The sequence below is a fragment of the Gordonia sp. NPDC127522 genome (assembly GCF_042672305.1).
Lineage (GTDB): Bacteria > Actinomycetota > Actinomycetes > Mycobacteriales > Mycobacteriaceae > Gordonia > Gordonia hongkongensis.
On sequence record NZ_JBHXVK010000003.1, the window covers coordinates 172,591 to 401,720 of the forward strand.

Sequence of the window (229,130 nt, forward strand, 5' to 3'; positions counted from 1 at the left end):
ACACAGATAGGCAACCAACTTCCAGGACGACGGTACGTCGAGTGCCGCGGTCACCCGATCGGGTTCGATGATGGACACCCACCCGACCCCGACGCCTCGGGCCCGCGCCGCCAGCCAGAGTGTGGAGATCGCGGTGACGACCGAATACTCCAGCGTCTCGGGCACTGTCTGTCGGCCGAGTCCCCGGCCCTGCTCGACACCGGGCTCGCAGAACACGGCGAGGTGGACGGGAGCGTCGTCGAGACCGGCGAGCTTGAGCGACGAATACAGTTGTGCGCGTTCACCCGTATAACCGTCCAGCGCGTCGGCATTGCAGCGAGTGAAGCTGTCACGCACCGATTGCCGGGCTGCGGCGGAACGCACCTCGACCCAGCGCCACGGCTGGCTGTTGCCCACGGACGGAGCCAGTTCGGCAGCGTCGAGGATCTCGGGTAGCACGTGGGGTTCGAGTGGTTCGCGGCGGAAGCGACGGACGTCGCGACGCCATCGGAGTAGTCGGTCCAGATCGCCGACGAACGCATCGTCGAAAGTTCCGTCGTCCATCGGTTGTCGAGCCTAGTCGGGCCGCTGTGAACGGCGGTGCACAACCGCGAGGTCATCCACAGATCGGATGTGTGAGTGGTTCGGCGCCGCCCGCCACGCAGGTTCCCGGCGAGACTGTGCCCATGTTGGGGCAAACACAGGCGGTGGGGCTCAATGCCTTTGTCGCGCAGGTCGTCGACGTGCAGGCGAGTGTGAGTTCGGGTCTGCCGGGGTTCGCGGTGACGGGTAATCCGGATTCGTCGGTCCGGGAGGCGCGGGATCGGGTGCGGGCTGCGATCAAGAACTCCGGGTTCGGTTTTCCCGAGTTGAAGGTGACGGTGGCGTTGTCGCCGGCGGACATGCCGAAGATCGGTCCGGGGTTCGATCTGTCGATGGCCGTGTCCATTCTGGCTGCCACGCAACAGGTGTCGGCGGAGAAGTTGTCATCGACGGTCTTCCTGGGCGAGCTCGGTCTGGACGGCACCGTGCGGCCGATCCGCGGGGTGTTGCCGGCGGTGATCGCGGCGCGGCAGGAGGGGTATCGGCGGGCGGTCGTGCCGATCGAGACCGTTGCCGAGGCGGCGCTCGTCGAGGGGATGGACGTCGGTGGAGCGAGCAGTCTGAAAGAGGTGACGCAGTGGCTGGCCGGTGACCACGTGCTCGACACGGTGCACGCGGCGACGACGACGCAGGCGCCGCCGGTCCCGGACATGGCCGACGTGGTCGGGCAGCACGAGGCCCGGCACGCGCTCGAGATCGCCGCCGCCGGAGCGCATCACGTTCTGATGACCGGATCGCCGGGGATCGGCAAGACGATGCTCGCGCGTCGGCTGCCGGGCATTCTGCCGTCGCTGGGTCTGGAGGACTCGTTGGAGGTGACGGCGATCCATTCCCTGGTGGGGGAGCTGTCGCCCGGACGTCCGTTGATCACCGAGCCGCCGTTCGTCGCCCCGCACCACAGTTCATCGATCACAGCCCTGCTCGGTGGCGGTACCGGTTTCGCCCGGCCGGGCGCGGCGTCCAAGGCGCATCGAGGAGTGCTGTTCCTCGACGAGTGCGCCGAGATGAGTGTCAAGTCGCTCGAATCCCTGCGGGAACCCCTCGAGGACGGCGAGGTCCGGGTGCCCCGGCGTGACGGCATGGCGGTCTATCCCGCGCGCTTTCAGCTGATCCTGGCGGCGAATCCGTGTCCGTGCGCGCCCGCCCACGACGTCGACTGCGTCTGCACGGCCGTCGTGCGGCGGCGCTATCTGGGCAAGCTGTCGGGACCGCTGCTGGACCGCGTGGACATCCGCGTGCGGATGGACCCACCGGGCAACACCGCGCTGATGAGCGGTGCGGGGGAGTCCAGTGCGGATGTCCGGAGCCGCGTCACCGCCGCGCGCGCCACCGCGATCGAGCGGTGGGCGGAATTCGGGTGGCGCACCAATGCCGAGGTCCCGGGGTCCGCGCTGCGGCAACGGTTCCGGCTGCCGCCCGACGTGCTGCGGCCCATCGAACTGTTCCTCCGGGACGGCCGCGTGACCGCCCGCGGTGCCGATCGCGCACTGCGGCTGGCATGGACCCTCAGCGATCTGAGCGGTTCCGGACGTCCCGTCGAAGACGATGTCGCACAGGCACTTCTGTACCGAGACCGAGGAGCGACCTGGTGATCCCCGCCCATCCGTCGGAACCCCGGTCGCCGGAATCCATCGCCTGGGCCTATCTGGCGCGGGTCGCCGAACCGCCGTGCGCCGCGGTCATCGCGCTGGTCGACGACATCGGTCCGGTCGAGGCGGCCGAGGCGATCCGTCGGCGCACCGTGCCCGGCGGCCACGAGGCGGTGCTCGCCGCCACCGCGGCCCGGAGCGAATCAGACTGTGCGATCGATGATCTGGACGCCGCCGAGCGGGTCGGCGCGCGCCTGGTGACCCGTGCCGATCCGGAGTGGCCGGCCTGGTCGCTGCTGGCGCTGGGGCAGGCCGACACGGCGGCGCGCGGAGGTGAACCGCTCGCCCTGTGGGTGCGCGGTCCGGCCCGGCTCGACGACCTCGCCGCTGCGTCGATCGCGTTGATCGGGTCCCGTGCCGCGTCGTCGTACGGCGAACACGTCACGCAGACGCTCGCGTCGGGGTTGTCGACCCACGGATTCGCGGTGCTGTCCGGCGGGGCGTTCGGCATCGACGGCGCCGCTCACCGCGCGGTCGTCGCGGCGGGCGGGGTGACCGCGGCGGTGATGGCGTGTGGGATCGACCGCGACTACCCGGCGTCCCACTCGTCGCTGCTGACCGCGATCGCTCGCACGGGCGCGGTGATCAGCGAGTACCCGCCCGGGACGACAGCGGCGAAACATCGGTTCCTCACCCGGAACCGATTGGTCGCCGCGATGAGCGGCGCGACCGTCGTGGTCGAGGCAGGGCGACGGTCCGGCGCGGCGAACACCGCCGCGTGGGCGCGCAAGCTCGGCCGGCCGCTGGGAGCCGTTCCCGGTCCCGTCACCTCGGCGACCTCGGTCGGATGCCACCGGATGATCGCCGACGAGCTCGCCGTACTGGTGTCCGACGTCGCGTCGGTGATCAACCTGGTACGACCCGACGGTGGGGGCGACATCGGCCGCGGCCGCGCGAAACCGACCGACGCGCTCGACGCCGAGCAACTTCGGGTCCACGACGCCATTCCCGGCCGGGGTGGCGTGGGGATCGACGAGATCGCTTTCGCCGCCGGCCTCGACATCGGAGCCGTCCGCGCGGCGCTCGCGCACCTCGACATCAAGGGGTACGTGCAGAACGTGGACGGACGATGGCGGCTGGCGTGACCTCAGCGGCGGGTGAGGACGTCGATGATGACATGCAGATCCTCGACCGTCGCCTCGTTCAGACGGCCGTGAGCATGGACATAACCGATTCCCGCGTACAGGAGCGTCGTCGCGCGTGCGTGCGCCTCGGCCTCCGAGAACCCGAGTTCGCGCATGGCCGAGATTGCGATCGAGAAGATCCGGCAGTCGAGTGCATCGACCGAGTTCGCGATCGACTCGTCCGTCTGGGCCCAGCGGCGCAGGGCGGACTCCATCGCCCAGCGACGAGGATCCGACAGCAAGCGGGCCATCCCTTCGACCCGTTCGACCGGTGGTAGGGCCTCCAGCGCCTCGATCCGGTCGGCCGCCGCCGACTGTGCCCGTCGGCAGTGTTCGGCGAGCGCGGTTTTCAGCGCCCCGATGTCGGTGAAGTGCCAGTAGAAGCTGCCCTTGGTCACACCGAGGCGCGCACTGAGGCGCGAGATCTTGAGGGCGTCGATCCCGTCGTCGACCAGGATCTGGGTCGCGGCCTCCAGCCAGTCGTCCACACTGAGCCGCGAGCCGCGGCGCGGAGCGGACTGGTCCACGGGCTGATCCGGCATGGAGTCACCTCTGGTCGGGTCTCGCGACGTCTGACTTTAGGAATGGCAAAGTCTCAAATTCACATCGCTTGATCGATAGAAAACCTTACAACCGCGGATGGGTGGTTCGCCGCTCTAAAGCTAAGGGTGGCCTAATCTCGTAGGCGTAGGGTTGACCCGAAAGGGAGGTTCGATGGCGAAACGCGTGAACACGATGACGGTGCTACGAAGAGAGCGGATCAGCCCGCATTTCGTACGCCTTTACCTGGGCGGGGAGGGGTTCGACGACTTTCGACCGGCGCTGGGCAGGTCCGGAGAACCCGACACCGACATGTATGTGAAGTTCGTCTTCGCCCCGCCGGGTGTCAGCTATCCCGAACCGTTCGATCTCCAGGAGATCCGTACGAAGGAGGCGCCCGAGCGGCAACCCGTGTTGCGTACCTACACGGTGCGCCGGGTCGACGCGGAGGCCCGCGAGCTCGTCGTCGACTTCGTCGTGCACGGCACCGAGGGCATCGCCGGCCCCTGGGCGGCCTCGGTGGAGCCGGGCGAGACGATCCGCTTCATCGGGCCGGGCAGTGGCTACCGTCCGCGATCCGACGCCCCCTGGCATCTGATGGCGTGCGACGAGGCGGGTCTCCCCGCGGTGGCCGCCGCACTCGAAGCGCTTCCCGCCGACGCCGTCGCCAAGGTCTTCATCGAGGTCGCCGGCCCCGACGACGAACTCGACCTGGACGCACCCGCCGGGGCGCACGTCTCGTGGGTGCACCGCGGCGGACCCGCGGCGGACGTCGACGATTCGCTCGCCGGTGACAACGCCCCGCTGATCACGGCGGTGCGCGCGATGGAATGGCTCGACGGCGAACCGCACGTGTTCATCCACGGTGAGGCGCAAGCCGTCATGCACAACCTGCGGGCCTACATCCGCAAGGAACGCGGCGTGAGTGCGGCCAACGCCTCGATCTCCGGGTACTGGCGGCGCGGCCGGACCGAGGAGGGCTTCCGACAGTGGAAAGCCGACCTGCGGGCCGAGGAGGAGTCGGTCGGCGCTCAGGGCTGAGGCCCAGACGGATACCGCACCGATTCGGCCACGACGCCGCGTGTGCGGTTGCACTCGGGTGTCCGACGCGGTGAGGTCGTGACCATGCTCGACGACTTCGCCGACCACCTGCGCCTGGAGAAAGGGCGCAGCGAGCACACGATCCGCGCCTATGTCGGTGGGGCTCGCGCCCTCGTCTCGTTCGCCGGTGCCCGGGGCATCGCGGTGGCCGACATCGATCTCCCGCTGCTGCGTGCCTGGCTCGCGGAACTGACCCGGCGCGGCGCCGCGCGCACGACCGTGGCCCGACAGGTCTCCGCGGCGAAGACGTTCTGCGCGTGGGCGGTCCGCGAGGGCTACCTGGCGGCCGACCCGTCACAGCGATTGAAGGCGCCCAAGGCGCATCGGACCCTGCCCGCCGTACTGGCCCCCGCCCAGGCGGAGGCCGCGATCGCGGCCACCGGAGTGGATCGTGCGCCCGACGACCCGATCGCCCTGCGGGACCGGGTCATCCTGGAGTTGTTGTACGCCAGCGGAGTTCGAGTGGGGGAGTTGTGCGGGCTGGACGTCGGCGACGTCGACGCCGGGCGACGTGTGGTGCGGGTGATCGGCAAAGGCGACAAGGAACGGTCGGTTCCCTACGGGGAGCCCGCCGCACGCGCGATCGACGCCTGGCTGCGTTCCGGACGTCCGGCCCTGGTGACCGACGCGTCCGGGCCGGCCCTGCTGCTCGGTGCCCGCGGCGGACGGCTCGACCAGCGGATGGCGCGCTCGGTCGTGTCACGCGCGGTCGAGGCGAGCGGAGGCCCGGCGACCGGGCCACACGGACTCCGGCACAGCGCCGCCACTCATCTGCTCGAGGGTGGTGCCGACCTCCGCGTCGTCCAGGAACTGCTCGGACACTCGTCGCTCGCCACCACGCAGATCTACACGCACGTGAGCGTCGAACGTCTGCGAGCCGTCCATCGTCAGGCGCACCCGCGAGCGTGACCGCCGTCAGTCGACCGGTTTGAGCCGGACGCGCACGGCCCCGAGCAGGCCCAGCGGGTCCAGGTAGTCCGCAGCACGGCCGCTACCGCGTCGAGCGCCCCAGTGCAGGCAGGCGGGCACCGGGCAACCCGGATGACCGGTCAGCACGGTCCCGATGACCTCACCTCGTGAGACGTGATCACCCGCGTCGACACTCGCCTCCACCGGTTCGTACGTCGTGGTCACGCCGTCGGGATGGGACACCGAGACCACCGGCCGGCCGGCGACCGTTCCCGCGAAGCGCACGCGACCGGCCCCCGCCGCGCGGACGGTCTGGCCGGGCCCGGCCGCGAGGTCGACGCCCCGGTGACCGGGCTGCCATCGCTTCTCGGGCTCGTCGTAAGCGGTGACCACGGTGGGCCGGGGCGACAACGGCGCCGCGTACACACCGACGGACGCGGCGGCCGGGACCGGACCGACGACGCAGAGGACGGTCGGCAGGAACGCGGCGAGGACACGCGGTGATCGGGATGGCACGCTGATTGGACGCAGCGGAAGCCGGATGGGATCCGCCGGGCGCGCGGTCGATGCCGATTCGACCTCCAACTGCATCACCCCAACAGGCTCCGACGTGGGCGAAGGCGTTTTGGTGTTCCATCCGCCGCGGCGTAAACTCTCCCACGCACCTCATCGCTCGTTGATGAGGTGACTTCGCGCGCCTGCACTCAGGTCTGTGACGCTCCGGGCTTCGACGCCCTGACCAGCACAGTCGAGAAACACACGCCAAGTGAGCAGTCCCGGAACGGCCCATGCCGTCTCGGGTGGCACTCGGCCGCAGGCGCCAGGGTCGGTACCGACGGTACCGACGACAACTGCGAGAAAAGGACGATCATGGCTGTCGTGACCATGAAGCAGCTGCTGGACAGCGGCGCACACTTCGGGCACCAGACCCGCCGTTGGAACCCGAAGATGAAGCGATTCATCTTCACCGACCGCAACGGCATCTACATCATCGATTTGCAGCAGACGCTGACCTACATCGACAAGGCGTACGAGTTCGTCAAGGAGACCGTCGCCCACGGCGGCACCATCCTCTTCGTCGGTACCAAGAAGCAGGCACAGGAATCGATCGCCGCGGAGGCGACCCGTGTCGGCATGCCTTACGTCAACCAGCGCTGGCTCGGTGGCATGCTCACCAACTTCTCGACCGTCCACAAGCGCCTGCAGCGCCTGAAGGAGCTCGAGACCATGGAGCAGACCGGCGGTTTCGAGGGACGCACCAAGAAGGAAATCCTCATGCTCACGCGTGAGAAGAACAAGCTCGAGCGCACCCTCGGCGGTATCCGCGACATGGCCAAGGTTCCGTCGGCCGTGTGGGTCGTCGACACCAACAAGGAGCACATCGCGGTCGGTGAGGCGCGCAAGCTGAACATCCCGGTCATCGCGATCCTGGACACCAACTGCGATCCCGACCTCGTCGACTACCCGATCCCGGGCAACGACGACGCCATCCGCAGCGCAGCACTGCTCACCCGCGTCGTGGCCTCGGCCGTGGCCGAGGGTGTCCAGGCCCGTGCCGGCGCCGCCAGCGGCGACGCCAAGCCCGAGGCCGGCAGTGGCGAACCGCTGGCAGAGTGGGAGCAGGAACTGCTGACCCAGGCTGCGGCACCGGCCGGCGACGCCGCCGCGACCGACGCCCCGGCTGCTCAGTAGTCCCGCTGCTCGCAGTCCGGTCCCCAACACTTTCACCAAGGAGGCTCGCCGACGATGGCGAACTACACCGCAGCTGATGTGAAGCGTCTCCGTGAGCTCACCGGCTCTGGAATGCTCGACTGCAAGAACGCGCTGGCCAACAACGACGGCGACTTCGACAAGGCCGTCGAAGAGCTGCGCATCAAGGGCGCCAAGGACGTGGGCAAGCGCGCCGAGCGCTCCACGGCCGAGGGCCTGGTCGCGGCCAAGGGCGGCGCCCTCATCGAGATCAACTCCGAGACCGACTTCGTCGCGAAGAACGGTGAGTTCCAGCAGCTCGCCGATGACATCGTGAACGCGGCGGCCGCGGCGAAGACCAACGACCTCGACGAGCTGAAGAAGGCTCCGCTCGGCGACGGCACCGTGGACGAGGCCGTGGCGGCTCTCTCGGCCAAGATCGGCGAGAAGCTCGAGCTCCGGCGCGTGGCCTACTACGACGGTCCCGTTGCCGTGTACCTGCACAAGCGCGCGTCGGACCTGCCTCCGGGCGTCGGCGTGCTGGTGTCCTACACCGGTGAGGGCGAGGCCGCCGAGGAGGCCGCTCGCGGCGCCGCGATGCAGGTCGCCGCGCTCAAGGCGCGCTACGCCACCCGCGACGAGGTCCCCGCGGACGTCGTCGAGAACGAGCGTCGTATCGCCGAGCAGACGGCCAAGGAGGAGGGCAAGCCCGAGCAGGCCCTGCCCAAGATCGTCGAAGGTCGCGTCAACGGCTTCTACAAGGACGTCGTGCTGCTCGACCAGGCCTCGGTCCAGGACTCGAAGAAGTCCGTCAAGGCCCTGCTCGACGACGCCGGTGTGACCGTCAAGGCATTCACCCGGTTCGAGGTCGGCCAGGCCTGATCTGTCGATCCCGCTGCACCGCAGCGGGATTCGATGACACGCCACGAACGCCCCGTCTCCTCACGGAGGCGGGGCGTTCGTGATCTCCCGTCCGCCCGGAGAACGGCGCGCGCGGAGCGCGTCGCGGGTGGGTGGGGGAGACGACGTAACATAGTTCACCGAACCGACGAGTGAGGAAGCCGATGAGTGAAGCGTCCGACCCCATCCGGCGGGATGGATTCCGTAGGGTCTTGCTGAAGTTGGGCGGCGAGATGTTCGGTGGCGGCGAGGTCGGGCTCGACCCCGACGTCGTGGGTACCGTCGCCGACCAGATCGCCGACGTCGTCAATTCCGGTGTCCAGGTCGCCGTCGTGATCGGCGGCGGCAACTTCTTCCGCGGCGCCGAACTCCAGCAACGTGGGCTCGACCGAAGCCGCTCGGACTACATGGGCATGCTCGGCACGGTCATGAATTGCCTTGCGCTGCAAGATTTCCTGGAGAAGCGCGGGATCTCGACCCGGGTGCAGACCGCCATCACGATGGGGCAGGTCGCCGAGCCGTATCTCCCGCTGCGTGCCCAGCGGCACCTGGAGAAGGGCCGCGTCGTCATCTTCGGCGCCGGTATGGGGATGCCGTACTTCTCCACCGACACCACCGCGGCCCAGCGTGCGCTGGAGATCAAGGCCGAGGTGGTCCTGATGGCCAAGGCCGTCGACGGCGTGTACGACGCCGACCCGCGGATTAACCCCGACGCCACCCTCTTCACCGAGATCACTCACCGCGAGGTGCTCGACAAGGAGCTCAAGGTAGCCGACGCGACGGCCTTCAGCCTGTGTATGGACAACAAGATGCCGATCTTGGTGTTCAATTTGCTCCAGCAGGGCAATATCGCCCGTGCGGTCGCAGGCGACCGCATCGGCACCCTGGTCAGCACCTGACCCGGCGACTGACCCGAGATCGACGAGAACACCGACCGAACGGAACAAGGACGAAGATGATCGACGACGCGTTGCTCGACGCCGAGGAGAAGATGGAGAAGGCGGTCAACGTCGCCAAGGAGGACATGGGCTCCATCCGCACCGGGCGGGCGAATCCGGCCATGTTCAACAAGGTCAACATCGAGTACTACGGCTCGATGACCCCCGTGACCCAGGTCGCGAGCATCAACACGCCCGAACCGCGACTCGTCGTGATCAAGCCGTATGAGGCGTCGACGCTGCGCGACATCGAGACCGCGATCCGCAACTCCGACCTCGGGGTCAATCCGACCAACGACGGCACGATCATCCGCGTCGCCGTCCCGCAGCTCACCGAGGAGCGTCGCCGCGATCTGGTCAAGCAGGCCAAGGGCAAGGGTGAGGACGCGAAGGTCGCGATCCGCAACGTGCGCCGCAAGGCCGCCGACGAGCTCAAGCGCATCCAGAAGGACGGCGAGGCCGGCGAAGACGAGGTGTCGCGCGCCGAGAAGGAACTGGACAAGACCACCGCGACCTACGTGCACCAGATCGACGACTTGGTCAAGCACAAAGAAGACGAATTGCTCGAGGTGTGAACGAGGTTCCGCAACGGGGCGGTGAGAAGAAGTCGCGCGCCGGCCGCGACCTGCCGGCCGCGATCGCGGTCGGCGGCACACTCGGTATCAGCATCATCGCGATCCTGATCTTCGTCCCGAAGGTCTGGTACGGCCTCGTGGCGGTCGCGTTCGCGGTCGCCACCTGGGAGGTCATCAAACGTCTCCGCACCGGTGGCTACGACGTCGCTCTCTGGCCGCTGCTCATCGGCGGCCAGGCCATCATCTGGGCGAGCTGGCCCTGGGGTCCGACCGGAGCCCTCGTCGCCTTCGTGGCGACGGCCCTGGTGTCGATGGTGTGGAAGCTCCTCGGGCAGGGCATCGACAAGGCGCCGGTCAACTACCTCCGCGACCTCGCCGTCACCGTGTTCGTGCTGGCGTGGTTGCCGCTGCTCGCGTCGTTCGGCGCCCACCTGGTGGTACAGGACGACGGGGCTGCCCGAGTGGCCACGCTGATGGTCGTCGTGGTGTGCTCCGACGTCGGCGGCTACGCCGCGGGCGTGATGTTCGGCAAGCACCCGATGGCGCCGGCGATCAGTCCGAAGAAGTCCTGGGAAGGCATGGTGGGCTCCCTCGTCGTCGGCACTGTCGGTGCCGTCGGCTGCGTGGTGTTCCTGCTCGAGAGCCACTGGTGGATCGGCATCATCCTGGGACCGGTCCTGGTGGTCTGCGCGACCCTCGGCGATCTCGTCGAATCCCAGGTGAAGCGTGATCTCGGGATCAAGGACATGGGCACGCTGCTGCCCGGCCACGGTGGCATCATGGACCGGCTCGACAGCCTGCTGCCGTCGGCGTTCGTGGTGTGGGTCGTGCTCACCGCGCTGCTCTGAGCACGGCCACCGCGGCGCCGAACGCTACTTGGCTGCCTTCTTCAGCGCGCGCCGCAGTTGCAGCATTCGCAGGCCGCCCACGAGCGCGACGACCAGCGCACCGGCGATGGCCGCGATCAGCAGGCTGACCCCGAGGGGCAGATTGACCTCCCAGAACAGCAAGTCGATGTTCTGCGACTGGAGGTTCTGCACGATGAAGACGAGCAACAGGACCAGGATGATCGCGCCGATCACCACGCCGAACCAGGTGGCGCGCGTCCGCGTGTGCTCCACGTCGGCGACCGTGCGGCGGAGACGATCGCGATGGTCCGGGTCAGGGGCGTGCTGCTCCGGGGTGTGCGCGTGACCGGTCGCCGGTGGCGGTGACCCGGCGGGCTGTTCGCCCCACGCCGGTACCGAACTCGTGTGCCGTCGGTCCTCGGGTGTCGTCATCACTTCATCATGACATGCGACAATGGCGAAATGACCTCATTGCCACTTGTGTTCGACGCGCCCAAGCGTGGGCGGCCGCCGACACACTTCGCCGACCTCGACCCCGCCGGTCGTGTCGCGGCGCTGGCCGACCTGGGGCTGCCGAAGTTCCGGGCCGATCAACTGGCCCGCCAGTACTATGCGCGCCTCAACGGTGACGTCGACGAGATGACGGATCTGCCGGCGGCGTCGCGCGAATCGGTGCGGGACAAGCTCTTCCCGCAGCTGCTCACCCCGGTCCGGCACATCTCCTGCGACGACGACTCCACCCGCAAGACGCTCTGGCGCCTGCACGACGGCACGCTCCTCGAGAGCGTCCTCATGCGCTACACGGATCGCAACACGCTGTGCATCTCCAGCCAGGCGGGCTGCGGCATGGCCTGCCCGTTCTGTGCCACCGGGCAGGGCGGACTGGACCGCAACCTGTCGACCGCCGAGATCGTCGACCAGGTGCGGGCCGCGGCCCGCGCGCTGCGCGACGGCGAACTCGGCGAGCCCGGACGCCTGTCGAACGTCGTGTTCATGGGCATGGGTGAGCCGCTGGCCAACTACAAGCGCGTGGTCAGCGCCGTCCGGCAGATCACCTCGCCGGCGCCGGAGGGTCTCGGGATCTCCGCGCGCTCGGTGACCGTGTCGACCGTCGGTCTCGCGCCGTCGATCCGCCGTCTCGCCGACGAGGGGCTCGCGGTGACGCTCGCCGTCTCGCTTCACACGCCCGACGACGAACTGCGCGACACCCTCGTCCCGGTCAACAACCGGTGGTCGGTCGCCGAGGTGCTCGAGGCGGCCCGCTACTACGCCGACACCACCGGACGGCGCGTCTCCATCGAGTACGCGCTCATCCGGGACGTCAACGACCAGCCCTGGCGGGCCGACCTGCTGGGGGAGAAGCTGCACCGAGCCCTCGGGTCACTCGTTCATGTGAATCTCATTCCGCTGAACCCGACGCCGGGCTCGGAATGGGACGCCAGTCCCAAACCGGTCGAACGCGAGTTCGTCCGCCGGGTCCGTGAGCAGGGAGTCTCGTGCACCGTTCGCGACACGCGCGGGCAGGAGATCGCCGCCGCGTGTGGTCAGCTGGCGGCCGAAGAGCGCTGACGCCGAGCGCCGGACCGGGGCCGGCTGCGACAGAAGAGACGACAAACGCCGAGCGGATCACCGCTCGGCGTTCGTCGTAGATGTGGCGAGGCGTCCGGTCAGGACCACTTGCCGCGGTTCATCCACCACCCGCGCACCACGAGGAAGAGCGTGCCCGCGGCGAAGGCGATGAGGTACAGGTCCTCGATGCGTCCGGTGTGGTTGCCGATGATCATCGCGAGCAGGAACAGCGCGAAGAAGATGGCCGCACCGTAGAAGGTCTTGGTCCCCGCTCCGTGCCAGCCGAACCGGGCGGACGGGGCATCGGCGGGCTCGCGGCGCCAGCCGGTGTCGATGACCTCGACTTCGCCATGCCCTCCATCGCCGTGCCCCACAGTGTGCTCAACATCGGTGCTTGCCACAGCCACTCCTCACAGCGCGGACGTCAGATGTCTGACGATCGGTAGTAGTTCTCCGAGCAGCATAGCGGCACCCCCCGCCCGCAGGTCGGTCCGGTGTCACCGGCGGCGGTTCGTCGACGAGGATGGTCCAGAATGGGTGCGTGCCCACACGCGTGCTGATTCTCGGCTCCACCGGTTCCATCGGCGTCCAGGCTCTCGAGGTGATCGCCGAGCACCCGGATCGCTTCGAGGTCGCCGGTCTGGGTGCCGGCGGGTCGAATCCCGATCTGCTCGCCGATCAGGCCGCCGCGTTCGGCGTGCCGGCCTCGCGGATCGCCGTCGCGGACGCCACGCGGGCGCAGGAACTCGGCGAACGTCTCGGCGGCCGGGTCCTGAATGGACCGGACGCCATGTGCGATCTGGTCGACGCCGTCGCCGCGGACACCGGGGTCGACGTGATCCTCAACGCCGTCGTCGGCTCGATCGGTCTGGCGCCCAGCCTCGCCGCACTCCGATCGGGTGCCCGGCTCGCGCTGGCCAACAAGGAGTCACTCGTCGCGGGCGGGGCGCTCGTCCTCGACGCGGCCGCCCCGGGGCAGATCGTCCCGGTCGACTCCGAGCATTCCGCGATCGCACAGTGTCTGCGCGCGGGAACATCCGCCGAGGTGGACCGACTGGTCCTCACCGCGTCGGGTGGCCCGTTCCGCGGATGGACCCGTGCGCAACTCGAGGACGTCACCCCCGAGCAGGCCGGCCGACATCCCACGTGGTCGATGGGCCCGATGATCACGCTCAACTCCGCGACCCTGGTCAACAAGGCCCTCGAGGTCATCGAGGCGCACCTGCTGTTCGACGTGGACTACGACCACATCGACGTCACCGTCCACCCGCAGTCGATCGTGCACTCGATGGTGACCTTCGTCGACGGTGCCACCGTGGCGAAGGCCTCACCGCCGTCGATGAAGCTGCCCATCGCCCTGGCCCTGGGATGGCCGAACCGGGTGCCCGGATCGTCGACGGCCTGCGACTTCTCGACCGCGTCGTCGTGGACGTTCGAGCCCGTTGACGACGCGGTGTTCCCGGCGATCGACCTGGCTCGACGCGCCGGTGCGGCGGGAGGCAGCCTGACGGCCGTCTACAACGCGGCCAACGAGGCCGCCGCAGCAGGGTTCTTCGCAGGTGCGATCCGGTTCCCGCGCATCGTCGAGGTCATCGAGGAGGTGCTCGGCGAGGCAGATCAGTGGCGCCGGACGCCAGGTACTGTGGAAGAGGTCTTCGCCGCCGATCGGTGGGCCCGGGATCGTGCTGCGCAGCTGGTCGCGGCCGCATCCGTCTGATCGGCGGCTGTCGTGAGCGGGTGCGCCCCGTGATCCGGATGGAGTAGGTACGTGAGTTTCGCGATCGGCGTCACGCTGTTCGCCGTGGCGCTGTTGCTGTCGGTCGCCTGGCATGAGTGCGGCCACATGTGGGCCGCACAGGCGACGGGCATGAAGGTCCGGCGGTACTTCGTCGGCTTCGGTCCCACGATCTGGTCCACCCGGCGCGGCGAGACCGAGTACGGGATCAAGGCGCTGCCGCTGGGCGGTTTCTGCGACATTGCCGGGATGACCCCGCACGAGGAACTGGCCTGGGACGAGAAGGACCGGGCGATGTACAAGCAGAAGGCCTGGAAACGCCTGGTCGTGCTGTTCGCCGGACCGGCCCAGAACTTCCTCCTCGGTTTCGTCCTCATCATCATCGTCGGCCTGACGTTCGGCCTGCCGAACCTCAACCCCGGCCCGACTCCGGCAACCGTCGGCAAGACCCAGTGCGTCCCGTCGACGATCACCATCGAAGGCAACGAGCAGACCGACGCGCCCTGCGCCGGCACCGGCCCCGCGGGTGCCGCCGGGTTGCTCCCCGGTGACGACATCGTGGCGATCAACGGTCAGCCGGTCGGGCAGGCGTCGGATCTGACCCCGGTGATCCGCGAGTCCACCGGCCCGGTCGCGCTGACGGTCGACCGCGACGGTCAGCGACTCGAGCTGACGATGACCCCCGAGCCCACCACTGTGACGGCGAGGAACGCCGACGGCACCTCCGAGACCCAGACCTACAACATGGTCGGCATCGCCTACGACGTCCCGCCGACGATGATCCAGTACGGCGTGACCGACATCGTGCCCGGCGCGATCGGCTTCACGGGCGACCTGTTCGTCGAGACCTGGAACGCACTGCTGTCCCTGCCGTCGAAGATCGGTGCGCTGTGGACGGCAGTCACCGGCGGTGAACGTGCCCTCGACACCCCGGTCAGCGTCTACGGCGCCTCGGTGCTCGGCGGCCAGGCCGTCGAGCGTGGTCTGTGGGACATGTTCTGGATGCTCCTGATCAGCATCAACTTCTTCCTGGGCCTGTTCAACCTGGTCCCGCTACTCCCGCTCGACGGCGGTCACATGGCGATCGTCGGCTACGAGAAGGGCCGCGACACCGTGCGGCGCTGGTTCGGCCGGGCACCCGGCGGGGCCGTCGACTACTACAAACTGCTCCCGATCACGTACGCCGCCGTGGTGATCATGGCCGGCTTCATGGTCCTCACGCTGACGGCCGACATCGTCAACCCGATCAACCCGTGGCAGTGACCCGGGCGATCCGGATCGCCGTCCGGCGCCGAATACCACCAGAGAACCGAAACCCCCAGAGGTGAACGAGATGAACGCCCCGACTCCCGCGACCGCAGTGCCGATCGGACTCGGCATGCCCGCCGGGCCACCGCCGGTGCTCGCCCCGCGTCGGAAGACCCGGCAGTTCTTCGTCGGCTCGGTCGGCGTCGGCAGCGACCACCCGATCTCGGTGCAGTCGATGACGACCACCAAGACCCACGACATCAACGCCACCCTGCAGCAGATCGCGGAGTTGACGGCCTCGGGGTGCGACATCGTGCGGGTCGCGTGCCCACGTCCCGAAGACGCCGATGCGCTGCCGATCATCGCCAAGAAGTCCAAGATCCCGGTGATCGCCGACATCCACTTCCAGCCGAAGTACATCTTCGCCGCGATCGACGCCGGTTGTGCCGCCGTGCGCGTCAACCCGGGCAACATCAAGGAGTTCGACGGGCGGGTCAAGGAGGTCGCCAAGGCGGCCGGTGATGCCGGGATCCCCATCCGGATCGGCGTCAACGCCGGGTCCCTCGACAAGCGGATCCTGCAGAAGTACGGCAAGGCGACCCCGGAGGCGCTCGTCGAGTCGGCGCTGTGGGAGGCGGGGCTGTTCGAGGAGCACGGCTTCGGCGACATCAAGATCTCGGTGAAGCACAACGACCCGGTGATCATGGTGGAGGCCTACCGCCAGCTCGCCGCCGCCTGTGACTACCCGCTGCACCTTGGCGTCACCGAGGCCGGGCCCGCGTTCCAGGGCACGATCAAGTCCGCCGTCGCCTTCGGCGCGCTGCTCAGCGAGGGCATCGGCGACACCATCCGGGTGTCCCTGTCGGCCCCGCCGGCCGAGGAGATCAAGGTCGGCGACCAGATCCTGCAGTCGCTGAATCTCCGCCCGCGCAAACTCGAGATCGTCTCGTGCCCGTCGTGTGGCCGCGCCCAGGTCGACGTCTACAAGCTGGCCGACGAGGTCACCGCCGGACTCGAGGGCATGGAGGTCCCGCTGCGCGTGGCCGTGATGGGGTGCGTCGTCAACGGCCCCGGTGAGGCCCGCGAGGCCGACCTCGGCGTGGCCTCCGGGAACGGCAAGGGGCAGATCTTCGTCAAGGGCGAGGTCATCAAGACGGTTCCCGAGGCACAGATCGTGGAGACCTTGATCGAAGAAGCGCTGCGGATCGCCGAGGAATCAGGAGAAACTGGAGACGGTACTCACGTGGGCCCGCCCGTGGTGACCGTTTCCTAGGTCGGCGGCAGGCTCGAGAGGGAGGAGCGGCGTTGCTGAAGCTACTGGGCGACAAGCCGCTCGGCGCTCGCGATGCGGCTGCTGTCGAACGTGTCCTCACCTCGGACCCGGTGGCGATGTGCATGGTCGCGGCCCGCTTCGAGACGCACGGGATCAACCCTCGGCTGCTGGGCGGCGAGCTGTGGACCGCGCAGAATCCCGCGTCGTCCCTCTGCTTCTCCGGCGCCAACCTGATCCCGCTCACCGGTTCGCCCGAGGATCTCGACTACTTCTCCGACCGCGCCATCGCCGGACCGCGGGCATGCTCTTCCATCGTCGGCCGCGCCGACCTCGTGATGCAGATGTGGGAACAGATCGAGCCGGTGTGGGGTCCGGCGCGTGAGGTCCGGCCGGTGCAACCGCTGCTCGCCCTCACGTGTTGTGCAGCGGTACCCGCCGACCCGCTCGTGCGGCTGGTGACCCTCGACGACCTCGACGCGTACATGCCCGCGGCCATCGACATGTTCATCGGCGAGGTCGGTGTCGATCCGACGGCCGGCGACGGCGGTCGTTCCTATCGACGGCGCCTCGCCTCGCTCATCACCGCGCAGCGGGTGTTCGCCCGCTTCGACGGCCCCGACGTCGTGTTCAAGGCCGAGATCGGCTCGCTGTCCCGCCGGGTCGGCCAGATCCAGGGAGTCTGGGTGGATCCCGACCGGCGCGGTGAGGGACTGGGACTGGGTGGTACCGCGGCCGTCGCGGAGGCCGTCGCCGCTCACGGCCGCATTCCGAGTCTGTACGTCAACAGCTTCAACGTGACCGCGCGCGCGGTGTACGACCGCATCGGGTTCACCGAGGTCGGCACCTTCGCGACCGTCCTCGTCGACTGAGTGCACGCCCCGCGTGGCGTCGCGGGATTCCGGCCGGGCCACCCTAGACTCGACTGCGATGTGGCGCATGCGAACTCGATGGACCCCGGCGGTGATCGTCGCGGTGTGTGCTGCCATGACGGTGGCCACGGTCGGTTGTTCGGCCTCCGAGGACGACGGCCCGCGCCGCGCTGCGGAGCGCTTCCTGCAGGCCTACGCCGATCGAGAGGTCGCGTCCGCGGCGGCGCTGACCGACACCCCCGCTGACGCGGAGTCCGCGATGGAGTCGGCCTGGGCCGGGCTGGGTGCCGAGGCACTCGAGTCGCAGGCCGGGCGGGTCCGCGTCACCGGGGACACCGCCGAGGTGGACGTCGACTACACGTGGGCGCTGCCGCGGGGCCGCGACTGGGCCTACGACGCCACCCTGCGGATGGGCCGGTCCGACGACGGCTGGGCGGTGCGCTGGGCGTCGACGAACATCCATCCGAAACTCGGTGCCGATCAACGCCTTTCGCTCCAGATCGTCGAGGCGCCGCGCGCGACGGTCAATGAGTCCGACGGCTCGGAGGTGATGGTCAACGGCACTGTCGTGGGCGTCAACTTCGATGCGACCGCCGCCGCCGAACAGGGTGCGTCGGTCGCCGAGTCGGTGACCGGTGCGGTCGCGGTACTGCGCCGGTTCAGTCCCTCGCTCAACGAGCAGACGATCATCGAACAGGTCACCGCGAACCGGCAGCAGTACCCGCTCGCCCGGCTGTCCCACGACCAGTTCGACCGGTTGCGCGACCAACTGGCGATCCCCGGCGTCGTGACCAACGAACAGGCCGAACTGGTGCCCGAGGACCCGAGATTCGCGCCCGCCCTGCTGACCGAGGTCAAGAAGGTCGTCGACTCCGAGGTGTCGGGGCGGGCGGGCTGGCGGGTGGTGACGGTCAACCCCAACGGCCTCGACGCCGACGTCCTCGCCGACCACGACCCGGACCCCGCGCCGGCGGTCTCGCTGAGTCTGTCTCGGACGGTGCAGAACGCGGCCCAGCGAGCGGTCAACGCCACCAACCGGTTCCAGATCGCGCTGGTCGTCGTGCAGCCGTCCACCGGCAGGATCCTCGCGGTCGCACAGAATCCCGCGGCCGACCGGTCGGGGCCCATCGCGACGACCGGTCTGTACCCGCCCGGGTCGACCTTCAAGATGGTGACCGCCGCGGCCGCCATCAGCCATCGGATGGCCACCCCCGACACCCCCGTCGGATGTCCCGGTGCGATCCAGATCGGTCCGCGCCTGATCCCGAACTACGACGGGTTCTCGCTGGGGACGGTGTCGATGCTGCGGGCGTTCGCGCAGTCCTGTAACACCACGTTCGCCAAACTCGCCAGCGAGATGGGACCGTCGGATCTCGCGCACGCCGCGGCCGCGATGGGCGTCGGACAACACTACGAGATCGCCGGCCTCGACGCCGTGTCCGGCTCGGTGCCGATCGAGAACGAACTCGTCGCCCGCAGTGAGGACGGCTTCGGGCAGGGCAAGGTCCTCGTCTCGCCGCTGGGGCTGTCCCTGGTGGCCGCCACCGTTGCGAACGGTCGAAAGGCCCCGGTGCCGCAACTCATCCTGGACAAGCCCACGAAGGTCGAGGGACCGACGCCCACGATGGCGCCCGAGGTCTACGCCCAGCTGCGCCCGATGATGCGTGAGGTCATCACGAGCGGTACGGCGTCGGTGATCGACGGCCAGGGTGCGGTGTTCGGCAAGACCGGTGAGGCGGAGTTCGCCGGCGGGTCACACGCCTGGTTCGCCGGCTACCGCGGGGACATCGCCTTCGCCACCCTCGTCGTGGGCGGCGGTGACTCGAACAACGCGGTGGCCGTCACCCGCGACTTCTTCGCCGGTCTCGGTCCGGGCTACGCGGTGCGCCCTCTCTCCTGAGACGCCCTCACCCCAGTGGCACCATCGTCTAGGCGCTACCGGGTGTCCGGACGGGGAGGATCACCCGTCGCCCGGCATGTTCGATCACCTCGACGGGGTGGTCGTAGGTGTGGCTGAGCAGGTCGACGGTCATCACCTCCGGCGTGGGCCCGATCGCGAGCAGCCGGCCGTCCTTCATCACGGCCACCCGGTCGGCGTAGGCGGCGGCGAGGGTGAGGTCGTGCACCACCAGCAGCACGGCGTTGCCGGCATCGCGGTGGACGCGCAGGATGTCGAGGACCTGCTCCTGATGGTGGATGTCGAGTGCCGCGGTCGGCTCGTCGAGCATCATGACCGGGGTGTCCTGGGCGAGGGCACGACCCAGGGAGACCCGCGCCTGCTGGCCGCCGGAGAGTTGTCCGAACGGCCGGTCCGCGATGTCGCCGAGTTCGCAGAGTGCCATCGCGTCGGCGATCACGGTCGGGGAGTTCGCCGCGCGCGGTGTCCGCAGCCACGGGTAGCGGCCCATCGCGACGACCTGGGAAACGGTGAAGGGGGTATCTACCCGGTTCTGCTGGGTCACCAGCGAGCGGTGGCGGGCGAGTTCGCGCATCGAGGTCGTCGCGACGTCCCGGCCGTCGACCTCGATGTGACCGCGGTGCGGTGTGCGGGTGCCCGACAGCGCCGACAGCAGCGTGGACTTGCCGCATCCGTTGGGACCGACGAGGGCGACGAGTTCACCACGGCCGACGTCGAGGGTCACCTCGCTCACCACCTCGCGTCCGCCGAGAACGACCGAGACGTCTCGGGCGTGGATGCCCGGGGTCGTCGTCGCGGCGGTGTCGGTCACCATCCGGCACCCGCGTGACGGCTGCGACGCAACAGGATGAAGAAGACCGGGCCACCGATCAGGGACGTGAACATGCCGAGCGGGAGGTCGGCGTCACCGAGCATCGTCCGGGCGGCGAGGTCGGCGCCGGTGATGACCAGCGCTCCGCCGATCACGCTGGTGGGTAACAGGATCGCGTGGCGCGGTCCGACGATGAGGCGCATCACGTGCGGCACGATGAGGCCGACGAAGGCGATGATCCCGGCGAAAGCGACCGCAGCGGCGGTCAATACCGCGGTGAGGACGATCGCCTGCCGGCGGACGGCCTCCACGTTCACGCCGAGGGAGGCGGCCTGGATGTCGCCCAGGGCGAGCAGGTCGAGCTTCGAGACCAGGAACAGGCAGGCCGCGACACCTACGACGACGAGCGGTGCGACGACCCAGATCTCGCTCCAGGTGCGTCCGGCGAGTGAGCCGAGCTGCCAGAAGATGATCTGCTCGCGGGCGGCGGTGGTGGCCACGAAGGTGAGGAACGCGATGATCCCGGCCGCGAACGCGTTGACCGCGATACCGGTGAGCACCAGCATGATCGCCGACGACGAGCCGTCGCGGAGAGACAACACGTACACCGCCGCCGCGGTGATGAGGCCGAACACGAAGGCGGCCCCGGCGAGAGCCCAATTGCCCGCGGCACCACCGGCTCCGGCGGTCCCGCCGGCGAGCACGATCATCAGGCAGGCACCGACCGCGGCGCCCGAGGAGACGCCGATGATCCCCGGTTCGGCCAGCGGGTTCGCCAGCACTCCCTGCAGCAGACAGCCTGCGGCGCCGAGTGCGGCACCGACGAACAGTCCGAGCACGATGCGCGGGAAGCGCACGTTCCACAGTGCGCCTTCGCCGTTCGGGTGGGAGGGGAGCGGACCGAGATCGAGGTGGAAATGGTGGGCGAGGCTGCCGAGCACCTCGAGCGGCGGCACCGACACCTTTCCGGTGCCCGCGGACACGATGACGAGGACGACCAACGCGACCAGCATCACCGCCACCACCGTGAGGTCACGCACCCGATGCGACGCGCCGGCCTGAGCAGCGTTGACGGCCGACGGGGTCGTCGGCTCGGTCGCCGGGTCCGTCGTGGTCCGCGCTGGGTCGGTCATGCGTAGATCGACCTCGCGAGGGCGCCCAGCACCAGTCCGACCTCGGGACCGAATGCCAGGATCTGACTCTCGTCCATCTGGACGATCCGGCCGTTGCGACCGGCCTCGGTGTCGGCCACGCCCGGCAGGGTCAGCACTCCCTCGGGTCCGCCGACGGTCGCCGCGCCCTGGGTCATCACGAGGATCACGTCCGGGTCGGCGGTGATCATGGCCTCGGCGCTGATCGCGGTGAACGCGCCGGTGAGATCGGCCGCCGCGCCGGCATCCCGACCGCCGAGCGCCTCGATGAGGTCGTCGGCGCCCGATCCGGGCCCGGCCAGGAGCAGCAGGTTGCGTCCGCGGATGTAGAGGAACGCCATGGTGGGATCCCCGGACGGGTCCGGGACCAGCTCGCGGGCGTCCTCGATCTGCGCAGCGGTCCGGGCGACGAGCTTCTCCCCGGCGTCGGCGACGCCGAGTGCGGCTGCGACCGAGCGGATCAGGGCGTCGTTCGAGTCCAGATCCCGGATGGCCGGGAACACGACGACGGCGACGCCGGAGTCGCGGATCTGGTCGACCGCCGCGGTGGGCACAGTGGACTCGCTGATGAGCAGGACGCTCGGGTCAAGGGCGAGAACGGATTCCGCGTTGAGGCTGTGTCCGCGGTTGGTCACGACCGGTAGCGATCTCGCCGACGGGAACGCGGTGGACGTGTCGCGCCCCACCATGCGGGACCCGAGACCGAGGGCGTACACGATGTTGCCGAGTGTTCCGTTGATGTCCACGGCGATGATCCGGTCGGCATCGGCGACGGTCACGTCCCCGTACCGGAGCGAGTCGACGGTGGCGGGGAGTCGCGGTGTGGGGTTCTCGACGACGGGTGCGACGTCGGACTCCGCGAGCGTCGCGGTCTGCGGACCGTCGCGCAGATGCGCGCCCGGCGAGTGCCGCTCCTGCTCGATCGGGGTGACGAAGCACGCCGACAGGCTCAGCACGGTCAGCACCATCACCAGCGCCGCCCGTAACCCCCTGGTCCGCACCGCACACCTCCATCGTCGACTCCGATGCCCTCCCATCGGCTCCTCCCGGCGAGACCGGCCACTACCACGTCATGCCGATGGCGTGAAATCGCAAAATGTAGCTCTGAACTGGCCCGATGGGATAAATGGGATCTGCGTACTCGTGCTTCCAGAGCGCCCTGTCCGTTGAGCGAGTCTACATCGCTGCCGATCCGCACCATCGAGCAGCGTGCGGGCAACGTCGGCACCGACACCGACGTCACGACACGCCCCTACGATTCGGAGTGTCGCGAACATGCCGTGGCGACAGATCAGTGGGCCCCAGTCACCGAACCCACGAGGTCGACACCCCGGGGTTCCCGGAGCATCGTGAGCGCGACCAGCGTGATGCACGCCGCGATGACCATGATGAGGATCAAGGGCAGACTCGAACCGCCGGTCGCCAGGACCAGCGTCGCGGCGAGCATCGGGGTGAAGCCTGCTCCCAGCAGGCTCGCCATCTGATAACCCATCGAGACGCCCGTGTACCTGACTTCGGTGTCGAACATCTCCGAGAACATGGATGCCAACGGTGAATACATGAGATTCTGGACCACTTGTCCGACCATCATGCCTACCGTCAACAGCCAGATCGATCCACTTCCGGCCATGGCATACATGGGCCATGCCCACCCGACCGCGCCGACCGCACCGGCGACCACCACAGGTTTACGGCCCACGAAGTCGGACAGGGCAGAGAAGGCGGGGATCGTGAAGGTGGACATGATGTTCACGATCAGCAGAGCCTGAATGACCTCGGGTCGACTGAAGCCGACTCCGGTCCCGTACGCAATCATGTACGAACTGATCAGGGCGGTCAGGGCGAAGGGGCCGATTCCAACAGCGCATGCCAGGACGAGGGGCCGCTTCTGGTTCTTGAGGATCTCCAGCGCCGGAACCCTGCGCGTCGACTTCTCCCTGTCCCGGGCTCCGGCCTCCTCGAAGACCGGGCTTTCGGTGACGCTGAGGCGGACATAGAGACCCAGGATCAGAAGAATCGCGCTGACCAAGAACGGTATGCGCCAACCCCACGATTCGAAATCTTCGTCTGGTAGGAGTGTCACCAGCGCGACGGCGCCCGTGGCCACCAGGCTGCCGACCGAGGAGCCCATCTGCATGATGCCCACCCAACTCCCGCGCCTACGTGCACCCGCGTGCTCGATGACCATCAGGGCGGCGCCCCCGTATTCCCCGCCTACCGCGATGCCCTGGACCGTGCGCAGCACGATCAGCAGAACCGGGGCGGCGATACCGATCGAGTCATAGCCGGGTAAGACGCCGATCAGCGTACTGGCCACACCCATCAGCATCATCGAAGCGACCAGCGTTCTCTTCCGGCCGAGCCGGTCGCCGTAGTGGCCGAAGATCAGGCCGCCGACCGGTCGCGCGACATATCCCGCAGCGAGCGTGCCGAAGGCCGCGATCGTGGCGACCCCACCGCTGCCCGACTCGGGAAAGAACAACGAACCGAAGACGAGTGCTGCCATCGTGCTGTAGAGCAAGAAGTCGTAGTACTCGATCGCGGTGCCGAGGAAGCTGGAAACCGCCACACGTAGGACGCTCGGCGAACTGCGTTGACCGACCCTTTCCGGATCGTCGGTCTCGATAAGAGATCGGTCGTCGTGAGTGTCTCGGTTCAGCAAGGTTCAAACCCCTCTGCGCATTTCGACTCGACCAAGCATTCGCGTGGTTGTGGTGACGGTCGTCGAATATCGGCGGCGGGGAGGGATCCTTGCCAGTGCGCTTCCCGGTCAGCAGGAGTGCGCGGTGAGTGACCGGGGCGAGAGTCCGTCGGTCGTGAGTCGGTCACCGCGATCAGCGCATTCGTCGCCGGATGGGTGCCCGCCCACGGGCCTCGCCGCGACGGGCAGGGATAGTCTGGTCGCATGCCAGTTCGCAGTGCCCTCACGCCGGGGATCGTGTCGCCCATCCGGTCCGTGCCCGACTCCATCGAACGTCCCGAATACGTGTGGAAGCCGACGGTGAACGAGGGCCATGAGCCCTGGGTGCAGACCGCCGAGACGATCGAGAAGATGCGCATCGCGAGCAAGATCGCGGCCAACGCACTCGCCGAGGCGGGCAAGGCCGTCGCCCCGGGCGTGACCACCGACGAACTCGACGCGATCGCGCACGAGTACATGATCGACCACGGTGCCTACCCGTCGACCCTGGGCTACAAGGACTTTCCGAAGTCGTGCTGCACCTCGCTGAACGAGGTGATCTGCCACGGCATCCCGGATTCGACGGTGATCGAGGCCGGGGACATCGTCAACATCGACGTCACCGCCTACATCCACGGCGTGCACGGCGACACCAATGCGACCTTCCTCGCCGGCGACGTCGACCAGGAGGCCGCCGATCTCGTCGAGCGGACGCGGATCGCGACCGAGCGCGCCATCAAGGCCGTCAAACCGGGTCGCGAGCTGAATGTCATCGGTCGGGTCATCGAGTCCTACGCGAACAGGTTCGGCTACACGGTCGTGCGCGATTTCACCGGCCACGGCATCGGTGAGACCTTCCACAACGGACTGATCGTGCTGCACTACGACGAGCCGAATGTCGATACTGTCCTCGAACCCGGGATGGTCTTCACCATCGAGCCGATGATCAACCTCGGCGCACTGCCGTGGAAGATGTGGGACGACGGCTGGACCGTGGTGACCGCCGACCGCCGGTGGACCGCGCAGTTCGAGCACACCCTCGTCGTCACCGACGACGGCGCCGAGATCCTCACTGTGCCCGACAATTGAGGTTCGGCCCGACAACTGAGGTTCGGCCCGACAACTGAGGTTCGGCCCGACAGCCGAGAGGGTCAGGCGGGGAAGCGGACGGGTTGCGGTTCGCTGCTCGTCGTGGTCGTCCCGTTGCCGAGCTGACCCTGGCCGTTGAGGCCCCAGCAGTACATCTCGTCGTCCGCGACGGCGCACACGTTCGCCGAACCGGTGGTGACCTCGGTGACCTCCGACAGTCCGTTGACGCGGTCGGGGCTCTTGTCCGGCTGATCGCTGCGCGAACCCCAGCAGTAGGCGGAGCTGCCCGCGGCGGCGCATCCGCCATAGGCCGCCGTGGACACCTCGGTGGCCCCGCGGACGTCGATGCGGGTCGGGGTGCGCCGGTTCTGCTCGGTGCCGTCGCCGAGCTGGCCGCTGGTGTTCTGGCCCCAGCAGAACACGCCGCCGGAGCCGGCGACCGCACACGTCGAGTACAGGCTCGTGCTGATCGACGTGGGCGAATCGAGTCCGAGGACCCGGGTCGGCGTGAGGCGGTCGAGTGTGGTGCCGTCGCCGATCTGGCCTTCCCGGTTGTTGCCCCAGCAGTACGCCGAACCGCCGGCGATGGCGCAACTCGTGGTGTGCGACGTGGACACGGCGGTCACGTCCGAAAGACCGGCGACGCGGGTGGGCACGTCCACCGACCCGGTACTGCCGTTGCCGACCTGGCCGCTAGCGTTGTTGCGCCAGCAGTAGGCGTCGCCGTCGCTGATCGCGCAGATCGTCAGCCCGACCGACACCGCCGACACCCGGGACAGGCCGGACACCTTCGTCGGCAGCGGCACGTTCTGCCCGGGCGGTCCGATCCCGTAACCCCAGCAGTAGAGGTCTCCGGAACTGATCGCGCAGGTCGTCCCGAGGCCGCCCATGCTGACCGCCGAGACGTTCGAGATGCCGGTGACCGCGACCGGGCGCGGGCGGTCGGTGGTCGTACCGTCGCCCAGCGTGCCCCGTTCGTTGTCGCCCCAGCAGTACAGCTGGGCCTCGCGCACCGCGCACGTGCTGTCGCCGCTGGACGCGATGGACTCGAACGTGTCGCTGCCGGTGGATGATCCGCCAGTGGTGCTGGGCGGCGTCGTCGATGACCCGGCGACCGGCGCTGTCTGAGGATCCGATCCCGATCCGCTGAGGGCGATCGCGGCGCCGACGACACCGACGACGAGGACGACGACGCCGAGTACCGCGGCGACGATCCACGCGGTGCGTGAGCCTGTTCCCCGGGATCCCGGGCCGGGTCCGTGGGGTCCGCCGGGACCGGTCACATATCCGGGTGGTGGACCCGGCGGCGGTCCGCCGGGACCGTACGCCGGGAACGGTGGGTGACCGCCGGGTGGCTGGGCGCGGTGGGCCACCGGGTGCACCGGCGCCTGCTGGGTGGGCGGCGGTGGGGAGAACGGACGGCCGGGTGCCTGCGGCGCGACGACGGAGGGCGCCGTCGACGCGATCTCGACCGCCCGGGCGAGCGCCGCGGCGAACTCGGAGCAGGACGCGAACCGGTCGGCGGGGTTCTTGGCGAGGGCGCGCGCGAACACGGCATCGAGGTGGACGAGGTCGGGGCGGCGCTCGGAGATCCGCGGTGCGGGCGTGTTGACGTGGCCGGCGATCAGGGCCATCGGGGTCTGCCCGGGGTAGGGCTGCGATCCGGTGAGCAGCTGGAACGTCGTGCACGCGAGCGCGTACTGGTCCGACGCCGGGATTGCCGGTTCGCCGGTGAGGATCTCGGGTGCGGCGTAGGCGAGGGTGCCGACGAACAGGTTGGTCGCGGTCATCTTCGCGCCGTCCATCAGGCGGGCGATGCCGAAATCGAGCACGGTGACCCGGGAGATCCGGCCGTCGGGGCCGCGGGCGACCACGATGTTCGCGGGTTTGATGTCGCGGTGGATGACGCGCCGGGTGTGGGCATAGTCGAGCGCGTCGGCGACCTTGCCGACGACCGTCACCACGTCGTCGACCGACAGTGCCGACGCGGCGGCGAGGTCCTCGCCTTCGAGGTAGGACATCGAGAACCACGGGCTGCCGTTCTCCACGCCGTGGGTGTAGACCGTGACGATGCCGGGGTGATCGAGGGCCGCGGCGGTGCGGGCCTCGTTGCGAAACCGCTCGGCGAAACTGGGATCGGCGGGGTTCGGCGAGATGATCTTGAGGGCCTCGCGGCGGCCCAGGGTGGGGTGTTCGACGAGCCAGACCTGTCCCATGCCGCCACGCCCGAGCATCGAGAGGACGCGATATCCGGCGAACACGGACCCGGGCTTCACGACCTCCACGTCCGATGACCCCCCTTGACTCTGAACGACCGGCTGTCGACCTGTTCGTCCGGGTCACTGTATCGAGACCCGCACGGCCGCGAGGTGAACGGTGGGACTTGTGAACGACGCCACCGTGGTCGCGGCGTCGGGTTCGGCCTCTAGTCTGTTCCGGGTGGACGGACTCGGTGGCGCATTGCTCGTGGGCGGTACCAGCAGCGATGCCGGGAAGAGCCTCATCGTCGCCGGGCTGTGCCGTGCGCTGCGGCGCACCGGTGTGCGGGTCGCACCGTTCAAGGCGCAGAACATGTCCAACAACTCGGTGGTCACCCTCGACGGCGGCGAGATCGGTCGTGCGCAGGCGTTGCAGGCGTTCGCCTGTGGCCTCGAACCCTCCACCAGGTTCAACCCGGTGCTGCTGAAACCGGGCAGTGACCGCCGCTCGCACGTGATCCTCCGCGGTCGGCCCGCCGGAGACGTCGGGGCCGCCGACTACCTGCACTGGCGGGCGCGGCTGCGCGCCGTCGTCGCCGACGAGTTGGCCGGTCTCCGACGCGACTTCGACGTGGTCCTCTGCGAAGGTGCGGGTTCGGTCGCCGAGATCAACCTGCGCGCCAACGACATCGCGAATCTCGGTCTCGCACAGGCGGCGGACCTGCCGGTGCTCCTGGTCACCGACATCGACCGCGGCGGGTCGCTGGCCCATCTGTTCGGTACCACCGCGGTCCTCGACGACGCCGATCAACGGCTGATCGCGGGGTTCGTGGTCAACAAGTTCCGTGGTGATCCGTCGATCCTCGAGCCGGGACTGCGGCAGGTCGAGGCGATCACGGGACGGCCGACGCTCGGGGTGGTGCCCTTCGCCGACGACCTGTGGCTCGACGCCGAGGACTCGCTCGCGGCGCCGGTCGGGCGGCGGGTCGGGCCGCCGCGCTCGTTCACCGGATCCTCCGGGACCGGAGGTCCCCGATTGCGGGTCGCCGCCATCCGCCTGCCCCGGATCTCCAATTCGACCGACGTCGAGGCGCTGGCCTGCGAACCCGGTGTCGACGTCACCTGGGTCGACGACCCGGCCGGGGTGGCGGCCGCCGACCTCGTCGTGCTGCCCGGCACCCGCGCCACCGTGACCGACCTCGAGTGGCTGCGGGCGCGCGGTCTCGGGGAGGCGCTCACCGAACGTGCGGCCCGCGGACGTCCGATCGTCGCCGTGTGCGGCGGATTCCAGATGCTGGGCCGCACCCTCGACGACCGGGTGGAATCCGGTCGCGGGCGGGTGCCCGGACTGGGGGTGTTCGACCTCGACATCGAGTTCCACGCCGAGAAAACCGTGCGGCAGGTGACCGGGACCGGCGACGGCGCGTCCGGCGTCGCGATCAGCGGCTACGAGATCCATCACGGCCGGGTGACCCGATCGGCCGAGAACACGTGGATCGTCGACGACCGGCACGGTCCGGAGGGCGCGGTGCGGGGGGCGGTCCGGGGTACCCACTGGCACGGACTGCTGGCGTGCAACGACTTCCGGCGTCGACTTCTGGCCGACGTGGCGGCCGAGGCCGGGGTCCGTGGATTCCGCGTCGCGCCGGACACCGACGTCGAGGCGGTGCGGCGCCGGCAGGTCGACACGATGGCCGATCTCGTCACCGAACACCTCGACCTCGACGCCATCATGCGGCTGATCCGACAAGGGCCGCCGCGCCACCCCAAGGTCATCCGTCACCACCTCGAGGACTTGTAGACGCCGGGGTCGTGGAGACGGGTTATCGTGGGCGCCATGACTGAAGACCGCCCCATGATCGACGACCGACGTCAGGTGACCGTGGGCGGCCTCACCTTCGACGTCCGGATCGGGGGACCGGAGACCGGTCCGTGGGTTCTGCTGCTGCACGGGTTCCCGGTGAACGGGAGCTGCTACGACGACGTATTGCCGCGCCTGCACGAGTCGGGGCTGCGGACACTGGTCATCGATCAACGTGGGTACAGCCCCGGCGCGCGGCCGCCCGGGGTGGACGACTACCGGCTCACCCACCTCGTGTCCGATGTGATCGGGGTTCTCGACGCCCTCGGCATCGGCTACGCGATCCTCGTCGGGCACGACTGGGGCGGCATCGTCGCGTGGCATCTCGCCGGGAAGTACCCCGACCGGTTCACCGGGCTCGTCGTCGCCAGCACCGGGCATCCGTCGGCCATGCGCGACGCGCTCGTCGGTAGCGACCAGCGTGAACGTTCTTCGTACATCCTCGATTTCGTGGCCGACGGGGCCGAGGAGAGGCTGCTCGCCGACGACGCCGCCGAGCTGCGGGCGGTCGGCATCTCCGAGGACGAACTCGCCCCGCTGCGGGAATCGGGTGCCCTGACCGCGGCACTGAACTGGTACCGCGCGAACTTCACCGGCGACATCAAGGCGACGATGGCGTGCCCGCCGGTCGAGATCCCGACCACGCTGCTGTGGAGCGACGCCGACACCGCCCTGGGTCGCGAACAGGCGCAGGGCAGCGGCCGGTACGTCTACGGCGACTTCCGCTACTGCGAACTCGCGGGCGTGGACCACTGGATTCCGCAGCGCGCGGCCCCGGCCCTCGCCAGCGAGATCGCCCTGCGCTCAACGATTTTCTGAGCTCGCGCGGAGGGCTTGGGCGTCAGAGATCCAGGCCGAGGATCGCGTTCTCCAGGACCTCGGGCATCGCCGGGTGGATCCAGTACTGGCCGCGGGCAAGTTCGTGTGCGGTCTGGCCGAAGTGCATCGCCTGGATGACCGGCTGGATGACCGTCGGTGCCTGCGGGCCGATGAGGTGTGCGCCCAACAACCGGCCGGTGCCGCGTTCGGCGATCAGCTTGCAGAATCCGGTGGTGTCCTCCATCGCCCAGCCGTAGGCGACATCGCCATAGGCCTGGACCTTGACGGCGAAGTCGTGGCCGGCCTCGCGAGCCTCGTCCTCGGTGAGGCCCACCGCGGCGATCTGCGGGTGGGTGAACACCGCCGCCGGGACGTACCGGTGGTCGAAGGTGTCCAGATCGGTTGCGTCCCAACCTTTCAGGAGATTGGCCTGCACCACCCGCTGTTCGTGGTTGGCGACGTGCTTGAGCTGGTACGGCGAGCTGACGTCGCCCAGCGTCCACACTCCGCGGGCGGCGGTGCGACCGTGCTGATCACAGCGCACGCGACCTTCGTCGTCGAGCTCGATGCCGACGGAGTCGAGATTGAGCCGGTCGCCGTTCGGCTGCCGGCCGGTCGCGATCAGCAGGACGTCGGCCTCGAGTGTCGCGCCGTCGGAGAGCCCGACCCGCACACCGCCGTCGGGCAGGTCCTCGGCCTCGGTGATCGTGGTCTCCAGCCGAACGTCCCACTTCTCCCGGGCCACCTGGGTGAAGCGGTTGGAGATGTCGGCATCCTGCTTGCGGAGCAGACCCGGGCCGCGCGCGATGATCGACACCTGTGAGCCCAGCGCGCCGAAGACGTGTGCGAATTCCGCTGCGATGTAACCGCTCCCGACGACGATCAGGCGTTCGGGCAGCTCGGGGAGACGCATGACGTCGTTGTTGGTGTAGTAGGTGACCCCCGAGTCGGCGATGATCTGGGGGATGACCGCGCGCGATCCGGCGGCGAGCACGACCTCGTCGGCGAGGACGGTGTCGCCGTCTCGCGTGACCAGCCGGTACCGGCCGTCGTCGTCGCGCCCGTCGAATTCGACATGGGAGTCGTACACGGTGATGTTCTCGCACCGATCGACCCGGTACTCCTTGCCGCCCTGCGACAGCGGGTTGATGCGGCCGAACACGCGCTCGACGATGCCGGGCCAGTCGACCGAGTCCACCTTCGAGTGCACGCCCAGGCGCGCACCGTGCGTGGCGATCTCGGCCACCTCGGAGGCGTAGACGAACATCTTGGTCGGGATGCACCCCACGTTGAGGCAGGTGCCGCCGTAGACGCCCTCCTCGAAGATCGCGAGGGTCTTGTCCGCGAAGCGGTCATCGGGAATGGCATTGCCGCTGCCGGAGCCGATGATGGCCAGGTCGACGACCTGCGTGGCGGTCATAGGGGATTCTCGCTTTCGGTTGAGAGGACGGCGGACAGCCAGTGGTCGACCTCGCGATAGGCGTGCTCGCGGGCGTGTGCGACGGAGAGGAAGACGTCGTGTCGGGCGTCGGGGATGGGTACCGCGGTCACGCGGCCGCCGAGGCACCCGCTCCAGCGGGCGATGTGGGTGACGTCGAGGACGGCATCGGCATGATCGGTGGACGCCGAGTAGGTTCTGGCGAAATGCGTTTTGTCCGAACGTAACACGAGTGCGGGAACACCGACGTCGATGCCGCGGTGCAGGCGACGCTGACCACTGCGCACCGCGTCGAGGAAACCGAAGGTGACCGGGAATCCGCCCAGCGGTTTCGCCGACAGGTCGTAGTTCCACTCGCCGTGCGCACTGTCGTGCAGGCTCTCGCCGTAGGCCTGCGAGAGTTCCTTCGGTATCACCCTGGTCGGCGCGACGGCGGCGATCGCCTTGACGAGCAGCGTGACCGGGAGGGTGCGGAGCACCGCGTCGCCCTGCAGATCGAACCAGGGTGAGTTGAGCAGGAGTCCGTCAACTGCCGCGTGCAGCGCCGGCTCGCGCTGTCGCAACCGGTCGAGCCAGAGTGCGGTGATGAGGCCGCCCGTCGAATGCCCGGCCACCACGACCCGGCAGTCGGGTCCCACCTCGTCGAGGATGATCCGCAGCGACGCGTTGAGCTCTTCGTCGTACATCGCGAGGTCGGTGGTGAAGTGCGGCGTGTGGTGCGATTGCCGCGATCGCCCGCATTTTCGCAGGTCGACAGCATAGAACGCGTACCCGCGGTCGACGAAGAAGTCGGCGAGCGGCTCGTGGAAGAAGTAGTCGGTGAAACCGTGGACGTAGAGCACGGCGCCGCGCGCGGGTGACGACTCGGCGCGTCGCACCAGGGTCGCGGTGATCGGCGATTCACCGTCGGGATCGGGGCCCAGGGGGAGGACGCGTTGCCGGTAGTCCTCGAGAAATCGGTCGGGCTGCCAGTCGGCGGCTGCGGATGCGCTCACGGCGACCAGCATAGTGACAGGTCAGGACTGCCCGGATGTCGTGCAGCACACAGTTGCGAAGGTCGATTCTCGTGCTGGACGTGCCATGCTGGACAATGACGGTTGAGAAGGACCGGGTGAGAAGTGCCCGGTCGACAAGTTGCCATCCGGGACGACGTGCCGCGACGAACACCGGTCACAGTGTCCCTCCAGGTGAAGTGGAGTCCAGGTGTCGAAAACGGTGATCACGACCGACGTCGCGTTGGTGGGTGCGGGAATCATGAGTGCGACGCTCGGGGCGCTGCTCCGACAGCTTCAGCCCGACTGGTCGATCAGCCTGTTCGAGCAGCTCGACGCCGCTGCCGCCGAGAGCAGCGACCCGTGGAACAACGCCGGCACCGGACACTCGGCACTCTGTGAGCTGAACTACACGCCGAAGACCGCCGACGGCGACGTCAACATCGACAAGGCGCTCACCATCAACGAGCAGTTCCAGGTGTCGCGCCAGTTCTGGGCCCACTCGGTCGACAACGGCATCCTCGGTGACCCGTCGGAGTTCATCAACCCCATCCCGCACGTCGCCTTCACCCACGGCGCCGAAGGCCAGAAGTACCTCCGCAAGCGCTACGACAATCTCGCGACCCAGACCCTGTTCGAGGGCATGGAGTTCATCGACGACCCGGCCGAGTTCACCGCACGACTGCCGCTGATGTCCGAGGGACGCGACTTCGCCGACCCGGTCGCGCTGAACTGGTTCGACCAGGGCACCGACGTCGATTTCGGCGCGCTCACCCAGCAGCTCCTCAATCATGTCGCCCAGGGCGCCGACATCTACTTCGGCCATTCGGTCACCAATCTGTCCAAGCAGTCCGACGGCAGCTGGATCGTCAAGGTCCGTAACGGCCGGACCGGGCAGAAGCTGTCCGTGCACGCGAAGTTCGTGTTCGTCGGTGCCGGCGGCGGTGCGCTGCACCTGCTGCAGAAGTCGGGCATCAAAGAAGCCAAGGGGTTCGGCGGGTTCCCGGTGTCCGGTGAGTTCTTCCGCTGCACCAACCCCGATCTCGTCGCCGAGCATCACGCGAAGGTCTACGGGCAGGCCGCCGTCGGTGCCCCGCCGATGTCGGTGCCGCACCTCGACACCCGCGTCATCAACCACAAGCCGGGACTGCTGTTCGGCCCGTATGCCGGATGGTCGCCGAAGTTCCTCAAGAGCGGCAAGATCACCGACCTGCCCGCCTCGATCAAGCCGGGCAACCTGCTCCCCATGGTGTCGATCGCTCCCAAGGAATTCGGGCTGCTCAAGTACCTCATCAGCGAGCTCGCCGCCGGGCCGGCCGACCGGGTGAAGACGCTGTCGGAATTCGTCCCCCGCGCGCTCGGCGCCGACTGGGAGCTCATCACCGCCGGACAGCGCGTGCAGGTCATCCGCAAGACCGGGATGGGTGGTCAGCTGGAGTTCGGCACCGCGGTCGTCGCGGCCGGCGACGGCACCATCGCCGGGCTCCTCGGTGCGTCCCCCGGCGCCTCGACCGCCGTGCCGGCGATGATCTCGGTGCTCGAACAGTGCTTCCCGAAGGAGTACGCGGGCTGGTCGTCGAAGCTGACCGCGATCATCCCGTCCTTCGGTCAGAAGCTCAACGACAACCGCGACCTGTACCGCCAGGTGTGGGACTGGACCAACAAGACGCTGCAGCTGACCGACCGGAACGAGGTCCCGGCCGAGACCGGCCGGCTCGCGCCCGCCACCGCCGGCTGATCCGCGCGAGGTGAAGTCCGGTCGCCTTGTGTGCTAACCACGACACATGATCTCTGAACCGCGGGTGCACCGCGCCCTGGCCGATGACATGGACGCAGCCACGCTGTATCGGGTGCTCCGGCTGCGGGTCGAGGTCTTCGTCGTCGAGCAGGCCTGTCCGTATCCCGAGCTCGACGGCCGCGATCTGGAACCGACGACGCGCCAGTTCTGGATCACCGACGGCGGGGACCGGACCGACGAAGGAGACGGGGACGGGTCCGACCCGGGGGCGGTACTGGCGACGCTGCGGCTGCTCGAGGAACCGGAGGCCGACGGCGGACAGGTCTTCCGGATCGGCCGTGTCTGCACCGAACGCAACCATCGGGGTCACGGCCTCGTGGCGACCCTCATGACCGCCGCGCTCGACGAGGTCGGGGAGCGCCCGTGCCGGATCGAGGCACAGACCTACCTCACCGAGATGTACGGCAAGTTCGGTTTCGTCCGCGACGGCGACGACTACCTCGAGGACGGGATCCCCCACGTGTCGATGCTCCGCGCCGGGTCACGATGACGACCCTCGGTGAACTTCCCGCTTCCGTGGACACGCGCGCTGACGTGCGCTATCCGTTCAGCGCCGTCGTCGGGCAGGAGCAGCTCAAACTCGCACTGATCCTGTCGGCCATCTCGCCGGGCATCGGGGGTGTCCTGATCCGTGGGGAGAAGGGCACCGCGAAATCGACCATCGTGCGCGGGCTCGGCCCGCTGCTCAGCGTCCCCGGCTCCACGGCGGACACCGCCGGCCGCGTGGTCGAACTGCCCATCGGTGCGACCGAGGACCGCGTGATCGGCTCGCTCGACCTCACCTCGGTGCTGCGGGACGGCCGTGCGGAATTCACTCCCGGTCTGCTCGCCCGGGCGCACCGCGGGGTGCTGTACATCGACGAGGTCAACCTGCTCGCCGACCACCTCGTCGACGTGCTGCTGGACGCCGCGGCCAGTGGACGGGTCACGATCGAACGCGATGGTGTGTCACACACCCAGGCGGCCGATTTCGTACTCGTCGGCACCATGAACCCGGAGGAGGGAGAGCTGCGCCCGCAGCTGCTCGACCGGTTCGGGCTCGCGGTCGACGTGGCCGCCGGCCGCGAGGTCGACGAACGCGTGGAGGTGGTGCGCCGCCGCATGGCCTACGACGCCGACCCGGCGTCGTTCGTCGCCGCCCACGCCGCCGCCGAACACGAACTGACACAACGGATCGCGAGCGCACGAGCCGCCGTGGGTGCGGTGGCCCTCCCGGACCGGGAATTGCGCCGTATCGCCGGGATCTGCGCCCACCTCGACGTCGACGGACTCCGCGGCGACATCGTGGTGGCCCGGACCGCGCTCGCTCATGCCGCCTGGCGCGGGGCCACCGCCGTCGAGGACGTCGACGTGCGGGCGGCCGTCGAGCTCGCGCTGCCGCATCGGCGCCGCCGCAACCCCTTCGACGAGTCGGGGCTCAGCCGCGACCAGCTCGACGAGGCGATGTCGGCGGGCGAGGACGCGGCCGGACCCGACTCACCCGATGACGACCCGGAACCGCCCGAGACACCACCGCCGCCCGGTGGCGGCGGCGAGGCCCCGGACTCCGCATCCGACACCGGCCCGGCGCCCGACACCGACCCCGATGCGGCTCCCGAGACCGGCGACACCGACGCCCCGCAGCACGCTCCCGGACCGGCGTTCGGGTCCGTGCCGACCTCGACGGCCCGCCGCATGCCGACCCTGCGCGTCGACGGACTCGGCGACGGAGACCCGGGTCGCCGATCGAAGGCGCGGAGCCGTCGCGGACACACCACCCATGCCGTGGACTTCGATGCCGGCCGACCGGTGCATCTGTTCGGCACGGTGCTCGCCGCCGCGGGCCGGGCCGGTCGCGGCGGGGCCGGGTCCGAGCGCGGTGTGCGGATCGCCGCCCCCGACCTGCGGTCGGCGCAACGGGTCGGCCAGGAGGCCAACCTCGTCGTCTTCGTGGTCGACCTCAGCGGGTCGATGACCGCCCGGCGTCGGCTGGCCGCGGTGTCCGAACTGTGCGTGGAGATGTTGCGCGACTCGTATACCCGGCGCGACCGCGTCGCGGTGGTCGTGGCGCGGGGTTCCTCCGCGACGCTTGCGGTGCCGCCCACCAAATCGGTCGAGATCGCGGTGCGCCGCCTCGAGGAGATCCGTACCGGCGGCCGGACACCGCTCGGCGAGGGCCTGCAGCTCGCCGCCGATGTCGTACAGCGGTGTCGCCGCGCCGAGCCCGACCGCCGGCCGCTGCTGGTGGTCCTCACCGACGGACGTGCCACCTCAGGACGAGGCGCGATGGCCCGGGCGCGGGAAGCCGCGGACGGTATCCGTCGTCGCGGCATCGCGTCCGTGGTCGTCGACTGCGAGCAGGGGATGGTCCGGCTCGGACTCGCCGGCGATCTCGCGGCCCACCTCGGCGCGAGCCTGATCCCCATGGACGAACTGTCCGCCACCGCGCTGACCGGACACGCACCCGCGCGGGGAGCGGCCTGACCGCCCCCGCCACCCCGATCTGAGACCAGAGGAGAAGTCGAGTGCCCCAGGGAGTTCCGGTCAGCATCCCCGATGACGGGTTGACGACGCGACAGCGCCGCAACCAGCCCGTCCTCGCGGTGCACACCGGCGACGGCAAGGGCAAGTCGACCGCCGCCTTCGGGATGGCGATGCGCGCGTGGAACGCGGGTATGCGGGTCGCGGTGTTCCAATTCGTCAAGAGTGCGAAATGGAAGGTGGGAGAGGAGTCGACGATGCTCACCCTCGACCGGGTGCACGCGGAGACCGGCGCCGGTGGGCCGGTGGAATGGCACAAGATGGGTCAGGGCTGGTCCTGGTTGCGGGCCAACGACGACCAGGACGACGACCACGCCGCCGCCGCCCGGGCCGGGTGGGCGGAGATCGCACGCCGTCTCGATGCCGGCGAACACGACTTCTACGTCCTCGACGAGTTCACCTATCCGCTCCACTGGGGCTGGGTCGACACCGCCGAGGTGATCGACACCCTCGCCCGCCGACCCGGACGCCAGCACGTGGTCATCACCGGCCGGCGCGCCCCGCAGGCCCTCGTCGACGCTGCCGATCTCGTGACCGAGATGCACAAGATCGCCCACCCGATGGACGCCGGCCGCAAGGGGCAGAAGGGGATCGAATGGTGACCTCCGCGCGGGCGTCGACGCCCGCCGTAGTGATCGCCGCGCCGTCGTCCGGCAGCGGCAAGACCACCGTGACGACCGGCCTCATCGGCGCACTGCGGGCGGCCGGACACCGGGTGGCGCCGTTCAAGGTCGGCCCCGATTACATCGACCCCGGGTACCACGCCGTCGCGGCCGGACGACCCGGACGCAACCTCGACCCGAATCTCGTCGGCGCCGAACGCATTGCGCCGCTCTTCGCCCACGGCGCCGCGGGCGCCGACATCGCGGTCGTCGAGGGCGTGATGGGCCTCTTCGACGGCCGGATCGTGGATTCCGACAGCGGCAACGGCACGGGCGGCAGTCCAGGTGGCGACGCCGGTTCGCTCGGCGTCGGCTCCACCGCGCACGTCGCGTCGATCATCGGTGCGCCGGTGATCCTCGTCGTCGACGCCGCGGGCCACAGCCAGTCGCTGGCCGCCGTGCTGCACGGGTTCCTCTCCTACGACCCCTCGGTGTCGATCGCGGGCGTCATCCTCAACCGCGTCGGCTCGCCACGCCACGAGATGGTGCTGCGACAGGCCGCCGCGCGGGTGGGACTGCCGGTTCTCGGTGTACTGCGGCGCCACCCGTCGCTGACGGTGCCCTCCCGGCATCTGGGCCTGATCCCGGCCGCCGAACGCAACGCCGACGCAGTCGCCGCCGTGGACGCGATGACCGAACACCTGCGCGGCGCCCTCGACCTGCCGGCGATCGTGGCCGCCGCCCGCGGACGTGCGGTCCCCGACGCCGCGGCCTGGTCGGCTGCGGAAGCCGTCGCGCCGTATCGTCCCGCCACCTCGGCCGGTTCGCCGGTGATCGCGGTCGCCGGAGGCGCGGCGTTCACCTTCGGTTACACCGAGCACGCCGAGATGCTGACCGCCGCCGGCGCGCGCGTCGTCGTCTTCGACCCGCTCATGGACCGGTTGCCCACGGACGCGGCCGGCGTGGTGATCGGTGGCGGCTTCCCGGAAGAACACGCCGAGGCGCTGGCCGCCAACGATCTCCTGCGCGCCGACCTCCGGGCGCACGCCGCGGCCGGTCGGCCGATCCACGCCGAGTGCGCGGGCCTGCTGTACCTGTGTACCGAACTCGACGGGCACCCGATGAGCGGCGTCCTCGACATCCCCGGCCACTTCGGCCCGACCCTGACGCTCGGATACCGCGATGCCGTGGCCGTGGGCGACTCGGCCCTGTTCCGGACCGGCGAACGCGTCACCGGTCACGAGTTCCACCGCAGCGGGGTCGGCGACGGCGCGCTCGCCCCGGCCTGGGCCTGGCGCGACTCGGCCGGCCGCGCGTCGATGCACGGGGTCGCGACCACCGCAGTGCACGCCTCGTACCTGCACCTGCATCCGGCCGCGATCCCGGAAGCGTTGTGCCGCTTCGTGTCCCGATCCGCCGAGAGTGGGCGGGTGCCGACGCCCCAGTCCGTCGGCGACGCCCCCGGGGCGTCCTGATGCTGGCGCACCGGCTCCGCGAGACGCTCGACGCGCTCGCCGATCACGGTGCCGACGATCCCGCCCTGCTCCGGGAACTGCTGGAGGCGGTGCTGGTGGTCGGGCAGGGGGTCGAACTCGACCGCGCGCTGCAGCGCATCGTCGAGGTCGCGGCGGGACTCGTGGACGCCCAGTACGGTGCCCTCGGCGTGCGCGGACCGGACGGCGGGCTGAGTGAATTCGTGCACATCGGGATCACCGATGCGCAACGCGCCACCATGGGACATCTGCCGGTCGGGCGCGGGGTGCTCGGCCTGCTCATCGACGATCCCCGCCTGCACCGCATCCACGACCTCGGCGCCCATCCGACATCGGTCGGGTTCCCGCCCAACCACCCCCCGATGCACACCTTCCTCGGCGCTCCGATCATGGTGCGCGGCGAGGTGTTCGGCAGTCTGTACCTGACCGAGAAGCGGTCCGCGGAGGACTTCTCCGAGGTCGACGAGACCGTCGTCGCGGTGCTGGCGGTGGCCGCCGGGATCGCCGTCGACAACGCGGGTCTCTTCGAACGGGCCCGCACCCGCCACCGCTGGATGCAGGTCCTGGCCCGGCGTGGGTCGGAGCCGCTGGCCGGAATCGCGTTGTCGGACACCATGTCCCGGATGTGCGCCGATGTCGCCGATCTCGTCGGCGCGGTCGATGTCTACCTGCTCACCGAGATGGCGGGGGAGGTGGAACTACGCGGGCACACCGGCGACCCGGTGGAGATCGAGCACTTCATCCCGCCGGACGCCACGGCGCTGCGGGTGCAGCGTTCCGGCCAGATCGCCGAGTCGCTGATCCGGCGCGGCGCCCGCTGGACCTCGGTGCAACCGCTGCAGCGCGCATCGGGGGCGTTCGGCTGGATGCTCATCACCCACCGCAACCGCCCCTATTGGGACGACGAGGAGATCGCCGGGCTCGCCGGTGTCGCCGAGGTCGCCTCGCTGGCGGTCGTCTACGCCGAGCAGCAACAGATCGCCCGCGATCTCGAGGTCCTCGAAGACCGGCACCGCATCGCCCGCGACCTGCACGATCATGTGATCCAGCGACTCTTCGCGGTCGGGATGTCGGTACAGACGCTGCTGGCCGGGTCCACCGATCCGGCCGCGGCGGCCGCGCGCCTGGAGCAGATCATGACCGACCTCGATCGCACGATCGCGCAGATCCGCACCTCGATCTTCGACCTGCAGACGCCCTACGGAACCGACATCGGCCCGACGCTGCGGCGGCGGGTGCTCGACATCGTCTCCGAACTGTCCGGGCACGCGTCGATCTCGCCGAGCGTGGAGTTCGACGGCCCCGTCGACACGGTGGTTCCAGACTCTCTCGGACCACACATCGACGCCGTCCTGCGAGAGGGCTTGAGCAACGCGCTCCGGCACGCGCGGGCCGACCACATCGCGGTGTCGGTGACCGCCGACGACGTCCTGACCGTCGAGATCAGCGACGACGGGGTCGGCATCGGCGCCGATGTCACCTATCGCGGTCTCGAGAACCTGACGCGCCGGGCCGAGGACTGCGACGGGACGTTCAGCATCGTCACCCGCCCGCGAGCGACGAGCGGGGGCGGGACGAGCGAGGGCCGGGCCGGCGGCGGCGGGACGACGCTCACCTGGTCGGTGCCGCTGGTGGGTTAGCTCACTCCTTGCCGTCGCGGAGTCTGGTCGCCATCACGGCGACCTGGGTGCGCCGCTGCATGTCCAGCTTGCCCAGGATGCGGGACACGTAGTTCTTGATCGTCTTCTCCGCCAGGAACATCCGGCCGGCGATCTGCCGATTGGTCAGGCCCTCGCCGATGAGGGCGAACACCTCGCGCTCCTGATGGGTGAGCTCGGCGAGCGGATCCTTCTCGGTCTGCTTCTCGTTGCGCAGCTTGGCGAGCAGGGCCGCCGTGGACCGGTCGTCGAGCAGCGAACCGCCACGACCGACGGTCCGGACCGCGGCGACCAGGTTGTGCCCCAGGATCTGTTTGAGCACGAAACCCGAGGCGCCGGCCAGGACCGCGGCGAGCAGCGCGTCGTCGTCGGCGTAGCTCGTGAGCATCAGGCACTTGATCCCCGGTTCGGCGGCGCGGACGTCCCGGCACAGCTCGACCCCGTTGCCGTCGGGCAACCGGACGTCGAGCACGGCGACATCGGGCTTGGTCGCCAGGATGCCGACGAGGGCCTCGCCGACCGAGGCCGCCTCGCCCACCACCTCGATGTCGCCTGCGGTCCCGAGCAGGTCGCGCAGACCGCGCCGGACGAGCTCGTGGTCGTCGACGAGGTAGGCGCGGACCGGATTCGGGGACGGGGTCGGATCGGTGGTGGCCGAATCGGTCGTGACAGGGGACATGGGTCTGAAAGTACCGGATGCGCGGCGCCGCGAAGTCCCGACGTCGGACCCCATTCAGGCGGGACCTTCGCCTCACGAGCACCACCCGTCCCGCCGCGCAGAGTGGATGGTACGACCCCCGCTGTGATCAGGAGAGCACGTGACCACCCTCATCGGACCCCCCGACGCCGAACCCGCCGACCGCGGCATGACCGGTTCGGATCTACTGCGTGAACTGCTGCCCGTGTGCGAGACCGAGGTCGAGCGGCACATGAAGATGACGCGCGACTGGCACCCGCACGACTACGTGCCCTGGGACGACGGACGCAACTTCGCGGCTCTCGGCGGACTCGACTGGGATCCGTCGCAGTCGCGCCTCTCCGATGTCGCCAAGGCCGCGATGATCACCAACCTGCTCACCGAGGACAACCTGCCGTCCTACCACCGGGTGATCGCCGACAACTTCACCCTCGACGATGCCTGGGGCTGGTGGGTGGGGCGCTGGACGGCCGAGGAGAACCGCCACTCGATCGTGATGCGCGACTACCTGGTGGTGACCCGCGGTGTCGACCCGGTCGAACTCGAAGAGATCCGCATGGCGCACATGACGTCGGGATTCAACCCGCTGCCCGACGACGACGGGCAGCGCGACCACAGCTTCGACATGCTGTTCGCGGTCGCGTACGTCAGTTTCCAGGAACTGGCCACCCGGGTCTCGCACCGCAACACCGGGAAGGCATGCGGGGACCCTATCGCCGACCGCATGCTGCAGCGGGTCGCGGCCGACGAGAACCTGCACATGCTCTTCTACCGCAACATCGTCGCCGGCGCGCTCGACCTCGTTCCGGACGAGACCATGGCCGCCATCCACGCGATCGTGACCAACTTCCAGATGCCCGGCGCGACCATGCCGAACTTCCGGCGCAACGCCGTGTTGATCGCCAAGGGCGGCATCTACGATCTGCCGCAACACATGTCGGACGTCGTCATGCCCGTGCTGCGGAAGTGGCGCATCTTCGAGCGCGACGATTTCGGGCCGGTCGGCGAGCACTACCGCGAACGCCTCGCGGAGTTCCTGGAGGAGATGGACGTCAAGGTGCGCAAGTTCGAGGAGTCGCGGGAGCGGGCGCTGCAGCGCCAGCACGCACGAGAACTGCGGGCCCGGTGACCACACGAATGTGACAGCTCCGCCGGACGGGTGAGCTGCCGCTCTAGATCGGCTGTCCCGGTAAGGTCAGCTCCCATGTCCGAGCCTGCCTCCGCCGTGTCGAATGTCCCGGGGTCGAATGTATCGGGGTCGAATGTCCCAGGACCCCCGCACGTCCCCGGGCCCGACGCCTTCCCCTCCGGAGAGGGGCATTACCTGGTCGGCCTCGACCTCCGCGGACGCAAGGTCGTCGTGGTGGGCGGCGGGTCCGTCGCGCAGCGGCGGCTGCCCAATCTGGTCGCCGCGGGTGCCCACGTGCACGTCATCGCGCTCGATCCCACCCCGGCCGTCGAATCCTTCACCGGCATCACCGTCACCCAGCGCCGCTACGCCGACGGTGATCTGGAGGGCGCCTGGTACGCGATGGCCTGCACCGACGATCCCGCCGTCAACGAAGCGGTGGTGGCCGAGGCCGAGCGCAGGCACACGTTCTGTGTCCGGGCCGACGACGCCCGCCACGGCACCGCCGTCACCCCGGCGTCCGGCCGTCACCGCGACGTCCAGTTCGGCGTCCTCGCCGGCGGCGACCACAAACTGTCGGCCGCACTCCGCGCCGCGATGAGCCGTGCCCTCGCCGAGGGGTCGCTGAGTGTCGACGACGCCGCCCCGCACGCCGCCGGCGTGGCCCTCGTCGGTGGCGGTCCCGGCGACCCCGACCTGATCACCGTCCGCGGCCAACGGCTCCTCGCCGAGGCCGACGTGGTGGTGGCCGATCGGCTCGCGCCCCCCGAACTGCTCGCCGAACTCGGCCCGCAGGTCGAGGTGATCGACGCCGCCAAGGTGCCCTACGGCCGCGCGATGAAGCAGGAAGCCATCAACGACGTCCTCGTGGAGAAGGCCAAGGAGGGCAAGTTCGTGGTCCGCCTCAAGGGCGGCGACCCCTATGTCTACGGGCGGGGTTTCGAGGAACTGCAGGCCTGTGTGGCCGCCGGGGTCCCGGTCACCGTGGTGCCGGGGATCAGCAGCTCGATCGCCGCACCGGCATCGGCGGGCATCCCGGTGACGCACCGCGGCGTCACCCACGAGGTCGTGATCGCCTCGGGCCACGTGCCGCCCGGCCACCCAGACTCGCTGATCGACTGGTCGGCCATGGGCAAGCTGCGCGGCACCCTGGTCCTGATGATGGCGGTTGAACGCGTCGAGGTCTTCGCCGACGCCTTGCTCGAGGGCGGCCGGCGGCCCGACACCCCGGTCGCGATGATCGAGAACGGATCCCTGCCGACCCAGCGTCTGCTGCGTACCGATCTCGCCCACGCCGGCGAGGTCGCGGAGGCCGAGGGGTTGCGTCCGCCCGCGATCGTCGTCATCGGCGACGTGGCCGCGTTCACCGAGGGCGCCTGACCAGATCAACCCCAGACCGAATCAACGCAGATTGGCATGTCCCGGCGGTCGGCCGGTACGGTCGTTCTCTATGTCGACTCCCGGAGCTGCGAACACCGGAACCGTGAACACTGGAACGGTGAAAACAGGAACGGGGAACAGCGAGCAGTTCCGTCCGGTCTTCGGCCTGCCGATCCTGGTGCTGTCCGGGATGCAGTTGCTCGTCGTGCTCGACGGCACCGTGGCCGCGCTGGCGCTCCCGAGCATCCGCGACGCGCTCACGCTCTCGGAGTCCAGCGCCAACTGGGTCATCAGCAGCTACGTGCTGGCGTTCGGCGGCCTCATGCTCCTCGGCGGCCGACTCGGTGACACGTTCGGGCGCAAACGGATGTTCATCGTCGGCGTTGTCGCCTTCACCCTCACCTCGCTGCTGTGCGGACTGGCCTGGAACGAGGCGAGCCTCCTCGCCGGCCGGGCCCTGCAGGGCGCGTCGGCGGCGATCGCGGCGCCCACCGCCATGGCGCTGGTCGCCACCACCTTCGCGCCCGGCAAACCGCGCAGTCAGGCCTTCGCGGTCTACGCGGCCATGACCGGCGTGGGATCGGTGGCCGGGCTCATCCTCGGCGGGGTGCTGACCGAGCTGTCGTGGCGCCTGGTCTTCCTCATCAACGTGCCGATCGGTCTGATCGTCGTCGTCGGGGCGATCGTCGCGCTGCGGGAGTCGCAGGGTGAGCGGCTGCCTCTCGACGTGCCCGGCGCGGTCCTCGGCACCCTCGGTTGCACCCTGCTGGTGCTCGCGGTGAACGAGGGGCCCAACGGTTGGACGGCGCCGGTCGTGGTCGGCTCGTTCATCCTCGGCGCCCTCGCCCTGGCCGCGTTCATCGTGGTCGAACGGCGCGCCCGGAACCCACTGCTGCCGTTCTCGCTCTTCGACAACAGCTCCCGCGTCGCAGCCCTGCTCGCCATCCTGCTCGCCAGCATGATCATGATGTGCATGGCGGTGTTCATCTCGCTGTACCTGCAGGGCATCCTGCAGTACTCGCCGATCCAGAGCGGGCTCGCGGTCGTGCCGTTCGCGTTCGGGCTGGGCATCGCCGCGGCGATCGCGTCGAAGCTGGCGCTGATGATCCAGCCGCGCTGGCTCGTCCTGGTCGGCGGCGCGGTGATCCTCGTCGGCTGCCTCTACGCATCGTCGATCGCGACCGACTCACCGGACTACTTCCCGAGCATCTTCGTCCCCGTCGTCGTGATCGGCTTCGGCGTCGGTCTGGCAGTCATCCCGCTGACCCTGTCCGTGGTGGCCGGGGTGGGCACCACCGAGATCGGCCCCCTGACCGCGCTCGCGCAGGTCGCGCAGAACCTCGGCGGGGCCGTCGGCCTGGTCATCGTCGGTGCGATGGTCACCTCGCGCGCGCTGTCGAAGGGCGGCACCACCGCGCCGGTCGAGACGATGAATCCCACCCAGCTCGCCGCGCAGGCCGAGGGTTACGGGCTGGCGTTCGCCGCCTGCGCGGGCATCGCCGTCCTCGCCGCGGTCGTGGTGCTGTTCATGCGGTTCACGCCGGAGCAGGTCGCCGAGGGACAGGCCGCCCAGGAAGCCGCCGACGCCGGGCTCGACGCCGACACGAACACCCCGGGGTCCGACACCCGGCGATGAATTCCGGGCGGACGCACGGTCGGTCCCGGTATGGATGCCAAGAATCTCGCTGAGCTCTACGACATCGGCACGCTCGACTGGCAGCCCGTCGCGGCCCGACTGACCGCCGGGGTGTCCCAGGCACCCGGGACCGGTGGGCCCGACCGGCACACGTGGTGGATCGCCACGATCAACGCCGACGGCAGCCCGCACGTCACCGGCATCGGGGCGCTGTGGCATCGGGACGCGATCTGGCTGGAGACCGGTCCGTCGACCCGGAAGGCGCGCAACCTCGCCCGCGACCCGCGCTGCACCCTGTCGGTGGCACTCGACGAGGCCGACCTGGTGGTCGAGGGCGACGCGAACCTGGTCACCGAGCCCGCCGTCGTCGCCGAGATGGCGGAGCTGTGGGCGAGCGACGGGTGGCCGTGCCGCGTCGACGAGTCGGGTGCCGCGCTGACCGCCGACTTCAGTGCGCCGTCGGCCGGCCCGCCGCCCTGGTACGTCTACCGGGTGACGCCGCGACGGGCGACCGTCCTGCAGACCGTGGAGCCCGGTGGCGCAACCCTCTTCGACTTCGACGCGCAGTAGCGTCGCGGATCTCGGTGCCGGGTCAGTCGGTCAGTACGACGATGCGGTCCGGCGCTTCGATCTCGACCCGCTGCCCGGCGTCGGCGAGGACCGCGGCCACACCGTTCACGTCGCGTACGGAACGCCGCGTGCGGACCAGCTCGCGGGCCATCAGACCTTTGTAGTGCTTGTTGAAATGGCTGACCACCTTGCGTGAGCCGTCCGGTTGTTCGGTCATCACGGTCGCCGTCACCGCGCCGCGCACCGGACCGAGCTGGTGGTAGACGCCCGAGCGCAGGTCCACGACGAAGTCGTCGACCGCGTCCAGCGCGGGGGACAGATCCGGCTTCCACAGCGCCGCCAGCGTCGGCATGTCGGGCAGCTTGGAACCGCCCGAGAGCCGGTACGCGGGAATCGGATCGGGTGCCCGCACGACACCGAACAACGCCGACCCGATCGCCAGCCGGTCGGACGCCTTGGTCTTGCCCGCCCGGGTCAGCGACCGGTGATCGAGGGCGTCGTAGAGGACGCCGGTGTAGCGCTCGAGAGCCGGCCGGGTGGGGGACAGCCACAGGTCGGCGTTGCGGTCGACTTCGTCGAGCTGGGTGGCGCCGAGCCCGAGCGCGGTACGACTGGCCTCGAGATCGGCGGCCAGGGCGACGAGCGCCTCGGCGACCTGCTTGCGGACCGGGTTCAGCTCGGGGAAGGACAGCGTGTCGAGATCCAGGGGAGCGCCGCGCCCGCCGTCGGATTTTGTTTCGGAGGGAGGCAGGATGACGAGCACCGCAACACCATAACTAAGCTGGTTGGTCGTGATCACACGCATGTCGACCCTGTTCCTGCGGACCCTGCGCGACGACCCCGCCGACGCGGAGGTCCCCAGCCACAAGCTGCTGGTCAGAGCCGGCTACATCCGCCGGGTCGCGCCCGGTGTGTACTCGTGGCTGCCGCTCGGTCTTCGCGTGCTGAAGGCGATCGAGAACGTCGTCCGCGAGGAGATGAACGCCATCGGCGGCCAGGAGATCCTGCTGCCCGCCCTGCTGCCCCGCGAGCCCTACGACACCACCAACCGGTGGACCGAATACGGCGACTCGCTCTTCCGCCTCAAGGACCGCAAAGGTGCCGACATGCTCCTCGGCCCGACCCATGAGGAGCTGTTCGCGACACTGGTCAAGGGTGAGTACTCGTCGTACAAGGACATGCCGGTCATCCTCTACCAGATCCAGACCAAATACCGCGACGAGGAACGGCCGCGCGCGGGCATCCTCCGCGGCCGTGAGTTCGTGATGAAGGACGCCTACTCCTTCGACCTCGACGACGACGGACTCAAGACCGCCTACAATGCGCACCGCGAGGCGTATCAGAAGATCTTCGAGCGGCTGCGGATCGAGTACGTCGTCGTCGCCGCGACCTCCGGCGCGATGGGCGGCAGCGCCTCCGAGGAGTTCCTGGCCGAGTCCGCGGTCGGCGAGGACACCTTCGTGCGCTGCGTCGAATCCGGCTACGCCGCCAACGTCGAAGCGGTCATCACCCGCGCGCCCGACCCGCTGCCCTTTGACGACCTGCCCGCGGCGGTCGTCCACGACACGCCCGGTACCCCGACGATCGACAGCCTGGTCGACTGGGCGAACGCGACGCTCGACGGGCAGTACACCGGCGCCGACACCCTCAAGAACGTGCTCGTGAAACTCCGTGTGCCGGGCGGTGACTGGGAGGTCACCGGCATCGGTGTCCCGGGCGATCGCGAGGTCGACTTCAAGCGTCTCGAGGCGTCCGTCGAGCCCGCCGAGGTCGAATTGCTCACCGACGCCGACTTCGCCGCGAACCCGTTCCTGGTCAAGGGGTACATCGGACCGAAGGCGCTGGCCGACAACGGCATCCGCTACCTCGTCGATCCGCGGGTGGTCGAGGGGACGTCCTGGATCACCGGCGCCGACGAGCCGGGCCGGCACTACGTCGGTCTGGTCGCCGGCCGCGATTTCACGCCCGACGGGACGGTCGAGGCCGCCGAGATCCGCGACGGCGATCCGTCGCCGGACGGCGCCGGACCGCTGGTGAGTGCCAAGGGCATCGAGATCGGGCACATCTTCCAGCTCGGCCAGAAGTACACCGACGCCTTCGAGGTCGACGTCCTCGGCGAGAACGGCAAGCCGGTCCGCCTGACCCAGGGTTCCTACGGTGTCGGGGTGTCGCGTCTCGTCGCGGTCATCGCCGAGCAGTCCCACGACGACAAGGGCCTGCGCTGGCCGAAGTCGGTGGCGCCGTTCGCGGTTCACCTCGTGATCGCCAACAAGGACGAGGCCGCCGTCGCCGGCGCCGAGCAACTCGCCGCCGACCTCGACGCGGCCGGTCTCGAGGTGCTCCTGGACGACCGGAAGGCGTCGCCCGGAGTGAAGTTCAAGGACGCCGAACTCCTCGGCATGCCGACCGTCGTGGTCGTCGGCCGCGGATATGCCAACGGCACCATCGAGATCCGCGACCGCTTCACCGGTGAGGCCAACGAGGTCGCGGTCGACACCGCGGTCGACGCGGTGGTGGCGGCCGCCCGCGGCTGAGGCGGCTCAGCCGTCAGCGGGGGAGCCGGGGAACGCTACCGTGACCGGGCTCTCCTGCAGAGCCACCCGCCAGCGCGCGGCGCGCACCGCGCTGTCCGACAGCCCGTCGGCGCCGATCCGACGTCCGGTCTCGTCGTCGGCCTGCTCCAGCAACGCACGATAGGCGCTCGCACAGTCGATCTCGGCGCCGAGCGCGGCGCGGGCCGCCGTGGTCGGGTCGGTGACCTCGATCGGCAGCGTGTAGCCGGCGGCCGCCAGCGGCGGTGTGTTCCCCGCCGCCTCGATCGTCCGGTCGATCTCGTCGCGTCGGGCGCGATGGGCGTCGGCGTACTCGGCGACGGTGCGTCGACGAGAGGCGGCGACGAAGGCGGTGATGACGCCGTAGGTGAAGATCGCGGCGTTCTCGGTCTCGGCGGCGACGACCAGCGGATCGTCGGGATCTGTTTGCGCGGCTGGTGAGTTCGACGCCGGTGTGTTCACGGGGGACGTCATGCCAGTTGCACCTCTCGCATCGAAGTGACCGCCGCGGCGACCGACCCGGTCAGCCCGGCTGCGTACCCGGCGGCGCCGAGCGCGACCCGGCGGGCCTGCCCGGCCGCGGCGTCGAGATCGACGCGCAGTCGAGCGAGGGACGGTGCTGCCGGTGGGGCACCCGCAGGGGATGTCGAGGCGGTCGCCGAGGTGGCGGGACGGTCGAGTGTCGCCGCCACCGCCTGGTCGAGCCGGATGATCTCCTCGCGCAGTGCGCGAGCGTGCTGGGCGCGCTGATCGGCCACGACACCGAGTGCGGTGGCGTATTCGGGCTCGACGGCGACCATGGCGCGCGCGGTGCTCTCGTCCGCGGTCGCCGAGCGCACCAGGGGCACCAGGCTCTCGGCCAGCAGGGTCTCTGCGGAGGGCGACGAATCGCAACCGGTCAGTCCGACGCCGGCCGCCCCGGCGCCGACGACGACGGCGCCCGCGAGGAGTCCGCCGCGCAAGGCGGTGCGCCGGTCGATCGGGTGCCGCACGGTCCGTCGCTCGATCGGGGGCATGCTCACCCGGGACATCATGCCAGCAGTTCTCCGCGCGATCGATCCACTAGGATGTTCGGAGCAACGTCGTGCGAGACCCGGCACGGCCCGACAACTGAAGACGAGGGGAGTGGCATGCCGATCAGCCCGACGCAGGTGCGCGAACTCGTCGAAAAGCTCGTCGCCGAACGGGGATTCGACCTCGAGGACGTCACGGTGCGCACCCGGGACGGCCAGGAGGAACTGTCGATCGTGGTGGACCGCGACGATGGCAGCGACCTCGACGTCCTCGCCGGACTCAGCACCGAGATCTCCGACCTCCTCGACGCCACCCCCGCCTTCGCCGACCTCGCCTACGTGCTCGAGGTCACCTCGCGCGGCGTCGACAGCCCGCTCACGCTGCCCCGGCACTGGCGTCGCAACACCGGTCGGCGCGTCGTCGTGGAGGTCGACGGCGGACCCGGCTCGCAGCCGCGCACCGTCACCGGACGCATCGGCAGGCTGCTCGACGACCCGGCGCCGGCGGTCGAGGTGGTCGCGAACCACAAGGGGCGGATCGCGGTGGAGACCGTCGACCTCGCCTCGGTGACCGAAGCCGTGGTGCAGGTGGATTTCTCTCAGCCGAGCGTCCGCGAGCTCGAACTGTGCGGCCTCGAACCCGACGAGATCGAAGCGCGCCGCGCCCCCGCCGCCGCGCGACAACTGAACACGACAAATGAACACGACAAGTGAATAGGAGACCGACGACATGAACATCGACATCGCCGCCCTGCGCATGATCGAGGCCGACAAGGGCATCTCGATCGAGACCGTCATCACCGCCATCGAGACCGCTCTGCTGACGGCCTACCGACACACCGACGGTTTTGCACCGCACGCCCGTGTCGACGTCAACCGCAAGTCCGGCGCCGTGCGCGTGATGGCGCAGGAGGTCGACCAGGACGGGAACGTCGTCCACGAATGGGACGACACCCCCGAGGGTTTCGGCCGCATCGCGGCGACGACCGCACGGCAGGTCATCCTCCAGCGCCTGCGCGACGCCGAGAACGAGAAGAACTTCGGCGACCTCGTCGCCCACGAGGGCGAGATCGTCGGCGGTGTCGTGCAGCAGGACTCGCGCGCCAACGCGCGCGGGATGGTCGTCGTCCAGATCGGCAGCGACGCCAATTCCACCGAGGGGATCATCCCGCCCGCCGAGCAGGTGCCCGGCGAGGTCTACACCCACGGCGACCGGATCAAGTGCTACGTCGTCGGCGTGAGCCGCGGACCGCGCGGTCCGCAGATCACCCTGTCCCGGACCCACCCGAACCTGGTGCGCAAACTGTTCTCCCTCGAGGTGCCCGAGATCGAGGACGGCAGCGTCGAGATCGTCGCCGTGGCGCGCGAGGCCGGACACCGGTCGAAGATCGCGGTGCACACCGGCGTGGCCGGCCTCAACGCGAAGGGCGCGTGCATCGGTCCGATGGGGCAGCGCGTACGGAACGTGATGAGCGAACTCGCCGGCGAGAAGATCGACATCATCGACTTCGACACCGACCCGGCGGTCTTCGTCGGGAATGCGTTGTCGCCCGCGAAGGTTGTCTCGGTGACGGTGGTCGACGCCGCCGCCAAGGCCGCGCGGGTCATCGTGCCGGACTACCAGCTGTCGCTGGCCATCGGCAAAGAGGGCCAGAACGCCCGGCTCGCGGCCCGGCTCACGGGGTGGCGGATCGACATCCGGTCCGACGCCGCGCCGGCGGCCGAGGGCGGGCCGGAGTGACGCACAGCAGCCGATTGTCCCCGCCGGGCCCGCTCGCGCTAGACTGATCGATGGTTCAGCGATCCGCCCCCCGTTCGCCAGCCGGCGGCACACCCATCCGGATGTGCATCGGTTGCCGGCAGCGGGCAGAGGCCGGCGAGTTGGTCCGTGTCGTCGCACAGCTGTGCGGTGACACCCCGACAGTCGTGGTCGATCCCGCGAAGACCATGCCGGGACGAGGCGCGTGGCTGCACGCGCGGTCGGAGTGCATCTCCACCGCGACGCGACGCCGGGCCTTCGCCACGGCACTCCGGACCCCCGGTCTGACCGTGGACCCGGACGATCTCACCGAACAGCTCGGCGCGATCACCCACCAGAGGATGGCTCCCCGGAGCCGGAACAGGTAGCAGAAGACATGAGCACACCGTGAAGTCACGATGAGCATGTACCGGACTTAAATCGAGGCCGTAGCGGGTGAGCCGCTTGGCCTCCAAGTGAGGAGAGCAGTGGCAGGCAAAGCCCGCGTGCACGAACTGGCCAAAGAGCTCGGCGTCACGAGCAAGCAGGTGCTCGAGCGTCTGAAGGAGCAGGGCGAGTTCGTCAAATCGGCGTCGTCGACGGTGGAGGCCCCCGTGGCCCGTCGACTGCGTGAATCGTTCCCCGGCAAGGACGGGGGAGCCAAGGACTCGAAGTCGTCCCCGGCCCCCGGCCCGCGCCAGAGTGCCAAGCCCGGACCCAAGCCGTCCGGCAACACGAACGCACCGAAGCCCGGTGCACCCGTAACCCCGTCGGCGCCGGTCGCCGACCGTCCGAGCCCCGGCCCGCGCACCAACGCGCCGAAGCCGGGCGCACCCAAGCCCGCACCCGCACCGGCGGAGACCCCGGCCCCGGCGCCCGCCCCCGCGGCGGAGCGTCCCAGCCCGCGTCCCGCTCCCGCGGCACCGGCGCCGCAGGCCCCGGCCGCGTCGGCAGCACCGTCTGCTCCCACGTCGAGCCCGGGACCGCGCCCCGGCCCGAAGCCGGGCCCGCGGACGCCGCGGGTGGGCAACAACCCGTATTCGTCGGCGCCCGCGCCGCGTCCGGCTGCCCGTCCCGGACCGGGTCAGGGCGGTCCGCGTCCCGGTGGTGGTCGTCCCGGCGCCGCCGGCCAGGGTGGTCCCCGTCCCGGTGGCGGTCGTCCCGCTCCCGGCCAGGGCGGTCCCCGTCCCAATCCCGGCAACATGCCCCCGCGTCCGAGTCCCGGCGCCATGCCGTCGCGCGCGGCCCGTCCTGACGCCCGTCCGGGTGGTCGCGGCGGTGCCGGCGGAGGCCGTGGTGGCCCCGGCGGCGGCGGTGGTTACCGCGGCGGTGGCGGCGGAGCCGGTGCACCGGGAGGACCTCCCGGTGGCGGTTTCCGCGGTCGTCCCGGCGGCGGTGGCGGTGGCGGCCGTGGACGCGGCGGCGCAGCAGGCGCCTTCGGTCGTCCCGGTGGTGCACCGCGCCGTGGTCGCAAGTCGAAGCGGGCGAAACGCGCCGAGTACGAGAACATGCAGGCACCGGCCGTCGGTGGCGTCCGGCTGCCGCGCGGCAACGGCGAGATCATCCGTCTCGCCCGTGGCGCGTCGCTGTCCGACTTCGCCGACAAGATCGACGCCAACCCGGCTTCGCTGGTCCAGGCGCTGTTCAACCTCGGCGAGATGGTGACGGCGACCGAGTCGGTCAACGACGAGACGCTCGAGCTGCTCGGCTCGGAGATGAACTACCGCGTCCAGGTGGTCAGCCCCGAGGACGAGGACCGCGAGCTGCTCGACAGCTTCGACCTCACCTACGGCGAGGACGAGGGCGGCGAGGAAGACCTCGAACAGCGTCCGCCGGTGGTCACCGTCATGGGCCACGTCGATCACGGTAAGACCCGACTGCTCGACACGATCCGTAAGGCCAACGTCCGGGAGGGCGAGGCCGGCGGCATCACGCAGCACATCGGTGCCTACCAGGTGAACACCCACCTCAACGGTGAGGATCGCCTGATCACCTTCATCGACACCCCGGGTCACGAGGCGTTCACCGCCATGCGTGCCCGCGGCGCCAAGGCGACCGACATCGCGATCCTCGTGGTCGCGGCCGACGACGGCGTCATGCCGCAGACGGTGGAGGCGGTCAACCACGCCCAGGCGGCCGACGTGCCGATCGTGGTCGCGGTGAACAAGATCGACAAGGAAGGCGCCGACCCGCAGAAGATCCGCGGGCAGCTGACCGAATACGGTCTGGTCCCCGAGGAGTACGGCGGCGACGCCATGTTCGTCGACATCTCGGCCAAGCAGGGCGAGAACATCGACGCACTGCTCGAGGCCGTCCTGCTCACCGCGGACGCGTCGCTGGACCTGCGTGCCAACCCGGACATGGACGCCCAGGGCGTCGCCATCGAGGCGCACCTCGACCGCGGTCGCGGCCCGGTGGCGACCGTGCTGGTCCAGCGCGGCACGCTGAAGGTCGGTGACTCGATCGTCGCCGGCGACGCCTACGGACGTGTCCGACGCATGGTCGACGAACACGGCGACGACGTCCCCGAGGCGCTGCCGTCGCGTCCGGTCCAGGTCATCGGTTTCACCTCGGTCCCCGGCGCAGGCGACAACCTGCTCGTGGTCGAGGAGGACCGCATCGCCCGGCAGATCGCCGACCGGCGCAACGCGCGCAAGCGCAACGCGCTGGCCGCCCGCAGCCGCAAGCGGATCAGCCTGGAGGACCTGGATTCGGCGCTCAAGGAGACCAGCCAGCTCAACCTCATCCTCAAGGGTGACAACTCGGGTACGGTCGAGGCCCTCGAAGAGGCCCTGCTGAACATCGAGATGGGCGACGAGGTCTCGCTGCGGATCATCGACCGCGGTGTCGGTGGCGTCACCGAGACCAACGTCAACCTGGCGGCGGCCTCGGACGCGATCATCATCGGCTTCAACGTCCGGGCGGAGGGCAAGGCCACCGAGCTGGCCAACCGCGAGGGCGTCGACATCCGGTACTACTCGGTGATCTACCAGGCCATCGACGAGATCGAGAGCGCGCTCAAGGGCATGCTCAAGCCGATCTACGAAGAGGTGGAGCTCGGCCGCGCCGAGATCCGCGCGATCTTCAAGTCGTCGAAGGTCGGCAACATCGCCGGTTGCCTCGTGCAGTCGGGCATCATGCGGCGTAACGCCAAGGCCCGCCTGCTGCGCGACAACGTGGTGGTCGCCGAGAACCTCACCGTGTCGTCGCTCAAGCGTGAGAAGGACGATGCCACCGAGGTTCGCGAAGGCTACGAATGTGGTCTCACGCTGACCTACTCGGACATCAAGGTGGACGACGTGATCGAGACCTACGAGCTGCGGGAGAAGCCGCGCGACTGATCGCGGCAACGACCGAGCTCGTACGACATCTCGACAGCTGTGGTGCGCGCCGACCGGTCTCCGGTCGGCGCGCACGCAGCGCTATGGAAGGAGTCCTGGAATGGCAGATCCGGCACGGGCTCAGCGTCTGGCCAAGCGGATCTCGTCGATCGTCGCGTCGGCGATCGCGCACGAGATCAAGGATCCGCGACTGGCATATGTGACGGTCACCGATGCCCGGGTGACCAACGATCTCCACGATGCGACGATCTACTACACCGTGATGGGTGAATCCATCGACGCCGAACCCGACTTCGAGGCCGCGGCCGCGGGTCTGGCGAAGGCGACCGGGGTGCTGCGGTCGAAGGTCGGTGCGGGTACCGGGGTGCGGTTCACGCCGACCCTGCGCTTCGTACTCGACACGGTTCCCGATGCCGCGCGTCAGATGGAGGAGCTCGTCGCCCGTGCCCGCGCGAACGACGAACTCGTCGCCCGACGTGCCGCCGAGGCGAAGCCGGCGGGGGAGTCCGACCCGTACCGGTCGGCGGACGACGACACCACCGGTACCCGCGAGTGAGCAGTTCGTCGAGCGCGGCGATCGCCGCGACGCTGGCCTCCGCGACCGCGGTGACCATCTGCTGTCATGTCCGCCCCGATGCGGACACGATCGGCAGCGGTCTGGCGCTGGGGCTGGCACTCGACCGCCGGGGCGTCGACGTCGAGGTCTCCTACCCGGGGACCGAACAGCTCCCGGCGTCGCTCGCCGGGCTGCCCGGTGGCAAGTTGCTGTGCGCTCCCGCGCAGGTCGTCGGACACCCCCTGGTGGTCGCGGTCGACGCCGCCAACCTCGAGCGGCTGGATTCGCTCGGTGAGACGTTCACCGCGGCGCAGACGTCGATCGTCATCGACCACCATGCGTCGAACCCCGGTTTCGGCGATCTCGACCTGGTGGACCCGGCCGCCGACTGCACCGCTGTGCTGGTGCTCGACGTCCTCGACGACCTGGGTGTCGAACTCGACGCCGACATCGCGACCTGTGTCTACGCCGGCCTCAGCACCGACACCGGCTCGTTCCGCTGGGCCCGTCCGGCGTCGTTCCGGGTCGCGGCTCGGCTCCTGGAGACCGGCGTCGACACGCGGAAGTGGAGCCGGATCCTGTTCGACTCCCATCCGTTCGCCTGGTTCTCGATGATGTCGGGTGTCCTGGCGTCGGCGCAGCTCGTACCCACCGCCTGCGACGGTGAGGGTCTGGTGTACGCCGTGGTCGACCAGCAGGCGCTGGCCGGGATGAGCTGGGAGGAGTCCGAGAGCGTCGTGGACACCATCCGGACCGCCCGCGAGGCCGAGGTGGCAGCGGTGTTCAAGGAGGGCGAGCCGGGTGTCTGGACGGTCTCGCTGCGGTCCAAGGACATCGTCGATCTCGTACCGATCGCCCGGGCGCACGGCGGCGGCGGGCATCGCCAGGCCTCCGGGTACAGCGACACCGGTACCGCCGACGAGGTGGTCGCCAGGTTGCTGGAGTCGCTCTGAGCCTCGCGTCGGAGCCGGGTGCCGGGGACGCCCCGGGCGTGGCACGCATCGCCACCCTCACCGTCTCGGCTCTCGCCGTCCTCATCGCGCCGCCGCTGTACCTCCTGCTGGACCTGGCGGTCGTCGGACGCCTCGGCGGCGAACAACTGGCCGCTCTCGGCGTCGGCACCCTGGTGCTCTCGATCGTCAGCACCCAGCTGACCTTCCTGTCCTACGGCACCACCGCCCGCTCCGCACGTCGCTTCGGCTCCGGTGACCGGGCCGGCGCCGTCGTCGAAGGCGTGCAGGCGAGCTGGATAGCGGTGGCGGTCGGCGTCCTGATCGTCGCCGTCGCCTACCCGTGCGCCCCGGTCGTGATGCGTCTGCTGGTCGGGATGTCGTCGCCGGAGTCCGCCGCGGTGGCCGAGGACGCGGCGGGCTGGCTGCGGATCGCGATGTTCGGCGTCCCGCTGATCCTGCTGTCGATGGCCGGCAACGGCTGGATGCGCGGCGTTCAGGACACCCGTCGTCCGGTCGTCTACGTCGTGGTCGGGTTGTCCCTCGCCGCGGTCCTCGTCGTCGGACTGGTCCACGGCGTCGGCCCGTTCCCGCGTCTGGGTCTGGACGGCAGCGCGGTGGCCAACGTGATCGGACAGGGCGTGACGGGTGTGCTGTTCGCCGTGCGGGTGATCCGCGAGGCACGGCGGGTCGCGGCGGGAGCCGGCCACGGGTCCGGTTCGCGCGCCTTCGCACCCGACTGGTCGATCATCCGCGCGCAGCTGGTCATGGCGCGGGATCTGGTGGTGCGGAGTCTGTCGTTCCAGATCTGCTTCGTCTCGGCAGCCGCGGTCGCGGCGCGATTCGGGGTCGCCCAGGTGGCGGCGCATCAGCTCGTGCTGCAGCTGTGGGAGTTCATGGCCCTGTTCCTCGACTCGGTGGCCATCGCCGCGCAGGCGCTGGTGGGTGCGGCGCTGGGAGCGGGACGACTCGGCGCAGCCGATTCCGTCGCCCGGCGCGTCACCGCGGTGTCCGTGGTCGCCGCCACGGCGATGGCGGCCCTCTTCGCGGCCGGTGCGGCGCTCATCCCGCGCATCTTCACCTCCGACGCCGCCGTTCTCGACGCCGTCGGCGTGCCCTGGTGGTTCTTCGTCGGCATGTTGCCGATCGCCGGCGTGGTCTTCGCGCTGGACGGCGTGCTCCTCGGCAGCGGCGACGCCGCCTTCCTGCGCACCGCGACCCTCGCCGGCGCCCTCATCGGGTTCCTGCCGCTGATCTGGCTGTCGCTCGTGTTCGACTGGGGACTCGCGGGTGTGTGGTCGGGCCTGGTGGTGTTCATGCTCGTGCGTCTGGCCACCGTGGTGTGGCGGATCCGGTCCGGCCGGTGGCGCCGGGCAGGTGCGGTCCGCGCCTGATCGCGGTCCTCTGGCACGATGGATCCTCGTGGCTACTCTGTGGGCGATCAGCGATCTGCACATCGCGCATCGGGGCAACGAGCACATCATCGACAGCATCCGGCCGACGTCGCCGGACGACTGGCTCATCGTCGCCGGTGACGTCGCCGAACGCACCGACGACATCGTCGACACCCTGCGTCGTCTGCGGACGCGGTTCGCCACCGTCGTGTGGGTCCCGGGCAACCACGAGCTGTACACGACGGCGAAGGACCCGCTGCAGGTGTTCGGGGTCGCGCGGTACGACTACCTCGTCCAGGGCTGCCGCGACATCGGCGTGGTGACCCCGGAGGACATCTACCCGCTGTTCGATCCGGGCGACGGCTCCGATCCCGTCCGCGTGGTCCCGATGTTCCTGCTGTACGACTACACCTTCCGCCCGGAGGGCACGGCCAACAAACTGACCGCGCTCGCGCTCGCCCGGGAACGCAATGTGGTGGCCACCGACGAGTTCCTGCTGTCGCCCGAGCCGTTCCCGACCCGGGACGCCTGGGGCCGGGCGCGGATCGAGATCACCCGGCGCCGGCTGCAGGCCATCGACCCCGCCGAGAAGACGGTCCTCATCAACCACTGGCCACTGCGCCGCGAGCCGTGTGACGCGCTCATCTATCCGGAGTTTGCGCTGTGGTGCGGCAGTGAGCTGACCGCCGACTGGCACACCGAGTTCAACGCGGCCTGCTGCGTGTACGGACACCTGCACATCCCTCGGACCACCTGGTACGACGGCATCCGGTTCGAGGAGGTGTCGGTCGGCTACCCGCGGGAGTGGAAGCGCCGGGGACTCCCGAACCCCCTGATGCGCAACATCGTTCCCGGAGACGGGCTCGGCGCCTCCGATCTGCCCGAGCACGGCGTCCGGTTCGATCTGCCGCCCGACTACGCCGAGCGGGCCGCCGAGTTCCGGCAGCGGGTCGAGCAGCGGCAGGCGGAACGACGAACACGACAGGCCGAGCGGCAAGCGGAACGGCAAGCGCGAGAGGACAACCGATGATCGAACAACTCCTGCCGGCCGGCGTCGCCTCGGCGGAGGCGTTCGCCGATCCGCCGGATCTCGTCCCGCTGCCGGCCGAGCAGAGCCTGATCTCGCGCGCGGTGGAGAAGCGTCGTCGCGAGTTCACCACCGTTCGGCACTGCGCCCGGCAGGCGCTGGGGGAGCTGGGTTACGAGCCCGTCCCGATCCTCAAGGGGGACAAGGGGGCACCCGTGTGGCCGGCCGGGATCGTGGGCAGCCTCACCCACTGCGACGGTTACCGCGCCGCAACGGTCGCCTACGCGATGTCGGTGCGTTCCCTCGGCATCGACGCCGAGCCGCACGACCGCCTGCCCGACGGTGTGCTCGAGCACACCAGCCTGCCCGCCGAGCGCGAGGTGCTCGCGACCCGGTCGGGTGACCTGCACTGGGACCGGCTGCTGTTCTGCGCCAAGGAGGCCACCTACAAGGCCTGGTTCCCGGTCGCCAAGCGCTGGTTGGGTTTCGAGGACGCCCACATCACCTTCGAACAGTCCACCCCGACGTCGGGGACGTTCACCTCCCGCATCCTCATCGACCCGGCCGCCGCCGACGGTGGGCCGCCGCTGCTGGAGTTCTCCGGACGCTGGCTGGTCGAGCGCGGCATCATCACCACCACGATCGCGCTGACCTGACGTGGCCGACGCAACCATCGAGAACGCCGGCCTGCTGGTCGTCGACAAGCCGGCCGGGATGACCAGCCACGACGTCGTCTCCCGATGCCGGAAGATCTTCAACACCCGCCGCGTCGGGCACGCCGGCACCCTCGACCCGATGGCCACCGGGGTCCTGGTCGTCGGGATCGAGCGGGCCACAAAGCTTCTCGGACTGCTGTCGCTGACGACGAAGTCGTACACGGCGACGATCCGACTCGGCGCCTCCACCACGACCGACGACCGCGAGGGCGAGATCCTCGGCACGGCAGACGCATCCGGGGTCCTCGACGCCGACATCACCGCGGCCATGGCCGATCTCACCGGTGACATCCAGCAGGTACCGGCGAAGGTCAGCGCCATCAAGGTCGACGGCCGGCGAGCGCACGCACTGGTGCGGACGGGTGCCGACTTCGACCTCGCGCCGCGCCCGGTCACCGTGTCCCGCTTCGAGCTGCTCGACGCCCGGCGCGACGCGGCGTTCGTCGATCTCGATGTGGCCGTTGACTGTTCGTCGGGCACGTACATCCGGTCACTGGCGCGCGATCTCGGCGCCGCGCTCGGGGTCGGCGGGCACCTGACCGAACTCCGGCGGACGGCGGTCGGCCCGTTCACCCTCGACCATGCGCGGACACTCGACGACGTCCGCGACGAGCCGCGCGTCAGCCTCGACATCGACGAGGCGGTCAAGATGTCGTTCCCGCGCCGCGACATCGACGACGACGAGGCCGAGTCGATCAGTCAGGGTCGGTGGCTGGAGCCGATCGGCCGCAAGGAGATCTATGTCGTCGTCGATCCGCGGGAACAGGCGATCGCCCTGATCCAGGAAAAGGGTCGCCGCGCGAGCTCGGTGATGGTGGTGCGGCCGGCGACTCTGCGCTGACGCGCCCTGCCGAAGAAACGGGTCAGCCGCGCGGGACCACGAAGATGGCGCGCGCGGCGATGTCGCCGAGGTCGATGGGATCGCCGTCGTCGAGCGACACCGAGATCGTGCCCGCGAACGGGCGCTTCTCGGCGACGGTCACCACACAGTCGAGGGCGACGCCCACCTGGTCGAAGTAGCGCAGCATCTCGGGATCGGTGTCGGAGATCCGGGCGATGGCGCCCGACGCCCCGACCTCCAGGTCGGCCAGGAGCGCCGCGTCCGGTGCGGGGATCGAGCCGTCGAGTGCGGGAATCGGGTCGCCGTGCGGATCCCGGTCGGGGAAGCCGAGTTTCGCATCGAGCCGGGCCATCAACCGGTCGGACACCGCGTGTTCGAGAATCTCCGCCTCGTCGTGGACCTCGTCCCAGCGGTAGCCCAGCTCGCGCACCAGGAAGGTCTCGATCAGCCGGTGGCGGCGCACCATCAGGATGGCCGCGGACCGGCCCGCGGCGGTGAGGGTGACCGCGCCGTACGGTTCGTGCGAGACGAAGCCCTGGTCGGCGAGTTTGCGGATCGCCTCCGACGCGGTCGATGCGGACACGCCGAGGGATTGAGCCAGCAGCTTGGTGGTGACCTTGACGTCTTCCCACTCCTGGCTGGTCCAGATCACTTTCAGATAGTCCTGGGTCACCTGTGACAGTTCTGTCACCGGACGATCCGTTCCCCGAGGCATGACCAAGAGCTTAGCCCCACCGCAAACGCGAGTGGCGGTGGTGGTTTGGAACACCGGGTGCCCGTAGTCTGGTCGCGTGTTGCGTTGGCGAGGTCTGGACGACATCCCCGCGGGCTGGGGACGGTGCGTGGTCACCATAGGTGTCTTCGACGGTGTTCACCGGGGACATGCCGAGCTCATCAACGCCGCCACGAAGGCGGCGAAGGAGCACGGCGTCCCGGCGGTGCTGATGACGTTCGACCCGCACCCGTCCGAGGTGGTCCGCCCGGGATCCCATCCGCCGCAACTGACGACGCTGACACGACGCGCCGAGCTGGCCGAGGAACTCGGCATCGACGTCTTCTGCGTCATGCCGTTCACACCCGAACTCGCCGCCCGGTCGCCCAAGGACTTCGCCCACGACATCCTCGTGGAGACGTTGCACGCGGCCGTCGTGGTCGTCGGCGACAACTTCACATTCGGACGCAAGGCGGCCGGCGACGTGGCCAAGCTCGCCGAACTCGGTGGGAAGTTCGGCTTCTCGGTGGAATCGGTCTCGCTGTTCGGTGAACATGCGGTGACCTTCTCGTCGACCTACATCCGCTCGTGTGTCGCGGCCGGTGACGTCGACCGCGCGACCGAGGCACTCGGACGCCCGCATCGGGTCGAGGGAGTGGTGGTGCGCGGCGACGGCAGAGGCCGCGACCTCGGGTACCCGACCGCCAACGTGGCCCCGCCGATGTACGCCGCGATCCCCGCCGACGGCGTTTACGCCGCCTGGTTCACGATCCTGGGCGCGGGTCCGGTCGTCGGCGAGGTCGAACCGGGGGAGCGCTACCAGGCCGCGGTGTCGGTCGGCACCAACCCCACCTTCTCCGGCCGCACCCGAACGGTCGAGGCGTTCGTCCTGGACAAGAGCGCCGACCTCTACGGGCAGCACGTCGCGGTCGACTTCGTGCACCGCATCCGCGGGATGGAACAGTTCGACGGCGTCGACGACCTGATCACCGCCATGGGCGACGACGTGACGAAGACGCGCGAGATCCTGGCCGCCGCCGAGAGCTGAGCCCGGTGGATTTGGGCCGGGTCCCACCCGGGCGGTAGCCTGATCAGTCGGTGTTGCTGCAGTCCGCGGTGGCGCACCGTGGTTGTTTCGGACGCGGTACTGAGAAACAGGAGTATCTCCATGGCTTTGACTGTCGAGCAGAAGAAGGAAATCCTCGCCGAGTACGGTCTGCACGAGACCGACACCGGCTCGCCCGAGGCCCAGGTCGCGATGCTGACCAAGCGCATCACCGACCTCACCGAGCACCTGAAGCAGCACAAGCACGATCACCACAGCCGCCGCGGTCTGCTGCTGCTGGTCGGCCGTCGCCGTCGTCTGCTGAAGTACGTCGCGAAGGTCGACATCAACCGCTACCGTTCGCTCATCGAGCGTCTCGGCCTGCGTCGCTGATCTCCCGACTTCCACCGGCCGCCCCCGAAACGGGGGCGGCCGGTTTTGTCATATCGGGGGTTGCCGTATTGAGGTATCGACAGTCGGCGGTGATACCCTGACAGACGGATCGTGCCGGAACTCGAGGCAGTGCGGAACGACCAGCCAGATCGGTCCTCGGTAGTGGCCGCCGGAACCCTCGCCCGGGCAACCCTCGGGCGCGCAGAATTCCGGCCGCTTCGATCGAAGGCCGTCTGAGCACTCATCCGGCGCAGACACGCTGCGCCATTCACCGTGCTGCCGCACATTCTCGGCGCGTTCTGGGTAGGTCCGATCCGCGCGTGCGCTGCTGTGCGAGCTCGCTCGACGTGACACGTGAGTTCGTGCTGCGCACCTCCGCGAAGGCCACCCCCAACCGCACAAGCGGCCACCTTCTCGTGGCCGCGTCAGACGGCCGCCACCGGCAGCCGCTACGAAGGGATTCCACCCCACATGACAGATGTGAACACCACCGAAGACTTCGCCGACGACTACGACGACGCGATCACCGAGGCGACCGCCGTCATCGACAACGGCAGCTTCGGCACCCGCACGATCCGGTTCGAGACCGGGCGCCTCGCGCTGCAGGCCGCCGGTTCGGTCACCGCCTACCTCGACGACGAGAACATGCTGCTCTCGACCACCGCGGCGTCGAAGCACCCGAAGGAGCACTTCGACTTCTTCCCGCTGACCGTGGACGTCGAGGAGCGGATGTACGCCGCGGGCCGCATCCCCGGATCGTTCTTCCGTCGCGAGGGTCGTCCGTCGACCGACGCGATCCTGACCTGCCGTCTCATCGACCGTCCGCTGCGTCCGTCGTTCGTCGACGGTCTCCGCAACGAGATCCAGGTCGTCGTGACCGTCCTCTCGCTGAACCCGAACGACCTCTACGACGTCGTCGCGATCAACGCCGCGTCCGCCTCCACCCAGCTCGCGGGTCTCCCGTTCTCCGGCCCGGTCGGCGGCGTGCGTGTCGCGCTCATCCCGACCGAGGAGAACAAGGCCGGCCAGTGGGTGGCGTTCCCGACCGTCGAGCAGCTCGAAGGCGCCGTGTTCGACATGGTCGTCGCGGGCCGCATCGTCGCCGGCTCCGGTGACAACGCCGACGTCGCGATCATGATGGTCGAGGCCGAGGCCACCGACAACGTCATCGACCTCATCGCCGGCGGCGCGCAGGCACCGACCGAGGCGATCGTCGCCGAGGGCCTCGAAGCCGCCAAGCCGTTCATCGCCCGTCTCTGCGAGGCGCAGAAGTCCCTGGCCGCCGCCGCGGCCAAGGAGACCGCCGAGTTCCCGCTGTACCCGGCATACCAGTCGGATGCCTACGACGCGGTGGCGGCCGCCGCCACCGATCGCCTGTCGGAGATCCTGACGATCGCCGGCAAGCAGGAGCGCGACGACAAGACCGACGAGCTCAAGGCAGACGTCCTCGAGCAGCTCGGCGAGCAGTTCGCGGGCCGCGAGAAGGAGATCGGCGGGGCTTACCGGTCGCTGACCAAGAAGCTCGTCCGGCAGCGCATCCTGACCGACCACTTCCGCATCGACGGCCGCGGCATCACCGACATCCGTGCCCTCTCGGCCGAGGTCGCGATCATCCCGCGCGCCCACGGCAGTGCGCTGTTCGAGCGCGGCGAGACCCAGATCATGGGTGTCACCACCCTCGACATGGTCAAGATGGCGCAGCAGATCGACTCGCTCGGACCCGAGACGTCCAAGCGGTACATGCACCACTACAACTTCCCGCCGTATTCGACCGGTGAGACCGGTCGCGTCGGATCGCCCAAGCGTCGCGAGATCGGCCACGGTGCGCTCGCCGAGCGTGCCCTGATGCCGGTGCTGCCGAGCGTCGAGGACTTCCCGTACGCGATCCGCCAGGTGTCCGAGGCACTGAGCTCCAACGGTTCGACCTCGATGGGCTCGGTCTGTGCGTCGACCATGTCGCTGCTGAATGCCGGTGTGCCGCTGCGCGCCCCGGTCGCCGGTATCGCCATGGGCCTCGTCTCCGACACCGTCGACGGCGAAACCCGTTATGTCGCACTGACCGACATCCTCGGCGCCGAGGATGCCTTCGGCGACATGGACTTCAAGGTCGCGGGCACCAAGGACTTCGTGACCGCCCTGCAGCTCGACACCAAGCTCGACGGCATCCCGTCGCAGGTGCTCGCGGGTGCGCTCAGCCAGGCCAAGGACGCCCGACTGACCATCCTCGACGTCATGGCCGAGGCCATCGACGAGCCCGACGAGATGAGCCCGTTCGCGCCGCGGATCACCACCATCAAGATCCCGATGGACAAGATCGGCGAGCTGATCGGCCCGAAGGGCAAGACGATCAACGGCATCACCGAGGAGACCGGCGCCAACGTCTCCATCGAGGACGACGGCACCGTGTTCGTCGGCGCGGCCGACGGTCCGTCCGCGCAGGCGGCGATCGACCGCATCAACGCGATCGCCAACCCGCAGCTGCCCAAGGTCGGGGAGCGCTTCCTGGGCACCGTCGTCAAGACCACCGCGTTCGGCGCCTTCGTGTCGCTGCTCCCGGGTCGCGACGGCCTCGTGCACATCTCGAAGCTCGGCAAGGGCAAGCGCATCAACAAGGTCGAGGACGTGGTCAACGTGGGCTCCAAGCTCCGCGTCGAGATCGCCGACATCGACGAGCGCGGCAAGATCAGCCTCGTCCCGGTCGACGACGACGCCGACAAGGCCGACGCATCCGCCCCCGACGCGGTCAAGGATGACGCGGTGAAGGCCGACGCCTGATCTGAGTACGACCCACCGGGGCCCGCCGTCCATTGCGGACGGCGGGCCCCGGTGTCGTCTGGAAGCCGGCGTCAGGATCGGTCGGCGGAGTCGAAGCTGATCTCGAAGCCGTCGGTCCAGGCCGACCCGGATCCGGCGATCTGCTCGTAGAGGCCTTCGATGGTCTGGGCCGTCGAGATCGCCTGGTCGGGGTTCTGCGTGCCGAAGTTGCCGCTCGAGGAGATCCCGACGAGGACATACCGTCCGCCGCGGGTCTCCTGGTACCACGGTGAACCCGAATCCCCGCCGAGGACGACGAGTTCGGCGTTGACGAGACGATGCTCGGGCGCGGCGTCCTGATGCAGCAGGGCGGTCACGGTGCCGACGGTCGTGCCGGTGCGTTCGCCGGTCTTGGCGACCGGTTCGCCGACCTCGGGGTCGGCCGCCGTCGCGAACACGGGGTCCACCTCCCAGTCGTCCTCGATCGCGATGACGGTGTAACCGCGGGGATCGGCGAGCGTGATCGACCCGTCGGGGGTGCCGCCGTCGTCCTGCCAGTCCACGACCTCACCGATCGTCTCGCCGTCGGTGGTGGTGACCTCGTCGCCGACGCCCTCGGCGCAGTGCCCGGCCGTGACGGCGAGACGGTCACCGTCGGCGTTGGTCCCGAAGAACCCGATGGAACAAAGGCCGTCGCCGATCAGGATGCCCTGGCCGGCGGTGAGTGTGTCGGCGTACTCGGGCGTGATGGCGGCTGCGGGGGCGGTCGTGCCCATTGCCACGGCCAGAGTGGCCAGCAGGGTGGTCGCGGCGGCGACGTGAGGCTTGATCATCGGGGGTCCTTTGCTCCGAGAGGGTGTCTGCTCCCTTCGAGCCGAACCCTGGCCCCGCGGTGTGCCGGCCGGACTCCGAATCATTCGACCGGCCGACGGTCTTCGAAGACCTCGGGCCCGCCTAGACTCTGCAGACATGGCCGGTGAGGAGAAGCCGCAGCTGACGGTGGCGCGGCGTCGGGACGCCGGCGGGATCTCTGCGGCGAGCGCCGTGGCCGAACTGCTCCGCACCGCACCGGTGATCGGCCGGGCCGACATGACCGTCCGCCAGGCGGCCGCGCTGATGACCGAGCGCGGACAGGACTACGTGGTGATCCCGCTGCCGGACCGGAGCTTCGGCGTGCTGACCGACGGCGACATCCGGGCCGAGGTGGTCGCGGCCGGCCGCAGCGTCGACACCTCGGTCGGGGAGATCGTCACGGAACCGGCGTTCGTCGTCGATGCCGGTGCGGCGTCGATGGACGTGCTGACCGAGCTCGTCGACCGCGATCTGGCTATCGTCCCCGTCCGTGGCGCCGACGGCGAGGTGATCGGTGTCGTCGGGGCGGGGGATTTCGTCGCCGACCCCGTCGGTGCGGGCATCCCGCTGCGCGAACAGATCCGGCGTTCGATCGACGTCGAGGAGCTGCAGGGTCATGCGCGCAGGCTGCCGCAGTTCGTGGCCGACCAGGTTCGCCGGGACCGACCGCCGTACGAGATCTCGCGCGCGGCGTCCATGATCGTCGACGCGGTCGTCGGTCGCGCGCTCGATGTCGTCCTGACCGCACATCCCGAACTCGATCCCGCGGCGTTCACCTGGTTGTCGCTGGGCAGCAACGCCCGTCGGGAACCGGTGCTGAGCTCGGACGTGGATTCGGCTGTCTCCTTCGACGATTCGGCCGGCGGCGAGATCGAACGCTATCGGGCAGCCTTCGATGAAATCGACGAGGTGTTGCGGAACGCGGGACTGCGGGTCGACGACAACGGCGCCGTCGCGTCGAAGCCGCTGTTCGCGCGGACCCACACGCAGTGGCAGACGGCGGCGCGAGCGTGGATCGATGATCCGCTCGCCGGCAAGGGCATGATCTTCACATCGCTGATGCTCGACGGCCGGCCTGTCCGCGGGCGCGCCGCGGTGTCGGCGACGCCCGCGGTCGCGATGATCGCCGGGTTGCGGCGCGACCCGCGGACGATGAATCTGCTGCTGGCCGAAACCCTTTCGACGCGTGCCCGGTTGCGGTCCCGGCGGGATGTGTTGACCGGCCGGGGCAACATCGTCGACATCAAGGGGCATGCGGTGACACCGCTCGTCAACATCGCGCGGTGGGCCGCGGTCAGTGTGGGTTCGACCGACGTCGACACCCGCGGCCGTCTGCGCGCGGCGTCCGGCAGCGAGATGCTGCCGACCGATCAGGCGTCGACGCTCATCGAGGTCTTCGATGTGCTGCAGCGCGTTCGGCTGCGATATCAGGTCGCACAGTTCGACAACGGTGATCCGCCCGGCGATCGGTTCGATGTCAGGCAGTTGTCCCCGCTGGACCGCAGCCTGCTCGGGCAAGCGGTCCGCGAGATCGCCGGAGTGCAGCGCCGCATGTCGACCATGAGCCGACTTCTTCCCGGACCCGAGCAGGTGACCTGATTCCCGATGTGCCTGATCCTTTTTGCGTGGAACGCGCACCCCACTCAGCGGCTGATCGTGGCCGCCAATCGGGACGAGCAACACCGTCGCCGCACCTTCGCGCTGTCGCACTGGGACGACCTGCCGATCCTCGGCGGTCGCGACGCCGTCGCCGGCGGTACGTGGATGGCTGTCTCGGCCGAGATCCCCGACCGGGTGGCCATGGTCACCAACGTCCGTGTCGGGCCGGCTCGACGGGCCGGAATCCGTTCGCGCGGACAACTTCCCGTGGACTATCTGATCGGCGACGACGACCCGAAGGTGTACGCCCACCGGGTTCTCGACGATGCGGCCGCGTACGATCCGGTGAATCTGCTCGTCGCCGATCGGGACGAGCTGTGGTGGATGACCAACTGGCCGGAACCGCGCGCCGAGCGGGTCGCCGACGGTGTGCACGGTCTCTCGAACGGTGCCCTGGACAACGACTGGCCGAAGGTCGTCGACGGTGCGGCGGCGTTGGGTGGGCTGGTCGAGGCAGACGGTGGCGGGTCGGCTGGGTCTCCGGACGAGTCCTACTTCGCCATGCTGGCCGACCAGGATCGGCCGGACCTGGCGCGTCTGCCCGACACCGGCGTCGGGCCACAGGCCGAGGCGGCGTTGTCGCCGATGTTCATCAACATCCCCGGGTACGGCACCCGGGCATCGACCCTGCTGCTCGTCGGGTACGACGGCCACGGATCGATGACCGAGCGCCGCTACGGTTGGCGGGGCCGACGCCGGGGAACCACCACGCTGACGTTCTGATCAGTTGTGCGCGAAGGGGTTCGGCGACACGTCGAGGTCGAGTGCGGCGCCGACCTCGGCGGTGAACAGTTGGCCGTGCCGCGTGCTCAGTCCCGAGCCGAGTGCCGGGTCGGTTGCGCACGCCTGCTCCGGTCCCGAATCGGCCAGCCGGAGGACGTAGGGGAGGGTCGCACCGGTGAGCGCCTGTGTCGACGTACGCGCGACGTTGCCGGGCATGTTGGCGACACAGTAGAAGACGGTGTCGTGGACGGCGAAGGTCGGGTCGTCGTGGGTGGTGGGTCGAGAGTCCTCGAAGCAGCCGCCCTGGTCGATCGCGACGTCGACGAGCACCGCGCCCGGCTTCATCTGGGCGACCGTGCTGTTCGAGACGAGGACCGGTGCCTTGGCGCCCGGCACGAGGACGGCTCCGATGACGAGGTCGGCACCGACGACCGCCTCCTCGACGGCCAGGGCCGTGCTGTACCGGGTGTGGACGCGGCCGCCGAAGCTGGCGTCGATCGAGCGGAGTTTGGCGATGTCGATGTCGAAGACGGTGACCTGGGCGCCCATGCCGAGCGCGATCTGCGCCGCGTTCACGCCGCTGACGCCACCGCCGAGAACGACCACGTCGGCGGGCTCGGTTCCTGGCACGCCGCCCATGAGTACGCCCCGACCGCCCGCCGAACGCATCAGGTGATAGGCACCCACCTGCGGTGCGAGGCGTCCGGCGACCTCGCTCATCGGGGCCAGCAACGGAAGCGCGCCGTCGGCGGTCCGGACCATCTCGTAGGCGATGGAGGTGATGCCCGACGCCAGCAACGCGTCGGTGCAGGCCCTGCCGGCGGCCAGGTGCAGGTAGGTGAACAGCGTCTGATCCCGACGCATCAGCGCGAACTCCGAGGCGATCGGTTCCTTGACCTTCAGCAGTAGTTCGGCCTGCTCCCAGACCGCGGCGGCGGTTCCCAGGATCTGTGCACCGGCGGCCTTGAAGTCGTTGTCGGCAATGGCGGATCCCTCGCCCGCGCCGGCCTGGACGATCACGTCGTGGCCGCGCTGGTGGAGTTCGGCGACGCCGGCGGGAGTGATGGCCACGCGGTATTCGTGATTCTTGATCTCGGTGGGGATGCCGATGCGCATGATGACTCCGTCGGGTTGTGGTCTCCTGAACGTTCCTCGATGAACTGATTTTCAGCGTGAAGGAACATCGGCCATGACACAATCGTGCGGAAGAATATTCTCACGAAGCTCGGTCTGCCGACGATCGTGTGAGGAGGGAGGACGCGATGGCCACCACACCGAAGGATGTTCGGGCCGGTAAACTCGACGCGACGGACCGGGAGCTGCTCCGCCTGCTGCAGTCCGATGCGCGGATGCCGAACAGCGAACTGGCGCAGCGCGTCGGCATCGCCGCGTCGACCTGCCACGGCCGTCTGCGTCGGCTCGTCGACGTCGGCATCATCCGCGGCTTCTTCGCCGACGTCGACCCGGCGGCGCTGGGTCGTCCGCTGCGTGCCATGGTCGCCGTCAGTCTGCAGTCCGACGCGCGCGGTCAGATCCGACGCTTCGTCGGCGAGATCGCCACCCACGACGAGGTGATCGACGTGTTCTTCCTCGCCGGCACCGACGACTACCTGCTGCATGTCGCCGCCGCCGACACCGAGGCGCTGCGCCAGTTCGTCGAACGACTCAACGGCCGGCCGGAGGTCGCCGGAACCACCACGTCGCTGGTGTTCGAACACCGCCGCGGCGGTGCCCCGATCTTCTGAGGCGAGACGCCACTAGACTGGCCCGGCAGCGACTCGGCCGGCAGGACACGACACGAAGAGGTGGACATGAGCGGTATCAAGGTGGGCGTCCTGGGCAGCCAGGGCAAGGTCGGGCAGGCGATCGTCGCCGCGGTCGAGAATGCCGACGACCTCACCTACACCGTGGGCGTCGACAAAGGCGATTCGCCGGAGTTCCTCACCGACACCGAAACCCAGGTCGTCGTCGACTTCACCCACCCCGATGTGGTGATGGACAACCTGAAGTTCCTTATCTCCAACGGGATTCACGCCGTCGTCGGGACCACCGGATTCACCGAGGAGCGCCTCGACACCGTCCGCGGCTGGTTGTCGGAGAACCCCGGCGTCGGCGTCCTCATCGCACCCAACTTCGCGATCGGCGCGGTGCTGTCCATGCGTTTCGCCGCCCAGGCGGCCAAGTACTACGACTCGGTCGAGGTCATCGAGTTGCATCACCCGCACAAGGCCGACGCGCCGTCGGGCACCGCCTATCGGACCGCGGAGCTGATCGGCCGTGCTCGCGCCGAGGCGGGCGTCGGTCGGAGCCCCGATGCCACAACCGAGGAACTCGACGGCGCCCGCGGCGCGGTCGTCGACGACGTGCGTGTCCACTCGGTGCGGCTTGCGGGACTCGTGGCACATCAGGAGGTGCTGCTCGGCACCGAAGGCGAGACGCTGACCATCCGGCACGACTCCCTCGACCGGGCGTCCTTCGCACCCGGAGTGCTCCTGGGCGTGCGCAGCATCGCCGGCCGTCCCGGACTCACGATCGGGCTCGAAGAACTTTTGGACCTCTGACCATGACCTCCTCCGGCCCGCCGAACGAGCCACCCCACGACGACGACACCGAGGGCGGCGCACCCCGACTCGGCCCGCGCAAGAAAGATTCCCGTCCGATCGTCTGGATGATCGCATTCCTCGTCGTGGCGCTGATCGTGTACTTCGTCCTGCTCGGATGGCGTGGCTTCCAGCTGATCGCCTCCGGGTCGGCCGCCGGGATCGGTCTCGGTCTGGGCGTGATCGCGCTGCCGCTGATCGGGGCGTGGCTGGTCTACGCGACGCTGCGGGCGGGCCTCGAGCACCAGAAACTCGCCGCCATCATGGCCGACGAGGGACGTGAACTCGATATCTCGAACCTGCCGCACCGCGCATCGGGCCGGATGGAGCGCGACGCCGCCGACGAACTCTTCGCCCAGGTGAAGGCCGAGTGGGAGGCCGACCCGAGCGACTGGCGCAACACCTACCGCATCGCCCGTGCCTACGACTACGCCGGCGACCGCACCCGTGCCCGCTCGATGATGAAACGTGCTGTCGCCCAGTATCACGGCCGGGAGCAGTAATCCGATGAGCCGGCTGCTCATCGTCCACCACACCCCGTCACCGGCATGCCAGGAGATGTTCGAGGCCGTCGTGTCCGGCGCGACCGACCCCGAGATCGAAGGCGTCGAGGTGATCCGACGCGCCGCGCTCGCCGTCACCGCCTCCGACTTCCTCGACGCCGACGGTTACCTCCTGGGCACGCCCGCCAACCTCGGATACATCAGCGGCGCACTGAAACACGCCTTCGACGTCAGCTACTACCAGATCCTCGACTCGACCCAGGGTCGGCCGTTCGGGCTGTACATGCACGGCAACCAGGGCACCGAAGGGGCTGTGCGAGCGGTCGATTCGATCACCTCAGGCCTCGGCTGGACCAAGGCCGCCGAGTACGTCATCGTCTCCGGTTCGCCGAGCAAGGACGATCGCGAAGCGTGCTGGGAGTTGGGAGCGACGGTGGCAGCGGGGTTGATGGAGGGATGAACGAGTGTTCCGCGGAACACTCGTGACCTCGGGTTGAGGCTCGAGGAATTGTCGGTGCCTGGCGATACTTGTTCCTGTACTTCTCATTCGGTTCAGGGGGTTGCGGTGGGGGTCAGTACTTTTCGTTGCGTTGAGGACGTGTCGTCGATGTTCGATGGTGCGGAACCGGCGTCGTTGTCGGATGAGGTTCTCGAGGCGCGGGTGCTGGGGTATGCCGCGCAGATCACGGCGCTGACAGCGGATTTCCTTGAGCTGGTAGCGGAACTGGATGAGCGGGAGTCGTGGCGGGGGCCGGGGATTCACTCGCTGGCGCACTGGTTGTCGTGGAAGGCCGGCATCGCACCGCGAACGGCACATGAGCAGTTGAGGGTCGCCAAGGCGCTACGAGAACTGCCGGCGATCCGCACCGCGTTTCGCGAAGGTCGGCTGACGTATTCGAAGGTCCGCGCCCTGACACGGGTCGCCACGCCTGAACGTGAGCAGGAGTTGGTGAATCTGGCGTTGTCGTGCACGGCGAGTCAGTTGGATCGGGCGGTGCGGGCGATGGGCCAGATCGACCGTGACCGTGGCGTCGACAAGGAAAGCCGGCCGCCGGTGGAGTCGACGGGGCGGTGGAAGTGGAACGATGACGGGTCGTTGTCGGTGTCGCTGACGTTGAGTCCGTTGGATGGTGCGCGGTTCCTCGCTGGGTCGGTGCGGGCGGAATACGAACGGACCCGGACCAGCGACGACCCGGATCTACCGACCGTCGAGAGCGTTCCGCGGAACACTGAAGCCGGTTCGGCACCTAAGGATTCGGAGGTGGTTCCGTCGCGGCGTCGGGATCTGTGGCGGCAGGTGCCGTCGAATGTGGCGCCGGCGGTGGTGGCGATGGCCGACATGGTGCATGACGGGATCGCGATGCCCGATCTTGCTCCGGGTGCGGAGATCCTGATCCATGCCGGTGAGGGTGTGGAGTCGGCTCATCTCGATGATGGTCCCGGGTTGTCGGAGGTCGAGGTGGCCGAAGCCCGGTGTGGGGCGTCAACGCAAGAGGTGGTGAGCCGCAGGATTCCCGGTCAGCCGGGGAAGTTGGCGTTGTTGGGGGTGGGTCGTCGGAAGCGGGCGCCGAACAAGGCGTTGGTGCGGGCGTTGTTCGTGCGGGATCGGTGTTGTCAGGTGCCGGGGTGTCGGCGGACGCGTCATCTGCATGCCCATCATGTCGTGTTCTGGTCGGCGGGTGGGCGGACCGATCCGGACAATCTGATCTTGTTGTGTGGGTCGTGTCATCGGTCGTTGCATCAGGGTGAGTTTGCGATCACCGCACATGGGTTGCAGCGGTTCACGTTTCATCGCCCGGATGGGACTGAGATCGAGGTGGCGCCACCGACGTCGACACCGTCGGAGTGGCAACCAAACCCTCGTATCAGCACCGACGCGACGGTCCCGGTCGGTGGGGGTCGGATGGACCTCGGTTACACCACCGAGGTGCTGTACGCGGTGTGGGAATGGAAGGCACGCAACGCAACTCGCTCCGAGCCCGCTGTGCAAAGCGCCGCGTAGGCGCCCAGCTGTTAGACTGACACGCGGTGTGCCGGGAAGTCTGGTCGGCTGCGCGTTGACGGTGAGCCCTGCACGATGGGGCGGCCACGACGCGTACGTAGCCCACCCGACGAAGGACTCCGTACGCACCATGACTGACACCGACTCACGTCGGGCCACCCCGACGCTCTTCTCGCGCGGCTCCTGGCCCGAAGCTTCCCGCATCGCCGACATCTTCCGGCGCGAAACCATCGGCGGCATGCTGCTGCTCGTCGCCGCGGTCGTAGCCCTTGTGTGGGCCAACTCGCCGTGGTCGGCCGCCTACTTCGGCCTCGGCGACATCCATGTGGGGTCCGACGCCCTCGGTCTGCACCTCGATCTCTCCCTGGCCACCTGGGCGGCGGACGGTCTGCTCGCCATCTTCTTCTTCGTCGTCGGTCTGGAGCTGAAGCGCGAGTTCGTCGCCGGCGACCTCCGGGATCCCGCCCGCGCGGCCCTGCCCATCGCGGCTGCGGTCGGTGGAATGGCTGTTCCGGCAATCATTTTCGCTGCCATCACCATCCGGGCAGGCGACGGAGCGGTGCAGGGCTGGGCCATTCCCACCGCCACCGACATCGCGTTCGCGGTCGCGGTGCTGGCCGTGATCTCGACGCATCTGCCCGCCGCACTGCGTACCTTCCTGCTCACCCTGGCCGTCGTGGACGACCTCCTGGCCATCACGGTGATCGCGGTGTTCTACACCGACTCCATCAACGGCGCCGCGCTGGCCCTGGCCCTGATCCCACTCGCGGCGTTCGCCTTTCTCGTGCAGCGGCGGATCACCTCGTGGTGGCTCCTGCTCCCATTGGCGGCCCTCACGTGGGCATTCGTCCACGAGTCCGGGGTCCACGCCACCGTCGCCGGCGTCGTCCTCGGCTTCACGGTCCCGGTGCTCCGTCGGGCCGGGAGCGACGAGACGGACACCCGGCATTGCCTGGCAGAGCACTTCGAACACCGAATCCGGCCCATCTCGGCCGGCTTCGCCATCCCGGTGTTCGCCTTCTTCGCCGCCGGCGTCACCATCGGCGGTCTCAGCGGCCTCCGCGAGGCGCTCACGAATCCCGTTGCGCTGGGCATCATCTTCGGTCTGGTGGTCGGCAAGACGGTGGGCATCGTCGGCACCACCGCACTTCTTGCCAGGTTCACGCGCGCCACCCTCGACGCCAGCATCCGATGGATCGACGTGACCGGTGTGGCCATGCTCGCCGGCATCGGCTTCACGGTCTCGCTGCTCATCGGCGACCTCGCGTACGACCCGGAATCCGACCGCGCGGAGTACGTCAAGATCGGTGTCCTGGTCGGTTCGCTGACGGCGGCGTCGGCGGCCGCGGTCATCCTGCGGATGCGCAACCGGCATTACCGCAGGATCGCCGAAGAGGAGATGCGCGACGACGACCACGACGGTATCCCGGACGTGTATCAAGACAAGGGTCGGTGACAGACGAGCGGTGTGGCGGGGATGTTTCTGAGGCGACGGCCCACGAGCGGGTACAACCTCGCGATCGGCGTAATCACCGTCCCCGAACGCGCACAGAATCCACTGCGCGCCATCGGGCGGCGTGTCGCCATCGCGGTTGCCGTCATCTGCATCGCCGCGTTCGTGGTCTACCTCGACCGAGACGGGTACACCAACTCCACGGACGAGCCGCTCACGCTGCTCGACAGCTTCTACTACGTCACGGTGTCTCTGTCGACGACCGGTTACGGCGACATCGCGCCGATCACCGCCGAGGCCCGGGCCATCAACGTCTTCGTGATCACGCCACTTCGGGTGTTGTTCCTGGTCGTGCTGATCGGGACCACACTCGAGGTCCTGACCGAGCGTTCCCGGCAGGCATTGCGGATCCAGCGGTGGCGGCAACAGCTTCGAGACCACCACGTCATCGTCGGTTTCGGGACGAAGGGGCGCAGTGCCGCCCACGCCCTGCTCGATGCCGGCGTCGACCGATCGCAGATCGTGGTCGTCGACTCCGAGCCGGAGCCGCTGGAGGCCGCCGAAACGCTCGGCGTGGTGGCGGTGCGGGGTGACGCCACACGCCGAGAGGTGCTGGCCCTCGCCAAGGTCGACGACGCGCGCGCCGTCCTCATCGGTGCCCATCGAGACGCCACCGCGGTCCTCATCACGCTGACCGCACGGCAACTCAACCCCTCCGCGAAAATCGTCACCGCGGCTCGCGATGCGGACAACGCCGCCCTGTTACGACGATCCGGAGCGGACTCGGTCGTCGTCTCGGCAGCGACCGCCGGGCGGCTCATGGGCATCGCGACACGGACTCCGCACGTCGTCGACGTGATCGAGGATCTGCTCACCCCGGCCGCCGGTCTGTCCGTCAGCGAGCGTGGCGTCACCACCGCCGAGATCGGGCGAGAACCGCGGGACCTACCGGACGACGTCATCGGCATCGTCCGCGACGGTGCCCTGAACCGCACTCTCGAACTACCGGGGTCGCTGCGCAGCACGGACAGGTTGATCATCGTCCGCAGCTCAGCGCGATGACCGCGCTCCCTCGGCGAGAACCCCGGCGTAGTCGTCGATGGTCGTCGGGCCGGTGACGACCGTGGTGCCCGGGCGCCGGCCGGCCACCCGACCGTCGTTGATGGCACGGGTCATGCCGACGTGGTGTCGCGCGACATCGGGACTGAATCCGGCCTCGTCGACGAGCGTCGCGACCATGTCGTCGTCGGACAAGCACACGTAGCGCAACTCCGGAAGACCGAAGGCACGTCCCAGCGCGGCCGTCACGGTGGCCTGGTCGACGTTCACCGGACCCAGGATCTCCCGGCTCAGATGTCCACCGCCCCAGCCTGTTTCGACCAGCGCATCCACCGCTGCCGCGGCGATGTCCCGCGTGGCGACCATCGGAACGGCGACGTGCGGATCCAGCGAGTCCGCGACGATGCCCGCATTCTGCATCAGCGGGAGGTAGGAGCGGGCGTTGTCGTAGAACCAGCCTGCACGCAGAGCGAGCACGTCGGCGCCGGACAACTCGGCCAGGCGCTGCTCCAGGATGTGCAGACCGACGAGAAATCCGGTGCCCGAAGCGATCTCCGCGCCGACGCTGCTGAGTGCGACCACACGCGGCACACCCGACTCGCGGAGGGCGCGGACGATCGCGTCGGTCATCGTCCGCTGCGAGGCGAGGTGGTCGGCAGCGGTGTGATCCACAGGTTGCAGCACGAGCACGGCCGACGAGCCGCGCATCGCTTCGGTCAGCGCGGACGGATTCGTCATGTCGGCAACCGCGGGAACCGCGCCGCGCCGGGCCAGTGTGTCGAGTCGCCCGAGTGAACGTCCCACCGCCCGCACCCGGTGTCCGCCGCCGAGCAGGCGGGTGGTGACCTGTGCGCCGACGGTGCCCGTCGCGCCGAGAACTGTGTACATGAGACCTCCTGATTCGATGCCGTACGTCCAGACTGACGGCAACTCATCGGACGATCTATGCCTCAAGATCCGCATGTCATGCACGATTGTCCGGCATCGTCAGACAACCGGCTCGAGATGATCGATCATGGACCGGTGCGCACCGCCGACGATCTGCACCCCGACCCGTTCCACAGCCCCGACCCCCTCGGGGAGGCCCTGCACTTCTTCCGGTTGAACGGTGCCTTCTACTGCCGGTCGGAGCTCACCGAGCCCTGGGCGCTGACCATGCCGGTCTGGGAGGACTGTCTGTGCGTGCACCTCGTCGTGTCGGGGTCGCTGCGGTTGTCCGCGCCGGACGGTGCGTCGCTGCGATTCACACCGGGAGATCTCGTCGTCGTGCCGCACGGCCGGTCGCACGTCATCCGCGGAGACGGCGAGGCGACGTTCGCCCCGGTCGTCACCGATCTGCCGCACGACTACCTGAGCGATCGGTATGCCATCCTGCGCCACGGCGGCGACGGGCCCGAACGCTCGGTCCTGATCTGTGCCGTCGTCCGTTTCGACCACCCTTCGGCGCGGTCGCTGACCTGGATGCTGCCGCCGATCCTCGCCATCCGCGCCACCGATTCCCGTGCGGGTGCGAGCAGCTCGTGGCTGCGGGACCTCATGCGCATCGTGATCGACGAGGCCGGCGAACTCCGGCCCGGCGGGGAGGCGGTGATCACCCGGTTGTCCGACATCATCGTCATCCACGCGATCCGATCGTGGTTGCAGAATGCGGAGGGCACCCGCACCGGATGGCTCGGGGCTCTCGCCGATCCGCAACTCGGGCGTGCGGTCGCCGCGGTCCATCGCGATCCGGCGGCGGAGTGGAGCGTCGAACGACTGGCCCGTGAATGCGCGATGTCGCGGTCGACGTTCGCGGCCCGGTTCACCGCCGTCGTCGGCGAGCCGGCGATGCAGTACGTCACCCGGTGGCGGATGTATGTGGCTGCGGACCGTCTCCGTGACCCGGACGCATCCGTAGCGTCGGTGGCGGGCGCACTCGGCTATTCCTCCGAGGCGGCGTTCAGCCGGGCGTTCAAGCGGGTCAACGGGTCCTCGCCCGGACGAGTACGACGCGCGGCGCGGGCCGTGTGATCAGTCGGCCGGGTCGACGGCGAGCGCGCGACTCACCTCGAACTGCCGGACCAGGAACGCCTTCTCGTCCAGCTTCTTCCGCCGCATCCACGTCGTGACCTCGGAATTGCACTTGCTCGCGTTGCACGAACCGCAGCACGGCACGACGTTGGCGACGGTGTACCGGCCGCCGCGGGAGATGGCCAGCATGCAGTCACGCTGCAGGGCGACGCCCACCGCGCCGCAGTACGCGCACCCACCCCAGGCCTCCTGCAGTGCGAGCCACTGGGCGTCGGTGAGGTCGTTGTCGCGGGCGGCGACACGCTTGCGACGACGCTTCGCGTACCGATTGGCGCGGGTGGTGCTGCGGGTGGCCACGGGAGGAGCCTACCGCTCGGATCACACGAGTCACAGCCGTCACAGGCCGAGTCGGGGTTGTGTCGTGCGCCCGGCGGTGCGACTACTGCTTTGCCTAGACTGGCACCCGTGAGCACGGCCATCCGCGACATGTCATCGACCGGGACCATCCCGACTCCGTACGAGGATCTGCTGAGCCTCGTCATGGAGACCGGGACACCGAAGGCCGACCGCACCGGCACCGGGACGCGCAGCCTCTTCGGCAGGCAGTTGCGCTACGGCCTCGCCGAGGGTTTCCCGCTGATCACCACCAAGAAGGTGCATCTGAAGTCGATCGTCTACGAGTTGCTGTGGTTCCTGCGCGGCGACTCCAACGTCCGATGGCTGCAGGAGCGCGGGGTCTCGATCTGGGACGAGTGGGCCGACGAGAACGGTGAACTCGGACCCGTCTACGGCGTGCAATGGCGGAGCTGGCCGACACCGTCCGGCGAACACATCGACCAGATTGCGGCCGCCCTCGACCTGCTCAAGTCCAACCCCGATTCTCGCCGGAACATCGTGTCCGCATGGAACGTGGGGGAGATCCCGCAGATGGCACTGCCGCCCTGCCACGCGTTCTTCCAGTTCTACGTCGCCGACGGCAAACTGTCGTGCCAGCTGTACCAGCGCAGCGCCGACCTGTTCCTCGGCGTGCCGTTCAACATCGCGTCGTATGCGCTGCTGACGCACATGATGGCCCAACAGGCGGGCCTCGAGGTCGGCGAGTTCGTATGGACCGGCGGCGACTGCCACATCTATGACAATCACGTCGACCAGGTCACGCTGCAGTTGTCACGCGACCCGTACCCGTACCCGAAACTCGAACTGCGCAAGCGGGATTCGATCTTCGACTACCAGTACGACGACATCGCCATCGTCGACTACCGGTCCCATCCCGGGATCAAAGCCCCGGTGGCGGTGTGACGTCCGACCTCGCGGGGGAGGGCTCGCGTGAGGTGCGCCTGGTCTGGGCGCAGGGACGCGGCGGGGCGATCGGCCGGGACAACACGATCCCGTGGCGGGTCCCCGAAGATGTGGCGCGGTTCAAGGAACTGACGGTCGGGCACCCGGTTGTCATGGGCCGCAGGACTTGGGATTCGCTGCCGCCGCGATTTCGGCCGCTGCCCGGTCGCGCCAATGTGGTCGTCACCCGCGACGCGAGCTGGTCGGCCGACGGAGCGTCGGCCGCGGGATCGGTGGCGGAGGCGCTCGAGCTGGCCGGTGGCGAACGGGTCGGAATCATCGGCGGCGGCGAGATCTACCGCTTGGCAGTGGAATTCGCCACCGAACTGTGTGTCACGGAGATCGACGTCGAGATCGACGGTGCCGACGCGTTCGCGCCGGAGATCACCGGCGAGTGGGCGGTGGCACATCGCGGTGAGTGGCAGACCTCGACGAGCGGCATCGGGTATCGCTTCGTCGACTATCGGCGCGCTCGGCAGGACTGATGGCGCCAGATCGTCTCTCGATCGCACAGGCGCGTCGAATCGCGCTCGCCGCACAGGGTTTCACCGACCGTCGGCCCGCCGCCGCGCCCACCATGGCACACCTGAAGCGCGTCGTCGGCCGGACGCGGCTGCTGCAGATGGACTCGGTCAACATTGCCGCGCGTGCGCACTTCATGCCGCTGTTCTCTCGCCTGGGTGCCTACGATCCCGACCTGTTGCACCGCGCCGCGTGGCAGCCCGGGCGCGGTCGGCGGCTGCTCGTCGAGTACTGGGCCCACGAAGCCGCGCTGATCCCGGTGCCCGACTGGCCCCTCTTCCGATGGCGGATGGACGACTTCGCCGACGGTCGGTATCGGCACACGCGAGACGTGATGCGTCGCAACCGTTCTCTGGTCGGCGACGTCCGGGCCGTGATCGAGGCGGTCGGCGCGACCACGCCCCGTGCCATCGAAGCGGAACTGGGCATCGAACGTGAACCCGGTGCAGCCGGGAGCTGGTGGCAGCGCGGTGAGGTCAAGCACCTGTGCGAGGCCATGTTCGCCGCCGGTGACCTGTCGGCGGTCCGCAACGGGAACTTCGTGCGGCACTACGACCTCACCGAGCGGATCGTCGGCGCGGACATCGTCGCGCTGCGACCCGACCGTGCGCAGGCGCACCGTGAACTCGTCAGCCGGGCCGCCCAGGCGCTCGGTGTCGCCACCGTGGCCGATCTGGCCGACTACTACCGGCTGCGGCCGGCCGACGCGCGGCCCGCGGTCGCCGAACTCGTCGATGACGGTGTGCTGCAGGAGATATCCGTGGACGGCTGGCGCGATCCGGCCTACCTGGCCGCCGGCGCGGTGATTCCGCGGCGCGTCGACGCCTCGGCGATCCTGTCGCCGTTCGACCCGCTCGTGTTCTTCCGCCCCCGCGCCGAACGACTCTTCGACTTCCACTACCGCATCGAGATCTATGTGCCCGAACACAAACGCGTGCACGGCTATTACGTGCTGCCGTATCTGCTGGGCACCGACATCGCCGCGCGCGTGGACCTGAAGGCCGACCGCAAGAACCGCACCCTGCAGGTGCTCGGGGCCTACTGCGAGCCGGGTCGTTCCCGAGGCCTCGTCGCCGAACGGCTGTCCGCGGATCTGCGGAGCTTCGCCGGCTGGCAGGACCTCGACGATGTCGTCGTGTCCGGACGCGGCGACCTGGCGCCCGACCTGCAACGGGTGCTGCACGTCGCGTGACTCACCCCGAGTGATGCGATGCTGAGGATCGAAAGTTCACGACAGCGATGGGAGACGAAGCGATGACCGTGTCGTATGAGGGCAACGACTACCGATTGGTGATGTTCGATCTCGACGACACCTTGGCCCCGTCGAAGAGCCCGCTCGACGACCAGATGGTCGATCTGTTGCGGCGGATGCTCGACGTGAGCCTGGGCTGCATCATCTCCGGCGGCAACTTCACCCAGTTCGAGAAGCAGGTTCTCGCGCGGCTCGGCAACTTCGACAGCGTCGCCAACCTCCACCTCATGCCGACGTGCGGAACGCAGTACGTGCGGTGGTCCGGGAACGACTGGGAGACGGTCTACGCCGAATTCCTCACCGACGACGAGAAGCAGCGCACGCTCGACGTGCTGGAGGCCGGCGCGAAAGAGCTCGGCCTGTGGGAGAGCGAGACGTGGGGTGACATCCTCGAGGACCGCGGCAGCCAGATCACCTTCAGCGCGCTGGGGCAGAAGGCGCCCGTCGACGCGAAGGCGGCCTGGGACCCCGACGGAGCGAAGAAGGAGTCCCTGCGGGCCTACGCCGCCGAGCGACTTCCCGACCTCGAGGTGCGCAGCGGCGGTTCGACGTCGGTGGACGTCACCAAGAAGGGCATCGACAAAGCTTACGGCGCACTGAAGTTGATGGACATCCTCGGCCTCAGCACCAGCGACATCCTGTTCTTCGGTGACCGGCTCGACGAGGGCGGCAACGACTACCCGGTCAAGGCTCTGGGCATCACGTCGATCGCCGTCCACGGCTGGCCCGACACCCACGCGAAGCTGTCGGCGCTGCTGGATCAGGTCGAGACGGGCAGCTAGTCGACCGGCCCGCCCGCCGGTACGACCCGCTGGGTGCCGTTCGCGACCCGGTAAGACCTCGCGTAATACTGGCCGGAGCGCGGATTCGTCTTGTCGTGCACGAAGTACCAGTCCATCTGCGTCGCCGCCGGCGTCACGGTCAGGACCGAATACCCGTGCGCGTCGAACTCGCTCCAGCGCACGTGGTGGTTCGTGGCCGCGAAGGCCGAGGACACCGCGACCCCGGCGGTGTTCGCGGGCACGTTCAGCATGTCGTCGATGTTGGTCGACGTGATCGAGGTGCCGACCAATTCCGTTGCGACAGTCCCGCCGCCGGGATAGTTCGCCGGGTCGGCCGGGATGTCGCACGCCCACGACGAGTGGATGTCGCCGGTGATGAAGACGACGTTGTCGACGCGGTTGCGTCGCAGCGATTCGAGGAGCCGTCGACGATCGGCCGCGTAACCGTCCCACTGGTCGGCGTTGTACGGGATGCCCTCGCGCGGGATGCCGAGCAGCGCGGTGACGGCCCCGGTCGTCTGCGGATCCAGCGGGGGGATCAGCACCGGGGCGATCATCACCGGGTTGCCGACGATCTTCCAGCGGGTCTCCGACGACGTGAGTCCATTGGTCAGCCACGACATCTGAGACCGGCCGAGGATCGAGCGGGCGGGATCGTCGATGGCCGCCGACCGGGCGCTGACCTGCAGGTCGCGGTAGGAGCGCAGATCCAGCATGGACAACTCGAGCAGACGGCCGAAGCGGAGCCTGCGGAACAGGTGCCGGCCCGCGGTGTCGACGGCGGGGCGGATCGGCATCCACTCGGCGTACGCGCGCAGCGCGGCGGTGCGCCGTGCGGCCCAGGAGCCCTCGCCCGCCTGATGGTTCTCCGCCCCGCCCGACCACGAGTCGTTCGACGACTCGTGGTCGTCCCAGATGCAGATGAACGGCAGGTCCCGGTGCAGCCGGGCGAGGTCGGGGTCGGTCTTGTACTGCGCGTGGCGTGTCCGGTAGTCGCGCAGGGTGACGATCTCGTGGCGGGGGTCGTGCGGCCGGACGGTTCCGGTCTTGCCGGTGTATCGCCCGGTCTCGTACTCGTAGAAATAGTCGCCCAGGTGGACCACCGCGTCGAGTGCCGGCTGCGCGGCCAGATGCCGGTAGGCGGCGAAGTATCCGGCCTCCCAGTTGGCACACGACACGACGCCGAATCGGATCTTCGCGACGTCGGCACCGGTCGCGGGGGCGGTGCACGTGCGACCGACGGGCGACACCGCGCCGGTCGCGGGTCCGGACAGCACCGTGAAGCGGTAGTGGTACCAGGTGCGCGGCGTCAGCCCCGACGCGTCGACCTTCACCGTGTGGTCGGAGTCGGCGGACGTCCGCACCTCGCCCGCGGCCACGACGGCGCCGAAGCCGGGGTCCCGGGCGATCTCCCAGCGGACGAGGCTCTCCGGCCCCAGGCCGGAACCGGGGGTCGCAGCCGGGGTCGGGGTGATGCGGGTCCAGAGGACGACGGCCTCGGGGAGCGGGTCGCCGGACGCCACGCCGTGGCGGAACACTGCCGCCGACGGGGGCACGGGCGACCGCGGCGCGCCCTGGGCGACGACGGCGGGGGAGGCGAGCGCCGCTCCGGTCACGACCGCACCCGTGCGCAGGAAGTCGCGTCGCGTCGTCATCGCATCCACCCCCGGGTACTCGCCCACGCCTTCTGGGACTCTACCGCGGGCGGAGCCCGACGGTGCGGTACTCACGTGGTGGGGGAGAATCGGATACCGCGCGGCACGCGGACGTGTGGCCGCGACGGACGACAGGAGACATGCGTGTCCGAATTGGTGCCGCTGAAGGTGCAGATGGTGGCGATGACCCAGTTCACCCCGCCGGAAGACGTGCCGTGGAGCACCGACGCCGAGGGCGGTGAGGCGTTGGTCGAGTTCGCCGGCCGGGCGTGCTACCAGAGCTGGGACAAGCCGAACCCGCGTACCGCCACCAATGCCGGCTACCTGCGGCACATCCTCGAGGTCGGGCACCTGTCGCTGCTCGAACACGCATCGGTGACGTTCTACATCAGTGGCATCTCCCGCTCGTGCACCCACGAACTGATCCGGCACCGCCACTTCTCGTACTCGCAACTGTCCCAGCGGTTCGTGCCCGAGCACGACTCCAACGTCGTGGCGCCGCCGGCGATCGTGGGCGACCCGGAGCTCGAGAACCTCTTCGCCGCGGCGACCGACGCGAGCAGGGCGGCCTACACCGAGCTCCTCGCGGCGCTGGAGGCGAAGTTCGCCGACGTCCCCAACGCCATCCTGCGTCGGAAACAGGCACGTCAGGCTGCTCGCTCCGTGCTGCCCAACGCCACCGAGACGAAGATCGTCGTCACCGGCAACCATCGCGCCTGGCGGCACTTCGTCGGCATGCGCGCCACCGAGCACGCCGACGTCGAGATCCGCCAGCTCGCGGTGGAGTGTCTACGCCAGCTGATGCGGGTGGCGCCCACCGTGTTCGGCGATTTCGAGATCGGCACCCTGGCCGACGGGACCGAGGTCGCCACCTCACCATTCGTGCTGGAAGGGTGAGGATCGTCACCAACAGGGAGGCGGTAGCCTTGAGCACCATGAACGCAGTCCAGGAACCGCTGCACGAGCATCCCTTCGGGACGAACGTGGTTGCGATGGTCACCCCCTTCCGCCCGGACGGAAGCCTCGATCTGGACAAGGCCGCCGTCCTCGCCGACCACCTGGTCGCCAAGGGATGTGACGGGCTGGTCGTGTCCGGCACCACCGGTGAGTCGCCGACCACCACCGTGCCGGAGAAGCTCGAGTTGCTGCGGGTGGTCCTCGACGCGGTGGGCGACCGGGCCCGGATCACCCAGGGCGCAGGCAGCTATGACACCGCCGAGAGCGTCCGGTTCGCGATCGAGTCCGAGAAGATCGGTGCTCACGCGCTCCTCGTGGTGACCCCCTACTACTCGAAGCCGCCGCAGGCCGGGCTCCTCGCACACTTCCGGACCGTCGCCGACGCCACCGCGCTGCCGGTGCTGCTCTACGACATCCCGCCGCGATCGGTGGTCCCGATCATGAACGAGACGATGCTCGCCCTGGCCGAACACCCCAACATCCGCGGGGTGAAGGACGCCAAGGGCGACCTGCACTCGGCGGCCGGCCTGATCGCCAGCACCAGCCTGGAGTACCTGTCCGGCGAGGACGCACTCAACCTGCCGTGGCTGTCGATCGGCGCGACCGGTTATGTCAGCGTCATCGGCCACCTCGTCCCGGATCGCCTGCGCGACATGCAGATCGCCGTCGAGAAGGGCGATCTGCCGACCGCCCGCGCGATCAACACCTCGATGTTGCCGCTGGTCAACGCCATGGGCCGCCTCGGCGGGGTCACGATGGTGAAGGCGGCACTGCGCATCCTCGGGCTGGAGGTCGGCGACCCGCGCCTGCCGCAGGTGCCCGCGAACCCGGCGCAGATCGAGGAACTGATCGTGGATCTGCGCGCGGCGGGTGTGCTGATCTGATGACCGACAACGACACCACCGGCCCCCACACCGGCAACGACACCACCGGCACCGTCCGCCCCCGGACCCGACGCCGGGCCGCCGCCCGCAAGGCCGGCCCGCCGAGTCCGCCCCCCGCTGTGGCCTCCCCGTCCGCCGAGCCGACCCCGCCCGCCGAGCCGACCCCGTCCGCCGAGCCCACCCCGTCCGCCGAGCCCACCCCGTCCGCCGAGCCCGTCGAGGTGACCTCGAAGGCACGGGAACCCCGGCGCGCGCGAGCCGAGCGGACCGGATCCTCGGAGCCGAAGTCCAACGCGACCTCGCCGAAGCACGCGGCCAAGCGTCCGGCGAGCCCCGCGTCGAACACCCGTCGCCCCCGCCACGAGCGCGGCGACGCCCGTGGCGGCCGCCGGCCCGAGCCGGCGACCCCGGCCCCCGTCGACCGGCTGGGCACACCCCGCCGACTGCCCAAGGGCGGTCTGCGCGTGGTGGCGCTCGGCGGCATCGGCGAGATCGGCCGCAACATGACCGTCTTCGAGTACGACGGCCGTCTGCTGATCGTCGACTGCGGTGTGCTCTTCCCCGAGGACGCACAACCGGGCGTCGACCTGATCCTGCCGGACTTCCGCTACATCGAAGACCGCATGGACGACGTCGACGCGGTGATCCTGACCCACGGCCACGAGGACCACATCGGCGCTCTGCCGTTCCTGCTCCGGCTACGCAGCGACATCCCGGTGATCGGCGCGAAGTTCACGCTCGCCCTGGTCGAGGCCAAGTGTCGCGAGCATCGCCTGCGGCCCAAGCTCGTCGAGGTCGTCGAAGGTCAGAAGACCTCGCACGGCCCGTTCGAGTGCGAGTACTTCGCCGTCAACCACTCGATCCCGGACGCCCTGGCCGTCGCGATCCGGACCCCCGCCGGCGTCGTGCTGCACACCGGCGACATCAAGCTCGACCAGCTGCCCCTCGACGGTCGCCTCACCGACCTCGCCGGGTTCAGCCGCCTCGGCGACGAGGGCGTCGACCTGTTCCTGGTGGACTCGACCAACGCCGAGGTTCCCGGTTTCGTGACTCCGGAACGCCAGATCGGCGGGGTGCTCGACCAGGTCATCGGCAAGGCCAAACAGCGGGTCATCGTGGCGTCGTTCGCGAGCCACGTCCATCGCATCCAGCAGATCATCGACGTGGCGCACACCCACAATCGGCGGGTCACCTTCGTCGGCCGTTCGATGGTGCGCAACATGCAGATCGCGCAGGATCTCGGCTACCTCTCCGTACCCGACGGCGTCGTCGTCGATCTCGACACCGCGGCAACCCTGCCCGACCACCGCGTCGTGCTGATCTCCACCGGCTCGCAGGGCGAGCCGCTGTCCGCGCTCTCCCGGATGGCGCGCGGAGAGCACCGGCAGATCAACATCCGGGCCGACGACCTCGTCGTGCTGGCGTCCTCGCTCATCCCCGGCAACGAGAACTCGGTGTTCGCCGTCGTCAACGGGCTGGCCAAGCGCGGCGCGACCGTCATCACCCAGCAGAGCGCGAAGGTCCATGTCTCGGGCCACGCCTCGGCCGGTGAGCTGCTCTACCTCTACAACGCGGTGCGCCCGTCGAATGCGATGCCCGTACACGGCGAATGGCGGCACCTGCGCGCCAACGCCGCGCTCGCGGTCGCGACCGGTGTGCCCGAGGACCGGGTCGTCCTCGCCGAGGACGGCGTGGTGGTCGACCTCGTCGACGGACGCGCCGACATCGTCGGACGGGTTCCGGTCGGGCACGTCTACGTCGACGGCCTCTCGGTCGGCGACGTGGGGGAGTCGACGCTCTCCGAACGGCTCGTGCTGGGGGAGGGCGGCTTCATCGCCATCACCGTCGCCGTGGACGTGACGACGGGCCGTGCGGTGAGCACACCCGAGGTCTCCGGACGCGGCTTCTCCGACGACCCGGACGCGCTCAAGGAGGCGGCGGACATCGTCAACCAGACGCTGGATTCGCTGGCGGCCGAGGGTGTCTCCGACACGCACCGGATCGCCCAGGGGATTCGCCGTGCGGTCGGACGCTGGGTGTCGACCGCCTATCGTCGCCGTCCGATGATCGTGCCGACGGTCATCGCGGTCGGGGACTGACCGGCGTCGCGGAACGAGACCGCGGCTTTGTCGCTACCGTGGTCGTGTGACCGGAGCGCAGAAGGAAAGAGCAGCCCTCGTCGAGACCCTTCGAAAGGTGGGCCCCGACGCGCCCACCTTGTGTGAGGGCTGGACCACCCGCGATCTGTTGGCGCATCTCGTGGTCCGGGAACGACGCCCCGACACCGGGCCGGGCATCCTCATCCCGGCTTTCGCCGGCCACACCGAGAAGGTGCGGGCCCAGGCGACGTCGAAGGACTGGGATGCCCAACTCGCGTTGCTCGCCTCCGGACCGCCGGTCTACTCACCGTTCAAGCTGATCGACCGATTCGCCAACCTCGCCGAGATGTTCGTCCACCACGAAGACGTCCTGCGTGGCGGCGCCGACCCCGACGGGCCGTGGACGCCCCGGTCGCTGGCCCCCGAACTCGAGGCGGAGCTGCGGACGCCGGCCAAGTCGATGGGCCGGATGACCCTCAAGAAGGTCCCGGCCCGCGTGACCCTGCGAACCACGGACGGCGAGGATCTGGTGACCGCGGGATCGGGTGACGACGTCGTCGTGACCGGTCGTGTCGGTGAGCTGGTGCTGTTCGCGTTCGGCCGAACACCGGTCGACGTCACATTCGCCGGCGACGCCGCCGCGATCACGGGCGTCCGCGAGAGTTCGCGCGGCCTCTGAGCGATCACAACTTCGACACGCATCCGTTGTCTGTGTTGCCCGTGTGACTGATGTGACCGCTGCCCATTAGTCTGTCGGTATGGCTTCGAAGGCAAGCACGGGTACACGCGCGTCCTCTGCGCGCGGCGCTGCTGGTTCCACACGCGGTGGATCCGCACGCGGTGGTTCGGGGCGGGCGAGTTCGGCTCGGGGGAGTTCGACCGCCGCCCGCCGCTCGGCGGGTGACGGTTCGAAGAGCGGTGGTTCGAAGAGCGGTGGTTCGCGTCGTCAGACGGGCGCCGGTGCCTCGACGAGGTCGAAGGCCGGGGCACCGCGGAAGAGCTCCCGGTCCGCCGCACCAGCGGAGTCGGTGGACCTGCATCGTCGTTCCGTCGCCGCGGCCGGGGCGTCCGCGGTGGGCAAGGGCATCGGCGCCGGATGGTCGTTGTTCGCGCGTGGCGTCGGCAGCGCCGCCCGGGCGGGCTCGGGCGTCGGCCGCGGACCGCGCACCGAGGCCGTCGGAGAGTTCGACGACATCGACGACACCGACCCGGACTTCGAGGAGTTCGACGACGGGTCCGACGGCAACGGTCGACCCCGGCCCGGCGGTCACAGCCATCGGCGGGACGGGACAGCACTCGGTCTCCTCGCCTTCGGCCTGCTCGTCGGCGCCAGTGTCTGGTTCGGTGCGGCGGGTCCGGTGGGCGCCTTCATCGAGGCCCTCATCCGCGCGGTCATCGGGTCGGCGGCCGTGCTCGTGCCGGTCGGTCTCCTCGCGCTGGCAGTCGTCTTGATGCGACGGCCGGCCGCCCCGGAGCGACGCGGCCGCTACCTGTCGGGTGGGTTCCTGGTGATCCTTCCGCTGCTCGGTCTGATGCACCTCGTCGCCGGTGCGCCCGTCGACCTCCCCGGACGATCCGGAGCGGCCGGGTTCGTCGGCTTCGCGGTGGGCACACCGTTGACCGCGGGTGTCACCGCGTGGGTCTCGGTGCCGATCCTGTTGTTGTGCATGGCATTCGGCGTACTCATCCTCAGTGGTCGAACCGTCCGCGAGGTCGTCGACGCTGCCGCCGGTTACCTCGGGCTGGGTGTCGGACGAGGGGACGACGCGCCCTGGGACGACGAGGAGTGGGATGCCGACGCCGAGAACTACGACGATCCAGATTTCGACGAACCCGACTCCGAGACCGACACCGCCGAATCGGATCCCTGGGACTCCGGCGCGCTCGAGTCGCGGTCCCGGCGTCGGCCGTACTCGTCGAACCCCTACGACAACTACCCGCCGGATTCGGCACCGGCGCGGACCTCGGGACGGACGTCGCGGCGCAAGCCCGCCGACGTCGCCGACGTCGCCCCGCTCGAGGAGGCCGTCACCGAGAACTTCGCGGATGCCGACCAGCAGGTCACCGAGGTGATCGCGTCGAGTCCCCGTACCCGTGCCACACCCGCCCGGCGGGCCGCCGCGCGATCCACGCCGCGTCCCGCACCCGAACCGGAGCCCCGGCACGAACCCGATCTCGACGACGAGATGACGGACGAGGGGGTGTCGGACGACGAGGCGTTCATCCCGTCCGATCCCACCGCGGACGGGGACTATCGCCTGCCGCCCGCCGACCTTCTCCTTGAGGGCGATCCGCCGAAGACGGGCAGCAGCGCCAACGACGACATGATCGACCGGATGACCGGCGTGCTGGAGCAGTTCAAGATCGACGCCGCGGTCACCGGATACACCCGCGGGCCGACCGTCACGCGATACGAGATCGAACTCGGACCGGGCGTGAAGGTCGAGAAGATCACCGCGCTGCAACGCAACATCGCCTACGCCGCGGCAACCGACAACGTGCGCCTGCTCGCGCCGATCCCCGGCAAGTCCGCGGTCGGTATCGAGGTCCCCAACTCAGACCGTGAGATGGTTCGCCTGGCCGACGTGCTGAACTCGCCGTCGACCCGGAAGGACAAGCATCCGTTGGTGATCGGGCTCGGCAAGGACATCGAGGGCGATTTCGTCAGCGCCAACCTGGCGAAGATGCCGCACCTGCTGGTCGCCGGGTCGACCGGCTCGGGCAAGTCGAGCTTCGTCAACTCGATGCTCGTGTCGCTGCTCAGCCGTGCGACACCGGAGCAGGTGCGGATGATCCTGATCGACCCGAAGATGGTCGAGCTCACCCCGTACGAGGGGATCCCGCACCTCATCACGCCGATCATCACGCAACCGAAGAAGGCCGCCGCGGCACTCGCCTGGCTCGTCGAGGAGATGGAGCAGCGCTACCAGGACATGAAGGCCTCGCGGGTGCGCCACATCGACGACTTCAACTCGAAGGTCCGGTCCGGAGACATCACCGCCCCGCTGGGCAGCGAACGGGTCTACAAGCCGTATCCGTACATCTTGGCCATCGTCGACGAGCTCGCCGACCTGATGATGACCGCGCCCCGCGACGTCGAGGACGCGATCGTGCGGATCACCCAGAAGGCGCGCGCCGCCGGCATCCATCTGGTGCTCGCGACGCAGCGTCCGTCGGTCGATGTCGTCACCGGTCTGATCAAGACCAACGTGCCGTCGCGGCTGGCGTTCGCTACGTCGTCGCTGACCGACTCGCGCGTCATCCTGGACCAGCCGGGTGCCGAGAAGCTGATCGGCATGGGCGACGGCCTGTTCCTGCCGATGGGCGCCAACAAGCCGATCCGCATGCAGGGTGCCTACATCACCGACGAGGAGATCGCCGCGGTCGTCGACTTCTCCAAGGAGCAGGCCGAGCCGGAGTACACCGAGGGTGTCACCGCGGCGAAGGCGGGCGACAAGAAGGACATCGACAGCGACATCGGCAACGATCTCGACGATCTCCTGCAGGCGATCGAACTGGTCGTGTCGAGCCAGTTCGGGTCGACGTCGATGCTGCAGCGCAAGTTGCGGGTCGGGTTCGCCAAGGCCGGCCGCCTCATGGACCTGATGGAGACGCGCGGTGTGGTCGGCCCCAGCGAGGGCTCCAAGGCGCGAGAGGTGCTCGTGAAGCCCGACGATCTGGCGGGGGTGATCGCCTCGATCACCGGCGGCGGCGACGAAACGGACAGTTCCGGCACCTGACCCGGGTCGCTGACCTGCGGTTTCTGCAGGTTGCCTGCAGTTTGTATAAGGTGGCCGGAGATCCATGAGGGGAGTATCCCCAAAGCGGCGTCTCCGTCAATACGGTCACGATTCGCAACGATGCCGATCATCGTCGCGGCCCTGGCCCGGAGCGTCGGCCCCCGTTCGGTGGGAGAGACCTCTGGCTCGTCAGCTCATGCTGCCTGCTGGAGGTTACAAGTGGATGTTTCGCTGTCCGTATGGCTGATCACCTGTGCGGTGATCCTCGCCCTGTTCGCGTTCGACTTCTTCACCCATGTGCGCGTGCCCCACGCGCCGTCGCTCAAGGAGTCGGGGATCTGGTCGGCGATCTACATCGGATTCGCCGTCATCTTCGGTCTGTTCGTCTGGTGGAACTGGGGTTCGACCTTCGGCGGTGAGTACTTCGCCGGTTACGTCACCGAGAAGGCGCTGTCGGTCGATAACCTCTTCGTCTTCGTCATCATCATGGCGAAGTTCGCCGTGCCGAAGGAGTACCAGCAGAAGGTCCTGCTGCTCGGCATCCTGATGGCCCTCATCATGCGCGGCATCTTCATCGCCGTCGGTGCGGCCGCGATCAACGCCTACAGCTGGGTCTTCTACCTGTTCGGCGCGTTCCTGATCTTCACCGCCGTCAAGCTGCTCCGCGAGAGCGACGACCCGGTCGAGCACGAAGAAGAGCGCGAGACGCGTCTCGAGCGCTTCGTCAAGCGTTACCTGCGCACGCATGACTCCTACGACCGCGACAAGCTGTTCACCCGCGTCAACGGCAAGCGGCTCGCGACCCCGATGCTGATGGTCCTCATCGTCATCGGCTTCACCGACGTGCTGTTCGCGCTCGACTCGATCCCGGCCATCTACGGCCTCACGTCCGAGCCCTACCTGGTCTTCACCGCCAACGCGTTCGCCCTGATGGGTCTGCGTCAGCTGTTCTTCCTCATCGGCGGACTGCTCGACCGCCTCGTGTACCTGTCCATCGGCCTGTCGATCATCTTGGCCTTCATCGGCGTCAAGCTGGTCCTCCACGCCCTGCACGAGAACACCCTGGCGTTCATCAACGGTGGTGAGCACGTCGCCGTCCCCGAAATCTCCACCGGACTGTCGCTGTCGGTGATCCTGGGTGTCCTGGTGATCACCACGGTGGCCAGCCTGATCAAGAGTCGCGGGGTGGCGAAGACGCCGGAGGTCGAGTCCGCCGGCGACACGACCGACGCCCCGGCGCCGAAGTCCAAGGACTCCTGACCCGACCACGTCCACCCGTCGCCGACGGGTGGATGTGGCATCAGCCCGGGAACGGCCCGAACACCTGCGTCCACTCGTCGATGCGGATGGCGTCGACGGCCTGATGCGCCTGGAACGGGTCGTTGGCGAGGAATGCCTCGGCCGCCTCGAGGTCGGCTGCGCGAATGACGATGAGCGCGCCCGACCCGTCGGGATAGGGGCCGGCGATCAGCACGTTGCCCGCCGAATTCTCTTCTGCGAGCCACTCCCGGTGCAATGGCCGGTGCTGATCCCGCAGGGCGGCCCTGGCGGGGCGGTAGGTGTAGTGAACGGCAAAGAACGGCATGGTCACTCCTGCTCGATGGTTGCCAACATCCGGGTGTTGCCCAGGGTGTTGGGTTTGACATAACTGAGGTCGAGAAATTCTGCGACGCCGGTGTCGTAGGACCGGCACATCTCCTCGAACACCTCGCGCGTGACGGGGGTGCCCTGGATCTCGGCGAAACCGTGCCGCGCGAAGAAGGCCGTCTCGAACGTGAGCACGAAGACGCGCGAGAGCTGCAGTTCGCGGGCGACCGCCATGAGCCGGTCGACGAGGAGGTGGCCGATGCCGCGCCCGGCGTGGGCGTTGTCGACGGCGACCGTGCGGACCTCGCCGAGATCGGCCCAGAGCACATGCAGCGCACCACAACCGACAACCAGGCCGTCGACGTCTGCGACCCAGAACTCCTGGACGGACTCGTAGAGCGTGACGAGGTTCTTCTCGAGGAGGATCTTCCCGGCGTACTGGTCGATCAGTTCTTTGATCCGCGGGACGTCGGAGGTGCGCGCACGACGGATGACGACGTGATCGGCGGGGGACATGGGAATTCAGCTTAGTCTCCGCGCTGGACCGACCTGTGCACGACGTTCGCCGGGACTGCCGATACCCTGATGGGCGTGTACTTGAGGACTGCCCTGAACTGCGGCACGACGCCGTGGTCAGGAGCGAGCTCATGACCGACCGGATCCGGCGGGCCGTCGAAGAGAACGGCATCGCCAATGTGGGCCGCGGGCCCGACCACATCACCGACCCGGTGGACCCGGTGCCGGTGGTCAACATCGCCAATGCACTCACGGTGTTCCGAATCGTCCTGGTGCCGGTGTTCCTGGTGGCGCTGTTCATGGAGTCGGGCGAGTCGACGCTGTGGCGCACGATCGCGACGATCGTCTTCGGGGTCGCGGCGTTGACCGACCGGTACGACGGGATGATCGCGCGGCAGCGCGGCCTGATCACCGACTTCGGGAAGCTGGCCGATCCCATCGCGGACAAGGCCCTGATCGGCGGTGCCCTCGTCGGGCTGTCGATCCTCGGCATCCTGCCGTGGTGGGTCACCGTGGTGATCGTCGCCCGCGAGGTGTGGGTGACGGCCCTGCGCTTCTGGGTGTTGCGGCACAAGGTCATCCCGGCCAGCCGCGGCGGCAAACTGAAGACGCTGCTGCAGGCGCTCGCCATCGGTCTGTACCTCCTCCCGCTGGGCGGAGCGTGGCAGCTCGCCGCCGACATCCTGATGGGGCTGGCGGTGGTGGTGACGATCTACACCGGTCTGGACTACACCTGGCAGGCGGTCAAGGTCCGGTCCGACCGCGATGAGACCGCACCCCGGGCGGTGGCACCGGGCGGACGTGCTGTGGGAGGAACCGGCGGCGGTCGCTGACTTCGACTATCGTCGATCAGACGGTGTTGCGACCGTGGGTGCTTACGCCGCCGGTGCTACGGGGAACCCGTCGGGACCGCGAAGCGTTGGGTAGGGCAGCAGGCGCACCGCCGGTTCGGTGGGCGCCGAGTAGTGAGTTGGGCCGAGACGTTCAGTAGGGAGGAGACTCGATGGCGATGCTCTTACGCGAGGCGCTCGGCGACAGCCTGCGTCGGGTCCGGACGCAGCAGGGCCGGACCCTGCGCGAGGTGTCCACCGGTGCGCGGGTGAGTCTGGGCTACCTCTCGGAAGTCGAACGCGGTCAGAAGGAGGCGTCGAGCGAACTGCTCGCCGCGATCTGCGACGCGCTCGACGTCGAGATCGCCGACCTGCTCCTCGAAGTCGGCAGCGCCATGCGTCCGGCCGGTGCCGAACCCGTCGTGGTCGGCGCCGAGCCGATGGGCGAGGGCGTCGAGGCCACCGAGGCCGGACTGACCGCGACCAAGGTCGTGATCCCGGCTCCCGCCGGCCGCCGGGAGGCCACGGCTCTCGCGGCTGCCTGACCCGCACCGTCTGAACGACACCGACTCAACACCGGACTCGCAGACGCTAGATTGGTCACCAGAGTTCTCAGACCCCTGAATGGAGTACGACGAGCATGGCGAACCCGTTCGTGAAGTTGTGGCGCTACCTCACAGCACTCGGCAACGCGAAGATCGACGAGCACGCTGACCCGAAAGTCCAGATCCAGCAGGCGATCGAGGACGCCCAGCGTCAGCACCAGGCGCTCTCGCAGCAGGCGGCCTCGGTGATCGGCAACCAGCGTCAGCTCGAGATGAAGCTGAACCGGCAACTCGAGGACGTCGAGCGGCTGCAGGCGAACACCCGCCAGGCGCTGACGCTGGCCGATCAGGCCGCCGCGGCGGGCGACACCCAGAAGGCGACCGAGTACACCAACGCCGCCGAGGCGTTCGCGGCTCAGCTGGTGACCGCCGAGCAGAGCGTGGAAGACCTCAAGTCCCTGCACGACCAGTCGCTCCAGGCGGCCGATCAGGCCAAGAAGGCCGTCGAGCGCAACGCGATGATCCTGCAGCAGAAGCTATCCGAGCGTTCGAAGCTGCTCAGTCAACTCGAGCAGGCGAAGATGCAGGAGCAGGTCTCGGCGTCGCTCAACCAGATGAGCGAGCTGTCGGTGCCCGGCAACACGCCGAGCCTCGACCAGGTCCGCGACAAGATCGAACGACGCTACGCGAACGCGCTCGGTTCGGCGGAGCTGGCCAAGAACTCCGTGCAGGGCCGCATGCAGGAGGTCGAGCAGGCCGGCGTGCAGATGGCCGGGCATTCCCGGCTCGAGCAGATCCGCGCGAGCATGCGCGGTGACGCGCTGCCTGCCGCCGGGACGACCGCACCGGGTCTGCAGAAGCCGGCGACCCAGTCCGCGCCGCCGACCACCGAGCCGCCCCAGCAGAACTGACACATCGCGCACGCGTGCACGACGAACCCGTGCGCGTCGCGATCGTCGCGGGCTCCGACGCCGGGCATGCCTTCCCGGCTTTCGCGCTGGCCGAGCGGTTCCGCTCCGCCGGTGACACACCGGTCGTGTTCACCTCCCTCACCTGGTCGGAGGCGGCGCGCCGCCGGGGGATCGACATCGCCGATCTCCCGGGGCTGCGCGCCGAGGACTCCGACGACGATTCTGACGCCGGCGCCAAACTGAGTGCCCGCGCCGCGCGCATGGCCCAGCAGCTCGTCGGGCCGCTGCGTGCGGACGGGACGCAGCTCGTCATCTCCGACGTCATCACCGTGGGCGGCGGCTGGGCGGCTCAACTGTGTGGGCTGCCCTGGATCGAGCTGTCGCCGCACCCGCTGTACTGGCCGTCCCGGGGACTACCGCCGATCGGGTCCGGACTCGAACCGGGTCGCGGCGTCGGGGGTCGGCTGCGCGACACGCTGATGCGCGCCGCCACCGCGTCATCGATCCGGCAGGGCGTGCGGCAGCGGGACGCTGCCCGGCGGACGATCGGGCTGGGTGACGTCGACGCGGAACCGGCGGCGCGACTCATCGCCACCCTTCCCGGCCTCGAGGTCCCGCGCCCCGACTGGCCGACCGACGCGCATCTCGTCGGACCGATGGTGTGGGAGCCCACCGACGATCACTTCACCGTGCCTCCCGGCGATCACCCCCTCGTCGTCGTCGCCCCGTCGACCGCGCAGACCGGCGCCGCCGACATGCTCGGCGCGGCTCTCGAAGCCCTGTCGCCGGACACACTGGGCCGGACCGTGCGGGTGGTGGTCTCGGGGCTCCGCGACCCCGACGGTGCCGATCTCGCCCGCTTCCGCGGGGAACTGATCACGGCGGGGCCGGGCCGGCAGGACGAGGTGCTCGCGCACGCCGACCTGCTGATCTGTGGCTCCGGGCACGGGATCCTCGCCAAGGCGATGCTCGCGTCGGTGCCGGTCGTCGCGGTACCCGGTGGAGGTGACCAGTGGGAGCTCGCCGCCCGGATCCGACGAGCCGGCGCGGGGCAGGTGGTGCGTCCGGTCACCGCGGACGCCGTTGCCGACGCCGTGCGGGCCGTCCTGGACGATCCGGCACATGCACGCGCGGCGCGGGCGATCGGGGAGTCGGTGACCGACGTCGTCGACCCGGTGGCGGTCGGTCATCGCGTTCTGGCGGCGTCACCTAGGCTGGACCCGTGCGTCTGACCGAGTTCACCGAGTTGATGACCACCGAATTCGGTGTGCCGTCGGCGGATTCGATCCTGTCCGATCACATCCTGATCGAGGTCGGCGGACGCACGGGTGCCCAGGCGATCGACGACGGGGTCGACCCGCGCGACGTCTGGATCGCGATCTGTCGCGACTTCGACGTACCGCGCCATCGCTGGTGACACGCGACCGCGTGTCACACTTGCCATCGAACAGGTGTTCGTCCATCCTGGTGCCCAGAGGTGAAATCAGACGGAACCACACGGGCCGAGTCTGCGTCTGAAGAGTTGTCGGACCCACCGGCTACTTTCATCACATGAACGCCCGGACCGCACAGACCGCCCGCCGGAAATCCGGCTCACAACCGAGGAGAACTCCCATGGCACCTGCGCCCCAAGACCGCGAGAAGGCTCTCGACCTCGCCCTCGCGCAGATCGACAAGAACTTCGGCAAGGGTTCGGTGATGCGGCTCGGCGAGGAGACCCGTCAGCCGATCGAGATCATCCCCACCGGGTCCATCGCGCTCGACGTCGCCCTCGGTATCGGCGGACTGCCCCGCGGCCGCGTCGTGGAGATCTACGGTCCGGAGTCCTCGGGTAAGACGACCGTCGCCCTGCACGCCGTCGCCAACGCCCAGGCGCAGGGTGGTATCGCCGCGTTCATCGACGCCGAGCACGCACTCGATCCCGACTACGCCGCCAAACTCGGCGTCGACACCGACGCGCTGCTGGTGTCCCAGCCCGACACCGGTGAGCAGGCGCTCGAGATCGCGGACATGCTGATCCGGTCGGGCGCGCTTGACATCCTGGTCATCGACTCGGTGGCCGCGCTGGTCCCCAAGGCCGAGATCGAGGGCGAGATGGGCGACAGCCACGTCGGTCTGCAGGCCCGCCTGATGAGCCAGGCCCTGCGGAAGATGACCTCCGCGCTGAACCAGTCGAAGACCACCGCGATCTTCATCAACCAGCTGCGCGAGAAGATCGGCGTCATGTTCGGATCGCCAGAGACCACCACGGGCGGAAAGGCGCTGAAGTTCTACTCGTCGGTGCGCCTCGACGTCCGCCGGATCGAGACCCTCAAGGACGGGACCGACGCGGTCGGTAACCGCACACGTGTCAAGGTCGTCAAGAACAAGGTCGCGCCGCCGTTCAAGCAGGCCGAGTTCGACATCCTCTACGGCCAGGGCATCAGCAAGGAGGGCTCGCTGATCGACATGGGTGTCGCGGAGGGCTTCATCCGCAAGTCCGGTTCGTGGTTCACCTACGAGGGCGATCAACTCGGCCAGGGCAAGGAGAACGCGCGCAAGTTCCTGCTCGAGAACGTCGACATCCGCGACGAGATCGAGAAGAAGATCAAAGAGAAGCTGGGCATCGGCGCCACCGTCGACGCCGACGACATCGCCCCCGCCCCAGTCGAATTCTGACATCGAAGGCGAGTTCAGGTAGACCGTGAGCGAGGCAACGGACCCCGGGCAGACGCGCACACGGCGGGACAACGATCCCGACCGTAAGGGACCCAGTGCATGGGACTCTGCGCTCCGACTGCTCGGGGTTCGTGCGCGTTCACGCCAGGAGATGCGAGAGCGATTGACGCGCAAGGGTTTCGAACCCGACGCGGTCGACGACGTGATGGCGCGCCTGGAGCGACACAACCTCCTCGACGACGAGGAGTTCGCCTCCGAGTGGGTGCGATCCCGCCACCTCAACTCAGGTAAGGGACGCGTCGCGCTACGACACGAGCTCCGCACCAAGGGGATCGACGAGTCGATCATCTCCGAAGCCCTCGCCGACATCGACCCCGACGACGAACGTGAGATCGCGTCCGGTCTGGTGGCGCGCAAACTCACGCCCTCGGTCATCGACCGTATCGCCGACGATCGTGCCGAACGCGACAAGGCGATGCGTCGCCTCGTCGGAATGCTGGTGCGGCGGGGCTATTCCCAGTCCCTCGCGTTCGACGTGGTGGGGGAGGCGCTCAGCGCGCTGCGCAGCGGCTGAGCGACCCGCACGACGTTCATGCGGGTGTCACCTGCCGGTGGGCAGGTTCTCCGACGCAGCGAGTTCGGTCTCCTCCGGATCCGCGGGCGGTGCGGACGACCGGCGCCCCTGCCGGAGTCGGCGTTCGAGGGCGGTGGCGAACGTCGAGAGCCCGAAGTTGATCAGGATCATGATGATGGCCACGACGATCAGCGCCGGGATGTAGTTGCCGTAGCGCGACGCCGAGAGCAGGCCGCTGCGGACCACCTCGGAGTATCCGATGATGTAGCCCAGCGCACTGTCCTTCAGCGCCACGACCATCTGCGAGATCAGTGCGGGCATCATCGCCGTGATCGCCTGTGGCAGAAGGATGATGCGCATCATCTGGCTCTTGCGCAGACCCAGTGCCATCGATGCCTCGGTCTGTCCCTTGGGCAGTGAGTTGATACCGGATCGCAGGATCTCGGCCATGACCGACCCGTTGTACAGGGTGAGTCCGGTGACCACCGCCGCGAATGCCAGGAAGGACGACGGGAAGATCCCGTAGATCGCGAACAGGAACCAGGTGAACACCATCAGGATCAGCACCGGGATGGCGCGGAACACCTCGACGAACAGGCCCGCGATGGTGCGTACCCACAGGTGGTCGGAGAGTCGGCCGATACCGAGGACCGCACCGAGCAGCAGCGACAGCACGATCGAGACCGCCGCGGCCGCGAGGGTCCGCCACAGGCCAGGCAGGATGTAGCCGGTCCATGTGCTCCACGTGACGAACGGCGACCACTTCTCGGCGGTGAACTGTTCGTTGGCGGCGAGGACGGCGATCACGTAGATCGCGATCGCGGCCAGGACCGCGATGAACGCGATCGCCAACAGGCGGTTCCGGGTACGTGCGCGCGGTCCCGGGGCGTCGTAGAGGACAGTCGAGTCAGCGCTCATCGTTTCACCGCCAGTCGCTTGGCGAGGTAGCCGAAGACGGCGCCCTCGCTGAGTGTGATGATCATGAATCCCGCCGCGATGACGCCGAAGATGACGAACAGCTGGTCGGAGTAGGTCTCGATCTCGGTCTTCATCAGCGCCGCCGCCTCGGCGACGCCGATCACCGACGCGACCGTCGTGTTCTTGGTGAGCGCGATCAGGACGCTGCCCAGCGGACCGATCACCGACCGGATCGCCTGCGGCAGCACGATGACCCCGAAGACCTGCGTGAACGAGAGGCCGAGGGAGCGAGCGGCTTCGGCCTGCCCGAGCGGGACCGTGTTGAAGCCGGAACGCAGCGTCTCACAGACGAACGTCGAGGTGTACAGCACGAAGGCGAGGACGGCGAGCCAGAAGTTGTTCGACTCGATCGTCGGCGCGAAGGTCAGGCCCAGGTTCTGGTACAGGCCGATCGCACAGAACAGCACCACGAGTGTCAGCGGCGTGTTGCGGACGATGTTCACGTAGACCTCGGCGAAGCCGCGCATGACCGGCACGGGGGAGACCCGCATGGCTGCGAGGATCGTGCCCCACACCAGCGAGCCGATCGCCGAGTAGAAGGTCAGCTGGATGGTCACCCAGAAGGCGGGCCACAGCTCTGGACCCATGCTCTCCCACAGAGAGACGTCATTCATCGGTAGCTCCGTCGCTCACTGCAGCCCGGGCGGGCACGGTGTGGAGGGCGAGTCGACGAAGTCGAGGTCGCCGGGATCGGGCAGGTAGGGGAACTTCGAGTCCGGACGGTCGGCGCGGGCGATGATCTCGTCCACGTAGGGATTGCCGAGCGCCTCGCGCAGCGCGGCGTTCCAGGCCGACTCGCCGTCGACGGAAGGCGCGAGCATCGCGTCGAGTGCCGTGTTGACGGCGTTCTGCGACGCGGTGTCGTCCAGAGCGAGCCCCACGCCGTAGCGCTCGGTGGAGAACGGGCTGCCCGCGGTCTTCAGGGCATCCTTCACGCAGGCGTCCTTGAGGTAGGTCATCTCGACGAGCTTGAACTCGCCCTCCCAGAAGTTGGAGTAGCCGGCGAGGATCGCCTCGTCGGTGGTCACCGCGTCGACCTTGTCGCGGCGCAGCGCCTCGACGCAGGCCGAGTAGGAGTCGTACTCCTGCAACTGGACCGCGGGCAGCTGTGCCTTGACGTTCTGCGCCGGTGTCGAGCCGGTCACCGAGCAGAGCTTCTTGCCCTTGTCGAGGTCGGCGAGCTCTTCGATCGTGTTGTCGTCGGCGCGCACCATCAGACCCTGGTACGTGACGAGATAGGGGCCGCCGAAGGACACCTTCTTCGAGCGTGCCGCGTTGATCGAGTACGTGGCCGCGATCAGGTCGACCTCACCGTTGTCGATCATCGCCTCGCGGCGCGCCGAGGGGGTCTCGCGCCAGGTGACCTCCGGATGCGGCACCCCGAGATCGTCGGCGATGTGGTTGACGACGTAGCGCGACACCGAGGCGTCGAATCCCTCGACGTTGCCGTCCGGCTCGTAGAGGCCGAGACCGGGCTGGTCGAACTTGACGCCCAGCACGACCGAGCCCTCGCGGATGGAGTCGAGCAGGTTGCGCGGATCGGTGCTGCCGCAGGCGGACAACACGGTGGCGAGCAGGGCGCCGACCGCGAGGACCAGGCCCGCGGTCCGCATCGGGCGGCGGGTGATTCGCTGTGTCATGTCAGTGCCCCAGGATCTTGCCGAGGAAGTCCCGGGCGCGATCGGTCGACGGGTTGCTGAAGAAGGTCTCCGGATCGGAGTCCTCGATGATCGCCCCGTCGGCCATGAAGATGATGCGGTCGGCGGCCTTGCGCGCGAAGCCCATCTCGTGGGTGACGACCACCATCGTCATCCCTTCTTTCGCGAGGGACACCATCACGTCGAGCACCTCGTTGACCATCTCCGGGTCGAGGGCCGAGGTCGGCTCGTCGAACAACATGATCTTCGGGTTCATCGCCAGCGACCGGGCGATGGCCACGCGCTGCTGCTGGCCGCCGGAGAGCTGGGCGGGGTACTTGTCCTTCTGGCTGGCGATGCCGACGCGCTCGAGCAGTTCGAGGGCGCGCATGCCGGCCTCGTCCTTGCTCTTCTTGCGCACCTTGATCGGCGCGAGCGTGACATTCTCGAGAATCGTCTTGTGCGAGAACAGGTTGAAGGACTGGAAGACCATTCCGACGTCGGCGCGGAGCCGGGCGAGGTCCTTGCCCTCGGCGGGCAGCACCTGACCCTCGACCAGGATCTCGCCGCCGTCGATCGGCTCGAGGCGGTTGATCGTGCGGCAGAGGGTGGACTTGCCCGAGCCCGACGGCCCGAGGACCACCACGACCTGACCGGCGGGGACCTCGAGATCGATGTCCTTGAGGACGTGCAACGACCCGAAGTGTTTCTGCACCCCGCGCATCGCGATCATCGGCTGGGACCCGGGGTCCGCGGACTTACTCGGCGAAACGGTCATTGGGGCACCCTATCGGCCGACGTGGAACACGGTGTCCTGTGGGAGTCGATTTGCGTGCGCCCCGTACCCTCGTAGGGGTGAGTATCGAGTTGTCGGATCGGCCTGAGCAGGCAGCACCCGCCGCGCGCAGTTATCAGGTCCGTACCTACGGCTGCCAGATGAACGTCCACGATTCCGAGCGCATCGCCGGTCTGCTCGAGGACGCCGGGTACGTGCGCGCCGGTGATGACGACCCCGCCGATCTCGTCGTCTTCAACACCTGCGCGATCCGGGAGAACGCCGACAACAAGCTGTACGGCAACCTGTCCCACCTCGCCCCGGTCAAATCCGACCGGCCCGGCATGCAGATCGCCGTCGGCGGCTGCCTCGCGCAGAAGGACAAGGACACGGTGCTGTCCCGGGCCCCGTGGGTCGACGTGGTGTTCGGCACACACAACATCGGTTCGCTGCCCGCGTTGCTCGATCGGGCCCGCCACAACGACGCCGCCCAGGTGGAGATCCTCGACGCGCTCGAGCGGTTCCCGTCGACCCTGCCGGCCAAGCGCGACTCCGCCTACTCGGGCTGGGTGTCGGTGTCGGTGGGGTGCAACAACACCTGCACGTTCTGCATCGTGCCGTCGCTGCGTGGCAAGGAGGTCGACCGCCGGCCGGGCGAGGTGCTCGCCGAGGTGCAGGCCCTCGTCGACCAGGGTGTCGTCGAGGTGACGCTGCTGGGCCAGAACGTGAACGCCTACGGGATGTCCTTCGCCGATCCCGATCAGCCCCGCAACCGGGGCGCCTTCGCCGAACTGCTGCGCGCCTGCGGTGACATCGAGGGGCTCGAACGCGTCCGGTTCACCTCACCGCACCCCGCCGAGTTCACCGACGACGTGATCGAGGCGATGGCCCAGACGCCGAATGTGTGTCCGCAACTGCACATGCCGCTGCAGTCCGGGTCCGATCGCATCCTGCGCGCGATGCGCCGCAGCTACCGGCAGACCAAATTCCTGGGCATTCTCGACAAGGTCCGCGAGGCCATGCCGCATGCGGCGATCACCACCGACATCATCGTCGGCTTCCCCGGCGAGACCGAGGAGGACTTCCAGGCCACCCTTGACGTCGTCGAGCGCGCCCGCTTCTCGAGCGCGTTCACCTTCCAGTACTCGCCCCGCCCCGGCACGCCCGCCGCGACGATGGCCGACCAGGTGCCGCCCGAGGTCGTGGCTGATCGCTACCGGCGTCTCATCGCGCTGCAGGAGCGGATCTGCCTGGCCGAGAACGAGGCGCTGGTCGGGACCGAGGTGGAATTGCTCGTGGTCGCCGACGAGGGGCGCAAGTCGGCGAAGACCCAGCGCATGACCGGTCGCGCCCGGGACGGCCGCCTGGTGCACTTCGCGCCCGGAACGGCGTCGGGAATCCGCCCGGGCGACGTCGTACACACGCAGCTCACCGCGGCTGCACCACACCATCTGATCGCCGACTCCGGCGTTCTCGCGCACCGCCGGACCCGCGCCGGCGACGCGCACGAACAGAGCCGTACCCCCACCACCGCGCCCGTCGGCGTCGGGCTCGGGCTGCCGGGGTTCGGTGCCCCCGCCGCCGTTCCGGCCGACGCCGGCTGCGGCAGTGGCTGCGGCAGCTGACCACCACACGAAGTGAGGCGATGACCATGTCCGAGAACTCGGCGTCCGACAACGAGGCGGCCGGCAGCTCTGCGTCCGAGAAGGCCGCGTTCGAGCAGTACGAGAGCGACCTGCGCAAGGCGGAACGGCGGGTGGCCGGCGAGATCGACCCGGGTGCGCGCGCGGTCGTCGTCGCCGTGGCCGTCGTCCTCGCCATGGTGTCGATGGTGTTGCCGCACACGGGATCCGTCACCGGCCTCGAGGTCCTCACCTTCACGCCCGAGGCGGCCGCCGAGCGCGTCACGATCGTGTCGAGGATCTTCGTCTACCTGGTGACGATCTTCGGCATCGTCGTCTCCATGCTCGCGCTGCTCACCCGCCGGTGGTTCCTGGCGTGGATCGCGCTGTGCGGGTGCGCCATCGCGTGCGTCGCCGGGATGCTGGCGTGGTGGTCGCGGAACACGCCGGGCGTCGGTGGCGTCGAGCCGCCGTCGGGCGTCGGTATCGGTCTCGTGCTGGGCTGGATCGCGGTCTTCGTGCTCACGTTCCACTGGTCCCGTGTCGTGTGGGCGCGGAGCTCCTATCAGCTCGCGCTCGAGGACGAGCGACGCCGGCAGGCCGCCGAGCAGGAGGCCTACGCCGCAGCGCTGTACCGCAAGAACCCGCACGAGGACTGATCCGGCCGGCCCCGACCGGACTCAGCGGTCGGTGACGGCACTCTCCGCGGCGTCGGCCCACTCGCGCCACTGCGCAGCCTGATCGCGCAACTTCGCGGCGTCGCGGTCCTTTCCGCGTTCGGCCGCCTTGCGTGCCTGGTCCTCGAGCTGCGCTGCGCGATCGGCGAATTGCGCCGCCCGCGCCAGTGCCTCGGGATCGGTCCGTTGCCACTGAGCGTCCTCGGCGTCGCGGATGCGCTTCTCCAGGGCCCGCGCGCGGGCCTCCAGGCTGTGCATCTGATCGCGCGGGACCTTGCCCAGTTCGTCCCACTGATCGCGGAACGACCGGAACTCGCGGCGGGCCGCGTCGAGATCGGTGGCCGGGTCGATGGCCTTCTCGGCGGCATCGAGCAGGGCGACCTTGGCGGTCGCGTTCGCGGAGAATTCCGCGTCGCGTTCCGACGACGCCGCGTTGCGGGCGCCGAAGAAGACGTCCTGGGCGGCCTTGAACCGCTGCCAGAGGGCCTCGTCGGTGTCCCGCGGGGCGCGCCCGGCCGCCTTCCACTCACCGAGCAGTTCCCGGAACTTGGCCGACGTCGGGCCCCAGTCGGTGGAGCCGGACAGCTCCTCGGCGCGGGCGATGAGCGCTTCCTTGCGTTCCTTCGCGCCGGCGCGCTCGCGGTCGAGTTCGGCGAAGTGCGCACCCCGCCGGCGGTTGAAGGCGTCGCGCGCCTTGGCGTACCGCTTCCACAGCGCGTCGTCGGTCTTGCGGTCGACGCCCTTGATGGACTTCCACTCGTCCAGGATCTCGCGCAGCCGGTCGCCCGCGCTCTTCCAGTTGGTCGCGTCGGCGCCGATCTGCTCGGCCTCGGCGGCGAGGACCTCCTTGCGCGCGATGGCCTCCGACCGGGTCTTCTCGCGCTCGGCGCGGATGGTCTCGGCGACCTCGTCGGCGCTGCCGACGATGGCCTCGAGGCGGCGCTGCAGCGCGGCGACGTCGCCGATCACATGCGCGTTGGGCAACTCGTCGAGCAGGTGTTTGGCGGCTTGCTGGGCCTTGCGCGGGTCTCCCGAGCGGGCGGTGAGCCGTTCCTCGAGGATCTCGACCTCGGTGGCGAGGTCGTCGAACCGGCGTCCGAAGTGCGCAAGCCCCTCCTCGACCGTGCCGGCCTGCCACGAACCGATCTCGCGTTCGCCCTCGTCGGTCTTGAGCCACACGACGCCCGACTCGTCGATACGACCGAAGCGGTGCGGATCGCCGGTGACGAGGTGCGTGACGACCGGTTCGGACGCGATGCCGGGGCGGGGTCCGGGCTTGGGCCGGGGTCCCGGCTTGGGTCCCGGCTTCGGTGTGTCCTGCCCGGCGGGTGCCCGCTGGGGTTCGGAAGCCGATTCGGTCGGGTTGCTCATGTGCACGTGTCCTGCCGCTCAGTGGTGCCGCGCGTCACGGCTGCCGGTCGCTGGAGTCGGTTCTCGCCGGGCATCCTACGCCCGGTGTCGCCGACAAGTACCGTTCCATTCAAGCAGTTCAGGCCCGTCGATGTGGCGTCCGTGCCGAGTTGGTGGGTCGCGGCGCGGGGTAACCGGCGCCGGGAGCGGAGCGAGCGGGCCGAATGTCCCCGGCGCCGGGAGCGGAGCGAGCGGGGCGGATCCTGTCGACTAGCGTCGTGGTGTGCTTGCGGCCGTCGTCTTCGTTCCGAGTGCCCCGCTGCTCGTCCCCGAGCTGGCCGGACCGGCCGCCTCGGACACCGAGCCGGTGCGGCGCGCAGCTCTCGACGCGGTCGCGGGCGCGCTCGGCATCGACCGCTGGGTGGCGATCGGAACCGCCGACGAGTCGACCGCGGGCCTCGTGGACGAGCCCCTCCGCGGCACCTTCGCGCGCTTCGGCGTGGACGTCCCGGTCACGATCGACTCCGCGATCACCGATGTTGCTGTCACCGATGTCGCGGTCACCGACCCGCTGCGCCGGATGAGTCTGTCGGCGCTGATCGCCGGGTGGATCGCCGAGCGGATGTCGCTGGGTCGGGTGAGCGTGTGCAGCGTCGGTTCGGCCACGCCGCCCGCGGAGTGCGTCGCGGTGGGTACCCGGCTGGCCGCCCGTCTCGACGAGGGCTCGGACGCCGTCGGGGTCCTGGTGGTGGGAGACGGATCGACGGCGCTGACCGACAAGGCCCCCGGCGGGGGCCGCCGGGAATCGGCGGTGACGCTGAACGACACGATCGTGGCCGCACTCGGATCGGCGGACACGGACACGCTGGTGGCCCTCGACCCCGCGAAGTGCGATGCCGAGGGCGTCGGCGGCCGGGTCGCGTGGCAGGTGACGGCCGGCCTCGTCGGCGACCGGCCGGTCCGGGCGGTGCCCGACTTCGCCGACGCGCCCTTCGGCGTGGGTTACGTGGTCGCGACCTGGACCGTCGACGACGGCGAGCACGCCCGATGACCGCGCCGCCCACCCCGATCGCTGTTGTCGGACCCACTGCCGGCGGCAAGTCCGACCTGGCCCTCGACCTCGCCGAACGGCTCGGCGGCGAGATCGTCAACATCGACGCCATGCAGCAGTACCGCGGCATGGACGTCGGGACGGCCAAGCTCTCGCCCGACGAGCGCCGCGGCATCCCGCACCACCAGCTCGACGTGCTCGACGTGACCGAGGTGGCGACGGTCGCGCGCTATCAGCAGGCCGCGCGGGCCGACGTCGATCGGTTGCGAGCCGCGGGTCGGGTCCCGGTGATCGTCGGCGGATCGATGATGTATGTCCAGGGACTCCTCGACGACTGGCAGTTCCCGGCCACCGACCCGGAGGTCCGCCGGCGTTACGAGGACCTGCTCGACGAGCGCGGAGTGGGCGAGATGCACCGGCTGCTCGCCGAGGTCGACCCGGCCGCGGCGTCGACCATCCTGGCCACCGACGGTCGCCGCATCGTGCGGGCGCTGGAGGTGGTCGAGCTGACCGGTGCACCCTTCGCCGCGTCGCAGCCCACCATCGGCGAACCGCGCTGGGGCACGATCATCCTCGCCCTCGACCGGGACACCGATGAACTCGACGATCGGATCCGCCGTCGTACGAGAGCGATGTTCGAGCAGGGCCTCGTCGAGGAGGTGGAGGACCTCTGTTCCCGCGGCCTGCGAGCGGGACGCACCGCGTCGCAGGCGATCGGTTACAAACAGGTCCTCGCGGCCCTCGACGGCGAGTACGACCTCGCGCAGGCCGAGGACCTGACCTTCATCGGCACCCGGCGTTATGTCCGTCGGCAGCGCTCGTGGTTCCGCCGCGATCATCGGGCGCAGTGGCTCGACGCCGCCGCGCCCGATCTGCTCGACCGAGCGCTGCGCATCGTCGACGCGCCTTCCCCGTAGGCTGTGGTCCGTGACTTCCGCCCCGCAGAGCAGTGCGAGCGACGGCCTGCACTTCGTCAAGGGTCATGGCACCCAGAACGACTTCGTGGTCCTCGCCGACCCCGACGCCGAGATCGCGCTCGACGCCGCGACGGTCGCGGCGCTGTGCGACCGGCAACGGGGGATCGGCGCCGACGGATTGCTGCGCGTCGCCCGCTCGGGCGCGCTCGTCTCGGCCGGTGTCCTCGACGCCCTGCCCGACGGGGTGTCGGCCGACGACTGGTTCATGGACTACCGCAACGGCGACGGTTCGGTCGCGGAGATGTGCGGCAACGGGGTACGCGTCTTCGCCCACTACGTCCGGGCGTCGGGACTCGTCGACACCGACACGTTCTCCGTCGGTTCCCGCGCGGGTGCCCGAGCCGTCACCATCCACTCCTTCGACGCCGTGCACGCCGAGGTCACGGTGGAGATGGGTCCGGCGCGGCTCGACGGGTCGTCGGTGGTCCGCATCGGTGACGACATCTACCCCGGTGCGATGGTCGACGTGGGCAACCCCCACCTGGCGTGCGTCGTCGCGGACATGACCGCGGCCGACCTCGACGCGGTCGACTTCTCCGCCGGTGTGATCATCGAGGCCGCCGACTTCCCGCACGGCGCGAACGTCGAGCTGCTGACCCCACCCGTGGAAGAGCCCGACGGCGGCCTGACCGCGCGGATGCGGGTGTTCGAGCGGGGCGTCGGGGAGACGCGCAGCTGCGGAACGGGCCTGGTCGCAGCGGCGCGCGCCGCTCTCGACGCCCGCGGCGCGGACACCGGCGAGCTGCGCATCGGCATCCCCGGCGGCGAGGTCACCGTGACGATCCGTCCCGACGGCTCGACCCTGCGCGGGCCGTCGATGCTGGTCGCCGACGGGGTGCTGCGGCCCGGCTGGGAGCGCTGAGCTCGATATTCGCGTGCTCGGCCCGGGACGGTCGTGAGACCATGGTTCCCGTATGACCGAATCAGAAGCACAGATCATGTCCGCGGCCGATCTCGGGATCCGCGACACCGCGGATCCCACCACCGGCGAACTCCAATTGTCCGAGCGCGCCTCACTGCAGCGCATCGCGGGACTCTCCACCGAACTCACCGACGTCACCGAGGTCGAGTACCGGCAACTACGACTCGAACGCGTGGTCCTGGTCGGCGTGTGGACCGAGGGCAGCGCGGCTGCCGCGAAGGCCAACATGACCGAGCTGGCCGCCCTCGCCGAGACGGCCGGTTCACAGATCCTGGACGCGGTGATCCAGCGTCGCTCCAAACCCGATCCCGCCACCTACATCGGCAGTGGCAAGGCCGAGGAATTGCGCGAGATCGTCCTCGCGACCGGCGCCGACACCGTCGTCTGCGACGGTGAGCTCACCCCCGCCCAGCTCAATGCGCTGGAGAAGGTGGTGAAGGTGAAGGTCATCGACCGCACCGCGCTGATCCTCGACATCTTCGCGCAGCACGCGACCTCGCGGGAGGGCAAGGCGCAGGTGTCGCTCGCCCAGATGGAGTACATGCTCCCGCGTCTGCGCGGCTGGGGTGAATCGATGTCCCGGCAGGCCGGCGGCCGGGCGGGCAGCAACGGCGGTGTGGGCCTGCGCGGTCCCGGCGAGACCAAGATCGAGACCGACCGTCGCCGCATTCGGGAGCGGATGGCCAAGCTGCGGCGCGAGATCCGTGGCATGAAGAAGGCGCGGAACACCAAACGCGCTGCGCGCAAAAGCGGTTCGATCCCGACGATCACCGTCGCCGGTTACACCAACGCGGGCAAGTCCAGTCTGGTCAACGCGATGACCGGCGCCGGTGTCCTCGTGCAGGACGCGTTGTTCGCGACCCTGGACCCGACCACCAGGCGGGCGACGCTCGACGACGGCCGCGCGGTCGTCTTCACGGACACGGTCGGGTTCGTGCGGCATCTGCCGACCCAGCTCGTCGAGGCGTTCCGCTCGACGCTCGAGGAGGTCGTCGACGCCGATCTGCTGCTGCACGTCGTGGACGGTGCGGACGCCTTCCCGATGGAGCAGATCTCGGCCGTCCGTCAGGTCATCAACGAGATCGTCGCCGAGGAGGGCGTCACCGCTCCGCCGGAGTTGTTGGTCATCAACAAGATCGACGCCATCGACGGCAACCGCCTCACCGAGTTGCGCGGCGCGCTCGGTCCGGATGCGGTGTTCATCTCCGCCCGGACCGGCGAGGGATTGCCCGAACTCTTCGGGCGGGTGCGCGAGTTCGTCGGTCGCGAGGACGTCGAGATGACCATCGAGGTGCCGTTCGACCGGGGTGATGTCGTGTCTCGCGTCCACAGCGAGGGCGAGGTCATCTCGTCGGAGCACACCGAGACCGGTACCACGATGAAGGTCCGCGTCCCGGCCGCTTTCGCGGGCGAGATCGCGGACCTCCGGATCTGAGCGCTTCGCCGGCTGTGCGGACCCAGTCGGCTGTACGGACCCAGTCGGCTGTACGGACCCAGTCGGCTGTGCGGACCTAGTCGGCGTCGAGATCCTTCTCGACGAGACCGACGATGGTGTCGAGCGCAGCCTGGTCGTCGGCCGTCACGACCACGCGGGTGCCCTTCTCGGCCCCGAGCGTCATGATCATCAGCGCCGACCCCGCGTCCACCGGGTCACCGCCCTCGAGGCCCAGCGTCACCGGGCTGCCGGTCTCGGCGACCGCCTCGGCGATGATCGTGGCGGGGCGGGCGTGCAGTCCGACAGCGGAGCCGACGGTGGCGGTGGTGCTGAGCATGAGAACTCCTTCGAGTGTTGTCGTGTGATCTGTGGTGGTTGTCGGGCGATTCGGTGCCGGGGAGCGCCCCGGATGTCAGGTGGTCGTGTGATCGGGCGTCAGACGGCGACCGCCTCGAGTTCGTCGAAGGCGACGGCGTCGCGACTGCGGTGCACCTGCTTGGCCGCGACCACCAGGACGGCGGACAGCACCGTACCGGCGACCAGCGCGACGAGGAACAGGACCCAGTTGTTCATGGCGAAGAAGACGAAGATACCGCCGTGCGGGGCGCGCAGTTCGACGCCGAAGGCCATGATCAGCGCACCGCTGAGGGCACCACCGGCCATCATCGACGGGATGACCCGGAAGGGGTCGACCGCGGCGAACGGGATGGCACCTTCGGAGATGAACGACGCGCCGAGGAGCCATGCGGCCTTGCCGTTCTCGCGCTCGGGTTCGGTGAACAGGCCCGGACGGACGACGGTGGCGAGAGCCAGCGCGAGCGGGGGCACCATGCCGGCACACATGACCGCCGCCATGATCTGGAACTGCGCGGGTCCGGCGGTCGCCGCGTCGGCGATCCCGGCGGTGGCGAACAGGTACGCGCTCTTGTTGACCGGTCCGCCGAGGTCGAAGCACATCATCAGGCCGAGCACGATGCCGAGGGCGATGGCCGATCCCCCGGACATGCTCTCGAGGCCGCTGTTCATCTGCTCGGTCAGCCAGGCGAGCGGTTTGCCGAGGACCATGTAGAGCAGTCCGCCGACGATCATGCTGCCGAACAGCGGGATGACCACGACGGGCATGAGACCACGAGCCCACTGGGGCACCGGGGTCCGCGCGATCCACAGGCACACCACGCCGGCGATGAGACCGCCGATCAGTGCGCCGATGAAGCTGGCGCCCACGGCGAGCGATACGATGCCGGCCACGAAACCGGGTGCGATACCGGGGCGGTCGGCGATCGCGAAGGAGATGTAGCCCGCGAGGACCGGTACGGCCAGACCCATCACGCCCGAGCCGATCGCGAAGCTCACCGCGCCCAGGTATTGCAGCAGCCCGCCCGCCGGCAGATCCCAGAGGCTGTTGTTCAGGGCGATGAACGCGCCGTCGCTGAGGGTGCCGCCGTCGTCGAGGTTCGTGTTGGCGACCTCGTAGCCTGCGAGCAGGAAGCCGAGCGCGATGAGCAGTCCGCCCGCCGCGACGAACGGGATCATGTAGCTCACACCGGTCATGAGTGCCTGGCGTGTACGGCCGGCGAGACCGATGCCCGACTTCGACGAGTCGGCCGCGTCCGCGTCCGCGCCGTCGCCGGTGACGCGCGCCGCGTTCGGGTCGCGCCCCGCCGCGACCGCCTCGGCGATCATGGCGTCGGGTTCGTTGATGGCGCGCTTCACCCCGGATGCGATGACGGGTTTGCCGCGGAACCGGTTGCGATCCTTGACCCCGACGTCCGTGGCGAAGATGACGGCGTCGGCCGAAGCGATCACGTCCGGGTCGAAGGCCGTGGTCGCCGAGGACCCCTGGGTCTCCACCGCGAACTCGACGCCGGCCCGCTCGGCGGCGTACTTCAGGGCGTCGGCCGCCATGTAGGTGTGGGCGATGCCGGTCGGGCATGCGGTGATCGCGACGATGCGCGGCGTGGCCGGTCCCGGGTCCGGGGTCCGGTCAGAGTCCGGGTGGGCCGGCGCACCTTCGGATTTCGTGGTCGACGGGGCAGGCGTCGACGGAGTGGCGGTCGGCGCGGCTGTGCTCGCGGCCGGCGGCGCGGGGTCGATGGCCTCGTTGACCAATTCGATGACCCGCTCCTCGTTCTCGGCCGCGCGGAGCGAGGCCACGAAGTCGGGCCGGACGAGTGAGCGGGCCAGCGAGCTGAGGAGCTTCATGTGCGCACTGGCACCCCCCTCGGGGGCGGCGATGAGAAAGACCAGGTCGGCCGGCCCGTCCGGTGCGCCGAAGTCGACCGTGCGGGACAGCCGCGCCATGGCGAGGCTGGCTGCGGTCACCGACGCGGTACGGGCGTGCGGGATGGCGATGCCGCCGGGAAGTCCGGTGGCGGACTTGGCTTCTCGGTCCAGTGCGGCCCGCGCGAGGTCGGCGGGATCGGTGGTCCGGCCGGCCGCGGCGAGGGCGTCGGCGAGCGTGGTGATGACGGCGGCGGGATCGCCGCCGGCGTCGACGTCGAGACTCACCGTCTGCGCGGTGATGATCTGCTCGGTCATGGGATGTCCTTCGGTGGAAAGGGTGGGGGTCGGTGCTGGATGGGGTCGGTGCGGGGACCCGCCCCGACGGTGCCGTCAGGTCATGCGCGCGGCTCCCGACAGTTCGGTCACCCGCACGCCGGGGAGGTCGAGGTGGTCGGGCGTGGGGGCCTGGGTGCCGGCGAGCGATGCGGCCGCCGCGCCGTACGCCACGGCCGACCGGAGGCATTCGGCGGGCGAGGCCCCGGTGCTCTGCGCGATGAGGTAGCCGGCCAGTGACGAGTCGCCGGCGCCGACGGTGCTGCGCGGGACGATCGGCGGCGGGGTCGCCGACCATACGCCGGATGCGGTGACCAACACGGCCCCGGCGGCGCCGAGGGTGGCGAGGACGTTGCCCCCGATCTGCTCGGCGATGGTCGCAGCGGCGTCGATGACCGGTCCGAGATCGTTGCGCGCGAGCGCTTCTCGGAGCTGACCGGGGTCGGCGCCGGTCAGTTCGGCGAGCTCGTCCTCGTTGGGCTTGATCAGGTCGACGCGACCGGTGACGCTGGCACGTAGGGGAGCGCCCGAGGTGTCCACCGCGACCCGGCAGCCGGCGAGGACGAGGTCGTCGGCGATCGAGCGGTACCAGTCGTCGGGGACGCCGGGAGGCAGCGACCCGCAGAGGGTGACCCACTGCGCGGAGCCGGCGTGCTCGCGGATCAGCCCGACGAGCGCCTCGCGATCCGGGCCCGTCAGGGCAACGCCGGGTGCGTTGATCTTGGTGGTCGTCCCGTCGGATTCGGCGATGGTGATGTTGGACCGGACCTCGCCGTCGACCGGCACGGCGTCGTAGGGGAGTGCGAGGTCGTCGAGTGCGGCCCGCAGCGGGTCGCCCGGCCGCGCCGGGAGCAGTGCGCGGGTGGTCAGGCCGGCGGCCGCGACGACCCGGGCCACGTTGACGCCCTTGCCGCCCGGCTCGGTGCGGACCACGCCGGCGCGCTGCACCTCGCCGCGGGCGAGCGGTGCGCCGAGTTCGAGGGTGCGGTCGAGACTCGGGTTGGCGGTGACGGTGACGATCATGCGATCACGACCTCGACGCCACGCGCGGACAGGGCCGCCGAATAGGCCGGGTCGATCCCGGAGTCGGTGATGAGGACGTCGACGTCGTCGAGTCCGGCGAAGGAGGTGAGGTCCTCGCGGTCCATCTTCGAGCTGTCGGCGAGGACCACGACCCGTTGCGCGGCCGCGACCATCGCCGCCTTGACCGCGGCCTCGTCGGGGTCGGGTGTCGACAACCCGTGGGTCTCGCTCAGACCGTTCGTCCCGATGAAGGCGGTGGTCACGCGCAGTCGGCGAAGCGCGTCCACGGTCTCGACGCCCACGGTCGCCTGGGTGAGACCGCGTACGCGTCCGCCGAGGGCATGGAGACCGTCGGGATGGGTGCCCGCGAGCAGGCCGGCGATGGGCAGGCTGTTGGTGAACAGGGTGAGCCTCCGATCGGGAGCGGTCGCCTCGGCCGCGCGGTACGTGGTGGTGCCGGCGTCGAAGAGCACGGAACCGCCGTCGGGCGGCAGGAATCGGATGGCCGCCCGGCCGATCGCGGTCTTCTGCTCGATCTGGCTCGACTCCCGTTCGTCGATCCCGAGCTCGCCGAGGGTGCGCATGATCTCGGCGCGCACGGCGCCGCCGTGGACCCGCTGGAGATGTCCGGCGCGTTCCAGTACCGCGAGATCGCGTCGGACGGTCTCGCTGGTGACGTCGAATTTCTCGGCGAGCGCGGCCACGGATGCCCGCCCCGCGAGGCGCACCTCGTCGACGATCGCCTGTTGTCTCTCCTCGGCGTACACACCGCTCCGATCTCCGGTTTCGACCACCCCGCTTGTTGAGGCGTGTGGGATTGGATGTTGTAGTAATTGTGTTTACGCCTGTTTGTGTTGACAAGTCAAGCACTTTTTGTAACGGTGGTCACATCGATAGTCGAGTGAGAGGCAAGACGATGGCGCAGATCCTGACGGGAACCCCGGTGGTCGGCGGGTTGGCCCACGGTCCCGCGCTGTGGCCGGGCGAGCGGCCCGACCACTCGCCGGAGAAGCTCGGCGTCGGTGTGGAGATCGCCGAGGAACGGCGCGCCGACGAGGTCACGCGCTTCGCCACCGCGGCCGGCGCCGTCGCCGCGCGGCTGCGCACGCGCGCGTCGCAGAACACCGGGGTGACGGCCGAGGTGCTCGCCGCGACGGCGGGCCTGGCCGAGGACCGCGGCTGGATCGGTGCAGCGACCGCGCTCATCGGCAAGGGCGCCCCCGCCGAGGCCGCCGCCGTCGCGGCCACCGAACAGTTCGCGGCGGTGTTCACCAAACTCGGCGGACTGATGGCCGAGCGGGTCACCGATCTCAACGACGTGCGCGACCGGGTCCTCGCCGAACTGCTCGGCCTACCCGAACCCGGTGTGCCCACTCCGGAGGTGCCGTCGGTCCTGCTCGCCGACGACCTCGCGCCGGCCGACACCGCGGGCCTCGACCCCACGAGCACCATCGCCCTCGTCACCCGCCTCGGCGGACCGACCAGTCACACCGCGATCATCGCGCGCCAGTTGGGGATCCCGTGCGTGGTGGCGGTGGCCGATCTGGACGAGATCGAGCCCGGCACAACCGTTCTCGTCGACGGCAGCGCCGGGCGGATCGAGGTGGAGCCCGATGCGGAGGCGGCCCGGGCGCGTGTCGACGAGGATCGGCGCCATGCCGCACTCGTCGCCGGCTGGGCCGGCCCGGGGCAGACCGCCGACGGGGTGGCCGTGGCGGTGCTCGCCAACGTCGCCGACGGGTCGTCGGCACGCGCCGCGGCCGGGTACCCCGTCGAGGGCGTCGGGCTCTTCCGCACCGAACTCGCGTTCCTCGAGCGTGCCGACGAGCCGTCGGTGGACGAGCAGGCCGCGATCTACCGGGAGGTGCTCGATGCGTTCGACGGGCAGAAGGTGGTCATCCGCACCCTCGACGCCGGGTCCGACAAACCGCTCCGGTTCGTGACCCATCCCGACGAATCGAACCCAGCGCTCGGCGTGCGGGGCGATCGGATCGCGCTGGCGCACCCCGAGATCCGCGCGCATCAGCTCGACGCGATCGCGCAGGCCGCGTCGGGGTCGGCCGTCGCGCCGTGGGTCATGGCGCCGATGATCGCCTCGCCGGCGGAGGCGCGCACCTTCGCCGCCGAGGTCCGCGGCCGTGGTCTGGTCGCCGGCGTGATGATCGAGGTGCCCGCGGCGGCGATCCTGGCCGAAGCCGTCCTCGCCGAGGTGGACTTCGTGTCCATCGGCACCAACGATCTGACCCAGTACACGATGGCGGCCGACCGGATGTCGGCCGATCTCGCCGGACTGACCGACCCGTGGCAACCGGCCGTGTTGAGCCTCATCGCGGGTGTCGCGGCGGCGGGCGCACGTCAGGGAAAGCCGGCCGGGGTGTGCGGCGAGGCCGCCGCCGATCCGAACCTCGCCTGCGTGCTCGTCGGTCTCGGGGTCACCTCGCTGTCCAGCGCGCCTGCTGCTGCCGCGGCCGTGGGGGCCCGGCTCGGTGAGGTGTCCGCGCCGGACTGCCGGGCCGCCGCCGAGGCAGCCCTGGCCACCTCGGATCCCGCCGCGGCGCGCGAGGCTGCCGCGGCGGTGCTCGACGGTTCGGTCGGTGGAGAGGTCAGACTCGCCGCATCACGGTGACGACCTTGCCCAGGATGACGGCATCGTTGCCCGGGATCGGATCGAACAGTTCGTTGTGCGGCATGAGCCAGACGTTGGGGCCCTGACGCTTGAAGGTCTTCACGGTGGCCTCGCCGTCGATCATGGCCGCGACGATGTCGCCGTTGTCGGCGACGTTCTGCTGCCGGACCACGACCCAGTCGCCGTCGCAGATCGCGGCGTCGATCATCGACTCGCCGACGACGCGCAACAGGAAGAGCGATCCCTCGCCGACCAGCTCACGGGGCAGCGGGAAGACGTCCTCGACGGCCTCCTCGGCCAGGATCGGACCGCCGGCCGCGATACGGCCGAGCACCGGCACGAAGGTCGGCTCGGGCAGCTGGCCGGCCGACGGGGTGTCCGGCGACGGGGTGTCACTCGGGGCGATGTTGACCGCACGGGGACGGTTCGCGTCACGCTTGAGCAGCCCCTTGCGTTCCAGCGTCCGCAACTGATGGGCCACCGACGACGTCGAGGCCAGGCCGACCTCGTCGCCGATCTCCCGGATGCTCGGCGGATAACCGCGCTCGCGCACCGAGCGGCGGATCACCTCCAGGACCCCGGCCTGTCGCGGGGTGAGTGAGGCCTCGGCGGCGGCGGCGTCGAACGGGGCCTCGTCGTCGGCGCCCCGCGCTCGGCCGCGCCTATCGCCGGTGTCACTCATGTTCGGTTCCTCTCGTCTTCGGAACGTGCTGGTAGATGGCTTGCGCCGGGTCCGAGCCTAGCGGAGTGCGACCGGCACCTCAAACATTTGTTCGATGTGTCGCGAGACTTTGTCGGGACGCCGTGCTACAAATTCGAACATCAGTGCATCGAACATCTGATCGATGTTCGAACACCGACCGCCACACCCGCACGATCCCAGACACTCGAACACCGGAGGGCACCATGCGCACCGCCACTCTCGTCGCTCCCGTCCGCACCGACCGTCCCGACGCCGTCCGGCCCCCCGCCGATCGGGTCCGGACCCGCGCCCCGCTGTCCGACGGCGGCCGCCCGGTCGACAACCGGCCGGCCGGCACCCGGCCGCGGGGTGCGTCGCCGGTGGCCCCGCGGGTGGCCGGCACCCACTGTGGCTCTCCGGTCGGGGTGCGCGCGCGTGGCCCGGTCGGGCCCGACGCGGCGGTGTTCCGTCGTCGTCGCCGCGCCGCGGTCGCCGTCCTCGCCGGCGTCGGGCTGGCATTCGTCGTCTGGGTGTTCGGTGTCGTCGGCCAGAACTACTCGGACTCGCTGACCCCGTCCGCCGTGAGTTCCGAGGTCGTCCACGTGCGCTCGGGGGACTCGCTCAGCTCGATCGCCGGGCGGGTGGCACCCGAGATGCCGCGCGAGGTCGTGATCGACGAGATCGTCGCGATGAACGATCTGGGCTCGAGCGCGCTGCAGGTGGGCCAGCCCCTGCTCACCCCCCGGTACCGCTGAGGCCGGGCGGTATCCTCGATGTCACAGGGGCCGGCCGACAAGCGGCGGGGCGCACGCTTCGGGTGCGTTCCAGCGTCCCGCGACCTGCGTGAGGACACAATGCGCTGCCCCTTCTGCAAGAACGACGACACCAAGGTCATCGACTCGCGTGTCGCAGATGAAGGGCAGGCCATCCGCCGCCGTCGCTCCTGTGTGGAGTGCGGTCGCCGGTTCTCGACCGTGGAGAGCGCCGTGCTCGCGGTGGTCAAACGCAACGGCGTGACCGAACCGTTCAGCCGGGAGAAGGTCATGCGCGGCGTGCGGCGAGCCTGTCAGGGCCGCCACGTCGCCGAGGACGCGCTCGCGCAACTCGCCCAGCAGGTCGAGGACACCGTGCGCGCCAGTGGATCGGCCGAGATCCCCAGCAACGAGGTCGGACTCGCCATCCTGGGCCCGCTCCGCGATCTCGACGAGGTGGCGTATCTTCGCTTCGCCTCGGTGTACCGGTCGTTCGACTCGGTGGAGGACTTCCAGCGCGAGATCGACGACCTGAAGGCGGCCTCGGGTTCCGGGAGCGCGCTCGCCGAACCCGTGTCAGCCGAGTCGGTCCAGAGCTCGTAGGACCCGTTTCTCCGACACCGGGAACGCGGTACCGAGACGCTGGGCGAACAGCCCCACGCGCAACTCCTCGACGAGCCACTGCGCCTCGTCGTCGACCACCGCCCGCCGGTGCTCGGGTACCTGTTCGAGGCGCTGGGCCCACCGTTCGACGACGCGATCGACGGCGGCCACCCCGGCCTTATCGCGTGCTGCGGACGCGGGTAGTGCCTCCAGACGTGCGTGCGCGCCGTCGAGATAGCGCGGCAGATTCTCCAGGTGGCGTCGCGCGGTGGCCGCCACGAATCCGTCGAACACGAGGTGGGCGACCTGTTCGGCGACGTCGTCGGCAGCCAGCGAACCGGCGTGCCGGTCGATCGCCGCCCGCAGCGGGGCCATCCGTTTGAGGGCCGCGACGGCCAGCGAGAAGTAGTCCGGTGCGGCCGCGGCGACCCGTGGCCGGATCCGTTCGAGCAGCGCCGAGAAGGACTGTGGTGAGCGAACCGCGGCGAGTTCTGCGTCGTCGATGTCGGCGACGGTGTCCCGGATGGCCCGTCGGGTGCAGTCGGCGAGCAGTGCCTCGGTGGTCGAGTACGGGCTCTGGCTCAGGGCGAGTCGTTCGACCGGACTCAGCGAGCCGGCGATCCGCTTGTGCAGCGGAGGTATCGCGAGGTCGAGGAGGGCGACGATCCCGCGTCGCCCGAGGCGGTCTCGTGTCTCGGGGCTCGCCGCATCGACGACGACGACGCCCCGCGCGTGGCCCTTCGCATCGGAGACCACGTCGATCGTCGGGTACCGGGTCAGCCGCTGCCCCGCGACATCAACCATGGTCTGCTCGGCGAGCGAGCCGATCCCGTCGGCGGTCCAGGTCCGATACAGGGTGCGCGCCACCGTCTTCGGCGCCGCGGGCGTTCCGGTCTGCTGGAGTTCGGGCAACGAGTCGGCGCGGGCGACGATCCGTCCGGAGTCGTCGGCCACCGCGAAATGCATGCGCAGGTGCGGCGGTATCCGGTCGGTGTCGAAATCGGCTGCGGTCACCCGCATCCCGGTGATCGCCGAGAGCTCGCGCGCCAGCCCGGTGGTGAGCGGCTCCGTGCGCGGGGTGAGCCGGCCGAGTGCGAGTTCGGCGAACCGCTGCGCGGGTGACATGCTCTTGCGCAGCTGTTTCGGCAGCGACTTGACCAGTGCGGTGGCCAGTTCGGCGCGCATGCCCGGGACCGACCAGTCGAAGCCGGCCGGTCGGACATGGGGGAGCAGTGCCTGCGGGATCACGACGGTGACGCCGTCGTCGGGTGCGCCCGGTTCGAACCGGTAGCGCAGTTCGAGTCGGGTGTCGCCCTGCTGCCAGGCGCCGGGATAGTCCGTCGGCGCGACGTCGGTGCCTCCGGTGACGTCCTCGGGACGCAGATCCAGCAGATCGGGTTCGGCCCGGCGGGCCTTCTTCCACCAGGCGTCGAAGTGCCGGGCGGAGGTGACGTCGGCCGGTAGCCGCTGATCGTAGAACTCGAGGAGCTGGTCCTCGGTGATCACCAGACCCCGGGTGCGCGTGCGGTTCTCGACGTCCGAGGCGGCCTCGAGAAGCTTGCGATTGCGGTCGAAGAAGGCGTGCTGCGTCCGCCAATCGCCCTCGACGAGAGCGTGCCGGATGAACAGCTCCCGCGAGACCACCGGGTCGATGGGGCCGTAGTCGACGCGCCGGCGGGCGACGAGCGGGACCCCGTAGAGGGTCACGCGCTCGTAGGCCATCGCCGCTCCGCGTTTCGCCGACCAATGCGGCTCGCTGTGGGTGCGCTTCACCAGATCCCCGGCGAGTTTCTCGGCCCACAGCGGATCGATCCCGGCGACGGTGTGGGCGAACAGCCGCGACGTCTCGAGAATTTCGGCCGCCATGATGAAGGCGGGCGGCTTCTTGGCGAGCGGAGAGGCGGGGAAGATCATCAGCGTGGTGTTGCGCGCACCGGTGAACTCGCGGCCCTCGGTGTTGCGGGCGGCGATGTTGCTGAGCAACCCGGACAGGATGGATCGGTGGACGGCGTCGGCGTCGAGTTCGGTGGGCGCGACCGACCAGTCGAGGTCCTTGACGATCTCGGTCAGCTGCCGATGGAGGTCCTGCCACTCCCGGATGCGCAGGAAGTGGAGGTACTCCCGTTCGCACATACGTCGAAAGCGGCTGCCGGACAACTCCTTGCGCTGTTCGCCGAGGTACCGCCACAGCTCCACGTAGGACAGGAAGTCCGACTGCGGGACGACGAAGCGCCGGTGCTGGGCGTCGGCGGCCTCACGGTGCTCGGCCGGCCGTTCCCGGGGATCGGGGAGCGACATCGCGGCGGCGATCACCAGAAGGTGGTCGAGACAACCCAGTTCGTGTCCGGCGATGAGCATGCGGGCGACCCGGGGATCGACCGGGATCCGCGACATCGACCGGCCGATCGGGGTCAGTCGCGGGGGCCCGCCCTCGCGCGGGACGGTGATGGTGCCGAGTTCGGTGAGAACACCCATACCGTCGCGGATCGCGCGGTCGTCGGGCGGCTGGACGAACGGGAACTCGGCGATCTCGCCCAGTTTCAGCGAGGTCATCTGGAGGATGACCGCCGCGAGGTTGGTGCGCAGGATCTCCGGGTCGGTGAAGGCCGGCCGGGAGTCGAAGTCGTTCTCGCTGTAGAGACGGATGCAGACGCCCGGGGCGACACGACCGCATCGACCGGCCCGCTGCCGGGCACTGGCCTGTGAGACCGGTTCGATGGGAAGACGATTGACCTTGGTCCTGGTCGAGTACCGACTGATACGGGCGGTGCCGGTGTCGATGACGTAGCGGATGCCGGGCACGGTCACCGACGTCTCGGCGACGTTGGTCGCCAGCACGATCCGGCGTCCGTCGGAGGGGGAGAACACCTTCTGCTGCTCGGCGATCGACAGCCGCGCATAGAGCGGGACGATCTCGGCCGTCGGTCCTTTCCCGCCACCGGTTCGTCGACGCAGCGCGTCTGCGGTCTCCCGGATGTCCCGTTCGGTGGGCAGGAACACGAGGATGTCACCGCGGCCACCGGCCCACAGTTCGTCGACGGCGGCGTCGATGCCCTGGATCTGGTCGAGGTCGGCATGTTCGCCGCCGCCGGCGTCGTCCCCGTCGTCGGGGCGTTCCTGCAGGCTCAGCGGTCGGTACCGGATCTCGACCGGATAGGTGCGTCCGGATACCTCGATGACCGGGACCGAGGTCGTCGGCGTGCTGAAATGCCGTGCGAAGCGCGCCGGTTCGATCGTCGCCGAGGTGATGATCACCTTCAGATCGGGGCGTCGGGGCAGCAGGCGGCGCAGATAGCCGAGAATGAAATCGATGTTGAGGCTGCGCTCGTGGGCCTCGTCGATGATGAGGGTGTCGTAGCGGCGCAGCATGGGGTCGGTGGCGATCTCGCGCAGCAGGATGCCGTCGGTCATGACCCGGACGAGGGTGTCGGCGCCCGACCGGTCGGTGAACCGGACGGAATAGCCCACCGCGTCGCCGAGTTCGGTGTCGGTCTCGTCGGCGATGCGCTTGGCGACCGAGCTCGCGGCGATGCGCCGCGGCTGGGTGTGCCCGATCGACCCGCGGATGCCACGCCCGAGTTCGAGGCAGATCTTGGGGAGCTGGGTGGTCTTGCCCGAGCCGGTCTCGCCCGCGATGACCACGACCTGGTGGTTGCGGATCGCCTCGGCGATCTCGTCGCGTGCTGCGGAGACGGGCAGTTCGTCGGGGAAGCGCAGAATCGGCACGCTCGCCCGGCGCCGGTCGAGACGGGCGCGTGCCTTGTCGACATCGGCGACGAGCTGCCGCCGCTTCGCGGCGTCCGGGCGCGCGGCGAGCCGGTCGATGCGACGACGCAACCGGTCGGCGTCGACGAGGCCCACGTCGTCGAGTGCGCGAAGCAGATCCGAGCGGGAGATGTCCGGTGCAGCGGTGTCCGGTGGAGACGGGGACGGGTCAGGTGACGAGGACGGGGCCGACATGATCACTCCAGGATATGGGGAAGCGCCGATGCCGGTTCACCCCAGTGGCCGCGCGGGCCGCGTGGACCGGCATCATGGGGCCATGGCTGATGGTTCGAGCACTGGTACTGGATCGTTGTGGCACGGTTTCGCCGACATGGGTGCGGTGACCGCCAGCGGGCCGTTCGTCGTGACCAGGGGAGAGGGTGCGTGGATCTTCGACCGCGACGGCAACTCCTACCTGGATGCGACCGCCGGACTGTGGTTCACCAACGTCGGGCACGGCCGCACCGAGATCGCCGACGCCGTCGCGCGTCAGCTCGGCACCCTCGCGCACTACTCCAACTTCGGTGACTTCGCGAGCGACGTCACCCTGCAGCTCGCCGAGGAGCTCGGCGCCATCGCGCCGGTACCCGGATCGAAGATCTTCTTCACCTCCGGCGGCAGCGACTCCATCGACACCGCGGTCAAACTCGCCCGCCGCTACTGGGTGGAGCAGGGCCGCGAATCCAAGCGGGTCGTCGTCAGCCGCACCAAGGCCTATCACGGGATGCATGCCGCGGGTACCTCCCTGGCGGGCATCCCGCTCAACCACGACGGCTACGGCGAACTCATGCACGACGTCCAGAACGTCGATTGGGACGACGCGAAGAGCCTGCTCGGTCTCATCGAGCGCGTGGGCGCCGACAACATCGCCGCGTTCTTCTGCGAGCCCATCATCGGGGCCGGCGGCATCTATCTCCCGCCGGAGGGTTACCTGGCCGAGGTGCGGGGCATCTGCCGCGACCACGACATCCTCTTCGTCGTCGACGAGGTCGTCACCGGCTTCGGCCGCATCGGCGGCGAATCCTGGTTCGCCTCCGCACGATTCGGCCTCGAACCAGACATGATCACCACCGCCAAGGGGCTCACCTCGGGCTATGTCCCGATGGGCGCGGTGTTCATCGCACCGCGGATCGCCGAGCCGTTCTTCGCCGGCGGCGTCTGGTGGCGGCACGGGTACACCTACGGCGGCCACGCGGGCGCGGCGGCGGCGGCCCTCGCGAACCTCGAGATCATCCGGCGCGAGAACCTCCTCGTCGAGGCGACACGGCTCGAGGGCGACCTCGCCGCCGCGCTGTCGCCGCTCGCCGACCTCGACGCGGTCGCCGAGGTCCGGACCGGACTCGGCGCGGTCACCGCGGTACAGCTGGCCGATCCCGCGACCGCCCCGGCGACGGTGGTCAAGCTGCGCGAACACGGGGTGAGCACCCGAGCCGCAGGTCAAGGGGCGCTGCAGATCTCGCCTGCATTCGTGATGACGACCGCCGAGGTCGGCGAACTCGCCGACCGGATGCGCGCGGCGCTGAGCTGACGCCGCAGGCCATGCCTTGTCGTGGTCATCCCGACGATCCGGTGGTCATCGCCGGGCCGCCGTGATGGTCGCCATGTGTTCCTCGCCCCAGTCGCCCAGGGGTGCTAGTGCCCGGTCGAGCGCCGCGCCCTTGGGCGTCGGGCTGTAGACCACCCGGGGCGGTACCTACTTCTCGTCGGGTGGGTGCAGTTCACACCCACCTCTGGGTTAGTACCCTACAAAATAGTGGGTACTTGTCGCCGTCGGCTGTTCTGTCGACGATTGGCCCATGACGAAGAACAACGCAGAGGGTGCCCACGCCGCGGTGACGGTGATCGGTCTCGGGCCGATGGGGTCCGCACTCGCACAGGCATTTCTGGCCGGGACACCGGGAGCTCTCGTTCTCTACAGCGGACGGGCGGACCTTCTCGAGCGGCATCGGCGCCAATTGGAGGTTCTCGCACCGAGATCGGTGTTCGTCGGGGCCGATCCCGGAGATGCCTCCGTGCTCGACACGGGCATGCTGGAGATCTTCTTCAGCGGGATGTGGCGCGGACGGGTGGTCCCGGGTCGTCGATCTGTTCCGTGCCGGACAAAAGGTCCAGCGCGCCTGATGACGACCGGGCCCGGCTGCTGCTCGCAGCCGGGCCCGGTCGTCGTGGGTGCGGTCCGTCAGGCGTTGGCAAGCACCTCGGTGGTCGCGATCGCCTGGGCGACGCCGCTGACGATCGACGCGACTTTGAGCGCCTCGAGGATCGCCTCACGATCGACGCCGGCCTCGCGCAGGGTGTTCTCGTGCGCGGCGACGCAGTGTCCGCAGCCGTTGATCGAGGACACCGCGAACGACCACAGCTCGAAGACGGCCTTGTCGACGCCGGGGTTGCCGATGATGTTCATCCGCAGGCCCGGACGTAGGTCGTCGTACTTGCCGTCCAAGAAGCCGCGACCCCGATAGAACACGTTGTTCATACCCATGATCGACGCGGCGCCGAGCGCGGCGTTGTAGGCCTCGGCGGACAGCGTGTCGGCGGCTTCGTCGGAGATCTCGCTGAGCACCTTGGCGTTTCGCGTGGCGGCAGCGGTCGACAGCAGGGTTCCCCAGAGCTGCTCCTCGGTCAGCGCGGTGGTGCGGCTGATCGAACCGAGGTTGAGCTTGAGGTCCTTGGCGTACTCGGGAAGTGCTTCCTTCAGGTTGTCGATGCTCATCTGTTCCCCTCTCAGACGCCGGCCGTCATGAGCTCGCCGGCGTCGATCGTCGGGTCACCCTTCTTCCAGTTGCAGGCGCACAGCTCGTCGGACTGCAGTGCGTCGAGGACGCGCAGGACCTCGTCGACGTTGCGGCCCACGGAGCCCGCGGTGACCGACACGAATTGGATCTCGTTGTTCGGGTCGACGATGAAGGTGGCGCGGTCGGCGACGCCGTCGGCGTTGAGAACGCCTGCAGCGGTGGCGAGTTCGCGCTTGAGGTCGCTCAGCATCGGGAACGGCAGGGTCTTGAGGTCCTCGTGCTGTGCGCGCCACTGGAAGTGGACGAACTCGTTGTCCACCGAGGCGCCGAGCACCTGGGTGTCGCGGTCGGCGAATTCGTCGTTCAGCTTGCCGAAAGCGGCGATCTCGGTCGGGCACACGAAGGTGAAGTCCTTCGGCCAGAAGAACACGACGCGCCACTGACCGGGGTGATCGTCGGACGACACGGTGGTGAAGTAGTCGTCGGGCTGCTGGGCATCGACCTTGCTGAGGTCGCCACCGATGACGGCGGTGAGGTTGTAGGCAGGGAACTGGTCACCGATGGTGAGCAGGGCCATGTATCGCTCCTTCAGCTGGTAAAAGTACGGGATCTGCGCGCGAATGACTTTCGCGACGTACGAGTACCATCGTGCCGGATTCCGGTCGAAAACGAAACGTGATGACTAGCACTATACTGATAAGCATGTCCGATAGAACTTATCAGCCCACCGTGGCCGGGTTACGTGCCTTCGTCGCACTCGCGCATCGCCGCCACTTCGGCACTGCGGCAGCGGATCTCGGTGTCAGTCAGCCCTCCTTGTCGCAGGCGCTGTCCGCATTGGAGGCCGGTCTCGGAGTGACCCTCGTCGAACGCACCACGCGGCGTGTTCTGTTGACCGCTGAGGGTGACGAACTCCTCCCGCGAGCGATCGCGGTGACCGAGGCCGTCGACGAGTTCACCTCGGCGGCCGCGGGAACGGGCCGGCCGCTCAGCGGGCCGCTGCGGCTGGGGGTCATCCCGACGGTGGCGCCCTACATCCTGCCGACCCTGCTGCGCGGACTCGGCCGACGACTTCCGGACCTCGTACCCCGTGTGGTGGAGGAGCAGACCGCCCGCCTCATCGAACAACTGCGCACCGGCACGCTCGACGTCGCGCTGCTCGCCCTACCCATCGACATGCCCGGCATCGTCGAAGTTCCCATCTACCGTGAGGATTTCGTTCTCGCACTCCCGTCCGGCCATGCGCTGGCCGGACGCCGCCGCGTCGATCCCACGGCGCTCGCCGACCTGCCGCTCCTCCTCCTCGACGAGGGGCACTGTCTGCGCGATCAGGCTCTCGAGGTGTGCCGGCTCGCGGGCGTGCGGCCCGATATGGGGCAGACCAGGGCCGCCTCGCTGACCACCGCGGTGCACTGTGTCGTCGGCGGACTCGGTGTGACGCTCATCCCGCAGACGGCGGTGGCCTCCGAGACGGCGTCGGGTGATCTGGCCACCGCGACCTTCGCGGCCCCGCGGCCGGGGCGTCGGATCGGCCTGGTCTTCCGGGCGTCCGCGCGCCACGACGAGGCGTACCGCGAACTGGGCTCTCTCATCGGCGATCTCGTCGGCGCGACCGGTGCCGTGACCGCGCTCTAGGCCGTGCCGCCGGCCATCTCGGTCGAGGCCGCCTGCGCGGCGAGGGCCTCCCATTCGTCGACGAGGCTCGAGTCGACCTCGCGGACCATGGTGCCCAGGTCCTCGACGATCCGCTGGATCTCGGGGGTCACGACGCTCGTCGGAACGCCCTGCCGGAGAACGCGATAGCAGTCCGACAGGTAGCGCAGCAACACGCCCTCGCTGCGGGCCAGTCCGTACGCGGAGATCAGCTCGGTGAAGGTCATGGCCTTCTCCAGCATCTCGCGGAGCACCGACTTCGGCGCCGGCGGGAAGGACGACACCCACGGGTGACCGCGACGATAGATGTCGAACGCGGCAGAGATCTCCTCGGCCAGCGGCTGCGGCCACGTGATCTCCTCCAGGCGCGACATCCGTTCCTCGTACTCGATGCCCTCGGCCTTCATCTCCGCGATCGCGGCGTCGCGCGCGACCTTGCGCTGGGCCAGCAGCAGCGGTCGCGGGTTCTCCAGGGTCGATTCCAGGATCGAGACCACATCGAGTGCGTGGGTGGACGATTCGGGGTCGAGGAGCTCGAAGGTCGCCAGCGCGAAGGCGGACAGTGGGTTGGTCAACGCGAAGTTCTCCGGCATGTCCACGCTCAGGGCGATGTGCCGGCCGGTGTCGTCGGGTTCGGCGAGTTGCACGACGATGCCCGCGTCCCGGAGCCCCCGGTAGAGCTCGATCGTGTGCTTGATGGTGCGCAGCTGGCGGTCACGTGGTTCGTGATTGTCCTCGAGTAGGTGGCGGACCGCGGCGAAGCAGTCGCCCGGTCGGCCGAGGACCTCGAGGAGCATGGCCGTCGTCATCTGGAAGTGGCTGCGCAAGGGCTCGTCGGGCGCGTCGACGAGCTGGAGGAAGGTCTTCTCCCCCCACGACACGAAACCCTCGGGTGGCTTCTTGCGCACCAGCTTTCGGAGCTTCTTGGGATCGTCGCCGGCCTTGGCCACCGCACGGGCGTTCTCCACGTCGTGGTCGGGAGCCTGCGCGACGACGTAGCCGATCGTGTCGAAACCGGCCCGCCCGGCCCGGCCGGCGATCTGATGGAACTCGCGTGCCCGCAGGCGACGGACCCGCCGTCCGTCGTACTTGCTCAGGGCCGCGAACAGGACCGTGCGGATCGGCACGTTGATGCCGACGCCGAGGGTGTCGGTGCCGGCGATCACCTTCAGCAGCCCTTGCTGCGCAAGACGTTCGACCAGACGGCGGTAGCGGGGGAGCATCCCGGCGTGGTGGACGCCGATACCGGCGCGCAGCAGTTTCGACAGTGTGTTGCCGAAGCCGGTGGAGAACCGGAAGTCACCGATCGCCTCGGCGATCGCCGCCTTCTCCGCTTTGTCGCAGATCCGGACGCTGAGCAGCGCCTGCGCGCGCTCCACCGCGGCGGCCTGGGTGAAGTGCACCACGTAGATCGGCGCCCGCCCCCGGTCGACGAGCTCCTCGATCGTCTCGTGGATCGGGGTCATGGCGTAGGCGTGGTCCAGGGGGACCGGACGCTCGGCGCCGGTGATCTCGACCGTCTCGCGTCCGGTGCGCCGGGTCAGGTCGTCGACGAAGAACGACACGTCGCCGAGCGTCGCCGACATCAGCAGGAACTGCGTCGACGGCAATTCGATGAGCGGGACCTGCCATGCCCAACCGCGGTCGGGTTCGCCGTAGTAGTGGAACTCGTCGGCGACGAGGGTGCCGATGTCGCTCGCACCGCCGGCGGCGAGGGCGAGGTTGGCGACGATCTCGGCGGTCGCACACACGATGGGCGCGTCGGCGTTGACCGCGGCGTCGCCGGTCAGCAGTCCGACCTGGTCGGCGCCGAACATGGCGCACAGCTCGAAGAACTTCTCGCTGACGAGCGCCTTGATGGGTGCGGTGTAGAACGCACGCTCGCCGCGGCAGCGCGCGAAGTACAGCGCGCCCGCCGCGACGAGTGACTTGCCCGAGCCGGTCGGCGTCGCCAGGATCACGTGGCTGCCGGCGAGGAGCTCGAGGAGCGACTCCTCCTGATGCGGGTAGAGGTCGAGGCCGCGTCCCGTCCACCATTCGGTGTACCGCTCGAGTGCGGCGTCCTCGTCGTCGGTGGGAATCAGGACGTGCGGCGCGGGAATCGGTGCGGTGTCCGGGATCAGATCGGTGATCGCGGACCCTCGTCCCCGGGGCCGGCCTCACCGTCGCCGGTCTGCTCGGCCAGGAACCGTTCGAGTTCGGCGCCGAGTTCGTCACCGCTGGGCAGCGACTCCTCGGCGGCGAGCAGCGATGAGCGTTCCTGCGCGGCCTGGGTGAACGTGTCGTACTGGGTCTCCAGCGCCGCCACCACGGACTCGATCTCCGAGTTGCCCTCGACCTCGTTGTCGACCTGTGCGCGCACCTTCTCGGCGGCGCTGTCGAGAGCGGCGAGGGGGAGGTCGAGACCGGCGAGCTCGGCGACCGCCGCCAGCAGGCGTGCGGACGCCGCCGGGTAGTTGGTCTGCGCGAGGTAGTGCGGGACATGTACCGACAGGCCCGACGCCCGGTAGTCGTGTTCACCCATCCGCAGCTCGAGGAGCATCGACGCGCTGGCGGGCAGCTTCATCGCCGACCCCCACCGGGGCAGGTCGCCGAGGGCGTCGGGATCACTGCCGTGGGCCGTGATCGACGGCGGGCGAGTGTGCGGCACGGCCATCGGGATCGCGTTGAGACCGATGACATCGGTGACGCCGAGCCCGTCGCTGAGGCGTCGGACCGCGTCGACGAACTGCTCCCACCGCAGGTCGGGTTCGGATCCGGCGAGCAGGAGGAAACCCTTGCCCGAGTTGTCGCGGATCGCATGCAGCGCCAGTGTCGGCATCTCCACATCGGTGAAGGTCTCGCCGCTGAACGAGATGGTCGGCCGGCGTGACCGGTAATCCATCAACTCGTCGGAGGAGAAGGTCGCGACCAACTCGGACTCGAGGCTGTCGCGCAGGTGCGTCGCGGCCAGCGCGACCGCGTGCCCGGCGTCGGCGAACCCCTCGAGCGCGTGGATCAATACCGGACCCGTGCCGTCGGGCCGGGTCACCTGCGGAGCGGGAAAGGCGAGTTCATACAGCGCGTCGTTGCGCGCGGGCTGCTCGTCCACGTCGTCCCTCCTTCTGCTGGCAGCTGTCCCGGAAGAGGCAGCTGAACGTCCATTGTCTCGCACCGCACCCGGCGGTGGCCACTCGCCTCGGTGCAACCACCTCGACACACCGGTGATTCCCCCCGTTGGTGTTCCTGTTTGTCGTTCCCCAGGGGTGTGTCCTCGACACCTGGCGATGACGCCGGTGGCACAGTAGACCGTTGTGACCGAGCCGCATACGCCCCGACTGCGCTTGTCCCTGCCCGGCCGCCTCGTTCCCGGCGCGGTGGTCGGTCTCGTTGCCGCGGCGCTCGTGCTGTCCGCCTGCTCCGTCGGCGGTCAGCCGGAGGCGTCGAGCCCGGATCTGTCCGCGCGATCGGTCGAGGCCGCGGACTTCCCGAACGGCGCCGCGAGTCCCATCCCGACGTCGGCGGTCGCCAACGCCCTGGCCGACGTGACCGGGGCGCCGATGCCCGGACAGACGGCCACCGAGGTGACGCCGCCGGAGTGTGCACCCGCGTCCGTCCCCGCGGACGGAGCGGTCGCGTTCCTGGGTCCCGGCCCGGGGGAGCGGGCCACCCTCACCTCGGTCGTGGCCGGTGTCGAGACGCCGCTCGACGACGTGGTCGAGTTGGTCGAGCGCTGCCCCGAGACCACCACGACCACGTTCGGGGCGTCATCGACGATCACCACCGAGGTGCTGCCCCCGCCGCCGGCGCCGGACGGGGTCGACACCGCGACGATCCGCCGCACGATCGTGACCGGCGGCGGTGTCCCGTCCACCACGAGCGCCCTCACGCTGCTCGGCGAGCGGGACGGCGTCCGGGTGTACACCGAATACCGTTGGCCCGCAGCAGGTCCTGTGCCTCCCGAAGCGTCCGCCGCGCTCGACGCGCTGTTCGGAAAGGCGCTCGCGGCCGCGTTCGGCTGACCAGTGCCGCCCTGTGGATGACCTCCCCCGGTTGTCCACAGCATGTGTCGACCGCCGTTCGAGCGGCTCGCCCGCGGGTGACGCTGTCGCCATGCAGATCCTGGAACCGCCACCGCACGGCCCCCACGACCCGACGACGCTGCTCACCTCGATCCCCGCTCGACTGGGGTTCGTCCCCGAGCGGTCGATCATCGCGATCGCCATCGCCGGCGACCGCACGGTGAACGCGACCATGCGGCACGACCTCGCCCTCGAGCCCGACGGCAGCCCCACGCGCGAACTGGTCGTCGTCCTCGCCGGACTCGGTGAGATCACGTCCACCTACGGCATCGAGGAGATCGTGGTCGTGATCGCCGACGACCGCTACCCGGCGGACGACCGTCGCTATCGGCGGATCCTCGCGATGAGCGACCGGTACTTCGGCGATGTCGGTGGTGTCGCGGCCGGGTTCGTGGTGCCGGGCTTCGATGCCGGCGTGCACTGGTCGACCATCTGGTGTCCGGAGGACCGGGCCTGGTCGGTCGACGTGTCCGCGGGGTCGGCCGGACAACTCGACGATCCGCACACGAGTCCGACCGCGGTCGCGGAGGCGGTGCGTTCGGGACGGCGGATTCTCGCCCGGCGCTCGGAGATGCGGACGATGCTCGAACCGCTCGACGGCGAATGCGGTCCGGGACGTCGGCGACCGGACTGTCGGGCGTGCCATGGCATCGATCTGGATCAGAGCGATCTCGACTTGTTCGATCCCGAGGAAGAGGACGTCGAGGCCTCGACGCGCGCACTCGACCTGGTCATCAGCGCGATGATCGAAGCGGAGCAACCCCTGGATTGTGGCGAACTGGACCGACTGGAACGGGCGATCCTGCGCCCGGACGTCCGCGACGCCGCGCTCGCCCTGGCCGTCACCGAACTCCGGGGAGCCGCCGAACACCTCTGGCGAGAACTCACGCGGCGTCTCACCGGACGCGGACGGTCCACCGCCGCAACACTTCTCGCGCACCTGCACTACATCGGCGGGGACGGTGCCTACACCGGTGTCGCCCTCGACGTCGCGCTCGCGAGCACGGACCCCGACCACCTGGCCACACTGCTCGACACCGCCCTGCGGGCAGGCGTCCGCCCAGCCAGGCTGTGGGGCACCGTCGAGAAGTCCTACGACGCCGCGAAACGCCTCGGCGTCGTCATCCCGGCAGCGACACTGCGTGCCGCCGGATGACCACTGCAGTCCTTCGCTGTGTCACACCTTTTCGGCGACCCTCTCGACGAACAGTGAGTGCGCCATGTCGGACGAGAGTTCGAGGCCGTCGTGGCCGGGTGTGTCGATCGTGATGGTGCCCGCCGTGTTCGACACCGTCACACGGGCGTTGGGAACCACGCCCGCCTCACGCAGCGCGCCGATCAGTTCGGTGTCGGACTGGGCGTGTTCGGACAGGCGGCGCACGATGACCGGCACCGTCTCACCCGGGGGGAGATCGGCGAGGCGGGTGGCGCCGTCGTCGGAGCTCGGCACCTCCACGCCCAGCAACTCCAGTCCCGGGATGGGGTTTCCGTAGGGCGAGGTCGTCGGATACTCCAGGACCGCGAGGAGGCGACGTTCGACGTTCTCGCTCATCACGTGCTCCCAGCGGCAGGCCTCCTCGTGGACCTGATCCCAGGGCATCCCGATGACGTCGACCAGGAGGCGCTCGGCGAGGCGATGCTTGCGCATCACCGCGACGGCGAGTGTGCGTCCGCGGTCGGTCAGTTCGAGGTGCCGGTCCCCGGCGACCCGGAGGAGGCCGTCGCGCTCCATGCGGGCAACGGTCTGCGACACGGTGGGACCGGACTGGTCCAGACGCTCGGCGATCCGCGCCCGCAGCGGCACGATGCCTTCTTCTTCGAGATCGTAGATCGTTCGCAAGTACATCTCGGTGGTGTCAACCAGGTCGTTCACTGTGCGCAATCCCTTTCGTCCCCGCCAAGATTACCCTCTTCGGGAGTGGTGACCGCGATCCCACCGCGACCGGGGAGTGCCCGGGCGGCGGTACGTGGCACGCACTCGTGTCCGACGCGACATCCGTGGCCGCTGCGCGATGTGTACCACTAGCCTGAGGTCGTGATCAACACTACGAGCGCCCGATGACGACGGCCGTCATCTGGAGCGAGGACTTCCTGTCCTACCGCTGGGCCCACACGCACCCGATGAACCCGGTCCGACTCGCCCTCACGATGACCCTCGCGCAGAGCCTCGGAGTCCTCGACGACGTCGAGACGTTCCCGCCGCAGGCCATCGACGACGACGCCCTGACCGTCGTCCACAGCCGCGACTACATCGACGCGGTCCGTGCGGTCGGTTCGGGGACGGCGTCGCTGTCGGGGCCGTTGCTCGAGCGGTTGTTCGGCCTCGGTGATGCGGACAACCCGGTTTTCACCGGGATGCACGAGGCCGCGCGCCTGCTCGTCGGCGGCACGCTGGCCGCGGCGCAGACGGTCGTCTCCGGGGCGGCGACGCGAGCGGTCAACATCGGCGGCGGCATGCATCACGCGATGCGCTCGCGCGCCGCCGGATTCTGCATCTACAACGACTGCGCCATCGCGATCAGATATCTGCTCGACCACGGCTTCGACCGGATCGCCTACATCGACGTCGACGCCCACCACGGCGACGGCGTCCAGGTCGAGTTCGCCGCCGACCCGCGGGTGATGACGGTGTCGCTGCACCAGCACCCGGCGACCCTGTGGCCCGGCACCGGATGGCCGACCGAGGTCGGGGACGGCGACGCCGCGGGCAGCGCGGTCAACCTGGCCCTCATGCCCAACACCGAGGACCGGTTGTGGCTGCGCGCCTTCCACGCCGTGGTGCCGTCGCTGATCGCCGAGTTCCGGCCGCAGATCATCGTCAGCCAGTGCGGTGCCGACAGCCACCGCGCCGATCCGCTGACCGACCTCTCGCTCACCGTCGACGGACAGCGGGCGGCGATGATCGCCATGCGCGACCTCGCCGACAAGTACTGCGAGGGCCGCTGGATCGCGGTCGGCGGCGGTGGCTACGGCGTTGTCAACGTGGTGCCGCGCAGCTGGACGCATCTGCTGGGCGTCGCCCTCGGTCGCGAGGTCGACGTAACGTCGGTCATCGACGAATCCTGGTGTGCCACGGCCGAACAGATCTCCGAGCAGGTGCACTCCGACTATGCCGCCCCGCCCGTTCGGGTCATGGGCGACGGAGGCATCGTCGACTACCAGCCGTGGGCGGGCGACGCCGGCCAGGAACCACCCGAGGGTGTCGCGGCCAACGCCCAACGCCAGACCGACCGCGCGATCCTCGCCACCCGACGCGCGGTGTATCCGCTCCACGGTCTCGACCCGGAGGACCCCCGTGACTGACGACACCTCGACCGCCGACGCCACCGCGCCCGCAGATCCTCCCGCCATGGCCGATCAGCCCGAACCGCGCAGCCCGTGGGACTACCCACGTCACTGGATCGCCGACGTGCTGGCCTCCGACGGCGGCGTCGTCCACCTGCGGCCGATCGTGCCCGACGACGCCGACCGCATCGTGGCGTTCCACGCCAAGCTGTCCGAGCGCACGCGGTACATGCGGTATTTCGGTCCGACCCCGACCCTTCCGCCGCGCGAGGTGGCCCGGATGACGACCGTCGACCACCAGCAGCGTGTCGCGATCGTCGCCGAACTCGGAGGCGAGATCATCGCGGTCGGTATCTACGAGGGTCTCGGCTTCGACGGCAAACCCGAATCGGCCGAGGTGGCGTTCGTCGTCGCCGATGAACACCAGGGCCGCGGCCTCGGACCCATCCTGCTCGAACACCTCGCCGGTGCGGCGGCGGAGAACGGTTTCACCCGCTTCGAGGCCGAGGTCCTCAGCGAGAATCCGAACATGGTCGCGGTGTTCCGCGACGCGGGGTATCAGCTCGCACGGAGCTTCGACGGCTCGACCGTGCACGTCGAGTTCCTCATCGACCCGACCGAAGCACTGTTGTCGGTGCGCAACGCCCGTGAGCGCGCGTCGGAGGCCCGCAGCGTCGCCAATCTGCTGCGTCCCGCCTCGGTCGCGGTGATCGGCGCGTCGACCGATCCGAACAAGGTCGGAAACGCCCTGTTGGCCAACATCATCGCCGGGGGATTCACCGGGCCGGTGTTCCCGGTCAACGGCCCGGCGAGGGTCGAGGAGGAGCCCGAGCCGGGACGGCGAGGTGTCGGCCGCGAACCGACGCCGGCGCGTCGTCGCACCCGGGAACGACCGCCGTCGGTGCGGGGGATCCGGGCCTACGAGACCGTCCGCGACATCCCCGACCCCGTCGACCTCGCGGTGGTCGCGGTGCCGGCCGCGCGCGTCGACGACGTGCTCGACGACTGCCTGGTCAAAGGTGTGCGCACGCTTGTCGTGGTGTCGTCGGGCTTCGGCGAGTCCGGCGAGGAAGAGGGTCTCGAGAACGAGCGCCGCCTGGTCGCGCAGGTCCGCGAGCACGGGATGCGACTGGTCGGGCCGAACGCGTTGGGTGTGGCGAACAACGATCCGGAGGTCGCGCTCAACGCGACCCTGGCGCCGCGCATCCCCGCCGCCGGCCGGGTCGGGTTCTTCTGCCAGTCGGGCGCGCTGGGCATCGCGATCCTCGACACCGCGGCCCGACGCCAGATCGGCCTGTCGACGTTCGCCTCGGCCGGCAACCGCGCGGACGTGTCCGGCAACGATCTGCTGCAGTACTGGGACACCGACGCCACCACCGACGTCATCCTGCTCTACCTGGAGAGCTTCGGTAACCCACGCAAGTTCTCCCGGATCTCGCGGCGCGTCTCACGCTCGAAGCCGATCATCGCGGTCAAGTCCGGCCGGGGTGCGATGACGCCGGTCCGGGCGGCGCGCTCGGCGGCCACCCTCGACGACCAGATCGCCCGCATGATGCTCGAACAGGCCGGCGTCATCCAGGTCGACACGATCCCCGAGTTGTTCGACTGTGCGGCCGTGTTCGCCTACCAGCCGCTGCCGCGCGGCCCGCGCGTCCGCATCATCGGCAATTCGTCGGTGCTGGGCAGCCTGGCGGCCGACACCGCGCGCAACGGCGGCCTCGAGGTCGTCGACACCGTCGACCTCGGTGCCGGCGCCTCGGAGGAGGAGTTCGAGTCGACGGTCTCGGCGGCCATGGCCGACCCGGGCGTGGACGGGATCATCGTCGTGTTCGTGCCGCCGGTCGCGGTCGGGGCCGACTGGCACGCCCGGGCGCTCATGGCGGCGGCCAACACCCCCGACGCCGACGCCGACAAGCCGATCGTCACGACCTTCCTCGCCGTCGACGGCATTCCGCCGGGGTTGACCCGGCCCGGCCCGAACGGCATGCCGACGAAGGGGTCGATTCCGTCGTACAGCTCGCCCGAGCGCGCCGCCGCCGCGCTGGCGAGGGCGTGGCAGTACGCCCGGTGGCGCCTGCGGCCGGAATCGGTGGTCCACCGTCCCGACGGCACCGATCCCGAGGCCGCGCGGATGTTCGTGCGCGAGGCGATGGTCGGTGACGGTGCGACCGATCGTCCAGACGAGCGGTTGCTGGGGCATGTGGAGTCGGCGAAGCTGTTGCGCTGGTACGGGATCGACGTGGTCCCGTTCCGCGAGGTGACCACGATGCACGAGGCATCCGCGGCGGCCCGTGAACTCGGGCTGCCGGTGGCGGTGAAGGCGACGTCGGACAAGTGGCGCGGTCGTCTCGATCGCGAGGGCGCGCGGCTGGACCTACCCGACGCGACGACGGTGGTGACGGCGTTCGCCGAACTGACCGAACTCACCGGCGACCGCGTGCTGCACGTGCAGAAGATGGCGCCGAAGGGCGTCGGCACGGTCATCCGGGTGCGCGACGATCCGTCGTTCGGTTCGGTGATGTCGTTCGGTCTGTCCGGGCGGACCTTCGATCTGCTGGGCGATCACGGATACCGCGCCGTCCCGCTGTCCGAGCTCGACGCGCGCGAACTCATCGAGGAGCCGCGTTCGGCACCGCTGCTGTCGGGATACCGCGGGGAGGAGCCCGCCGACAAGGAGGCGCTCGCCGATCTGCTGCTGCGGATCTCGACGCTCACCGACGACATCCCGGAGGTCCGGGAGGTGGTCTGCGATCCGATTCTGGCCTCGGTCGACGGCGCGGCCGTCCTCAATGCCCGGATACGCGTGGGCCCGGTGCCCGACAGGCGGGACACCGGACCCAGGCGACTCGGGTGACCGAGTGGACTCAGTGAAGGAGGCGGCGGAGCGTGCGGGGACGCTCAGCTGGCGTAGGCGCGCAGCCGCTCGGCACGGTCGCCGTGGCGGAGCTTGCCCATGACCTCGCGCTCGATCTGACGCACGCGCTCGCGCGACAGCCCGAACATGCGGCCGATCTGATCCAGGGTGCGCGGCTGGCCGTCGTCGAGGCCGTAGCGCATCCGGATGACCTGCTGCTCACGCTCGTCCAGCGTCGCCAGGACGGCGCGGATGTCGGAGTGCAACAGGCCGGCGATGACGGCGTTCTCGGCGGAGGTGGCCTCGGCGTCCTCGATGAAATCGCCCAGGGGGGCTTCCTCGTCGCTGCCCACCGGCATGTCCAGGCTCACCGGATCGCGGCTGTGGTCGAGCAGGTCGGCGATCTTCTCCGCGGGGATGCCCGATTCGTTGGCCAGCTCGTCGTCGGTCGCTTCGCGGCCGAGCTGCTGGTGCAGCTCGCGCTTGATGCGGGCCAGCTTGTTGACCTGCTCCACGAGATGGACGGGGAGCCGGATCGTGCGGCTCTGGTCCGCCATTCCGCGGGTGATCGCCTGACGAATCCACCAGGTGGCGTAGGTCGAGAATTTGAAGCCCTTGGCGTAGTCGAACTTCTCCATCGCCCGGATCAGACCGAGGTTGCCCTCCTGGATCAGGTCGAGGAGGGGCATGCCGCGGCCGGTGTAGCGCTTGGCCAGCGAGACGACCAGGCGGAGGTTCGCCTCGAGCAGGTGGGCCCGGGCGGCCTCGCCCTCACGGACGATGACCGCGAGGTCACGCTTCTTGGCCGCGGACAGCCGCTTCTTGTTGGCCAGAACGTGTTTGGCGTAGAGCCCGGCCTCGATCTGCTTGGCGAGTTCGACCTCCTGCTCCGCGTTGAGAAGGGCGGTGCGACCGATTCCGTTCAGATAGACACGGACCAGATCCGCCGCTGGAGACTGGGCGTCGAGATCCTGTTCGGTCATCGCCGGCCGGGTACCCGGAGGGGTGACTTCGGCGAAACCTTTGGTCGGGGTCGAACGTGCAACTGTCGAGCGTGACATGCGGCCTCCTGACTTGAGTGCGTTCACTGGGTCCAACGCCCTTGTGTGGGCGATAGTTCCCGAGAGTGGTTCGGAGCAAACCTCGCCGAGGCTTGGTGACCTGCGCATTCTTTTTCGCGACTCGACAACCGGCTGAGAAGTTGCTGAGATGTCGCGCGCGGGGGAACCCGAGGGAACGCGCGGGGCCGCGGTGCCGACCCGTCTGGTCCGGCTGTGTCAGGCGCGGGGGTCGTCGGGATCGACGACCTGCCCGTCGATGGTGCGCGACAGCTGGTGGTCGGTGTCGGTGTCGGGCAGCGCCGGTGGCCCGACGACGTGATGGTCGGCGCCGTACTTGTACTGGGGGACCTCGCCGCGTTTGCGCGGCGGACGGTCGTTGGCGATCAGGACCGCCGCCCACGGCAGCGGGATGGAGATCGCGACGATGGCCAGCGCCAGTAGTCCGGACCCGGTGATGCCGTAGGCGATACCGGCGATGGCGAGCGCCGGCACGCGGAAAGCCATGAGGAACAGGTACTTACGCACACGCGCTCGGTGCTGGGCCTCGAGCGAGTCCGGTGCGTCGGTGATCAGGTACGCCTCGGCGCCCGGACGTTTCGACGCGGGATGTCCGTGCTCGTCGACGTGCGGCGACGTGCTGTTGCGGCCGTACTGTCCGCGACCGGACTCACTCATGGATTCCCTTTGTTCGAACACCCTCTTCACTGTCCTCCTTTTGTCGGTCTATTGCACCCGCCGCCGGGAGCGTAGCGAGCGGGGCGAATCGGGTCCCGCCGCCGGGAGCGTAGCGAGCGGGGCGAATCGGGTCCCGCCGCCGGGAGCGTAGCGAGCGGGGCGAATGTGCACTCGGGTGTTCCGTTGGCCCGGTTGTGACGCACAATGGACGAATGGGAACCGAAACCATCGAACGCCCGGACCTCGACGAATGGTCCGACACCAAGACCGACGAGCGTCCCGATGCCGACGCGACCGACCGGGGTGACGACGATCGCCCCAAGTTCTTCCACTACGTGAAGAAGAACAAGATCGCCGAGAGTGCGGTCATGGGCAATCATGTCGTCGCCCTCTGCGGCGAGACCTTCCCGGTCACGCGGTCGGCCAAGCCCGGGTCGCCGGTCTGCCCGAAGTGCAAGAAGATCTACAACAAGATGCGCAAGTGACGCGACGCGGCTGATCGGCGGGCGTCGCCGGTCAGCCGCGGTCGCGGTGCCGCGCCTGCCGGCGGATCGGGCCGGAGGACAGCCGGTCGGGCAGGGTCCGGAGTTGTCCGGTGAAGTCGGAGGTCTGGGAGTTCACCCAGTGCCGGACCTGCGTGGTGGTCGACGCCTTCGCGGGCCAGAATTGTTGCACCGCCGCGTTGAACTCGGCGCCGATCACTATGCCGAAGCCCAGCGAGAACGTGAAGAGCAGGAACGCGATCGGTGTGGCCAGCGCCCCGTAGGAGACCCCGGCCTCGGTGATCTTGGTCAGATAGATGCGCAGCACGTAGCTCGCGACCCAGAAGAACACGCCGGCCACGATCGCCCCGCCGATGAGCCGATGCCACGGCAGGGGATTGGGCAGCGCGAGGTGGTAGAGCGTCGTCAGGACGAACAGCAGGAGGACGGCGACGAACGGGAAGTAGCCGTAGTCGATGAGGGTGGTGACGAACGATCCCCACGACTCCGGCACGATCGCCCGTAGATAGTTCGGTCCGAGCGCGACGAGGGGCAGCAGGAACACCGCGACGCTCAGGAAGCCGACGTAGAGGAACAGCGCGAAGAACCGCTGCCACACCGGGTGTCGGACCTCGTGCTGGTCGTGTGCGTGCGCGATCGAGGCGATGAAGCACGAGACGGCCGACGATCCCGCCCACAGCGAGATGACGAACCCGACCGACATGAGGCCGATCCGGCCGCGACCGAGCACGCTGTCGACCGTCGGGGTGATCAGGTCGTCGACGACGGTGGGGGTGAAGGTCCGTCCGGCGAGATCGATGATGCGGGCGTAGACGACGTCGACGGTGTCGGGGCCGAACCAGCCGGCGACGTAACCGACCGAGCCGAGCAGACCGAGCAGCAGCGGCGGCAGCGACAGCGCCTGCCAGAACGCGGCCTGTGCGGCCCAGCCGATGATCCCGTCGTCCCAGGACTTGACGATCGTGCGCCAGACCACGCGATGGACGTTCGGCAGGACCGGCAGGCCCGGGCCGGACGACGCCTCGGTTCGTACCGGATCGTCGTTCCCGGTCTTCCCCGACCCCGCGTCCGGTTCGGTCGGCCCCTTCGCGTCGGGGAGGACCTCGACGTCCCCGGACGCCGGGGCGGACCGCAGGGGCGCGCGCAGGGGTTCGGTCGAGGCCACGACATCCGCGAGTGGGTCGCCGATCGGCGCGGTGACCGCAGTCGACACCGGACCCGGCGGGACGGCGGGCGGGCTCGCGGCAACCACCGACGACGTGTCGTCGGCCAGTGGGACCGGATTCCTCTTGCGCGTTGTGATGTGTTCAATATCCCCGATCGGGAGGTCGATTGGGTACCCGGGTCACCAGGCGAGTCGTTCGGATCGCCCACGGGCGCCCATCGCGGCGGACACCGCGGCCCGGTGTCGGGATGCGGGAGCTGTCGCGCTTCGGCGGTACCATTGGCGGGTCCCCTCGGGCGCGGGTCCCGCACGCGAGGGGTCGTTTCATGTCCGGCCGGAAACCCGCACGCGTGGAGGAGCAGCCCAGAAGGTGACGTCAGCCGAACCCTCCGGATCCACCGCCGGCCCGAAACTCCAGCTCCGCGCCTGGCAGCGTCGTGCGCTGACCAAGTACCTGACGCAGAAGCCGAAGGACTTCCTCGCCGTGGCGACGCCGGGCGCCGGCAAGACGACGTTCGGCCTGCGTATCGCCCGCGAACTCCTCGATGACCGCACTGTCGACAAGATCACCGTCGTCGCCCCGACCGAACACCTCAAGCACCAGTGGGCCGAGGCCGCCGCGCGGGTCGGGATCGCGCTCGACTCCCGGTTCACCAACGCCGCCGGACAGACCAGCTCGGACTTCCACGGCGTCGTCGTCACCTATGCACAGGTGGCCGCCCATCCCGCCCGGCACCGGGTGCGCACCGAGAACCATCGCACCCTGGTCATCCTCGACGAGATCCACCACGGCGGCGATGCCAAGTCGTGGGGCGAGGCGATCCGGGAGGCCTTCGACGACGCCGAGCGGCGGCTCCTGCTGACCGGTACACCCTTCCGCTCCGACGACTCGCCGATCCCGTTCGTCACCTACGAACCGGAGGCCGGCGGGCATCAGCGCTCCAAGGCCGACCACACCTACGGCTACGCCGACGCACTGAAGGACGGCGTCGTCCGTCCGGTCGTGTTCCTCGCCTACTCCGGTGAGGCCAGCTGGCGCGACAGCGCGGGCGAGGAGTACACCGCCCGGCTGGGCGAACCGCTCTCCGCGGAGCACACCACCCGCGCCTGGCGTACCGCGCTGGACGCCCACGGCGACTGGATTCCGGCGGTCCTCACCGCCGCACACACGCGGCTGGGGCAACTCCGTGCGACCGGCACACCGGATGCGGGCGGGCTGGTCATCGCCACCGATCAGACCGCGGCCCGGGACTACGCCGAACTCCTCACCGCCATCACCGGCAAGCCGCCGACGCTGGTGCTCTCCGACGACCCGAAGTCGTCGTCGAGGATCGGCCAGTTCGCCGCGTCCACCGACGAGTGGATGGTGGCGGTCCGCATGGTGTCCGAGGGTGTCGACGTCCCCCGCCTGGCCGTGGGGGTGTACGCCACCAGCTCGTCGACGCCGCTGTTCTTCGCCCAGGCCATCGGACGGTTCGTGCGATCGCGTCGTCCGGGTGAGACCGCGAGCGTCTTCCTGCCGTCGGTCCCGGTGCTGCTCGACCTCGCCAGCCAGATGGAGGTCGAGCGCGATCACGTGCTCGGCAAGCCGCACCGCGAGAGCGACGGCCTCGACGACCAGTTGCTGATCGACGCCAACAAGCAGGAGGACGAGCCGGGGGAGGACGAGCCGAAGTTCCAGTCGCTGCATGCCGACGCCGAACTCGATCAGGTCATCTTCGACGGCACCTCGTTCGGCACGGCCACGTTCGCCGGCAGCGACGAGGAGTCGGACTATCTGGGTTTACCCGGGCTGCTCGATGCCGACCAGGTGCGTGCCCTCCTGCGCAAACGCCAGGAGGAACAGGTCACGGCGCGGACGGTCGCGTCGTCTTCGGAGTCGTCGGCTGCCGAGCCGCCGACTCCCGGCCGGCCGGCGGGAACCACCGGCGAGAACCTGCACGCCCTGCGTAAGGAACTCAACACGCTCGTCGCGATGCATCATCACCGCACGGGCAAACCACACGGCATGGTGCACAACGAGTTGCGGACTCGGCTGGGCGGGCCCCCGACCGCCATGGCGAGCGCCGATCAGCTGAAGGAACGGATCGCCGCACTGCGCGAGTGGCGCTGATAGACACTGCGCGAGTGGCGCTGACAGAGGCTACGCAGTGGCGGTGGTCGGTGTCGGCCCGGAACAGGCACCGGACACGACAGAGCCCGGCCGGATTGCTCCGGCCGGGCTCTGTGCGCGTAGGGAAAGCCCGCGTTCGATCGTCGGAGGTGTCAGACCAGCTCGCCGGCGGATTCGACGACGGTGGCGCTCAACTCGACAAGGCGGGCCTCGTGCTCGTTGAAGTGGTGGCGGCAGAAGAGAAGTTCGCCGCCCTTGGGCAGGACGGCCCGTACCTTGGCTGCGGCGCCGCAGCGATCGCAGCGATCGGCGGCAGTGAGCGGCAGGTAGATCGGGGCTGTGGTGGCGATGTCAGTCATGGTTCGTTCCTCCGTCCCGGTCCGGCGCCGGGTGTCCGGTCGCCTTCCCTTCGAGCCGACACATCCGGGCGATGCGTCAACCTCACTCTGTCAGACGCTCGGGGCGTTCGTATTGTTCCGAGGGCGCTCTCGGTGTGTCGTCACTCACCGTTTACACCAGGCAACAACTCAACAACGATCGCCCGAACGCAATGCGACCCGGACATGGGGCCGGGTCGCACCACTCTACGCGTTGTGCGCGGGACGAGTCGTTCGGTCAGCTCGTCCGCGTGGGGGTGTGTGTTCCGCTCGCACCCGCATCGGGTTCGGGTGCGGAGTCGGCGGCCGGGATGTCCGACGTCGACGTTCCCTCGGAGCCGGGGCGTTCCGCGCCCTCGGCGCCCACGAGCGCCTCTTCCTGCTCCTCGCGGAAATGGGTGACCGCGTCGGAGGACTCGTTCTCCCGGTCGCGCAGGTACTCGCGGAGCGAGTAGGCGAACGCCGCGGCCCAGGCGATGGCGATCACGATGTAGAAGACGTTGCGCACCGAGCCGGGGGCGTCGATGAAGTCGCTCTTCAGCAGGCTGCGGGTGTTCGTGAGGACGATCAGGCCGCCGACCGAGGCGCCCAGCAGACGCGGCGGGATGTGACGCACGAGCCAGGCCGCGATCGGAGCGGCGATCACGCCGCCGACGAGGATGGCGGCAACCCATGCGAAGTTGATTCCCTGCGAACCGAGACTGAACAGGAAGCCGAGGCTCGCTGCGACGGCGATGATGAACTCGCTCGTGTCGATCGAACCGATCACCTTGCGGGGCTCGAGACGGCCGCTGGCCAGGATGGCCGGGGTGCCGACCGGACCCCAACCGCCGCCACCGGTGGCGTCGACGAATCCGGCGACGAATCCGAGCGGGCTGAGGAATCGCTTGCGCAGCGGCTTGCCGAGGTTGTGGCGGGGGATGCCCTGGAAGGTGAACCGCACCAGGATGTAGAGCCCCAGCAGCAGCAGGATCACGGCCATGACCGGCGCAGCGGTCTCGGTGGAGAGATTCGACAGGATCGTGGCGCCGAGGAAGGCGCCGATGGCTCCCGGAATCGCGATACGGCGCACGACGCGCCAGTCGACGTTCCCGAACTTCCAGTGCGAGACGCCGGAGACCAGCGTCGTGCCGATCTCGGCCAGGTGCACGGTGGCCGAGGCGGCAGCCGGGTTGGTACCGATGGCGAGGAGGAGGGTCGTGGTGGTGACGCCATAAGCCATGCCGAGACTGCCGTCGACGAGCTGAGCAGCGAAGCCGACGAGGCCGATCAGGACAATCGTTCTCATAGTGGGTCTTTCCGGGAAGTCACGTCGTCAGGGACGTGACGAGGCTGGGGCAGGCACTCGGTGCCCGCGACGAAGTGGAACGCGGAGGAGGGGATCGCAGGTGGCGTTCTCGCCCTCGGGTGGGGTCTGTCGCGTCACGGACACAGCATCGATGCTGTGCGCAGCAGGTCGACGGTGGCACGACGCACCAGCATGGCGCCGCGTCTGCTCCCGGTCACTGCGTAAGTCACCGCGCCATCCTATGTAGTGCGTCCCCGAAAGCCCGAGAATCCGGTCGTGTCCAAATCGGAGCGCGCAGAACTATTGACAGATCGATGTCTATGTGGGTGGCAGAACGACATCGCCCCCGGAACCGTGAGGTTCCGGGGGCGATGAGGCTGTTGTCGTCACCGACTAGTCGAGATAGTCACGCAGGACCTGGGAGCGCGACGGGTGGCGCAGCTTCGACATCGTCTTCGACTCGATCTGACGGATGCGCTCGCGGGTCACGCCGTAGACCTGCCCGATCTCGTCGAGGGTGCGGGGCTGGCCGTCGGTCAGCCCGAAGCGGAGGCGGACCACGCCGGCCTCACGTTCGGACAAGGTCTCGAGCACCGACTGCAATTGATCCTGCAACAGCGTGAAGCTGACCGCGTCGACCGCGACGACGGCTTCGGAGTCCTCGATGAAGTCGCCGAGCTGGCTGTCGCCCTCATCGCCGATGGTCTGGTCCAGCGAGATGGGTTCCCGGGCGTACTGCTGGATCTCCAGCACCTTCTCCGGGGTGATGTCCATCTCCTTGGCGAGTTCTTCCGGCGTCGGCTCGCGGCCTAGGTCCTGGAGGAGTTCACGCTGGATGCGACCGAGTTTGTTGATGACCTCGACCATGTGCACCGGGATACGGATGGTGCGGGCCTGGTCGGCCATGGCGCGGGTGATCGCCTGACGGATCCACCAGGTGGCATACGTCGAGAACTTGTAGCCCTTGGTGTAGTCGAACTTCTCGACCGCGCGGATCAGACCGAGGTTGCCCTCCTGGATGAGATCCAGGAACGCCATGCCGCGGCCCGTGTAGCGCTTGGCCAGCGACACGACGAGGCGCAGGTTCGCCTCGAGCAGGTGGTTCTTGGCGCGGTTGCCGTCGCGGGAGATCCAGTTCAGGTCACGCTTCTGGGCGGTGCTGAGCTTCTCGCCGGCATCCATGATGCGCCGAAGACGTTCGGTGGCGAACAGTCCGGCCTCGATGCGCTTGGCGAGTTCGACCTCTTCCTCGGCGTTGAGGAGGGCGACCTTGCCGATCTGCTTCAGGTACGCGCGGACACTGTCGGCGGAGGCGGTGAGCTCGGCGTCCTTGCGGGCCTGACGCAGCGCCTCGGACTCCTCTTCGTCCCAGACGAAGTCGCCGGACTTCGCGGCGGCGGAATCGTCCTTGGACGCGGCCTTCGCGGCGGCCGGGGCTGCGCCGCCGGCGGCGGGCGCGGTCGCCTCCTCGGACTCCTCGTCGTCGTCCTCCGACTCGTCCTCGGAGTCGTCGTCGTCGACCTCCAGGTCGTCGTCGATCTCGACGTCCTCGAGTTCGGCGTCGGGACCGTCGATGTCGTCGATCGAGTCCGGGTCGTCGGGCTCGGCGTTCGGATCGTCGCCGGAACCCTCCGCGGACGCGGCCTTCTTGGCGGCCTTCTTCGGTGCCGCCTTCTTGGTGGCCTTCTTCGCCGGGGCCTTCTTGGCGGGGGCCTTGCGGGCAGCGGTCTTCTTCGCAGCCTTCTTGGCGGTTCGCTTCGCCGGGGCGTCGGTCGCGGCTGGGGTCGACTCCGTCGACTCGGCCTCTGCATCACCCTGGTGGGTCGTGATGGCTGCCACGTACAACCTTTCGAACTGTCTTCTGTGGTGTCTTCTGTCGTCTGTCACCAGACGCGACACGGCAGCATGAGCCGCCGTGGACGAGGTCTTGGTTTCTCGGTTGGAATGACCGGTGACGACCATTGTAACGACATCGCCGTCCCCGGTGTGTCAAAGCCCTGGTCACGCCCTGCGCGGCGTCACGTCTTCAGCCCCTGGGACACTGCCATGGCCGCACCGACGATGCCGGCGGTGTTCAACAGCGTCGCCGGTACCACGGGCGTCTTGTTGGTCAGCAGCGGAATCCACTTGTCGGACTTGCGGCTGATACCGCCGCCGGCGATGAAGAGATTCGGCCAGAACAGCGCCTCGTAGGTCTCGAGGACCTCGGAGACCTTCTCGGTCCACTTCTCGTACGACCAGCCCTTCTCCTCGCGGACACGCGAAGACGCCTGGTGCTCGGCCTCCTTCTTGCCGACCTGTAGGTGACCGAGCTCGGTGTTGGGCACGAGGGTGCCGTTGATCAGGATCGCCGACCCGATACCGGTTCCGAACGTCAGCAGCATCACGACCCCCGCGACGCCCTTGCCCGCGCCGTACGCGTCCTCGGCCATACCCGCGGCGTCGGCGTCGTTGAGGACCGACACCTGCCTACCGCCGAGGTGTCCGCTGAAGAGGTCGTAGACGTCGGTGCCGATCCAGGCCTTGTCGATGTTCGCCGCCGTGCGCATGATCCCGTCGGTCACGACCCCGGGGAGGGTGACACCCACCGGGCCGGTCCAGTCGAAATGCGCGACCACCTCGGCGACGCCCCGGGCCACGGCCTCGGGTGTCGCGGGCTGCGGGGTGAGCACCTTGAACCGTTCGCCGACGAGTTCACCGGTGTCGAGATCGACGATGCCGCCCTTGATCCCGGAACCGCCGACGTCGACCCCGAAACCGAGGTTCGTCGGAGGCGTCGGATCACCGGGGCCGGCGAAATCGGAGTCGGACGATCCGGGGACGGACGTGTCGGTCATGGCGGGGCTCCCTGTCCGGGTCGATGTCTGAGGGTGGGGGCAATCCGAGACCAGCCTATTCACGCGACCGGCGCAACGCCCGTCATCGCAACACATGTCGACACGATTCGACCACCCGGGAGGAGAGATCGGTCACCGCGATCGGTGGTGAGCTCCGGCCATGTGCTCACATGGAGGGCGTGGATCAGACAATTCCGGTGGACGAGCTCGCCGCGGTCGCCGGCGCCGTGGCCCGGGAGGCCGCCGCGCACGTACGTCGCCGCCGGCCCGAATTGTTCGGTGCGACACCGGGACACGGCGAGCCGCCGCAGCCCGCCGCGGTGGATTCCACCGTCCGGCCCGTGTCGACGAAGTCGACGGTGCAGCCCGTGTCGACGAAGTCGACGGTGCAGCCCGTGTCGACGAAGTCGACGGAAACCGATCCGGTCACCCTCGCCGACACCGAGACCGAACGCCTGATCCGCTCACTGCTCCGTGAGGCGCGCCCCGACGACGAGGTGCTGGGCGAGGAGGACGGCGGGAGCCGGGCGGTGCCTACCGGTGTCCGATGGGTGGTCGACCCGATCGATGGGACCGTCAACTTCATGTACGGCGTGCCGGCCTATGCGGTGTCCATCGCGGCGCAGGTCGACGGACAGTCGGTCGCCGGGGTCGTCGTCGACGTCGCCCGCGGCGTCACCTACGGCGCGACCCTCGGCGGGGGAGCGTGGGCGGCGGACTCCGCCGGGGTACGCCGGCCGCTCCGCTGCAATCCGGTCGACAGGGCCGAACTGGCGCTCGTCGCAACGGGTTTCGGGTACGACGCGGCGCGCCGCCGGCAGCAGGGACGCATCGTCGCCGAACTGCTCCCACGTGTCCGCGACGTCCGACGCATCGGTGCGGCGGCCCTCGACCTCTGCATGGTCGCGGCCGGCGCGGTCGACGCCCACTACGAACACGGTCTGAGCCCGTGGGACTGGGCCGCCGGCGGGCTGATCGCCGCCGAGGCCGGCGCCGTCGTCCAGACTCCGCCACCCGATTCACGGGCCGACGAGGGCCACATCACCGTCGCCGTCGCGCCCGGGGTGGCCGACGAATTCCTCGCGCTGCTCGACGAATTCGGCGCTCGCAGCCCGCTCACCTGACGGCCCTCCCGCGTCCCGCCAAAAGGTCGGGGGCGGAGGCCGCCGCACGGCGTGCGACGGTCAGCAGGGGGTGGAGTGCACGGCCTCGACGAGGACCGGGTCGACACCACTCGCCGGGTTCTTCGGATCCGCCGATCGCAGCGCCTCCAGGGCAGCCTGCGCGTCCTGCGACATCTCGCCACCCGAGTGATGGACCCCGAGTGCGACGTCGACGGCTGTACCGCGCCGGCCGTCGTCGACCAGCTGAGCGCACGGGAACGCCAGCCACGTGGCCGCCGCCGCCGCGCGACCGGCCGGCCCGAACCGGATCTGTGCGACACAGTTGAGATCCCGGTTGGGATAGACCGGGTCATCGGCGTACGGCGTGTCCGGCACCGGGCTGAACCCCTGCGCGGTCAGGTCGTCGGACACCGTGCGGGCCGCGCCTCGTTCGTCGGAGGCGTTGAGGACGCGGACGCCGAAGGTCGACAGCGGGGCCGGAGCGACTCCCAGCATCTCGTCCCGTCCGACGACGGTGAGGGTCGGCGGGGCCGGCGGAGGTGGCGCGCCCGCTTCCACCGACGTCGGCGGAGTCGGTTGATTGCACGCTGTCGGAACGGATTCGGACTCGCCGCCGCCCAGCGCAACCGCCCACACCACCACGCCGACGACCATCAGGACGACGACCGTGACGATCGCCGGTGCGTAGCGCCGCCGACGGTAGGGTCGGCCCTGCTCGTCGGTCGGATAGCCGACCGTAATCTTCGACACCACCGTGGACTGACTCCTCACTGGGCGTTGCGTGATCTCGGATCACTGTAGAGGGTGACCCCGCAGTGCCCCACGAGCCTCGCCGGGAGCGGTACGACTGGGATGTACCGGGGCATGGATCGGGCGCCGAACCGAAACTTGCCGACGAGTTGGGTCTCGGGTATTGACCTTCGATAGCGTGTCGACTATGCTTCGGGCGCCCGCGCTTCCAGACCCGGGGTGCGCCTGATATGAAACCGTGATCGAAATCACGCAATACGTCTGATCCTCTGGTACGAATCTCGCCCGAGACGACGTTGCAGTGACCCCATCGGTAAGACAATCCCGGCGGAGTCGTGCGCAATAACACCGGGTGGCGACGCCAGCGCCGTCACCGTGAGCGCCCCTCACACTCTCGACAAGTTAGGCACAGAATGGCTACAGATTACGACGCGCCACGACGGACGGAGACCGAGGACCTCAACGAGGACTCGCTCGAAGAACTGAAGGCCCGGCGCAGCGAGGCGCAGTCCTCGGCAGTGGATGTCGACGAGAGTGATACCGCGGAGTCCTTCGAACTCCCGGGTGCCGATCTCTCGGGCGAGGAACTGTCGGTGCGTGTCATCCCCAAGCAGGCCGACGAGTTCACCTGTACCAGCTGCTTTCTCGTCTACCACCGCAGCCGGTTGGCCGAGGAGAACGGAAGCTCGCTCATCTGCGTCGACTGCGCGTGAGATGAACTGAGTCCAGCTGTCACAGCTGATGAAGGGGGCCGACGCCGAATACGGCGCGGCCCCTTCGTCGTGTGCCGGGTAGGGAGTCGTGCCCGGGTCAGGCGGTGGGTGCGGGACGGTCGGCCGCGGCGTCGTCGACGCCCAGCGCCGCGAGGAGTTCGGCCGGCCGACGTGTCGAGACCAGCCAGTACGGTGTCGGGTCGTCGGGGTCGTCGAGCACGATGAGGACCATCGTCTTCACCCAGGAGCGGTGCACGAGGTAGGCCGCCGGGTCGAGCTGCCGCCCGAGTGCGGCGCTCTTCGCGGTCGCCGGGACCGTCGCGGCCCGCGCGACGACGGCGCGCGGCAGGACCGCGCGGTGGGCATGCAGCTCCCGATCCGCGGTCACCCGGACGCGGGTACGGCTCATCGACCACAGCATCACGACGCACAGCACGCCGGTGGCCACGTATCCGATGATGCTCCAGGCGCTCCCGCGCGCCGACAGCTGGATCTCGTAGCCCACCACGCCGGTGAGGACCACGGCTGCCAACCACCACCACCACGGCACGTACAGGCGCTCGTCGAACAGATCGGCGGTCGAGTCGGTGACGCCGGCGTTCCGCCCGGTGGGTGCGGGGGAGGCGTCCGAGGGTCCTCCGGGGCGCTCGGGCGAATGATCTGCGGTCACGTGACCAGCGTAGTCTGCCTGCGTGGCCTCAGATCTCCCCCCCGCGCACCCCGCTGACCCGGCGCCGATCGCGCTCCGACGCCTCGATCCCGACCTACCGCTGCCGACCAGGGCGCACCCCGGGGACGCGGGGGTCGATCTCTATTCGACGATCGATCTCGAATTGCCCGCCGGACGCCGTCAACTCGTCGGGACCGGGATCGCCGTGGCGTTGCCGATCGGCACCGTGGGGCTGATCCACCCGAGGTCGGGACTGGCCGCCCGGGCCGGCCTGTCGGTCGTGAACACCCCCGGCACCATCGACGCGGGCTATCGCGGGGAGATCAAGGTCTGTCTGATCAACCACGATCCGGAGCAGACGATCTCCATCTCGCGGGGAGACCGCATAGCCCAGCTGATCGTGCAGCGCGTCGAGCTGCCCGAGTTCGTCGAGGTCGACGAACTCGACGACACCGCACGCGGCGACGGCGGGTACGGATCGAGCGGGGGATCGGCGATTCTCGCCTGACCGCTGCGGTGAAACCGTCGCCGGGGCTCTCCCCGGCGGGAGTCGATTAGTGTTTCCCGTGTGTCCGGCGGATCGTCGTCGCCGGCGGTGACGAACGAGGAGTGACGCGATGGCACAGGACGGATCAGAGGAGCTGCGGGTCGGTCAGGCGCGCGGCCCCTACGACATCGACGCACTGGCGACCCGGCCGCAGGAGCTCGAGAACTCCCATCTGGACCTCGGTTCGGTACTGGTCCCGGTGGTCGAGGGTGGCCAGGTCACCGTCGAGATGTCCGAGGCCCACCAGCCGCAGAACGTGTACCTGGTGACCCCCATCGGCCGGATCTCGGTGAGCGCCTTCGCCGCACCCAAGTCCCCCGGGATGTGGCGGGAGGTGGTCCGTGAGCTGGCCGGTTCCCTCCGCGACGACGGCGCGGCCACGAGTGTCGAAGACGGGCACTGGGGGCGTGAGGTGGTCGCCGAGATGGACGGTGCGACCCACCGGTTCATCGGGGTCGACGGCCCGCGCTGGCTCGTCCGGTGCGTGGGCAGCGGACCCACCGAGCATGCGGACGACCTGGCGCGGTTGAGCCGCGCCGTACTGGCCGAGACGGTCGTCCGACGCGGGTCCGAGCCGTTCCCCCCGCGGGATCCGCTGCCCGTCGTGTTGCCGCCGGTGCTCGCCGAGCAGGTCGCGGCCGCCCAGCAGCAGATGTTCGTCGGCCCCCCGGCCGGACAAGACTCCCCGGACCCATCCGCCCAGAACCCCACCGCCCCGAACCCCTCCGCCCCGAACCCCACCGCACAGCACGCGGGCCCGGGTGCCGAGACCACCGAGGACGCGACCGACGATGCGGTACCCGTTGCCGGGGGCGCGCTCGATCAGGTCGCCCACGCCACCGTCTACGGGGAGAACGCCTACCGCGACGAGCCGGCGGCGGCCGCTGCCCCGGATGCGGAGTCCGCGGCTCCGGTGGCTCCCGCCGATCCCGAGGTCGACGAGGAGCCGTTGCCGCCGTCGTCGGGTTCGGCGATGCAGCGCTTCCGCCGCCGCCGCTGAAGCTCCGGCCACACCGGGCTCCGATCACCCCGGCGGGTCGGTGAGTGCGACAAGCCCGGCCCGGAGCTCGTCTCCCAGCACACCCGGATCGTGGCCCCAATCGTCGAGCGTGATCTCGACGAGGGTCGATTGCGGTGCGGCAGCATGCCATTCGCGGGCGACGGCGATGGGGTGGACCGGATCGTCGGCGGCCGCGACGATGGCCAGCGGCACCGTGAGCCCGGCGATCTCGGCCGGCGTCGGGGCCCGATGGCGAGCCGCCTCGCGCAACATGCCGGCGAGGCCCGGGTGCAGACCCCGCCACGACCGGGTCAGTTCCGCGGCCAGCCAGGCCGGGCTGCTGCTCGCCATCGCCGCGATGGTCGCCTCGAGCCCGTCGCGTTCGAGCGCCTCGGCGGTGGCGCCGGCACTCGCGGCCGCAGGTGCCGAGTGGGCGTCGCCGCTCCACGCCGGCAGCGCGGCGAGCACCCCGGCGCAGCGTCGGCCGGCGTCGCGGAGGGCCCACTCGAGCGCGATCGCGGCCCCGATCGACACCCCGCCCACCAGGAGCGAGCGGTGGGCTCCGGCGGCCCGCTCCAGCCCGCGGAGATGGCCGTCGATCAACGGCGTCGTCGGGTCCAGCGCGATGAGCTCGACTCCCAGGTCAGCTGCGGCGCGGTGAAAGGAACGGGTGACGTGATCGGCGTCGGAACCCGTTCCGGGGATGCCGACGAGAGCTGTCGGGCGAGGGCGGTGCGGACCGTCGGTGCCAGGCATCAGGGCATCATCCCCTAGTGGTGTGTCTCGAAAAGAGGCGGCCGGTATCCGGTGGAGCGATCGGTGGTCTGGCAAGGCGGAGGAGGGAGGGATAGCGGAGCTATCTCGACCGACGACAACGCGGCCAGGCGCCGATCGAACGGCGGAGACCAGTCGCCTGTTTCTGAGACACACCACTAAGGTGTCCCGCGGCCCCCGCGCAGACCTGGACAGCGGGGGTCCGGCGACCACGGAATGGCCCCGCGGTCGCCGACGTTGTCACTGGCCGAGGCCGAGGTCTACGCTGGCGGGCAGGTCACCGATCACTCGTTCGGCGACCCACGGACACCGCTCTGTACAGCCCTGCGGTGCCGGCCGAAATCCATTGGGAGGGTCGAGATGCCCACTGCCGGCTATCTCAAACGACTGACCCGTCGGCTCACCGAAGACCTCGGTGACGCCGACGCAGAGAAGATCGCCGAGGAATCCAAGGCGACAGGCGCTCAGCGCGCATCCGAGTGCTGCCGCGGTGACGAGGTCACGATGCACGGCGAACTGCGTGCGGTCGAGACCTGTTCGCGCTCGGCCAAGGCGGGGGTGAAGGCCGAGTTCTTCGACGGCTCCGACATCGTGATGCTGAAGTGGCTGGGCCGTAACCGCATCACCGGCATCGAGCCCGGCCGCAAGGTCACCGTCCGGGGCCGACTCGCCGAGCAGGACGGCCACAAGGTGATCTACAACCCTTATTACGAGTTGCACGGCGTCGACGAGTGACCGGTCGGGTCCCCGAGCATCCGGCCTCGAGACAGCCGGACGCCGAACCGTCGGCACCCGGACAGTCGGCACCCGAGCGGACGGCGCCCACGGTCCTCGAACAGATCGGTGGCGTCTCCGGCCTGGTCTATTCGACGGTGCCCGTCGTGGTGTTCGTCCCCGTCAACTCCTTCTTCGACCTCCGGACCGCCATCTACGCGGCTCTCGGCGTGGCGGCGTTGCTCTTCGTCGTACGGCTCGTGCGCCGCGAACCCCTGACCCCCGCGATATCGGGTCTGCTCGGCGTCGCCATCTGCGTCTTCATCGCCGACCGGGTGGGGGATGCCAAGGGCTACTTCCTGTTCGGGATCTGGAGCACCCTCGTCTATGCGATCGTGTTCGCCGTCTCGATCCTGGTGCGGTGGCCCCTCATCGGGGTGGCCTGGCATCTGATCAACGGCGAGGGTTCCGGCTGGCGCAAGCAGCGGTCCATCCTCCGCGCCTACGACATCGCCACCGCACTGTGGGCGGTGCTCTTCGCGGCGCGCTACCTCACGCAGTCGGAACTGTACGACGACGGGGCCACCGGGTGGCTGGCGTTCGCGCGCATCGCGATGGGGTGGCCGCTGACCGCACTCGTGGTGCTCGCGACGATCCTCCTGGTTCGCCGGGCGCAGCGAGCCGAGGCGGCGCGCGCCGGCACCCCGCCGGACGCGGACGTCACCGCGCGATCTGCATAGCCTCGTAGAGGGCGGGTTCGGCCTCGGTGGGCGCGATGAAGACCAGTTCGTCGCCGCCCTCGATGGGGTCGTCGCGCTGCGGGACGATGACGCGGCCGCCGCGCAGGATCGCGACGAGCGCGGCGTCGCGCGGCAGTTCCAGCTTCCGGACGGGTTTGCCGGCGAGGGGAGTGTTCGACGGCAGGGTGAGTTCGACGAGGTTGGCCTGCCCCTGACGGAACGTCATCAACCGGACCAGATCGCCGACGGACACCGCCTCCTCGACCAGGGAAGCGAGCAGGCGTGGGGTCGAGACGGCGACGTCGACGCCCCAGTCCTCGCCGAACAGCCACTCGTTACGCGGGTCGTTGACGCGAGCGACGACCCGGTTGACGGCGAACTCGGTCTTCGCGAGCAGGCTCACGACGAGGTTGGCCTTGTCGTCGCCGGTCGCGGCGATCATGACGTCGTAGGTCTGTAGTTGCGCCTCTTCGAGATTGGCGAGTTCACACGCGTCGGCGAGCACCCAGCCCGCGCCGACGACGGCGTCGGTGTCGATGTGGCCGGCGTTGCGCTCGAAGAGCGTGACCTCGTGGGCGTTCACCAGCAGTTCGCGGGCGATCGAGCGCCCGACCGCGCCGGCTCCGGCGATGGCGACCTTCACTTCGGGACTCCTTCGGCCCGGGTCATCCGGACTCGTTCTGGGTGAACGGCCGCGCGGCGACGCCACGGGCGTTCTTGAGGTTGTCGAGCATGACCGCTCCGTAGACCACATCATCTTGTTGCAGAACGGTTTTCGCCTCGGGGAGAACTGGACGTCCGACCCGGCTGAGGAAGGCCACCCGCGCGCCGGTCTGCTCCTGGAACTTGCCGACCGAGATCCCGATCCACGAGTCGTCGACGTCGATCTGGGCGATCGCCAGCGAACCCGACGGGTCACGCCACTCCATCGTCGTCGTCTCGCCGAGCGCCGAGACGAAACGCTCGGTCGTCCAGGGGACGGTCGCCACCGTGGGGATCCCGAGCCGCTCGTACACCTCGGCGCGCTTGGCGTCGTAGATCCGGGCGACGACGCGCTCGACGTCGAAGGTCTCGCGGGCCACCCTCGCCGAGATGATGTTCGAGTTGTCCCCGGAGGACACCGCGGCGAACGCGTCGGCGTGCTCGATGCCCGCCTTGACGAGGATCTCGCGGTCGAACCCGACCCCGGTGATCGTGCGGCCCGCGAAGTCGGGACTCAGCCGCACGAACGCGCTCGGATCCCGATCGATGATCGCGACGTCGTGTCCGCGCTTCTGCATCGACATCGCGAGCGCGGATCCGACCCGCCCGCAACCCATGATGACCACCTGCACGGCATTCCTCTCCACACGCGGCTCGTCTGCCGCGAGTCGAACCTACCCGCCTCGGCGCCAACGCTCTAGGGTTGCCTGGTGTCCACCGTCTCCAAGGTGTCCGTCGCGACGAAACGCCTCCTGCTCGGCAGGCCTTTCCGCAGCGACACGCTCGGTCACACGCTGCTGCCCAAGCGGATAGCCCTGCCGGTGTTCGCCTCCGACGCGATGAGCTCGGTGGCGTACGCGCCGCAGGAGATCTTCCTGGTCCTGTCCGTCGCCGGCATCAGCGCGCTGGCGTTCACGCCGTGGGTGGCGATCGCCGTCGCCGTCGTCATGGCCGTGGTCGTCGCGAGCTACCGCCAGAACGTGCACGCCTACCCCTCGGGTGGCGGCGACTACGAGGTCGCGACCGTCAATCTCGGTCCCAACGCGGGCCTGACCGTCGGCAGCGCCCTGCTGGTGGACTACGTGCTCACGGTGGCGGTGTCGGTCACGTCGGCGGCCGAGAACATCGGTTCGGCGATCCCGTTCGTCGAAGAGCACAAGGTGTGGTTCTGCGTCGGCGCGATCATGCTGCTCGCCGCGGTCAACCTGCGCGGCATCAAGGAGTCCGGCGCCGTGCTCGCGATCCCGACCTACGGGTTCATCATCGGTGTCCTGGGCATGCTCATCTGGGGGTTCACCGAGATCTACGTGCTCGGGCAGGACATCCATTCCGAGACCGCCGACTTCGGCATCGTGCCCGAACAGGACAACCTCACCGGGCTGGCGCTGATCTTCCTCGTCGCCCGGTCGTTCTCCTCGGGCTGTGCGGCGCTCACCGGGGTGGAGGCCATCAGCAACGGGGTGCCGGCCTTCCGGAAACCGAAGTCGCGCAACGCCGCAACGACGCTGCTGCTGCTGGGCGCGTTCTCCATCACCCTGCTGATGGGCATCGTGCTGCTGGCGGAGAAGATCGGCGCGAAGTACGTGATGAACCCGGAGCAGGACCTCATCGGGGCGCCGGAGGGTTACCAGCAGAAGGCCATGATCGCCCAGCTGGCCCATGCCGTCTTCGACTCCTTCCCGCCGGCCTTCTTCTTCGTCGCCACCGTCACCGCGCTGATCCTGCTGCTGGCCGCGAACACCGCCTTCAACGGTTTCCCGGTGCTGGGCTCGGTACTCGCGCAGGATCGCTACCTGCCGCGCCAGTTGCACACCCGAGGCGACCGCCTGGCGTTCAGCAACGGCATCCTGTTCCTCGCGATCGCCGCGATCATCTTCGTCGTCGCGTTCGGCGCGCAGGTGACGTCCCTGATCCAGCTCTACATCGTGGGCGTGTTCGTGTCGTTCACCCTGAGCCAGACGGGCATGGTGCGGCATTGGACCCGCCTGCTGCGTACCGAGACCGACCCGAGCGCGCGGCGTCGGATGATGCAGTCACGGGTGGTCAACACGGTCGGCCTGGTGATGACCGCGACGGTCCTGGTCGTCGTCCTGATCACCAAGTTCACCGAGGGTGCCTACATCGCCGTGATCGCGATGGTCTCGCTGTTCGTGATCATGAAACTCATCCATCACCACTACGCGTCGGTGCAGCGCGAACTCGACCGCGCCGAGGACGACAACGAGGCCGTCCTGCCCAGCCGCACGCATTCGATCGTGCTCGTGTCCAGCCTGCACATGGCGTCCAAGCGGGCCCTGCGGTACGCGCGGGCCACCCGTCCGGACGTGCTGGAGGCGATCACGGTCAACGTCGACGACCGCGACACCCGCAAGCTCGTCTCGGAGTGGGAGGCCAGTGACATCACGGTCCCGCTGAAGGTCATCGCCTCGCCCTATCGCGAGATCACCCGGCCCGTCATCGAATACGTGCGCCGGGTGCGGCGCGAGTCGCCGCGCGACGTCGTGACCGTGTTCATCCCGGAGTATGTCGTCGGGCACTGGTGGGAGCAGATCCTGCACAACCAGTCGGCGCTGCGCCTCAAGGGCCGGCTGCTGTTCGAGCCCGGCGTGATGGTGACCTCGGTGCCGTGGCAACTCACCTCGTCGGACCGGCGCAAGGAAGACCGCGCGTACTGGGCGCCGGGGGAGACCCGTCGTGCGCTCGGCGAACCCGAACGGCGACCGTGAGCGGCCCGGCAACACCGCGCCGGGTCGAGGTGACCGTCGACCGTCCGGCCAACGGCGGTGAGTCCGTGGGCCGTGCCGACGGCCGCGTCGTGTTCGTCCGCGGGGCGATCCCCGGCGAACGGGTGGTCGCCGACATCACCGACGACCGGCACGACTCGTACTGGCGGGCCGAGGTGGCGGAAGTGCTCGACGCCTCGCCGCACCGGGTGGCGCCGCGGTGTCCGGCGGCTGCGGCCGGGGCCGGGTGCTGTGACCTCGCGCACGTGACGCCCGACCATGCGCGGGACCTGAAACAGGCTGTGCTGCTCGATGTCCTGGATCGCGTGGGTCGTCTACCGGGCGAGATCGTGGCCGGCACCGAGCTGGCGACCGACGGCGTGCGGCGTCTCGGGGACGCCGAGGTGGGGTGGCGAATCCGGACCCGCCTGGCCGTGGACGGCCGGGGGCGCCCGGGGCAGTCGGCGTTCCGCGGCCGCGGCGTCGTCACCGAGGCCTGCGTCCAGCCCGCCCCGGGAATGCTCGACGGACTCGCCGACCGCGGTTTCACCACGCACTCCGAACTCGCCGTCGTGCTCGACGCCGACGGCGCGCGCCACATCACCGAACTCGCGCCCGTGGCGGAGCCGCGCCGGGGCCGCGCCGACAGCCGGCGCCGGGCGCAGCAGAACCGCGCCCGGCACGCACGGCCCCGTGCCCAGCGGGTCGTCGAAGGTGGGGCGACGGCCGTCCAGCGGGTCGGCGGGCGGTCGTGGGACATTCCCGTCGCGGGATTCTGGCAGGCGCACCGCGACGCGCCGCGGGCCTACGCCGAGACCGTCGTCGACTTCGTCGGTGCGCATCTCGGGGGACCGCCACGCGTGGCGTGGGATCTGTACGGCGGGGCAGGGGTGTTCGCGGGCGCACTGCTCGACGGCCCGGCCGGTGCGCCGGACACCGTGCACATCGTCGATTCGGATCCGGCCGCACTCGACGCCGCCGAGCGGGCCTTCGCCGGCGACGGCGATCAGGTGCACACCCATCGCGGGGAGGTCGCGGCCCGGATCACGGACCTCACCGCGCGGCCGGACGTCGTCGTCCTCGATCCCCCGCGTACCGGAGCCGGGGAACGGGTGATCGGGGCGATCGCCGACGCCCGGCCCGGCATCGTGGTCCACGTGGGCTGCGACGCCGCCCGATTCGCACGTGATCTCGGATACTTCGCCGCACGCGGATTCCGTGTCGTCGACATACGCGGTTTCGACGCTTTCCCGCTGACACACCACGTGGAGGCGGTGGCCTGCCTCATTCCGGCCGCCGACGGGTGAGCGGGGCGCGCTCGCGAGGTCCGGATCCCGACGCGTCGGCCATCCGTCGATCGGGCTCGCGACGAATGCTTCCGTAGACTGACCAGACATGTGCCGGACGTTCTCCGGCTCGACAGCCGACCTGGCGTCTCGCCGGTGATGGAGGAAACGATGGGTGTGCTCGACCGGATCAGCTCGCCGGCCGATCTCCGGCCGCTGTCGGACGAGGAGATGCAGGTCCTCTCGGCCGAGATCCGGACGTTCCTGATCGAGAAGGTCGCCGCCACGGGCGGACATCTCGGACCGAACCTCGGAGTCGTCGAGTTGACGCTCGGCATCCACCGCGTCTTCGACTCGCCGTCGGATCCGATCCTGTTCGACACCGGCCACCAGTCCTACGTCCACAAGATCGTCACCGGACGCAAGGACGGCTTCGATCAGCTGCGCCAGCGCGGCGGGCTCACCGGCTACCAGGAGCGCGCGGAGTCCGACCACGACTGGGTGGAGTCCTCGCACGCGTCGGCGGCGCTGTCGTATGCGGACGGGCTCGCGAAGTCCTTCGAACTGACCGGTCAGCCGGATCGCACGGTGGTCGCGGTGGTCGGCGACGGCGCCCTGACCGGCGGTATGTGCTGGGAGGCCATCAACAACATCGCCGCCTGCAACCGCCGGGTCGTCATCGTCGTCAACGACAACGGTCGGTCGTATGCGCCGACGATCGGCGGACTCGCGAGCCACCTGTCGGGGCTGCGCCTGCAGCCCGGGTACGAGAAGTTCCTCGACGAGGGTCGTCGCGTCGTCAAGCAGGTGCCCGTCGTCGGGGAGCCGGCATACGCCGTCCTGCACGGGATGAAGAGCGGGCTCAAGGACCTCCTGGCCCCGCAGGCGATGTTCACCGATCTCGGACTGAAGTACGTCGGACCCGTCGACGGTCACGACATCGACGCGGTCGAGTCGGCGCTGCGGCAGGCCCGCGACTTCGGCGGCCCGGTGATCGTGCACACCGTGACCCGCAAGGGCATGGGCTACGCCCACGCCGAGAACCACGTCGCCGACCTCATGCACGCGACCGGCATCATCGACCCGGTCACCGGCCGGCCCACGAGCGTCTCGCCCCAGGACTGGACCGCCGTGTTCTCCGCCGCGCTGCTCGACGCCGGCGCCAACCGTCCCGACGTCGTCGCGATCACCGCCGCGATGCCCGGACCGACGGGGCTCACCCCCTTCGGCGAACGCTACCCGGACCGCATGTTCGACGTCGGCATCGCCGAACAGCATGCGATGACCTCGGCGGCCGGACTCGCGCTCGGCGGACTGCATCCGGTTGTCGCGATCTACTCGACGTTCCTCAACCGCGCGTTCGATCAGCTGCTGATGGACGTCGCGCTGCTGAAGCAGCCGGTGACGCTCGTCCTCGACCGTTCCGGCATCACCGGACCCGATGGCCCCAGCCACCACGGCATGTGGGATCTCTCGCTGATGGCGATGGTGCCCGGCCTGCGGGTCGCCGCACCCCGTGACGCCGTCCGGCTGCGCGAGGAGTTCGACGAGGCACTCGGCGTCGCCGACGGCCCCACAGCCCTCCGATTCTCCAAAGGTGCTGTCCCCGAAGACATCCGCGCAGTCGAGCGGCTCGACGACGGTGTCGACGTGCTGCACCGCACGGACCGGGACCTCGGTCCGGCGGGCGGCGATGTGCTCATCGTCGCGGTCGGTGCCTTCTGCGGGCTGGCCGTCGACACCGCCGAACGCCTGGCCCGTCAGGGAATCGATGCGACGGTCGTGGATCCGCGCTGGGTGCTGCCGGTGCCCACCTCGGTGGTCGAGGTCGCGCGCCGCCACCGTCTCGTCGTGACGCTCGAGGACGGGTGCACCAGCGGCGGCGTCGGTTCCGCGGTCGCCGCCGCGCTGTCGGCGGCAGAGGTGTTGGTACCGGTACAGATCAAGGGCATCCCGCAGGAGTTCATCGCGCACGCCTCGCGCAACGAGATCCTGGCCGATCTCGGATTGACCGCGCAGGACCTCGCTCGGTCGATCACCGCGACGGTCTCGGGCATGCAGGCCGGTCCCGGCCTGGACCGGGCGATCGAGAACACGCCCGATCCGGCCGAGAGCCGTGTCGAGGACTGACGTCCCGTTTGACCGATCCCGCCGCTGGGCATTTTCTCCGTGTGAACGACGAGCACGGTTCCGCGGGCGGGGATTTCCGGGGCACGCCGGCGCCGACCCTCGGGGTCGAGGAGGAGTTCGTCCTCGTCGACCGGGAGACCGGACGGCCGGTCGGGAGCAACCGCGAGGTCGCGGCCGCGGCATCCGCGCGCGGCCTCGACCTCGAGTTGGAACTCACCTCGTCGCAGGTGGAGATCGCCACGCCGACCGCGGCGACGAGTCAGGAGATCGGCGACCACCTGCACCGGCTGCGGGGCATCCTGGCGGCGGCCGCCGACGACGTGGGCGTCGACGTGGTCGCCTGCGGGGTGCCGCCACGCGTGCCCGAGTCGTTTCCGGTGACCGACACCGGCCGCTACCGGGCGATCGCCGCGCGGTACGGCATGCTGGCACACGAACAGGGCATCAGCGGCTGTCACGTCCACGTGGGTGTCCCGGACACTGACACCGCCGTCGCGGTGTGCAATCGCCTGCGCCCGTGGCTACCGATAATGCTTGCGCTGTCGGCGAACTCGGCGATATATCGCGACGCCGACTCCGGCCACGCCAGTTGGCGCTCGGTGCTCTGGTCGCGATGGCCGGCGGCGGGACCGCCACCGCACCTGCGCTCGGCCGAACACTTCGCCGAGACGGTCGAACTCCTCGTGGCCACGGGCACGATCCTGGACCCGCACATGCTGTACTGGGACGCCCGGCCGTCGGATCATCTGCCCACGGTCGAGGTGCGGGTCGGGGACGTGCAGATGCGGGTGGAGGAGACGCAGACCTTCGCCACCCTCGTCCGTGCGGCGGTGATGACCGCCCTCGACGACCTGCGCGCGGAGGACCGGCGGTTCCCGGCCGCGGACCTCGATCCGGCGTTGCTGTCGGCCGCGTACTGGATCGCCGCCCACGACGGCGTCGACGGGCGTGCGCTCGACCCGACGACCGGCGCGTTGGTGCCGGTCTGGACGCGGGTCGAGCAGCTACTCACCGTGCTCGCACCCGCACTGGACCGACTCGGCGAGCGGGACGGCGTCGCACAGACGCTGGACCGGCTGCGCCTGCAGGGCAACGGGGCCTCTCGGCAGCGGCGCCTCTTCGAGGAGTCCGGATCGGCTCTCGCCGTGGTCCGGGCCGCGACGCTGCACCCGCCTGGCTGACGACGGCCGCCTGCCCTTCGTGGCTCGTCGCTATCGCTCCTCGCACCTCAGGGAGCAGAGGGGTCAGGTCGGCCCCGATCGACTCAGCGCAGTGTCGCCAGGTTCGAGATCGACTTGTGCACATCGGATTCCAGGATCTTGGCGACGAGCCTGCCGACCGAGCCGTTGAGCAGACCGCCGGACAACTCGGCCGACAGATCGAAGTGCGAACCGTCGGCGATCTCGTCGACCTTCATCGCCAGATCGATGTTCACCCCGCCGCGGCCGGTTCCCGACAGCGCGATGAGCCGCGGCTCGTCGTAGTCGGTGACGGTCCAGTGGATCACATTGCGGAAGCCCTTGACCTTGATGAGGGAGGAGATGGTGGTGCCCTCGGCGATCGTGTCGGGGACCGGCGAGCGCCACCCGCCGAAGATGGTCATCCACTCGTCGAAGCGCGAGAGGTTGCTGGCGAGCGCCCATGCTGCGCTCGGTTCGAGGTCGGAGTCGATGCCGACGGAGACTGTGGCCACGGAACTGCTCCCATCGCGGAAGGTGGTGTGCTCACCGGAGGTGACTTCCCGGTGGCTCGCGTACTCGGGTGATGGCATTCGGGTCGTGACCCCCGAATGTACGCGAAGGTCGGCGCCACAGCGCGATGGCCGGGGGTCTCGTCGGGCTGGGCGATCTACTCGGCGGCCGCCGTCGGCCCTGGTCGGGCGGCGTCGAGGAGGGCCTCGGTCAGGGCCTCCGCACAGAGCGTCCGCTGCCACGTGCGGGCGCCGGCGGCGGCCAGATGTGCATCGAGCGCCTCGGTCGTGATCGGTTCCGCCAACCCGTCCCAGCACAGCTGTCGCACCACATCGGGTGCGAGGAGGTTCTCCACCGGCAGGGTGTGGTCTTCGGCGATCTGTTTGAGCACCGGCCGGACCGCCTGCAGCCGCGCCGCGGCCTCCGGATTGCGCTGATCCCACCGGCTCACCGGGGGCAGGCCCGGTCCGGTCGACTTCCGCGAGGGCAGCTTGCTGTCGGGGATCTCGCGCGCCCGCTGCAGCGCGGACATCCAGATCCCGGCCTGACGGCGCTGACGCGGGCCGCCGAAGACCGGCAGCTTGGTGAGTTCGGCGATGGACTGGGGGTTCACGGTCGCGGCGTTGACGATGGCGGTGTCGGGCAGGACACGTCCGGGCGCGACATCCCGACGCTGCGCCAGTTCCTCACGCGCAGTCCACAATTCGCGGACCGCGGCGAGCGCGCGGGTGGACTTCACGGTGTGCACGTTCGACGTCTTGCGCCACCGGTCGGTGCGCGGCGGTGCCGGTGGCCGGCCCAGGACGTAAGCGAATTCCTCTCGCGCCCAGCCGTCCTTGCCCGCTTCCGCGAGTGCGGCGTCCATGGCGTCGCGCAGTTCGACCAGGACCTCGACGTCGAGCGCGGCATAGTTCAGCCACTCGTCGGGCAGCGGGCGGCGCGACCAGTCGGCGGCGCCGTGTCCCTTGAGGAGTCCCAGCCCGAGGAACTCCGCCACCATCGCGGCGAGGTTGACCTTCGCCAGGCCCAGGAGGCGTCCGGCCAGCTCGGTGTCGTACAGCTCGACGCACTCGAAACCGAGTTCGCGGAGGCACGGGAGGTCCTGATCGGCCGCGTGCAGCACCCATTCCGGTCCGCGCATCGCGTCGATGACGGGCGCCAGCGCGCCGGGATCACCGATCGGGTCCAGCAGGAAGCTCCCCGATCCGCGTCGTTTGATCTGGATCAGATAGGCGCGTTGCGAGTACCGGTAGCCCGACGCGCGTTCGGTGTCGACGGCGATCGGCCCGTCGCCGGCTGCCAGAGCGGCTGCCGCGTCGGCGAATTCGCTGGCGGTCGCCAGTACCGGGGGCACGCCGTCGGCCGGCCGGAGCAACGGGGTGACCTCCGGCGCGGGGTCCGGCTCGATCGGGTTCTCGGCCGCATCCCCGGGGGTGGAGTCGTTCACGTCGCGCCGAGTTCGGTGACCCCGACCGGCGGGAGGCCGGCGGCGGAGGCGAGGACGTCGCAGAACGCCTCGAGGTGGTTGTTGAGGCCGTCCGAGCTCAGGGCGGTCCACGAGGCGCGCACCTCGAGCTGATGTGCGCGAGGAGGTCCGGCGATGTCGCCGTACCGGACCGACGTCGTGGAGGTGACGGTGCCGCCGAGCGCGGTCACCTCGACGCGGTGAGCGGAACCGTCGGGGGTGGCGGTCGCGCCCACCGGGACGCCGAGGGCGTCGCTGAGCCAGCTCCAGGCCACCTCGGGCAGCAGCGGATCCATGGCCAGGGCCGCCTCCACCTCCGCCTGGAGGAACGCGACGAGGCGCATGGTGCCGTTCCACGCGTCCTGTCCGGCGGGATCGAACAGCAGGATGAGGCGCCCGAAGGCGCTGCCCTGCGAATCCGTGGGCACCACGTCGAGGTCCTCGGGCGGGCGCACCTCGGCACCGACGGCGTAGCTGTACGGCGCCAGGCGCTGCGGCGGGCGGATGGGCCCGACCTCGATCTCGCGGCGCACCCGGGCAGCATGCAGCGACTCCACCGCCGCGCGGAAATCAGCAGGCTCGTCCGGAGCTCCCGAAGAGGTCACCGTTCGACCGTAGGGCTGGGGTGCCCGGCCACGGCGGAGGCGCGCCGAGGACCACCCGTGCGCAGATCGAGGGGCATGGCAGAGTAAGCGGTGATGTCGAACGCAACTGGTACCCGGGTCCATAGGTCGAACCTGCCGCTCGTCGCCGCGGCCACCGGCGCGAACCCGTCGCGCCGTCCGGTGTGGTTCATGCGGCAAGCGGGCCGCTCGCTGCCCGAATACCGGGCCATCCGCGCCGATCACGGCATGCTGGAGTCCTGCTTCGACGCCGAACTGGTCTGCGAGATCACCATGCAGCCCGTCCGCCGGCACGACGTCGACGCGGCGATCCTGTTCTCCGACATCGTGGTGCCGCTCAAGGCCGCCGGCATCGACCTCGACATCGTCGCGGGCACCGGGCCGGTGATCGCCGAGCCGGTGCGCTCGCCCGACGCGGTGTCGCGCATCCCGCGGCTGGAACCGGCGGCGGTCGGCTCGATCGCGCGGGCCATCGAACTGCTGCTCGGCGAGCTGGGGGACCAGGTGGCGCTGATCGGCTTCGCCGGAGCACCGTTCACCCTGGCCTCCTACCTCATCGAGGGCGGGCCGAGCCGCAACTACGAGCGGACCAAGGCGATGATGCACGGCGACCCGGAGACGTGGGCCGAGCTGATGGCGCGTCTCGCCGACATCACCATCGCGTTCCTGCGCGTCCAGCTGGAGGCCGGGGTCGACGCGATCCAGCTCTTCGACTCGTGGGCGGGCATGCTGTCGGCCGCCGACTACCAGCGTTTCGTCGCACCGCACAGCGCCCGTGTCCTGGCCGAGGTCGCCGGGTACGGCGTCCCGCGCATCCACTTCGGCGTCGGCACCGGTGAGCTGCTCGCCCCGATGGCGCATGTCGGTGCCGATGTCATCGGCGTCGACTGGCGCGTGCCGCTCGAGGAGGCCGTGCGCCGGGTGGGCCCGGGCAAGGCCGTGCAGGGCAACCTCGATCCGACACTGCTGTTCGCCGGCCCCGACGTCGTCGACGCCGAGGTCCGCCGGGTGGTCGCCGACGGCGACCGGGCGATCGCCGCCGGGGCGGTCGGGCACATCTTCAACCTCGGACACGGCGTGCTGCCCGGCACCGACCCGGACGTGCTGACACGGGCCGTCGAAGTGATCCACGGCCTCTGATGTCCCCGCGGGTCCGGATCGCGATCGTCGGCGGCGGGATCTCCGGTCTGACCGCCGCCTACCGCCTTCGTCGTGCGCTCGGGCCCGACGCGCACCTCGACCTGCTCGAGGCCTCCGGACGGGTGGGCGGGGTCCTGCACACCACGACGGTGGGCGGTCGGGCCGTCGACGTCGGGGCCGAGGCGTTCATCGTCCGGCGACCCGAGGCGCTCGAACTCGTCACCGAACTCGGCCTCGCCGACCGGATCGTCTCGCCGACGCCGCGCCGCCCCGCGGTGTGGTCGGGTAAGCGGTTGCATCCGTTGCCCAGTCCGGCGCTGATGGGCATCCCGGCCGGACCGGCCGTCGTCGACGGTCTCGCCGACCCCGAGGACGTCGACCGCATGTCCGGTGAACCCGACCGTCCGATGCGGTGGGAAGCCGGGACCGATCTGTCCGTCGGGCACCTGGTCGCCGACCGGTTCGGGCCCTCGGTGGTGGCGCGCAGTGTCGACCCGATGCTCGGCGGTGTGTACTCCAGTCTCGCCGGCGACATCGGGGTCCGCGAGGCGCTACCGGCGCTGGCCACGCGCCTCGACGCGGGCGCGCCGTCGCTCACCGCTGCCGTCGGCGACCTCATCGCCGCGGGGGCCGGGGCCTCGGGGCCGGTCTTCGGCGCCCTCGTGGGCGGATACCAAGTCCTCCTCGACGCCCTGCGGGCCGCGGCCGGCGTCGAACCCGAGATCTCGTGTCCGGTCACCGATGTCACTCCGTCGGGGGCCGGGTGGGTGCTCGACTTCGGTGCGGCTCGCGACCCGCGACCGTACGACGCCGTGCTCCTGGCCGTGCCGGCCTGGCGGGCGGGGGAGCTCCTGGGTCGGTCCGCGCCGGACCTGTCCACGCCGTTGCGCGCGGTCCGGGGCGCCTCGTCGGTGGTGGTGTCGATCGCGCTCGCGCCGGGGACCGAGCTGCCCGATCACTCCGGTGTGCTGGTGGGGACCGGAGAAGGATTGCGCGCCAAGGCTTTCACGTTCAGCTCGCAGAAGTGGGCGCATCTGTCGGATGCGGACCGGCCGGTCTCGGTGCGGGCGTCGTTCGGGAGGTTCGGTGCGGTGGTACCGGATGAGACGACCGAACCCGGCGTCGACGACCGGCTGCGTCGTGAGGCACTCGAAGACCTCGACGAGGTGTGCCGCGCCGCCGGTGTCGCACCGGTGTCGTCGCGGGTCGTCGACGCATACGTCCAGCGTTGGGACGACGGACTGCCGGTGTATGCGCCCGGGCACCTCGCCGCGATGTCGCAGGTGCTGGCCGCGCGGCCGTCGCGTCTGGCCTTGGCCGGGTCGTCGTATGCCGGGGTCGGGGTGCCGGCCTGTATCGGTCGGGCCGGTCGCGCGGCGGCCGAACTGCTGGCAGATCTGACGTGACCCGACTCCGCTGACCTGCCTGGTCGCTGGGTGGGCGCCGGTGGCACGATGGCATCCATGAGCCGCTTGGATTACGCAGAACTCAACTCGACGATCCGCTACCTGATGTTCTCGGTGTTCGCGGTCCGCCCAGGTGAACTGGGTGCTGATCGCGATCAGGCCAAATCCGACGCCGCGGACTTCTTCAAGTCCCTCGAGGACACCGGGGTCGTCGTCCGCGGTGTCTACGACGTGTCGGGTCTGCGCGCCGACGCCGACTTCATGATCTGGTGGCACGCCGAGGACGTCGAGCCGATCCAGGCCGCCTACGCGAAGTTCCGTCGCGAGACCGTTCTGGGACGGGCGTGCAACGCGGTGTGGAGCAACGTCGCGCTGCACCGGCCCGCCGAGTTCAACAAGAGCCACATCCCGGCGTTCCTCGCGGGCGAGGACCCCGGCAACTACATCTGCGTGTACCCGTTCGTGCGGTCCTATGAGTGGTACCTGCTGCCCGACGAGGAGCGGCGCAAGATGCTCGCCGACCACGGGAAGGCAGCGCGCGCGTACAAGGACGTCCGCGCCAACACGGTGTCGTCGTTCGCGCTGGGCGACTACGAGTGGCTGTTGGCCTTCGAGGCGCCGGAGCTGCACCGCATCGTCGATCTCATGCGTGATCTGCGCGCCACGGAGGCGCGGATGCACGTCCGCGAGGAGACCCCGTTCTTCACCGGACCGCGGGTCGAGGTGCCGGCGCTGATCGACGCCCTGCCCTGAGCCGCGCCGAGGGACCGGCCGCTACTCGGCCGGTTCCAGCGTCAGGCTGATGGAGTTGATGCAGTAGCGCAGGTCGGTGGGGGTGTCGTAGCCCTCACCGGCGAAGACGTGGCCGAGGTGGCTCTTGCAGTTCGCGCAGAGCACCTCGACGCGCCGCATGCCCAACGAGTTGTCCTCGACCTCGATGATCTTGTCGCCGGCGAGCGGGGAGAAGAACGACGGCCAGCCGCAGTGCGATTCGAACTTCTGCTCGCTACGGAACAGTTCGGTGTTGCAGGCGCGGCACCGGTAGATGCCGACCGTCTTGGTGTCGGTGTACTCACCGGTGAACGGCGCCTCGGTGCCCGCCTGGCGGAGGACACGGTACTCGGCCGGCGTCAGGCGCTGGCGCCATTGCTCGTCGGTGAGTTCGGCGAGATTCTCGGCGTCGGTCGACGGGGTGCTGTCGGTCATGTCCTCCACGGTAGCGCGCCCGGCAGGATCGACTGTGTCAGCGCTGTTTCGACAGGCCTACGGTCTCGTTCTCGGTGGCACCGGTCTCGGCGGCGGGGATGCGTGGCGCGTCGGTCTCCGAGCGGACCGGCGGCACCATGCCGGCCACCCCGTCGGACCGCATGTCGAGGTAGCGGAACAGCAGCGAGCAGAACACCGCGATCATCAGGAGTGACCAACCCCAGGTGACCTTGTTGTACTCGACCATCCAGCCGAACGCCGTCCAGCGGTCGGAGTAGAAACCGTCGAAGGTCATGCACCCGTAGACACCGAGCCAGGCGGGCCAGTTGCGCATCGGCGATCCGGGCAGCAGCACCGTCATCAGGAGCGGGAACAGGAGCATCGAGTAGTAGCCCTGGCCGAGCGAACCGACGAGGAAGGTCGTGCACAGCAGCACCCCCGACGATGCCGTGATCCACAGCAGTTCGTTGGTCCTGCGGTAGTAGCGGTACAGGAACCACAGCGAGAACGCGGCCATCGCGACGAACGCGACGCGGAGCAGTAGTACCAGCCAGGGTGCGACGCCGAAGTACGCGCCGTTGCCGGCGATCGAACTGTTGTAGTAGTCGCGCGCCTCGCCGAGGTACGGGACGGTCCGGCTGATGAAGTCGTTCGCGTCGACCGACAGGGGCCAGGCCACGATCGTCAGGACGACCGGAACCACGATGGCGAGCGCGAACACCCGCCACTGCCGGTTGAGCAGCGGCAGCAGCATCAGCGGCGCCAGCACTGGTTTCACCGCGAGGGTGAGGCCCATCGGCACGCCCGCCCACCAGTCGTGCCGGCTGAGCATCAGCATCAGGAAGGCGAGGAGGCCGAGGAGCACGAACGAGTTGAAGTTCGTGAAGATCAGTGTGTGCGAGACGGTTTCGGTGCTGAAGAAGAAGAACAGGACCGTCGGCATGACCCACGAGTTGAACGCGAACCCGAACATGCGGGTGAGCAGGTAGGCGCAGATCAGCAGCGCGATGACGCTCGCGGCGATGAAGGCCCAGCGGGCGCGCTCGTAGTCGATGACGGCGACCGGCGCCATCAGCAGGGTGCCCGACGGCGGGTAGAGGTAGTGCGGGTCGACCGTGGCGTAGTTCTCGCCGTAGACCGGCAGGCCGTTGAGGAAGTTGTAGGCCGCGGCGTACACCGGTTTGAAGTCGTCGGTGCGGTCACCGTTGACCCCCAGGAACACCGAGCGGTGCACGACCATGAGCAGGCTGATCGGCCACAGGACCATCGGGATGATCCGCTGAGCACTCATCGGGGGATAGAGATACCTGTCGAGATTGGCCACCCGCGAACCGTACTACGCGCGCCGCCGAGCTCAGAACCGTGCGGCGTGGTCCCGGGGGGACTCAGGTGGGGCAGCCCCGCTGGGTCGGACCCTGCAGCGGTGCCCGATCGACGTACTCCGCGACGACCTCGGCGGCGCACCCACTGCGTCCCAGGACCGAATACCCCAGGCCGTCCCAGGTGACGGTCACCGGCTCGGCCTCGGCGTTCATGAACAGCGGCACCAGAGCATTGGCTCCCTCGCCACCGTTGATCGGGTCGCGCGTCCCATTGAGGATCAACGGGTCGGCGGGCAGCGACGTGGGTGGCCGGACCGGACTGCCCGACGCCCAGCCGTTGCACCGGACGAGTGACAGCGCGCTGTTGGCGCCGGTGAGGGGGTTCTGCTTGGACCACGCGTCCACCAGACCCGGCACCTCGTTCTGTCCGACCGGGCCGGTCACGTCGTTGCAGCGGGACACCAGGGCGCCGTCGGGGAGCCGCAGGGTCGCGGCGCGATCGGCGAGCCGGACCAGCGCCGCGGTCTGTCCGCGGTCGGCCGCTGCGATGGCATCTGCGAGGTCGAGCAACGATTGCGGGCGGTCCGGCGCCAGGGCCAGGGTCGTGGTGATCGCATCGAGCGCGGCCGTGTCGGAGAGCGACTCGAGGTCGCCCGCCCGTGCCTTGCCCAGCATGCGGGTCATAGTCGCGACCCCGTTGGATCCGAGCGCGCAGCCCGGTAACGCCGAGCACCGCTGTGCGAAGCCCTGGAGCGCCACCTGGACGCCCTGTGCCTGGGACTGTGCGCGATCCCGGGCGTTCGCGCCGAATGGGGTCGGGGTGTCGAGGATGATCCGCCCGGCGCGTCCGCCGTACAGGGACGCGTAGGTGAGCACGACGTCGGAACCCTCACCGGTGCCGATGAGCCCGAGATGTTCGACGCCCCAGCGCTGCCGCAGGGACTCGAGGTCCGCGGCGGCGTTCGCGGCCCCGAAACTCAGTTGGTAGGGGGTGAGCGTCTCCGTGCACCCGTCCGAGGCCGATGATGCGGCCGTGGACAGGCGCGAGATCCGTGCGTCCGTCGTCGTGGCGCGGTCGACGAGGCCGTTGTTGGCGATCGTCGTGCGTTCCAGTCGGGTCATGCAGTCGATGTCGCTGCTGAGCGGGATGCCGCGGTGGTCGACCGCGACCACGGGGTGCGAGGAGAGGAACGCCCGGCCCGGGCCGGCGGTCATCACCATCAGCGTCCGCGACGACGGCAGATCGGAACCGGAGGTGAGGACGAGCGGCGCCGCGTCGGGTGGCGTGTCCGCGGTCCGGGCGCGCGTCACCGCGATCGACACGACCTCGCCGTCGGGCTGGTCGCGGTCGATGGGCGAGTCGTATTCGGCACATTCGATCGTCACGCCCTCCGGACGCGGCACCCCGTATCGTTCGCTCGTCTCGGTGGCGCACTCGCTCCACTCGAGATCGGTCTTCGGCACCGCGAGCGCGGGGGCGGGGGGAGCGGTCGACGACGACGGCGCCGGCCCCTCCTGACCGCCGCCGCCCGGGATCAGGTCGGGACCACGGTCGGGACCGACGGCACAAGAGGACAGGACGATCGCCGCGATCACGCCGGCGACCACACCCGCGAGAGCCCTCGGGCGGGAGTTCGGTGCTGCGCCGACGGCCGGGGTGTGCGCTCTTGGCATGTCCGCGAGCGTAGTCAACGAATCCGAGAGGACGCTCGAGCCGGGTGTCGGGTGAGTCCCGGACCGGGAGCGGACAGCTCATCGTGTGGACGGGCGGCCGTCGCGGACCCAGCGGGTGAACACGAACCCGTCGTCGTCGGTCATGATCGACGACGGGTGCAGTGCGCGCAGGACCGCCGCTCCCTCGTCGGTGACCGCGATGCGGCCGGCGCTCCCGCCGACCAAGTGCGGGCTCGTGGTCAGACACAGTTCGTCCACGGCATCGGCCGCCACGAGTGATCCGAGCAGACTCGGACCGCCCTCGCAGAGCACCCGGGTCCATCCGCGAACGCCGCAGTGCTCGAGGATTGCCGGGGTCGACACGGTGTCGTCGCCGCAGTCCACCAACGTCGCGCCGGCATCGAGCAGAGCCTGCCGGCGGTCTGCGGGCGCGCTCGAACAGGTGAGGATGACGGTGCTCTCGTGGGACACGGGCTCGAAGTCGGGCGGTATCGACAGCGACCGGGACACGAGCGCGAGTGCCGGGGCGGGCGCCTGCCCCAGCGAACGTCGGAGTGCGGCGAGGGCGTCGTCGGGCTCGGGTTGCCCGTATCCCTCGGTGGTCGCCGTGCCCGCACCCACGAGGATGACGTCGGCGAGTCCTCGCAGTACTCGGAACACGGCTTTGTCGCCGGGACCGCCGAGACCACCGGACCTGCCGTCGACCGTGACCGCACCGTCGATCGACGCCACCATGTTCGCTCGCACGAACGGCGCGCCGCCGCCCGGATCCGTGGACGATCGAGGGGGGTACGAGTAGAGCTCGGCCAGCCGGACCAGCTCGTCCTCGGATGTGACCTGGGTCGCTTTCTGCAGGTGGAACATGCGTTCATCATTCCGCGCCTGGCTACTCTCCACACATGGTGGCCCGACTCTGCGATCGCAACCCTGCGACCTCGCCCGACGCACTCATCGACGAGATGGTGCCCCCGTCGACCTTCGACGACGTGAGCTTCGACTCCTACATTCCCGACCCCAACGAACCGTCGCAGGCCGAGGCGGTGGCCAAGGCGCGCGACTTCGTGGCGCGGGCGTCGAAGGCGCGTTCGGGCAAGAAGGGCCTGTTCTCCCGGAAGGCGCCGTCCCAGGGGGTCGGTCTCTACCTCGACGGTGGCTTCGGCGTCGGCAAGACCCACCTGCTGGCGTCGATCTACCACTCGATGCCCGCACCGAAGTCGTTCGCCACGTTCGTGGAGGTCACACACGTGGTCGGCGCGCTGGGCTTCGTGAATGCCGTCGAGCGGCTCTCGCAGCACACGGTGCTGTGTATCGACGAGTTCGAACTCGACGACCCGGGCGACACGATGCTCGTCTCCCGGCTGCTGACCGAACTCACCGCCAAGGGCGTGTCGATCGTCGCCACCTCCAACACGCTCCCCGGCCAGCTGGGCGAGGGCCGGTTCGCCGCCCAGGACTTCCTGCGCGAGATCCGCAAGCTGTCCTCGGTGTTCGAGACGATCCGTGTCGACGGTCCCGATTATCGTCACCGCGATCTGCCGCCGGCGCCGGAGCCGCGCAGCGAGTCCGAACTGACCGAGATCGCCGAGTCCACCGACGGCGCGACCCTCGACGACTTCGATGCCCTGTGCGACCACCTCAGCACCCTGCACCCGTCGAAGTACAAGGACCTCGTCGACGGCGTCTCCCTGGTCTGCATCTCGGGGGTGCACCCGGCCGAGGACCAGTCGGTGGCGCTGCGCCTGGTGGTGCTCGCCGACCGTCTCTACGACGCCCACATCCCGGTGACCGTCTCGGGCGCGAAGCTCGACGAGATCTTCACCGAGGAGATGCTGGCCGGCGGTTACCGCAAGAAGTACCTGCGCGCCACGTCGCGCCTGCTGGCTCTCTCGCGGTTCGCGGAGTCGGCGGCCTGACTTGGGGTAGAGGCCGTAGTCGGCGGCCCTCACACTGTGGAGTTGTCAATGTACGCGGAGGAGCCCGGGTTTCGGGCCCTGCGGCAACGTGCCACGAGCAGGCGGCCGAGGTCCGGGGACTCAGGCGGCGTCGTCGAGGCGCATCGTGCGTCGGTTGTAGGCGGGGACGGGTCGGCGCGCGGGGTCGATTTCGACGGGTGGTATCAGCCACGGATGTCGGTCGTAACCCAGGACGACGTCCCAGCCATGGTGGTGAACCTGCGTGTGGCACCGCTGGCAGAGCAAGCAGCCGTTGTCCAGGCTGGTCGTTCCGCCGTCCGCCCAGTGCTCGAGATGGTGGACCTGGGTATGTGACGGTGGCGCACCACATTTGATGCAGCAGGCGTCCCGGACGACCACGGCCTTTCGCAACTCCGGTGGAAAAACTCGCTTTTCGCGGCCCATGTCGAGGGGCACGGTGGCCGAGTCGACCACGATCTCGGTCAGGGTGCCGTCGCACGTGAGAGCGCGGGCAGTGGCGTCGGTGATGGTGCCCGTCCATGGCAGGGCGCCGAGGTCGGTGGCGTCGGCGGGGATGGTCAGGATCAGTTGTGTGCGTGGGGCTCCCGCGGTCTGGACGGTGGCGCCCAGGCATGCCTGGTCGAGGATCAGTTCGAGCGCATCGGCTCGCCGTTCTGCGGGCGAGCGGCGATCGCCGGCGCCGTCGGGTTCGGGTCGCGGGACGGAGCGCTCGTCGATCATGGCGATGAACTTCTCGCCGATGACGTTGGTCAGGTCGGCGGCGATCTCGACCCGGCCATCGTCGGTGACGTTGTGGACGACGGCATTGAGTGTCCGATCCTCGGCGGGCGGGACTCCGCCGTGGGTCTCGGCAACCGTGTTGCCGAGTGCTCGAGCCCGCCGCAGCACCTCTGCGGGCGTGGCCCCGGACAGTGCCTGGGTGATCAATTCGGTCTCGAAGGCGGCTCTGTCTTCGTCGAGAACTCCAGTGGGCGAACGCTTCTCGATGTGATCCAGGCCTCGGGCGACGGCGTCGACGATCTCGGCGGAAAGACGGCCGTCGGCGGCGTGGCCGGCAACCTTGGGTAGATCTTCTAGTCTGTCGACGATCCGCACGATTCGCGAGGCCACAGCGGGCGCGAAGCCCATCTCGATCAGCAGTCTCCGTAGCGTCGAGTGGTTTCGCTCAGCGACTCGTAGGCGACCCAGTTGTGCTGTGCGCATGGCGATCCGGTGATCGATCACGTTCCGCATGAGCCGCAGTGTCTCCAGCTCGGTGAAAGCTGCACGCCCGGCGGGATCGTCGGCTGGTGACTCGGCGTCGACCAGTTGATCGAGAAGCAGTGTGAGATCGGTCATGCCTCCAATGTACTCGAACATCCTGGCGAGCGCCAGGGTCATACACATGAATACTGTTGCACTGCAATCGGTCTGAGAGTGAACATCGAGGCGCGATTACCCCCGAACATCGCACCTTCAGTCACAGGAGTATCCGGTCGTCCCATGATGCGGCGCGAACTTGAGTTGGTTCGACTCAAGAAAAACGCCAGGGATTCGACCACGACGGCGGAACGCCGCGATTACGGAGTCGAGCGGATCAACCGCAGACGACTGGTCATACGAAAGGCATCGGGACGGGAGGTCGTTGCGGCGGCGCAGAAGACGGGCAAGGAGTGGGGCGAGGTGAACGTGACGGCGATGTCCTCGTCGACCAGGATGTCCACCAGGTTGATGAACCGCTGCTGCGCCTCCTCGTCGGAGACATCGAATGTCGGCACGTCGGTGATCGTCCAGCGGGGATATATTCGCGCCCACGTCAGATACTCGATTGTCGACACCGGCGCGTCACACAATTGCGCAAACGAGGCCTGCAGACACCCGTCACGCTCGGAGTGGACCTCGAAACGTCGCCCACGAACAGTGAGCCCGACTGTGTGGGTGGTCTCGGACACGTGACCTGACGGCGGCACTGTCATCCAGGTTCCCGCGGCGAAGCCGGCGGAGTCCCCGCGGGGAGATGTGCGGTAGTCGGTCTGCCCGTTCAGGTGATGGACGTCGAAATGATCCTTGATCAGCGTGATGCCGGGCTCGAAGAGGTGATGCCAGATGGGATTCGGCAGAAGATCATCCGGGGCGTAGTTCGACGTCGCCAGGACGGTGATCCGGCGGGAGAGCACGTGTTCCAGCAATCGGGTGAGGAGACGCGCGTCCCCGGAGTCGTGCACGTGAAGCTCGTCGAAATACAGCAGCTCGCTGTTGCCGACGACATCGTCGATGCCGAGGCCCAGCGAGTGCGGGTCGTTCCGGTGCTCGTGTACACGGCGATGGAGTTCCTCGAAGAAGCTGTGGAAGTGGATCCGCGTCTTCCTCGGTGTCGGGCTGGCGTCGAAGAAGGCGTCGGCCAGCCACGTCTTGCCCCGGCCGGCCGAACCGTGGACATAGAGCCCGCGCGGGCCCGACGAGCGTCGTGTCCGCCGGCGTCCCTCCGGAACGAGGACGGCGAGCCGATCGACGAGTAGCAGTTGCTGAGGGTCCAGCACGATCCCGGCGTCGGCGGCCGCCGCGAAGATCGCGGTGACTACTGCCTGACGCACTGCGGACATCCTGAAATGGTCACACGGAGCGCGTGCTGCCTGGACCGCGCGTGGCCGAAGTCACCAGTCCAGGTGGCGACATCCGAGCGAACCGAAGGCTCACAGCCGCTGCGTGAACACGTAATCGTGTTCGGTGCTCTCCCCGAGGGTGAAGGTTTTCACGCCGGCGCGTTCGAAGCCCATCTTCGTGTAGAACCGCTGGGCCCGGACGTTCAGCTGGTTCACGCCCAACCACACCCGAGCGCTGCCGTGCGACCGTGCGCGATCGAGCGCGGCACCCATGAGCAGGTGCGACGGAGTCGCGCCCTGCCGCGAATGATGGTCGCGCAGCACGTACATCTTCGAGATCTCGCTCACCGGACGCTCGGTCACGACCGCACGCACGTCGGGGTGCGTCGGATCGCCATGCAGCACCAGCGCGTAGCCGAGGATCGGTCCGCCGACACCGTCGCGCGCGACCAGGACATCCGCAGTCGGATCGGCGATGTGATCACGAAAGTTGTTCTCCCGCAGATTGTCGGCGACGAAATTCTCGATGTCGGCCGGTGCGGCGTGCGGCGGGCACGCGAGCGGGAACGTGATGGCGGCGACCTCGGCGACTCCCGCCGCCGCTGCGGGGTCGGTCACGACCTCCACGGTGACATCGGCGATGTCGGCGGCACCGGGATCGCTCACGACAGTGGACGAGCCGGATCGGCGGTCCAGGCGTTCATCGATCCGTCGTAGACTGCGACGTCGTCGCGTCCGAGACTGTGCAGCGCGAAAGCCGCTGCGGTGGCGGCGATCCCGCCGCCGCAGTAGGTGACCGGGCGCACCGCCGGGTCGAGGGCGCCGACGTCTGCGAACAGTTCGCGCAACTCCTCGAGCGGCCGGAGGCGCCCCGCGTCGTCGACCAGTTCGGCGAACGGGACGTTCACGCTGCCGGGAATGTGGCCGCCCGCGAACGACTCCCGGTCGAGCGCGTTGACCAGCAGGACGGAGGACTCGCCGGTGGCGGCCGCGACCTCGTCGGTGGAGACGATCCGCTGGGGCCGGCGGCGCGGGGTGAACGATGCCGGGGTGGTTGTGACCTCGCCGGTCTCGACCGGGAGGCCGGCCGCGGTCCAGGCGCCGTACCCGCCGTCGAGGACGAGCACGTCGTCGAAGCCCTCGAGTCCGAACTGCCACCACAGGCGCGTGGCCCAGATGCCGTTGGCGGTGTCGTACACGACGACGGTGGAGTCGTCGCCGATGCCGAGGCGGCCGACCGCGGCGGCGAAACGTGCGGAGTCCGCTGCGGCGAACGGTGCTTCGCCGTCGGGGTCGCTGAGGTCGGTGATCTGATCGGCGAACACCGCGCCGGGCAGGTGCCCGGCCAGATAGGTGTCGCGGCCGGAGGCGACGTGTGCGCCGTCGGCATCGAAGGTCAGATGGACGGTGGCGTCGACGATGCGGAGGTTCTCCTCGCCGAGGCGGGCGGCGAGATCGGTGGCGGAGATGAGGGGCGTCATGACAGCCACGGTAGTCCGTTCAGTCGTCGAGGGGTTCGGCGACGAAATCGTCGAGGTCGACGCTGCGCGTCCGCGCCCAGTAGTCGACGATCCGCCACGGCAGGACGGCGACGACGCGTCCGTCGGGGTTGCGGTACCAGTTGGTCATCGCCGGATGCGTCCACACCATCTGCGCGTGGGCGCGGTCGACGGCGTCGTTGTACTCGTCGGTGACGTCCCGCCGGACTTCCAGTGCGCCCAGCCGGTTCTCGATCATCGCGCGCAGGGCGTCGCAGACATAGCGCACCTGGTACTCCAGGATGCTGATGAAGCTGCCACCGTGTCCCAGTGCGGTGTTCGGCCCGGTGAGGATGAACAGGTTGGGAAAGTCGGGTGCGGTGATCCCGAGGTAGGCGTACGCGTCGTGATCACCCCACGCCTCGACGGTGTTCTGCCCGCTGCGTCCGACGATGTCCATGGGGTAGAGGTAGCGGTCGCTGTGGAATCCCGTCGCGAACACGATGATGTCGAAGTCGTGGGCGCTGCCGGTGCCGTCGACGAGCCCGTCGGAGGTGACCCGTTCGACGCCGTGCGGAACCAGCTCGACGTTCGGCCTGCGCAACATGCGAAACCAGCCGTTGTCCAACAGCATCCGCTTGCCGAAGGGTGGGTAGTCGGGAGTCGACAGATCGATGAGGTCGTCGCGGTCGCCCAGTTCGGTGCGCAGGTAGCGCAGGTAGAACTCGCGGTGACCGTGATTGACGGCGTTGATCGACGCGGTCGGCTCGGGCCAGTCCGGGTCGATGCGCAGGGTCGAGTGGACCTTGTCGTTGAAGATCCACGACAGCCGTGCGCGGTACCACTCCCGGTACCCGGGGAGGTTGTCCATCAGCCAGTGCACGTCGTCGCCGACCGGCGCGAAGTAGTCATCGTTCGGCGCGATCCACTGCGGCGAGCGCTGGAAGATCGTCAGCGATCCGACCCGATCGGCGATGGCCGGCCCGATCTGCATCGCGCTGGCACCGGAGCCGACGATGGCGACCCGCTTGCCGGTGAACGCGCCGGGCTCGTCGAGTTCGTCCGGCCACTGTGCGGAATGGAAGATCGGACCGGCGAAGTCGCCCATCCCCGGGAGTTCGGGAAGCTTGGGGCGGTTGAGGATTCCGACCGCGCTGATAAGGATCCGGGCGGTCAGGGTGTCCTGCCGGCCGTCGCGGTCGCGGACGTGGACCGTCCAGCGCTGGGTCTCGGCGTCGTAGGCGGCCGAGAGGACCTCGGTGCCGAAGCGGACGCGATCGCGCACCGCGTGCCGGTCGGCGAAGGCCTGCAGGTAGCCCTGCACCTCGTCGCGCTTGCCGAAGTGTGTCGACCACGGGTGATCGAAGGACGAGATCGAGTAGAGATAGCTCGGCGTGTCGACACCGGCGCCGGGGTAGCGGTTCTCGTACCACGAGCCGCCCACCTCGTCGTTCTTCTCCAGCACGGTGTGCTCGACGCCGGCTTCCGCGAGTTGTGTGGAGATCAGCATGCCGGCCACACCGGCGCCGATGACCAGCGCGTCCATCGACGTGGCGAGATCGTCGGGCAACGCCGGCAGATGTGTATCCCGGAGGTCGCCGCGGACGATCTCGGTCATCATCGGCGCGAATTCCGGGGCCACCTGCTCGCCCGCGGTGAACGACATCAACGATGCGACGAGTGCCTCGTCGGCCGGCTTCCGCGCCGGCCGGCCGCGGTCGTACCAGTTCTCGAGGGCGTCGACGACCGCCGCGCGGATCTCCTGCTGGACGTCCTCGCCGAGCCCGCCCGAGGAGTTGTCGTCCATGCCTCGGCTCCGCGTCGGGCGGTACCGATCGGTCATCCACCGGTGGTCACCCGTCATCTCCACGAGGACCGCGAGCAGGGTCGGGATGTTGCCCGCCGCCACGGCTGCCCGGATCTCCGCTGTGGTCGGGCGCGTCTCCGGACGCAGCGAAACAGATGTCATAGCTAAAACTAACCACTGTTAGTAGTGCGACGTCAACACCGCGTTTTACTCGGACTGACGGGCCTTGACGGCGAAAACGAGCTATGCCACTGTGTCCTCAGTCATACTAACAACGGTTAGTGAGCACGGAGGATTGACATGGATCTCAGCGAGGCAATGCGCACGACGGGCACCTGCCGCTACTTCAGCGACCGCCCGGTGGAGGACGAGGTGCTGTACCGGGCGTTCGACGACGCGCGATTCGGCCCGCAGGGCGGCAACCGCCAACCCGTCCGTTGGGTCGTCGTCCGCGACGAGGTGACCAAGAAGGCACTCGCCGACCTCTACCTGCCGTTCTGGGAGGGCTACTACGCCGCAGTCGTCGAGGGCTCGAAGAAGGTCGGCGCCATCCCCAAGACCGTGGAGAGCGCCAACTATTTCGCGCACCACCTCGCCGAGGTGCCCGCCCTCATCGTGGTGTGCGCCGAGATCGAGGGACTGCACCCGACCGACCACGAACTCGGCAGGCTGAGCGTCGTCGGCGGTGCGTCGATCTACCCGAGCGTCCAGAACCTCACCCTCGCGCTCCGGCAGCAAGGCGTGGCCACTGCGCTGACGACCCTGCTGTGCGCGGCCGAGAACGAGGTGAAGGACCTCCTCGGCATCCCCGAGGGTTATCTCACCGCCGCCCACATCGCCGTCGGCTATCCGCGTGACGACTTCCCCCGCAAGCTGTCCCGGACCCCGGTCGAGGAGATCGCCTTCCTCGACCGCTTCGACAACCGGATGTTCGCGTGAGCGCCCCCGCCGTGAACCCCTCGACGCGCGCCCTCTCTCCCGCACAGACCTCGATGCTGGGCCGGGCCACCATCGGTGACCAGCTGCGCCGCCTGGCCCGGTCCCAGGGTTCGACCCCGGCGATCGTGGCCTACGACGCGCAAGGCGGACGTACGTCGACGTCGTACGCCGAGCTCAACACGATGGCCAACCGGGTCGCGCATGTGCTCCTCGACCTCGGCGTCGGGCGAGGGGACCGCGTTGCAGTGATGAGTCGTAACCGGGTCGAGACGGTCGCCACCTACTACGGCGCCCTCAAGGTCGGTGCCGCGTATTCCGGCGTCAGCCCCATGTTCCGGGAGGGCGAGGTCGCCCAGCAGCTCCGCCACCTGGAACCGACGGTGCTCGTCGTCGAACAACCGCTGTCCGCGCTGGCCGGCCCCATCGCCGACGGTCTCGGGATCTCGGTCCTCGTGGTCGGCGACGACGAAGCGAACTCGTGGAACTCGTTCGACGAGTCCGTCGCGGCAGCCGACGATTCCGAACCCGACTGCGAGGTCGACGAACACGACCTCGCGATGATCGTCTACACCAGCGGCACCGAGTCGACGCCCAAAGGCGTCGAGATCGCCCATCGGAACTACCTCATCTCCACCTCGCCGGCATACACGTGGGGGCTGCGCTGCCGTAACGACGACGTGTGGCTCTACGTGATGCCGTTCCACACGATCGCCGGGATCGGCTCGCTGACGTCGTTGACGCTGCTGGGCGCCACCTTGGTGCTGCCGGCCGCGGTCGACCCGGCGACGGCGTTGCGGATGATCCGCGACGAGAAGATCTCGGTGCTGGCCCAGACGCCGACCTTCTTCATCGCGCTCGCCAACCACCCCGATTTCGGTCCCGACACCGTCGGTTCGGTGCGCCGCTGCCTGACCTACGGCGGTCAGGTGTCGCCGCACGCGGTCGACGCGTGGGCCGCGGCGACCCCGGAATCGGTCTGGGGTACCTACTGGGGACAGTCCGAACTCACCCAGCTCGGCTCCGTCGGCTGGTTCCGGCGGCTCGAGGACGTGCCGGACCAGGACCCGACCTGGATCGGCAAGCCGGTCGGGCACCTGGAGGTCCGGGTCGTCGACGCCGACGGCAACGACGCCGAAGAGGGCGAACTCCTGTGCCGCACACCCTCGGTCATGCTCGGCTACCACAAGGACCCCGAGCGCACCGCGCAGGTCTTCGAGGGTGGCTGGGTTCATACCGGTGACATCGTCCGGATCGACGCCGACGGCAACCTGTTCTTCCGCGACCGGCGCAAGGACATGATCAAGACCGGTGGATTCAACGTCGCGTCGCAAGAGGTCGAGCGAGTTCTGCAGGCACATCCCGACGTCGAGCGCGCGGCCGTCGTCGGGCTGCCCGACCCGTACTGGTCGGAGGCGGTCACCGGATTCGTGGTGCTCCGCGCCGGCGCGGAACACACCGGCGCCGACATCCGTGAGTACTGCCGGACCGACCTGGCATCGTACAAGGTGCCCAAAGAGGTCCACGTGGTCGACGCGTTGCCGACCGACGCCCAGGGCAAACTGCTCAAGCGCGAGTTGAGGAAGGCCTATGGAACCGGTCAGGGCTGAGATCGACGCCGACGCGGCCACCGACGAACACCCGACGCCGCCGGCGCGGCGGCCCCGCCGACGGCGCGACGAGATCGTCGAGGCCGCGGCCCGCTACTTCGCCGATCACGGCTACTCCAACGCCGGGATGCGTGACATCGCCCAGGCGGTCGGTATGCGAGGCGCGAGCCTGTACAACCATTTCCAGTCCAAGGAGGAGATCCTCTACGCCATCGCGCTGCGGATGACCGAGGATCCGCAGGAGGATCTGCTGCTGCTCGATGCCGAGGGTGGTCCCGTCGAACGGCTCACCAACCTGATCGAGGCCCACGTCCGGCGTCTGGCGCGGCACCGGGTGGAACACCTTGTCGCTCTTCGCGAATTGTCGGCGCTGACACCCGAACACCGACGGGTGGTCACCGACTACCGGAAGTACTACCAGCGTCGAATTCGCGATGTGATCGCCGCCGGCGCCCGTCTGGGGCTGTTCGAGGTCCGCGACCCACACCAGTCGGCGATCGCGGTCCTGGACCTGATGAACGGGATCAGCTGGTGGCTCAACGACTCCCACGATGTCGACCAGTTGGTCCGCGACTACGTCGACTTCACGATCGGTGGCGTTCTCCACCATCGTCCGACGTCGTGAGCGGACCACTCGCCGGCGTGCGGGTGGTCGAGATGCCCGGACTCGGGCCGACCCCGCACGCCTGCATGCTGCTCGCCGACCTCGGCGCCGACGTCATCCGGATCCGGCGGCCCGGCCCCGATCTGCCCGGGCCCGACGGTATCCCGGATGCCGACGCCGGTCTGTACCGGTCGCGACGCACCGTCGACGCCGACGTCAAAGACCCCGACGACGTGGCCCGCATCCGAGAGCTGATCCGGCGCGCCGACATCGTCGTGGAGGGGTTCCGGCCGGGCGTGATGGAACGCCTCGGCCTGGGTCCCGAGATCTGCTCCGACGCACCGCAACTCATCTACGCGCGCATGACCGGGTGGGGTCAGGACGGAGGTCGTGCCGCGAGCGCCGGACATGACATCAACTACCTGGCGGTCACCGGTGTGCTCGAGGCGACGGGTCCGGCCGGTGCGCCGCCGGTGCCACCGCTCTCGCTCGTCGGCGACTTCGGCGGGGGGTCGATGCTGCTCGTCGTCGGCGTGCTGGCCGCTCTGCACGACCGCACTCGGACCGGCCGAGGCCAGGTCATCGACGCCGCCATGGTCGACGGTGCCGGACTACTCGGCGCGCTGCAGTGGTCGTGGAAGGCCGCCGGACGCTGGGGTTCTCGGGACCAGGGCAATCTCCTCGACGGCTCGGCGCCGTTCTACGCGACGTATCGGTGCGCCGACGACAAGTTCGTCGCCGTCGGCGCGCTCGAGGAGAAGTTCTGGCGGAACCTGGTCGACACCCTCGGCCTCGGCGACCTGCCCGACCGGTGGGACCGGGCCGCATGGCCGGTGATCAGCGCGGCACTGCAAGCCCGCTTCGGAACGCGTACGCGCGACGAGTGGGGGAGTGTGTTCGACGGTGTGGACGCCTGTGTGACACCGGTTCTCGACTTCGACGAGGCCGCGGCAGACCCGGTCGCGGTGCAACGCGGTTCGTTCGTGCGCGTGGACGGTGCGATCGCCCCCGCGCCGGCACCGCGGTTCTCCCGGACCGCGTTGCCGGCGCCCTCAGGTCCGTCGGCGACGTCGCTGGGGGAGATCGTCGACGAGTGGTCGGCGGGGAACTGAACGGCTGATGAGCAACGAAAAACCCCCGGAGCGATCCGGGGGTTTTGTCGTGGTGCGCGATACAAGGATTGAACTTGTGACCTCTTCCGTGTCAGGGAAGCGCTCTCCCACTGAGCTAATCGCGCGGGTATGGAATTGTGCAGCGGTGGAGGTGGCGACGGGAATCGAACCCGTGTACACGGCTTTGCAGGCCGTTGCCTCACCACTCGGCCACACCACCAGATGCGAGTCGACTCGCGCCGAGCGGATGACGGGATTCGAACCCGCGACCCTCACCTTGGCAAGGTGATGCGCTACCAGCTGCGCTACATCCGCATGCCCACGAGCGATCTTGTGGATCGTGCTGCTCGCGGTGCGAAGAGAAACTTACGCGATGGTTTCCGAACTATCCAAATCGCCTGGTCAGAGGCGTGTCCGCGACTGAATCCCCAGCGTGTGATTCGCTCCCGTGCCATGTAGGGGCGTCTGTGATGTGGCCCACCGCGGCGATTTGGGACTTCTGCGCAACCCGTGTAATCTTCTGGCTCGTGCGCAGGCGCCCCCGGCACTGACTGAAGGCGCCCGACACGGTCCCGTGGCTCAGTGGAAGAGCGTCCCGTTCACACCGGGAAGGTCGCTGGTTCGATCCCAGCCGGGACCACCACTAAACCCTCTGATCACAGGGGGTTTTTGCTTTCAGATTAGATGCGCTTGCAGGGGCCTGCGGTACTCATGCGGTACTCGGATTCACCAACCTTGCGGAAGGTTGCGGTACTTGGAGGTGCTCGGCAGCATGCCGGGCCGTGGATGGCCGTCCGCATCGCAATGCGGGACCCGAGCAGACGACGGACGGGAATGCCGCGCTCGGCGCGGCTGCCGGGATCACATGGTCGGCAGGCCCCCCGTGAGGAAGGCGGGTGTGAAGTGTTTGCCTCAATGGGTTTCACATGCCGGCATCACCCAGTAACGACATCACTGACGATCTGAGAGTGTTTCGCAAGCGCGAAGTCGCTCGACGGTTCGCAGTCGCGGAAGATTCGGTAGGCCGCCTCATCGCGAGTGAGGTCTCGCGTCCGACGATCTACCGGATCATAGAGGGACACTGGTAATCGGGATATTAGGGTTGTTCGGTGACGAACACCCAATTCGATTGGCTGCCGGACAGACACCTCGGCGCAGCGGCAGAGCTTGCTCATGCCGACGAGATTCTCGGACAACTCAGCGATGTTCTCTTCGACTACCAGACTGTGCCGGAGGGGATCATCGGGCTGCGGAACGTAGTCGTCGGCGACATGGTGCAGACAGTGGTCGAGAGCATCAAGCCCATCCCGCAGAAGGTGCCGCTGCTCGTCGCTGATGTACTGGTCGCGCTGCGCAATGCCATTGAGCACACGCTGTTCGCCGAGGTGGAGTTCCGGGACGGTCGCCTGAGCGACGACCTGGCCAAGAAGGTCGAGATACCGGCCACGAAAAGCGACGAGGACTTCCTCAAATGGGTCGGAGCCCGAGACAAGAAGGGGCCTGCATCGCTGAAGTCCGGTAGCGACCTCGTCGCCCGCATCGAGCGGCTGCAGCCGTATCACCTGGGCGACGACCACCGGTTGCATCCGTTGGCGCGACTGGCGCTGCACACCAACCACGCCAAGCATCGGGAACCTGCCGTCACGGCGGTCAGGATCGCCGCGATGTACGACGACCACAACAGGCCGCAGACCCTCGACGAGGTGGCGACGGGGGCCGTAGTGCCGCTGAACGTGGGCGAGGTCATCGGTGAGGTGCCCCTCGGCGTCCAGGTCCCGATGACCATGTTCCCCAACCTCGGGATCAACAGGCCGCTGACTGACGAGTGGCCGCAGTTGCTCGGCGAGCTGAAGGAAATCTTCGACTGGGTTCGGGAAGAGGCACTGCCGTGCCTCATGGTCGGGGCCGCCCCCGATCCACCTCTGCCGTGCCGCTACGAGATCTCGGTCGGCCACGACGATGTGCGAGGGGCGCTCGTCGAGGGCTCAGACGTTTCGGCGGTAACCAGGCACGCACAACGACTGGTCGCAGCAGCGGCGAGGATCGACCTGGCGGAGCACATCGCAGAGATCGACACGAAAACGCCGCCGGAGCTCGTGACCCGATGGTTCGACCACCTATCCGACGATGAGGTGATCGACTGGGCAGATCGGCTGGCGGGGCGCCCTCAGCTGGACCCGCCGACGCGAAGGCGGTACTTGTATCGCACTCTCCTGAAGATGCGCGACGCCGCAGTCGAGTTCTCGAAGAAGGCCGGATAGGGTTCCTTCACCTTATTCGGAACCCGACAGACCCTGTGGACGCCCACGGATAGGGGCGACTGTCAGTATCGGACGCCCGAGTCAACGACCGGCTTCCAGACGGGCCTCGCCGAGAGCAGAAGATCGTCAGCGTGGCAATGGCGTCCGGGAGTACAGGACAAGCCCGCGACAAGATGTCGCGGGCTTGTCGTGCATGTGACGGTTCGGCGTGTTCGCTCAGATGGCGCTATCTAGGTCGGCGTCGAGCGCGTTTATGCTCCCTCCGCCGCGGGTCGGCGACAGCGAGCCCAGCATCTGTCGCGCGAGGTCGAGGTCCTCGTGTGTGATCCGGCGGTCGTCTGGGACGAGGATCTCGAAGTGGCAGTCGAGCCGTGCAATCAGATACCCCGGGTATGCAAGGCGGGCATCTTCGGGGTGCTCTACGGGCTCACCAGTGATGCGCAGCAGCCCGACGACGATCCCTCCGATGACGACAATGAGGTAACCGGCCTGTGCGATGCGACGACGCCCGGCGTGCTTCCACCAACGGTGCGTGGCCAGGAAGAATTCTTCATCGGTGTAGTCCTCGGCTAGACCCGCGAACTCGCGGGGGATGATCCAATCCGGAAGCGAGACGCCCGGTCCGGTCGGGTTGTCCCACTCAGGGGTGGCCTCTTTCTTGACGCCCATACGCAGCGCCGGGATCGGTACGCCGTCCGGTGTGCGCGCCGAGACAAGCACTGGTCGCTTCGCGAGCCATACGACGGTCGCGACGCTGAGGTCGGGAATCCAGCCCGCCTCGACGGCCTTAACCAGGGTTTTATCAGCGATCCCCGTCATGCGGAGGATGAACGCCGGGCGAGCTGGCTCGTCCGGCATCGGCGAGGCGATGGTGGTGACGGTCATGGGTGTGTCTGTCCTTCTCTTCGGTGTGCCGGGCTGATTCGCTCGGTGTCGTGCGCCGCGAGTGGCGGCGCCTCAAAACGGTACCACGATCATTTCGCGAAATGACGAGCTAGCTTCGTGGGCGAACTGGGGGACAGGCTGGATGGGGCGTCGGCCATGATCCAGGGTGCTCAGACCTGTGCAACAACGGACCGGCTAACAGACGGGGTTGAGCGCACGGATGGGCGTGGGCTCACCCGTTTGTTTCGCAATGCTAAGAAATGTGGGGTGGTGGCGGTCGATGTGGGGCGCGACCCGGCCGGTGAGGGTGGCCGAGCCGGTTGCCGGTGTCGCCCGTGTCCTCCCAAGGGCCGGGCCGGGGTGGGTGCCAGGGCCGGCGCCCGCGGGGGACGTAGATGCGGCGGGTGGTCTCGGGGAAATCGAGGGCGGCGAGGGCGGTGGTGGATGGGGCGAGAGCGTTTCCAGCCACAGTCCAAGTGCGCAGGCCAACGACGGCCAATCCATCGGAGATGAGTAGGGGTTTCCTGACGACCACGGCATGGATATTCGGCACGTCGAGTACGACGTGGCCGGGGCGCAGGTCGGAGAATGAGATCTGTTCGATTCGATCCTCACGGAACATGGCGAGCGACTACCCTTCATGTCCGGTGACCAGCGGCGATCCGGACCATCGCGGCCTGCCACGTTCTTCGGCCGGCCGTGATGGGCGCTCCCGGCAGGGCCTGGGATGCGATGGGGCTCAATAGGACCGGAACACGAAGTAGCCGCCCTCGGGGCTCTTCCCCGTGGTGTAGTCGGCCTCGATGTCTCGCGCCCATGCAGCGGTGTCGATGTACTGCCGCAGTTCCTCGGGGACGTTACGGAACGTGCCGGTGTCCTCGGCGAGGTCGTGGACGTAGTCGACGAAGCTACCCCAGCTGCCGCAGTAGCGGTCCTGGAAGTCTCCGAGCGCGGGAGTGTCCGAATTTCCCTCTGCCACAGATGATCCGCTGCGGACCCGCGCGCACACCGCGGGCCACAGGTCGGCGTCATCAAGTTCGTCGTAAGCCTCACCGCCGCGGGTCGCCTCCATGGGGTTGAACTCGCCGTCGACGGGATGAACTCGTGGTCGAAGCACCACAATTCCTCGTGCGTGTCGGGCCTGATCGGCCGTTTGTGCGGCTGGCTCGGGGTGATCTCGGCGGCGTCGGTGGCGTCGTACCAATCTCCGACGAGGTGGCCGGCGTTGTTGCAGGCGAGGCAGCCGAGCCATACACGTGGCGTGCGGGTCAATGCGGGTGGTGGTCATCGGAATCCTCCTCGATGTGGACATCGAGGAGGGTCTCTCCGGCGGTTACGCCGCTGGTCTGCGTTGGGCAGAGCCATGCGCTCGGCCTCGGGGAGTGAATCGAGGCATTCTCTGCAGCGGGCACCCTATGTAAAGTGCTGGACGCTGGGGCCTCTCGGTCACACGCTGGGACAGCAGCTGCAATGGGACGTCTGTTGTCGGAGGCGGCCGATACGATTTCGGACGTGTTCAGAGATCGCGGACGAGGAGGGTGCCGGAAGACGGACGTGGCGTCGGCCGCTGACAGCGGAGCAGCGCCAGACCCCGACCACGCGTGGAAGGCCTTGTCGCTGGTCAACGAGTGGATCCGCCATTCCGATGCGAAGGCTGGGGTGACGCTGGCGTTCGTTGGTGTGATGGGCACCTTGACGTTCAATCTGACGAAAGATCTACAGAACTGGTCGCTTCCAGTGGTAGTCGCAGCAGCGGCCGCTTGCACGTTCATGGTGACTGCAGTGGGGCTATGCGCATGGACGCTAACGCCCAGGGTGAAGGATAAGGACGACGATGCAGACAGCAAGAGTCTGCTGTTCTTCGCGAGTATCTCGAGCCACTACAAGGGCGGCCGCCCGCGCTACAGGACCGACCTGAGCACGCTGTCGGCAGATCCGGCGGCCCTCACCGAGCAGCTCGCCGACCAGGTCCATGCGAATGCTTTGATCGCCACCGTCAAGAATCGTTCCGCGAAGTGGGCGATCCGTGCTGCGGTCGCCGCGGGTGCAGCAGTGGCCATGCTCGCGCTAACTACCAACATTACGAACACACCCACAGGAGCAGACGATGGACGGCAACTACAAGGCGTACAGCTACACGAGCAGCTCGGACCGGATCAAGGAGATCCTGAATCAGCCGGCCGGCCAGTTCGAGGAGGTTGACGCTCTGCCGGACCGCGGCAAGCTGTCCTACACGAATGGCTTCTACGGCTATTGCTCCGCGGTATTCATCGACATCCGGGACTCATCGGGACTGACCGAGAAGCACACTCGGCCCACGTTGGCGAAGACCTATAGAGCCTTCATCTCGGAGATGGTTGCAGTGTTGAATTCTGATACCGATGTCAGGGAGGTGAATATCGTTGGCGACTGCGTCTGGGCTGTGTACAACACACCTGTGAAGCCAGACATCGACGAGGTGTTCTCAATTGCTGTTACGGCCAATACCTTGGTCAAGCTGCTCAATCACCACTACGAAAAGAAGGGCTACAGCCCGATCAAGGTCGGGATCGGGGTCGACTACGGGCGAGTCCTGATGATCAAGGCGGGGTTCAGCGGAAGTGGAATCAACGACGTGATCTACATGGGTGACGTCGTGAACCGCGCAGCGCATTTGGCGCACGAGGCAGGCCGTGGATGGAATCAGCCGATTTACGTCGGGGGAGTCTTTCAAAGCAATCTGAACGACCACAATCGCGACCTTCTGACCAGCAATTATACGAACGAGCTGGGGACGGTGTATACCGGCAATGTTGTTCGAATCGAAATGAACGACTGGGTGGAAAGTCTGTAGTGTCTTGGGTCACCGGGTGCCCGCGCCACGGCGAACACGAGGTTCACCGAAGTGGCGCGGACACGGGCAGCAACTCCTCACCGGGCTGCGCGGCGGGCCAGCTCGTCGTCGCGAGTACCGGCGTGCTGGTACCGCATGGCAGCTCGTGCACTGGAATGTCCGAGCCTGCTCATGATCTCGGCGAGAGTGGCACCCGTCTGGATAGCGGGTGGCCGCGTAGTGGCGCGGCTATGGAAGGCCAGGTCAGGGCACCCGGCAATGCCTGGGCCTTCCACCACCAGTTGATGACCGAGGACTGGCTGACGTAGTTGCCGTTCTGGCCTGTCCACAGCAGAGCGCCGGGGGCCAATCGGGCGACGTGCCGGGCGATCGCCTCGGCGTCACGGCCGAAGATGACAATGCCGCGCTGGCCAGCGTCGGTCTTGGTCGGTCCCGCGACGCGTTCCAGACCCGCGCCCTCGACCACACTGCGAGTCACCAAGAGTCGGACACAGTCGACCTCGCCGTGCTCGTTGTGCTCGACGATGACATCGTCGGTGGTGAGGGCGAGCGCCTCGCCGAATCCACGGCGAGGCTCTTCTCGTATTCGGGTCACGGCGATTTCGGATGGTGGTCCGGCATTTCTGCCCTCGGTGCATGCTGCCGGAGATACCGGATCACATCGTCGTCGATGGGGCTCCGTCCCGGAGCGGACCCGTCGCCGTGAACCTCGGCGTGCAGTCGCTCCATTCGCTGATCCAGTTCGTTCGCCGTGCGGGCCGCCGAAGCGAGCTCTGCCGACAGATGGTCGGGGACGCGGCCGTCGTATTTGTAGAAGATCTTGTGCTCCAGCGTGGCCCAGAAGTCCATCGCCACGGTGCGGATCTGGATCTTTACCACGACCTCGACGGGGCCGGTGGAGAGGAAGACCGGGATCGCGACGATCGCGTGCAGGCTCTTGTAGCCGTTGGGCTTGGGTGCCGCGATGTAGTCCTTGATCTCGATGACGCAGACGTCATCGTGAGAGGTCAGGGTCTCCAGGCTTCGGTAAGTGTCCTCGATGAAGCTGCAGGTGACGCGGATACCCGCGATATCGGTCAGGTGTGCGCGGATCGAGGGCAGGTCAGGTGCGATGCCCTTGCGCATGGCCTTGCGCAAGATGCTCTCCGGTGTCTTGACCCGCGAGGTCACATGCTCGATGGGGTTGTAGTGGTGCAGGTGGAGGAACTCGGTTCGCAGGATGGTCACCTTTGTGAGGATCTCGTCGACCGCGAACTGATGCTCCATCTGAAAGCGGGTCATGTCGTCACGCAGTCGCGCCAGGTCGCCCAGGATCTCACGGTCGATCGGACTGTCGCTGTCGCTTGCTGTCATCGGTCCTCCCGGGGTATCTCGCTGATGGACGCACTCCCGGCCATCGACCATCGACCATAGGCGGCTGCGGGGAGTCGGCCACGCCACCCGAACGCGACGGCGCACCGGATTCGCTGCTCCGGGTGGCGTTCGATCGATCGGATGAACACGGCCATCGACCCCAGATCTCGGTGCCCCGGGTGGATACGATGCGGCGGCAGCTGTGGCGATCGGTGGCTCACAGCTGCAGGCGGACGTTTGGAGACGGACATGACGAGACGCTGTGAGCGGCATGGCGGACGCGCGCGGACAGTGCTGCGAATGAAGCGCCCCGGCACCGGAATCCTGGTTGCGACACTATTTGCCACCCAGGACCTCTGCCCTCGGCACGCGTATTGCTACGAGAACTTCTGCGGAGATCACTGATGGCCAGAAAGTCCTTCGCCGGAATAGTCATGGCAGCAGCAGTCATCGGGGCGTTGGCCGGCGTCGGCGGGGCGTCGGCGGGGCGTCGGCGGCACCGTCTTCGGTTCAGCGCGAAGGCGGACCCTGTTATCAGCACGAGTACGGCATGGACTCTGCCGACGGCACGCTGTACTGCTCGCCGGAGGGCGATGGGTTCTGGCGCAGTCATGCCGTGTCCCGTGCGCCCAAGGTCCGAATCGGAACTCCCTGCCCACAGCTCGGTGCTCGCGCGATGGTGCACCAAACCGACGGCATCGCCACGTGCCGACAGTCAAACAGCGCCGGTTTGCGATGGCAGTGGTAGGCGCTGCACCAGCGTTTCGTCTGTTCGGCATCCCCGGTCTGCGTCAGTACGGACTGCACCCCTGAACGAACACCGGCCGGTATGGCTGTCCCGCAACCGCATCGACGTCGTCGAGAGCCCGGGCCAGCACGACGACCGCGGCGTCCGCGGACCGCTGCAGCGGCGCGGCGAGGAGCGCGTAACCGTGTCGCATCGTCACCGTGGCGACGATGCGCGCCTGCCAGCCCGGCGCGTCGGCCGGCGGTGACTGGATGCCGTCGAGAACGCGGCAGGTCGACCGCTGCGCGAGCTCCTCACCGTCGTTCCCGGTCGAGAGATCGATGAGTATGTCGACCACTCGCCGCTGGTCGAGTCGGAGCGCAGAGTCGTCGGCGAGTGGCCAGGGGTCGAGCCGCGGGCGCACGACCTCGGACGGGGTCTCGAGTGCGATGTGGATCGGTGGAACCGGACCGTCGGCGGTTCTCGACGAGGTGTCGCGCGTCATCGCGGCCGGGTCGATGCCGTCCCCGACGCACGCGACGGTCAGCGTCGACGATGCCGCGATGACCAGTACGACTCCGAGGGTTGTTCGTAGTGATGACATGGTGTCGTCCCCAAGGTGATCTCGTCACCCACCGAGGTCAACGGTAGTCCGGCACGTACCGTCGCGATCCAGCTGTCCACCGAACAACCGACCACGCCACGGCGTTGCGCGTGATACAGCTCACAATCAGGGCGTACGCTCGCCGCGTGGCCGCGAAGACTGCCGTCGAATCGCCGGAGTCGTCACGTCCTGTGCCCGCACGGATCCCGACGGCGGCGATCGTCGTGGCGGCCGTCATCGCGGTCGGGGTGATCGCCTGGCACGTCGCGGCGTTCCCGATCACCAACCCGTTCTACGGGCTCTTCGAGAACGCCACTGATGCCCGCGTCTATCGCGCGGGCGCGGCGACCATGCTCGACGCGGGTCCGCTGTACGACGCACCCGTCCTGTGGCGTCTGCACTTCACCTATCCGCCGTTCGCCGCGGTCGTGTTCGTCCCGCTGGCTCTGTTCGCCGAGGCCGTCGCCCACATCGTCTGGTGGACAATCGGTTTCGCCGCGCTCATCGTCGTGATCGGGATGTGCCTTCGGAGCCTGCACTACCGGCCCGGCGGTCGCCTGATCACGTTTGCCGCCTTGCTCGCGATCTCGTCGACCGCCCTCGAACCGATCCGCACCACCATCTGGCTCGGACAGGTCAACTTCCTGGTGATGACCCTGATCCTCGTCGACCTGGTGTTCCTCTCGACGACATCGCGGTGGCGCGGAGTCGCCATCGGCATCGCCGCCGGGATCAAACTGACACCGCTGTTCGCCGTCGTCTACCTACTGGTGACACGTCAGTGGCGCGCGGCAGCCACGGCGCTGGCGACGTTCGCGGCGACCGTGATGATCGGTTTCCTGGCCGTCCCCGCCGACTCGTGGGCCTACTGGACCCGCCACCTCACGGACACCGAACGCATCGGCCGGGCCGACTCGCCGGCCAACCAATCGGTGCGCGGATTCGTGTCACAGATGTTGTCCCACTTCGACATCGGACGGTTCGCCGAGCCCGCACCCGGCGGGCCCGTCTTCGTCGCGCCGACGTGGCTGTGGCTCCTGCTCGCGCTGGCCGTCGCCGCGCTCGGACTGGTCGCCGCGGTGGTCGCCCACCGCGATGCGCGCGACGTCCTCGCGGCCACGATCGTCGGGATGACGATGTGTGCGGTCTCGCCCTTCGCGTGGGGACACCACTGGGTCTGGTGCGTGCCGCTGTTCGTCGTCGCGCTGGATCTGGCGATGCGGCGGGGGAGTACGGCTCGCACGTGGTGGTATTGGCTCGCGCCGGCCGGCGTGGCGGCGCTGACGTTCACCTGGTGGCGGCACTGGTGGGACAGCGGGCCGTATCTGACCTCCGACCATGCGATCGCGTTGGGGCTTTTCATGATGCCGCGACACGGTGACGACTCTGGCGTGGGCGATCTGCTCGTCGTGCTGTATTCGGGCTGCTATCCGCTGCTTCTCGCGGTCACCGTGTCCGCGACCCTGATCGACGGCGCGCGGCGGAGGCGATGGCGCGGCTCGACCACCCTGCCGACGCCGGAGTCCGACAACTGCATCGCGTAGCCTGGACGTCACTTTCCAGGCCGAGACGAACACCGGGCCGAAGTACGCAGCGGGCCGAATGAACGAGGTGGGAGACGATGCCGACACCGGGGGCGAGCGAGTCCGGAGTGAACGAGACGTCCACACCGAGCGGCGCGCGGACGTCGGCCGACGCGGACCGCGGGTCTCTCCGGCATCGCCTGCGCATCCGCGCACGCCATCGTCGCTACGTCGTGCGCAGCAATCCGAAGTGGCACGGCATGTACCGCATCGCGGTCGGGACCATCGGCACGATCGTCTTGCTGTGCGGCATCGTCGCGATCCCGTACCCGGGCCCGGGCTGGCTCATCGTGTTCCTCGGACTGGGGATTCTGGCGTCGGAGTTCGACTGGGCGCACCGGTTGCTGAAGTTCGCGCGGGCGAAATACGACGCCTGGATGGACTGGATCGGTCGGCAACACTGGTCGGTACAGGCCGTCTTCTGGCTCGCAACCTGTGCCATCGTCATCGCCACCCTGTGGGTTCTCGGCGCGCTCAACACCGTCGCCGGGTGGGTCGGCCTCGACTACGGCTGGCTGGCGAGTCCCATCTTCGGCTGATCTCCGACGCCGCAAGGTAGGGGTGCACTCCACGACGACCCGTCGCGGATACCATCAGAGTCGCAAACGTCCGACCCGGACGCGTCTTCGCGTGTCCGCCCCAACCCGAGGAGCGCCCCCGTGCCCGACGACGTCCAGGTGACCAGCCCCGCCACGATCCGTGTGCCGGCTGGGACGACCGCGGGCACCGCACTGCGCGAGGCCGAGCTGCCCAACAAGGGCCCGGAGGCCATCGTCGTCGTCCGTGACGCGGGTGGGGATCTCCGCGACCTGTCGTGGGCACCCGACGCCGACACCGATGTCGAACCGGTCGCTGCGAACACCGAGGTCGGCCGCAGCGTGATCCGGCACTCCACCGCACACGTTCTCGCGCAGGCGGTCCAGCAGCTGTTCCCCGAGGCCAAGCTCGGCATCGGCCCGCCGATCAAGGACGGCTTCTACTACGACTTCGACGTCGCCGAACCCTTCACCCCCGAGGACATCACCGCCCTCGAGAAGAAGATGAAGCAGATCATCAAGTCGGGCCAGCGGTTCTCGCGGCGGGTGTACGAGTCGAAGGACGAGGCGCGCGCCGAACTGGCCGGTGAGCCGTTCAAACTCGAACTCATCGACGACAAGGGCGCCGCCGACGACGCCGAGGTGATGGAGGTCGGCGGCGGGGAACTGTCGGTCTACGACAACCTCAATCCGCGCACCGGAGAACGCATCTGGTGCGACCTGTGCCGCGGACCGCACGTCCCGACCACCAAGTACATCGCGGCCTTCAAGCTGACCCGCAGCTCGGCGGCGTACTGGCGCGGCGATCAGGCCAACGCCGGTCTCCAGCGCGTGTACGGCACCGCGTGGGAATCGGCGGAGGCGCTGGACGCACACCTGGAGATGCTCGCGGAGGCGGAGAAGCGCGATCACCGAAAGCTCGGCGCCGAACTCGACCTGTTCAGCTTCCCCGACGAGCTCGGCTCGGGACTCCCGGTCTTTCACCCGAAGGGCGGCATCATCAAGCGCGAGATGGAGGACTACGTTCGCGCGAAGCACATCGAGAACGGCTTCCAGTACGTCGGCACCCCGCACATCTCGAAGGAACATCTGTTCCACCTGTCGGGCCATCTGCCGTACTACGCCGACGGCATGTTCCCGCCGATCCACGTCGACGAGGAACGCAACGAGGCAGGAGAGATCACCCGCCAGGGGCAGGACTACTACCTCAAGGCGATGAACTGCCCGATGCACAATCTGATCTTCCGGTCGCGCGGGCGGTCGTACCGTGAACTGCCGCTGCGGCTCTTCGAGTTCGGTCACGTCTACCGCTACGAGAAGTCGGGCGTCGTGCACGGTCTGACCCGCGTCCGCGGGTTCGCCCAGGACGATTCGCACAGCTATGTGACGCCGGAACAGGCCAAGGACGAGATCAAGCATCTGCTCGACTTCATCCTCGGGCTGCTGCGCGACTTCGGACTCGACGAGTTCTACCTCGAGCTGTCCACCCGTGACGACTCGCCGAAGTTCATCGGTTCCGCGGAGCAGTGGACCGCCGCGACCGCCATCCTCGAAGAGGTGTGCGTCGAATCAGGTCTCGACCTCGTGCCCGACCCGGGTGGTGCCGCCTACTACGGACCGAAGGTCTCGGTTCAGGCGAAGGATGCGATCGGGCGTACCTGGCAGATGTCGACCATCCAGTACGACTTCAACCAGCCGGCCGGATTCGACCTCGAGTACACCGCCGCCGACGGCACCAAGCAGCAGCCGGTGATGATCCACTCGGCGAAGTTCGGCTCCATCGAGCGGTTCTTCGGCGTGCTCACCGAGCACTACGCGGGCGCGTTCCCGGCGTGGCTCGCACCGGTCCAGGTGGTCGGCATCCCGGTAGCGGAGGCGTTCGAGGGACATCTGTTTGGCGTGGTAGCCGACCTTCTCGCCGCGGGTGTCCGCGCCGAGGTCGACGCCTCCGACGACCGGATGCAGAAGAAGATCCGCAACCACACCACCGGCAAGGTGCCGTTCATGTTGCTGGCCGGCGAACGCGACGTCGAGGCCGGGGCGGTGAGCTTCCGGTTCCGCGACGGCACACAGGTCAACGGCGTACCGGTCGCCGATGCCGTGTCGGTGATCGTCGAGTGGGTCCGGAGCAGGCGTAACGAGTCGCCCACCAAGGAGTTGGTCGAGGCCGCGCTCGGCGAGGTGGAGACGGTCGTGGTGGCGGGAGCGCTCGATGAGTGACGCCGCGTTCGGTGAGGCGCCCGGCGAGATCCGGGACGAGGGTGTCGGTGTGGCGGATCGCCTGCAACGGCTGTGGAGTCCCCATCGGATGACCTACATCGCCGACCCGCAACCGGCCGAGAAGACGGGGCATCCGTTCCTCGACATCCCGACCATGAGCGATGAGGACGGTCTCATCGTGGCGCGTGGTGACACCGTCTACGCGGTGCTGAACCTGTACCCCTACAACCCGGGGCACACCATGGTGGTGCCGTATCGGCAGGTCGCCGACCTCGAGGATCTGACCGCCGCGGAATCCGCCGAACTGATGGCGTTCACGCAGCGGATGATCCGCACGATCAAGGCGGTGTCGAACCCCAACGCCTTCAACGTGGGTCTGAATCTGGGCTACGCGGCGGGCGGTTCATTGTCCGAGCACCTCCACCAGCACATCGTGCCGCGATGGATGGGCGACGCGAATTTCATCACCATCGTCGGCGAGACGAAGGTCATGCCCCAGCTGCTCCGGGACACCCGCGGACTGCTGGCCACCGCCTGGCAGCGACTGGGCGACTGACCCCGCTGTGAGCGATCGGGTGACGGTGCGATCTGAGGCGATGTCAGACGAGAGCGATCGGGAAGCGCTGAGGCGCGACGCGGCGCGAGATGGGGGAGGAACTCGGCGATGCTGAGCATTCTGGGTCGGGCGTCGGTCTCGAAGGTGACCCTCCCGATGGGTCGGGCGCTCCTGCGGACCGGGCTGACGCCGGACTCGGTGACGCTGATCGGCACGCTCGCCGGCGTCGCAGCCGCACTCACGCTGTTCCCGATGGGCGAGTTGTTCTGGGGCACGCTGGTCATCTGGCTGTTCGTGATGTTCGACATGCTCGACGGCGCGATGGCCCGTGCTCGGGGCGGCGGCACGCGATTCGGCGCCGTTCTCGACGCGACCTGTGACCGCGTCGCCGACGGCGCCATCTTCGCCGGCCTCGCCTGGTGGTGCGCGGTGACCGAACCCCACGACCTGCTCTTCGTCGCGACCCTCATCTGTCTGGTGACCTCCCAGGTCATCTCCTATGCCAAGGCTCGCGCGGAGGCGAGCGGTCTGTACGGCGACGGCGGTCTCATCGAGCGGCCCGACCGGCTGATCATCGTGCTCGTCGGCGCCGGTCTCACGGGTCTCGGCCTGTGGTGGGCCATCCACGTCGCGATGTGGTTCCTCGCGGTCGCCAGTGTCATCACCGTCGGGCAGCGGATGTGGTCGATCGCGCAGTCGCCGGGTGCGCGGGACCTCATCCCCATCACCTCGGAACCCGCAGACTCCGAGCCTGCACAAGCCGAGAACGGCGACGCGGAACCCTCGTCCGGCTCGGACGGTCAGACCCCGCCCGCGGGACAGCGATGACCGATCTCGGCGCGATGGCCGCCGATCTCGGGTACCGGGCCGGCTGGGCCGCCGTTCGCTGGGCTCCGGAACGGGCCGCGCGGGGTCTCTTCGACCGTGCCGGCAGCTACGCGGGTCGTCGTGGCGGTGGCCCGGACCAGTTGCGCCGCAACCTGGCCCGTGTCCTGGGCGTGGAACCCGCGCAGGTACCCGACGACCTCGTCGCCGACGCCATGCGCTCCTACGCCCGGTACTGGTGCGAGGCGTTCCGCCTGCCGACGCAGGATCGTGCGACCGTCACGTCCACCGTTGCGCTCCCCGACGAGGACCGGGCCCGCCTGGACGCCGCGCTGGCCCGGGGTAAGGGAGTGATCCTGGCGCTGCCGCACACCGGCAACTGGGACATGGCCGGTGTCTGGCTGGTCCACCACTACGGCAGGTTCGCGACGGTCGCCGAACGCCTGAAGCCGGAGTCACTGTTCAACCGGTTCGTCGCCTACCGGGAATCGCTCGGCTTCGAGATCTTCCCGCTGAGCGGTGGCGAGCAACCCCCGTTCGGGCAGCTGGCCGACCGGCTCCGCGCCGGCGGCATCGTGTGCCTGCTCGGCGAACGCGACATCGCCCGGCACGGGGTTCCGGTGACCTTCTTCGGCGAACGAACCCGCATGCCGGCGGGGTCCGCACGGCTGGCAAGGGAGACCGGTGCCGCGCTGATGCCCGTCCATCACTGGTTCGAGGAGGCGCCGTACTCCCGGATGTGTTGCGGGGAGCAGATCGACGTCTCCGGTGGGATCGAAGCCGCCACCCAAGCTCTCGCCGACGCCTTCGCGGTCAACATCGCCGCGCATCCGGCGGACTGGCACATGCTGCAGCCGCTCTGGGAGAGCGACTGGACCGACCGTCAGCGCGGTCGCGTCGAGCAGGACGGGACGCCGACATGACGACGACCAGGGGAGTGCCATGCGAATCGGAATGATCTGCCCCTACTCCTTCGACGTGCCCGGGGGTGTGCAGGCCCACGTCACCGAACTCGCCGACGTCTTCCTCGACCGGGGCCACGAGGTCAGCGTGCTCGCCCCGGCCGGCCGCGACACCGAACTGCCGGAGTACGTCGTCCGGGCTGGACCCGCGCTGGCGATCCCGTACAACGGCTCGGTCTCCCGGGTGAATTTCAGTCCCAAGGGCTACCTGCGGCTGCGTCGCTGGGTCGCCGAGAACGGCTTCGACGTCCTGCACGTCCACGAACCGAATTCGCCGAGCATCTCGATGCTGTCGTTGATGGTGGCCTCCGGGCCCATCGTCACCACCTTCCACACCGCCACCTCGAAGTCCTTGTGGCTGAGCGTGTTCCAGGGAATCCTGCGGCCGTACCACGAACGGATCGCGGGCAAGATCGCCGTCTCCGAGCTCGCGCGTCGTTGGCAGATGGAGTCACTCGGCTCCGATGCCGTCGAGATCCCGAACGGCATCAACGTCGCGTCCTTCGCCGACGCCGAGCCCCTCGAGGGGTATCCGCACCCGGGTGGCACGATCCTGTTCCTCGGTCGTTTCGACGAACCGCGCAAGGGCATCGACGTGCTCATGCGTGCGCTGCCCGCGGTCGTGGAGAGGTTCCCGTTCGTGCGGGTCCTGGTCGTCGGCGGCGGCAACCAGGCGGCGCTGCGGCGGCGGGCGGGTCCACTCGCCGAACACCTGGTGTTCCTGGGGCAGGTCGACGATGCGACCAAGGCGCGGGCGCTGGCCTCCGCCGACGTCTACTGCGCACCCAACCTCGGCGGCGAGAGCTTCGGCATCGTCCTGGTCGAGGCGATGGCGGCCGGGGCGGCGGTGATCGCCAGCTCCCTGAACGCCTTCCGGCGAGTGCTCGACGACGGCCGGGCCGGGCGACTCGTCGAGACGGGGTCCCCCGATCAACTCGCCGCTGGCCTCGTCGAACTCCTCGCCGACCCGGAGGCGCGCGCCGATCTCGTCGCCGCCGGACGGATTCGGGCCGACAAGTACGACTGGTCGCGGGTGGCCGACCAGATCCTGCGGGTCTACGACACCGTCACGGTGGGAGCCGGTCCGGTCGTGGTGTCGGACTGATGGCCACCTGGATCGTCCTCGGTGTGGTGGCCGTGCTGCTCGTGGCGGGATGGGCCTACCACACGGCCAACCGCCTCGACCGGCTCAACGTCCGTGTCGATCTCGCCCGCCAGGCGCTCGAATCGAACCTCGACCGGCGCGCGGTGGTCGTGCGTGCCGTGTCCGCGGAGATGATCGCCGGCGACGGCGCCGCGAACTCCCGCACGTCCGTCGACGACGGCGTCGCCGCCCAGGCGCGCGAGCTCGCCACGCTGGCCGATCGCGCCGAGCGGGCCGCACCGTCGGCACGTGAGGACGCCGAGAACGCGCTGTCGGCCGCGCTGGCCCGCACCGACCCGAATCGTCGATCCGCGGCCCTCGTCGTCGAACTCGCCGACGCCGAGACGCGGGTGATGATGGCGCGCCGGTTCTACAACGACGCCGTGCGCGACACCAGGGCCCTCGCGCAACGCCGGCCGGTCCGGTGGCTGCGGCTCGGCGGCCACGCGGCACCCCCGCAGTACTTCGAGATCATCGAGCGCGTCACCCCAGGCCAGGCGGACTGATGCCTCGTCGGGGGCCATCGGCCCCTCACCTAGACTGGTGGGCATACCGCCGCCGCGAACGCGGCAGGTCGGGACTGCGACACGAGGAGATCTTCAGTGAGTCACAACGGCGCGACCGTTCCCGAGGTCGGCCAGGGCACGGCCCGGGTCAAGCGCGGCATGGCAGAGATGCTCAAGGGCGGCGTGATCATGGACGTCGTGACCCCCGAGCAGGCGAAGATCGCCGAGGATGCCGGCGCGGTCGCCGTCATGGCTCTGGAGCGGGTGCCCGCCGACATCCGTGCCCAGGGCGGGGTGTCGCGGATGAGCGATCCCGACATGATCGACGGCATCATCGCCGCCGTCTCGATCCCGGTGATGGCCAAGGCCCGCATCGGTCATTTTGTCGAGGCGCAGATCCTGCAGAGCCTCGGGGTGGACTACGTCGACGAATCCGAGGTCCTGACCCCGGCCGACTACAGCAATCACATCGACAAGTGGGCTTTCACGGTGCCGTTCGTGTGCGGTGCGACCAATCTCGGTGAGGCCCTGCGCCGGATCACCGAGGGGGCGGCCATGATCCGCTCGAAGGGCGAGGCCGGCACCGGTGACGTGTCGAACGCGACGACCCATATGCGCAAGATCCGCGATGAGATCCGGCGTCTGACCTCGTTGCCGAAGGACGAACTGTACGTCGCGGCAAAGGAGTTGCAGGCTCCCTACGAACTCGTGGTCGAGGTGGCCGAGGCCGGCAAGCTGCCGGTCACCCTGTTCACCGCCGGCGGGATCGCCACCCCGGCCGACGCCGCGATGATGATGCAGCTCGGCGCCGAGGGTGTGTTCGTCGGATCGGGGATCTTCAAGTCGGGCAATCCGGCACAGCGGGCCGCGGCGATCGTGCAGGCGACCACTTTCCACGACGATCCCGACGTGCTGGCGAAGGTCTCGCGCGGCCTGGGCGAGGCGATGGTCGGCATCAACGTCGACGACATCCCGCAGCCGCACCGCCTCGCCGAGCGCGGCTGGTGACCGCTTCGTCAGGATCGTAGGTGGTCAGACGGACCGCCGGCCGCCGCGGCGCCCCTTCTCAACACGCCGGAGACCGAACAGTCGACATGCGTGGCGGGTCAGGGGCTTCGCGGCGGTAGTATCTGCTGATCATGGATGCGGCGACCATCGTTCGAGACGCCTCGGTCTCGGGCACACACATCGTGGGTGAATTGCGGCTCGAGTGGTCCGCCGCGTGCAATGTGGGGCGAGTCCGGGAGACGAACGAGGACGCGGCACTCGCGCTGCCGGGTATGTACCTCCTCGCCGACGGGATGGGCGGGCACGACAGCGGCGAACTGGCCAGCGAGGCCGCACTGCTCACCCTGTCGGAGGCCACCAGCGCGGGTGAGCTCAAGGCGACCCAACTGCAACTCGACGATCTGTTGCTCGCCGCCCAGCGGCGTATCGGCGAGATCGACACCGAGACCGAGCGACGCGCGGGTACCACCGCGACCGGCATCGTGCTCGTCACGCACGAGCAGAGCCCGCATTGGCTGGTGCTCAACATCGGCGACTCGCGGACCTATCGGTTCCAGAACGGGTCGCTCAACCAGCTCACCACCGATCACTCGCAGGTCCAGGAGTTCATCGACGCCGGATTCCTCACCCCCGAGCAGGCCCGGACCGACCCGCGCCGCAACGTGATCACGCGTGCCCTCGGCGCGGGGATGGTCGACCCGGTCGCCGATTACTCGAGCACGCCGGCGTTCCCGGGGGATGTGCTGCTGCTGTGCACCGACGGTCTGACCGGGGAGCTGCCCGACGAGGAGATCGGTGACATCCTGCGCAATGCGGAGGACTCCCGGCAGGCGGCCGAACGGCTCGTCGACGCTGCGCTGGCGCTCGGCGCGCACGACAACGTCACCGTCATCGTCGTGAGCGTCCACGAATCGGTGCCGACCCTCACGATGCCCGCGCTCGACGACTCGGCGCAGGGAGAGGCCGCCGGAGCTGCTCCGGCCCCCGACCCGAGCTGATCGGAGGACTGATGACCACGGGTCAGGACCGGGCCGAGACACCCCCCGCAGAGTTCGGCGACGCCACGCTGGACGCCGGGGCGACCTACGTCGAATACTGCGGCGAGCGCATCGCGCTCGACGCCGACCGACGGTTCTTCATCGGCCGCGAAGCGGATCTGTCCATCGACGACAACCCGTACCTTCATCGCCGATTCCTGGTGATACACAACGAGAACGGGCTGTGGTGGCTCACCAATCTCGGCACGCACCTGTCGGCGAGCGTCTCGGCGGGCGACGTCGGGTTCTCGGCGACCCTGGGCCCCGGTGCGCGCATGCCGCTCGTCTTCGGTGAGACGACCATCGTGTTCACCGCCGGTCCGACGACCTACGAGCTGAGCCTGTTCGCCCGCGCACCGCAGGTGAAATCGGTGACGCGTCCGGAATACAGCGGCGGGCACACGACGCAGGGCGTGCCGACGCTCACGGAGAGTCAGAAGCTGCTGATCATCGTGCTGGCCGAGGAGATCCTGCGGCGTGAGGGGACCGGTTCGAGTGCCATCCCGTCGTCGGCGCAGGCGGCGCGTCGGCTGGGCTGGCCGCTGACCAAGTTCAATCGCAAGCTCGACAACGTCTGCGACAAGCTCGACCAACTCGGGGTGAGCGGAATGCGCGGCGGGGGCGGGAAACTCGCGAGCAACCGCCGGACCAAACTGGTGGAGTACGCGGTGTCGTCACGCATCGTCACGCGAGAAGATCTCCCCCTCATCGACGCCGAGGCGGCCCGGAACGCGGCCGACTGAGTCAGCGGCCGGGTCTGCACGTCGCTGACCTGCGGTTTCGTCGTGGGTAGTTCTCCCCACGGGTAGGGGAGTTCTCCCCATCGACCACCCGGGCCGCAGCCCATAATCTTCATCTCATCGCCGGGAGAACCCGGAAGACCACCGGTTGAATGAGGGAAGAGGAAGCACACATGACTGCGATCGCCCATCAGGCCCCCCAGCACCTGCGCTCGGTCAGCGCTCGTCGTGACGCGGAGGCCATCGCCCGCCGGAAGGAAGCCCTGGCGCGTCTGGCGGCTCGCCGGATGCCGTTGCCCGGCCACCAGATCCAGACGCCGCGCGCGGGTCAGCCGCTCGGCCTGGGCCATCGTCCGGGACACCCCCACCTGCACCGTGCGGTCGCCGTTCCCGCGCTCACCGAGGTCCCCGAGGTCGCGGAGGCCACGGCCGACCGCGCCAAGCCGAATCTCACCTCGCGCGAGGTCGAGGTCTTGCGCACCTGGATGCTCGTCGACTCCAAACCCGCTGTGGCCCAGGAGCTCTACATCTCGCTCGGTACGGTCAACACCCACCTCACCCGGATTCGGGCCAAGTACGCCGAGATCGGCCGTCCGGCTCCGACGAAGGCATCGCTGGTCGCCCGGGCCATCCAGGACGGCATCATGACCCTCGACGAACTCTGATCGCCGGTCGCGGTTCGGCGGGCAGGGGAGTGCCCACCGGCGCCGTGCGCGATACTGGTCTGCGTGGCAGCCATCGAGGACATACTCCAGGTCGAACAGATCGAGACCGACATCTACCGCGGCGGTGCGTTCCCGAGTCACCTGCAGCGCACCTTCGGCGGCCAGGTCGCCGGCCAGGCCCTGATGTCGGCGACCCGCACGGTGTCCGACGAGTTCGACGTCCATTCCCTGCACGGTTACTTCCTGCGTCCCGGTGACCCGGATCGTCCGGCGGTGTTCCTCGTCGACCGCATCCGCGACGGACGGTCGTTCGTCACCCGGCGGGTGACCGGCATCCAGAATGGCGAGGCCATCTTCACCATGTCGGCGTCGTTCCACGTGCGCACCGACCAGGGATACGAGCACCAGGACCGGATGCCGCCGGCGCCGCAACCGGACGAGCTCACCGACCGACTCGACGAGCTGGCCGAGGAAGAGCGCGCGGTGTTCAAGGAGTGGCGCAACTTCGATCTGCGCATCGTACCCCCGGAGATGATGGTCACCTCGTCGTATTTCGCTGCGCAGCAACGAGTCTGGTTCCGCTACCGCCATCGGCTGCCCGACGACACCGTCTTCCATGTCGGCACGCTCGCCTACATGAGCGACATGACCTTGCTCGGCTCCTCGCGCGTGCCCCATCCGGAGTCCAACCCGCAGGTCGCCTCCCTCGACCACGCGATGTGGTTCATGCGCCCCTTCCGGGCCGACGACTGGCTCCTCTACGACCAGACGTCGCCGTCGGCGGGCGGTGGTCGCGCGCTGACCCAGGGACGGATCTTCGATCGACAGGGCCGCCTGGTGGCGGCGGTCACCCAGGAGGGGCTGGCACGCACCGGACGCGTGGTGCCCGACGACCAGCACGCCCGGACCGATCGGTGAGCGACGGTAACCGGCCGCGGATCGGGGTTCTGGCACTTCAGGGCGATGTGCGCGAGCACGTCTTCGCGCTCGAGGCGGCCGGCGCCGACGCCGTGGCGGTGCGACGCCCGGCCGAACTCGACGAGATCGACGGCATCGTCATCCCCGGCGGTGAATCGACGACGATGAGCAAACTGCTCGGCATCGTCGACTTGTTCGACCCGCTGGTGGACAAGCTGTCCGACGGCCTCCCAGCGTACGGGTCGTGTGCGGGCATGATCATGCTCGCCTCCACGATCCTCGACACCCGGCCCGACGCACGGCATCTGGACGCCCTCGATGTCACGGTGCGGCGCAATGCATTCGGGCGTCAGGTGGAGAGTTTCGAGACCGACCTGGAGTTCACCGGGATCACCGACGCCGAGGGCGCCGCGCCGATGCGCGCGGTGTTCATCCGGGCGCCGTGGGTCGAGTCCGTCGCCCCGGAGGTCGAGGTCCTGGCGCGGGTGCCCGACGGCCCGGCGGCCGGGCGGATCGTCGCGGTGCGTCAGGGAAACGTGCTCGCGACGTCGTTCCACCCGGAGGTGACCGGCGACCGGCGCGTACATGAATACTTCGTGGAGATGGTGCGTCGGTAAGATCGTGCCGAACCAGCGGTAGACCACGAGCCCGGCACGCCGGGAACAACCCAACAGGGCGCACCACCAACAGGGCGACCGGATACAGGTAGGAGTGCGCCGGATGCGGGCCACGGCCCGCCGCACGTGCCGGCGCCGGGAAAGGAATCGACGGACATGAGCGGCCACTCCAAATGGGCCACCACCAAGCACAAGAAGGCGGCCATCGACGCCAAGCGCGGCAAGATGTTCGCCAAGCTCATCAAGAACATCGAGGTGGCGGCGCGGACCGGCGGCGGTGACCCGGCGGGTAACCCCACCCTGTTCGACGCGATCCAGAAGGCGAAGAAGTCCTCGGTCCCCAACGACAACATCGAGCGCGCACGCAAGCGCGGCGGTGGTGAAGAGGCCGGGGGCGCGGACTGGCAGACCATCATGTACGAGGGCTACGGGCCCAACGGCGTCGCCGTGCTCATCGAATGCCTCACCGACAACCGCAACCGTGCGGCCGGCGAGGTCCGGACCGCGATGACGCGCAACGGCGGCAACATGGCCGACCCGGGTTCGGTCTCCTACCTGTTCACCCGCAAGGGCGTGGTGACGCTGGAGAAGAACGGACAGACCGAGGACGACGTCCTGATGGCCGTGCTCGACGCGGGCGCCGAAGAGGTCACCGATCTCGGTGAGTCCTTTGAGATCGTCAGCGAGCCAAGCGATCTCATCGCCGTCCGCAGCGCGCTGCAGGAGGCCGGGATCGACTACGACTCCGCCGAGGCCAGCTTCCGGGCGTCGGTCGAGGTCGCGGTGGACGCCGACGGCGCACGCAAGGTGTTCAAGCTGATCGACGCCCTCGAGGATTCCGACGACGTCCAGAACGTCTACAGCAACGTCGACATCAGCGACGAGGTCCTCGCCGAACTCGAGAACGACTGACAACCGGAGCCTGTCCGGTGTGTTGATCACCGGACTTGTCCGCCCTCCCCGATAAGATCTCGAACAACTGTTCGCAGATCACCATGCCTGGGAGGGTACGAGTGCGCGTCATGGGCGTCGATCCGGGTCTGACCCGGTGCGGTATCGCGCTGGTCGAGTCGGGTCGGGGGCGGACGGTGACCGCCCTCGACGTGGACGTCGTGCGCACCCCCAGCGACATGGAAATCGCCGAGCGGTTGCTCGCGATCTACACCTCCGCGTGTCACTGGCTCGATGTGCACCAGCCCGACGTGGTGGCCATCGAGCGGGTCTTCGCGCAGAACCAGGTGTCCACGGCCATGGGGACCGCGCAGGCCGGCGGCGTCATCGCGCTCGCGGCGTCCCAGCGCGACGTACCGGTGCGCTTCCACACCCCGTCGGAGGTGAAGGCAGCGGTGACCGGCAGCGGACGAGCCGACAAGTCCCAGGTCACCGCGATGGTCACCCGGATTCTCGGCATGCAGACCAAACCACGTCCCGCCGACGCCGCGGATGCGCTCGCGCTCGCGATCTGTCATTGCTGGCGCGGACCCATGATGGAGCGGATGGCAGCCGCACAGAAGCAGGCCGACGCCGCCGCGGCCCGGCACCGCGCGCGGGTGGCCCAGGCACGAGAAGGGAGTCGCGCATGATCGCGTCAGTCCGCGGACCGGTGCTCGAGATCGCGCTCGACCACGCCGTGATCGATTGCGGGGGAGTGGGATACCGCGTGCTGGCGACGCCCGCGACGCTGTCCCGGCTGCGCCGCGGTGACGAGGCGACGCTGCTGACCTCGATGATCGTCCGCGAGGACTCGATGACGCTCTACGGCTTCACCGAACCCGACGCCCGTGCGCTGTTCGCGCTGCTGCAGACGGTCACCGGCGTCGGCCCGCGACTCGCGATGGCGACCCTCGCTGTCCTCGAGCCGGATGCGTTGCGACGCGCGCTCGCCGAATCGGACACCAAGTCACTGACCTCGGTACCCGGCATCGGCAAACGCGTGGCCGAACGGCTGTGCGTCGAACTGCGGGACAAGGTGGACCGGCCCACGGGCGAGGCGTCGACCGGTGTGACCGTCGTCGGCGGGATTCGCGAGCAGGTCGCCGAGGCGCTCGTCGGGCTCGGATTCACCGCCGGTCCCGCGGAGAAGGCGGTCACGGCGGTGCTGGCCGAGAATCCCGACGCCGATGCGTCCACCGCGCTGCGTCACTCGCTGTCACTGCTCGGCAAGGCGTCGTAGATGGGCGGCGATCCGGACGACGTCGACGACCGGGACGTGAGCGCGATGCCGGTGCGCTCCGACGGCGACCTGGACGCCGGTCTCCGTCCCCGGTCGCTCGCCGATTTCATCGGACAGCCGCGGGTCTGCGAACAGCTCGAGCTGGTCCTGCACGGGGCCAAGGGCCGCGGTGGCACCCCCGACCACATCCTGCTGTCGGGACCGCCCGGGCTCGGCAAGACGTCGCTGGCCATGATTATCGCCTCGGAGATGGGCGCTGCCATCCGGGTGACCTCCGGTCCGGCACTCGAGCGCGCCGGCGACCTCGCCGCCATGCTGTCGAACCTCGTCGAGGGCGACGTGCTGTTCATCGACGAGATCCACCGCATCGCGCGCCCGGCCGAGGAGATGCTGTACCTCGCGATGGAGGACTTCCGCGTCGACGTCGTGGTGGGCAAGGGTCCGGGAGCGACCTCGATCCCGCTCGACGTCGCACCGTTCACGCTGGTCGGGGCGACAACACGGTCGGGGTCGCTGACCGGCCCGCTGCGCGACCGGTTCGGGTTCACCGCGCACATGGAGTTCTACGAGCCCGACGAACTCGTCCGGGTGCTGCACCGCTCGGCCGGGATCCTGGGCATGGAACTCCGCGGCGACGCCTCGGGCGAGATCGCGCGCCGGTCGCGGGGCACGCCCCGCATCGCGAACCGGCTGCTCCGCCGGGTCCGGGACTACGCCGAGGTCCGGGGCGACGGGTCGATCACCGTGGACGTCGCCCGCGCGGCGCTCGCGGTCTACGACGTCGACGAGCTCGGCTTCGACCGTCTCGACCGAGCGGTCCTCGACGCCCTGATCCGCGCCTTCGGCGGGGGTCCGGTCGGGGTGTCCACGCTGGCCGTGGCCGTCGGCGAGGAGCCGGCGACCGTGGAGGAGGTCTGCGAGCCGTTCCTGGTGCGCGCGGGCATGATCGCGCGGACGCCGCGCGGGCGGGTGGCCACTGCCGCCGCCTGGCATCATCTCGGTCTCACCCCGCCCGCCGGTGCGATGAACGCCACCTTCGGTGTGCGTCCGCGCGACGTCGGCGCGGAGACGTTGTTCGATGACCTCTGACCGCACGGGCACCACCTGCGGGGATGAGCTCCGCGCACGACGTGGCACACTGTGTGGAGCACAGCTGAGCTGATGCTGCCCGGATTCGTCCGGACAGGCCGCTCGCTCACGCCGTACCCACTGATACCCAAAGGACTGACTCGCACTCATGGACGCTCTGCTCTTCCCGCTTCTGCTCGCCCTGCTGGCCGGCTTCATGTTCCTGTCGATGCGGAAGCAGAAGAAGCGTGTGGCCGAGATGCAGGAGATGCAGAACTCCGTGTCCACCGGTACCCGCGTCCAGCTGACCTCGGGCCTCTTCGGCACCGTGATCGACGCGAGCTCGCCCGACGTCGTCGATGTCGAGATCGCCACCGGCGTGGTCACCCGCTGGAACCGGTTGGCCGTCATGCGCGTCGTCCCGACGGACGAGGCCGCGGCCACCTACGCCGGCCACGTCGCCCCGGAGATCGAGTCCGACGATTACGACGACGCCGACTCGGTGAGCCTGGACAAGCCCGCCACCGACGACGCGCGCGACAACGACAAGTAGGCCGCATCCGCGCCGCGTCGGTCCACGACGCGGCGCACCCATCCGTCTGCACCGCCTCCGACGCGCTTCCGGCGTGTCCCGGCCAGCTGTGGACGATGGTCATGCCGGTCGGGCTGCTCGCCGGCCGGTTGACGCTCTCAAGGAGACCTGAACAGCTGTGACAACTCCCTCTCGGACTGCGGGGAAGAGCCGGACTGCAGGGAAGCGGTCGCGACCGGCTCGAGAGATCCCGCCGTGGCGTCCGCTCGTGGCCTTTCTCGGCCTGCTCGCGGTCGTCTACGGTCTGATCTTCTTCACCGGACCCCAGACGCTCGAACCGAAGCTCGGCATCGATCTCCAGGGCGGTACGCGCGTCACCCTGACCGCGCGGACGGAGGAGGGCAACGCGCCCACCCGGGAGCAGCTCGACCAGGCCAAGCAGATCATCGAGCAGCGCGTGAACGGTCTCGGTGTGTCCGGTTCCGAGGTCGTCGTCAGCGGTGACAACCTGATCATCACGGTCCCCGGGCAGGACGGCGCGCAGGCGAGGTCGCTGGGTCAGACCGCTCGCCTGTACGTGCGGCCGGTCGTCGGCCAGCCGGCGATGGCGACGCCGCAACCACCGAAACCCGAGGGCGCCGACGGCACCGACGAGCAGACCAACGCCCTGCCGACGGAGGCTGCGGCCGCGGCGATCGACGAGCAACGTCGCCTACGGCAGGCGCCGGCGAATGCGAGTCCACAGCAGCTCGAGGCCCTGCAGCAGCAGATGGCCAAGATGGACTGCTCGCCCACCGCGAACGACCCGCTGCTGGGTAACGACCGCCCCGACCAGTACCTCGTCGCATGCTCCACCGACGGGTCGGAGGTCTACCTCCTCGGCCCGGAGATCATCGACGGTCGCGACATCAAGAACGCGAACGCGGGCACCGATCCGCAGACCGGCGAGTGGGTCGTCACCCTCGAGTTCGAGGGTGAGGCCGCCGACTTCTGGCCCCGGTACACCGCCGAGCAGGCGCCCAACCGTACCCAGACCGCGTTCACGCTCGACTCGCGCGTCGTGTCGGCGCCCGCGATCAACGAGCCGATCCCGGGCGGCCAGACGAGGATCAGCGGCGGCAGCGCCAGCCCGTTCACCGAGTCGTCGTCCAACGAACTCGCGAACGTCCTCAAATACGGTTCGCTGCCGTTGTCCTTCACGGCGTCTGATGCCGAGACCATCTCGGCGACACTGGGTCTCGCGTCGTTGCAGGCCGGTCTGATCGCCGGTCTCGTCGGCCTGATCGCGGTCTTCATCTACGCACTGGCCTACTACCGCATGCTCGGCATCCTGACGGTGCTGTCGCTCGTCCTCGCCGGGGCGATGGTCTACGGCATCATCGTGCTGCTCGGGCGCTGGATCGGGTTCACCCTCGACCTGGCCGGTATCGCGGGTCTGATCATCGGCATCGGTATGACCGCCGACTCGTTCGTCGTCTACTTCGAACGAATCAAGGACGAGATGCGCGAGGGGCGCAGCTTCCGGTCCGCGGTACCAAGGGGCTGGGTCAGCGCGCGGCGCACCATCTGGTCGGGCAACGCGGTCAGCTTCATCGCCGCCGCGGTCATCTACATCCTGGCGATCGGCGAGGTCCGCGGGTTCGCGTTCACGTTGGGTCTCACGACGATCCTCGACGTCATGGTGGTGTTCCTGGTGACCCATCCGCTGGTCGTCTACGCGAGCCGGTCGTCGTTCCTGTCGAAGCCGAGCGTCAACGGACTCGGGGCGATCAGTGAGGTCGCCCGGCAGCGTCGGGTGGCCGCACATCGGTCGGCCGGTGCGGAGTCCGTCGCCCCGTCGGCCGACGAGGCCGACACCGCTACTCGTGAGAAGGGGACCGTGCGATGACCGGGCCGGACAACAAGGCGGCCGACTCGGCTGTCCTCGAGACCGAGCAGACCCAGCCCGGCACGGACGCCGACTTCGTCGGCGACCGGGACCGGTCGTTCTTCTCCCGGCTCTACACCGGTACCGGTGCGTTCGAGATCATCGGGCGACGCCGGATGTGGTACGCCGTGACCGCGGCGATCCTGCTGGTGTGTCTCGCCTCGATCGGAATCCGCGGCTTCACGCTCGGGATCGACTTCGAGGGCGGCACCCAGATGTCGATCCCCGTGGAGTCCTCGGAGATCACCGCGGAGTCGGTGGAAGAGGTGGTCGCCGCGACCCTCGGCGAGGCACCCGAGTCGGTGCAGACCGCGGGCTCCGGCGGCAGCCAGACGATCCAGGTGCGCACCGAGACCCTCGACCTCGCGCAGGCGGAGTCGGTCACCCGCGCACTGGCGGCCGAGTTCGGTCCCGAACTCGCCCCGGCCGAGGTGAGCATCTCCGACGTCAGCTCCACCTGGGGCAGCGAGATCACCGAGCGGATGCTGATCGCGCTGGCCGTGTTCCTGGTCATCGTCTTCGTCTACATCGCGGTGCGGTTCGACCGGGAGATGTCCATCGCCGCGATGGGGTCGCTCGTCTTCGACCTGGTCTGCACCGCGGGCATCTACTCGCTGGTCGGTTGGGAGGTCACCCCGGCGACCGTCATCGGCCTGCTCACGATCCTCGGCTTCTCGATCTACGACACCGTCGTGGTGTTCGACAAGGTCGCCGAGAACACCCGCTCGGTCCTGCAGACCACCCGTCGAACCTATGCCGAACAGGCCAACCTGGGTGTCAACCAGACCCTGATGCGGTCGATCAACACCACCGTCATCTCGGTGCTGCCGATCATCGCCCTGATGGTGATCGCGGTGTGGCTGCTCGGCGTCGGCACCTTGAAGGACTTGGGCCTGATCCAGCTGGTCGGCGTCATCGTCGGCGCGTACTCGTCGGTCTTCCTCGCCGCGCCGCTGCTGGCGACGCTGAAGGAGCGCCGCCCGGACGTCGCCCGGCACACCGAGAAGGTTCTGCGGCGTCGCGCCGGGCTCCCGTCCGACGAGCCGCGGCCGGTCCGGACGCGCCGTGGGGCGTCCGCCGGGGCAGTGGTCGACACCGACGACGCGGACCGCGCGGTCCCGACCGGCAAACGCCGCCGCAACCGCTAGTCTCTGCGACGTGAGCGTTGGACGCCGGGAGTTCGTCAGGGTCCTGAGCCTCCTCGTCGGGCTCGTCACGGTCGCCGGGCTGGTGACGGCCTGCGGCGACGACGGGCCGCCGACGATCGACTACGTGGTCGACGCGCGGATCACGACCTACAACGCGAACACGGTGGGCGGCAACGCCGATGGCGTCCTCATGGCGACCACCCGGCTGCTGCCCGGCTTCAGTCTGCTGGGCCCGGCCGGCCAGGTCATCCCGGATCGCGACGTCGGCACGGTCACCCAGGTGCCCGGCCGCGTGCCGACCCTGCGGTATGACTTCAACCCCGAGGCGACCTTTTCCGACGGGGTGGCCCTCGACTGTGACGACCTGGTGCTCGCCTGGGCGGCGATGAGCGGCCGGCTGCCCGGCTTCACCCCGGCGACCACCGCGGGGTATCGCGACATCGACGCAGTCGACTGCGCGGCCGGCGACAAGAGCGCGACCGTCACCTTCGCGCCCGGACGGGAGTACCGGAACTGGCTCTCGCTCTTCGGCGCCGGGGCGATGATGCCGGCGCATGTGGTGGCCCGCGTGGCAGGCCTCTCCGACGTCATCGACCCGATCCGGGCGATGGACCGTGCCGCCGTCGGACGCATCGCGGACGCATGGAACACCGGCTTCGACCTGACGTTCGGACCGGTCGATCACGCGCACTATCCGGCGTCGGGTCCGTATCGCATCGACCGGTACTCGCGCTCGGGCGGACTCGTCCTGGTGCCCAACGACGAGTGGTGGGGCGACAAGCCGGAGACCTCGCGCATCGTCGTCTGGGGGCGCGGGACCGACGCGACCCGCCGGCTCCCCGACGGGCGATTCGACGTCGTCGACGTGACGGCCGGCCTCGTCGACGGTGACATCGCCGGTTCGGCGGGGGCCGCCGGGCCGTCCTCGCCGGCGCGCGCGCTGGGCGTGGAGGAACTCGTCCTGGCCGGCCGCGGCGTCTTCGGCGATGTGCGGATGCGCCGTGCGTTCGCCTCCTGCGTCCCGCGAGCCGACCTCGCGCGCGACTTCGGCGCCGGCGCGCAGGTCTGGAATCTCCGGGTGCTCTCCCCGGCGGACAACCTGGCCGCACAGGTGAACACCGAATTCGGCCAGGCCTATCAGCGGCCGGACATCGAACGAGCGCGTGGACTCGTCCGGGCGGCCACCGGGCAGGGCGCGGTACAGGATCCGGCCGGCGGTGAGGCGGCCGGTTCGGAGGTCGCGCTGCGACCGCGGACGGTACGCATCGGCTACGTCGCGCCGACTCCGCGGTGGCAGCAGATGACCGCGGCGATCGCGGCGTCGTGCCGCGCCGCCGGGATCGTCGTCGAGGACGCCTCCTCACCCGACCTGCGGCCCGACGCGCTCGGCCGCGACGTCGACGCACTCATCGTCGCCGGGGGCGCGTCATTCGCCGCGGCCGGTGCCGCCGACCCGAGCCGGGACGCCTACGCGTTGCGTGGCGGAGACCCGTTGAACCTGTCCGGCATCCGGGAGCCGATGGTGAGCCGGGGAGTGGACCAGGTCGCGACGACCGTCTCGGCGCCCGACCGACTCCGTCTGGCCCGGTCCATCGAGAACGCGACCTGGTCGACGATGCCGTCGGTGCCCCTCTTCGCGGCGCCGCGGATACGGCAATGGAAGGATCGGGTGGGCAACGTGGTGGCCGGCCTCGGCCGCGACGGCACCGGATGGAACATGGATCGGTGGACGATCCGTGGCTGAGCAGGGGAGTGAAGCGATGGGTGGTGTCGTGCCCGAGCGTACGGCCGAGGCGGTCTCGCGAGCACAGGCGGCGATCGCCGCACACGCTCGCCTCGTCGACGACTTCCCGGCTCCCGGAATCGCTTTCAAGGATCTGACACCGGTCCTCGCGGACCCGGAAGGGCTGTCGACGATCGTCACCGCGCTCACGCACGGCTGTTCGTCGATCGACCTCGTGGCCGGTATCGACGCGCGCGGGTTCCTGCTGGGCGGCGCGGTCGCGCGTGAGCTCGAGGTCGGGGTGCTGGCGGTCCGCAAGGGCGGCAAGCTGCCGCCGCCGGTCCTCGCCATCGACTACAGCCTCGAATACGGACAGGCCACGCTCGAGATCCCGGCCGACGGCCTCGACCTCAGCGGCCGGCGTGTCCTGCTCGTCGACGATGTGCTCGCCACCGGTGGGACGGCGGTCGCCGCGGCCGAACTGCTCCATCGTGCGGGTGCGCACGTCGTCGGGGTCGCGGTGATCATGGAACTCGCGGGTCTCGGCGGCCGGGACACGATCGCCCGTGGCCTCGGACCGGACGTTCCCGTCCATGCGGTCGCACTGGACTGACGGCGTCGACCCGGTCATGGGCGGGCCGCGACTAGAATCGGCTGAGCCCGCCCAATAGGTCCGGACGGGTCACCGTATGCCGACAGACAACCGTGAGGAGGACCGCTGATGCCCGATGAATCCGACACGGCGCAGCGTGGCGTGACCCCCGCGGGTACCCCGGACGCCGGAACGACGTCGGCCGAGACCGCCGACCGGCCGAACGCACCGGCCGCGGTCGGCTCCATCCAGCCGGGTGCGTCGGCCTCACGCCGGGTGCGCGCCCGGCTCGCGCGCCGCATGACCGCGACCCGCAGTCAGGTCCGGCCGGTCCTCGAACCGCTGGTCACGCTGCACCGCGAGATCTACCCGAAAGCCGACGTGGCGTTGCTGCAGCGCGCCTACGACGTCGCCGACGAGCGGCACAGCGGCCAGAAGCGCAAGTCCGGCGATCCCTACATCACCCATCCGCTGGCGGTCGCCACGATCCTCGCCGATCTGGGCATGGACACCACGACCCTAATCGCGGCGCTGCTGCACGACACGGTCGAGGACACCGGCTACTCCTTGCAGGCGCTGGAGAAGGACTTCGGACCCGAGGTCGCGCACCTCGTCGACGGCGTGACCAAGCTCGACAAGGTCGCCCTCGGCAGTGCCGCGGAGGCCGAGACCATCCGCAAGATGATCATCGCGATGGCGCGCGATCCGCGCGTCCTGGTCATCAAGGTCGCCGACCGGCTGCACAACATGCGCACGATGCGCTTCCTGCCGCCGGAGAAGCAGGCGCGCAAAGCCCGCGAGACCCTGGAAGTCATTGCGCCACTTGCTCATCGACTCGGCATGGCGACGGTCAAATGGGAACTCGAGGACCTGTCGTTCGCGATCCTGCACCCCAAGCGCTACGAGGAGATCGTCCGGCTCGTCGCCGACCGCGCGCCGTCCCGTGACACCTACCTCGCCAGGGTGCGCGCCGACATCAACAACGCGCTGGCCGGTGCGCGTATCAACGCCACCGTGGAGGGGCGGCCCAAGCACTACTGGTCGATCTATCAGAAGATGATCGTCAAGGGCCGCGACTTCGACGACATCCACGACCTCGTCGGGATGCGCATCCTCTGCGAGGAGGACCGCGACTGCTACGCGGCCGTCGGTGTCGTGCACTCGCTGTGGCAACCCATGGCCGGGCGCTTCAAGGACTACATCGCCCAGCCGCGGTTCGGCGTCTACATGTCGTTGCACACCACCGTCATCGGACCCGAGGGCAAACCGCTCGAGGTGCAGATCCGCACGCACGAGATGCACCGCACGGCCGAGTTCGGGATCGCCGCGCACTGGCGCTACAAGGAGAACGGCTACCGCAAGTCGGGCAAGAAGTCCGACACCGCCGAGATCGACGACATGGCCTGGATGCGCCAGCTGCTCGACTGGCAGCGGGAGGCCGCGGACCCGGGCGAGTTCCTGGAGTCGCTGCGCTACGACCTCGCCGTGCGCGAGATCTTCGTGTTCACCCCGAAGGGCGACGTCATCACCCTGCCCGCCGGATCGACCCCGGTCGACTTCGCCTACGCGGTCCACACCGAGGTCGGGCACCGCTGTATCGGCGCGCGCGTCAACGGCCGGCTGGTCGCGCTCGAGCGCACGCTCGAGAACGGCGAGGTGGTGGAGGTGTTCACGTCCAAGGCGCCGACCGCGGGTCCGTCGAAGGACTGGCAGACGTTCGTGGTCTCGCCCCGTGCGAAGGCGAAGATCCGGCAGTGGTTCGCCAAAGAGCGACGCGAGGAGGCCCTCGAGGCCGGCAAGGACGCGATCGCCAAGGAGGTCCGCCGCGGCGGGCTCCCGCTCCAGCGGCTCCTCAGCGCGGAATCGATGTCGGCGATCGCCCGCGAGTTGCGCTACACCGACGTCACCGCGCTCTATACCGCGGTCGGTGAGAACCACGTCTCCGCACGGCATGTCGTCAACCGGCTGGTCGCCTCACTGGGTGGCATCGAGGACGCCGAGGAGGCGATCGCCGAGCGGTCTACGCCGTCGACGATGCCCACCCGGGCACGCCAGGGCGGCGACGCGGGCGTCATGGTCGACGGCATCGACAACGTCGTGATCAAACTCGCCAAGTGCTGCACCCCGGTGCCCGGCGACGACATCCTCGGTTTCGTCACCCGCGGCGGCGGGATCAGCGTGCACCGCACCGACTGCACCAACGCCGAATCGCTTCGGCAGCAGGAGGAACGGATTCTCGACGTGTCCTGGGCCCCGTCGCCGGAATCGGTGTTCCTGGTGGCGATCCAGGTAGAGGCGCTCGACCGGCACCGGCTGCTGTCGGACGTGACCAAGGTGCTCGCCGACGAACGCGTCAACATCCTGTCCGCGTCGGTGACGACGAGCCGGGACCGGGTGGCCATCAGCAAGTTCACCTTCGAGATGGGCGACCCGAAGCACCTCGGGCACGTGCTCAACGTGGTGCGCAACGTCGAAGGCGTCTACGACGTCTACCGGGTGACCTCGGCCGCCTGAATCGCGCGAACCAACCCTGCTCCCTGGAGAGCGAGCTTGCGAGCGTCACTCCGCTCCCTGAGGAGCGAGCTTGCGAGCGTCACGAAGGGTCTTGGTGAGTCGGGTTGCGAAGACCCTTCGTGACGCGCCCTCCGCAAGCTCCGGGCGCTCCTCAGGGAGCGGTGGTTGGTCGCGCCCTCGGCAAGCTCTGGGCGCTCCTCAGGGAGCGGTGGTTGGTCGCGCCCTCGGCAAGCTCTGGGCGCTCCTCAGGGAGCGGTGGTTGGTCGCGCCCTCCGCAAGCTCCGGGCGCTCCTCAGGGAGCGGTGGTTGGTCGCGCTCTCCGCAAGCTCCGGGCGCTCCTCAGGGAGCGGTGGTTGGTCGCGCCCTCCGCAAGCTCCGGGCGCTCCTCAGGGAGCAGGGGGCCGACTGCTCCGGGTGGCGGGGATGGTCTATCAGTCGATCGTGGCCGTCTCGATGGTCACCGGGAGCTTGGGCTCGCCGTCGCCGGGCTGACTGCCGATCGGGCCGGGGTTGATGCCGCCGGCGTAGACCTTGTCGAGCACCGCGAGTCCCGGTTCGTCGACCTTGCCGACGATCGAGTAGTCCGGGCCCAACTGGCTGTCGTTGATCACGATGAAGAGCTGGCTGGACCCGGTGTTCGGGTTCTGCCCGCCCTGGCTGCTGTTGGCGATCGCGATGGTGCCGCGCGGGTAGATGACGGGCTGCGAACCGGTCGTCGGATCCGGCTGCCCGACCGTCTGGAGATCGGTCGGCGGCTCGTCGGGGCTGGTCCAGCCGGGCCCGCTCATGCCGGTGCCGGTGGGGTCGCCGCACTGCAGGATCTTCAGCGTCTCGCTGGTGGTCATGCGGTGGCAGGTGGAGTCGTCGTAGAACTTGTTCTCGATCAGCGAGGTCACCGCCGCGGTGTTGCACGGCGCGCCGTCGCGCTCGAGCGTGATCGGCAGGGTGCCCTGGGAGGTGACGAACGTGGCCTTCTCGGTGCCCGACTTGAGGACGCGCTCGTCGGGCTTGGGCGAGGTCCGCTCGTTCTCCGCGGCCGCCTTCAGCTCGTCGAGTTCGGCCTGGTACTGAGCTCGCTGATCGGCCGGGACGTTGTCGGGCACCTGATCGGGCAGCTGGTCGAAGCGGCTCGGGGAGTCCTCGTAGGCGCAGGTCGTCCAGCGTGCGGCCTCGCGGTCGTCCATGATCTTCTTCACCACGACGGCGGTCACGCCCGCGACCACGGCGACCACCACGGCGGTCGAGACGGAGGCGATGACGATCTTCCGCTTGCGCCGGGCGAGGCGCTCGGTCTCGAGGCGTTCTTCGAGCTTCCGCTTCGCCGCCTCGCGGCGCTCCTCATTGGTGGACACGCGGGTGGATCCTCCTGAAACCTCGGCATGGCTGTGCCGACATCGTCGTGGATGTCACTTACTCGGGGGCAAGTGTGCCAGTTGTACCTGAGAACGGGGTGCGGCGGGTCGCGAGCCATGCCGCCTACGCAACAATGGACACCGACGTGTGTGCGTCGTCCTGTCCGCGCCGACCCGAGGAGCAGCATGCTCATCACCGGATTCCCCGCCGGGATGTTCCAGACGAACTGCTACATCGTCGCCGCCGAGGCTGGATCGGAGGCGGTGATCATCGACCCGGGCCAGGATGCGGCGCCGCGGGTCCGGGAACTGCTCGCCGAACACGACCTCACCCCGGTGGCGGTGCTGCTCACGCACGGCCATCTCGACCACACCTGGAACGCGACCGAGCTCTGCGACGAGTACTCGATCCCGGCCTACATCCATCCCGCGGATCGTCCGATGCTCGCCGATCCCGGTCTCGGCATCGGACGGGCGTTGGGCGCGATGATCGGCGATCAGGTCTTCACCGAGCCGGAGAAGGTGGTCGAATTCGCCGACGGCGAGTCGGTGGCGCTCGCCGGGGTGTCGTTCTCGGTCGATCTCGCGCCCGGACACACACAGGGCTCGGTGCTGCTCGGGGTCGACGTCGACGTACCGGACGAGGCGCGGGATCAGGCCGGGCCCGACACGCCGTCGGTGGTCGGGGTGTGCTTCTCCGGTGACGTATTGTTTGCCGGTTCGATCGGACGGACGGATCTCCCCGGGGGCAACCATCAGCAGTTGCTCGACTCGATAGCGGCGAAACTCCTGCCGCTGCCCGCGGAGACGCTGGTCCTGCCCGGCCACGGACCCCAGACCACCATCGGCCAGGAGAGTGCGAGCAATCCCTTCCTGGCCGGCCTCGAGCACCAGAGCACGCGACCGAAGGGACGACACGGACTGTGAGCGGAGCATTTCAGGCCCCCCGGGGCATCCCGGACTACTTCCCGCCGAACTCGGCGGACTTCCGGAGGGTCCGGGACACGCTCACCGACGCCGCGCGTCGTGCCGGCTACGGCCACATCGAACTGCCGGTGTTCGAGGACACCGCGCTGTTCGCACGCGGGGTCGGGGAGTCGACCGATGTCGTGAGCAAGGAGATGTACACCTTCGCCGACCGCGGGGACCGCTCGGTGACGCTGCGTCCCGAGGGCACCGCGGGCGTGGTGCGCGCGGTGATCCAGCACGGTCTCGACCGCGGCCAGCTGCCGGTGAAGGTCTGCTACGCCGGGCCGTTCTTCCGCTACGAGAAGCCGCAGACCGGCCGGTACCGCCAGCTGCAGCAGGTCGGTGTCGAGGCGATCGGTGTCGACGATCCGGCGCTCGACGCCGAGGTCATCGCGATCGCCGACGAGGGCTATCGCCGACTCGGCCTAACGGGGTTCCGCCTCGAGATCACCTCGCTGGGTGACGACGAGAGCCGTCCGCGCTATCGAGAGGCGTTGCAGGAGTTCCTGTTCGGGCTCGACCTCGACGAGGCCACCCGGATGCGCGCCGAGATCAACCCGCTGCGTGTCCTCGACGACAAGCGGCCGGAGATCAAGGCGGCGACCGCGGGCGCGCCGCTGCTCATCGACTATCTGTCCGACGACGCGAAGGCGCACTTCGATCTCGTCCTGGCGCACCTCGACCGGCTCGGCGTCGTCTACGAGATCAATCCCCGTCTGGTGCGCGGCCTGGACTACTACACGAAGACCACCTTCGAATTCGTCCACGACGGGCTCGGCGCCCAGTCCGGCATCGGCGGCGGCGGGCGTTATGACGGGCTCATGAAGCAACTCGGCGCCAAGCAGGACCTCTCGGGAATCGGGTTCGGGATCGGCGTCGACCGGACGATGCTGGCGCTGGAGGCCGAGGGCGTCGCGGGCACCGAGGCGGCCCGCTGCCACGTCTTCGGAGTGCCGCTGGGCGCGGCGGCCAAAGCCGAACTGGTCGGTGTCGCAGGCGCTCTGCGCGCCGCCGGGGTCAGTGTCGACCTGGCCTACGGCGATCGTGGCCTCAAGGGCGCGATGAAGGCGGCCGACCGCTCGGGAGCACGGCTCGCGCTGGTGCTCGGAGAGAACGAACTGGCCGAGCGGCAGCTCGAGATCAAGGACCTGGGCAACGGCGAACAGCACCGGGTCGCCCTGGACGACGTGGTCGCCGAGGTCCGTCGCCTCCTGGGCTGAGATCCGCTGCGCATTCCGCCGCTGAGAACCGCCCCGCACGGCTCGACCGACGACGATGTGCGGCCGACGGACCTGTGAGGGGCGGTTTTCGGGACCGGTTGCCCGGAGATCTCACCCGGGGGGCGGGCCGGCGACCTCGGCCGCGAGGACGTCCAGCGAGACACCGCCGAGAGCCAGTGCGCGCGAATGGAAGTCCTTGAGCGTCCAGTCCGGGTGCCGGCGGAGGGCGGCGGCGCGCGTCTGCTCCCACACGCGCTGGCCGAGCGCATACGAGGGCGCCTGGCCGGGCCAGCCCAGATAGCGGTCGAGTTCGAAGCGCAGCACGGCGTGGTCCATCGCGACCGACGAGGTCAGGAACGTCCAGGCCTTGTCGGCGTCCCAGGTCCCGCCGCCGAGGGACTCCGGCGCGGGCAGGCGGCAGTGGACGCCGATGTCGACCACGACCCGCGCGGCCCGCAGCCGCTGCGAGTCGAGCATCCCCATGCGGTCGCCCGGGTCCTCGAGCCAGCCGAGCTCGTCCATCAGGCGTTCGGCGTAGAGCGCCCAGCCCTCGCCGTGTCCGGAGGTGAACGACGCGAGCTTGCGCCAGGAGTTGAGGTCGGGGTCGACGATCGCCGATCCGAGCTGGAGATGATGCCCGGGCACGCCCTCGTGGTAGACCGTCGTCTTCTCCTGCCAGGTGTGGAAGACGGTCTGGTCGTCGGGCACCGCCCACCACATCCGGCCCGGCCGGGACAGATCCTCGCTGGGCTGGGTGTAGTAGATGATGCCGGTCGACGACGGGGCGAGCCGGCACTCCAGCCGGGACAGCCGGGCCGGTAGGTCGAAGTGCGTGCCCGCCAGACCGGCGACCGCCGCGTCGGACGTCGCCTGCATCCAGTCGACGAATTCCGCGCGATCGTGGATCTGGTACTGCGGCTGACGATCCAGCCAGGCGAGCGTCGCGGCGACCCCCTGTCCGGGGAGCAGACCCTCCGCGATCTCCTGCTGCTCGGCGACGATCTGCTGCAACCGGGTCATCGCCCAGGCATAGGCGTCGTCGGGGTCGGCGTCGGCGCCCAGGTAGGCCGGCAGGTGCAGCAGGTAGCGGTCGCGGCCGACCGCGTCGTCGTCGACGGCCTGGGCGAGAACACCGGTGCGCAGGTAGTGGGCGAAGGTCCCGAACGAGGTCCGGGCCGCGTCGAGCGCGGTGGCGAGGGTGCCGGCCAGCGCCGGGTCGGCCGCGATCGGCGCGGTGTTGCCGGCGATGGCGTCGGCCGCGGTGTCGGCCTGCCGGGCGACCGCCGCCACCTGCCGACGGGCCGGCGGCGGACCGTGACGAAGCCGGTGGGCGAGGCCGTCGACGACGTCGGTGAGCGACGCCGGGATCGCGGTGAGGCGGGACAGGAAGGTCTCCCGCTGCTCGCGGGTGTCGGTGGGCATGAGGTCGAAGACGTCACGCAGCGCCTGCAACGGTGACGCGATGACATTGCAGTCGCCGATGTGCTCGCCCGCGTCGGCGAGTGCGAGTTCGCGACGCAGCGAAGCGCCCATGGTCGCGACGGTGACGCGGTCGATGTCATCGACGACGTCGGCGCCGGCCAGCGCGGACAGGGTGACGGCAGCGACCTCGGCGCGTTCGGCGCACCCCTGCGCGGAGAAGTCGGTCAGCCGGTCGTCGTGCCCACCGCGCCCGATCTCGGTGGCGAACAGCGGATCGAGCGCGCACAACCGGTCCAGGTGCGCCTCGGCGATCGCGTCGACGGCGGTCGGCCTGCGGGGTCCGGCCCCGCCGGTGTCGGTGGCGTTCACAGGTCGTCGGTGGCGAAGGTGTCGCAGCGATCCGGATCGCCCGACTGGTATCCGACGGTGAACCACCGAGTGCGTTGGGCGGCCGAACCATGAGTCCAACCCTCGGGATTGGAGCCCGCGCCCTGGATGGTGTCGTCGCCGATGGCCTTCGCGGTCTGGATGACCGTCGCGATCTGCTCTTCGGTGATGGGCGCTAGGAGGGCGTCTGGGCCGTCGTCGGCGTGATGGGCCCACACCCCGGCGAGGCAGTCGGCCTGCAATTCGACCCGCACCGAACCCGATCGCGGTCCCTGCGAACCCATCCGCTGGCCCTTGGCGAGGGCGCCGGTGAGGTTCTGCACGTGGTGTCCGTACTCGTGGGCGACGACGTACTCCTGCGCGAGGGGCCCGTCGCTGCCGCCCATGCGACGCAGCTGGGCGAAGAACGTCGGATCGAAGTACGCCGTCGAATCGGCGGGGCAGTAGAACGGGCCGGTCGCCGAACTCGCCGCGCCGCACCCGGTGTTCACCGCGTCGGAGAAGATGACCGTCTGCGGTGGCTCGTACTCGGGCCACAGATCCGTCCACACCGTGTCGACGCTGACGGTGGTCGCCTTGATCCGGCAGATCGTGTTCTCGTTGGCCATCTCATAGGTGCACTCGTCCAGTTGCTGCTGGATCTGCGCGGCGTCCGACGAGGTGCTTGGAGTGGGGCCGCCGGCGCCGAGCAGATCGCCGGGGTTCACCCCGAAGAACAGCGCGACGATCGTGATGAGAAGTCCCGCGCCGCCGCCCAGCGCGATCCGGCCCCCACCGCCTCCACCGCCGCCGGAGACGGTGCCGGTGTCGATCGATCCGCTGCCTTGGAAGGTCACGCGGCCATTCTGGCACGATCGTCACCCGCCCCTCGCTGCCTCGGCGAAGGTATGCGATTGACGGCCGGGGGCGCGGATACGGCACCATGGGACACCTGGTCTGCGTTTCCGCCGACCGATTTCGACTCCTGGAAGGATTCTCAGTGCTCCGCACGCATTCCGCAGGTTCGCTGCGCCGCGCCGACGCGTCGCAGACCGTCACCGTCGCCGGGTGGGTCGCACGCCGACGCGACCACGGTGGCGTGGTCTTCATCGACCTGCGCGACGCCACCGGACTGGTCCAGGTGGTCTTCCGCGACGAGTCGGTCGCGCCGGCCGCCCACCGTCTGCGCGCCGAGTACTGCGTCACCGTGACCGGCGTCGTCGAGGTGCGTCCCGAGGGCAGCGAGAACCCCAACCTGAGCTCCGGCGAGATCGAGATCAACGCCGTCGAACTCGAGGTCCTCAACGAGTCGGCGCCGCTGCCGTTCCAGCTCGACGAGTCGCCGGGCGAGGAGGCGCGTCTTCGTCACCGCTACCTCGACCTGCGGCGTGCGGGGCCCAGCGCGGCGCTCCGTCTGCGGTCCAAGGCGAACGCGGCGGCGCGCGGCGTGCTCGCCGCCCACGACTTCACCGAGATCGAGACGCCCACGCTGACCCGGTCGACGCCGGAAGGGGCACGTGACTTCCTGGTTCCGGCGCGCCTGCAGCCGGGCACCTTCTACGCCTTGCCGCAGAGCCCGCAGCTGTTCAAGCAGCTGTTGATGGTCGCGGGCATGGAGCGGTACTACCAGATCGCGCGCTGCTACCGCGACGAGGACTTCCGCGCCGACCGGCAGCCGGAGTTCACTCAGCTCGACATCGAGATGAGCTTCGTCGACCAGGACGACGTCATCGCTGTCGCCGAGGAGATCCTCGTCGCGCTGTGGAAGCTCATCGGCGTCGACATCACCGCCCCGATCCCGCGGATGACCTACGCCGATGCGATGCGCCGATTCGGTTCGGACAAGCCGGATCTGCGCTTTGGTATCGAACTCGTCGAGTGTGCCGAGTACTTCAAGGACACCCCGTTCCGCGTGTTCCAGGCACCGTACGTCGGTGCGGTCGTCATGCCCGGCGGTGCGTCGCAGCCGCGCCGCCAGCTCGACGCATGGCAGGAATGGGCGAAGCAGCGCGGGTCACGCGGTCTGGCGTACGTCCTCATCGCCGAAGACGGGACCCTCAGCGGACCGGTCGCCAAGAACCTCTCCGAGGAGGAGCGCTCCGGTCTGGCCGCCCATGTCGGCGCCGAGCCGGGTGACTGCGTGTTCTTCGGCGCGGGAGAGGTGAAGTCGACCCGCGCCCTGCTCGGTGCCGCGCGCGGTGAGATCGCCTCGAAGCTCGGGCTCATCAAGGACGGGGACTGGGCGTTCACCTGGGTGGTGGACGCGCCGATGTTCGAACCGGTTGCCGACGCGACCGCGTCCGGCGATGTCGCACTGGGACATTCGGCCTGGACCGCGGTGCACCATGCGTTCACCTCGCCCAAGCCGGAGTCGATCGACGCCTTGGAGTCCGATCCGGGTTCGGCCCTGGCCTACGCCTACGACATCGTGTGCAACGGCAACGAGATCGGCGGCGGATCGATCCGTATCCATCGGCGGGACGTGCAGGAGCGCGTCTTCGAGATCATGGGCATCGGCCACGACGAGGCGCAGGAGAAGTTCGGCTTCCTGCTCGACGCCTTCGCCTACGGCGCTCCGCCTCACGGTGGCATCGCCTTCGGATGGGACCGCATCACCGCACTGCTCGCCGGCGAGTCGTCCATCCGTGAGGTCATCGCGTTCCCCAAGTCGGGTGGCGGTGTCGACCCGCTCACCGACGCCCCCGCGGCGATCACTCCGCAGCAGCGCAAGGAATCGGGGATCGACGCCAAGCCCGCTCCGCGGGGCGGCGCCGAGCAGAAGGACGCCGACCAGGAGGATGCGGGGAGCACTGCCTGAGCCGAAAAGCGCTGAGCCGACGTGACTTCGGCCACCGTGTTCCCGGGGCGGTGCTCGTCACCCGGCGCGTGGAGGTCATCTGTGATGAGATCTCCACCATGGCGCACAGCGGTGGGATCGAGTCGGCTACCGGAACCGTGGTGACGGGCCCGGGCGGGGAGTTCCGCCGGTGACGATCAAGGTTGCCCTCGAGCATCGGACGGTGTACTCGTTCGACCGGCCGACCAAGATCTACCCCCATGTCGTCCGCCTGCGTCCGGCGCCGCACTCGCGCACACCGATCGAGGCGTACTCGCTCACCGTCGACCCCGGAGAGCACTTCCTGAACTGGCAGCAGGACGCGTTCAGCAACTATCTGGCGCGCCTGGTGTTCCCGGAACCCTCGACCACCCTCGGGATCACCGTGAGTCTGGTCGCGGACCTCACCGCGATCAATCCGTTCGACTTCTTCATCGAGGAGTGGGCTGAGTTCTACGGGTTCGACTATCCGGCCGAGTTGCGGCGCGACCTCGAGATCTTCCTCCGGCCGGCCGGGGTCACCGACGGTGAGTTCGCCGGTGCGCCGGTGCATCCGGAGATCGCGAGGTTCGCGGCGAAGCATCGGCCGGCCGGCCGCACGCGGGTCATCGACTTCCTGGTGCGCCTCAACGCCGCGGTACGCGACGCCGTCGGCTACACCGTCCGCCTCGAGGCCGGCGTGCAGTCGCCGGAGTACACACTCTCCAGTGCCATCGGTTCCTGCCGGGACTCGGCCTGGTTGCTGGTCGCCCTCCTCCGCGAACTCGGGTTCGCGGCACGCTTCGTGTCCGGATACCTCGTCCAGCTCACCTCGGACGTGAAGTCGCTCGACGGTCCGTCGGGTCCCGACGCCGACTTCACCGACCTGCACGCGTGGACCGAGGTGTACCTTCCCGGGGCCGGCTGGGTCGGACTGGATCCGACGTCGGGTCTGTTCGCCGGCGAGGGGCACATCCCCTTGGCGGCCACCCCGCATCCGGTCGGCGCCGCACCGATCACCGGTTCGACCGGCCCGTGCCACGCCACCCTGGATTTCACCAACACGGTCACGCGGTTCCACGAGGACCCACGCGTCACGCTGCCCTACACCGCGGAGCAGTGGGGCCGGGTCACCGATCTCGGCGCGCTGGTCGACGAACGGATGGAACGCAACGACGTACGCCTGACGATGGGCGGCGAGCCGACGTTCGTGTCCATCGACAACCAGACGGACCCGGAGTGGCGCACCGCCGCGGACGGTCCGCACAAACGGTTGCTGGCCGGGCGGCTGGCCGACCGCCTCATGACGGCGTACGCGCCGGGCGGCCTGATGCGACGCAGCCAGGGCAAGTGGTATCCCGGTGAACCGCTGCCGCGGTGGCAGCTCGAACTGATGTGGCGCGCCGACGGTCTGCCGATCTGGCGGGACCCGGAGTTGCTCGCCGACCCGTGGGCGACGCCGGACGACTGTGCCGCGGCGATCGACCGCGAGACCCACGGCCCGAACCCCGACGACCTCGGCGACGCCGGCCCGGCACGGGAACTGCTCACCGCCTTCGCGACGCGACTGGGACTCCCGGTCGGTCAGGTCGTGCCGGCCTATGAGGACCCGCTGGTCCGGATGCGGGAACTCGCCGCGATGCCGCCCGGTGACCCCGGAACCGACCCCACCCTGCCCGCCGCGCGCTCGTTCGCGCAGGCCGAGGTCGCCGTCGACGCCGATTCGGCGGACGGCGACGACGACGAGAGCCTCGCGCCGACAACGGATTCCGTCCGCCGCAGACGGGCCCTCATCGAGCGGCTCGACGCCGCCGTCACCCAGCCGAGTGCGCACGTGCTGCCACTGAGCCGCTCCGAGGACCGGACCGCGTGGCAGAGTGCGGTGTGGACGACCCGGCGGGGACGGATCGTGCTGACCCCCGGCACCTCGCCGGCCGGCTTGCGGCTGCCGCTCAACTCGCTGTCGTGGGGTCCGGCCCCGACGCTGTTCGAAGCCGATCCGTCCGCGCGCCACGACGACCTGCCGACCGACCCCTCGGCGGCGCTGGGTCACGCCGTCCGCGAGGTGGACCCCGCGCAGTTCCTGCCCCGGACCGCCCTCGTCGCCGAGGTCCGGGGCGACGTGGTCCACGTGTTCATGCCGCCGACCTCGACCCTCGAGGAGTATCTCGCGATCGTCGAACTCGTCGAGGACGCCGCCGCCGCGGTGTCGACGCCGGTCGTCGTCGAGGGGTACGGACCGCCCGCCGATCCGCGTCTCGTCTCGTTGTCGGTGACCCCGGACCCGGGGGTCGTCGAGGTCAACATCCAGCCGACCGGGAGTTTCGCCGAGCAGTCCGACCTGCTCGAATCGCTCTACGACCATGCCCGACATGTGCGGCTGGGCACCGAGAGTTTCGATCTGGACGGCAGTCACGGTGGCACGGGCGGCGGCAACCACATCACCCTCGGCGGCGTCACGCCCGCCGATTCGCCGATGCTGCGCCGCCCCGACCTGCTGGTGTCGATGCTGACCTACTGGCAACGTCATCCCGCGCTGTCGTACCTGTTCTCCGGTCGGTTCATCGGCACCACCTCGCAGGCGCCGCGCGTCGACGAGGGTCGGGAGTCTTCGCTCTACGAGCTGGAGATCGCCTTCGCCGAGATCGACCGGCTCGCGGTCAAGAATTCTGGCGATGGTGCCCGGGCCGGGGGACGGTTCGACGGGGCGCCCCCGAACCCCTGGGTCACCGACCGGGCGCTGCGGCATCTGCTCACCGACATCACCGGCAACACGCACCGGGCCGAGTTCTGCATCGACAAGCTCTACAGTCCCGACTCGGTGCGCGGCCGGTTGGGCCTGCTGGAGCTGCGGGCGTTCGAGATGCCGCCCCACCACCGGATGGCGATGGTGCAGTCGCTGCTGGTGCGCAGCCTGGTGTCCTGGTTCTGGGAGAAGCCCTACCGGGCCCGGTTGATCCGCCACGGTGGCGATCTACACGGCAAACACCTGTTGCCGCACTACGTCATCGCCGACATCGCGCTGGTCGCCGAGGAGCTCCGCGAGGCCGGCTATCCGTTCGAGACCGCCTGGCTGGACCCGTTCACCGAATTCCGCTTCCCGCGTCTGGGGACCGTGCAGATCCGGGACCAGGAGATCGAGCTGCGCGGTGCCATCGAGCCGTGGAACACGTTGGGGGAGGAGGCAACCGGAACGGGCACGGCCCGGTACGTCGACTCCTCCGTCGAGCGCGTGCAGGTGCGCGTCCTGGGTGGTGAGGACGATCGCTACCTGTTGACCTGCAATGGTTTCCCGATCCCACTGCGTGCCACCGGCCGCACCGGTGAACGCGTCGCCGGCATCCGGTTCCGGGCCTGGCAGCCGCCGAGCTCGCTGCACCCGACGATCACCATCGACACCCCGCTCACCTTCGACCTGATCGACACGGTCAACGGCCGGTCGGTGGGCGGTGCCACCTACCACGTCGTGCATCCCGGAGGACGTGCCTACGATCGGCCGCCGGTCAACGCGGTCGAGGCCGAGTCCCGGCGCAACGGGCGGTTCGAGGCGGCCGGTCACACGACCGGCACCGTCGATGTCGGGCTGTTGCGCGAACGACAGTCCCGGCAGGCCACCGACTTCGGGGTGCCCGGGATCCTCGACCTCCGGCGGGCACGTACAGTTCTTCGGTGACCTCTTCGCCGGGCAACGCTTCCGCGGTGTTCGACCGCTACCGCGCCGAGGGCCACACTCTCTTCGATCCCGACCGTCTGACCCGTCTCGCCGCATCCGCGGACCGGCCGGCCGACTCCTACGACGAGCTCCTGGAAGCCGACGGCGCGATCCGTCCGGCGTGGGCCGACCTGGCCCGCATCTACCAGCTGCGCGGTCCGGACCGTCTCCGCGAATCAGCGGCCCGGCTGGCCGCAGCCGTCAGCGACGACGGCGTGGTCTACAACGAGTTCGACGGTCAGCACACCGTGACCCGCGACTGGGATGTCGACGCGGTGCCGCTCGTGATCGACGGCGTCGAATGGGCCGAGCTCGAAAAGGCCATCACGCAGCGGTCGATGCTGCTCGACCTGCTCCTGCGTGACCTCTACCGCGATCAGAAGA

At 69.1% G+C, this 229,130-nt stretch carries 209 protein-coding genes, 4 tRNA genes and 1 pseudogene (2 of these 214 only partly in view); 137 read left to right on the plus strand and 77 right to left on the minus strand.

From position 1 onward, the window contains the following. A protein-coding gene (gene bluB, locus ACFVHY_RS08345) for a 5,6-dimethylbenzimidazole synthase (RefSeq protein WP_390270730.1) crosses the window boundary here: on the minus strand, nucleotides 1-543 show its 5' portion. Its footprint begins 96 nt before the window's first position; 543 of the gene's 639 nt are visible here — the first part of the coding sequence; the start codon lies at nucleotides 541-543; its stop codon lies off the left edge, out of view. Between the two features lie 122 nt (nucleotides 544-665). Between bluB and ACFVHY_RS08350 the strand changes: the two genes are divergently transcribed. Beyond that, nucleotides 666-2,174, plus strand: coding sequence for a YifB family Mg chelatase-like AAA ATPase (locus ACFVHY_RS08350; RefSeq protein ID WP_390270733.1), 1,509 nt, complete (start codon nucleotides 666-668; stop codon nucleotides 2,172-2,174). Then, nucleotides 2,174-3,316, plus strand: coding sequence for a DNA-processing protein DprA (dprA, locus tag ACFVHY_RS08355; RefSeq protein ID WP_390271485.1), 1,143 nt, complete (start codon nucleotides 2,174-2,176; stop codon nucleotides 3,314-3,316). Before ACFVHY_RS08350 ends, dprA begins: the two co-directional genes overlap by 1 nt. A gap of 2 nt (nucleotides 3,317-3,318) precedes the next feature. On the opposite strand, the gene ACFVHY_RS08360 is transcribed toward dprA, so the two are convergent. Then, nucleotides 3,319-3,897, minus strand: coding sequence for a TetR/AcrR family transcriptional regulator (locus ACFVHY_RS08360; RefSeq protein WP_390270736.1), 579 nt, complete (start codon nucleotides 3,895-3,897; stop codon nucleotides 3,319-3,321). Between the two features lie 172 nt (nucleotides 3,898-4,069). On the opposite strand from ACFVHY_RS08360, the gene ACFVHY_RS08365 reads away from it, so the two are divergent. Next, nucleotides 4,070-4,936 (plus strand): siderophore-interacting protein, encoded by an 867-nt coding sequence (locus ACFVHY_RS08365; RefSeq protein ID WP_390270739.1) that lies wholly within the window; start codon nucleotides 4,070-4,072, stop codon nucleotides 4,934-4,936. 84 nt (nucleotides 4,937-5,020) lie between these two features. After that, the gene (locus tag ACFVHY_RS08370) at nucleotides 5,021-5,905 is read left to right on the plus strand and encodes a tyrosine recombinase XerC (RefSeq protein WP_058250297.1); all 885 of its coding nucleotides are present in this window, start codon (nucleotides 5,021-5,023) and stop codon (nucleotides 5,903-5,905) included. Between the two features lie 6 nt (nucleotides 5,906-5,911). On the opposite strand, the gene ACFVHY_RS08375 is transcribed toward ACFVHY_RS08370, so the two are convergent. Next, the gene (locus ACFVHY_RS08375; protein WP_390270742.1) at nucleotides 5,912-6,421 is read right to left on the minus strand and encodes a M23 family metallopeptidase; all 510 of its coding nucleotides are present in this window, start codon (nucleotides 6,419-6,421) and stop codon (nucleotides 5,912-5,914) included. Between the two features lie 354 nt (nucleotides 6,422-6,775). Here ACFVHY_RS08375 and rpsB point away from each other — a divergent pair, with 354 nt between their 5' ends. The 5 genes from rpsB (at nucleotide 6,776) to ACFVHY_RS08400 (ending at nucleotide 10,855) form a co-directional block, all read left to right on the plus strand. Further along, a complete protein-coding gene (rpsB, locus tag ACFVHY_RS08380) occupies nucleotides 6,776-7,597 on the plus strand; it encodes a 30S ribosomal protein S2 (RefSeq protein WP_058250093.1) in 822 nt (273 codons plus the stop codon). A gap of 54 nt (nucleotides 7,598-7,651) precedes the next feature. Next, nucleotides 7,652-8,476 carry a translation elongation factor Ts gene (gene tsf / locus ACFVHY_RS08385; RefSeq protein ID WP_058250094.1) on the plus strand — a complete coding sequence of 275 codons (825 nt, stop codon included), beginning with the start codon at nucleotides 7,652-7,654 and terminating at the stop codon, nucleotides 8,474-8,476. Between the two features lie 182 nt (nucleotides 8,477-8,658). Next, nucleotides 8,659-9,393, plus strand: coding sequence for a UMP kinase (gene pyrH, locus ACFVHY_RS08390; protein ID WP_390270745.1), 735 nt, complete (start codon nucleotides 8,659-8,661; stop codon nucleotides 9,391-9,393). Nucleotides 9,394-9,449: 56 nt separating this feature from the next. Continuing rightward, nucleotides 9,450-10,007, plus strand: coding sequence for a ribosome recycling factor (gene frr, locus ACFVHY_RS08395; RefSeq protein WP_058250099.1), 558 nt, complete (start codon nucleotides 9,450-9,452; stop codon nucleotides 10,005-10,007). Further along, a complete protein-coding gene (locus ACFVHY_RS08400) occupies nucleotides 10,004-10,855 on the plus strand; it encodes a phosphatidate cytidylyltransferase (RefSeq protein WP_159370638.1) in 852 nt (283 codons plus the stop codon). The genes frr and ACFVHY_RS08400 overlap by 4 nt, the downstream gene beginning before the upstream one ends. A gap of 24 nt (nucleotides 10,856-10,879) precedes the next feature. Here the strand turns inward: ACFVHY_RS08400 and ACFVHY_RS08405 are convergent, their stop codons facing one another. After that, nucleotides 10,880-11,287 (minus strand): lipopolysaccharide assembly LapA domain-containing protein, encoded by a 408-nt coding sequence (locus tag ACFVHY_RS08405; RefSeq protein WP_390270749.1) that lies wholly within the window; start codon nucleotides 11,285-11,287, stop codon nucleotides 10,880-10,882. Between the two features lie 30 nt (nucleotides 11,288-11,317). Between ACFVHY_RS08405 and rlmN the strand changes: the two genes are divergently transcribed. Continuing rightward, complete coding sequence (gene rlmN, locus ACFVHY_RS08410; protein WP_065628976.1) at nucleotides 11,318-12,424, plus strand: 23S rRNA (adenine(2503)-C(2))-methyltransferase RlmN; 1,107 nt, start codon at nucleotides 11,318-11,320, stop codon at nucleotides 12,422-12,424. A gap of 98 nt (nucleotides 12,425-12,522) precedes the next feature. Here rlmN and ACFVHY_RS08415 read toward each other — a convergent pair whose 3' ends face one another. Beyond that, on the minus strand, nucleotides 12,523-12,825 hold the full coding sequence (locus ACFVHY_RS08415) for a DUF2631 domain-containing protein (protein WP_159370640.1): 303 nt from the start codon (nucleotides 12,823-12,825) through the stop codon (nucleotides 12,523-12,525). A 140-nt stretch (nucleotides 12,826-12,965) separates the two neighbouring features. Here ACFVHY_RS08415 and dxr point away from each other — a divergent pair, with 140 nt between their 5' ends. From dxr to ACFVHY_RS08440, 5 genes are all read left to right on the plus strand, one after another. After that, the gene (gene dxr, locus ACFVHY_RS08420; protein ID WP_390270753.1) at nucleotides 12,966-14,141 is read left to right on the plus strand and encodes a 1-deoxy-D-xylulose-5-phosphate reductoisomerase; all 1,176 of its coding nucleotides are present in this window, start codon (nucleotides 12,966-12,968) and stop codon (nucleotides 14,139-14,141) included. A gap of 51 nt (nucleotides 14,142-14,192) precedes the next feature. After that, on the plus strand, nucleotides 14,193-15,422 hold the full coding sequence (locus ACFVHY_RS08425; RefSeq protein ID WP_390270756.1) for a M50 family metallopeptidase: 1,230 nt from the start codon (nucleotides 14,193-14,195) through the stop codon (nucleotides 15,420-15,422). Between the two features lie 70 nt (nucleotides 15,423-15,492). Next, entirely contained in the window at nucleotides 15,493-16,680 is a 1,188-nt protein-coding gene (ispG, locus tag ACFVHY_RS08430; protein ID WP_390270759.1) for a flavodoxin-dependent (E)-4-hydroxy-3-methylbut-2-enyl-diphosphate synthase, read from the plus strand. 32 nt (nucleotides 16,681-16,712) lie between these two features. Next, nucleotides 16,713-17,549: a GNAT family N-acetyltransferase gene (locus ACFVHY_RS08435; protein ID WP_065628972.1), complete on the plus strand. Its 837-nt coding sequence runs from the start codon at nucleotides 16,713-16,715 to the stop codon at nucleotides 17,547-17,549. A gap of 58 nt (nucleotides 17,550-17,607) precedes the next feature. Beyond that, nucleotides 17,608-19,449, plus strand: coding sequence for a penicillin-binding transpeptidase domain-containing protein (locus tag ACFVHY_RS08440; RefSeq protein ID WP_390270762.1), 1,842 nt, complete (start codon nucleotides 17,608-17,610; stop codon nucleotides 19,447-19,449). A gap of 28 nt (nucleotides 19,450-19,477) precedes the next feature. Here the strand turns inward: ACFVHY_RS08440 and ACFVHY_RS08445 are convergent, their stop codons facing one another. From ACFVHY_RS08445 to ACFVHY_RS08460, 4 genes are all read right to left on the minus strand, one after another. After that, nucleotides 19,478-20,281 (minus strand): heme ABC transporter ATP-binding protein, encoded by an 804-nt coding sequence (locus ACFVHY_RS08445; protein WP_390270765.1) that lies wholly within the window; start codon nucleotides 20,279-20,281, stop codon nucleotides 19,478-19,480. Continuing rightward, on the minus strand, nucleotides 20,275-21,411 hold the full coding sequence (locus tag ACFVHY_RS08450) for a FecCD family ABC transporter permease (RefSeq protein WP_390270768.1): 1,137 nt from the start codon (nucleotides 21,409-21,411) through the stop codon (nucleotides 20,275-20,277). Before ACFVHY_RS08450 ends, ACFVHY_RS08445 begins: the two co-directional genes overlap by 7 nt. Continuing rightward, a complete protein-coding gene (locus ACFVHY_RS08455; protein WP_390270772.1) occupies nucleotides 21,408-22,430 on the minus strand; it encodes a hemin ABC transporter substrate-binding protein in 1,023 nt (340 codons plus the stop codon). The genes ACFVHY_RS08450 and ACFVHY_RS08455 overlap by 4 nt, the downstream gene beginning before the upstream one ends. Before the next feature lie 290 nt (nucleotides 22,431-22,720). After that, nucleotides 22,721-23,998, minus strand: a complete 1,278-nt coding sequence (locus tag ACFVHY_RS08460; protein WP_390270775.1) for an MFS transporter — start codon at nucleotides 23,996-23,998, stop codon at nucleotides 22,721-22,723. A gap of 336 nt (nucleotides 23,999-24,334) precedes the next feature. On the opposite strand from ACFVHY_RS08460, the gene map reads away from it, so the two are divergent. Beyond that, a complete protein-coding gene (map, locus tag ACFVHY_RS08465; protein ID WP_390270778.1) occupies nucleotides 24,335-25,198 on the plus strand; it encodes a type I methionyl aminopeptidase in 864 nt (287 codons plus the stop codon). Between the two features lie 62 nt (nucleotides 25,199-25,260). Here the strand turns inward: map and ACFVHY_RS08470 are convergent, their stop codons facing one another. Continuing rightward, nucleotides 25,261-27,474, minus strand: a complete 2,214-nt coding sequence (locus ACFVHY_RS08470) for a protein kinase (protein ID WP_390270781.1) — start codon at nucleotides 27,472-27,474, stop codon at nucleotides 25,261-25,263. Nucleotides 27,475-27,637: 163 nt separating this feature from the next. On the opposite strand from ACFVHY_RS08470, the gene ACFVHY_RS08475 reads away from it, so the two are divergent. Next, nucleotides 27,638-29,197 carry a cobyric acid synthase gene (locus tag ACFVHY_RS08475; RefSeq protein WP_390271487.1) on the plus strand — a complete coding sequence of 520 codons (1,560 nt, stop codon included), beginning with the start codon at nucleotides 27,638-27,640 and terminating at the stop codon, nucleotides 29,195-29,197. A gap of 75 nt (nucleotides 29,198-29,272) precedes the next feature. After that, nucleotides 29,273-30,076, plus strand: a complete 804-nt coding sequence (locus ACFVHY_RS08480) for an alpha/beta fold hydrolase (RefSeq protein WP_390271489.1) — start codon at nucleotides 29,273-29,275, stop codon at nucleotides 30,074-30,076. A gap of 22 nt (nucleotides 30,077-30,098) precedes the next feature. Here the strand turns inward: ACFVHY_RS08480 and mtr are convergent, their stop codons facing one another. Then, nucleotides 30,099-31,496, minus strand: a complete 1,398-nt coding sequence (gene mtr / locus ACFVHY_RS08485) for a mycothione reductase (RefSeq protein WP_390270784.1) — start codon at nucleotides 31,494-31,496, stop codon at nucleotides 30,099-30,101. Then, complete coding sequence (locus tag ACFVHY_RS08490; RefSeq protein ID WP_390270787.1) at nucleotides 31,493-32,521, minus strand: alpha/beta hydrolase; 1,029 nt, start codon at nucleotides 32,519-32,521, stop codon at nucleotides 31,493-31,495. Before ACFVHY_RS08490 ends, mtr begins: the two co-directional genes overlap by 4 nt. A gap of 196 nt (nucleotides 32,522-32,717) precedes the next feature. Here ACFVHY_RS08490 and mqo point away from each other — a divergent pair, with 196 nt between their 5' ends. Genes mqo through ACFVHY_RS08520 form a run of 6 tightly spaced genes read left to right on the plus strand, consistent with a single transcriptional unit; the run spans nucleotide 32,718 to nucleotide 40,559 of the window. After that, a complete protein-coding gene (gene mqo / locus ACFVHY_RS08495; RefSeq protein WP_277243942.1) occupies nucleotides 32,718-34,244 on the plus strand; it encodes a malate dehydrogenase (quinone) in 1,527 nt (508 codons plus the stop codon). 46 nt (nucleotides 34,245-34,290) lie between these two features. Beyond that, entirely contained in the window at nucleotides 34,291-34,794 is a 504-nt protein-coding gene (locus tag ACFVHY_RS08500) for a GNAT family N-acetyltransferase (protein WP_390270790.1), read from the plus strand. Next, nucleotides 34,791-36,767, plus strand: coding sequence for a VWA domain-containing protein (locus ACFVHY_RS08505; protein ID WP_390270793.1), 1,977 nt, complete (start codon nucleotides 34,791-34,793; stop codon nucleotides 36,765-36,767). The genes ACFVHY_RS08500 and ACFVHY_RS08505 overlap by 4 nt, the downstream gene beginning before the upstream one ends. Before the next feature lie 41 nt (nucleotides 36,768-36,808). Further along, nucleotides 36,809-37,426 (plus strand): cob(I)yrinic acid a,c-diamide adenosyltransferase, encoded by a 618-nt coding sequence (gene cobO, locus ACFVHY_RS08510; protein WP_390270796.1) that lies wholly within the window; start codon nucleotides 36,809-36,811, stop codon nucleotides 37,424-37,426. Beyond that, nucleotides 37,420-38,901, plus strand: a complete 1,482-nt coding sequence (locus tag ACFVHY_RS08515; RefSeq protein ID WP_390270799.1) for a cobyrinate a,c-diamide synthase — start codon at nucleotides 37,420-37,422, stop codon at nucleotides 38,899-38,901. The genes cobO and ACFVHY_RS08515 overlap by 7 nt, the downstream gene beginning before the upstream one ends. After that, entirely contained in the window at nucleotides 38,901-40,559 is a 1,659-nt protein-coding gene (locus ACFVHY_RS08520; protein ID WP_390270802.1) for a GAF domain-containing protein, read from the plus strand. Before ACFVHY_RS08515 ends, ACFVHY_RS08520 begins: the two co-directional genes overlap by 1 nt. A gap of 1 nt (nucleotide 40,560) precedes the next feature. Here ACFVHY_RS08520 and ACFVHY_RS08525 read toward each other — a convergent pair whose 3' ends face one another. Then, nucleotides 40,561-41,256, minus strand: coding sequence for a response regulator transcription factor (locus ACFVHY_RS08525; RefSeq protein ID WP_226513099.1), 696 nt, complete (start codon nucleotides 41,254-41,256; stop codon nucleotides 40,561-40,563). Nucleotides 41,257-41,395: 139 nt separating this feature from the next. Here ACFVHY_RS08525 and ACFVHY_RS08530 point away from each other — a divergent pair, with 139 nt between their 5' ends. The 4 genes from ACFVHY_RS08530 to ACFVHY_RS08545 all read left to right on the plus strand — a co-directional run bounded on the left by ACFVHY_RS08530 (nucleotide 41,396) and on the right by ACFVHY_RS08545 (nucleotide 45,989). Beyond that, nucleotides 41,396-42,403 carry an acyl-ACP desaturase gene (locus ACFVHY_RS08530; RefSeq protein ID WP_269552323.1) on the plus strand — a complete coding sequence of 336 codons (1,008 nt, stop codon included), beginning with the start codon at nucleotides 41,396-41,398 and terminating at the stop codon, nucleotides 42,401-42,403. A gap of 75 nt (nucleotides 42,404-42,478) precedes the next feature. Beyond that, nucleotides 42,479-43,783, plus strand: coding sequence for a uroporphyrinogen-III C-methyltransferase (gene cobA / locus ACFVHY_RS08535; RefSeq protein WP_238995064.1), 1,305 nt, complete (start codon nucleotides 42,479-42,481; stop codon nucleotides 43,781-43,783). 70 nt (nucleotides 43,784-43,853) lie between these two features. Then, the gene (locus ACFVHY_RS08540) at nucleotides 43,854-45,419 is read left to right on the plus strand and encodes a DHA2 family efflux MFS transporter permease subunit (RefSeq protein ID WP_390270807.1); all 1,566 of its coding nucleotides are present in this window, start codon (nucleotides 43,854-43,856) and stop codon (nucleotides 45,417-45,419) included. A 30-nt stretch (nucleotides 45,420-45,449) separates the two neighbouring features. Then, on the plus strand, nucleotides 45,450-45,989 hold the full coding sequence (locus ACFVHY_RS08545) for a pyridoxamine 5'-phosphate oxidase family protein (protein ID WP_390270810.1): 540 nt from the start codon (nucleotides 45,450-45,452) through the stop codon (nucleotides 45,987-45,989). Between the two features lie 22 nt (nucleotides 45,990-46,011). Here ACFVHY_RS08545 and yaaA read toward each other — a convergent pair whose 3' ends face one another. Then, nucleotides 46,012-46,794, minus strand: a complete 783-nt coding sequence (gene yaaA / locus ACFVHY_RS08550) for a peroxide stress protein YaaA (protein ID WP_175404252.1) — start codon at nucleotides 46,792-46,794, stop codon at nucleotides 46,012-46,014. Here yaaA and ACFVHY_RS08555 point away from each other — a divergent pair. Continuing rightward, entirely contained in the window at nucleotides 46,793-48,523 is a 1,731-nt protein-coding gene (locus ACFVHY_RS08555; RefSeq protein ID WP_390271491.1) for a proline--tRNA ligase, read from the plus strand. The genes yaaA and ACFVHY_RS08555 overlap by 2 nt on opposite strands. A 6-nt stretch (nucleotides 48,524-48,529) precedes the next feature. Here the strand turns inward: ACFVHY_RS08555 and ACFVHY_RS08560 are convergent, their stop codons facing one another. Then, nucleotides 48,530-49,015, minus strand: coding sequence for a ferritin-like domain-containing protein (locus tag ACFVHY_RS08560; protein ID WP_390270814.1), 486 nt, complete (start codon nucleotides 49,013-49,015; stop codon nucleotides 48,530-48,532). Continuing rightward, a complete protein-coding gene (locus tag ACFVHY_RS08565; RefSeq protein ID WP_390270817.1) occupies nucleotides 49,012-49,575 on the minus strand; it encodes a hypothetical protein in 564 nt (187 codons plus the stop codon). The genes ACFVHY_RS08560 and ACFVHY_RS08565 overlap by 4 nt, the downstream gene beginning before the upstream one ends. A 96-nt stretch (nucleotides 49,576-49,671) precedes the next feature. Here ACFVHY_RS08565 and rimP point away from each other — a divergent pair, with 96 nt between their 5' ends. The 10 genes from rimP (at nucleotide 49,672) to truB (ending at nucleotide 60,117) form a co-directional block, all read left to right on the plus strand. Beyond that, nucleotides 49,672-50,268 (plus strand): ribosome maturation factor RimP, encoded by a 597-nt coding sequence (rimP, locus tag ACFVHY_RS08570; protein WP_390270820.1) that lies wholly within the window; start codon nucleotides 49,672-49,674, stop codon nucleotides 50,266-50,268. Between the two features lie 16 nt (nucleotides 50,269-50,284). Further along, entirely contained in the window at nucleotides 50,285-51,295 is a 1,011-nt protein-coding gene (gene nusA, locus ACFVHY_RS08575) for a transcription termination factor NusA (protein ID WP_058250130.1), read from the plus strand. 101 nt (nucleotides 51,296-51,396) lie between these two features. Next, nucleotides 51,397-51,681, plus strand: coding sequence for a YlxR family protein (locus ACFVHY_RS08580; RefSeq protein WP_390271493.1), 285 nt, complete (start codon nucleotides 51,397-51,399; stop codon nucleotides 51,679-51,681). Nucleotides 51,682-51,780: 99 nt separating this feature from the next. Then, the gene (gene infB / locus ACFVHY_RS08585) at nucleotides 51,781-54,633 is read left to right on the plus strand and encodes a translation initiation factor IF-2 (RefSeq protein ID WP_390270823.1); all 2,853 of its coding nucleotides are present in this window, start codon (nucleotides 51,781-51,783) and stop codon (nucleotides 54,631-54,633) included. Between the two features lie 100 nt (nucleotides 54,634-54,733). Continuing rightward, the gene (gene rbfA, locus ACFVHY_RS08590) at nucleotides 54,734-55,189 is read left to right on the plus strand and encodes a 30S ribosome-binding factor RbfA (protein WP_065628950.1); all 456 of its coding nucleotides are present in this window, start codon (nucleotides 54,734-54,736) and stop codon (nucleotides 55,187-55,189) included. Next, nucleotides 55,186-56,142, plus strand: a complete 957-nt coding sequence (locus ACFVHY_RS08595) for a bifunctional oligoribonuclease/PAP phosphatase NrnA (protein WP_058250134.1) — start codon at nucleotides 55,186-55,188, stop codon at nucleotides 56,140-56,142. The genes rbfA and ACFVHY_RS08595 overlap by 4 nt, the downstream gene beginning before the upstream one ends. A gap of 38 nt (nucleotides 56,143-56,180) precedes the next feature. Further along, entirely contained in the window at nucleotides 56,181-57,533 is a 1,353-nt protein-coding gene (locus ACFVHY_RS08600; protein ID WP_390270827.1) for an MATE family efflux transporter, read from the plus strand. 28 nt (nucleotides 57,534-57,561) lie between these two features. Further along, nucleotides 57,562-58,563 (plus strand): metallophosphoesterase family protein, encoded by a 1,002-nt coding sequence (locus tag ACFVHY_RS08605; protein ID WP_390270830.1) that lies wholly within the window; start codon nucleotides 57,562-57,564, stop codon nucleotides 58,561-58,563. After that, a complete protein-coding gene (locus ACFVHY_RS08610) occupies nucleotides 58,560-59,216 on the plus strand; it encodes a 4'-phosphopantetheinyl transferase (RefSeq protein WP_390270833.1) in 657 nt (218 codons plus the stop codon). The genes ACFVHY_RS08605 and ACFVHY_RS08610 overlap by 4 nt, the downstream gene beginning before the upstream one ends. 1 nt (nucleotide 59,217) lies before the next feature. After that, nucleotides 59,218-60,117, plus strand: a complete 900-nt coding sequence (gene truB, locus ACFVHY_RS08615; protein ID WP_390270836.1) for a tRNA pseudouridine(55) synthase TruB — start codon at nucleotides 59,218-59,220, stop codon at nucleotides 60,115-60,117. Between the two features lie 22 nt (nucleotides 60,118-60,139). On the opposite strand, the gene ACFVHY_RS08620 is transcribed toward truB, so the two are convergent. Beyond that, nucleotides 60,140-60,808 (minus strand): metal-dependent transcriptional regulator, encoded by a 669-nt coding sequence (locus tag ACFVHY_RS08620; protein ID WP_082652845.1) that lies wholly within the window; start codon nucleotides 60,806-60,808, stop codon nucleotides 60,140-60,142. A gap of 100 nt (nucleotides 60,809-60,908) precedes the next feature. Here ACFVHY_RS08620 and ACFVHY_RS08625 point away from each other — a divergent pair, with 100 nt between their 5' ends. The 3 genes from ACFVHY_RS08625 (at nucleotide 60,909) to ACFVHY_RS08635 (ending at nucleotide 65,042) form a co-directional block, all read left to right on the plus strand. Further along, on the plus strand, nucleotides 60,909-61,877 hold the full coding sequence (locus ACFVHY_RS08625) for a bifunctional riboflavin kinase/FAD synthetase (protein WP_082652846.1): 969 nt from the start codon (nucleotides 60,909-60,911) through the stop codon (nucleotides 61,875-61,877). Between the two features lie 120 nt (nucleotides 61,878-61,997). Next, on the plus strand, nucleotides 61,998-62,267 hold the full coding sequence (gene rpsO / locus ACFVHY_RS08630; protein ID WP_004021887.1) for a 30S ribosomal protein S15: 270 nt from the start codon (nucleotides 61,998-62,000) through the stop codon (nucleotides 62,265-62,267). Between the two features lie 471 nt (nucleotides 62,268-62,738). After that, a complete protein-coding gene (locus ACFVHY_RS08635; RefSeq protein WP_390270841.1) occupies nucleotides 62,739-65,042 on the plus strand; it encodes a polyribonucleotide nucleotidyltransferase in 2,304 nt (767 codons plus the stop codon). Nucleotides 65,043-65,113: 71 nt separating this feature from the next. On the opposite strand, the gene ACFVHY_RS08640 is transcribed toward ACFVHY_RS08635, so the two are convergent. Continuing rightward, nucleotides 65,114-65,854 carry a hypothetical protein gene (locus ACFVHY_RS08640; RefSeq protein ID WP_390270843.1) on the minus strand — a complete coding sequence of 247 codons (741 nt, stop codon included), beginning with the start codon at nucleotides 65,852-65,854 and terminating at the stop codon, nucleotides 65,114-65,116. Between the two features lie 136 nt (nucleotides 65,855-65,990). On the opposite strand from ACFVHY_RS08640, the gene ACFVHY_RS08645 reads away from it, so the two are divergent. Next, on the plus strand, nucleotides 65,991-67,472 hold the full coding sequence (locus tag ACFVHY_RS08645) for a putative nucleotidyltransferase substrate binding domain-containing protein (RefSeq protein ID WP_390270846.1): 1,482 nt from the start codon (nucleotides 65,991-65,993) through the stop codon (nucleotides 67,470-67,472). A 6-nt stretch (nucleotides 67,473-67,478) separates the two neighbouring features. Further along, a complete protein-coding gene (locus tag ACFVHY_RS08650) occupies nucleotides 67,479-68,255 on the plus strand; it encodes an NRDE family protein (RefSeq protein ID WP_390270849.1) in 777 nt (258 codons plus the stop codon). On the opposite strand, the gene ald is transcribed toward ACFVHY_RS08650, so the two are convergent. Further along, entirely contained in the window at nucleotides 68,256-69,371 is a 1,116-nt protein-coding gene (gene ald, locus ACFVHY_RS08655) for an alanine dehydrogenase (protein ID WP_390270852.1), read from the minus strand. It lies immediately after the preceding gene. A 146-nt stretch (nucleotides 69,372-69,517) separates the two neighbouring features. Here ald and ACFVHY_RS08660 point away from each other — a divergent pair, with 146 nt between their 5' ends. From ACFVHY_RS08660 to ACFVHY_RS08690, 7 genes are all read left to right on the plus strand, one after another. After that, complete coding sequence (locus tag ACFVHY_RS08660) at nucleotides 69,518-70,000, plus strand: Lrp/AsnC family transcriptional regulator (protein WP_390270855.1); 483 nt, start codon at nucleotides 69,518-69,520, stop codon at nucleotides 69,998-70,000. A 66-nt stretch (nucleotides 70,001-70,066) separates the two neighbouring features. Next, the gene (gene dapB, locus ACFVHY_RS08665) at nucleotides 70,067-70,816 is read left to right on the plus strand and encodes a 4-hydroxy-tetrahydrodipicolinate reductase (protein WP_390270858.1); all 750 of its coding nucleotides are present in this window, start codon (nucleotides 70,067-70,069) and stop codon (nucleotides 70,814-70,816) included. Nucleotides 70,817-70,818: 2 nt separating this feature from the next. After that, a complete protein-coding gene (locus tag ACFVHY_RS08670; RefSeq protein ID WP_058250147.1) occupies nucleotides 70,819-71,358 on the plus strand; it encodes a hypothetical protein in 540 nt (179 codons plus the stop codon). Nucleotides 71,359-71,362: 4 nt separating this feature from the next. Further along, entirely contained in the window at nucleotides 71,363-71,818 is a 456-nt protein-coding gene (locus ACFVHY_RS08675; RefSeq protein WP_390270861.1) for a flavodoxin family protein, read from the plus strand. A 147-nt stretch (nucleotides 71,819-71,965) separates the two neighbouring features. Next, nucleotides 71,966-73,360, plus strand: coding sequence for a DUF222 domain-containing protein (locus ACFVHY_RS08680; RefSeq protein WP_390270864.1), 1,395 nt, complete (start codon nucleotides 71,966-71,968; stop codon nucleotides 73,358-73,360). A gap of 130 nt (nucleotides 73,361-73,490) precedes the next feature. Beyond that, complete coding sequence (gene nhaA / locus ACFVHY_RS08685) at nucleotides 73,491-74,816, plus strand: Na+/H+ antiporter NhaA (RefSeq protein ID WP_390270867.1); 1,326 nt, start codon at nucleotides 73,491-73,493, stop codon at nucleotides 74,814-74,816. Between the two features lie 21 nt (nucleotides 74,817-74,837). After that, a complete protein-coding gene (locus ACFVHY_RS08690) occupies nucleotides 74,838-75,875 on the plus strand; it encodes a potassium channel family protein (RefSeq protein ID WP_390270871.1) in 1,038 nt (345 codons plus the stop codon). Here ACFVHY_RS08690 and ACFVHY_RS08695 read toward each other — a convergent pair. Continuing rightward, a complete protein-coding gene (locus ACFVHY_RS08695) occupies nucleotides 75,864-76,760 on the minus strand; it encodes an NAD(P)H-binding protein (protein WP_390270874.1) in 897 nt (298 codons plus the stop codon). The two genes, ACFVHY_RS08690 and ACFVHY_RS08695, sit on opposite strands and share 12 nt — an antisense overlap. A 135-nt stretch (nucleotides 76,761-76,895) precedes the next feature. Here ACFVHY_RS08695 and ACFVHY_RS08700 point away from each other — a divergent pair, with 135 nt between their 5' ends. Further along, the gene (locus tag ACFVHY_RS08700) at nucleotides 76,896-77,882 is read left to right on the plus strand and encodes an AraC family transcriptional regulator (protein WP_390270876.1); all 987 of its coding nucleotides are present in this window, start codon (nucleotides 76,896-76,898) and stop codon (nucleotides 77,880-77,882) included. Here ACFVHY_RS08700 and ACFVHY_RS08705 read toward each other — a convergent pair whose 3' ends face one another. Beyond that, nucleotides 77,883-78,239 carry an HNH endonuclease gene (locus ACFVHY_RS08705; RefSeq protein WP_390270879.1) on the minus strand — a complete coding sequence of 119 codons (357 nt, stop codon included), beginning with the start codon at nucleotides 78,237-78,239 and terminating at the stop codon, nucleotides 77,883-77,885. Nucleotides 78,240-78,347: 108 nt separating this feature from the next. Between ACFVHY_RS08705 and ACFVHY_RS08710 the strand changes: the two genes are divergently transcribed. The 4 genes from ACFVHY_RS08710 (at nucleotide 78,348) to ACFVHY_RS08725 (ending at nucleotide 81,776) form a co-directional block, all read left to right on the plus strand. After that, nucleotides 78,348-79,181, plus strand: coding sequence for a thymidylate synthase (locus ACFVHY_RS08710; protein ID WP_390270882.1), 834 nt, complete (start codon nucleotides 78,348-78,350; stop codon nucleotides 79,179-79,181). Further along, the gene (locus ACFVHY_RS08715; protein ID WP_390270885.1) at nucleotides 79,178-79,705 is read left to right on the plus strand and encodes a dihydrofolate reductase; all 528 of its coding nucleotides are present in this window, start codon (nucleotides 79,178-79,180) and stop codon (nucleotides 79,703-79,705) included. Before ACFVHY_RS08710 ends, ACFVHY_RS08715 begins: the two co-directional genes overlap by 4 nt. Then, nucleotides 79,705-80,934: a winged helix-turn-helix domain-containing protein gene (locus ACFVHY_RS08720; RefSeq protein ID WP_390270889.1), complete on the plus strand. Its 1,230-nt coding sequence runs from the start codon at nucleotides 79,705-79,707 to the stop codon at nucleotides 80,932-80,934. The genes ACFVHY_RS08715 and ACFVHY_RS08720 overlap by 1 nt, the downstream gene beginning before the upstream one ends. A gap of 62 nt (nucleotides 80,935-80,996) precedes the next feature. Continuing rightward, on the plus strand, nucleotides 80,997-81,776 hold the full coding sequence (locus ACFVHY_RS08725; protein WP_058250306.1) for an HAD-IIB family hydrolase: 780 nt from the start codon (nucleotides 80,997-80,999) through the stop codon (nucleotides 81,774-81,776). On the opposite strand, the gene ACFVHY_RS08730 is transcribed toward ACFVHY_RS08725, so the two are convergent. Next, nucleotides 81,773-83,431 (minus strand): alkaline phosphatase D family protein, encoded by a 1,659-nt coding sequence (locus ACFVHY_RS08730; RefSeq protein WP_390270892.1) that lies wholly within the window; start codon nucleotides 83,429-83,431, stop codon nucleotides 81,773-81,775. The two genes, ACFVHY_RS08725 and ACFVHY_RS08730, sit on opposite strands and share 4 nt — an antisense overlap. Before the next feature lie 144 nt (nucleotides 83,432-83,575). Between ACFVHY_RS08730 and thyX the strand changes: the two genes are divergently transcribed. The 6 genes from thyX (at nucleotide 83,576) to ACFVHY_RS08760 (ending at nucleotide 92,371) form a co-directional block, all read left to right on the plus strand. After that, on the plus strand, nucleotides 83,576-84,328 hold the full coding sequence (gene thyX, locus ACFVHY_RS08735) for an FAD-dependent thymidylate synthase (RefSeq protein ID WP_390270895.1): 753 nt from the start codon (nucleotides 83,576-83,578) through the stop codon (nucleotides 84,326-84,328). 38 nt (nucleotides 84,329-84,366) lie between these two features. After that, on the plus strand, nucleotides 84,367-85,272 hold the full coding sequence (dapA, locus tag ACFVHY_RS08740; protein ID WP_159370667.1) for a 4-hydroxy-tetrahydrodipicolinate synthase: 906 nt from the start codon (nucleotides 84,367-84,369) through the stop codon (nucleotides 85,270-85,272). Further along, nucleotides 85,272-87,371, plus strand: a complete 2,100-nt coding sequence (locus ACFVHY_RS08745) for a ribonuclease J (protein WP_390270898.1) — start codon at nucleotides 85,272-85,274, stop codon at nucleotides 87,369-87,371. Before dapA ends, ACFVHY_RS08745 begins: the two co-directional genes overlap by 1 nt. A gap of 46 nt (nucleotides 87,372-87,417) precedes the next feature. Beyond that, a complete protein-coding gene (locus ACFVHY_RS08750) occupies nucleotides 87,418-88,050 on the plus strand; it encodes a TIGR03085 family metal-binding protein (protein WP_390270901.1) in 633 nt (210 codons plus the stop codon). A 79-nt stretch (nucleotides 88,051-88,129) separates the two neighbouring features. Next, nucleotides 88,130-91,111, plus strand: a complete 2,982-nt coding sequence (locus ACFVHY_RS08755; RefSeq protein WP_390270904.1) for a DNA translocase FtsK 4TM domain-containing protein — start codon at nucleotides 88,130-88,132, stop codon at nucleotides 91,109-91,111. A gap of 219 nt (nucleotides 91,112-91,330) precedes the next feature. Then, a complete protein-coding gene (locus ACFVHY_RS08760; protein ID WP_390270907.1) occupies nucleotides 91,331-92,371 on the plus strand; it encodes a TerC family protein in 1,041 nt (346 codons plus the stop codon). Between the two features lie 40 nt (nucleotides 92,372-92,411). Here the strand turns inward: ACFVHY_RS08760 and ACFVHY_RS08765 are convergent, their stop codons facing one another. Together ACFVHY_RS08765 and ACFVHY_RS08770 are read right to left on the minus strand one after the other, a co-directional pair. Next, the gene (locus ACFVHY_RS08765) at nucleotides 92,412-92,696 is read right to left on the minus strand and encodes a YciI family protein (RefSeq protein WP_390270910.1); all 285 of its coding nucleotides are present in this window, start codon (nucleotides 92,694-92,696) and stop codon (nucleotides 92,412-92,414) included. Between the two features lie 2 nt (nucleotides 92,697-92,698). Next, on the minus strand, nucleotides 92,699-93,214 hold the full coding sequence (locus tag ACFVHY_RS08770; protein WP_058250177.1) for an amino-acid N-acetyltransferase: 516 nt from the start codon (nucleotides 93,212-93,214) through the stop codon (nucleotides 92,699-92,701). 131 nt (nucleotides 93,215-93,345) lie between these two features. Between ACFVHY_RS08770 and pgsA (ACFVHY_RS08775) the strand changes: the two genes are divergently transcribed. The 7 genes from pgsA (ACFVHY_RS08775) (at nucleotide 93,346) to ACFVHY_RS08805 (ending at nucleotide 98,732) form a co-directional block, all read left to right on the plus strand. Next, nucleotides 93,346-94,047, plus strand: coding sequence for a CDP-diacylglycerol--glycerol-3-phosphate 3-phosphatidyltransferase (gene pgsA / locus ACFVHY_RS08775; RefSeq protein WP_390270914.1), 702 nt, complete (start codon nucleotides 93,346-93,348; stop codon nucleotides 94,045-94,047). Nucleotides 94,048-94,217: 170 nt separating this feature from the next. Then, the gene (locus ACFVHY_RS08780; RefSeq protein ID WP_280361374.1) at nucleotides 94,218-94,589 is read left to right on the plus strand and encodes a helix-turn-helix transcriptional regulator; all 372 of its coding nucleotides are present in this window, start codon (nucleotides 94,218-94,220) and stop codon (nucleotides 94,587-94,589) included. Nucleotides 94,590-94,684: 95 nt separating this feature from the next. Further along, nucleotides 94,685-95,500, plus strand: coding sequence for a phage shock protein PspA (pspA, locus tag ACFVHY_RS08785; RefSeq protein WP_058250180.1), 816 nt, complete (start codon nucleotides 94,685-94,687; stop codon nucleotides 95,498-95,500). Nucleotides 95,501-95,529: 29 nt separating this feature from the next. Continuing rightward, on the plus strand, nucleotides 95,530-96,732 hold the full coding sequence (locus ACFVHY_RS08790) for a glycosyltransferase (RefSeq protein ID WP_390271495.1): 1,203 nt from the start codon (nucleotides 95,530-95,532) through the stop codon (nucleotides 96,730-96,732). Next, nucleotides 96,723-96,917, plus strand: coding sequence for a DUF3046 domain-containing protein (locus ACFVHY_RS08795; protein WP_058250181.1), 195 nt, complete (start codon nucleotides 96,723-96,725; stop codon nucleotides 96,915-96,917). Before ACFVHY_RS08790 ends, ACFVHY_RS08795 begins: the two co-directional genes overlap by 10 nt. 197 nt (nucleotides 96,918-97,114) lie before the next feature. Then, nucleotides 97,115-98,158, plus strand: a complete 1,044-nt coding sequence (gene recA / locus ACFVHY_RS08800) for a recombinase RecA (protein WP_006866461.1) — start codon at nucleotides 97,115-97,117, stop codon at nucleotides 98,156-98,158. A gap of 25 nt (nucleotides 98,159-98,183) precedes the next feature. Then, nucleotides 98,184-98,732: a regulatory protein RecX gene (locus ACFVHY_RS08805; protein WP_390270919.1), complete on the plus strand. Its 549-nt coding sequence runs from the start codon at nucleotides 98,184-98,186 to the stop codon at nucleotides 98,730-98,732. A gap of 27 nt (nucleotides 98,733-98,759) precedes the next feature. On the opposite strand, the gene ACFVHY_RS08810 is transcribed toward ACFVHY_RS08805, so the two are convergent. The 4 genes from ACFVHY_RS08810 to ACFVHY_RS08825 are packed head-to-tail and all read right to left on the minus strand — an operon-like array spanning nucleotide 98,760 to nucleotide 102,080. Further along, on the minus strand, nucleotides 98,760-99,650 hold the full coding sequence (locus ACFVHY_RS08810) for an amino acid ABC transporter permease (protein ID WP_390270922.1): 891 nt from the start codon (nucleotides 99,648-99,650) through the stop codon (nucleotides 98,760-98,762). After that, nucleotides 99,647-100,324, minus strand: a complete 678-nt coding sequence (locus ACFVHY_RS08815) for an amino acid ABC transporter permease (protein ID WP_058250184.1) — start codon at nucleotides 100,322-100,324, stop codon at nucleotides 99,647-99,649. The genes ACFVHY_RS08810 and ACFVHY_RS08815 overlap by 4 nt, the downstream gene beginning before the upstream one ends. A gap of 15 nt (nucleotides 100,325-100,339) precedes the next feature. Next, nucleotides 100,340-101,350 (minus strand): glutamate ABC transporter substrate-binding protein, encoded by a 1,011-nt coding sequence (locus ACFVHY_RS08820; protein WP_390270925.1) that lies wholly within the window; start codon nucleotides 101,348-101,350, stop codon nucleotides 100,340-100,342. 1 nt (nucleotide 101,351) lies between these two features. After that, complete coding sequence (locus tag ACFVHY_RS08825; RefSeq protein ID WP_390271496.1) at nucleotides 101,352-102,080, minus strand: amino acid ABC transporter ATP-binding protein; 729 nt, start codon at nucleotides 102,078-102,080, stop codon at nucleotides 101,352-101,354. Between the two features lie 134 nt (nucleotides 102,081-102,214). On the opposite strand from ACFVHY_RS08825, the gene miaB reads away from it, so the two are divergent. Beyond that, a complete protein-coding gene (gene miaB / locus ACFVHY_RS08830) occupies nucleotides 102,215-103,747 on the plus strand; it encodes a tRNA (N6-isopentenyl adenosine(37)-C2)-methylthiotransferase MiaB (protein WP_374610975.1) in 1,533 nt (510 codons plus the stop codon). A gap of 26 nt (nucleotides 103,748-103,773) precedes the next feature. Beyond that, nucleotides 103,774-104,403 carry a hypothetical protein gene (locus tag ACFVHY_RS08835; RefSeq protein ID WP_390271499.1) on the plus strand — a complete coding sequence of 210 codons (630 nt, stop codon included), beginning with the start codon at nucleotides 103,774-103,776 and terminating at the stop codon, nucleotides 104,401-104,403. Nucleotides 104,404-104,424: 21 nt separating this feature from the next. On the opposite strand, the gene ACFVHY_RS08840 is transcribed toward ACFVHY_RS08835, so the two are convergent. Further along, nucleotides 104,425-105,792 carry a DUF349 domain-containing protein gene (locus ACFVHY_RS08840; RefSeq protein ID WP_390270928.1) on the minus strand — a complete coding sequence of 456 codons (1,368 nt, stop codon included), beginning with the start codon at nucleotides 105,790-105,792 and terminating at the stop codon, nucleotides 104,425-104,427. 262 nt (nucleotides 105,793-106,054) lie between these two features. On the opposite strand from ACFVHY_RS08840, the gene ACFVHY_RS08845 reads away from it, so the two are divergent. Genes ACFVHY_RS08845 through hflX form a run of 4 tightly spaced genes read left to right on the plus strand, consistent with a single transcriptional unit; the run spans nucleotide 106,055 to nucleotide 110,156 of the window. After that, nucleotides 106,055-106,822 (plus strand): hypothetical protein, encoded by a 768-nt coding sequence (locus ACFVHY_RS08845; RefSeq protein WP_390270931.1) that lies wholly within the window; start codon nucleotides 106,055-106,057, stop codon nucleotides 106,820-106,822. Continuing rightward, entirely contained in the window at nucleotides 106,819-107,739 is a 921-nt protein-coding gene (miaA, locus tag ACFVHY_RS08850; protein ID WP_390270934.1) for a tRNA (adenosine(37)-N6)-dimethylallyltransferase MiaA, read from the plus strand. The genes ACFVHY_RS08845 and miaA overlap by 4 nt, the downstream gene beginning before the upstream one ends. Before the next feature lie 10 nt (nucleotides 107,740-107,749). Continuing rightward, entirely contained in the window at nucleotides 107,750-108,661 is a 912-nt protein-coding gene (gene dapF, locus ACFVHY_RS08855) for a diaminopimelate epimerase (protein WP_390270937.1), read from the plus strand. A 52-nt stretch (nucleotides 108,662-108,713) separates the two neighbouring features. Further along, on the plus strand, nucleotides 108,714-110,156 hold the full coding sequence (hflX, locus tag ACFVHY_RS08860) for a GTPase HflX (RefSeq protein ID WP_226513127.1): 1,443 nt from the start codon (nucleotides 108,714-108,716) through the stop codon (nucleotides 110,154-110,156). Between the two features lie 76 nt (nucleotides 110,157-110,232). Here hflX and ACFVHY_RS08865 read toward each other — a convergent pair whose 3' ends face one another. From ACFVHY_RS08865 to ACFVHY_RS08880, 4 genes are all read right to left on the minus strand, one after another. Then, on the minus strand, nucleotides 110,233-110,493 hold the full coding sequence (locus tag ACFVHY_RS08865; RefSeq protein ID WP_390270940.1) for an HPr family phosphocarrier protein: 261 nt from the start codon (nucleotides 110,491-110,493) through the stop codon (nucleotides 110,233-110,235). A 98-nt stretch (nucleotides 110,494-110,591) separates the two neighbouring features. Next, nucleotides 110,592-112,694: a fructose-specific PTS transporter subunit EIIC gene (locus ACFVHY_RS08870; RefSeq protein WP_390270943.1), complete on the minus strand. Its 2,103-nt coding sequence runs from the start codon at nucleotides 112,692-112,694 to the stop codon at nucleotides 110,592-110,594. 75 nt (nucleotides 112,695-112,769) lie between these two features. Continuing rightward, entirely contained in the window at nucleotides 112,770-113,735 is a 966-nt protein-coding gene (gene pfkB, locus ACFVHY_RS08875) for a 1-phosphofructokinase (RefSeq protein ID WP_390270946.1), read from the minus strand. Continuing rightward, nucleotides 113,732-114,502, minus strand: coding sequence for a DeoR/GlpR family DNA-binding transcription regulator (locus ACFVHY_RS08880; protein WP_390271501.1), 771 nt, complete (start codon nucleotides 114,500-114,502; stop codon nucleotides 113,732-113,734). Before ACFVHY_RS08880 ends, pfkB begins: the two co-directional genes overlap by 4 nt. 149 nt (nucleotides 114,503-114,651) lie before the next feature. On the opposite strand from ACFVHY_RS08880, the gene ACFVHY_RS08885 reads away from it, so the two are divergent. Next, entirely contained in the window at nucleotides 114,652-116,361 is a 1,710-nt protein-coding gene (locus ACFVHY_RS08885) for a phosphoenolpyruvate--protein phosphotransferase (protein ID WP_390270949.1), read from the plus strand. Here the strand turns inward: ACFVHY_RS08885 and lexA are convergent. Next, nucleotides 116,339-117,043, minus strand: coding sequence for a transcriptional repressor LexA (gene lexA / locus ACFVHY_RS08890; RefSeq protein ID WP_137808722.1), 705 nt, complete (start codon nucleotides 117,041-117,043; stop codon nucleotides 116,339-116,341). The two genes, ACFVHY_RS08885 and lexA, sit on opposite strands and share 23 nt — an antisense overlap. A 224-nt stretch (nucleotides 117,044-117,267) precedes the next feature. Here lexA and ACFVHY_RS08895 point away from each other — a divergent pair, with 224 nt between their 5' ends. Then, nucleotides 117,268-117,798, plus strand: coding sequence for a LysM peptidoglycan-binding domain-containing protein (locus ACFVHY_RS08895; protein WP_390270952.1), 531 nt, complete (start codon nucleotides 117,268-117,270; stop codon nucleotides 117,796-117,798). Between the two features lie 99 nt (nucleotides 117,799-117,897). Continuing rightward, nucleotides 117,898-118,398 (plus strand): transcriptional regulator NrdR, encoded by a 501-nt coding sequence (gene nrdR / locus ACFVHY_RS08900; RefSeq protein ID WP_058250310.1) that lies wholly within the window; start codon nucleotides 117,898-117,900, stop codon nucleotides 118,396-118,398. Here the strand turns inward: nrdR and hrpA are convergent. Beyond that, entirely contained in the window at nucleotides 118,372-122,358 is a 3,987-nt protein-coding gene (gene hrpA, locus ACFVHY_RS08905; RefSeq protein WP_390270955.1) for an ATP-dependent RNA helicase HrpA, read from the minus strand. The genes nrdR and hrpA overlap by 27 nt on opposite strands. An 82-nt stretch (nucleotides 122,359-122,440) precedes the next feature. Between hrpA and ACFVHY_RS08910 the strand changes: the two genes are divergently transcribed. Beyond that, a complete protein-coding gene (locus ACFVHY_RS08910; RefSeq protein ID WP_390270958.1) occupies nucleotides 122,441-123,691 on the plus strand; it encodes an aspartate aminotransferase family protein in 1,251 nt (416 codons plus the stop codon). Nucleotides 123,692-123,736: 45 nt separating this feature from the next. Here ACFVHY_RS08910 and ACFVHY_RS08915 read toward each other — a convergent pair whose 3' ends face one another. The 3 genes from ACFVHY_RS08915 to ACFVHY_RS08925 all read right to left on the minus strand — a co-directional run bounded on the left by ACFVHY_RS08915 (nucleotide 123,737) and on the right by ACFVHY_RS08925 (nucleotide 125,475). After that, on the minus strand, nucleotides 123,737-123,844 hold the full coding sequence (locus tag ACFVHY_RS08915) for a hypothetical protein (RefSeq protein WP_390270961.1): 108 nt from the start codon (nucleotides 123,842-123,844) through the stop codon (nucleotides 123,737-123,739). 498 nt (nucleotides 123,845-124,342) lie between these two features. Next, nucleotides 124,343-124,876: an alkyl hydroperoxide reductase gene (locus ACFVHY_RS08920; RefSeq protein WP_390270963.1), complete on the minus strand. Its 534-nt coding sequence runs from the start codon at nucleotides 124,874-124,876 to the stop codon at nucleotides 124,343-124,345. Between the two features lie 11 nt (nucleotides 124,877-124,887). After that, a complete protein-coding gene (locus ACFVHY_RS08925; protein ID WP_390270966.1) occupies nucleotides 124,888-125,475 on the minus strand; it encodes a peroxiredoxin in 588 nt (195 codons plus the stop codon). Between the two features lie 125 nt (nucleotides 125,476-125,600). Here ACFVHY_RS08925 and ACFVHY_RS08930 point away from each other — a divergent pair, with 125 nt between their 5' ends. Further along, complete coding sequence (locus ACFVHY_RS08930) at nucleotides 125,601-126,533, plus strand: hydrogen peroxide-inducible genes activator (protein ID WP_390270969.1); 933 nt, start codon at nucleotides 125,601-125,603, stop codon at nucleotides 126,531-126,533. Here the strand turns inward: ACFVHY_RS08930 and ACFVHY_RS08935 are convergent. Together ACFVHY_RS08935 and ACFVHY_RS08940 are read right to left on the minus strand one after the other, a co-directional pair. Next, nucleotides 126,530-128,632 carry a DEAD/DEAH box helicase gene (locus ACFVHY_RS08935; RefSeq protein WP_390271503.1) on the minus strand — a complete coding sequence of 701 codons (2,103 nt, stop codon included), beginning with the start codon at nucleotides 128,630-128,632 and terminating at the stop codon, nucleotides 126,530-126,532. The two genes, ACFVHY_RS08930 and ACFVHY_RS08935, sit on opposite strands and share 4 nt — an antisense overlap. A gap of 38 nt (nucleotides 128,633-128,670) precedes the next feature. Beyond that, nucleotides 128,671-129,642 (minus strand): proteasome assembly chaperone family protein, encoded by a 972-nt coding sequence (locus tag ACFVHY_RS08940; RefSeq protein ID WP_065628907.1) that lies wholly within the window; start codon nucleotides 129,640-129,642, stop codon nucleotides 128,671-128,673. Nucleotides 129,643-129,844: 202 nt separating this feature from the next. Between ACFVHY_RS08940 and ACFVHY_RS08945 the strand changes: the two genes are divergently transcribed. Together ACFVHY_RS08945 and ACFVHY_RS08950 are read left to right on the plus strand one after the other, a co-directional pair. Further along, nucleotides 129,845-130,552: a hypothetical protein gene (locus tag ACFVHY_RS08945; RefSeq protein ID WP_390270973.1), complete on the plus strand. Its 708-nt coding sequence runs from the start codon at nucleotides 129,845-129,847 to the stop codon at nucleotides 130,550-130,552. Between the two features lie 91 nt (nucleotides 130,553-130,643). Beyond that, complete coding sequence (locus tag ACFVHY_RS08950; RefSeq protein ID WP_390270976.1) at nucleotides 130,644-131,768, plus strand: DUF4192 domain-containing protein; 1,125 nt, start codon at nucleotides 130,644-130,646, stop codon at nucleotides 131,766-131,768. A 21-nt stretch (nucleotides 131,769-131,789) separates the two neighbouring features. Here the strand turns inward: ACFVHY_RS08950 and ACFVHY_RS08955 are convergent, their stop codons facing one another. Beyond that, complete coding sequence (locus tag ACFVHY_RS08955) at nucleotides 131,790-132,485, minus strand: iron dependent repressor, metal binding and dimerization domain protein (RefSeq protein ID WP_390270979.1); 696 nt, start codon at nucleotides 132,483-132,485, stop codon at nucleotides 131,790-131,792. Nucleotides 132,486-132,670: 185 nt separating this feature from the next. Between ACFVHY_RS08955 and ACFVHY_RS08960 the strand changes: the two genes are divergently transcribed. After that, nucleotides 132,671-133,915, plus strand: a complete 1,245-nt coding sequence (locus ACFVHY_RS08960; RefSeq protein WP_390270982.1) for an acetoin utilization protein AcuC — start codon at nucleotides 132,671-132,673, stop codon at nucleotides 133,913-133,915. A 46-nt stretch (nucleotides 133,916-133,961) separates the two neighbouring features. Next, nucleotides 133,962-136,751 (plus strand): GNAT family N-acetyltransferase, encoded by a 2,790-nt coding sequence (locus ACFVHY_RS08965; RefSeq protein ID WP_390271505.1) that lies wholly within the window; start codon nucleotides 133,962-133,964, stop codon nucleotides 136,749-136,751. Between the two features lie 44 nt (nucleotides 136,752-136,795). Here the strand turns inward: ACFVHY_RS08965 and ACFVHY_RS08970 are convergent, their stop codons facing one another. Further along, nucleotides 136,796-137,734 (minus strand): sigma-70 family RNA polymerase sigma factor, encoded by a 939-nt coding sequence (locus tag ACFVHY_RS08970; RefSeq protein ID WP_171011532.1) that lies wholly within the window; start codon nucleotides 137,732-137,734, stop codon nucleotides 136,796-136,798. A 294-nt stretch (nucleotides 137,735-138,028) separates the two neighbouring features. Then, a complete protein-coding gene (locus ACFVHY_RS08975; protein WP_390270985.1) occupies nucleotides 138,029-138,487 on the minus strand; it encodes a DUF3099 domain-containing protein in 459 nt (152 codons plus the stop codon). A 212-nt stretch (nucleotides 138,488-138,699) separates the two neighbouring features. Here ACFVHY_RS08975 and ACFVHY_RS08980 point away from each other — a divergent pair, with 212 nt between their 5' ends. Further along, the gene (locus ACFVHY_RS08980) at nucleotides 138,700-138,972 is read left to right on the plus strand and encodes a DUF3039 domain-containing protein (RefSeq protein WP_058250213.1); all 273 of its coding nucleotides are present in this window, start codon (nucleotides 138,700-138,702) and stop codon (nucleotides 138,970-138,972) included. A 31-nt stretch (nucleotides 138,973-139,003) separates the two neighbouring features. Here the strand turns inward: ACFVHY_RS08980 and ACFVHY_RS08985 are convergent, their stop codons facing one another. Further along, nucleotides 139,004-140,242, minus strand: coding sequence for a YihY/virulence factor BrkB family protein (locus ACFVHY_RS08985; RefSeq protein WP_390270988.1), 1,239 nt, complete (start codon nucleotides 140,240-140,242; stop codon nucleotides 139,004-139,006). A 283-nt stretch (nucleotides 140,243-140,525) separates the two neighbouring features. Here ACFVHY_RS08985 and ACFVHY_RS08990 point away from each other — a divergent pair, with 283 nt between their 5' ends. Next, entirely contained in the window at nucleotides 140,526-142,268 is a 1,743-nt protein-coding gene (locus tag ACFVHY_RS08990) for a DEAD/DEAH box helicase (RefSeq protein ID WP_390270991.1), read from the plus strand. A gap of 152 nt (nucleotides 142,269-142,420) precedes the next feature. Here ACFVHY_RS08990 and ACFVHY_RS08995 read toward each other — a convergent pair whose 3' ends face one another. From ACFVHY_RS08995 to ppgK, 4 genes are all read right to left on the minus strand, one after another. After that, entirely contained in the window at nucleotides 142,421-142,627 is a 207-nt protein-coding gene (locus ACFVHY_RS08995; protein ID WP_004018852.1) for a hypothetical protein, read from the minus strand. Nucleotides 142,628-142,883: 256 nt separating this feature from the next. After that, nucleotides 142,884-143,933, minus strand: a complete 1,050-nt coding sequence (locus ACFVHY_RS09000) for a sulfite exporter TauE/SafE family protein (protein ID WP_058250216.1) — start codon at nucleotides 143,931-143,933, stop codon at nucleotides 142,884-142,886. Between the two features lie 393 nt (nucleotides 143,934-144,326). Next, nucleotides 144,327-145,895 (minus strand): RNA polymerase sigma factor, encoded by a 1,569-nt coding sequence (locus ACFVHY_RS09005; RefSeq protein ID WP_390270996.1) that lies wholly within the window; start codon nucleotides 145,893-145,895, stop codon nucleotides 144,327-144,329. A 56-nt stretch (nucleotides 145,896-145,951) separates the two neighbouring features. Next, a complete protein-coding gene (gene ppgK / locus ACFVHY_RS09010) occupies nucleotides 145,952-146,770 on the minus strand; it encodes a polyphosphate--glucose phosphotransferase (RefSeq protein ID WP_390270999.1) in 819 nt (272 codons plus the stop codon). A gap of 170 nt (nucleotides 146,771-146,940) precedes the next feature. On the opposite strand from ppgK, the gene ACFVHY_RS09015 reads away from it, so the two are divergent. Beyond that, entirely contained in the window at nucleotides 146,941-147,894 is a 954-nt protein-coding gene (locus ACFVHY_RS09015) for an inositol monophosphatase family protein (RefSeq protein ID WP_390271002.1), read from the plus strand. A gap of 60 nt (nucleotides 147,895-147,954) precedes the next feature. Here the strand turns inward: ACFVHY_RS09015 and cei are convergent, their stop codons facing one another. After that, the gene (gene cei / locus ACFVHY_RS09020) at nucleotides 147,955-148,647 is read right to left on the minus strand and encodes an envelope integrity protein Cei (protein ID WP_390271005.1); all 693 of its coding nucleotides are present in this window, start codon (nucleotides 148,645-148,647) and stop codon (nucleotides 147,955-147,957) included. A gap of 410 nt (nucleotides 148,648-149,057) precedes the next feature. Between cei and ACFVHY_RS09025 the strand changes: the two genes are divergently transcribed. After that, nucleotides 149,058-149,357 carry a DUF4193 domain-containing protein gene (locus ACFVHY_RS09025; protein WP_004018846.1) on the plus strand — a complete coding sequence of 100 codons (300 nt, stop codon included), beginning with the start codon at nucleotides 149,058-149,060 and terminating at the stop codon, nucleotides 149,355-149,357. 97 nt (nucleotides 149,358-149,454) lie between these two features. Here ACFVHY_RS09025 and ACFVHY_RS09030 read toward each other — a convergent pair whose 3' ends face one another. Further along, nucleotides 149,455-150,027, minus strand: a complete 573-nt coding sequence (locus ACFVHY_RS09030) for a DUF3093 domain-containing protein (RefSeq protein WP_058250221.1) — start codon at nucleotides 150,025-150,027, stop codon at nucleotides 149,455-149,457. A 22-nt stretch (nucleotides 150,028-150,049) separates the two neighbouring features. Here ACFVHY_RS09030 and dut point away from each other — a divergent pair, with 22 nt between their 5' ends. After that, entirely contained in the window at nucleotides 150,050-150,535 is a 486-nt protein-coding gene (gene dut, locus ACFVHY_RS09035; RefSeq protein ID WP_390271009.1) for a dUTP diphosphatase, read from the plus strand. Between the two features lie 109 nt (nucleotides 150,536-150,644). After that, entirely contained in the window at nucleotides 150,645-151,574 is a 930-nt protein-coding gene (locus tag ACFVHY_RS09040; RefSeq protein ID WP_390271012.1) for a DUF3710 domain-containing protein, read from the plus strand. 24 nt (nucleotides 151,575-151,598) lie between these two features. On the opposite strand, the gene ACFVHY_RS09045 is transcribed toward ACFVHY_RS09040, so the two are convergent. After that, entirely contained in the window at nucleotides 151,599-152,330 is a 732-nt protein-coding gene (locus ACFVHY_RS09045; RefSeq protein ID WP_390271015.1) for an alpha/beta fold hydrolase, read from the minus strand. Between the two features lie 378 nt (nucleotides 152,331-152,708). On the opposite strand from ACFVHY_RS09045, the gene ACFVHY_RS09050 reads away from it, so the two are divergent. Together ACFVHY_RS09050 and ACFVHY_RS09055 are read left to right on the plus strand one after the other, a co-directional pair. Further along, a complete protein-coding gene (locus ACFVHY_RS09050; RefSeq protein ID WP_004018839.1) occupies nucleotides 152,709-153,083 on the plus strand; it encodes an OB-fold nucleic acid binding domain-containing protein in 375 nt (124 codons plus the stop codon). Nucleotides 153,084-153,187: 104 nt separating this feature from the next. After that, nucleotides 153,188-153,802: a DUF3159 domain-containing protein gene (locus tag ACFVHY_RS09055; RefSeq protein WP_091344242.1), complete on the plus strand. Its 615-nt coding sequence runs from the start codon at nucleotides 153,188-153,190 to the stop codon at nucleotides 153,800-153,802. On the opposite strand, the gene ACFVHY_RS09060 is transcribed toward ACFVHY_RS09055, so the two are convergent. Next, the gene (locus tag ACFVHY_RS09060; RefSeq protein ID WP_065628889.1) at nucleotides 153,783-154,445 is read right to left on the minus strand and encodes a TrkA family potassium uptake protein; all 663 of its coding nucleotides are present in this window, start codon (nucleotides 154,443-154,445) and stop codon (nucleotides 153,783-153,785) included. The genes ACFVHY_RS09055 and ACFVHY_RS09060 overlap by 20 nt on opposite strands. A 22-nt stretch (nucleotides 154,446-154,467) precedes the next feature. Continuing rightward, entirely contained in the window at nucleotides 154,468-155,136 is a 669-nt protein-coding gene (locus ACFVHY_RS09065; RefSeq protein WP_058250313.1) for a TrkA family potassium uptake protein, read from the minus strand. A 78-nt stretch (nucleotides 155,137-155,214) separates the two neighbouring features. Here ACFVHY_RS09065 and ACFVHY_RS09070 point away from each other — a divergent pair, with 78 nt between their 5' ends. The 4 genes from ACFVHY_RS09070 to ACFVHY_RS09085 all read left to right on the plus strand — a co-directional run bounded on the left by ACFVHY_RS09070 (nucleotide 155,215) and on the right by ACFVHY_RS09085 (nucleotide 161,824). Further along, the gene (locus tag ACFVHY_RS09070) at nucleotides 155,215-157,230 is read left to right on the plus strand and encodes an APC family permease (protein ID WP_390271018.1); all 2,016 of its coding nucleotides are present in this window, start codon (nucleotides 155,215-155,217) and stop codon (nucleotides 157,228-157,230) included. Further along, nucleotides 157,227-158,534 carry a class I SAM-dependent RNA methyltransferase gene (locus tag ACFVHY_RS09075; protein ID WP_390271021.1) on the plus strand — a complete coding sequence of 436 codons (1,308 nt, stop codon included), beginning with the start codon at nucleotides 157,227-157,229 and terminating at the stop codon, nucleotides 158,532-158,534. The genes ACFVHY_RS09070 and ACFVHY_RS09075 overlap by 4 nt, the downstream gene beginning before the upstream one ends. Before the next feature lie 150 nt (nucleotides 158,535-158,684). Then, nucleotides 158,685-160,643, plus strand: a complete 1,959-nt coding sequence (dxs, locus tag ACFVHY_RS09080; protein ID WP_390271024.1) for a 1-deoxy-D-xylulose-5-phosphate synthase — start codon at nucleotides 158,685-158,687, stop codon at nucleotides 160,641-160,643. A 41-nt stretch (nucleotides 160,644-160,684) separates the two neighbouring features. Further along, nucleotides 160,685-161,824: a glutamate--cysteine ligase gene (locus ACFVHY_RS09085; RefSeq protein WP_390271027.1), complete on the plus strand. Its 1,140-nt coding sequence runs from the start codon at nucleotides 160,685-160,687 to the stop codon at nucleotides 161,822-161,824. Nucleotides 161,825-161,907: 83 nt separating this feature from the next. Here the strand turns inward: ACFVHY_RS09085 and ACFVHY_RS09090 are convergent, their stop codons facing one another. From ACFVHY_RS09090 to ACFVHY_RS09100, 3 genes are all read right to left on the minus strand, one after another. Continuing rightward, a complete protein-coding gene (locus tag ACFVHY_RS09090; protein WP_068969826.1) occupies nucleotides 161,908-162,336 on the minus strand; it encodes an SRPBCC family protein in 429 nt (142 codons plus the stop codon). A 155-nt stretch (nucleotides 162,337-162,491) separates the two neighbouring features. Further along, on the minus strand, nucleotides 162,492-163,781 hold the full coding sequence (locus tag ACFVHY_RS09095; protein WP_390271030.1) for an HRDC domain-containing protein: 1,290 nt from the start codon (nucleotides 163,779-163,781) through the stop codon (nucleotides 162,492-162,494). After that, nucleotides 163,778-164,404, minus strand: coding sequence for a DUF3000 domain-containing protein (locus ACFVHY_RS09100; protein ID WP_058250234.1), 627 nt, complete (start codon nucleotides 164,402-164,404; stop codon nucleotides 163,778-163,780). The genes ACFVHY_RS09095 and ACFVHY_RS09100 overlap by 4 nt, the downstream gene beginning before the upstream one ends. A gap of 93 nt (nucleotides 164,405-164,497) precedes the next feature. On the opposite strand from ACFVHY_RS09100, the gene hemE reads away from it, so the two are divergent. From hemE to hemQ, 3 genes are read left to right on the plus strand one after another with little or no spacing between them, the layout of a single operon-like run. Beyond that, entirely contained in the window at nucleotides 164,498-165,562 is a 1,065-nt protein-coding gene (gene hemE / locus ACFVHY_RS09105; RefSeq protein WP_390271033.1) for a uroporphyrinogen decarboxylase, read from the plus strand. Beyond that, complete coding sequence (locus ACFVHY_RS09110; RefSeq protein ID WP_390271036.1) at nucleotides 165,562-166,968, plus strand: FAD-dependent oxidoreductase; 1,407 nt, start codon at nucleotides 165,562-165,564, stop codon at nucleotides 166,966-166,968. Before hemE ends, ACFVHY_RS09110 begins: the two co-directional genes overlap by 1 nt. Before the next feature lie 57 nt (nucleotides 166,969-167,025). After that, on the plus strand, nucleotides 167,026-167,721 hold the full coding sequence (gene hemQ, locus ACFVHY_RS09115; RefSeq protein WP_058250316.1) for a hydrogen peroxide-dependent heme synthase: 696 nt from the start codon (nucleotides 167,026-167,028) through the stop codon (nucleotides 167,719-167,721). A 21-nt stretch (nucleotides 167,722-167,742) separates the two neighbouring features. On the opposite strand, the gene msrB is transcribed toward hemQ, so the two are convergent. From msrB to ACFVHY_RS09135, 4 genes are all read right to left on the minus strand, one after another. Beyond that, complete coding sequence (gene msrB, locus ACFVHY_RS09120; RefSeq protein ID WP_058250317.1) at nucleotides 167,743-168,174, minus strand: peptide-methionine (R)-S-oxide reductase MsrB; 432 nt, start codon at nucleotides 168,172-168,174, stop codon at nucleotides 167,743-167,745. Nucleotides 168,175-168,211: 37 nt separating this feature from the next. Continuing rightward, the gene (locus tag ACFVHY_RS09125; protein WP_390271041.1) at nucleotides 168,212-169,498 is read right to left on the minus strand and encodes a glycosyltransferase family 87 protein; all 1,287 of its coding nucleotides are present in this window, start codon (nucleotides 169,496-169,498) and stop codon (nucleotides 168,212-168,214) included. Between the two features lie 61 nt (nucleotides 169,499-169,559). Beyond that, entirely contained in the window at nucleotides 169,560-171,170 is a 1,611-nt protein-coding gene (locus ACFVHY_RS09130) for an alpha/beta hydrolase (RefSeq protein WP_390271044.1), read from the minus strand. 78 nt (nucleotides 171,171-171,248) lie between these two features. After that, entirely contained in the window at nucleotides 171,249-172,034 is a 786-nt protein-coding gene (locus ACFVHY_RS09135; protein WP_390271047.1) for a pyrimidine reductase family protein, read from the minus strand. 35 nt (nucleotides 172,035-172,069) lie between these two features. On the opposite strand from ACFVHY_RS09135, the gene zapE (ACFVHY_RS09140) reads away from it, so the two are divergent. Further along, nucleotides 172,070-173,083 (plus strand): cell division protein ZapE, encoded by a 1,014-nt coding sequence (gene zapE / locus ACFVHY_RS09140; protein WP_159370698.1) that lies wholly within the window; start codon nucleotides 172,070-172,072, stop codon nucleotides 173,081-173,083. Nucleotides 173,084-173,203: 120 nt separating this feature from the next. On the opposite strand, the gene ACFVHY_RS09145 is transcribed toward zapE (ACFVHY_RS09140), so the two are convergent. The 5 genes from ACFVHY_RS09145 to ACFVHY_RS09165 all read right to left on the minus strand — a co-directional run bounded on the left by ACFVHY_RS09145 (nucleotide 173,204) and on the right by ACFVHY_RS09165 (nucleotide 179,133). Next, nucleotides 173,204-174,463 (minus strand): DUF222 domain-containing protein, encoded by a 1,260-nt coding sequence (locus ACFVHY_RS09145; RefSeq protein WP_390271507.1) that lies wholly within the window; start codon nucleotides 174,461-174,463, stop codon nucleotides 173,204-173,206. A gap of 200 nt (nucleotides 174,464-174,663) precedes the next feature. Continuing rightward, complete coding sequence (gene zapE, locus ACFVHY_RS09150) at nucleotides 174,664-175,686, minus strand: cell division protein ZapE (protein ID WP_390271051.1); 1,023 nt, start codon at nucleotides 175,684-175,686, stop codon at nucleotides 174,664-174,666. 90 nt (nucleotides 175,687-175,776) lie between these two features. Further along, nucleotides 175,777-176,352, minus strand: a complete 576-nt coding sequence (locus ACFVHY_RS09155) for a GNAT family N-acetyltransferase (protein ID WP_390271054.1) — start codon at nucleotides 176,350-176,352, stop codon at nucleotides 175,777-175,779. Continuing rightward, the gene (locus ACFVHY_RS09160; RefSeq protein ID WP_390271056.1) at nucleotides 176,349-177,167 is read right to left on the minus strand and encodes a sulfurtransferase; all 819 of its coding nucleotides are present in this window, start codon (nucleotides 177,165-177,167) and stop codon (nucleotides 176,349-176,351) included. Before ACFVHY_RS09160 ends, ACFVHY_RS09155 begins: the two co-directional genes overlap by 4 nt. Nucleotides 177,168-177,186: 19 nt before the next feature. Beyond that, nucleotides 177,187-179,133 carry a flavin-containing monooxygenase gene (locus tag ACFVHY_RS09165; protein WP_390271058.1) on the minus strand — a complete coding sequence of 649 codons (1,947 nt, stop codon included), beginning with the start codon at nucleotides 179,131-179,133 and terminating at the stop codon, nucleotides 177,187-177,189. Between the two features lie 138 nt (nucleotides 179,134-179,271). Between ACFVHY_RS09165 and ACFVHY_RS09170 the strand changes: the two genes are divergently transcribed. Genes ACFVHY_RS09170 through ACFVHY_RS09185 form a run of 4 tightly spaced genes read left to right on the plus strand, consistent with a single transcriptional unit; the run spans nucleotide 179,272 to nucleotide 183,233 of the window. Next, nucleotides 179,272-179,910, plus strand: a complete 639-nt coding sequence (locus ACFVHY_RS09170) for a nitroreductase family protein (RefSeq protein ID WP_259936361.1) — start codon at nucleotides 179,272-179,274, stop codon at nucleotides 179,908-179,910. After that, a complete protein-coding gene (locus ACFVHY_RS09175; RefSeq protein ID WP_390271061.1) occupies nucleotides 179,907-181,517 on the plus strand; it encodes a class I adenylate-forming enzyme family protein in 1,611 nt (536 codons plus the stop codon). The genes ACFVHY_RS09170 and ACFVHY_RS09175 overlap by 4 nt, the downstream gene beginning before the upstream one ends. Continuing rightward, nucleotides 181,498-182,142 carry a TetR/AcrR family transcriptional regulator gene (locus tag ACFVHY_RS09180; protein ID WP_390271064.1) on the plus strand — a complete coding sequence of 215 codons (645 nt, stop codon included), beginning with the start codon at nucleotides 181,498-181,500 and terminating at the stop codon, nucleotides 182,140-182,142. Before ACFVHY_RS09175 ends, ACFVHY_RS09180 begins: the two co-directional genes overlap by 20 nt. Continuing rightward, a complete protein-coding gene (locus ACFVHY_RS09185; RefSeq protein WP_390271067.1) occupies nucleotides 182,139-183,233 on the plus strand; it encodes a CaiB/BaiF CoA transferase family protein in 1,095 nt (364 codons plus the stop codon). Before ACFVHY_RS09180 ends, ACFVHY_RS09185 begins: the two co-directional genes overlap by 4 nt. 50 nt (nucleotides 183,234-183,283) lie before the next feature. On the opposite strand, the gene ACFVHY_RS09190 is transcribed toward ACFVHY_RS09185, so the two are convergent. The 3 genes from ACFVHY_RS09190 to ACFVHY_RS09200 form a co-directional block, all read right to left on the minus strand. Further along, a tRNA-Val gene (locus ACFVHY_RS09190) sits at nucleotides 183,284-183,358 on the minus strand. A gap of 21 nt (nucleotides 183,359-183,379) precedes the next feature. Then, nucleotides 183,380-183,453 (minus strand) — tRNA-Cys (locus tag ACFVHY_RS09195). Nucleotides 183,454-183,475: 22 nt separating this feature from the next. Beyond that, nucleotides 183,476-183,548: transfer RNA gene (locus tag ACFVHY_RS09200), tRNA-Gly, on the minus strand. Nucleotides 183,549-183,801: 253 nt separating this feature from the next. On the opposite strand from ACFVHY_RS09200, the gene ACFVHY_RS09205 reads away from it, so the two are divergent. Beyond that, nucleotides 183,802-183,876, plus strand: a tRNA-Val gene (locus tag ACFVHY_RS09205). Nucleotides 183,877-184,549: 673 nt separating this feature from the next. After that, nucleotides 184,550-185,494, plus strand: coding sequence for a hypothetical protein (locus ACFVHY_RS09210; RefSeq protein WP_390271069.1), 945 nt, complete (start codon nucleotides 184,550-184,552; stop codon nucleotides 185,492-185,494). Between the two features lie 216 nt (nucleotides 185,495-185,710). On the opposite strand, the gene ACFVHY_RS09215 is transcribed toward ACFVHY_RS09210, so the two are convergent. From ACFVHY_RS09215 to ACFVHY_RS09225, 3 genes and pseudogenes are all read right to left on the minus strand, one after another. Further along, complete coding sequence (locus ACFVHY_RS09215) at nucleotides 185,711-186,379, minus strand: hypothetical protein (RefSeq protein ID WP_390271072.1); 669 nt, start codon at nucleotides 186,377-186,379, stop codon at nucleotides 185,711-185,713. A gap of 739 nt (nucleotides 186,380-187,118) precedes the next feature. Beyond that, nucleotides 187,119-187,496: an antirestriction protein ArdA gene (locus tag ACFVHY_RS09220; RefSeq protein WP_390271075.1), complete on the minus strand. Its 378-nt coding sequence runs from the start codon at nucleotides 187,494-187,496 to the stop codon at nucleotides 187,119-187,121. Nucleotides 187,497-187,531: 35 nt separating this feature from the next. Beyond that, a pseudogene (locus ACFVHY_RS09225) lies at nucleotides 187,532-187,651 on the minus strand (antirestriction protein ArdA); the annotation flags it as partial. A 198-nt stretch (nucleotides 187,652-187,849) separates the two neighbouring features. Here ACFVHY_RS09225 and ACFVHY_RS09230 point away from each other — a divergent pair. Then, nucleotides 187,850-188,581 carry a Pycsar system effector family protein gene (locus tag ACFVHY_RS09230; protein WP_390271078.1) on the plus strand — a complete coding sequence of 244 codons (732 nt, stop codon included), beginning with the start codon at nucleotides 187,850-187,852 and terminating at the stop codon, nucleotides 188,579-188,581. Beyond that, nucleotides 188,487-189,212 (plus strand): adenylate/guanylate cyclase domain-containing protein, encoded by a 726-nt coding sequence (locus tag ACFVHY_RS09235; RefSeq protein ID WP_390271081.1) that lies wholly within the window; start codon nucleotides 188,487-188,489, stop codon nucleotides 189,210-189,212. The genes ACFVHY_RS09230 and ACFVHY_RS09235 overlap by 95 nt, the downstream gene beginning before the upstream one ends. A gap of 169 nt (nucleotides 189,213-189,381) precedes the next feature. Here the strand turns inward: ACFVHY_RS09235 and ACFVHY_RS09240 are convergent, their stop codons facing one another. The 3 genes from ACFVHY_RS09240 to ACFVHY_RS09250 form a co-directional block, all read right to left on the minus strand. Further along, complete coding sequence (locus tag ACFVHY_RS09240; protein ID WP_390271084.1) at nucleotides 189,382-189,807, minus strand: hypothetical protein; 426 nt, start codon at nucleotides 189,805-189,807, stop codon at nucleotides 189,382-189,384. Next, nucleotides 189,804-190,565 (minus strand): GTP pyrophosphokinase family protein, encoded by a 762-nt coding sequence (locus ACFVHY_RS09245; protein ID WP_390271087.1) that lies wholly within the window; start codon nucleotides 190,563-190,565, stop codon nucleotides 189,804-189,806. Before ACFVHY_RS09245 ends, ACFVHY_RS09240 begins: the two co-directional genes overlap by 4 nt. A 791-nt stretch (nucleotides 190,566-191,356) precedes the next feature. Then, the gene (locus tag ACFVHY_RS09250; protein ID WP_390271090.1) at nucleotides 191,357-191,896 is read right to left on the minus strand and encodes a hypothetical protein; all 540 of its coding nucleotides are present in this window, start codon (nucleotides 191,894-191,896) and stop codon (nucleotides 191,357-191,359) included. Between the two features lie 146 nt (nucleotides 191,897-192,042). On the opposite strand from ACFVHY_RS09250, the gene ACFVHY_RS09255 reads away from it, so the two are divergent. The 24 genes from ACFVHY_RS09255 to ACFVHY_RS09370 all read left to right on the plus strand — a co-directional run bounded on the left by ACFVHY_RS09255 (nucleotide 192,043) and on the right by ACFVHY_RS09370 (nucleotide 216,890). Next, complete coding sequence (locus ACFVHY_RS09255; protein ID WP_390271093.1) at nucleotides 192,043-193,440, plus strand: glycosyltransferase 87 family protein; 1,398 nt, start codon at nucleotides 192,043-192,045, stop codon at nucleotides 193,438-193,440. Between the two features lie 77 nt (nucleotides 193,441-193,517). Next, on the plus strand, nucleotides 193,518-194,018 hold the full coding sequence (locus ACFVHY_RS09260; RefSeq protein WP_083207463.1) for a TIGR02611 family protein: 501 nt from the start codon (nucleotides 193,518-193,520) through the stop codon (nucleotides 194,016-194,018). A 120-nt stretch (nucleotides 194,019-194,138) separates the two neighbouring features. After that, nucleotides 194,139-196,235, plus strand: a complete 2,097-nt coding sequence (gene thrS / locus ACFVHY_RS09265) for a threonine--tRNA ligase (protein WP_390271097.1) — start codon at nucleotides 194,139-194,141, stop codon at nucleotides 196,233-196,235. Further along, nucleotides 196,228-196,791: an HIT family protein gene (locus ACFVHY_RS09270; RefSeq protein WP_390271100.1), complete on the plus strand. Its 564-nt coding sequence runs from the start codon at nucleotides 196,228-196,230 to the stop codon at nucleotides 196,789-196,791. The genes thrS and ACFVHY_RS09270 overlap by 8 nt, the downstream gene beginning before the upstream one ends. A gap of 108 nt (nucleotides 196,792-196,899) precedes the next feature. Then, nucleotides 196,900-197,619, plus strand: coding sequence for a phosphatidylinositol phosphate synthase (gene pgsA, locus ACFVHY_RS09275; RefSeq protein WP_390271104.1), 720 nt, complete (start codon nucleotides 196,900-196,902; stop codon nucleotides 197,617-197,619). Further along, nucleotides 197,616-198,539, plus strand: coding sequence for a phosphatidylinositol mannoside acyltransferase (locus tag ACFVHY_RS09280; protein ID WP_390271106.1), 924 nt, complete (start codon nucleotides 197,616-197,618; stop codon nucleotides 198,537-198,539). Before pgsA (ACFVHY_RS09275) ends, ACFVHY_RS09280 begins: the two co-directional genes overlap by 4 nt. 19 nt (nucleotides 198,540-198,558) lie before the next feature. Further along, a complete protein-coding gene (locus ACFVHY_RS09285) occupies nucleotides 198,559-199,683 on the plus strand; it encodes a glycosyltransferase family 4 protein (protein ID WP_390271109.1) in 1,125 nt (374 codons plus the stop codon). After that, nucleotides 199,683-200,228, plus strand: coding sequence for an NUDIX hydrolase (locus ACFVHY_RS09290; protein WP_390271112.1), 546 nt, complete (start codon nucleotides 199,683-199,685; stop codon nucleotides 200,226-200,228). The genes ACFVHY_RS09285 and ACFVHY_RS09290 overlap by 1 nt, the downstream gene beginning before the upstream one ends. A gap of 96 nt (nucleotides 200,229-200,324) precedes the next feature. Further along, nucleotides 200,325-201,236: a pyridoxal 5'-phosphate synthase lyase subunit PdxS gene (gene pdxS / locus ACFVHY_RS09295; RefSeq protein ID WP_058250262.1), complete on the plus strand. Its 912-nt coding sequence runs from the start codon at nucleotides 200,325-200,327 to the stop codon at nucleotides 201,234-201,236. Nucleotides 201,237-201,367: 131 nt separating this feature from the next. After that, on the plus strand, nucleotides 201,368-202,234 hold the full coding sequence (locus tag ACFVHY_RS09300) for a PP2C family serine/threonine-protein phosphatase (RefSeq protein WP_058250263.1): 867 nt from the start codon (nucleotides 201,368-201,370) through the stop codon (nucleotides 202,232-202,234). 11 nt (nucleotides 202,235-202,245) lie between these two features. Continuing rightward, a complete protein-coding gene (locus ACFVHY_RS09305; RefSeq protein WP_390271116.1) occupies nucleotides 202,246-203,016 on the plus strand; it encodes a hypothetical protein in 771 nt (256 codons plus the stop codon). Between the two features lie 170 nt (nucleotides 203,017-203,186). After that, the gene (locus ACFVHY_RS09310) at nucleotides 203,187-203,678 is read left to right on the plus strand and encodes a LuxR C-terminal-related transcriptional regulator (RefSeq protein WP_058250265.1); all 492 of its coding nucleotides are present in this window, start codon (nucleotides 203,187-203,189) and stop codon (nucleotides 203,676-203,678) included. A 63-nt stretch (nucleotides 203,679-203,741) separates the two neighbouring features. Beyond that, nucleotides 203,742-204,596, plus strand: a complete 855-nt coding sequence (locus ACFVHY_RS09315) for an acyl-CoA thioesterase (protein ID WP_390271119.1) — start codon at nucleotides 203,742-203,744, stop codon at nucleotides 204,594-204,596. Further along, a complete protein-coding gene (gene pdxT / locus ACFVHY_RS09320; RefSeq protein ID WP_390271121.1) occupies nucleotides 204,593-205,213 on the plus strand; it encodes a pyridoxal 5'-phosphate synthase glutaminase subunit PdxT in 621 nt (206 codons plus the stop codon). Before ACFVHY_RS09315 ends, pdxT begins: the two co-directional genes overlap by 4 nt. A gap of 156 nt (nucleotides 205,214-205,369) precedes the next feature. Continuing rightward, on the plus strand, nucleotides 205,370-206,125 hold the full coding sequence (locus ACFVHY_RS09325; RefSeq protein ID WP_058250268.1) for a YebC/PmpR family DNA-binding transcriptional regulator: 756 nt from the start codon (nucleotides 205,370-205,372) through the stop codon (nucleotides 206,123-206,125). A gap of 101 nt (nucleotides 206,126-206,226) precedes the next feature. Next, nucleotides 206,227-206,796, plus strand: a complete 570-nt coding sequence (gene ruvC, locus ACFVHY_RS09330; RefSeq protein WP_390271125.1) for a crossover junction endodeoxyribonuclease RuvC — start codon at nucleotides 206,227-206,229, stop codon at nucleotides 206,794-206,796. Beyond that, the gene (gene ruvA, locus ACFVHY_RS09335) at nucleotides 206,793-207,386 is read left to right on the plus strand and encodes a Holliday junction branch migration protein RuvA (protein WP_065632105.1); all 594 of its coding nucleotides are present in this window, start codon (nucleotides 206,793-206,795) and stop codon (nucleotides 207,384-207,386) included. The genes ruvC and ruvA overlap by 4 nt, the downstream gene beginning before the upstream one ends. Next, nucleotides 207,387-208,475: a Holliday junction branch migration DNA helicase RuvB gene (ruvB, locus tag ACFVHY_RS09340; protein ID WP_338857508.1), complete on the plus strand. Its 1,089-nt coding sequence runs from the start codon at nucleotides 207,387-207,389 to the stop codon at nucleotides 208,473-208,475. 148 nt (nucleotides 208,476-208,623) lie between these two features. Continuing rightward, complete coding sequence (gene yajC / locus ACFVHY_RS09345) at nucleotides 208,624-209,007, plus strand: preprotein translocase subunit YajC (protein ID WP_065632106.1); 384 nt, start codon at nucleotides 208,624-208,626, stop codon at nucleotides 209,005-209,007. A 157-nt stretch (nucleotides 209,008-209,164) separates the two neighbouring features. Continuing rightward, nucleotides 209,165-210,874 (plus strand): protein translocase subunit SecD, encoded by a 1,710-nt coding sequence (secD, locus tag ACFVHY_RS09350; RefSeq protein WP_390271131.1) that lies wholly within the window; start codon nucleotides 209,165-209,167, stop codon nucleotides 210,872-210,874. After that, a complete protein-coding gene (gene secF / locus ACFVHY_RS09355) occupies nucleotides 210,871-212,061 on the plus strand; it encodes a protein translocase subunit SecF (protein WP_390271134.1) in 1,191 nt (396 codons plus the stop codon). The genes secD and secF overlap by 4 nt, the downstream gene beginning before the upstream one ends. A gap of 10 nt (nucleotides 212,062-212,071) precedes the next feature. Continuing rightward, a complete protein-coding gene (locus tag ACFVHY_RS09360) occupies nucleotides 212,072-213,805 on the plus strand; it encodes an ABC transporter substrate-binding protein (RefSeq protein ID WP_390271137.1) in 1,734 nt (577 codons plus the stop codon). Between the two features lie 16 nt (nucleotides 213,806-213,821). After that, on the plus strand, nucleotides 213,822-214,397 hold the full coding sequence (locus ACFVHY_RS09365) for an adenine phosphoribosyltransferase (protein ID WP_288816337.1): 576 nt from the start codon (nucleotides 213,822-213,824) through the stop codon (nucleotides 214,395-214,397). Between the two features lie 108 nt (nucleotides 214,398-214,505). After that, nucleotides 214,506-216,890: a bifunctional (p)ppGpp synthetase/guanosine-3',5'-bis(diphosphate) 3'-pyrophosphohydrolase gene (locus tag ACFVHY_RS09370; RefSeq protein ID WP_065632111.1), complete on the plus strand. Its 2,385-nt coding sequence runs from the start codon at nucleotides 214,506-214,508 to the stop codon at nucleotides 216,888-216,890. A gap of 431 nt (nucleotides 216,891-217,321) precedes the next feature. Here the strand turns inward: ACFVHY_RS09370 and ACFVHY_RS09375 are convergent, their stop codons facing one another. Beyond that, the gene (locus tag ACFVHY_RS09375; RefSeq protein WP_226513210.1) at nucleotides 217,322-218,242 is read right to left on the minus strand and encodes a peptidylprolyl isomerase; all 921 of its coding nucleotides are present in this window, start codon (nucleotides 218,240-218,242) and stop codon (nucleotides 217,322-217,324) included. Between the two features lie 186 nt (nucleotides 218,243-218,428). Here ACFVHY_RS09375 and ACFVHY_RS09380 point away from each other — a divergent pair, with 186 nt between their 5' ends. Both ACFVHY_RS09380 and hisS read left to right on the plus strand, forming a co-directional pair. Further along, nucleotides 218,429-219,169 carry an MBL fold metallo-hydrolase gene (locus tag ACFVHY_RS09380; protein WP_390271141.1) on the plus strand — a complete coding sequence of 247 codons (741 nt, stop codon included), beginning with the start codon at nucleotides 218,429-218,431 and terminating at the stop codon, nucleotides 219,167-219,169. Then, on the plus strand, nucleotides 219,166-220,431 hold the full coding sequence (hisS, locus tag ACFVHY_RS09385; protein ID WP_390271143.1) for a histidine--tRNA ligase: 1,266 nt from the start codon (nucleotides 219,166-219,168) through the stop codon (nucleotides 220,429-220,431). Before ACFVHY_RS09380 ends, hisS begins: the two co-directional genes overlap by 4 nt. 111 nt (nucleotides 220,432-220,542) lie before the next feature. On the opposite strand, the gene ACFVHY_RS09390 is transcribed toward hisS, so the two are convergent. Both ACFVHY_RS09390 and ACFVHY_RS09395 read right to left on the minus strand, forming a co-directional pair. Beyond that, a complete protein-coding gene (locus ACFVHY_RS09390; protein ID WP_390271146.1) occupies nucleotides 220,543-222,222 on the minus strand; it encodes a DUF885 domain-containing protein in 1,680 nt (559 codons plus the stop codon). Beyond that, nucleotides 222,219-223,076: a neutral zinc metallopeptidase gene (locus ACFVHY_RS09395; protein ID WP_390271149.1), complete on the minus strand. Its 858-nt coding sequence runs from the start codon at nucleotides 223,074-223,076 to the stop codon at nucleotides 222,219-222,221. The genes ACFVHY_RS09390 and ACFVHY_RS09395 overlap by 4 nt, the downstream gene beginning before the upstream one ends. Before the next feature lie 143 nt (nucleotides 223,077-223,219). Here ACFVHY_RS09395 and aspS point away from each other — a divergent pair, with 143 nt between their 5' ends. The 3 genes from aspS to ACFVHY_RS09410 all read left to right on the plus strand — a co-directional run. Next, on the plus strand, nucleotides 223,220-225,037 hold the full coding sequence (aspS, locus tag ACFVHY_RS09400; RefSeq protein WP_390271152.1) for an aspartate--tRNA ligase: 1,818 nt from the start codon (nucleotides 223,220-223,222) through the stop codon (nucleotides 225,035-225,037). A gap of 169 nt (nucleotides 225,038-225,206) precedes the next feature. After that, the gene (locus tag ACFVHY_RS09405; RefSeq protein ID WP_390271155.1) at nucleotides 225,207-228,707 is read left to right on the plus strand and encodes a DUF2126 domain-containing protein; all 3,501 of its coding nucleotides are present in this window, start codon (nucleotides 225,207-225,209) and stop codon (nucleotides 228,705-228,707) included. Beyond that, nucleotides 228,704-229,130: the 5' end (the start) of a circularly permuted type 2 ATP-grasp protein gene (locus ACFVHY_RS09410; RefSeq protein WP_390271158.1), read on the plus strand. It continues 2,309 nt past the right edge of the window; 427 of the gene's 2,736 nt are visible here — the first part of the coding sequence; its start codon is at nucleotides 228,704-228,706; its stop codon lies beyond the right edge, outside the window. The genes ACFVHY_RS09405 and ACFVHY_RS09410 overlap by 4 nt, the downstream gene beginning before the upstream one ends.

Coding starts and splice junctions, on each gene's coding strand:
- ACFVHY_RS08350 (WP_390270733.1), top strand. CDS start 666: ATGTTGGGGCAAACACAGGCGGTGGGGCTCAATGCCTTTGTCGCGCAG.
- ACFVHY_RS08360 (WP_390270736.1), bottom strand. CDS start 3,897: ATGCCGGATCAGCCCGTGGACCAGTCCGCTCCGCGCCGCGGCTCGCGG.
- ACFVHY_RS08365 (WP_390270739.1), top strand. CDS start 4,070: ATGGCGAAACGCGTGAACACGATGACGGTGCTACGAAGAGAGCGGATC.
- ACFVHY_RS08370 (WP_058250297.1), top strand. CDS start 5,021: ATGCTCGACGACTTCGCCGACCACCTGCGCCTGGAGAAAGGGCGCAGC.
- rpsB (WP_058250093.1), top strand. CDS start 6,776: ATGGCTGTCGTGACCATGAAGCAGCTGCTGGACAGCGGCGCACACTTC.
- tsf (WP_058250094.1), top strand. CDS start 7,652: ATGGCGAACTACACCGCAGCTGATGTGAAGCGTCTCCGTGAGCTCACC.
- pyrH (WP_390270745.1), top strand. CDS start 8,659: ATGAGTGAAGCGTCCGACCCCATCCGGCGGGATGGATTCCGTAGGGTC.
- frr (WP_058250099.1), top strand. CDS start 9,450: ATGATCGACGACGCGTTGCTCGACGCCGAGGAGAAGATGGAGAAGGCG.
- ACFVHY_RS08405 (WP_390270749.1), bottom strand. CDS start 11,287: ATGACGACACCCGAGGACCGACGGCACACGAGTTCGGTACCGGCGTGG.
- rlmN (WP_065628976.1), top strand. CDS start 11,318: ATGACCTCATTGCCACTTGTGTTCGACGCGCCCAAGCGTGGGCGGCCG.
- ispG (WP_390270759.1), top strand. CDS start 15,493: ATGAACGCCCCGACTCCCGCGACCGCAGTGCCGATCGGACTCGGCATG.
- ACFVHY_RS08440 (WP_390270762.1), top strand. CDS start 17,608: ATGTGGCGCATGCGAACTCGATGGACCCCGGCGGTGATCGTCGCGGTG.
- ACFVHY_RS08445 (WP_390270765.1), bottom strand. CDS start 20,281: ATGGTGACCGACACCGCCGCGACGACGACCCCGGGCATCCACGCCCGA.
- ACFVHY_RS08450 (WP_390270768.1), bottom strand. CDS start 21,411: ATGACCGACCCAGCGCGGACCACGACGGACCCGGCGACCGAGCCGACG.
- map (WP_390270778.1), top strand. CDS start 24,335: ATGCCAGTTCGCAGTGCCCTCACGCCGGGGATCGTGTCGCCCATCCGG.
- mtr (WP_390270784.1), bottom strand. CDS start 31,496: ATGACCGCCACGCAGGTCGTCGACCTGGCCATCATCGGCTCCGGCAGC.
- ACFVHY_RS08490 (WP_390270787.1), bottom strand. CDS start 32,521: ATGCTGGTCGCCGTGAGCGCATCCGCAGCCGCCGACTGGCAGCCCGAC.
- ACFVHY_RS08500 (WP_390270790.1), top strand. CDS start 34,291: ATGATCTCTGAACCGCGGGTGCACCGCGCCCTGGCCGATGACATGGAC.
- ACFVHY_RS08505 (WP_390270793.1), top strand. CDS start 34,791: ATGACGACCCTCGGTGAACTTCCCGCTTCCGTGGACACGCGCGCTGAC.
- ACFVHY_RS08515 (WP_390270799.1), top strand. CDS start 37,420: ATGGTGACCTCCGCGCGGGCGTCGACGCCCGCCGTAGTGATCGCCGCG.
- ACFVHY_RS08520 (WP_390270802.1), top strand. CDS start 38,901: ATGCTGGCGCACCGGCTCCGCGAGACGCTCGACGCGCTCGCCGATCAC.
- ACFVHY_RS08525 (WP_226513099.1), bottom strand. CDS start 41,256: ATGTCCCCTGTCACGACCGATTCGGCCACCACCGATCCGACCCCGTCC.
- cobA (WP_238995064.1), top strand. CDS start 42,479: ATGTCCGAGCCTGCCTCCGCCGTGTCGAATGTCCCGGGGTCGAATGTA.
- ACFVHY_RS08540 (WP_390270807.1), top strand. CDS start 43,854: ATGTCGACTCCCGGAGCTGCGAACACCGGAACCGTGAACACTGGAACG.
- ACFVHY_RS08545 (WP_390270810.1), top strand. CDS start 45,450: ATGGATGCCAAGAATCTCGCTGAGCTCTACGACATCGGCACGCTCGAC.
- ACFVHY_RS08555 (WP_390271491.1), top strand. CDS start 46,793: ATGTCGACCCTGTTCCTGCGGACCCTGCGCGACGACCCCGCCGACGCG.
- yaaA (WP_175404252.1), bottom strand. CDS start 46,794: ATGCGTGTGATCACGACCAACCAGCTTAGTTATGGTGTTGCGGTGCTC.
- ACFVHY_RS08560 (WP_390270814.1), bottom strand. CDS start 49,015: ATGACGTCCCCCGTGAACACACCGGCGTCGAACTCACCAGCCGCGCAA.
- ACFVHY_RS08565 (WP_390270817.1), bottom strand. CDS start 49,575: ATGATGTCCCGGGTGAGCATGCCCCCGATCGAGCGACGGACCGTGCGG.
- rimP (WP_390270820.1), top strand. CDS start 49,672: ATGCCGATCAGCCCGACGCAGGTGCGCGAACTCGTCGAAAAGCTCGTC.
- nusA (WP_058250130.1), top strand. CDS start 50,285: ATGAACATCGACATCGCCGCCCTGCGCATGATCGAGGCCGACAAGGGC.
- ACFVHY_RS08580 (WP_390271493.1), top strand. CDS start 51,397: ATGTGCATCGGTTGCCGGCAGCGGGCAGAGGCCGGCGAGTTGGTCCGT.
- rbfA (WP_065628950.1), top strand. CDS start 54,734: ATGGCAGATCCGGCACGGGCTCAGCGTCTGGCCAAGCGGATCTCGTCG.
- ACFVHY_RS08610 (WP_390270833.1), top strand. CDS start 58,560: ATGATCGAACAACTCCTGCCGGCCGGCGTCGCCTCGGCGGAGGCGTTC.
- rpsO (WP_004021887.1), top strand. CDS start 61,998: ATGGCTTTGACTGTCGAGCAGAAGAAGGAAATCCTCGCCGAGTACGGT.
- ACFVHY_RS08635 (WP_390270841.1), top strand. CDS start 62,739: ATGACAGATGTGAACACCACCGAAGACTTCGCCGACGACTACGACGAC.
- ACFVHY_RS08640 (WP_390270843.1), bottom strand. CDS start 65,854: ATGATCAAGCCTCACGTCGCCGCCGCGACCACCCTGCTGGCCACTCTG.
- ACFVHY_RS08645 (WP_390270846.1), top strand. CDS start 65,991: ATGGCCGGTGAGGAGAAGCCGCAGCTGACGGTGGCGCGGCGTCGGGAC.
- ACFVHY_RS08650 (WP_390270849.1), top strand. CDS start 67,479: ATGTGCCTGATCCTTTTTGCGTGGAACGCGCACCCCACTCAGCGGCTG.
- ald (WP_390270852.1), bottom strand. CDS start 69,371: ATGCGCATCGGCATCCCCACCGAGATCAAGAATCACGAATACCGCGTG.
- ACFVHY_RS08660 (WP_390270855.1), top strand. CDS start 69,518: ATGGCCACCACACCGAAGGATGTTCGGGCCGGTAAACTCGACGCGACG.
- dapB (WP_390270858.1), top strand. CDS start 70,067: ATGAGCGGTATCAAGGTGGGCGTCCTGGGCAGCCAGGGCAAGGTCGGG.
- ACFVHY_RS08670 (WP_058250147.1), top strand. CDS start 70,819: ATGACCTCCTCCGGCCCGCCGAACGAGCCACCCCACGACGACGACACC.
- ACFVHY_RS08675 (WP_390270861.1), top strand. CDS start 71,363: ATGAGCCGGCTGCTCATCGTCCACCACACCCCGTCACCGGCATGCCAG.
- ACFVHY_RS08680 (WP_390270864.1), top strand. CDS start 71,966: ATGTTCGATGGTGCGGAACCGGCGTCGTTGTCGGATGAGGTTCTCGAG.
- nhaA (WP_390270867.1), top strand. CDS start 73,491: ATGACTGACACCGACTCACGTCGGGCCACCCCGACGCTCTTCTCGCGC.
- ACFVHY_RS08690 (WP_390270871.1), top strand. CDS start 74,838: ATGTTTCTGAGGCGACGGCCCACGAGCGGGTACAACCTCGCGATCGGC.
- ACFVHY_RS08695 (WP_390270874.1), bottom strand. CDS start 76,760: ATGTACACAGTTCTCGGCGCGACGGGCACCGTCGGCGCACAGGTCACC.
- ACFVHY_RS08720 (WP_390270889.1), top strand. CDS start 79,705: ATGGCGCCAGATCGTCTCTCGATCGCACAGGCGCGTCGAATCGCGCTC.
- ACFVHY_RS08725 (WP_058250306.1), top strand. CDS start 80,997: ATGACCGTGTCGTATGAGGGCAACGACTACCGATTGGTGATGTTCGAT.
- ACFVHY_RS08730 (WP_390270892.1), bottom strand. CDS start 83,431: ATGACGACGCGACGCGACTTCCTGCGCACGGGTGCGGTCGTGACCGGA.
- dapA (WP_159370667.1), top strand. CDS start 84,367: ATGAACGCAGTCCAGGAACCGCTGCACGAGCATCCCTTCGGGACGAAC.
- ACFVHY_RS08745 (WP_390270898.1), top strand. CDS start 85,272: ATGACCGACAACGACACCACCGGCCCCCACACCGGCAACGACACCACC.
- ACFVHY_RS08755 (WP_390270904.1), top strand. CDS start 88,130: ATGGCTTCGAAGGCAAGCACGGGTACACGCGCGTCCTCTGCGCGCGGC.
- ACFVHY_RS08765 (WP_390270910.1), bottom strand. CDS start 92,696: ATGCCGTTCTTTGCCGTTCACTACACCTACCGCCCCGCCAGGGCCGCC.
- ACFVHY_RS08770 (WP_058250177.1), bottom strand. CDS start 93,214: ATGTCCCCCGCCGATCACGTCGTCATCCGTCGTGCGCGCACCTCCGAC.
- pgsA (WP_390270914.1), top strand. CDS start 93,346: ATGACCGACCGGATCCGGCGGGCCGTCGAAGAGAACGGCATCGCCAAT.
- ACFVHY_RS08780 (WP_280361374.1), top strand. CDS start 94,218: ATGGCGATGCTCTTACGCGAGGCGCTCGGCGACAGCCTGCGTCGGGTC.
- pspA (WP_058250180.1), top strand. CDS start 94,685: ATGGCGAACCCGTTCGTGAAGTTGTGGCGCTACCTCACAGCACTCGGC.
- recA (WP_006866461.1), top strand. CDS start 97,115: ATGGCACCTGCGCCCCAAGACCGCGAGAAGGCTCTCGACCTCGCCCTC.
- ACFVHY_RS08810 (WP_390270922.1), bottom strand. CDS start 99,650: ATGAGCGCTGACTCGACTGTCCTCTACGACGCCCCGGGACCGCGCGCA.
- ACFVHY_RS08815 (WP_058250184.1), bottom strand. CDS start 100,324: ATGAATGACGTCTCTCTGTGGGAGAGCATGGGTCCAGAGCTGTGGCCC.
- ACFVHY_RS08820 (WP_390270925.1), bottom strand. CDS start 101,350: ATGACACAGCGAATCACCCGCCGCCCGATGCGGACCGCGGGCCTGGTC.
- ACFVHY_RS08825 (WP_390271496.1), bottom strand. CDS start 102,080: ATGATCGCGATGCGCGGGGTGCAGAAACACTTCGGGTCGTTGCACGTC.
- ACFVHY_RS08835 (WP_390271499.1), top strand. CDS start 103,774: ATGTCCGAGAACTCGGCGTCCGACAACGAGGCGGCCGGCAGCTCTGCG.
- ACFVHY_RS08840 (WP_390270928.1), bottom strand. CDS start 105,792: ATGAGCAACCCGACCGAATCGGCTTCCGAACCCCAGCGGGCACCCGCC.
- miaA (WP_390270934.1), top strand. CDS start 106,819: ATGACCGCGCCGCCCACCCCGATCGCTGTTGTCGGACCCACTGCCGGC.
- hflX (WP_226513127.1), top strand. CDS start 108,714: ATGACCGAATCAGAAGCACAGATCATGTCCGCGGCCGATCTCGGGATC.
- ACFVHY_RS08865 (WP_390270940.1), bottom strand. CDS start 110,493: ATGCTCAGCACCACCGCCACCGTCGGCTCCGCTGTCGGACTGCACGCC.
- ACFVHY_RS08870 (WP_390270943.1), bottom strand. CDS start 112,694: ATGACCGAGCAGATCATCACCGCGCAGACGGTGAGTCTCGACGTCGAC.
- pfkB (WP_390270946.1), bottom strand. CDS start 113,735: ATGATCGTCACCGTCACCGCCAACCCGAGTCTCGACCGCACCCTCGAA.
- ACFVHY_RS08885 (WP_390270949.1), top strand. CDS start 114,652: ATGGCGCAGATCCTGACGGGAACCCCGGTGGTCGGCGGGTTGGCCCAC.
- lexA (WP_137808722.1), bottom strand. CDS start 117,043: ATGAGTGACACCGGCGATAGGCGCGGCCGAGCGCGGGGCGCCGACGAC.
- ACFVHY_RS08895 (WP_390270952.1), top strand. CDS start 117,268: ATGCGCACCGCCACTCTCGTCGCTCCCGTCCGCACCGACCGTCCCGAC.
- nrdR (WP_058250310.1), top strand. CDS start 117,898: ATGCGCTGCCCCTTCTGCAAGAACGACGACACCAAGGTCATCGACTCG.
- hrpA (WP_390270955.1), bottom strand. CDS start 122,358: ATGTCGGCCCCGTCCTCGTCACCTGACCCGTCCCCGTCTCCACCGGAC.
- ACFVHY_RS08910 (WP_390270958.1), top strand. CDS start 122,441: ATGGCTGATGGTTCGAGCACTGGTACTGGATCGTTGTGGCACGGTTTC.
- ACFVHY_RS08920 (WP_390270963.1), bottom strand. CDS start 124,876: ATGAGCATCGACAACCTGAAGGAAGCACTTCCCGAGTACGCCAAGGAC.
- ACFVHY_RS08925 (WP_390270966.1), bottom strand. CDS start 125,475: ATGGCCCTGCTCACCATCGGTGACCAGTTCCCTGCCTACAACCTCACC.
- ACFVHY_RS08930 (WP_390270969.1), top strand. CDS start 125,601: ATGTCCGATAGAACTTATCAGCCCACCGTGGCCGGGTTACGTGCCTTC.
- ACFVHY_RS08950 (WP_390270976.1), top strand. CDS start 130,644: ATGCAGATCCTGGAACCGCCACCGCACGGCCCCCACGACCCGACGACG.
- ACFVHY_RS08960 (WP_390270982.1), top strand. CDS start 132,671: ATGACGACGGCCGTCATCTGGAGCGAGGACTTCCTGTCCTACCGCTGG.
- ACFVHY_RS08965 (WP_390271505.1), top strand. CDS start 133,962: ATGGCCGATCAGCCCGAACCGCGCAGCCCGTGGGACTACCCACGTCAC.
- ACFVHY_RS08970 (WP_171011532.1), bottom strand. CDS start 137,734: ATGACCGAACAGGATCTCGACGCCCAGTCTCCAGCGGCGGATCTGGTC.
- ACFVHY_RS08975 (WP_390270985.1), bottom strand. CDS start 138,487: ATGAGTGAGTCCGGTCGCGGACAGTACGGCCGCAACAGCACGTCGCCG.
- ACFVHY_RS08980 (WP_058250213.1), top strand. CDS start 138,700: ATGGGAACCGAAACCATCGAACGCCCGGACCTCGACGAATGGTCCGAC.
- ACFVHY_RS08995 (WP_004018852.1), bottom strand. CDS start 142,627: ATGACTGACATCGCCACCACAGCCCCGATCTACCTGCCGCTCACTGCC.
- ACFVHY_RS09000 (WP_058250216.1), bottom strand. CDS start 143,933: ATGAGAACGATTGTCCTGATCGGCCTCGTCGGCTTCGCTGCTCAGCTC.
- ACFVHY_RS09005 (WP_390270996.1), bottom strand. CDS start 145,895: ATGGTCGTCACCGGTCATTCCAACCGAGAAACCAAGACCTCGTCCACG.
- ppgK (WP_390270999.1), bottom strand. CDS start 146,770: ATGACCGACACGTCCGTCCCCGGATCGTCCGACTCCGATTTCGCCGGC.
- ACFVHY_RS09015 (WP_390271002.1), top strand. CDS start 146,941: ATGGAGGGCGTGGATCAGACAATTCCGGTGGACGAGCTCGCCGCGGTC.
- ACFVHY_RS09025 (WP_004018846.1), top strand. CDS start 149,058: ATGGCTACAGATTACGACGCGCCACGACGGACGGAGACCGAGGACCTC.
- ACFVHY_RS09040 (WP_390271012.1), top strand. CDS start 150,645: ATGGCACAGGACGGATCAGAGGAGCTGCGGGTCGGTCAGGCGCGCGGC.
- ACFVHY_RS09045 (WP_390271015.1), bottom strand. CDS start 152,330: ATGCCTGGCACCGACGGTCCGCACCGCCCTCGCCCGACAGCTCTCGTC.
- ACFVHY_RS09050 (WP_004018839.1), top strand. CDS start 152,709: ATGCCCACTGCCGGCTATCTCAAACGACTGACCCGTCGGCTCACCGAA.
- dxs (WP_390271024.1), top strand. CDS start 158,685: ATGGGTGTGCTCGACCGGATCAGCTCGCCGGCCGATCTCCGGCCGCTG.
- hemE (WP_390271033.1), top strand. CDS start 164,498: ATGTCGAACGCAACTGGTACCCGGGTCCATAGGTCGAACCTGCCGCTC.
- ACFVHY_RS09110 (WP_390271036.1), top strand. CDS start 165,562: ATGTCCCCGCGGGTCCGGATCGCGATCGTCGGCGGCGGGATCTCCGGT.
- hemQ (WP_058250316.1), top strand. CDS start 167,026: ATGAGCCGCTTGGATTACGCAGAACTCAACTCGACGATCCGCTACCTG.
- msrB (WP_058250317.1), bottom strand. CDS start 168,174: ATGACCGACAGCACCCCGTCGACCGACGCCGAGAATCTCGCCGAACTC.
- ACFVHY_RS09130 (WP_390271044.1), bottom strand. CDS start 171,170: ATGCCAAGAGCGCACACCCCGGCCGTCGGCGCAGCACCGAACTCCCGC.
- ACFVHY_RS09135 (WP_390271047.1), bottom strand. CDS start 172,034: ATGTTCCACCTGCAGAAAGCGACCCAGGTCACATCCGAGGACGAGCTG.
- zapE (WP_159370698.1), top strand. CDS start 172,070: ATGGTGGCCCGACTCTGCGATCGCAACCCTGCGACCTCGCCCGACGCA.
- ACFVHY_RS09145 (WP_390271507.1), bottom strand. CDS start 174,463: ATGTTCGAGTACATTGGAGGCATGACCGATCTCACACTGCTTCTCGAT.
- zapE (WP_390271051.1), bottom strand. CDS start 175,686: ATGTCCGCAGTGCGTCAGGCAGTAGTCACCGCGATCTTCGCGGCGGCC.
- ACFVHY_RS09160 (WP_390271056.1), bottom strand. CDS start 177,167: ATGACGCCCCTCATCTCCGCCACCGATCTCGCCGCCCGCCTCGGCGAG.
- ACFVHY_RS09165 (WP_390271058.1), bottom strand. CDS start 179,133: ATGACATCTGTTTCGCTGCGTCCGGAGACGCGCCCGACCACAGCGGAG.
- ACFVHY_RS09170 (WP_259936361.1), top strand. CDS start 179,272: ATGGATCTCAGCGAGGCAATGCGCACGACGGGCACCTGCCGCTACTTC.
- ACFVHY_RS09180 (WP_390271064.1), top strand. CDS start 181,498: ATGGAACCGGTCAGGGCTGAGATCGACGCCGACGCGGCCACCGACGAA.
- ACFVHY_RS09215 (WP_390271072.1), bottom strand. CDS start 186,379: ATGACCGTCACCACCATCGCCTCGCCGATGCCGGACGAGCCAGCTCGC.
- ACFVHY_RS09230 (WP_390271078.1), top strand. CDS start 187,850: ATGGGACGTCTGTTGTCGGAGGCGGCCGATACGATTTCGGACGTGTTC.
- ACFVHY_RS09235 (WP_390271081.1), top strand. CDS start 188,487: ATGGACGGCAACTACAAGGCGTACAGCTACACGAGCAGCTCGGACCGG.
- ACFVHY_RS09245 (WP_390271087.1), bottom strand. CDS start 190,565: ATGACAGCAAGCGACAGCGACAGTCCGATCGACCGTGAGATCCTGGGC.
- ACFVHY_RS09250 (WP_390271090.1), bottom strand. CDS start 191,896: ATGTCATCACTACGAACAACCCTCGGAGTCGTACTGGTCATCGCGGCA.
- ACFVHY_RS09260 (WP_083207463.1), top strand. CDS start 193,518: ATGCCGACACCGGGGGCGAGCGAGTCCGGAGTGAACGAGACGTCCACA.
- ACFVHY_RS09270 (WP_390271100.1), top strand. CDS start 196,228: ATGAGTGACGCCGCGTTCGGTGAGGCGCCCGGCGAGATCCGGGACGAG.
- pgsA (WP_390271104.1), top strand. CDS start 196,900: ATGCTGAGCATTCTGGGTCGGGCGTCGGTCTCGAAGGTGACCCTCCCG.
- ACFVHY_RS09280 (WP_390271106.1), top strand. CDS start 197,616: ATGACCGATCTCGGCGCGATGGCCGCCGATCTCGGGTACCGGGCCGGC.
- ACFVHY_RS09285 (WP_390271109.1), top strand. CDS start 198,559: ATGCGAATCGGAATGATCTGCCCCTACTCCTTCGACGTGCCCGGGGGT.
- ACFVHY_RS09290 (WP_390271112.1), top strand. CDS start 199,683: ATGGCCACCTGGATCGTCCTCGGTGTGGTGGCCGTGCTGCTCGTGGCG.
- ACFVHY_RS09300 (WP_058250263.1), top strand. CDS start 201,368: ATGGATGCGGCGACCATCGTTCGAGACGCCTCGGTCTCGGGCACACAC.
- ACFVHY_RS09305 (WP_390271116.1), top strand. CDS start 202,246: ATGACCACGGGTCAGGACCGGGCCGAGACACCCCCCGCAGAGTTCGGC.
- ACFVHY_RS09310 (WP_058250265.1), top strand. CDS start 203,187: ATGACTGCGATCGCCCATCAGGCCCCCCAGCACCTGCGCTCGGTCAGC.
- ACFVHY_RS09325 (WP_058250268.1), top strand. CDS start 205,370: ATGAGCGGCCACTCCAAATGGGCCACCACCAAGCACAAGAAGGCGGCC.
- ruvA (WP_065632105.1), top strand. CDS start 206,793: ATGATCGCGTCAGTCCGCGGACCGGTGCTCGAGATCGCGCTCGACCAC.
- ruvB (WP_338857508.1), top strand. CDS start 207,387: ATGGGCGGCGATCCGGACGACGTCGACGACCGGGACGTGAGCGCGATG.
- yajC (WP_065632106.1), top strand. CDS start 208,624: ATGGACGCTCTGCTCTTCCCGCTTCTGCTCGCCCTGCTGGCCGGCTTC.
- secF (WP_390271134.1), top strand. CDS start 210,871: ATGACCGGGCCGGACAACAAGGCGGCCGACTCGGCTGTCCTCGAGACC.
- ACFVHY_RS09365 (WP_288816337.1), top strand. CDS start 213,822: ATGGGTGGTGTCGTGCCCGAGCGTACGGCCGAGGCGGTCTCGCGAGCA.
- ACFVHY_RS09370 (WP_065632111.1), top strand. CDS start 214,506: ATGCCCGATGAATCCGACACGGCGCAGCGTGGCGTGACCCCCGCGGGT.
- ACFVHY_RS09380 (WP_390271141.1), top strand. CDS start 218,429: ATGCTCATCACCGGATTCCCCGCCGGGATGTTCCAGACGAACTGCTAC.